The organism is Rickettsiella massiliensis 20B (genome assembly GCF_000257395.1).
GTDB classification, from domain to species: Bacteria; Pseudomonadota; Gammaproteobacteria; order Diplorickettsiales; family Diplorickettsiaceae; genus Diplorickettsia; species Diplorickettsia massiliensis.
In genome coordinates this window covers 275686-506371 of sequence record NZ_AJGC01000002.1, presented here as the reverse complement: position 1 = coordinate 506371, position 230686 = coordinate 275686, and the positions used below count along the sequence as shown (strand labels likewise).

The 230686-nt window shown below is 39.6% G+C and carries 262 protein-coding genes, 8 tRNA genes and 29 pseudogenes (2 of these 299 running past the window's edge); 92 read left to right on the top strand and 207 right to left on the bottom strand.

Features of this window, described 5'->3' with window-relative positions:
* The 8 genes and pseudogenes from tkt to S3O_RS18225 form a co-directional block, all read left to right on the top strand.
* A protein-coding gene (tkt, locus tag S3O_RS14510; RefSeq protein ID WP_010598662.1) for a transketolase crosses the window boundary here: on the top strand, positions 1–957 show its 3' portion. The gene continues 765 nt to the left of window position 1, outside the view; only the last 957 of its 1722 coding nucleotides appear in the window; its start codon lies beyond the left edge, outside the window; it ends in the stop codon at positions 955–957.
* The gene (locus S3O_RS20710) at positions 926–1258 is read left to right on the top strand and encodes a transketolase-like TK C-terminal-containing protein (protein ID WP_010598661.1); all 333 of its coding nucleotides are present in this window, start codon (positions 926–928) and stop codon (positions 1256–1258) included. Before tkt ends, S3O_RS20710 begins: the two co-directional genes overlap by 32 nt.
* Positions 1255–2221: pseudogene (gene gap, locus S3O_RS14505) on the top strand (type I glyceraldehyde-3-phosphate dehydrogenase). The gene S3O_RS20710 and the pseudogene gap overlap by 4 nt, the downstream one beginning before the upstream one ends.
* 161 nt (positions 2222–2382) lie before the next feature.
* Positions 2383–2583, top strand: a complete 201-nt coding sequence (gene rpoZ, locus S3O_RS0108400) for a DNA-directed RNA polymerase subunit omega (protein WP_010598658.1) — start codon at positions 2383–2385, stop codon at positions 2581–2583.
* Positions 2584–2638: 55 nt separating this feature from the next.
* Entirely contained in the window at positions 2639–3484 is an 846-nt protein-coding gene (locus S3O_RS18240) for an HD domain-containing protein (RefSeq protein ID WP_010598657.1), read from the top strand.
* Complete coding sequence (locus S3O_RS18235) at positions 3444–3989, top strand: TGS domain-containing protein (RefSeq protein ID WP_050816880.1); 546 nt, start codon at positions 3444–3446, stop codon at positions 3987–3989. Before S3O_RS18240 ends, S3O_RS18235 begins: the two co-directional genes overlap by 41 nt.
* Before the next feature lie 14 nt (positions 3990–4003).
* On the top strand, positions 4004–4279 hold the full coding sequence (locus S3O_RS18230) for a RelA/SpoT AH/RIS domain-containing protein (protein WP_010598655.1): 276 nt from the start codon (positions 4004–4006) through the stop codon (positions 4277–4279).
* A 20-nt stretch (positions 4280–4299) separates the two neighbouring features.
* Complete coding sequence (locus tag S3O_RS18225) at positions 4300–4728, top strand: ACT domain-containing protein (protein WP_010598654.1); 429 nt, start codon at positions 4300–4302, stop codon at positions 4726–4728.
* 850 nt (positions 4729–5578) lie between these two features.
* Here the strand turns inward: S3O_RS18225 and panC are convergent.
* Together panC and panB are read right to left on the bottom strand one after the other, a co-directional pair.
* Complete coding sequence (panC, locus tag S3O_RS0108390; RefSeq protein WP_010598653.1) at positions 5579–6337, bottom strand: pantoate--beta-alanine ligase; 759 nt, start codon at positions 6335–6337, stop codon at positions 5579–5581.
* Positions 6315–7056: pseudogene (gene panB, locus S3O_RS14495) on the bottom strand (3-methyl-2-oxobutanoate hydroxymethyltransferase). Before panB ends, panC begins: the two are co-directional and overlap by 23 nt.
* A gap of 340 nt (positions 7057–7396) precedes the next feature.
* Between panB and waaC the strand changes: the two are divergent.
* From waaC to priA, 3 genes and pseudogenes are all read left to right on the top strand, one after another.
* A pseudogene (gene waaC, locus S3O_RS14490) lies at positions 7397–8369 on the top strand (lipopolysaccharide heptosyltransferase I).
* A 245-nt stretch (positions 8370–8614) separates the two neighbouring features.
* Positions 8615–9097, top strand: coding sequence for a primosomal protein N' family DNA-binding protein (locus S3O_RS19010; protein WP_010598648.1), 483 nt, complete (start codon positions 8615–8617; stop codon positions 9095–9097).
* Entirely contained in the window at positions 9063–10607 is a 1545-nt protein-coding gene (gene priA / locus S3O_RS14485) for a replication restart helicase PriA (RefSeq protein ID WP_010598647.1), read from the top strand. Before S3O_RS19010 ends, priA begins: the two co-directional genes overlap by 35 nt.
* Here the strand turns inward: priA and S3O_RS14480 are convergent.
* The 4 genes from S3O_RS14480 to S3O_RS0108360 all read right to left on the bottom strand — a co-directional run bounded on the left by S3O_RS14480 (position 10604) and on the right by S3O_RS0108360 (position 13995).
* Positions 10604–11722 carry an L-serine ammonia-lyase gene (locus S3O_RS14480; protein ID WP_268869471.1) on the bottom strand — a complete coding sequence of 373 codons (1119 nt, stop codon included), beginning with the start codon at positions 11720–11722 and terminating at the stop codon, positions 10604–10606. The two genes, priA and S3O_RS14480, sit on opposite strands and share 4 nt — an antisense overlap.
* A gap of 40 nt (positions 11723–11762) precedes the next feature.
* Entirely contained in the window at positions 11763–11996 is a 234-nt protein-coding gene (locus tag S3O_RS19840; protein ID WP_010598645.1) for a serine dehydratase beta chain, read from the bottom strand.
* 978 nt (positions 11997–12974) lie between these two features.
* Positions 12975–13568, bottom strand: coding sequence for a hypothetical protein (locus S3O_RS0108365; RefSeq protein ID WP_156792844.1), 594 nt, complete (start codon positions 13566–13568; stop codon positions 12975–12977).
* Positions 13501–13995, bottom strand: a complete 495-nt coding sequence (locus S3O_RS0108360) for a hypothetical protein (RefSeq protein ID WP_010598643.1) — start codon at positions 13993–13995, stop codon at positions 13501–13503. Before S3O_RS0108360 ends, S3O_RS0108365 begins: the two co-directional genes overlap by 68 nt.
* A 257-nt stretch (positions 13996–14252) precedes the next feature.
* Between S3O_RS0108360 and S3O_RS0108355 the strand changes: the two genes are divergently transcribed.
* Positions 14253–14329 (top strand) — tRNA-Arg (locus S3O_RS0108355).
* A 922-nt stretch (positions 14330–15251) separates the two neighbouring features.
* Here the strand turns inward: S3O_RS0108355 and S3O_RS0108350 are convergent.
* The gene (locus S3O_RS0108350) at positions 15252–15533 is read right to left on the bottom strand and encodes a hypothetical protein (protein ID WP_010598642.1); all 282 of its coding nucleotides are present in this window, start codon (positions 15531–15533) and stop codon (positions 15252–15254) included.
* Between the two features lie 2 nt (positions 15534–15535).
* Between S3O_RS0108350 and S3O_RS0108345 the strand changes: the two genes are divergently transcribed.
* Both S3O_RS0108345 and S3O_RS0108340 read left to right on the top strand, forming a co-directional pair.
* The gene (locus S3O_RS0108345; protein ID WP_010598641.1) at positions 15536–15751 is read left to right on the top strand and encodes a thiamine biosynthesis protein NMT-1; all 216 of its coding nucleotides are present in this window, start codon (positions 15536–15538) and stop codon (positions 15749–15751) included.
* 461 nt (positions 15752–16212) lie between these two features.
* Positions 16213–17130 carry an SPFH domain-containing protein gene (locus S3O_RS0108340; protein WP_029463745.1) on the top strand — a complete coding sequence of 306 codons (918 nt, stop codon included), beginning with the start codon at positions 16213–16215 and terminating at the stop codon, positions 17128–17130.
* A gap of 257 nt (positions 17131–17387) precedes the next feature.
* On the opposite strand, the gene S3O_RS0108330 is transcribed toward S3O_RS0108340, so the two are convergent.
* Positions 17388–18998 (bottom strand): ABC-F family ATP-binding cassette domain-containing protein, encoded by a 1611-nt coding sequence (locus S3O_RS0108330; RefSeq protein WP_029463744.1) that lies wholly within the window; start codon positions 18996–18998, stop codon positions 17388–17390.
* A gap of 314 nt (positions 18999–19312) precedes the next feature.
* On the opposite strand from S3O_RS0108330, the gene S3O_RS0108320 reads away from it, so the two are divergent.
* The 3 genes from S3O_RS0108320 to S3O_RS0108310 all read left to right on the top strand — a co-directional run bounded on the left by S3O_RS0108320 (position 19313) and on the right by S3O_RS0108310 (position 20825).
* A complete protein-coding gene (locus S3O_RS0108320; RefSeq protein WP_010598638.1) occupies positions 19313–19711 on the top strand; it encodes a hypothetical protein in 399 nt (132 codons plus the stop codon).
* Positions 19712–19851: 140 nt separating this feature from the next.
* On the top strand, positions 19852–20064 hold the full coding sequence (locus S3O_RS0108315) for a hypothetical protein (protein WP_010598637.1): 213 nt from the start codon (positions 19852–19854) through the stop codon (positions 20062–20064).
* Entirely contained in the window at positions 20061–20825 is a 765-nt protein-coding gene (locus S3O_RS0108310; RefSeq protein ID WP_010598636.1) for a hypothetical protein, read from the top strand. Before S3O_RS0108315 ends, S3O_RS0108310 begins: the two co-directional genes overlap by 4 nt.
* Positions 20826–20925: 100 nt before the next feature.
* On the opposite strand, the gene S3O_RS15860 is transcribed toward S3O_RS0108310, so the two are convergent.
* The 3 genes from S3O_RS15860 to S3O_RS15855 are packed head-to-tail and all read right to left on the bottom strand — an operon-like array spanning position 20926 to position 22017.
* Entirely contained in the window at positions 20926–21237 is a 312-nt protein-coding gene (locus S3O_RS15860) for a hypothetical protein (RefSeq protein ID WP_050816878.1), read from the bottom strand.
* Positions 21238–21250: 13 nt separating this feature from the next.
* Positions 21251–21730 carry a transglycosylase SLT domain-containing protein gene (locus S3O_RS14475; RefSeq protein WP_156792842.1) on the bottom strand — a complete coding sequence of 160 codons (480 nt, stop codon included), beginning with the start codon at positions 21728–21730 and terminating at the stop codon, positions 21251–21253.
* Entirely contained in the window at positions 21709–22017 is a 309-nt protein-coding gene (locus S3O_RS15855) for a hypothetical protein (protein WP_010598633.1), read from the bottom strand. Before S3O_RS15855 ends, S3O_RS14475 begins: the two co-directional genes overlap by 22 nt.
* A 238-nt stretch (positions 22018–22255) precedes the next feature.
* Here S3O_RS15855 and S3O_RS0108290 point away from each other — a divergent pair, with 238 nt between their 5' ends.
* Both S3O_RS0108290 and rnhA read left to right on the top strand, forming a co-directional pair.
* Entirely contained in the window at positions 22256–22897 is a 642-nt protein-coding gene (locus tag S3O_RS0108290) for a methyltransferase domain-containing protein (protein ID WP_192805926.1), read from the top strand.
* Positions 22882–23346: a ribonuclease HI gene (rnhA, locus tag S3O_RS0108285; protein WP_010598631.1), complete on the top strand. Its 465-nt coding sequence runs from the start codon at positions 22882–22884 to the stop codon at positions 23344–23346. The genes S3O_RS0108290 and rnhA overlap by 16 nt, the downstream gene beginning before the upstream one ends.
* Before the next feature lie 134 nt (positions 23347–23480).
* Here rnhA and lpxC read toward each other — a convergent pair.
* The 8 genes and pseudogenes from lpxC to S3O_RS14450 form a co-directional block, all read right to left on the bottom strand.
* Positions 23481–24447: pseudogene (lpxC, locus tag S3O_RS14470) on the bottom strand (UDP-3-O-acyl-N-acetylglucosamine deacetylase).
* 222 nt (positions 24448–24669) lie between these two features.
* Positions 24670–25622, bottom strand: a pseudogene (gene ftsZ / locus S3O_RS14465) (cell division protein FtsZ); the annotation flags it as partial.
* Positions 25623–25681: 59 nt separating this feature from the next.
* A pseudogene (gene ftsA, locus S3O_RS14460) lies at positions 25682–26894 on the bottom strand (cell division protein FtsA).
* A gap of 90 nt (positions 26895–26984) precedes the next feature.
* The gene (locus S3O_RS0108265; RefSeq protein WP_010598624.1) at positions 26985–27395 is read right to left on the bottom strand and encodes a cell division protein FtsQ/DivIB; all 411 of its coding nucleotides are present in this window, start codon (positions 27393–27395) and stop codon (positions 26985–26987) included.
* A complete protein-coding gene (locus S3O_RS0108260; RefSeq protein WP_156792840.1) occupies positions 27395–27775 on the bottom strand; it encodes a hypothetical protein in 381 nt (126 codons plus the stop codon). The genes S3O_RS0108265 and S3O_RS0108260 overlap by 1 nt, the downstream gene beginning before the upstream one ends.
* Before the next feature lie 211 nt (positions 27776–27986).
* Positions 27987–31495 (bottom strand): annotated as a pseudogene (gene dnaE, locus S3O_RS14455) (DNA polymerase III subunit alpha).
* A 300-nt stretch (positions 31496–31795) separates the two neighbouring features.
* The gene (locus tag S3O_RS19835) at positions 31796–31894 is read right to left on the bottom strand and encodes a hypothetical protein (RefSeq protein ID WP_268869470.1); all 99 of its coding nucleotides are present in this window, start codon (positions 31892–31894) and stop codon (positions 31796–31798) included.
* Positions 31866–33287 carry a leucyl aminopeptidase gene (locus S3O_RS14450; RefSeq protein WP_010598620.1) on the bottom strand — a complete coding sequence of 474 codons (1422 nt, stop codon included), beginning with the start codon at positions 33285–33287 and terminating at the stop codon, positions 31866–31868. Before S3O_RS14450 ends, S3O_RS19835 begins: the two co-directional genes overlap by 29 nt.
* Before the next feature lie 237 nt (positions 33288–33524).
* Here S3O_RS14450 and S3O_RS0108245 point away from each other — a divergent pair, with 237 nt between their 5' ends.
* A complete protein-coding gene (locus S3O_RS0108245) occupies positions 33525–34271 on the top strand; it encodes a hypothetical protein (RefSeq protein WP_010598619.1) in 747 nt (248 codons plus the stop codon).
* Positions 34272–34308: 37 nt separating this feature from the next.
* A complete protein-coding gene (locus S3O_RS0108240; protein ID WP_010598618.1) occupies positions 34309–35703 on the top strand; it encodes a hypothetical protein in 1395 nt (464 codons plus the stop codon).
* 92 nt (positions 35704–35795) lie between these two features.
* On the opposite strand, the gene S3O_RS0108235 is transcribed toward S3O_RS0108240, so the two are convergent.
* The 3 genes from S3O_RS0108235 to S3O_RS18210 all read right to left on the bottom strand — a co-directional run bounded on the left by S3O_RS0108235 (position 35796) and on the right by S3O_RS18210 (position 37005).
* Positions 35796–36332, bottom strand: coding sequence for a hypothetical protein (locus tag S3O_RS0108235; protein WP_010598617.1), 537 nt, complete (start codon positions 36330–36332; stop codon positions 35796–35798).
* Between the two features lie 168 nt (positions 36333–36500).
* Complete coding sequence (locus S3O_RS18220) at positions 36501–36668, bottom strand: phosphotransferase-like protein (RefSeq protein ID WP_202798026.1); 168 nt, start codon at positions 36666–36668, stop codon at positions 36501–36503.
* A 190-nt stretch (positions 36669–36858) separates the two neighbouring features.
* Complete coding sequence (locus tag S3O_RS18210; RefSeq protein ID WP_202798025.1) at positions 36859–37005, bottom strand: phosphotransferase-like protein; 147 nt, start codon at positions 37003–37005, stop codon at positions 36859–36861.
* Positions 37006–37245: 240 nt separating this feature from the next.
* Here S3O_RS18210 and S3O_RS0108220 point away from each other — a divergent pair, with 240 nt between their 5' ends.
* Positions 37246–37665 carry a response regulator gene (locus S3O_RS0108220; protein WP_010598616.1) on the top strand — a complete coding sequence of 140 codons (420 nt, stop codon included), beginning with the start codon at positions 37246–37248 and terminating at the stop codon, positions 37663–37665.
* A 206-nt stretch (positions 37666–37871) separates the two neighbouring features.
* Here the strand turns inward: S3O_RS0108220 and S3O_RS12305 are convergent, their stop codons facing one another.
* From S3O_RS12305 to S3O_RS17485, 13 genes and pseudogenes are all read right to left on the bottom strand, one after another.
* Positions 37872–38339 carry an Hpt domain-containing protein gene (locus S3O_RS12305; protein ID WP_010598615.1) on the bottom strand — a complete coding sequence of 156 codons (468 nt, stop codon included), beginning with the start codon at positions 38337–38339 and terminating at the stop codon, positions 37872–37874.
* Positions 38340–38497: 158 nt separating this feature from the next.
* Positions 38498–39841 carry an ATP-binding protein gene (locus S3O_RS14440; protein WP_268869469.1) on the bottom strand — a complete coding sequence of 448 codons (1344 nt, stop codon included), beginning with the start codon at positions 39839–39841 and terminating at the stop codon, positions 38498–38500.
* Positions 39842–39870: 29 nt separating this feature from the next.
* The gene (locus S3O_RS15850; RefSeq protein WP_010598613.1) at positions 39871–40125 is read right to left on the bottom strand and encodes a hypothetical protein; all 255 of its coding nucleotides are present in this window, start codon (positions 40123–40125) and stop codon (positions 39871–39873) included.
* Between the two features lie 176 nt (positions 40126–40301).
* Positions 40302–41783, bottom strand: a complete 1482-nt coding sequence (locus S3O_RS0108210) for a thioesterase domain-containing protein (RefSeq protein ID WP_010598612.1) — start codon at positions 41781–41783, stop codon at positions 40302–40304.
* A 134-nt stretch (positions 41784–41917) separates the two neighbouring features.
* Positions 41918–42592 carry a class I SAM-dependent methyltransferase gene (locus S3O_RS0108205; RefSeq protein ID WP_010598611.1) on the bottom strand — a complete coding sequence of 225 codons (675 nt, stop codon included), beginning with the start codon at positions 42590–42592 and terminating at the stop codon, positions 41918–41920.
* A 32-nt stretch (positions 42593–42624) separates the two neighbouring features.
* Positions 42625–42801, bottom strand: coding sequence for a hypothetical protein (locus S3O_RS20180; protein ID WP_328264366.1), 177 nt, complete (start codon positions 42799–42801; stop codon positions 42625–42627).
* 21 nt (positions 42802–42822) lie between these two features.
* A pseudogene (locus S3O_RS20515) lies at positions 42823–42918 on the bottom strand (hypothetical protein); the annotation flags it as partial.
* Positions 42906–44225 carry an AMP-binding protein gene (locus tag S3O_RS19825; protein ID WP_192805925.1) on the bottom strand — a complete coding sequence of 440 codons (1320 nt, stop codon included), beginning with the start codon at positions 44223–44225 and terminating at the stop codon, positions 42906–42908. The pseudogene S3O_RS20515 and the gene S3O_RS19825, both read right to left, overlap by 13 nt.
* A 34-nt stretch (positions 44226–44259) precedes the next feature.
* Positions 44260–45155: pseudogene (locus S3O_RS19820) on the bottom strand (condensation domain-containing protein).
* Between the two features lie 209 nt (positions 45156–45364).
* Positions 45365–46249, bottom strand: coding sequence for a hypothetical protein (locus S3O_RS0108180; protein WP_029463741.1), 885 nt, complete (start codon positions 46247–46249; stop codon positions 45365–45367).
* Between the two features lie 181 nt (positions 46250–46430).
* A complete protein-coding gene (locus tag S3O_RS0108170; protein WP_010598606.1) occupies positions 46431–47201 on the bottom strand; it encodes a hypothetical protein in 771 nt (256 codons plus the stop codon).
* 494 nt (positions 47202–47695) lie between these two features.
* Positions 47696–48112, bottom strand: coding sequence for a hypothetical protein (locus S3O_RS0108165; protein WP_010598605.1), 417 nt, complete (start codon positions 48110–48112; stop codon positions 47696–47698).
* 48 nt (positions 48113–48160) lie between these two features.
* On the bottom strand, positions 48161–48322 hold the full coding sequence (locus S3O_RS17485; RefSeq protein WP_156792837.1) for a hypothetical protein: 162 nt from the start codon (positions 48320–48322) through the stop codon (positions 48161–48163).
* Positions 48323–48615: 293 nt separating this feature from the next.
* Between S3O_RS17485 and lptF the strand changes: the two genes are divergently transcribed.
* From lptF to S3O_RS20510, 5 genes and pseudogenes are all read left to right on the top strand, one after another.
* Entirely contained in the window at positions 48616–49764 is a 1149-nt protein-coding gene (gene lptF / locus S3O_RS0108155) for an LPS export ABC transporter permease LptF (protein WP_010598604.1), read from the top strand.
* Entirely contained in the window at positions 49761–50195 is a 435-nt protein-coding gene (locus tag S3O_RS0108150; RefSeq protein ID WP_010598603.1) for an LptF/LptG family permease, read from the top strand. The genes lptF and S3O_RS0108150 overlap by 4 nt, the downstream gene beginning before the upstream one ends.
* On the top strand, positions 50192–50533 hold the full coding sequence (locus S3O_RS0108145) for an LptF/LptG family permease (protein WP_010598602.1): 342 nt from the start codon (positions 50192–50194) through the stop codon (positions 50531–50533). The genes S3O_RS0108150 and S3O_RS0108145 overlap by 4 nt, the downstream gene beginning before the upstream one ends.
* A 10-nt stretch (positions 50534–50543) precedes the next feature.
* On the top strand, positions 50544–50828 hold the full coding sequence (locus tag S3O_RS0108140; RefSeq protein ID WP_010598601.1) for an LptF/LptG family permease: 285 nt from the start codon (positions 50544–50546) through the stop codon (positions 50826–50828).
* An 83-nt stretch (positions 50829–50911) separates the two neighbouring features.
* Positions 50912–52589 (top strand): annotated as a pseudogene (locus tag S3O_RS20510) (NAD+ synthase).
* A 2-nt stretch (positions 52590–52591) separates the two neighbouring features.
* Here S3O_RS20510 and S3O_RS12290 read toward each other — a convergent pair.
* Together S3O_RS12290 and S3O_RS0108125 are read right to left on the bottom strand one after the other, a co-directional pair.
* Positions 52592–53344, bottom strand: coding sequence for an outer membrane protein assembly factor BamD (locus S3O_RS12290; RefSeq protein WP_033227495.1), 753 nt, complete (start codon positions 53342–53344; stop codon positions 52592–52594).
* Positions 53345–53472: 128 nt separating this feature from the next.
* Entirely contained in the window at positions 53473–53688 is a 216-nt protein-coding gene (locus S3O_RS0108125; protein WP_010598599.1) for a YgaP family membrane protein, read from the bottom strand.
* A 68-nt stretch (positions 53689–53756) separates the two neighbouring features.
* On the opposite strand from S3O_RS0108125, the gene S3O_RS20705 reads away from it, so the two are divergent.
* The 6 genes from S3O_RS20705 (at position 53757) to S3O_RS0108100 (ending at position 58993) form a co-directional block, all read left to right on the top strand.
* Complete coding sequence (locus S3O_RS20705) at positions 53757–54035, top strand: S4 domain-containing protein (protein ID WP_010598598.1); 279 nt, start codon at positions 53757–53759, stop codon at positions 54033–54035.
* Between the two features lie 37 nt (positions 54036–54072).
* Positions 54073–54690 (top strand): RluA family pseudouridine synthase, encoded by a 618-nt coding sequence (locus tag S3O_RS14430; RefSeq protein WP_010598597.1) that lies wholly within the window; start codon positions 54073–54075, stop codon positions 54688–54690.
* Positions 54683–55426 carry a peptidoglycan editing factor PgeF gene (gene pgeF / locus S3O_RS0108115; RefSeq protein WP_010598596.1) on the top strand — a complete coding sequence of 248 codons (744 nt, stop codon included), beginning with the start codon at positions 54683–54685 and terminating at the stop codon, positions 55424–55426. Before S3O_RS14430 ends, pgeF begins: the two co-directional genes overlap by 8 nt.
* 476 nt (positions 55427–55902) lie before the next feature.
* Positions 55903–56556, top strand: a complete 654-nt coding sequence (locus S3O_RS0108110; protein WP_010598595.1) for a hypothetical protein — start codon at positions 55903–55905, stop codon at positions 56554–56556.
* A gap of 170 nt (positions 56557–56726) precedes the next feature.
* Entirely contained in the window at positions 56727–57170 is a 444-nt protein-coding gene (locus S3O_RS0108105) for a hypothetical protein (RefSeq protein WP_033227421.1), read from the top strand.
* 854 nt (positions 57171–58024) lie between these two features.
* Complete coding sequence (locus S3O_RS0108100; RefSeq protein ID WP_010598593.1) at positions 58025–58993, top strand: hypothetical protein; 969 nt, start codon at positions 58025–58027, stop codon at positions 58991–58993.
* Between the two features lie 398 nt (positions 58994–59391).
* Here the strand turns inward: S3O_RS0108100 and S3O_RS0108095 are convergent, their stop codons facing one another.
* From S3O_RS0108095 to ccsA (S3O_RS0108085), 3 genes are all read right to left on the bottom strand, one after another.
* The gene (locus tag S3O_RS0108095) at positions 59392–59760 is read right to left on the bottom strand and encodes a hypothetical protein (RefSeq protein WP_029463739.1); all 369 of its coding nucleotides are present in this window, start codon (positions 59758–59760) and stop codon (positions 59392–59394) included.
* Positions 59761–59843: 83 nt separating this feature from the next.
* The gene (locus S3O_RS0108090; protein WP_010598591.1) at positions 59844–61118 is read right to left on the bottom strand and encodes an HlyC/CorC family transporter; all 1275 of its coding nucleotides are present in this window, start codon (positions 61116–61118) and stop codon (positions 59844–59846) included.
* A 16-nt stretch (positions 61119–61134) separates the two neighbouring features.
* A complete protein-coding gene (gene ccsA, locus S3O_RS0108085; protein WP_010598590.1) occupies positions 61135–61575 on the bottom strand; it encodes a cytochrome c biogenesis protein CcsA in 441 nt (146 codons plus the stop codon).
* Positions 61576–61792: 217 nt separating this feature from the next.
* On the opposite strand from ccsA (S3O_RS0108085), the pseudogene ffh reads away from it, so the two are divergent.
* From ffh to rplS, 5 genes and pseudogenes are all read left to right on the top strand, one after another.
* A pseudogene (ffh, locus tag S3O_RS14425) lies at positions 61793–63122 on the top strand (signal recognition particle protein).
* A gap of 145 nt (positions 63123–63267) precedes the next feature.
* Positions 63268–63552, top strand: coding sequence for a 30S ribosomal protein S16 (rpsP, locus tag S3O_RS0108075; protein ID WP_010598587.1), 285 nt, complete (start codon positions 63268–63270; stop codon positions 63550–63552).
* 37 nt (positions 63553–63589) lie between these two features.
* A complete protein-coding gene (gene rimM / locus S3O_RS12275; RefSeq protein WP_010598586.1) occupies positions 63590–64075 on the top strand; it encodes a ribosome maturation factor RimM in 486 nt (161 codons plus the stop codon).
* Positions 64076–64124: 49 nt separating this feature from the next.
* Entirely contained in the window at positions 64125–64880 is a 756-nt protein-coding gene (trmD, locus tag S3O_RS0108065) for a tRNA (guanosine(37)-N1)-methyltransferase TrmD (RefSeq protein ID WP_010598585.1), read from the top strand.
* 15 nt (positions 64881–64895) lie between these two features.
* Entirely contained in the window at positions 64896–65300 is a 405-nt protein-coding gene (gene rplS / locus S3O_RS0108060) for a 50S ribosomal protein L19 (RefSeq protein ID WP_010598584.1), read from the top strand.
* Positions 65301–65403: 103 nt separating this feature from the next.
* On the opposite strand, the gene S3O_RS0108055 is transcribed toward rplS, so the two are convergent.
* A complete protein-coding gene (locus tag S3O_RS0108055; RefSeq protein ID WP_156792836.1) occupies positions 65404–65766 on the bottom strand; it encodes a hypothetical protein in 363 nt (120 codons plus the stop codon).
* Complete coding sequence (locus S3O_RS0108050) at positions 65763–65942, bottom strand: hypothetical protein (RefSeq protein ID WP_029463738.1); 180 nt, start codon at positions 65940–65942, stop codon at positions 65763–65765. Before S3O_RS0108050 ends, S3O_RS0108055 begins: the two co-directional genes overlap by 4 nt.
* A gap of 399 nt (positions 65943–66341) precedes the next feature.
* On the opposite strand from S3O_RS0108050, the gene S3O_RS15835 reads away from it, so the two are divergent.
* The 8 genes from S3O_RS15835 to S3O_RS15810 all read left to right on the top strand — a co-directional run bounded on the left by S3O_RS15835 (position 66342) and on the right by S3O_RS15810 (position 70372).
* Positions 66342–66899: a thiolase family protein gene (locus S3O_RS15835; RefSeq protein ID WP_010598582.1), complete on the top strand. Its 558-nt coding sequence runs from the start codon at positions 66342–66344 to the stop codon at positions 66897–66899.
* On the top strand, positions 66818–67654 hold the full coding sequence (locus S3O_RS15830; RefSeq protein WP_083827726.1) for a thiolase family protein: 837 nt from the start codon (positions 66818–66820) through the stop codon (positions 67652–67654). The genes S3O_RS15835 and S3O_RS15830 overlap by 82 nt, the downstream gene beginning before the upstream one ends.
* Positions 67655–67770: 116 nt before the next feature.
* On the top strand, positions 67771–67938 hold the full coding sequence (locus S3O_RS17480) for a 3-hydroxybutyryl-CoA epimerase (RefSeq protein ID WP_010598580.1): 168 nt from the start codon (positions 67771–67773) through the stop codon (positions 67936–67938).
* Positions 67919–68275, top strand: a complete 357-nt coding sequence (locus S3O_RS15825) for an enoyl-CoA hydratase/isomerase family protein (protein ID WP_010598579.1) — start codon at positions 67919–67921, stop codon at positions 68273–68275. The genes S3O_RS17480 and S3O_RS15825 overlap by 20 nt, the downstream gene beginning before the upstream one ends.
* Positions 68276–68294: 19 nt before the next feature.
* Entirely contained in the window at positions 68295–69086 is a 792-nt protein-coding gene (locus S3O_RS15820) for a 3-hydroxyacyl-CoA dehydrogenase family protein (RefSeq protein ID WP_010598578.1), read from the top strand.
* A complete protein-coding gene (locus S3O_RS15815; RefSeq protein WP_328264373.1) occupies positions 69002–69466 on the top strand; it encodes a 3-hydroxyacyl-CoA dehydrogenase family protein in 465 nt (154 codons plus the stop codon). The genes S3O_RS15820 and S3O_RS15815 overlap by 85 nt, the downstream gene beginning before the upstream one ends.
* Before the next feature lie 115 nt (positions 69467–69581).
* Positions 69582–70004 carry a ribonuclease T2 family protein gene (locus S3O_RS19000; RefSeq protein WP_010598576.1) on the top strand — a complete coding sequence of 141 codons (423 nt, stop codon included), beginning with the start codon at positions 69582–69584 and terminating at the stop codon, positions 70002–70004.
* Positions 70005–70072: 68 nt separating this feature from the next.
* Positions 70073–70372 carry a hypothetical protein gene (locus tag S3O_RS15810; RefSeq protein WP_010598574.1) on the top strand — a complete coding sequence of 100 codons (300 nt, stop codon included), beginning with the start codon at positions 70073–70075 and terminating at the stop codon, positions 70370–70372.
* 10 nt (positions 70373–70382) lie between these two features.
* On the opposite strand, the gene htpX is transcribed toward S3O_RS15810, so the two are convergent.
* The 8 genes and pseudogenes from htpX to recO all read right to left on the bottom strand — a co-directional run bounded on the left by htpX (position 70383) and on the right by recO (position 76644).
* Entirely contained in the window at positions 70383–71300 is a 918-nt protein-coding gene (gene htpX, locus S3O_RS0108010; protein WP_010598573.1) for a protease HtpX, read from the bottom strand.
* Positions 71301–71700: 400 nt separating this feature from the next.
* Positions 71701–73259, bottom strand: a pseudogene (locus tag S3O_RS14405) (chaperonin GroEL).
* A 33-nt stretch (positions 73260–73292) separates the two neighbouring features.
* Complete coding sequence (groES, locus tag S3O_RS0108000) at positions 73293–73577, bottom strand: co-chaperone GroES (RefSeq protein ID WP_010598570.1); 285 nt, start codon at positions 73575–73577, stop codon at positions 73293–73295.
* Between the two features lie 523 nt (positions 73578–74100).
* Complete coding sequence (locus S3O_RS17465; RefSeq protein WP_156792833.1) at positions 74101–74739, bottom strand: MFS transporter; 639 nt, start codon at positions 74737–74739, stop codon at positions 74101–74103.
* Positions 74700–75173, bottom strand: coding sequence for an MFS transporter (locus S3O_RS17460; protein ID WP_010598568.1), 474 nt, complete (start codon positions 75171–75173; stop codon positions 74700–74702). Before S3O_RS17460 ends, S3O_RS17465 begins: the two co-directional genes overlap by 40 nt.
* A gap of 63 nt (positions 75174–75236) precedes the next feature.
* A complete protein-coding gene (locus S3O_RS0107990; protein ID WP_010598567.1) occupies positions 75237–75710 on the bottom strand; it encodes an outer membrane lipoprotein in 474 nt (157 codons plus the stop codon).
* 219 nt (positions 75711–75929) lie between these two features.
* Entirely contained in the window at positions 75930–76238 is a 309-nt protein-coding gene (locus S3O_RS15805; protein WP_050816873.1) for a hypothetical protein, read from the bottom strand.
* Positions 76216–76644: a DNA repair protein RecO gene (gene recO / locus S3O_RS15800; RefSeq protein WP_192805924.1), complete on the bottom strand. Its 429-nt coding sequence runs from the start codon at positions 76642–76644 to the stop codon at positions 76216–76218. Before recO ends, S3O_RS15805 begins: the two co-directional genes overlap by 23 nt.
* Before the next feature lie 275 nt (positions 76645–76919).
* Between recO and minD the strand changes: the two genes are divergently transcribed.
* Together minD and minE are read left to right on the top strand one after the other, a co-directional pair.
* Positions 76920–77744, top strand: coding sequence for a septum site-determining protein MinD (gene minD, locus S3O_RS0107980; protein WP_010598566.1), 825 nt, complete (start codon positions 76920–76922; stop codon positions 77742–77744).
* Positions 77741–78010, top strand: a complete 270-nt coding sequence (minE, locus tag S3O_RS0107975) for a cell division topological specificity factor MinE (protein WP_010598565.1) — start codon at positions 77741–77743, stop codon at positions 78008–78010. Before minD ends, minE begins: the two co-directional genes overlap by 4 nt.
* Before the next feature lie 183 nt (positions 78011–78193).
* Here minE and S3O_RS0107970 read toward each other — a convergent pair whose 3' ends face one another.
* Positions 78194–78586, bottom strand: a complete 393-nt coding sequence (locus S3O_RS0107970) for an acyl-CoA thioesterase (protein WP_010598564.1) — start codon at positions 78584–78586, stop codon at positions 78194–78196.
* A 1842-nt stretch (positions 78587–80428) separates the two neighbouring features.
* On the opposite strand from S3O_RS0107970, the gene S3O_RS0107965 reads away from it, so the two are divergent.
* The 3 genes from S3O_RS0107965 to S3O_RS0107955 all read left to right on the top strand — a co-directional run bounded on the left by S3O_RS0107965 (position 80429) and on the right by S3O_RS0107955 (position 82628).
* Positions 80429–81292 (top strand): outer membrane protein, encoded by an 864-nt coding sequence (locus tag S3O_RS0107965; protein ID WP_010598563.1) that lies wholly within the window; start codon positions 80429–80431, stop codon positions 81290–81292.
* A 63-nt stretch (positions 81293–81355) separates the two neighbouring features.
* On the top strand, positions 81356–82267 hold the full coding sequence (locus tag S3O_RS0107960; protein ID WP_010598562.1) for an outer membrane beta-barrel protein: 912 nt from the start codon (positions 81356–81358) through the stop codon (positions 82265–82267).
* Positions 82268–82551: 284 nt separating this feature from the next.
* Positions 82552–82628, top strand: a tRNA-Pro gene (locus tag S3O_RS0107955).
* Positions 82629–82861: 233 nt separating this feature from the next.
* On the opposite strand, the pseudogene S3O_RS12240 reads toward S3O_RS0107955, so the two are convergent.
* The 3 genes and pseudogenes from S3O_RS12240 to S3O_RS15790 form a co-directional block, all read right to left on the bottom strand.
* Positions 82862–83056: pseudogene (locus tag S3O_RS12240) on the bottom strand (cytochrome c-type biogenesis protein); the annotation flags it as partial.
* Between the two features lie 99 nt (positions 83057–83155).
* Positions 83156–83593: pseudogene (gene ccsA / locus S3O_RS15795) on the bottom strand (cytochrome c biogenesis protein CcsA).
* A gap of 6 nt (positions 83594–83599) precedes the next feature.
* Positions 83600–83863: a cytochrome c-type biogenesis protein CcmF gene (locus S3O_RS15790; protein ID WP_010598559.1), complete on the bottom strand. Its 264-nt coding sequence runs from the start codon at positions 83861–83863 to the stop codon at positions 83600–83602.
* 730 nt (positions 83864–84593) lie between these two features.
* Between S3O_RS15790 and S3O_RS0107935 the strand changes: the two genes are divergently transcribed.
* The 9 genes and pseudogenes from S3O_RS0107935 to S3O_RS18995 all read left to right on the top strand — a co-directional run bounded on the left by S3O_RS0107935 (position 84594) and on the right by S3O_RS18995 (position 91139).
* Positions 84594–85811: an HBL/NHE enterotoxin family protein gene (locus S3O_RS0107935; protein ID WP_010598558.1), complete on the top strand. Its 1218-nt coding sequence runs from the start codon at positions 84594–84596 to the stop codon at positions 85809–85811.
* Positions 85812–85833: 22 nt separating this feature from the next.
* Positions 85834–86985 (top strand): HBL/NHE enterotoxin family protein, encoded by a 1152-nt coding sequence (locus tag S3O_RS0107930; RefSeq protein ID WP_010598557.1) that lies wholly within the window; start codon positions 85834–85836, stop codon positions 86983–86985.
* A gap of 345 nt (positions 86986–87330) precedes the next feature.
* The gene (locus tag S3O_RS0107920) at positions 87331–88095 is read left to right on the top strand and encodes an HBL/NHE enterotoxin family protein (RefSeq protein WP_010598556.1); all 765 of its coding nucleotides are present in this window, start codon (positions 87331–87333) and stop codon (positions 88093–88095) included.
* A 125-nt stretch (positions 88096–88220) separates the two neighbouring features.
* Positions 88221–88556, top strand: coding sequence for a hypothetical protein (locus tag S3O_RS0107915; protein WP_010598555.1), 336 nt, complete (start codon positions 88221–88223; stop codon positions 88554–88556).
* Positions 88557–88598: 42 nt separating this feature from the next.
* Positions 88599–88958 (top strand): hypothetical protein, encoded by a 360-nt coding sequence (locus S3O_RS0107910; protein WP_010598554.1) that lies wholly within the window; start codon positions 88599–88601, stop codon positions 88956–88958.
* Positions 88907–89269, top strand: a complete 363-nt coding sequence (locus S3O_RS0107905) for a hypothetical protein (protein WP_156792832.1) — start codon at positions 88907–88909, stop codon at positions 89267–89269. Before S3O_RS0107910 ends, S3O_RS0107905 begins: the two co-directional genes overlap by 52 nt.
* Positions 89270–89357: 88 nt before the next feature.
* Entirely contained in the window at positions 89358–90203 is an 846-nt protein-coding gene (locus S3O_RS0107900; RefSeq protein ID WP_029463735.1) for a hypothetical protein, read from the top strand.
* Between the two features lie 601 nt (positions 90204–90804).
* Positions 90805–90885 (top strand): annotated as a pseudogene (locus S3O_RS20505) (hypothetical protein); the annotation flags it as partial.
* 74 nt (positions 90886–90959) lie between these two features.
* Positions 90960–91139 carry a hypothetical protein gene (locus tag S3O_RS18995; RefSeq protein WP_235776219.1) on the top strand — a complete coding sequence of 60 codons (180 nt, stop codon included), beginning with the start codon at positions 90960–90962 and terminating at the stop codon, positions 91137–91139.
* A 541-nt stretch (positions 91140–91680) separates the two neighbouring features.
* Here the strand turns inward: S3O_RS18995 and S3O_RS0107890 are convergent.
* From S3O_RS0107890 to dapB, 9 genes and pseudogenes are all read right to left on the bottom strand, one after another.
* Positions 91681–92103, bottom strand: a complete 423-nt coding sequence (locus S3O_RS0107890) for a lytic transglycosylase domain-containing protein (RefSeq protein WP_010598550.1) — start codon at positions 92101–92103, stop codon at positions 91681–91683.
* Positions 92104–93507 carry an amino acid permease gene (locus tag S3O_RS0107885; RefSeq protein WP_010598549.1) on the bottom strand — a complete coding sequence of 468 codons (1404 nt, stop codon included), beginning with the start codon at positions 93505–93507 and terminating at the stop codon, positions 92104–92106.
* 147 nt (positions 93508–93654) lie between these two features.
* Positions 93655–94152 carry a signal peptidase II gene (gene lspA / locus S3O_RS0107880; protein WP_010598548.1) on the bottom strand — a complete coding sequence of 166 codons (498 nt, stop codon included), beginning with the start codon at positions 94150–94152 and terminating at the stop codon, positions 93655–93657.
* Positions 94153–94191: 39 nt separating this feature from the next.
* Positions 94192–97041, bottom strand: a pseudogene (gene ileS, locus S3O_RS14385) (isoleucine--tRNA ligase).
* Between the two features lie 94 nt (positions 97042–97135).
* Complete coding sequence (locus tag S3O_RS20175) at positions 97136–97582, bottom strand: pilin (RefSeq protein WP_010598546.1); 447 nt, start codon at positions 97580–97582, stop codon at positions 97136–97138.
* Positions 97583–97934: 352 nt separating this feature from the next.
* Positions 97935–98291: a hypothetical protein gene (locus S3O_RS0107865; protein ID WP_010598545.1), complete on the bottom strand. Its 357-nt coding sequence runs from the start codon at positions 98289–98291 to the stop codon at positions 97935–97937.
* Positions 98292–98340: 49 nt separating this feature from the next.
* A complete protein-coding gene (locus S3O_RS0107860; protein WP_192805923.1) occupies positions 98341–98931 on the bottom strand; it encodes a hypothetical protein in 591 nt (196 codons plus the stop codon).
* 282 nt (positions 98932–99213) lie between these two features.
* The gene (gene rsmG, locus S3O_RS0107855) at positions 99214–99858 is read right to left on the bottom strand and encodes a 16S rRNA (guanine(527)-N(7))-methyltransferase RsmG (protein WP_010598543.1); all 645 of its coding nucleotides are present in this window, start codon (positions 99856–99858) and stop codon (positions 99214–99216) included.
* 1 nt (position 99859) lies between these two features.
* Positions 99860–100535: pseudogene (gene dapB / locus S3O_RS20500) on the bottom strand (4-hydroxy-tetrahydrodipicolinate reductase).
* Between the two features lie 169 nt (positions 100536–100704).
* Here dapB and S3O_RS20700 point away from each other — a divergent pair.
* From S3O_RS20700 to S3O_RS19810, 6 genes are all read left to right on the top strand, one after another.
* Positions 100705–100914 (top strand): EamA family transporter, encoded by a 210-nt coding sequence (locus S3O_RS20700; RefSeq protein ID WP_029463733.1) that lies wholly within the window; start codon positions 100705–100707, stop codon positions 100912–100914.
* On the top strand, positions 100911–101432 hold the full coding sequence (locus S3O_RS0107840) for an EamA family transporter (RefSeq protein ID WP_029463732.1): 522 nt from the start codon (positions 100911–100913) through the stop codon (positions 101430–101432). The genes S3O_RS20700 and S3O_RS0107840 overlap by 4 nt, the downstream gene beginning before the upstream one ends.
* Before the next feature lie 105 nt (positions 101433–101537).
* Entirely contained in the window at positions 101538–103157 is a 1620-nt protein-coding gene (pepN, locus tag S3O_RS18195; protein ID WP_010598539.1) for an aminopeptidase N, read from the top strand.
* Positions 103138–103536 carry an aminopeptidase N C-terminal domain-containing protein gene (locus S3O_RS18190; protein ID WP_010598538.1) on the top strand — a complete coding sequence of 133 codons (399 nt, stop codon included), beginning with the start codon at positions 103138–103140 and terminating at the stop codon, positions 103534–103536. The genes pepN and S3O_RS18190 overlap by 20 nt, the downstream gene beginning before the upstream one ends.
* Complete coding sequence (locus S3O_RS18185; protein WP_202798023.1) at positions 103490–103915, top strand: aminopeptidase N C-terminal domain-containing protein; 426 nt, start codon at positions 103490–103492, stop codon at positions 103913–103915. Before S3O_RS18190 ends, S3O_RS18185 begins: the two co-directional genes overlap by 47 nt.
* On the top strand, positions 103867–104118 hold the full coding sequence (locus S3O_RS19810) for an aminopeptidase N C-terminal domain-containing protein (protein WP_083827720.1): 252 nt from the start codon (positions 103867–103869) through the stop codon (positions 104116–104118). Before S3O_RS18185 ends, S3O_RS19810 begins: the two co-directional genes overlap by 49 nt.
* Positions 104119–104239: 121 nt before the next feature.
* On the opposite strand, the gene hemE is transcribed toward S3O_RS19810, so the two are convergent.
* From hemE to pilM, 9 genes are all read right to left on the bottom strand, one after another.
* Positions 104240–105316 carry a uroporphyrinogen decarboxylase gene (gene hemE / locus S3O_RS0107830; protein ID WP_010598536.1) on the bottom strand — a complete coding sequence of 359 codons (1077 nt, stop codon included), beginning with the start codon at positions 105314–105316 and terminating at the stop codon, positions 104240–104242.
* 3 nt (positions 105317–105319) lie between these two features.
* A complete protein-coding gene (locus S3O_RS0107825; protein WP_156792830.1) occupies positions 105320–105961 on the bottom strand; it encodes a hypothetical protein in 642 nt (213 codons plus the stop codon).
* Entirely contained in the window at positions 105927–106241 is a 315-nt protein-coding gene (locus S3O_RS0107820; RefSeq protein ID WP_029463730.1) for an FUSC family protein, read from the bottom strand. The genes S3O_RS0107825 and S3O_RS0107820 overlap by 35 nt, the downstream gene beginning before the upstream one ends.
* Positions 106242–106271: 30 nt before the next feature.
* Positions 106272–106538 (bottom strand): type IV pilus secretin PilQ, encoded by a 267-nt coding sequence (locus tag S3O_RS19805; protein ID WP_010598535.1) that lies wholly within the window; start codon positions 106536–106538, stop codon positions 106272–106274.
* Entirely contained in the window at positions 106510–107601 is a 1092-nt protein-coding gene (locus S3O_RS14370) for a secretin and TonB N-terminal domain-containing protein (protein WP_192805922.1), read from the bottom strand. Before S3O_RS14370 ends, S3O_RS19805 begins: the two co-directional genes overlap by 29 nt.
* Positions 107602–107662: 61 nt before the next feature.
* Positions 107663–107989, bottom strand: a complete 327-nt coding sequence (locus S3O_RS12210; RefSeq protein ID WP_156792829.1) for a pilus assembly protein PilP — start codon at positions 107987–107989, stop codon at positions 107663–107665.
* Positions 107990–108110: 121 nt separating this feature from the next.
* Positions 108111–108335 carry a hypothetical protein gene (locus S3O_RS17445; RefSeq protein ID WP_029463729.1) on the bottom strand — a complete coding sequence of 75 codons (225 nt, stop codon included), beginning with the start codon at positions 108333–108335 and terminating at the stop codon, positions 108111–108113.
* 127 nt (positions 108336–108462) lie between these two features.
* Positions 108463–108693: a hypothetical protein gene (locus tag S3O_RS0107805; protein ID WP_010598531.1), complete on the bottom strand. Its 231-nt coding sequence runs from the start codon at positions 108691–108693 to the stop codon at positions 108463–108465.
* A gap of 32 nt (positions 108694–108725) precedes the next feature.
* On the bottom strand, positions 108726–109583 hold the full coding sequence (pilM, locus tag S3O_RS0107800; RefSeq protein ID WP_029463728.1) for a type IV pilus biogenesis protein PilM: 858 nt from the start codon (positions 109581–109583) through the stop codon (positions 108726–108728).
* Between the two features lie 315 nt (positions 109584–109898).
* Here pilM and S3O_RS0107795 point away from each other — a divergent pair, with 315 nt between their 5' ends.
* The gene (locus tag S3O_RS0107795) at positions 109899–112265 is read left to right on the top strand and encodes a penicillin-binding protein 1A (RefSeq protein WP_156792828.1); all 2367 of its coding nucleotides are present in this window, start codon (positions 109899–109901) and stop codon (positions 112263–112265) included.
* A 412-nt stretch (positions 112266–112677) separates the two neighbouring features.
* Here S3O_RS0107795 and S3O_RS0107790 read toward each other — a convergent pair whose 3' ends face one another.
* From S3O_RS0107790 to S3O_RS0107745, 8 genes are all read right to left on the bottom strand, one after another.
* The gene (locus S3O_RS0107790; protein ID WP_010598528.1) at positions 112678–112887 is read right to left on the bottom strand and encodes an ATPase, T2SS/T4P/T4SS family; all 210 of its coding nucleotides are present in this window, start codon (positions 112885–112887) and stop codon (positions 112678–112680) included.
* A 1031-nt stretch (positions 112888–113918) separates the two neighbouring features.
* A complete protein-coding gene (locus S3O_RS0107785; protein WP_010598527.1) occupies positions 113919–115460 on the bottom strand; it encodes a hypothetical protein in 1542 nt (513 codons plus the stop codon).
* Positions 115457–115834, bottom strand: coding sequence for a hypothetical protein (locus S3O_RS0107780; RefSeq protein WP_010598526.1), 378 nt, complete (start codon positions 115832–115834; stop codon positions 115457–115459). The genes S3O_RS0107785 and S3O_RS0107780 overlap by 4 nt, the downstream gene beginning before the upstream one ends.
* Before the next feature lie 375 nt (positions 115835–116209).
* Positions 116210–117520: a hypothetical protein gene (locus tag S3O_RS0107770; RefSeq protein WP_010598524.1), complete on the bottom strand. Its 1311-nt coding sequence runs from the start codon at positions 117518–117520 to the stop codon at positions 116210–116212.
* Between the two features lie 161 nt (positions 117521–117681).
* Positions 117682–117975: a hypothetical protein gene (locus tag S3O_RS0107765; protein ID WP_010598523.1), complete on the bottom strand. Its 294-nt coding sequence runs from the start codon at positions 117973–117975 to the stop codon at positions 117682–117684.
* A 246-nt stretch (positions 117976–118221) separates the two neighbouring features.
* Complete coding sequence (locus tag S3O_RS0107755; protein ID WP_010598521.1) at positions 118222–118443, bottom strand: hypothetical protein; 222 nt, start codon at positions 118441–118443, stop codon at positions 118222–118224.
* The gene (locus tag S3O_RS0107750; RefSeq protein ID WP_010598520.1) at positions 118424–120586 is read right to left on the bottom strand and encodes a hypothetical protein; all 2163 of its coding nucleotides are present in this window, start codon (positions 120584–120586) and stop codon (positions 118424–118426) included. Before S3O_RS0107750 ends, S3O_RS0107755 begins: the two co-directional genes overlap by 20 nt.
* Before the next feature lie 35 nt (positions 120587–120621).
* The gene (locus S3O_RS0107745; RefSeq protein ID WP_010598519.1) at positions 120622–120927 is read right to left on the bottom strand and encodes a hypothetical protein; all 306 of its coding nucleotides are present in this window, start codon (positions 120925–120927) and stop codon (positions 120622–120624) included.
* A 1129-nt stretch (positions 120928–122056) separates the two neighbouring features.
* Between S3O_RS0107745 and S3O_RS0107740 the strand changes: the two genes are divergently transcribed.
* Entirely contained in the window at positions 122057–122437 is a 381-nt protein-coding gene (locus S3O_RS0107740) for a hypothetical protein (RefSeq protein WP_192805921.1), read from the top strand.
* 136 nt (positions 122438–122573) lie between these two features.
* Here the strand turns inward: S3O_RS0107740 and S3O_RS17440 are convergent, their stop codons facing one another.
* From S3O_RS17440 to S3O_RS14360, 9 genes and pseudogenes are all read right to left on the bottom strand, one after another.
* Positions 122574–122786: a hypothetical protein gene (locus S3O_RS17440; protein WP_156792824.1), complete on the bottom strand. Its 213-nt coding sequence runs from the start codon at positions 122784–122786 to the stop codon at positions 122574–122576.
* 843 nt (positions 122787–123629) lie between these two features.
* Positions 123630–123770, bottom strand: a complete 141-nt coding sequence (locus tag S3O_RS17795) for a hypothetical protein (protein WP_192805920.1) — start codon at positions 123768–123770, stop codon at positions 123630–123632.
* A complete protein-coding gene (locus S3O_RS20495) occupies positions 123719–123976 on the bottom strand; it encodes a phosphotransferase (RefSeq protein ID WP_408005676.1) in 258 nt (85 codons plus the stop codon). Before S3O_RS20495 ends, S3O_RS17795 begins: the two co-directional genes overlap by 52 nt.
* A 187-nt stretch (positions 123977–124163) precedes the next feature.
* Positions 124164–124379 (bottom strand): protein kinase family protein, encoded by a 216-nt coding sequence (locus S3O_RS0107730; protein WP_010598516.1) that lies wholly within the window; start codon positions 124377–124379, stop codon positions 124164–124166.
* Positions 124376–124519 carry a hypothetical protein gene (locus S3O_RS17435; protein WP_192805919.1) on the bottom strand — a complete coding sequence of 48 codons (144 nt, stop codon included), beginning with the start codon at positions 124517–124519 and terminating at the stop codon, positions 124376–124378. The genes S3O_RS0107730 and S3O_RS17435 overlap by 4 nt, the downstream gene beginning before the upstream one ends.
* Positions 124516–125121 (bottom strand): high frequency lysogenization protein HflD, encoded by a 606-nt coding sequence (hflD, locus tag S3O_RS0107720; protein WP_010598515.1) that lies wholly within the window; start codon positions 125119–125121, stop codon positions 124516–124518. Before hflD ends, S3O_RS17435 begins: the two co-directional genes overlap by 4 nt.
* A gap of 56 nt (positions 125122–125177) precedes the next feature.
* A pseudogene (mraY, locus tag S3O_RS14365) lies at positions 125178–126204 on the bottom strand (phospho-N-acetylmuramoyl-pentapeptide-transferase).
* A 109-nt stretch (positions 126205–126313) separates the two neighbouring features.
* On the bottom strand, positions 126314–126589 hold the full coding sequence (locus S3O_RS16645; protein WP_083827717.1) for a glutamate ligase domain-containing protein: 276 nt from the start codon (positions 126587–126589) through the stop codon (positions 126314–126316).
* Positions 126565–127647: a UDP-N-acetylmuramoyl-tripeptide--D-alanyl-D-alanine ligase gene (locus S3O_RS14360; protein ID WP_010598512.1), complete on the bottom strand. Its 1083-nt coding sequence runs from the start codon at positions 127645–127647 to the stop codon at positions 126565–126567. The genes S3O_RS16645 and S3O_RS14360 overlap by 25 nt, the downstream gene beginning before the upstream one ends.
* Positions 127648–127730: 83 nt before the next feature.
* Here S3O_RS14360 and S3O_RS0107705 point away from each other — a divergent pair, with 83 nt between their 5' ends.
* The gene (locus S3O_RS0107705) at positions 127731–128852 is read left to right on the top strand and encodes a glycosyltransferase family 4 protein (RefSeq protein WP_010598511.1); all 1122 of its coding nucleotides are present in this window, start codon (positions 127731–127733) and stop codon (positions 128850–128852) included.
* Here S3O_RS0107705 and S3O_RS14355 read toward each other — a convergent pair.
* From S3O_RS14355 to S3O_RS14350, 3 genes are read right to left on the bottom strand one after another with little or no spacing between them, the layout of a single operon-like run.
* Complete coding sequence (locus S3O_RS14355) at positions 128803–129360, bottom strand: Mur ligase family protein (protein WP_010598510.1); 558 nt, start codon at positions 129358–129360, stop codon at positions 128803–128805. The genes S3O_RS0107705 and S3O_RS14355 overlap by 50 nt on opposite strands.
* A 1-nt stretch (position 129361) precedes the next feature.
* A complete protein-coding gene (locus tag S3O_RS15765; protein ID WP_010598509.1) occupies positions 129362–129616 on the bottom strand; it encodes a hypothetical protein in 255 nt (84 codons plus the stop codon).
* Positions 129603–130298, bottom strand: coding sequence for a Mur ligase family protein (locus S3O_RS14350; protein ID WP_010598508.1), 696 nt, complete (start codon positions 130296–130298; stop codon positions 129603–129605). The genes S3O_RS15765 and S3O_RS14350 overlap by 14 nt, the downstream gene beginning before the upstream one ends.
* Positions 130299–130434: 136 nt before the next feature.
* On the opposite strand from S3O_RS14350, the gene S3O_RS0107695 reads away from it, so the two are divergent.
* Genes S3O_RS0107695 through S3O_RS16640 form a run of 4 tightly spaced genes read left to right on the top strand, consistent with a single transcriptional unit; the run spans position 130435 to position 133522 of the window.
* On the top strand, positions 130435–130683 hold the full coding sequence (locus tag S3O_RS0107695; RefSeq protein ID WP_010598507.1) for a FeoA family protein: 249 nt from the start codon (positions 130435–130437) through the stop codon (positions 130681–130683).
* Positions 130684–130700: 17 nt separating this feature from the next.
* The gene (gene feoB / locus S3O_RS20490) at positions 130701–132278 is read left to right on the top strand and encodes a ferrous iron transport protein B (protein ID WP_156792821.1); all 1578 of its coding nucleotides are present in this window, start codon (positions 130701–130703) and stop codon (positions 132276–132278) included.
* Entirely contained in the window at positions 132226–133155 is a 930-nt protein-coding gene (locus S3O_RS20485; RefSeq protein WP_156792820.1) for a nucleoside recognition domain-containing protein, read from the top strand. The genes feoB and S3O_RS20485 overlap by 53 nt, the downstream gene beginning before the upstream one ends.
* Entirely contained in the window at positions 133148–133522 is a 375-nt protein-coding gene (locus tag S3O_RS16640) for a FeoC-like transcriptional regulator (RefSeq protein ID WP_083827716.1), read from the top strand. The genes S3O_RS20485 and S3O_RS16640 overlap by 8 nt, the downstream gene beginning before the upstream one ends.
* Here the strand turns inward: S3O_RS16640 and dusA are convergent.
* On the bottom strand, positions 133444–134322 hold the full coding sequence (dusA, locus tag S3O_RS0107685; RefSeq protein ID WP_235776217.1) for a tRNA dihydrouridine(20/20a) synthase DusA: 879 nt from the start codon (positions 134320–134322) through the stop codon (positions 133444–133446). The genes S3O_RS16640 and dusA overlap by 79 nt on opposite strands.
* Positions 134323–134413: 91 nt before the next feature.
* Between dusA and S3O_RS0107680 the strand changes: the two genes are divergently transcribed.
* Complete coding sequence (locus tag S3O_RS0107680) at positions 134414–134710, top strand: hypothetical protein (RefSeq protein WP_029463726.1); 297 nt, start codon at positions 134414–134416, stop codon at positions 134708–134710.
* A gap of 57 nt (positions 134711–134767) precedes the next feature.
* Here the strand turns inward: S3O_RS0107680 and S3O_RS14340 are convergent.
* Positions 134768–136425: pseudogene (locus S3O_RS14340) on the bottom strand (DHHA1 domain-containing protein).
* A 186-nt stretch (positions 136426–136611) separates the two neighbouring features.
* Between S3O_RS14340 and S3O_RS0107670 the strand changes: the two are divergent.
* Positions 136612–136998, top strand: coding sequence for an Mth938-like domain-containing protein (locus tag S3O_RS0107670; RefSeq protein WP_010598503.1), 387 nt, complete (start codon positions 136612–136614; stop codon positions 136996–136998).
* On the opposite strand, the gene S3O_RS12170 is transcribed toward S3O_RS0107670, so the two are convergent.
* Positions 136995–138206: a L,D-transpeptidase family protein gene (locus S3O_RS12170; protein WP_192805917.1), complete on the bottom strand. Its 1212-nt coding sequence runs from the start codon at positions 138204–138206 to the stop codon at positions 136995–136997. The two genes, S3O_RS0107670 and S3O_RS12170, sit on opposite strands and share 4 nt — an antisense overlap.
* A gap of 46 nt (positions 138207–138252) precedes the next feature.
* Positions 138253–139388 (bottom strand): annotated as a pseudogene (gene ispG, locus S3O_RS20165) (flavodoxin-dependent (E)-4-hydroxy-3-methylbut-2-enyl-diphosphate synthase).
* Between the two features lie 227 nt (positions 139389–139615).
* On the opposite strand from ispG, the gene rpoH reads away from it, so the two are divergent.
* The 3 genes from rpoH to S3O_RS0107645 all read left to right on the top strand — a co-directional run bounded on the left by rpoH (position 139616) and on the right by S3O_RS0107645 (position 141708).
* Complete coding sequence (gene rpoH, locus S3O_RS0107655) at positions 139616–140485, top strand: RNA polymerase sigma factor RpoH (protein ID WP_010598499.1); 870 nt, start codon at positions 139616–139618, stop codon at positions 140483–140485.
* Positions 140486–140691: 206 nt separating this feature from the next.
* Positions 140692–141327, top strand: coding sequence for a CYTH domain-containing protein (locus S3O_RS0107650; RefSeq protein ID WP_010598498.1), 636 nt, complete (start codon positions 140692–140694; stop codon positions 141325–141327).
* Between the two features lie 60 nt (positions 141328–141387).
* Complete coding sequence (locus tag S3O_RS0107645) at positions 141388–141708, top strand: DUF3579 domain-containing protein (protein ID WP_010598497.1); 321 nt, start codon at positions 141388–141390, stop codon at positions 141706–141708.
* A 606-nt stretch (positions 141709–142314) separates the two neighbouring features.
* Here S3O_RS0107645 and S3O_RS15760 read toward each other — a convergent pair.
* The 23 genes and pseudogenes from S3O_RS15760 to S3O_RS18960 all read right to left on the bottom strand — a co-directional run bounded on the left by S3O_RS15760 (position 142315) and on the right by S3O_RS18960 (position 160860).
* A complete protein-coding gene (locus tag S3O_RS15760; protein ID WP_010598496.1) occupies positions 142315–142917 on the bottom strand; it encodes an Hsp20/alpha crystallin family protein in 603 nt (200 codons plus the stop codon).
* 214 nt (positions 142918–143131) lie between these two features.
* On the bottom strand, positions 143132–143542 hold the full coding sequence (locus tag S3O_RS0107635) for a hypothetical protein (protein ID WP_192805916.1): 411 nt from the start codon (positions 143540–143542) through the stop codon (positions 143132–143134).
* A 110-nt stretch (positions 143543–143652) separates the two neighbouring features.
* On the bottom strand, positions 143653–144318 hold the full coding sequence (locus tag S3O_RS0107630) for a hypothetical protein (RefSeq protein ID WP_192805915.1): 666 nt from the start codon (positions 144316–144318) through the stop codon (positions 143653–143655).
* 23 nt (positions 144319–144341) lie between these two features.
* A complete protein-coding gene (locus tag S3O_RS0107625; protein WP_029463725.1) occupies positions 144342–144539 on the bottom strand; it encodes a PilW family protein in 198 nt (65 codons plus the stop codon).
* Positions 144536–144910 (bottom strand): type IV pilus modification PilV family protein, encoded by a 375-nt coding sequence (locus tag S3O_RS0107620; RefSeq protein WP_010598492.1) that lies wholly within the window; start codon positions 144908–144910, stop codon positions 144536–144538. The genes S3O_RS0107625 and S3O_RS0107620 overlap by 4 nt, the downstream gene beginning before the upstream one ends.
* A 581-nt stretch (positions 144911–145491) precedes the next feature.
* Entirely contained in the window at positions 145492–145671 is a 180-nt protein-coding gene (locus S3O_RS0107615; protein ID WP_029463724.1) for a hypothetical protein, read from the bottom strand.
* 621 nt (positions 145672–146292) lie between these two features.
* The gene (locus tag S3O_RS0107610) at positions 146293–146532 is read right to left on the bottom strand and encodes a hypothetical protein (RefSeq protein WP_010598491.1); all 240 of its coding nucleotides are present in this window, start codon (positions 146530–146532) and stop codon (positions 146293–146295) included.
* Positions 146508–147125, bottom strand: a complete 618-nt coding sequence (locus S3O_RS0107605; protein ID WP_010598490.1) for an ankyrin repeat domain-containing protein — start codon at positions 147123–147125, stop codon at positions 146508–146510. Before S3O_RS0107605 ends, S3O_RS0107610 begins: the two co-directional genes overlap by 25 nt.
* 110 nt (positions 147126–147235) lie before the next feature.
* Entirely contained in the window at positions 147236–147841 is a 606-nt protein-coding gene (locus S3O_RS0107600; RefSeq protein ID WP_010598489.1) for an Hpt domain-containing protein, read from the bottom strand.
* A gap of 147 nt (positions 147842–147988) precedes the next feature.
* Complete coding sequence (locus tag S3O_RS0107595) at positions 147989–149572, bottom strand: PAS domain-containing sensor histidine kinase (RefSeq protein WP_010598488.1); 1584 nt, start codon at positions 149570–149572, stop codon at positions 147989–147991.
* A 104-nt stretch (positions 149573–149676) separates the two neighbouring features.
* Entirely contained in the window at positions 149677–149970 is a 294-nt protein-coding gene (locus S3O_RS0107590; RefSeq protein ID WP_010598487.1) for a hypothetical protein, read from the bottom strand.
* 76 nt (positions 149971–150046) lie between these two features.
* Positions 150047–152107, bottom strand: a complete 2061-nt coding sequence (locus S3O_RS19790) for an AMP-binding protein (protein WP_010598486.1) — start codon at positions 152105–152107, stop codon at positions 150047–150049.
* A complete protein-coding gene (locus S3O_RS19785) occupies positions 152085–153500 on the bottom strand; it encodes a condensation domain-containing protein (RefSeq protein WP_268869467.1) in 1416 nt (471 codons plus the stop codon). Before S3O_RS19785 ends, S3O_RS19790 begins: the two co-directional genes overlap by 23 nt.
* 26 nt (positions 153501–153526) lie before the next feature.
* Positions 153527–154075, bottom strand: coding sequence for a condensation domain-containing protein (locus tag S3O_RS0107575; protein WP_010598484.1), 549 nt, complete (start codon positions 154073–154075; stop codon positions 153527–153529).
* 20 nt (positions 154076–154095) lie between these two features.
* Entirely contained in the window at positions 154096–154902 is an 807-nt protein-coding gene (locus tag S3O_RS0107570) for a hypothetical protein (RefSeq protein WP_029463722.1), read from the bottom strand.
* Positions 154823–155140 carry a hypothetical protein gene (locus tag S3O_RS17420; protein WP_156792819.1) on the bottom strand — a complete coding sequence of 106 codons (318 nt, stop codon included), beginning with the start codon at positions 155138–155140 and terminating at the stop codon, positions 154823–154825. The genes S3O_RS0107570 and S3O_RS17420 overlap by 80 nt, the downstream gene beginning before the upstream one ends.
* Before the next feature lie 234 nt (positions 155141–155374).
* On the bottom strand, positions 155375–155794 hold the full coding sequence (locus tag S3O_RS0107565) for a hypothetical protein (RefSeq protein ID WP_010598483.1): 420 nt from the start codon (positions 155792–155794) through the stop codon (positions 155375–155377).
* Positions 155795–156145: 351 nt separating this feature from the next.
* On the bottom strand, positions 156146–156460 hold the full coding sequence (locus tag S3O_RS19780) for an NAD-glutamate dehydrogenase domain-containing protein (protein ID WP_268869448.1): 315 nt from the start codon (positions 156458–156460) through the stop codon (positions 156146–156148).
* 83 nt (positions 156461–156543) lie between these two features.
* Positions 156544–159237 carry an NAD-glutamate dehydrogenase domain-containing protein gene (locus S3O_RS19775; RefSeq protein ID WP_050816870.1) on the bottom strand — a complete coding sequence of 898 codons (2694 nt, stop codon included), beginning with the start codon at positions 159235–159237 and terminating at the stop codon, positions 156544–156546.
* Between the two features lie 57 nt (positions 159238–159294).
* Positions 159295–159342 (bottom strand): annotated as a pseudogene (locus tag S3O_RS20160) (hypothetical protein); the annotation flags it as partial.
* A complete protein-coding gene (locus S3O_RS20155) occupies positions 159335–160123 on the bottom strand; it encodes a hypothetical protein (protein WP_328264365.1) in 789 nt (262 codons plus the stop codon). The pseudogene S3O_RS20160 and the gene S3O_RS20155, both read right to left, overlap by 8 nt.
* Positions 160124–160175: 52 nt before the next feature.
* A complete protein-coding gene (locus S3O_RS20150; RefSeq protein ID WP_050816868.1) occupies positions 160176–160646 on the bottom strand; it encodes an NAD-glutamate dehydrogenase domain-containing protein in 471 nt (156 codons plus the stop codon).
* Positions 160588–160860, bottom strand: coding sequence for a hypothetical protein (locus tag S3O_RS18960; protein WP_235776216.1), 273 nt, complete (start codon positions 160858–160860; stop codon positions 160588–160590). The genes S3O_RS20150 and S3O_RS18960 overlap by 59 nt, the downstream gene beginning before the upstream one ends.
* Before the next feature lie 349 nt (positions 160861–161209).
* On the opposite strand from S3O_RS18960, the gene ubiG reads away from it, so the two are divergent.
* Genes ubiG through S3O_RS16630 form a run of 3 tightly spaced genes read left to right on the top strand, consistent with a single transcriptional unit; the run spans position 161210 to position 162604 of the window.
* Entirely contained in the window at positions 161210–161908 is a 699-nt protein-coding gene (gene ubiG / locus S3O_RS0107555; protein ID WP_010598481.1) for a bifunctional 2-polyprenyl-6-hydroxyphenol methylase/3-demethylubiquinol 3-O-methyltransferase UbiG, read from the top strand.
* Between the two features lie 11 nt (positions 161909–161919).
* Complete coding sequence (locus S3O_RS18175; protein WP_050816867.1) at positions 161920–162147, top strand: HAD hydrolase-like protein; 228 nt, start codon at positions 161920–161922, stop codon at positions 162145–162147.
* Positions 162125–162604: an HAD family hydrolase gene (locus tag S3O_RS16630; protein ID WP_202798037.1), complete on the top strand. Its 480-nt coding sequence runs from the start codon at positions 162125–162127 to the stop codon at positions 162602–162604. The genes S3O_RS18175 and S3O_RS16630 overlap by 23 nt, the downstream gene beginning before the upstream one ends.
* Positions 162605–162646: 42 nt before the next feature.
* Here S3O_RS16630 and S3O_RS15725 read toward each other — a convergent pair whose 3' ends face one another.
* From S3O_RS15725 to rpsU, 15 genes are all read right to left on the bottom strand, one after another.
* On the bottom strand, positions 162647–163189 hold the full coding sequence (locus S3O_RS15725; RefSeq protein ID WP_192805914.1) for an MFS transporter: 543 nt from the start codon (positions 163187–163189) through the stop codon (positions 162647–162649).
* Positions 163190–163193: 4 nt separating this feature from the next.
* The gene (locus S3O_RS15720; RefSeq protein ID WP_083827714.1) at positions 163194–163904 is read right to left on the bottom strand and encodes an MFS transporter; all 711 of its coding nucleotides are present in this window, start codon (positions 163902–163904) and stop codon (positions 163194–163196) included.
* Between the two features lie 330 nt (positions 163905–164234).
* A complete protein-coding gene (locus S3O_RS0107535) occupies positions 164235–164477 on the bottom strand; it encodes a hypothetical protein (RefSeq protein WP_010598479.1) in 243 nt (80 codons plus the stop codon).
* 121 nt (positions 164478–164598) lie between these two features.
* Complete coding sequence (locus S3O_RS0107530; protein ID WP_010598478.1) at positions 164599–165087, bottom strand: MFS transporter; 489 nt, start codon at positions 165085–165087, stop codon at positions 164599–164601.
* A 124-nt stretch (positions 165088–165211) separates the two neighbouring features.
* Entirely contained in the window at positions 165212–165433 is a 222-nt protein-coding gene (locus S3O_RS0107525) for a hypothetical protein (protein WP_010598477.1), read from the bottom strand.
* Positions 165434–165500: 67 nt separating this feature from the next.
* Complete coding sequence (locus S3O_RS12135; protein WP_268869465.1) at positions 165501–166133, bottom strand: Rpn family recombination-promoting nuclease/putative transposase; 633 nt, start codon at positions 166131–166133, stop codon at positions 165501–165503.
* 174 nt (positions 166134–166307) lie between these two features.
* Positions 166308–166745, bottom strand: coding sequence for a hypothetical protein (locus S3O_RS0107515; protein ID WP_010598475.1), 438 nt, complete (start codon positions 166743–166745; stop codon positions 166308–166310).
* A 454-nt stretch (positions 166746–167199) separates the two neighbouring features.
* Positions 167200–168384, bottom strand: coding sequence for a leucyl aminopeptidase family protein (locus tag S3O_RS12130; protein ID WP_010598474.1), 1185 nt, complete (start codon positions 168382–168384; stop codon positions 167200–167202).
* 25 nt (positions 168385–168409) lie between these two features.
* Positions 168410–168580, bottom strand: coding sequence for a hypothetical protein (locus S3O_RS17415; protein ID WP_156792818.1), 171 nt, complete (start codon positions 168578–168580; stop codon positions 168410–168412).
* A complete protein-coding gene (locus tag S3O_RS17410) occupies positions 168561–168716 on the bottom strand; it encodes a hypothetical protein (protein WP_156792817.1) in 156 nt (51 codons plus the stop codon). The genes S3O_RS17415 and S3O_RS17410 overlap by 20 nt, the downstream gene beginning before the upstream one ends.
* A 110-nt stretch (positions 168717–168826) precedes the next feature.
* On the bottom strand, positions 168827–169069 hold the full coding sequence (locus tag S3O_RS15715; RefSeq protein WP_010598473.1) for a hypothetical protein: 243 nt from the start codon (positions 169067–169069) through the stop codon (positions 168827–168829).
* A gap of 1 nt (position 169070) precedes the next feature.
* Positions 169071–169649: a toprim domain-containing protein gene (locus S3O_RS15710; protein WP_192805913.1), complete on the bottom strand. Its 579-nt coding sequence runs from the start codon at positions 169647–169649 to the stop codon at positions 169071–169073.
* Positions 169594–170472, bottom strand: coding sequence for a DNA primase (gene dnaG, locus S3O_RS15705; protein WP_083827711.1), 879 nt, complete (start codon positions 170470–170472; stop codon positions 169594–169596). The genes S3O_RS15710 and dnaG overlap by 56 nt, the downstream gene beginning before the upstream one ends.
* Positions 170393–170938, bottom strand: coding sequence for a GatB/YqeY domain-containing protein (locus S3O_RS12120; RefSeq protein WP_010598470.1), 546 nt, complete (start codon positions 170936–170938; stop codon positions 170393–170395). Before S3O_RS12120 ends, dnaG begins: the two co-directional genes overlap by 80 nt.
* A gap of 22 nt (positions 170939–170960) precedes the next feature.
* Positions 170961–171188, bottom strand: a complete 228-nt coding sequence (gene rpsU, locus S3O_RS0107495; protein ID WP_010598469.1) for a 30S ribosomal protein S21 — start codon at positions 171186–171188, stop codon at positions 170961–170963.
* A 62-nt stretch (positions 171189–171250) separates the two neighbouring features.
* Between rpsU and tsaD the strand changes: the two are divergent.
* Positions 171251–172314 (top strand): annotated as a pseudogene (tsaD, locus tag S3O_RS14310) (tRNA (adenosine(37)-N6)-threonylcarbamoyltransferase complex transferase subunit TsaD).
* 106 nt (positions 172315–172420) lie between these two features.
* On the opposite strand, the gene S3O_RS0107485 reads toward tsaD, so the two are convergent.
* Both S3O_RS0107485 and S3O_RS0107480 read right to left on the bottom strand, forming a co-directional pair.
* The gene (locus S3O_RS0107485) at positions 172421–172717 is read right to left on the bottom strand and encodes a hypothetical protein (protein ID WP_010598466.1); all 297 of its coding nucleotides are present in this window, start codon (positions 172715–172717) and stop codon (positions 172421–172423) included.
* On the bottom strand, positions 172674–174614 hold the full coding sequence (locus tag S3O_RS0107480; protein ID WP_029463721.1) for a DUF5617 domain-containing protein: 1941 nt from the start codon (positions 174612–174614) through the stop codon (positions 172674–172676). The genes S3O_RS0107485 and S3O_RS0107480 overlap by 44 nt, the downstream gene beginning before the upstream one ends.
* Positions 174615–174657: 43 nt before the next feature.
* On the opposite strand from S3O_RS0107480, the gene S3O_RS0107475 reads away from it, so the two are divergent.
* Positions 174658–174855 (top strand): hypothetical protein, encoded by a 198-nt coding sequence (locus S3O_RS0107475; RefSeq protein ID WP_010598464.1) that lies wholly within the window; start codon positions 174658–174660, stop codon positions 174853–174855.
* 214 nt (positions 174856–175069) lie between these two features.
* On the opposite strand, the gene S3O_RS19765 is transcribed toward S3O_RS0107475, so the two are convergent.
* On the bottom strand, positions 175070–175426 hold the full coding sequence (locus tag S3O_RS19765; RefSeq protein ID WP_010598463.1) for a glycerol-3-phosphate acyltransferase: 357 nt from the start codon (positions 175424–175426) through the stop codon (positions 175070–175072).
* Entirely contained in the window at positions 175402–175674 is a 273-nt protein-coding gene (locus S3O_RS19760) for a glycerol-3-phosphate acyltransferase (RefSeq protein WP_010598462.1), read from the bottom strand. Before S3O_RS19760 ends, S3O_RS19765 begins: the two co-directional genes overlap by 25 nt.
* Before the next feature lie 51 nt (positions 175675–175725).
* On the opposite strand from S3O_RS19760, the gene orn reads away from it, so the two are divergent.
* Positions 175726–176280, top strand: coding sequence for an oligoribonuclease (gene orn / locus S3O_RS0107460; RefSeq protein ID WP_010598461.1), 555 nt, complete (start codon positions 175726–175728; stop codon positions 176278–176280).
* Between the two features lie 19 nt (positions 176281–176299).
* Positions 176300–176872 (top strand): elongation factor P, encoded by a 573-nt coding sequence (gene efp, locus S3O_RS0107455; protein WP_010598460.1) that lies wholly within the window; start codon positions 176300–176302, stop codon positions 176870–176872.
* 116 nt (positions 176873–176988) lie between these two features.
* Here efp and S3O_RS17405 read toward each other — a convergent pair whose 3' ends face one another.
* The 12 genes and pseudogenes from S3O_RS17405 to S3O_RS0107405 form a co-directional block, all read right to left on the bottom strand.
* On the bottom strand, positions 176989–177162 hold the full coding sequence (locus tag S3O_RS17405) for a hypothetical protein (RefSeq protein WP_156792816.1): 174 nt from the start codon (positions 177160–177162) through the stop codon (positions 176989–176991).
* 133 nt (positions 177163–177295) lie between these two features.
* Positions 177296–178240, bottom strand: coding sequence for a tRNA pseudouridine(55) synthase TruB (truB, locus tag S3O_RS0107445; protein ID WP_010598459.1), 945 nt, complete (start codon positions 178238–178240; stop codon positions 177296–177298).
* Positions 178212–178448: a ribosome-binding factor A gene (locus S3O_RS19755; RefSeq protein WP_010598458.1), complete on the bottom strand. Its 237-nt coding sequence runs from the start codon at positions 178446–178448 to the stop codon at positions 178212–178214. The genes truB and S3O_RS19755 overlap by 29 nt, the downstream gene beginning before the upstream one ends.
* Before the next feature lie 8 nt (positions 178449–178456).
* Positions 178457–178645: a ribosome-binding factor A gene (locus S3O_RS19750; RefSeq protein ID WP_010598457.1), complete on the bottom strand. Its 189-nt coding sequence runs from the start codon at positions 178643–178645 to the stop codon at positions 178457–178459.
* The gene (locus S3O_RS18160; RefSeq protein ID WP_010598456.1) at positions 178645–179022 is read right to left on the bottom strand and encodes an EF-Tu/IF-2/RF-3 family GTPase; all 378 of its coding nucleotides are present in this window, start codon (positions 179020–179022) and stop codon (positions 178645–178647) included. Before S3O_RS18160 ends, S3O_RS19750 begins: the two co-directional genes overlap by 1 nt.
* A 52-nt stretch (positions 179023–179074) precedes the next feature.
* The gene (locus S3O_RS18155; RefSeq protein ID WP_010598455.1) at positions 179075–179425 is read right to left on the bottom strand and encodes a translation initiation factor IF-2; all 351 of its coding nucleotides are present in this window, start codon (positions 179423–179425) and stop codon (positions 179075–179077) included.
* The gene (gene infB / locus S3O_RS14305) at positions 179397–181091 is read right to left on the bottom strand and encodes a translation initiation factor IF-2 (protein WP_010598454.1); all 1695 of its coding nucleotides are present in this window, start codon (positions 181089–181091) and stop codon (positions 179397–179399) included. Before infB ends, S3O_RS18155 begins: the two co-directional genes overlap by 29 nt.
* Before the next feature lie 167 nt (positions 181092–181258).
* Positions 181259–182784 (bottom strand): annotated as a pseudogene (gene nusA, locus S3O_RS14300) (transcription termination factor NusA).
* Positions 182785–182797: 13 nt separating this feature from the next.
* Positions 182798–183259 carry a ribosome maturation factor RimP gene (gene rimP, locus S3O_RS0107420; RefSeq protein ID WP_029463719.1) on the bottom strand — a complete coding sequence of 154 codons (462 nt, stop codon included), beginning with the start codon at positions 183257–183259 and terminating at the stop codon, positions 182798–182800.
* Positions 183260–183498: 239 nt separating this feature from the next.
* Positions 183499–183575 (bottom strand) — tRNA-Met (locus tag S3O_RS0107415).
* 214 nt (positions 183576–183789) lie between these two features.
* Positions 183790–183866: transfer RNA gene (locus tag S3O_RS0107410), tRNA-Met, on the bottom strand.
* Positions 183867–184110: 244 nt separating this feature from the next.
* On the bottom strand, positions 184111–184308 hold the full coding sequence (locus S3O_RS0107405) for a hypothetical protein (protein WP_010598450.1): 198 nt from the start codon (positions 184306–184308) through the stop codon (positions 184111–184113).
* A 1090-nt stretch (positions 184309–185398) separates the two neighbouring features.
* Here S3O_RS0107405 and S3O_RS0107395 point away from each other — a divergent pair.
* Positions 185399–185743, top strand: a complete 345-nt coding sequence (locus tag S3O_RS0107395) for a hypothetical protein (protein ID WP_010598449.1) — start codon at positions 185399–185401, stop codon at positions 185741–185743.
* Positions 185744–186353: 610 nt separating this feature from the next.
* On the opposite strand, the gene S3O_RS17400 is transcribed toward S3O_RS0107395, so the two are convergent.
* A complete protein-coding gene (locus S3O_RS17400; protein ID WP_156792815.1) occupies positions 186354–186518 on the bottom strand; it encodes a hypothetical protein in 165 nt (54 codons plus the stop codon).
* A gap of 199 nt (positions 186519–186717) precedes the next feature.
* Between S3O_RS17400 and S3O_RS14295 the strand changes: the two genes are divergently transcribed.
* The gene (locus S3O_RS14295) at positions 186718–187329 is read left to right on the top strand and encodes a hypothetical protein (RefSeq protein WP_202798022.1); all 612 of its coding nucleotides are present in this window, start codon (positions 186718–186720) and stop codon (positions 187327–187329) included.
* A gap of 287 nt (positions 187330–187616) precedes the next feature.
* On the opposite strand, the gene S3O_RS0107385 is transcribed toward S3O_RS14295, so the two are convergent.
* The 7 genes from S3O_RS0107385 to prmB all read right to left on the bottom strand — a co-directional run bounded on the left by S3O_RS0107385 (position 187617) and on the right by prmB (position 192332).
* Positions 187617–187832, bottom strand: coding sequence for a hypothetical protein (locus S3O_RS0107385; protein ID WP_156792814.1), 216 nt, complete (start codon positions 187830–187832; stop codon positions 187617–187619).
* 147 nt (positions 187833–187979) lie between these two features.
* On the bottom strand, positions 187980–188213 hold the full coding sequence (locus S3O_RS17395) for a hypothetical protein (RefSeq protein ID WP_156792813.1): 234 nt from the start codon (positions 188211–188213) through the stop codon (positions 187980–187982).
* Between the two features lie 205 nt (positions 188214–188418).
* Complete coding sequence (locus S3O_RS17790; RefSeq protein ID WP_192805912.1) at positions 188419–188826, bottom strand: hypothetical protein; 408 nt, start codon at positions 188824–188826, stop codon at positions 188419–188421.
* Complete coding sequence (locus S3O_RS14290; RefSeq protein WP_050816861.1) at positions 188756–189817, bottom strand: ankyrin repeat domain-containing protein; 1062 nt, start codon at positions 189815–189817, stop codon at positions 188756–188758. Before S3O_RS14290 ends, S3O_RS17790 begins: the two co-directional genes overlap by 71 nt.
* Before the next feature lies 1 nt (position 189818).
* Positions 189819–190280 carry a hypothetical protein gene (locus S3O_RS0107370; protein WP_010598446.1) on the bottom strand — a complete coding sequence of 154 codons (462 nt, stop codon included), beginning with the start codon at positions 190278–190280 and terminating at the stop codon, positions 189819–189821.
* Between the two features lie 107 nt (positions 190281–190387).
* Positions 190388–191437 (bottom strand): aspartate-semialdehyde dehydrogenase, encoded by a 1050-nt coding sequence (locus S3O_RS0107365; protein WP_010598445.1) that lies wholly within the window; start codon positions 191435–191437, stop codon positions 190388–190390.
* Complete coding sequence (prmB, locus tag S3O_RS0107360; protein ID WP_010598444.1) at positions 191418–192332, bottom strand: 50S ribosomal protein L3 N(5)-glutamine methyltransferase; 915 nt, start codon at positions 192330–192332, stop codon at positions 191418–191420. The genes S3O_RS0107365 and prmB overlap by 20 nt, the downstream gene beginning before the upstream one ends.
* A 151-nt stretch (positions 192333–192483) precedes the next feature.
* On the opposite strand from prmB, the gene S3O_RS0107355 reads away from it, so the two are divergent.
* A complete protein-coding gene (locus tag S3O_RS0107355) occupies positions 192484–192819 on the top strand; it encodes an Hpt domain-containing protein (RefSeq protein ID WP_010598443.1) in 336 nt (111 codons plus the stop codon).
* Between the two features lie 76 nt (positions 192820–192895).
* On the opposite strand, the gene rplQ is transcribed toward S3O_RS0107355, so the two are convergent.
* From rplQ to S3O_RS0107140, 46 genes and pseudogenes are all read right to left on the bottom strand, one after another.
* Positions 192896–193261 (bottom strand): 50S ribosomal protein L17, encoded by a 366-nt coding sequence (gene rplQ, locus S3O_RS0107350; protein ID WP_029463717.1) that lies wholly within the window; start codon positions 193259–193261, stop codon positions 192896–192898.
* A gap of 20 nt (positions 193262–193281) precedes the next feature.
* Positions 193282–194319: a DNA-directed RNA polymerase subunit alpha gene (locus S3O_RS0107345; RefSeq protein WP_010598441.1), complete on the bottom strand. Its 1038-nt coding sequence runs from the start codon at positions 194317–194319 to the stop codon at positions 193282–193284.
* Positions 194320–194330: 11 nt separating this feature from the next.
* Complete coding sequence (rpsD, locus tag S3O_RS0107340; RefSeq protein ID WP_010598440.1) at positions 194331–194921, bottom strand: 30S ribosomal protein S4; 591 nt, start codon at positions 194919–194921, stop codon at positions 194331–194333.
* A 31-nt stretch (positions 194922–194952) separates the two neighbouring features.
* Positions 194953–195192: pseudogene (locus S3O_RS20695) on the bottom strand (small ribosomal subunit protein uS11); the annotation flags it as partial.
* A 237-nt stretch (positions 195193–195429) separates the two neighbouring features.
* On the bottom strand, positions 195430–195789 hold the full coding sequence (gene rpsM, locus S3O_RS0107330; protein ID WP_010598437.1) for a 30S ribosomal protein S13: 360 nt from the start codon (positions 195787–195789) through the stop codon (positions 195430–195432).
* A 160-nt stretch (positions 195790–195949) separates the two neighbouring features.
* Positions 195950–196066, bottom strand: a complete 117-nt coding sequence (rpmJ, locus tag S3O_RS16605; protein WP_010598436.1) for a 50S ribosomal protein L36 — start codon at positions 196064–196066, stop codon at positions 195950–195952.
* Between the two features lie 66 nt (positions 196067–196132).
* Positions 196133–197479: a preprotein translocase subunit SecY gene (gene secY, locus S3O_RS0107325; protein WP_010598435.1), complete on the bottom strand. Its 1347-nt coding sequence runs from the start codon at positions 197477–197479 to the stop codon at positions 196133–196135.
* Positions 197480–197914, bottom strand: a complete 435-nt coding sequence (rplO, locus tag S3O_RS0107320; protein WP_010598434.1) for a 50S ribosomal protein L15 — start codon at positions 197912–197914, stop codon at positions 197480–197482.
* A gap of 5 nt (positions 197915–197919) precedes the next feature.
* Positions 197920–198105: a 50S ribosomal protein L30 gene (gene rpmD, locus S3O_RS0107315; protein WP_010598433.1), complete on the bottom strand. Its 186-nt coding sequence runs from the start codon at positions 198103–198105 to the stop codon at positions 197920–197922.
* A 23-nt stretch (positions 198106–198128) separates the two neighbouring features.
* A complete protein-coding gene (gene rpsE, locus S3O_RS0107310; RefSeq protein ID WP_010598432.1) occupies positions 198129–198632 on the bottom strand; it encodes a 30S ribosomal protein S5 in 504 nt (167 codons plus the stop codon).
* Positions 198633–198649: 17 nt separating this feature from the next.
* A complete protein-coding gene (gene rplR, locus S3O_RS0107305) occupies positions 198650–199012 on the bottom strand; it encodes a 50S ribosomal protein L18 (RefSeq protein WP_010598431.1) in 363 nt (120 codons plus the stop codon).
* A 19-nt stretch (positions 199013–199031) separates the two neighbouring features.
* Complete coding sequence (rplF, locus tag S3O_RS0107300; RefSeq protein WP_010598430.1) at positions 199032–199562, bottom strand: 50S ribosomal protein L6; 531 nt, start codon at positions 199560–199562, stop codon at positions 199032–199034.
* 19 nt (positions 199563–199581) lie between these two features.
* A complete protein-coding gene (gene rpsH / locus S3O_RS0107295; RefSeq protein WP_456238852.1) occupies positions 199582–199971 on the bottom strand; it encodes a 30S ribosomal protein S8 in 390 nt (129 codons plus the stop codon).
* Positions 199972–199988: 17 nt separating this feature from the next.
* The gene (rpsN, locus tag S3O_RS14285) at positions 199989–200198 is read right to left on the bottom strand and encodes a 30S ribosomal protein S14 (protein ID WP_010598428.1); all 210 of its coding nucleotides are present in this window, start codon (positions 200196–200198) and stop codon (positions 199989–199991) included.
* A 102-nt stretch (positions 200199–200300) separates the two neighbouring features.
* Positions 200301–200800, bottom strand: a pseudogene (gene rplE, locus S3O_RS0107285) (50S ribosomal protein L5).
* A gap of 14 nt (positions 200801–200814) precedes the next feature.
* Complete coding sequence (gene rplX / locus S3O_RS0107280) at positions 200815–201135, bottom strand: 50S ribosomal protein L24 (RefSeq protein ID WP_010598425.1); 321 nt, start codon at positions 201133–201135, stop codon at positions 200815–200817.
* Positions 201136–201148: 13 nt separating this feature from the next.
* Positions 201149–201517 carry a 50S ribosomal protein L14 gene (rplN, locus tag S3O_RS0107275; protein WP_010598424.1) on the bottom strand — a complete coding sequence of 123 codons (369 nt, stop codon included), beginning with the start codon at positions 201515–201517 and terminating at the stop codon, positions 201149–201151.
* The gene (gene rpsQ / locus S3O_RS0107270; protein WP_010598423.1) at positions 201514–201819 is read right to left on the bottom strand and encodes a 30S ribosomal protein S17; all 306 of its coding nucleotides are present in this window, start codon (positions 201817–201819) and stop codon (positions 201514–201516) included. Before rpsQ ends, rplN begins: the two co-directional genes overlap by 4 nt.
* Positions 201816–202016 carry a 50S ribosomal protein L29 gene (gene rpmC / locus S3O_RS0107265; RefSeq protein ID WP_010598422.1) on the bottom strand — a complete coding sequence of 67 codons (201 nt, stop codon included), beginning with the start codon at positions 202014–202016 and terminating at the stop codon, positions 201816–201818. Before rpmC ends, rpsQ begins: the two co-directional genes overlap by 4 nt.
* A complete protein-coding gene (gene rplP, locus S3O_RS0107260; protein WP_010598421.1) occupies positions 202016–202429 on the bottom strand; it encodes a 50S ribosomal protein L16 in 414 nt (137 codons plus the stop codon). The genes rpmC and rplP overlap by 1 nt, the downstream gene beginning before the upstream one ends.
* Before the next feature lie 200 nt (positions 202430–202629).
* Positions 202630–203230 (bottom strand): annotated as a pseudogene (gene rpsC / locus S3O_RS12085) (30S ribosomal protein S3); the annotation flags it as partial.
* Positions 203230–203574, bottom strand: coding sequence for a 50S ribosomal protein L22 (rplV, locus tag S3O_RS0107250; protein ID WP_010598418.1), 345 nt, complete (start codon positions 203572–203574; stop codon positions 203230–203232). The pseudogene rpsC and the gene rplV, both read right to left, overlap by 1 nt.
* 19 nt (positions 203575–203593) lie before the next feature.
* Positions 203594–203887: a 30S ribosomal protein S19 gene (gene rpsS, locus S3O_RS0107245; RefSeq protein ID WP_010598417.1), complete on the bottom strand. Its 294-nt coding sequence runs from the start codon at positions 203885–203887 to the stop codon at positions 203594–203596.
* A 21-nt stretch (positions 203888–203908) separates the two neighbouring features.
* Positions 203909–204736: a 50S ribosomal protein L2 gene (gene rplB, locus S3O_RS0107240; protein ID WP_010598416.1), complete on the bottom strand. Its 828-nt coding sequence runs from the start codon at positions 204734–204736 to the stop codon at positions 203909–203911.
* A 12-nt stretch (positions 204737–204748) separates the two neighbouring features.
* Positions 204749–205072, bottom strand: a complete 324-nt coding sequence (gene rplW, locus S3O_RS0107235; RefSeq protein WP_010598415.1) for a 50S ribosomal protein L23 — start codon at positions 205070–205072, stop codon at positions 204749–204751.
* Positions 205069–205686, bottom strand: coding sequence for a 50S ribosomal protein L4 (rplD, locus tag S3O_RS0107230; RefSeq protein WP_010598414.1), 618 nt, complete (start codon positions 205684–205686; stop codon positions 205069–205071). The genes rplW and rplD overlap by 4 nt, the downstream gene beginning before the upstream one ends.
* A 36-nt stretch (positions 205687–205722) precedes the next feature.
* Positions 205723–206370, bottom strand: a complete 648-nt coding sequence (gene rplC / locus S3O_RS0107225) for a 50S ribosomal protein L3 (protein WP_010598413.1) — start codon at positions 206368–206370, stop codon at positions 205723–205725.
* 84 nt (positions 206371–206454) lie between these two features.
* Positions 206455–206787 (bottom strand): 30S ribosomal protein S10, encoded by a 333-nt coding sequence (rpsJ, locus tag S3O_RS0107220; protein WP_010598412.1) that lies wholly within the window; start codon positions 206785–206787, stop codon positions 206455–206457.
* Between the two features lie 22 nt (positions 206788–206809).
* Positions 206810–207975: pseudogene (gene tuf, locus S3O_RS14280) on the bottom strand (elongation factor Tu).
* Between the two features lie 21 nt (positions 207976–207996).
* Positions 207997–210109, bottom strand: a pseudogene (gene fusA / locus S3O_RS14275) (elongation factor G).
* 30 nt (positions 210110–210139) lie between these two features.
* Positions 210140–210643 (bottom strand): 30S ribosomal protein S7, encoded by a 504-nt coding sequence (gene rpsG / locus S3O_RS0107205; protein ID WP_029463711.1) that lies wholly within the window; start codon positions 210641–210643, stop codon positions 210140–210142.
* A gap of 25 nt (positions 210644–210668) precedes the next feature.
* Positions 210669–211046: a 30S ribosomal protein S12 gene (rpsL, locus tag S3O_RS0107200; protein WP_029463710.1), complete on the bottom strand. Its 378-nt coding sequence runs from the start codon at positions 211044–211046 to the stop codon at positions 210669–210671.
* Between the two features lie 850 nt (positions 211047–211896).
* Positions 211897–216122, bottom strand: a pseudogene (gene rpoC, locus S3O_RS20145) (DNA-directed RNA polymerase subunit beta').
* Positions 216123–216338: 216 nt separating this feature from the next.
* Complete coding sequence (rpoB, locus tag S3O_RS12065; RefSeq protein WP_010598406.1) at positions 216339–219731, bottom strand: DNA-directed RNA polymerase subunit beta; 3393 nt, start codon at positions 219729–219731, stop codon at positions 216339–216341.
* Complete coding sequence (locus S3O_RS20690; protein ID WP_010598405.1) at positions 219667–220473, bottom strand: DNA-directed RNA polymerase subunit beta; 807 nt, start codon at positions 220471–220473, stop codon at positions 219667–219669. The genes rpoB and S3O_RS20690 overlap by 65 nt, the downstream gene beginning before the upstream one ends.
* Positions 220474–220657: 184 nt before the next feature.
* On the bottom strand, positions 220658–221047 hold the full coding sequence (gene rplL, locus S3O_RS0107185; protein WP_010598404.1) for a 50S ribosomal protein L7/L12: 390 nt from the start codon (positions 221045–221047) through the stop codon (positions 220658–220660).
* Positions 221048–221094: 47 nt separating this feature from the next.
* Positions 221095–221625 carry a 50S ribosomal protein L10 gene (gene rplJ, locus S3O_RS0107180; RefSeq protein WP_010598403.1) on the bottom strand — a complete coding sequence of 177 codons (531 nt, stop codon included), beginning with the start codon at positions 221623–221625 and terminating at the stop codon, positions 221095–221097.
* 721 nt (positions 221626–222346) lie between these two features.
* Positions 222347–223030: a 50S ribosomal protein L1 gene (rplA, locus tag S3O_RS0107175; RefSeq protein WP_010598402.1), complete on the bottom strand. Its 684-nt coding sequence runs from the start codon at positions 223028–223030 to the stop codon at positions 222347–222349.
* 1 nt (position 223031) lies between these two features.
* On the bottom strand, positions 223032–223466 hold the full coding sequence (rplK, locus tag S3O_RS0107170; protein WP_010598401.1) for a 50S ribosomal protein L11: 435 nt from the start codon (positions 223464–223466) through the stop codon (positions 223032–223034).
* A 183-nt stretch (positions 223467–223649) separates the two neighbouring features.
* Positions 223650–224177, bottom strand: a complete 528-nt coding sequence (gene nusG, locus S3O_RS0107165; RefSeq protein WP_408005666.1) for a transcription termination/antitermination protein NusG — start codon at positions 224175–224177, stop codon at positions 223650–223652.
* A 109-nt stretch (positions 224178–224286) separates the two neighbouring features.
* A complete protein-coding gene (gene secE, locus S3O_RS16600; RefSeq protein ID WP_050816859.1) occupies positions 224287–224640 on the bottom strand; it encodes a preprotein translocase subunit SecE in 354 nt (117 codons plus the stop codon).
* 29 nt (positions 224641–224669) lie between these two features.
* A tRNA-Trp gene (locus tag S3O_RS0107155) sits at positions 224670–224745 on the bottom strand.
* Between the two features lie 23 nt (positions 224746–224768).
* A tRNA-Thr gene (locus tag S3O_RS0107150) sits at positions 224769–224843 on the bottom strand.
* Complete coding sequence (locus S3O_RS19745) at positions 224823–224951, bottom strand: hypothetical protein (RefSeq protein WP_268869447.1); 129 nt, start codon at positions 224949–224951, stop codon at positions 224823–224825. The genes S3O_RS0107150 and S3O_RS19745 overlap by 21 nt, the downstream gene beginning before the upstream one ends.
* A tRNA-Gly gene (locus S3O_RS0107145) sits at positions 224920–224993 on the bottom strand. Before S3O_RS0107145 ends, S3O_RS19745 begins: the two co-directional genes overlap by 32 nt.
* A gap of 176 nt (positions 224994–225169) precedes the next feature.
* Positions 225170–225254 (bottom strand) — tRNA-Tyr (locus S3O_RS0107140).
* Positions 225255–225354: 100 nt separating this feature from the next.
* Here S3O_RS0107140 and S3O_RS16595 point away from each other — a divergent pair.
* Entirely contained in the window at positions 225355–225951 is a 597-nt protein-coding gene (locus S3O_RS16595; RefSeq protein ID WP_029463707.1) for a MarC family protein, read from the top strand.
* Positions 225952–225991: 40 nt separating this feature from the next.
* Here the strand turns inward: S3O_RS16595 and S3O_RS20140 are convergent, their stop codons facing one another.
* From S3O_RS20140 to S3O_RS0107125, 3 genes are all read right to left on the bottom strand, one after another.
* Positions 225992–226405: an aminotransferase class III-fold pyridoxal phosphate-dependent enzyme gene (locus S3O_RS20140; RefSeq protein WP_328264364.1), complete on the bottom strand. Its 414-nt coding sequence runs from the start codon at positions 226403–226405 to the stop codon at positions 225992–225994.
* A 77-nt stretch (positions 226406–226482) separates the two neighbouring features.
* On the bottom strand, positions 226483–227256 hold the full coding sequence (locus S3O_RS20135) for an aminotransferase class III-fold pyridoxal phosphate-dependent enzyme (protein ID WP_328264363.1): 774 nt from the start codon (positions 227254–227256) through the stop codon (positions 226483–226485).
* 6 nt (positions 227257–227262) lie between these two features.
* Positions 227263–227559, bottom strand: coding sequence for an arginase family protein (locus tag S3O_RS0107125; RefSeq protein WP_083827707.1), 297 nt, complete (start codon positions 227557–227559; stop codon positions 227263–227265).
* Between the two features lie 269 nt (positions 227560–227828).
* Between S3O_RS0107125 and S3O_RS0107120 the strand changes: the two genes are divergently transcribed.
* The 3 genes from S3O_RS0107120 to S3O_RS0107105 all read left to right on the top strand — a co-directional run.
* On the top strand, positions 227829–228254 hold the full coding sequence (locus S3O_RS0107120; protein WP_010598396.1) for a hypothetical protein: 426 nt from the start codon (positions 227829–227831) through the stop codon (positions 228252–228254).
* A 222-nt stretch (positions 228255–228476) separates the two neighbouring features.
* Complete coding sequence (locus tag S3O_RS0107110) at positions 228477–229094, top strand: hypothetical protein (RefSeq protein WP_010598394.1); 618 nt, start codon at positions 228477–228479, stop codon at positions 229092–229094.
* A gap of 348 nt (positions 229095–229442) precedes the next feature.
* Positions 229443–230686, top strand: the 5' portion of a protein-coding gene (locus tag S3O_RS0107105) for a cation:proton antiporter (RefSeq protein ID WP_328264371.1). 802 nt of this gene lie beyond the right edge of the window; the window shows 1244 of its 2046 coding nt (coding positions 1–1244); the start codon lies at positions 229443–229445; its stop codon lies off the right edge, out of view.

Here is a 230686-nt window from a genome sequence, read left to right as displayed (position 1 = left end):
GGGCGTCAGGAAGCACATGGTGCGCCCCTGGGTGAAGAAGAAATTCGGCAGACCCGAGAAGCCTTAGGCTGGAGTTATCCCCCTTTTACAATTCCAGAGCCCATTTATACCGCCTGGAACACGTGTGAAAAAGGCAAGGCCTTAGAAGAGGCTTGGAATACGCAATGGCGCCGTTATCAAACGGAATATCCGACACACGCCACCGAGTTTTCGCGGCGCATTCAAGGACAACTTCCAGAAGACGGGCCTGAAAAATTTGCGCAGATTCTAGCAGAATGGCATGCTGCCCCGCCGGCGGCGATGGCTACTCGCAAAGCGTCGCAAGCGAGCTTAAATAAACTAGCGCCTTGGCTCCCTGAACTTTTAGGAGGATCGGCGGATCTCACTGAATCGAATTTAACCTTTTGGCAAGGCGCGACCGTATTAGATAAAACCCATCCAGCAGGCAATTATCTACATTATGGTGTTCGTGAATTTGCGATGTCTGCAATCAGCAATGGTCTAGCACTCCATGGTGGATTTATTCCTTATAACGGCACTTTCCTAGTCTTCAGCGATTATGCACGAAATGCCGTACGCTTAGCCGCGTTGATGAAACAACGTGTTATCTTTCTTTATAGTCATGATTCGATTGCTTTAGGCGAAGACGGTCCCACCCATCAACCGATTGAACAAATCAATAGTTTACGTATTATTCCAGGATTAACTGTATGGCGGCCAAGCGATGCAATCGAAACGTTAGTCGCATGGCAACAAGCGTTACAACAGAATGGACCGAGTTGTTTAGTATTAACCCGGCAAGCGGTTCCAACACTCCCTCGCGACAAAACCGTACTCGCTTCGATTCAACGAGGGGGTTATATTCTGTTTGAGCCGCCCACACTGCCACAAGCACTCATTATCGCCACCGGATCCGAAGTCTCACTTGCTTTACCAAGCCGCACAACAGGTTACTGACGAAGGTTTGCCTGTTCGAGTCGTCTCGATGCCTTCTGCAGAGCGTTTTGCCGAACAAAAGAAAAGCTATCAAGACAAAGTACTACCCCCTCATTTGACCCGACGCCTTGTCGTTGAAGCCGGATGTCGACATTTCTGGTATCGTTATGTCGGTCCTGAAGGAAAAGTATTAGGTATCGACCGCTTTGGTGAATCGGCTCCAGGTGAAGTCGTATTGCAAGCGTTTGGCTTCACGGTAAAACATATTATTCAAACCCTACATGATTTATTTAAATTATCTGCAAGAGGAACCGTAAAATGACCACCCCGACTCGTATTGCAATTAATGGTTATGGCCGTATTGGACGAAATATTCTCCGCGCGCTGTGTGAGCGTGCGGAGAAACAAAACTTAGAAATTGTGGCAATTAATGATTTAGGACGTCTTGATATCAACGCCCATTTAACACGCTACGATACCACGCATGGCCGTTTTTCAGGCGAGGTAAACGTTGAAGACAATCATCTTGTAATTAATGGGCGCCGAATTGAAGTATTTTCTGAACGAGATCCGGAAAATTTACCTTGGAAAAAATTAAATATTGATGTCGTCCACGAATGTACGGGACTTTTTACAACGCGTGAAAAAGCACAAAAACATCTCCATGCCGGCGCAAAAAAAGTGATTATTTCTGCTCCAGCGGGCAAAGATGTCGATGCAACGATCGTTTATGGCGTCAATCATTTAAGTTTAAAACCCAATGCATCGTGCACAACCAACTGTTTAGCGCCGATTGATGACCACGATTCATGCGTATACGAACGACCAAGTTTTATTGGATGTTCACCACAGTGATATGCATCGTGCACGTTCGGCAACTCAATCGATGATTCCAACAAAAACCGGTGCCGCCGCTGCGGTCGGTCTGGTTTTGCCCGAATTGGCTGGAAAGCTCGATGGTTTAGCGATCCGAGTCCCGACGATCAACGTCTCACTCGTGGACTTAACTTTTCGTGCCGCACGAGCTACTGATGTGACAGAAGTTAACCAAATCTTAAAACACGCTGCAAATGAAAAGCCACTCCAAGGCATCCTTAATTATAATGAACTCCCCTTGGTTTCTATTGATTATAACCACGACCCAGCCTCTTCAACCGTCGATGCAACCCAAACTCGAGTCATCGGTGATTTAGTTAAAGTCCTCGCTTGGTATGACAATGAATGGGGCTTTTCGAATCGAATGCTCGACCTAACGGCCTACTTAGCAAAAATCTCGACTTTTTAAAGCAAAATCGATCTAAATAGGCTAAAATGAGTGATGGTCGACAATAGGTATTTGCTTCAATTTATATTTTTCTGCATTGTTTCAACAATGCAGAAAAATATTGATCCTTGGTCACTTACAAACACATCAATCTTGATTTGACATATATAAAGAGAAAAGCTATGGCACGCGTTACAGTAGAAGATTGTTTAAAAAAATTTAATAACCATTTTGAATTAGTGGTTGTCGCGGCAAAACGGGCACGACAAATTGCAAAAGGTGGAGCAGCAATGGTTGATCCAGAAAATGATAAACCGACCGTCATTGCCCTTCGCGAAATTGCTCAAGGAAGATTGAACGAAGCGGCTGACGTTGCCGAATAACCCTACGCTATGGCATGCATAATAATTATTCATCATTTATCCGGAGGCGGTGTGCATGCGGCTGTTTGGCGAGCTTAAAGAAACTCTAAAAACTTATCTCTGCTCGGCACAAATCGAACGAGTCTATCAGGCCTATCAATTTGCAGCGCAAGCCCATGCCGGCCAACAACGTCAAAATGGTGATCCCTACATCACGCATCCTCTTGCAGTTGCACAAATTTTAGCGTCGATGCGTATGGATACGCAAACACTGATTGTAGCGTTATTACATGATGTCATCGAAGATACCCCAATCGAAAAAAAGGCGCTTATCGATATTTTTGGGATAGAAATTGCTGAGTTAGTTGAAGGCATGAGCAAGTTAACTCAGATTCAATTTCAAAGCCGGGCGATCGCCCAAGCTGAAAACTTTCGAAAAATGCTTCTGGCCATGGCCAAAGATATTCGGATCATTCTCATTAAACTGGCTGATCGACTCCACAATATGCGGACTTTAGATGTGGTTTCTCCCGAGAAACGACGGCGTATTGCCACAGAAACCCTCGATATCTATGCGCCGATTGCGCAACGCTTAGGCATGCATGCCATTCGTGTTGAGCTTGAGGATCTTTGCCTACGCAATTTACATCCTTGGCGTTATCGTGTCTTGCAAACGACGCTACAAAAATCAAGACGTAAGCGTCGTGGGTTAATCCATAAAATTGAATCCGAATTAGGTACTTGTTTACAAAAAAATCTGCCCTACTCGGTCAAACTGTGGCATAAGAAAAAACATTTATACCCCATTTACAAGAAAATGCGCGAAAATCACCTGACTTTTAATGAAGTGATTGATATTCCAATTTTCTGCATTGTGGTGGATGATATTGATCAATGCTATCGTGCACTCGGGGCGGTATAATCGCTATAAACCACTCCCCGATCATTTTCACGATTATATTGCGCTCCCTAAAGCCAATGGTTATCAAGCGTTACATACCACTTTATTTGGTCCCACTACTTCTATTCATATACAAATCCGAACCACACAAATGGATAATTGTGCTGAGCATGGTATTGCAAGCTACTGGTTAAATCAAAATAAAGAAAGTGAACGACCTCATCTGCGCGCACGCGAATGGCTAAAGCGGCTTTTGGATATTCAACAAACGACCTCGAGCTCATTAGAGTTTATAGAAAGTGTTAAAATCGATTTGTTTCCGACGGATATTTATATTTTCACGCCTAAAGGCGACATTATCGAGCTTCCACAAAAAGCAACGCCGATTGATTTTGCGTATGCAATTCATTCGGATATTGGTCATCATTGCACTGCGACAAAAATTGATAAGCAACTTGCTTTATTAAGTACGCCATTGCAAAGTGGACAAACGATTGAAATTATAACCGATCCTCCCCTGATTTAGGTTGGCTTGATTTTGTGGTCACCGGTCGTGCTAGAAGCCATATTCGCCAGTTTTTTAAATCAAAACAACATAATGATGCGGTTCAACTTGGACAACGCTTACTCGACAACGCATTAATTCCTTTCGGGGAAGATACCGCCCATTTACCGGTCAAACAGTTAAACAAAACATTAGCTAAATTTCAGTATGCTTCGCTAGAAGAATTATTTGATCTTGGACAAGTTCACCCGTTATCTATTGCTACATCTTTGCTTAACAACAAATCATTCATCCTTTACCTTTATTCTTAAAAAACAATGAAAATAGCTTAATGTCGTGTGCGAGCTGTTGTTTACCGATTCCAGAAGATGAAATTATCGGGGTACTCACTACAGGACAAGGGGTTTTAGTACACCGGATACGCTGTCCGAATGCAAATAAACTGTTTAAAAAAGAAAAAAATGCGTTAATCCCTCTAAAATGGGAAAAAACAGCCAATGGCTTTTTTAAAACAGAAATTTTGATTGAAACGATAAACCGAAGCGGCATGTTAGCAAAATTGACTCACTGTATTGCTAAAGCCGATACGAATATCGACAATATCCAAATCAAACCACGCGATAATATACACTGTGTCATTCACTTTATTTTATCGGTGCGCAACCGTAAACATTTAGCGCGAGTGATTCGCTTATTACGGATGATAAAACCTTTTATCAAAATTACGCGACATCAGCCCACATGGCGAGCAACAGAATAATATTCTATTAAAAAAACGTTTTCAATTTAAAAAATAAAGCCCTCTTCTATCATAGACCGAGGGACTTTTTATGGCCTATCTTCTTATCTCTAACAATAGCCTGGTTTTCACAGGTGATCAAAGATAACCATTGGTTTTCTACTTAGATGAAGCTTTACTCTCCATTTTACTAATTTTTAAAAAAGCCATTTTATTATTACTGAATCTATTCAAACATCACAAGATATTGAATTTTGTAGTAAAAGAAATAACCTCTTTTTAATATAAGGTTAGATGTATCAATAAAAACCTAGAGCTGCATCATCAATAGATACGCTTTTATAAACAAAATAGTAAGCGTTGTTATTGATAAATAACAAAAAACTACACCTAAATTCTATACCTATAAAACAAAGGAAAATTATGGAAAACTCTTCATTTAAATTGGTACTTACGAATTAAGGAAAGCAATTTATTGAGAATTTATTAAAAGACGACAAAGAAAAAATAATCGTTTCTATCGCTCTCGGGAAGCGACTTATTTATTTTTAATCAGCACAAACCTTAATACCGATAAAACACTTCTTTTAAATCGATTAACATTAACGGTTAGGTAAAAGCCATCTTTCTTATTTGGAAAGAGCGAAGCGCATTATTTACTAAACACTACGATTCCGTGACAAAAAACATCGTTACTCCTAAAGTAAAGGTAGCGGTGTTTTACAGATCAGATCTAACAAACTTCATAGAGAAAAACACTTTACAGAGCATCTCTTATTTAAACCCTTGGCTATCTTCATTACTGAATAAATAATAAGTGTTCAATCTATCTCGTGGATCTCGCTATGAATCACTAGAAAGAGGATTCTTCTTATATCGGCTGATTATCAATCAGTCGAACATCGTCTAACCAAACAGCAGCCAAACGACGCCCTTGATAATCGGCCACATAGTCAATACGAAAACCAAAATCAATTAATGACTGAACGGTTTTTTCTATTGCTTGTTTTTTTTGGAGTAACTGTGCAAAAGAAGCGGCTTTCTGTCGTTGTTGAGGTGTTAAACGTGAATTTCTTGAGCTCAACGCCAAACCATCTTCTGCACGAACCGTCGGACAACCCATAATTTCCACTTCCAGAAACAAAGCCTTTGCGAGTTTTTTTATCAGCATTAACTGTTGATAGTCTTTCTCTCCATAATACGCACGAGTCGGTTGTACTAAGTTTAAATATTTTAAAACCACGGTTAACATCCCTGAGAAGTGTCCAGGACGAAAAGCACCTTCAAAACAAGTACTCAACTCGCTTTTATCTTGTACTTGAATATCATAACCATCGATATAAATAGCAGGTTCTGAAAATAACAATAAATAATCTACTTTTTGTACCGTCAACAGTGCTTTATCCGCGGCTAATGTTCGCGGATAACTCAACAGATCTTTTGCTTCGTTAAATTGTGTAGGGTTCACAAAAATAGCGACTACCGTCAGATCATTTTCTGCTTGCGAGCGTGCACAGAGACTCAAATGGCCGGCATGGAGATGACCCATGGTATGAACAAAACCGATTCGCTGTAAGGTTAATTTCTTACGTAATGATTGCCATTGATTAACTTGCGTAACTATGTTCATCAGTCGGGAATTCTTGTTGTTGAGTTGATTGAATATACTGTTCGATACTCTCTGTAATTAATTGCGCACCAGATAGAAATTGCTTCACAAACTTAGGTTTAAAATCGAGATTTAAACCCAGCAAATCATGCCAGACGAGAATTTGACCATCGGTTGCCTGTCCGGCACCAATCCCGATGGTGGGTATCTCTAAACTTTGTGTGATCTCTGCAGCCAAAGTCGCTGGCATGCATTCTAAAACTAAGGCAAAACAACCTGCCGCTTGGAGTGCTTGCGCATCGTGTTTTAATTTTTCCGCCGCAGTCAGTGTCTTACCTTGTACTTTGTATCCCCCCTAACCCTAATACAAGCTGTGGCGTGAGGCCTAAATGCCCCATAACGGGAATACCGGACTCGACTAAATGACGAATCAACGACAAATTACCGTCGGCACCTTCTAACTTAATCGCCTGCGCACCGGCACGAATTAAACGCTGAGCCGCCAACATACTTTGTTTTTTAGATTGTCGATAACTCAAAAAGGGTAGATCACTGACGATATATTTTTCAGGCGCCCCACGACGTACCGCAGCGGTATGGAGTTCCATCATCGTCAAGGTTGCCATTAAGGTATCATTGAAACCATGCATCGTCATCGCCACGCTATCTCCCACTAAGAGCGCATCGATACGGGTTTGATTGAGTATTTTAGCAGCGCTATAATCATAGCACGTCAACATCACAATCTTTTCTTGCCGATTTTTTTTATTGCAAATGACTGATAACTCATTCGATACTTTCCTTCATTGAGGTGAACACCATCCCTGTTTTATGCATGGGTTGTTTGATCAAGCGCTTCAATGAACATCGTCCGTTTCTTGACCACTTCGTACAAAAAAGTGGTTCGATTTTAATTGAGACACTGAAGTGACGCAAGAAAAAACAAAAGTATTTTTTATCCCAAAATAAGGAGATTGCGTAGATATTGGAAAAAAATAATTCGCTACGTCTTAATTTTTAGAATACTCTGATTTAAAAAGCCTGCTTCAATTTGCTCTGTTAGAAAGTAAAAATGAACTTATGCGTATCTTAATTATCAAAATGTCCTCGATGGGGGACCTTCTCCATACGTTACCGGCCGTCAGTGATGCACGGGCCGCTATACCGAATATTCGCTTCGATTGGGTCGCTGAAGAGGCTTTTACAGAAATTCCAAGATGGCATCCACAAGTTGACCACGTCATTCCGATAGGGCTGCGTCGTTGGCGACGACAAAGCACTTGGAACGCCTCTTGCAAAGAAATACGCGACTTTATTAAAAACTTACGTCATCGACATTATGATGGCATGATTGATGCCCAAAGTTCGATCAAAAGTGCGATCGTCACCCGTCTGGCTCATGGCCCCCGTTACGGAATGGACAAACGTTCCGTACGGGAAGTCGGCGCACAGTGGGCCTATCAGAAAAAATGTTTTATACCTAAAGCACAACATGCGATTCTACGCATTCGCCAATTATTTGCGCAAGCGTTGGGTTATCCCCTGCCTGATACCGAGCCACAGTATGGAATTGATCCGAATCAATTACCTATTTGCCCGATTGCCTTACCGAAGCAATACCTGATTTTAATTCCCAATGCGAGTCGTGAGGATAAATGTTGGCCAGAAGAAAATTGGTCAACATTGATTAACGCTTATACCGGCGCATGGCCACTCCTCATTCCCTGGGGAAACGCCAACGAAAAAGCCCGTGCAGTACGTCTAAGTGCCCTCGATTCGCGTGTCATCGTATTACCCAAACTTCATAGAACTAGCACGTATTTGGCTGAATGCACGTTGTATTGTCGGTGTCGACACAGGACTCAGCCATTTAGCCGCAGCGCTCGGTATTCCGGCTATCACTTTGTATGGAAAGACCAACCCACAACGGATTGGGACACTGGGTCAAAATCAACAACATATTTCCTTTGTCTCAAGTCCCAATCGTATCCAAACAAAAGAATCTTCACTGTACCAAGTCGCACAAGCGCTCCAAACTGTGTTAAATGACTAATCGATTAACAAAGCTCAACCAATAAAATCCTAAAAAATCACTGTGCTGGGCATTTATTTCCGGAAAATAGTGCATGGAAGACGACACACCTCCTTTCAGAGCAAGAAAAGGACTGCACATTACGCAATTTTTTATGGTAGTCTGGTTATTCTAAATCGCAACGAATAATTATTCTTTATCTGCTCTATCCATAACAATGCGATTTTTCTTATTTTAGAGATTGGTTTTTAGAGTAATTTCTTTTTATGACTCCGATTCTTGAAATTGTTTTGCCGGTTCCTTTGAATCAGAGCTTTGATTATCTTGCCCCTGAACATGTACCCATTAGCGCGCTAAAAAAAGGGTTACGCGTCCTAGTTCCGTTTGGCCAACGCGAAAAAGTAGGCTTTATTGTCGGAATTCGTCAATCTTCTTGTCTTCCGGTTACGCAATTAAAACAAGTCATCACCCTCCTAGATGAAGAAGTTTTATTACCGGACCAGTTAATTCGTTTACTGGATTGGACTCATCGGTATTATCATCATCCGCTCGGCGAAGTATTTGCCCACGCGTTCCCCACTTTACTGCGCAAGGTACCCAAAAAAAACAGCGATCCGGCTTTTAAAAAAAGCGGCATGTTCAACGTCCTCGCCCTCGAATTGGACCACCCCTTTTCAAGCAAAACATACTTTAAATACCGCGCAGCATGCGGCAGTGGAAACCATTACCCAATCTTTAGGCACATTTAACCGTTTTTTATTACATGGGATTACGGGCAGTGGAAAAACGGAAGTCTATCTTGATGTCATTGCGGCCGTGCTTCAACGTCAAGAACAAGCGTTAGTTTTACTCCCTGAGATTGGCTTAACCCCACAAATGCTGCAGCGCTTTGCCGAGCGATTTTCTGCTCCGTTACTTTTATTTCATTCCAAACTCACGGAAAAACAGCGGCTCACCCATTGGCTCTGTGCTCAGCGTGGCGAAGCGGCGATTATTTTAGGGACTCGATCCGCTTTATTTACCCCGCTTTCTCGGCCTGGCGTCATCATTATTGATGAAGAACATGATGCTTCATTTAAACAACAACAAGGATTACGCTATCACGCGCAAAATATTCCGATTATTCTTGGCTCTGCCACAGCATCTTTAGAAAGTTTAGCGAATGTCGAACATCAACGCTATCATTGCTTATCCTTACCCCAACGCGCGGGGACCGCTCATCCCCCGATAATTAAGCGAATTGATTTACGTCAACAAAAAGTAGACGCGGGGTTTTCCCCGTTATTACTTGAAAGAATGAAAAATCATTTACAGCTTAACGGCCAAGTGTTGCTCTTCCTAAATCGACGCGGTTTTGCGCCTTTAACACGTTGCCTCTCCTGCGGTTGGACTGCACAATGCCCGCGTTGCGAACAAGCGCTAATTGCCCATAAAAAGCCGTTGCACTGGCAATGTCATTATTGTGGTTTTCGTACCCCTCCCTTACAAAATTGCCCTGAATGCGTGACGTCACCCTTAACGTTATTGGGCCAGGGCACACAACGTTTAGAAAATACACTACAAAAATACTTTCCTGATATTGATGTCGTTCGTCTAGACAAAGACAGCACACAACGTAAAGGTTGTTTAGAACAATTATTAAGTAAAATTCAACAAGGAGAAAAACAAATTTTAATTGGTACGCAAATGCTTGCGAAGGGACATCATTTTCCCAATGTAACCCTTGTTGGTATTTTAGAAACCGATACGGGGTTATTTAGCGCTGATTTTCGTGCCTTAGAACGAACCGGGCAATTGATTACCCAGGTAGCTGGGCGCGCTGGACGCGCCGATAAATTAGGTGAAGTCTTGATTCAAACCTATCATCCTGAGCATCCTTTATTCACACAGTTAATTACAGAAGGTTACCTGGCCTTTAGCCGACTTTTATTGGAAGAACGACGCGCTGCTCAGTTACCACCTTATGCCCATTTAGCATTGATTCAAGCGGAAGCGCTTAAAGCAGAAGAACCTCTGGATTTTTTAAGTACAATTAAAACCTTGGCTCAAACGTTAGGAAATGCAGTGACGCTCTGGGGACCAATACCTTGTTTACAGCCACGGCGAGCCGGCTATTATCGTGCCCAACTTTTGTTGCAAGCCACACATCGTGCTGCCTTGCATCACGTCCTAGCACCTTTAAGCAAACAGATTCCCAAACTTTCACAAACACGACGGGTACGTTGGTGTATCGATGTCGATCCGCTCGAAGTGATCTAACAAGCCGGACTATTCACTGCCAGTGATTTTGCTAATCCGCCCAGCGAAGTTTCTTTGTAAAGAGACATCATATCCGAGCCGGTTGCCCACATCGTCTCAATCACCTTATCGAGTGAAACACGTTTATTTTTTCCATCTTCAAGTAACGCTAAATAAGCCAACTTGATTGCTTTTTCCGCCGCCACACCATTACGCTCAATACAAGGAATTTGGACTAAGCCGGCGACCGGATCGCAGGTCATACCTAAATGATGTTCCATCGCCATTTCTGCGGCATTCTCAATTTGTTCTAAGGAACCTCCCATCACCGCCGTTAAAGCCCCCGCTGCCATGGAGCAAGCGACGCCTACCTCGCCTTGACAACCCACCTCTGCGCCCGAAATCGAGGCGTTCATTTTATATAACAAAGCAATCGCCCCCGCTGTTAATAAAAAATCGATGATCAATTGTGGTGTAGTATCTTGATGAAAACGGCGAAAATAAGTTAACACGGCCGGAATAATACCCGCCGCTCCGTTAGTCGGCGCCGTCACAATCCGCCCCCCAGCCGCATTTTCTTCGCTGACCGCCATCGCATAAACCGTTGGCCACAAAAAAGAATGATTCAAGGTAGACGACTCACTGACTTCACGTTTTTTCAACTGTTGATAAAGCGCTGGGGCACGACGTCTCACATGTAATCCCCCTGGCAATTCGCCTTCCGCGTGACAGCCTTTCTCAACGCAATCTTTCATAATATTTGCTATTTTCAAGAGGTCTGCAGCAAGGTCCCGACTCGGCATCAAGGCCTGTTCATTCGCCCACATCAATTCAGCAATACTTAGCTGATACTGTCGACATAATTCAAATAAGGTCTGCGCACTGGTAAAAGCATAAGGAATAGCTTTTTCTTGCGTGCTCGACCGACCAAAGTCGGCTTCGCGCACAATAAAACCACCACCAATCGAATAATACACTTCACTTTGCAGAGGGCTCCCTTGATGATTGAAGGCAGTAAAACGCATAGCATTGGGGTGTAAAGGTAATTCTTCTTTTTGCTGAAATAATAAATCTGTTGCGACACAAAAGTGAATTGTTTTTTGTCCGGCCAAAGATAATTGTTGAGTGTCAATAATCGTTTTTGCACGCTGTGGTACCGCTTCGGGAGCAACTGTTTCAGGAAGTTGACCTTCTAACCAGTTGACCTTCTAACCCATTGAGTAACGCATGGTCTGTACCATGCCCACGTCCAGTTAACGCTAAACTCCCATAGAGCTGTACTTGGATGCGTTCTACTTCGCTGACAGGTAAATAGCTGACAAACTCTTGGGCCGCTTTCATTGGACCGACGGTATGTGAGCTCGAAGGGCCAATTCCTACGGAAAACAAGTCAAAAATACTGACGGTCATAGCTAATGATACTTATTATTATAATAAGTTGTAATTGTACTGTTTTTTCAATAGAAAAAGAAGCATCATATCGCTTCATTTATATAAAACGAGCTGTAAATCTATCTAAACAGATAAACTAAATAACAGATAAAAACCTAAAGAATTGATGGGTCATTATTCTGTTCTCTTTAATGAGAAATCTTCTTATTATTCCGCCTAAACTCTCTCTATTTCGCGATAAAAATACCAATCATAAGATTTTCTTATCAATAACATTAAAAAATTTTTTGTTATTCAACTTGATCAGATCCATCAACCTAGTCATTCTTGACAGGCTACAAAATTGAATCTAGTCATTGTTCGTTAAAAAACTTCGCTTATATCTATCCTTTCCATAAACTTCAACTTGAATGAATGCTAAAATCAAAAAAATAAGCCTATTTTTATATTTATATACGCGCCTGATGCTAGAATAGCTTGATAATAGTTCTTATCCTGAGCCTATTCAATGAAATCATTTTTTCTATGTAGATTTCATTAATCGATTTGACGTAATACTTTCATTCAAATTATGCTCTTGCTGTCCCAATTTTTCCGCATAGTTAGCAAGATTCGGGATACTGTTCGTTCGCCTTAAAATACTAGCCTCACACCGCGAACCAAAAAAAGAAAAGGAAGGGTCATAACAAATGCTGTGCGATCGCGTTCTAGACGGATCCTCCTTATCTTCCTCAGGAGTTCGATAAATCGATCTATCCTGACGGCTAGAAAGGTTTGGAGCCTGGCTCATTTTGATAAGATTAGACTGCGAACGAAAAAAAGCATACGAATCACTCGCACTTCTCGGTCGAGACGGAGACAAAACTTTTTCAGACTCAAAACTTAAGTCATGACTTTCTTTGACTTTGTCTACTGAATCTGGCGCAAGTCTTTCTGAGTCGACAAATTGATCAGGAGAGAGGACTGCCGTAGTGGGCGTACTCCGCTGGATCCCATCTATAAATCGTCCGATTCTCGAAAATAAACAATCACACTGAGGCAGGTAATGCCAATCAATAATAATGTCGCACCGATCACCCAAGGCGCGGCACCTATAAAAACACCCGATAGAAACAACGCAGTACTTATTGCAATAATAACCAGACAAGCGGTCACTCCACCTAAAAAAGCACCTTGATATTCATGATAACGGGTACTCAATCGTGTCTCTAAACACGCATCCTGTGCTCCAAACTGGAAGCGATATTTAAGAAAACAATAACTTTTAGCTAAATAATCAAAACAGGAGGTCGTGACACTGATTAAAGTCAAACCACCCATTAAAATAAAAAGCGTCTTATTTTTCGCAAATAAGCCAAAAAATACTTTCGTCACCCCAGCAACTGCCACAAAAGGTAAGGTTCCTGTTAAGCATAAAAAGATAATTAACGCCACTGCCAATAGAATTCCAAGAATACTGCCTACTAAAATCGTTTTTTTCTCTTGATCTAAACGCGTTCCATCACAAGAGCTACCGATTCGATTAAATAACCCGCCTACGGTACAAACGCCACCCAAGGCAAATAGAACATAAGCAAAATAGGAAAACACGCTTAGATAAGGAACCGTACAATGCAAAAACAATACAGGCAATGGCTAAACTAGCCCCTAATAACATACCGATAGGCGTTAACGTCTTTTCACAACCCAGAATAGGTCGACCAACCAGTACTTTATCATTAAAAACGGTTGTGACTTGTGTTTTTTTAGACAGGGGTGGCACTTCAATTAAACAAGCCGTCATAATGTTTACAAAACGACCGAGATACGCGCCACCCGCAATAAAACTACCGTACTGAGCCAAAATTTCAAAAAGAAAGGTCGGGTTAAACGATTCGATTAATTCCGGCGTCAAAATTAAAATAGGAATTAATAACCCTACACCGATGAAGGTTACCGCCCCGATTGCCAAGCGTTCATTATCCAAATAAATTAATTTAGTTTTCGCGGACCTCCAGCATTGCGGATAATAAGGCAAAAATGGCTCTCCATCATTAAGGTGTAAAAATTATTTCTTTAGAATAATTGATCAATATGGCAGTTTGATGACAAAAAGAAAATTTTATCGTTGAGGTGCGCTATTTCAGTCTCGTTAATACAACGCTAAACCCTACCGCCTCCCGTTAGTCAGGATATCTATAAAACCGACCCTAGACCAAAAGCAAGACAAGGTTTACTGAGTAAAAGGCTAGCTCAATCTAAGTGAAGCTGTTAAAATGCCTCGCTTTTCCATTAGCGCCCGTAGCTCAGTTGGATAGAGTACCTGGCTTCGAACCAGGTGGTCGGGAGTTCAAGTCTCTCCGGGCGCGCCACTAAAATCAAGTACTTACATCAATTATAAACCAATCCAAAAAACCTCTTGCGCAACCCAAGTTCTATTCATCCGTTCGTCTACGAATGGTTAACATAGGTCGGTGATGATTTTCCTCGCATACTTTGTTTGCCTCTTGAGTTAAGTTAATTAACACAACTTGCGAGTCATGGTGGTAATTCGTCCATTCTTATGCTCAAATAAGTCTACCGATCCTCAATGCTGAGTCTCACAGATCTTAAACAATCAATCATGCAATAACGAAACAATCATTATATAAAAAATATCTAAATGATATGTGGATATAGCATCCATCTATCGAAGAACTAAAGAAAATCTATACAAACAGTGGACAGGCATAGCAGCAATAATATCAAACCTATTGGAAACTCAGAAAAAAACTTAGGTGTTAAGTTAAAGACTCTTGAAAATTATGTTTTTAAAATCTATTTCAGCACTTAACATCCTACGATTTCTAATACCTGATTGGAGATTAAACTGTAATATCTGATGTCTTATTAATGACTCAATAGCTACGTGCGAATATCTCTGATCTGCACGTTAGCGTTAAGGCAAGGGTTAAGGACTCAATTATATATCTATGTTGTAATTTTAAGAATTAGGATTTAATAATTGAAAGTTACTCTAAGCCAATGGAATCTTTTCTAAATCTGAGTACAACTTGGGAGCTCCAAAAAATCTTAGGGAAAAAGATAGGGTCGATAAATCATCATTTTTTTCTGGCTTTAGCAACAGTTTTTTAACATCATTATTAGATAAATATTTTGATATAATATATAATATCATGATTAAGTATTACTTTTTATCGTCCTTTGAAAACATATAAGTATCAAGTATTTTAGCTGCGTTTAAACAATTATATCGTTTCTCTACTAAAAATTTTACTGCTTCAAATTTAGTTTTTAAAAGATTAGCATGGATAGATATTTTTCATAAAAGTCAGAAGAATTAAATTGATCAGCTATTTTATTTATATCTTTCAAAGTAAGCATTCTAACTAGTTCATTTTGGCTATTTATTTTGAAATTTTTAGCGGACACACTAATTTGTTTATTATGGAAACAAGCATTAAGTTTATTTATTTCTAGTGTACTGTTCCAAAATTCTAATAATTGAGGATCATCCTCAATGTAGTCAGGCTTTTTCTCCTCTGAGTTTTTTAAAAAAATTTGATTAATAAACAATTGTGCTATTTCAAATTTGTTATCCTGGCACCCTTTATGAAGCGACGTTTACCACAGAAAACCCAGAAAAAGCTTACGAGCTGCTCTGCCAAGCGAAACCACAATTACGCACACCAACCTATCAAAAGATTTTTATCCATACCTTACGTTTTTTAAATAAGGTAGAAAGGGGACTGGGAAAAAGTCAGTTGTTATACACAGCATTTAAATATTACTGATGAAAACTTTGATTTATCTCAATCCTTTACCAATAATTTTTTACCCGAAATGCCTTATTCTGACTTAGAACCCGTTGCTTACTGCCTTGAAAAATAAATACTTTTATAACTTATAATTATAAATTTTCTATTGTAAGACGAGCTCTTTTTTATTAAAAAGGCTAACAGTGAATACTGTATTATAAGTAGCACGTTAGCCTGACGTTTTTTACTTCCTTGAGTTTATTTTATTAGCCAGTCAATTCAGATAAAATATAACGTAAGTTTATCCAGTATAAAATGCACTTTTTTTATGATTCGAATTTTATAAGGGGTATGTTATGATTTGCGCGTGTATTTTATTTCTTCTTTTCTCCAAGCGGGGAAAATAACAAGATACCTAGTTTATCAAGGCTAAGAAACAATAAATACCACTAAAGATAGAGAATCATTCATTTAACATCACTTAAAGACTAAACTATATGTTCACCATGCTCAGTTTATTTTTTCTTATATTTCTAATCTTCTTCATTGCTACAAATGCATTTTTCATTGTTAAACAACAATCCACCGTCATTATAGAGCGTTTAGGAAAATTTAATCGTACGACAGAAGCTGGACTGCGTATAAAAATTCCGTTAATTGATCAAATCGCTGGTGAACTTTCCTTAAGAATACAGCAATTAGAGGTCGAAATAGAAACAAAAACCAAAGATAATGTTTTTGTTAAAGTCCAAGTTTCTGTGCAATATCGTGTCAAAGAAACCAACATTTATGATGCCTTTTATAAGCTCGATAATGGTCAACAACAAATCCGCTCTTATGTGTTTGATGTTGTCCGAGCAGAAGTTCCTAAAATGATTTTAGATACGGTATTTGATCAGAAAGAAATTATTGCCAATGCAGTAAAAACAGAATTAACCGAAACCATGCAAACCTTTGGCTATGAAATTGTTAAAGCCTTAATTACCGATATTCGACCCGATGAAAAAGTCAAACAAGCGATGAATGAAATTAATGAACAACAACGTTTACGCTTGGCGGCACAAGAAAAAGGTGAAGCACAAAAAATTTTAATTGTAAAAGCCGCTGAAGCGGAGGCAGAAAGTAAACGATTGCAAGGTGAAGGAATTGCGAACCAACGTAAAGCGATTATTGAAGGCCTACGTCAATCTATCGATGAGTTTCAAACGGCTGTCCCAGATGTCTCTTCTCAAGATATTATGAGTTTAGTATTAGTCACACAATATTGTGATACCTTGAAAGATATTGGCGCAAATAACAAAAGTTCGACGATTCTATTACCGCATTCACCCGGCGCACTAAAAGATATCGCACAGCAATTACAAGAAGGTATTATTTCTGGTAATTTAATTGCAGAAAATACAAAATCATCCTAAAAAATTCTGTATTTTAAATAAAGTAGCTCATATTTTTATTTAAAATCACCTGAGTAAGCACTCTACTACTTGTAACGTAGAATGACTCAGGTGATTGGAACTGAAATAAGAGCAATTATGGTGATATAGGTTGATCCGCTCTGAAAATAAAAAAACCACTTACTCTCTCTTTGACAGACTTCTCACAGTCTAACCATTGAAAAAACTCTCCCTGATCTTGGGCATTCTGATTACGCTTGATTCTCCAAGCCATCTATTCAACCTGTGATCGGCAAAACAGTTAGGTAACGCTGAGCAAATTCGGTGTAACTTCCTCTATAATCAATAATCCCTTTTTTTGCGTCAAAGTATAAAATCCGAGTGGCAATTTTAGCAACAAAATGTCGATTGTGACTGACCAAAATAACAGTACCCGTGTACTGAACAAGAGCCTGCGCTAACGCTTCAATGGTTTCTAAATCCATATGATTGGTTGGTTCATCCAAAATCAGTAAATTAGGTGATTCTAAAATAATTTTAGCCAGTAACAAACGTGCCGCCTCGCCCCCGCTCAACGCTAAAATATCCTTCTCAACATCTTCTTTGACAAACAGCATTTGCCCTAAAACACGACGAATCTGTTGCTCGGTTACGCCATTGACACTATCGGTTAACCAACTTAACACGCTCTTACTTCGATTTAATAACTCATGATGATCCTGAGAAAAATAACTCATATGTACTTCATAACCGACCGTCAATTCTCCACTATCGGCTTGCAACATGCCTGTTAAAATTTTAATTAAAGTCGATTTACCAATCCCGTTAACCCCTAAAATAGCTACTTTTTCTCCGCGATCAATTCTTAAATTGAAACGTTCAAATAGGGTTTTACCTTTAAACGATTTACTTAAATGTTTCGCTTGAATAACCTGTTTTCCTGATTTTTTTTTAGGTAAAAAATTAAAATGTGGTGCAACTCGAGAAGAGTGTTTGACATCTGGAATTTTGATTTTTTCAATCATTTTCATTCGTGATCGCGCTTGCGCGGCCTTAGAAGCTTTGGCTTTAAATCTATCGACAAATTTCTGCATCTCTGCAATTTTTGCTTCTGCACTCTTTTTTTCAAGCGTTCTTTGCTCTTCTAATAAGTGTTTTTCAGCTAAGAATTTCTCATAACGACCCGAATACGGTCTAATTTCACCGTAATCTAAATCTAAAATAGAATCGGCCAAATTATCAATAAATTCGAGATCATGAGAAATAAAGACAACTAACCCTTTATATTCATTTTTCAAGTATTTTTCCAACCAACGGATAGATAAAATATCAAGATGGTTGGTTGGCTCATCGAGCAACAAGATAGAAGGGCTTTGAAACAACGTTTGTGCTAAAAGCACGCGGAGCTTATATCCTCCCGACAACGCATTGAGTGGTTTTTGTAAATAATCGCTCGCGATACCCAATCCCGTTAAAATGGTTTCGGCTTTAGCTTCAGCAGAATAACCGTCATGATGAGCAATCACTTCTTCCAAGGCAGCAAAACGAAAACCCTTTTTATCATCCCAATGATCACTGGTCAAAAGCGATTCACGCTCTTGTAGTGCGTCCCATAACGGAAGTTTTCCTTGTAAAACAATATTTTTAATTAACGTCTCTTCGTAGCGAAATTGATCTTGTTTTAGCCAACCCACGGTGGCATCCTTAGGCTTGATAATCTCCCCCGAGGTCAAGGTCTCTTCTCCGGTTATAATTCGGAAAAACGTTGATTTCCCACTCCCATTGGCACCGACTAAGGCATAACATTTTCCTGAATTAAGATTCAAACTGACATCATAAAAAAGAAGACGCTCACCATAGGCCATACTTACCTGGTTTAATACAATCATACCCACCTCAAGTGATTACTGGTCATTATAGTAGCGCTCTTTGTAAACAAATACGAGTCTGTTACTTCATTTTTAGCGAGCAAACAAACGCTATGAGTCTGAATAAAACTACCCCCCAAGTAAGCGATCTTACTAAAAACAATATTTTTCTGAATGATTTAAAAGGTTTTTTATTTTTAACAAAAAAAATTTAATTAAGAATTATAGTGCTTTTTAATTTAGTTAACTGAATAAAGAAATAAAAAACAAGAATTATTCAAAGTTAACTTTACAAATGCTAAAATGATTTTATCTAAAAAAATTATGAATAAATTATGAAACTCCCCGAAAAAGAAATTTACCGAATGAATCTACTCGTTAAAGAATGTTTAATTGAGATTACTTCCTTTCTTTTGGAAAGGACAAAATCATTATATTCTGAACTCCTGCCTCCCCGCCCGCGTATTTTTAAATTCAATGTAATTAAACGGCTTGTATATGTTTGGTATCAAAAAAAAAATAAAATTATGAGTAACCCTGATCGGTTACAACAAATTTCACAGTTTCCATGGCTTAAAGAGCCTCTACCTTATGATTTAGAAACAATTCAATTTTACATCAAAGAGATGTCTCCTCTTTATTGTAATTCATTGGTGATTCAATATATCAATGAAATTGAAATACCGCCTGCACAACGCCAATCTTTTTATCTGCGCTATCTCCATTTGCTTTAGAAAGACTCTATTGGTTAGCTTGTGCGCATAATAAGAAGATTCTCGCTCATGAGATCGCTACAACATATCCAGCAATTACAACACTCAATCATTTATTTATTTGTTTAGAAGCTGCACTAAAAATAGGTGATCAGGAAGTGATGAATGGGCTTTGGCAAGAACAAAACTTGCGTTTAATTGACTGTACTGAAGAAAAAAAAATCAAAGCATTACAGAAAACAACCAATATGGTTTGTCGTTATGGACGTCTCATTTTTTTTAAAAAAATTTGCACCAGTCTGCAAAAAAATTACGACACCTACGTATTGAAAAAATGTTTGCAAAGGCTTGTCGAAGCGGCGAAACATCGATGATAAAAGCTATCATAACCCGTCTTGGAAAAATTCGCAACGATGATCCCTTATTTCAAGTTTGTTTGAGTGGTCAAATTGATGCGGTCAATTTTTTATTAACGACAATTCCTTCTTCTCTCTTGCCGAGGATACTCAATAATGGGGCAATTTATTACTTAGACGCAGCAATTCGTAGCCAGAATTTAGAAGTTTTTCATAAAATTTGTCACTTATTACCGCCTGCAACTCAACGTTCAATCTTTTCCACAGCCAATGGTTTTGTCTATAATCATCTTGAACGATGTACACCATTGTTTTTAGCACCTATTTTTGAAAAGATACCTCCCGAAAATCGAGAGTCGATTTTGTCGCATAAATCCTATCTGAATCTGATTACCATTCTTCTTTCTAATCAACAGTATAATCGTGTACGATTTCTTTTATTAAAACTACCTCAAGAAAAAATAGGCTTAGCTCTCGATAAAGTAAAACATAATATTGAAAAAAATCATTATGCTCGGCTTTCAACTAAGACTAAACAGGCATTATTCTGTTTCCTTGATAACTTTTTAGCTACGCAGATTCAACCCCACTTGCTTAGCAATGAACCACCACACTATGATGATGAGGCTCAAACAAGCTCCTCTAACGAAACTGACTCATTAGAAGCTTCTTCTATTATCAGTTCGAATTTTGAGGATTACTTTTTAGAATCAGATACCGAGTCAGAAATGAATATCGAGTTAAGAAACCCCATTGAGTATCCAACGTTCCGTGGATAGTGTATAGCAAACAATGTCTTTTACTGAACATAGGCTGCCTAAAATAAAAAAGGGTATATCGACGGATATACCCTTTTTAAAAATAAAGGACCTATTCAAATTAACTCAGGTGTTTTTTACTCGGTGTCAATGACTGGGTTTTGTTCGCAACAACCACTTTTTTATGTGGCTTTCTGTTCGCTGAAGAAGAATGTCCTTGTAAGGCAAGTTGTTTTTGATATAAAGCCACTCGTTCAATAGGTAAAGCAAATTGCTTCTGTTTTAGAGTAGCCGTGCTATTTTTTATAGCCGGATTGAGCCGCCGTAACTGAGCTAAGCTCATTCCAGACAAGTTGGCGGCCTGCTTTAAACTGACTCCTTGCCTGCCCGTCTCCACAAGCTGGAGATAAGGCTTATCACTCAGTGGAGGCAAGGTCACACCGTATTTAGCCCGGATCCTTAATAATCGCCGCTAAAGCTAATAAACGTGGAATATAGGTCCGTGTTTCAGGGGCTAAAGGCAACGCCCAAAAGTGCGTATTCTTGTCCTGATGCGTATTACGGCGGATCGCATTTTGGACATTCCCTTCACCCGTATCGTAAGCAGCAATCGCTAATAACCAGTCGCCACTAAAAAAGCCATGTAAGTAGGTTAAATAGTTTAACGCGGCATTAGTTGAGCTCGCTAAGTCACGACGACCATCAAATCCTTTATCTTCATGGACACCATAGCTTCGGGCGGTTGCAGACATCAACTGCCAGAGTCCAGCGGCTCCGGAAGCTGGGTTGGTTGCCGAAGGATCGTACCCACTTTCAATCATTGGCAATAACACCAATTCGGTAGGTAAATGGCGCTGACTGACCTGATTATACACATAGTATAAGTAAGGGGTTGCGCGACTCACTACATCCTTTGAACAAACCAACGGATTTGCTCCTGAACAGCGGGTTGCCTTTCATCGCTGGCCGTTAATTGAAAACGCTCACGTAAAGGGCCCCACAGTGAGCCTTTATCAATCGATTGATAAAGTGCTTTCTGTTTAGAAGGGGCTAATGCTAACGCGTCATCCGCTTCTCTTGCATAATAAGCGACACGGCTCTCTCCGAAACTTCCCAAGCTGACTGGCGACTGCATACAGGCGGTCATCCCTGCAGAGAAACCAAAGAGAATCAGAAATATTAAGGTACAAATTTTAATCGTTTTATAATTCATAATGAAAGATGTTACGGATCCCACCTAGTGAGGTCAAGCAAATTGGCTGACATAAAATAAAGAAAAACACTATTATGTAGGCATAAAACCTACATTTTTATGCTTTTCCAGGCTATTTAATCCTTAAGCTAAGTCATTTATTGTCATGCAGAAGACTTTACAGCCTTTTGCACTATGACATAATGAAGCTATTGTAGAACTTTCTGCTTAATCAAAGTCTTTGCGTGGATGGACTGTTTTGAATTACATTGACCTGTTACACCTAGAAAACGAACGCTTAAGTGTTTTACTGACACGTTATCTAGGAAAACAGCTTTTACAATTAGATAATTATGCTTTATGGCGCCCCAATACCCCGCAAATTACTCATAAAATATATGTAAGCAATAAGCCTACATCCATACCTTCTGCTTCACAAGAGACTCCATTTTTATATAGTGCTTTTACGCATTTACCTTTTGTGAGCGATAGTCTCAGTTTGGTTTTACTGCCTCATACGCTTGAGCTCGAAAAAACACCAAAATCAATACTAAAAGAAGCTTGGCGAGTATTAAGCCCAAATGGTTATTTAATCCTTTTAGGTAGCAATCCGGTCAGTTTTTTAGGTTTAGCACGTCTGCTCGCCTCAACCCAGGTATTGCCCCGTCCAGAACACTTGTTAGCCTTACAAACGGTTTGTCGCTGGATTCATTATCTTCGTGGTGATATTTGCCATATTGAAAGCTTCTTTTTTCGTCCTCCACTCTCAGGAACCGTAGGCCAATGGTTTTTTCGTCGATTATTCTGGCTAGAAAAAATTTCGCCTTGGTTATTTCCTTACTTAGGGGGACTTTATTTGGTTATTGCGCAAAAGCGGCTTCAACAATGGAGTGGATTGTGACTCCCCTACTCCCTCGCGTTGAAATCTTTACAGACGGCGCGTGCCGTGGCAATCCTGGCCCAGGCGCTTGGGCAGCACTATTGCGCTATCAAACCCAAGAAAAAGAGCTTTCGGGAACTGAAGCCCATACAACGAATAACCGAATGGAACTCAAAGCCGCGATTGAAGCATTAATTGCACTCAAAAAACCCTGCCAAATTGTGTTGAGTACCGACTCACAGTACGTTAAACGCGGCATTACTGAATGGGTTCCACAGTGGCAAAAACGTGCCTGGAAAACCGCCAATCGTTCTCCGGTTAAAAATAGCGATCTTTGGCAACAACTTGTTCAGGAGGTTGCGCGACATCAAGTACAGTGGCGCTGGGTCAAAGGGCATAGTGGGCATGCTGAAAACGAACGCGTAGATAAACTTGCCAACATCGCGCTAGATAAGCTCAAACAGTCTTAAGAAAAAGGCGAACACCCCATCTTTATAAAAAACGACTTATTCTAAACTGACTTACGTCGCACGCGTCACGGAAAATCGTTTTTTTATAAGCACTCTTCACTCAGTTAACTTTGCTGAGTTTATAGGAATAGGGTTTATGTCGGGTTTTCATTTGCAGCAAGCAACGCACGCCGGTAAGCAAAAGGGGCTTTCACTTCATCCTCAAATTCAACATATTCCCAGGCTTTGGCATTCTCTAATAAGCGGCGAATTAATAAGTTATTCAACGCATGACCCGATTTATAGCCACTAAAAGCACCGATTAAACCATAGCCTAGTAAATATAAATCACCCACAGCATCTAAAATTTTATGGCGAACAAACTCATCTTCATAACGTAAACCATCTTCATTGAGAACACGATACTCATCGACCACCACCGCATTATCTAAACTACCCCCTAAAGCTAAACGCACTTCACGAAGCTTTTGATAGTCCGCCATAAACCCAAAGGTTCGTGCACGACTGACTTCTTTGACATAAGAAATCTTTGAAAAATCAATCACTGTTTTTTGGCTACGACTGCGGAATAAAGGATGATTAAAATCAATCTCAAAGGAAATTTTAAAGCCATCAAACGGCTCAAATGCCGCCCATTTATCCCCCTTCGGTTACTTTGATCGCTTCTTTTATACGAATAAAGCGCTTTAACGCACTTTGTTCTTCTATTCCGGCTGACTGAATGAGAAAAACAAACGGTCCGGCACTCCCATCCATAATAGGAATTTCAGACGCCGTAATATCTACATACGCATTATCAATACCTAATCCAGCCATCGCTGACATCAAGTGTTCAATCGTTGCGACGCGTACCCCATTTTTCAGCAAGGTGGTTTGCAACGTGGTGTCACCAACATATTCTGCTCTGGCCTGTACTTCAACAATAGGACTAAAATCAATCCGTCGAAAAATAATTCCGGTATTAATCGGAGCCGGCCGTAACGTTAAAATAGCCGCTTCGCCGCTATGTAAAGTAATTCCAGCTGCTTTAATCACATTTTTCAAAGTACGCTGTTTCAACGCTTGCACAGTACGACCGGAAGGAGAACGGCGTTCGCTCATTTTACTCACGTTCAGGAAACCTCTTCTTGTTTACGTAAAAAAGCTGGAATATCGAGATAGTCCAGATCAGTATTATTTGGTTCGACAACCGGTTTCGCGGAAGCCGCCGCCAGCGGACTCTGTTTACGCAAGTCGCTCGAGGTGATGATAATCTAAAGAACCGTCCGCTGCACGCGATAAGCTACTACTTTCCGTCACAGGCTGCCCGACAAACAGGGTGTTCAAACCAGTCACCACTATCGTCACACGTCATTGCTCATCTCAGGATCAATAACTGTACCCACCACAACGGTTGCGCCTTCTGAAGTAAATCCTTTAATGACTTCTCCGACTTCTTCAAACTCACCAATTGATAAATCCGGGCCGGCCGTAATGTTGACTAATACGCCGCGCGCGCCCGCCAAATCAATATCTTCAAGTAAAGGGCTAGCTATCGCCGCTTCGGCGGCTAAACGTGCTCGTTCTTCCCCTGAACCAATACCGGTTCCCATCATGGCCATGCCCATTTCCGACATGACCGTACGAACATCCGCAAAATCAACGTTGATCAGTCCTGGCCGCGTAATTAAAGCTGCAATGCCTTTCACTGCTCCAAATAATACATCATTCACCGCCTTAAAGGCATCTAAAAGACTTACATTCTTGCCAAGCACATTCATTAATTTATTATTTGGAATCGTAATTAACGAATCAACGTATTGGCTAAGTTGTTTAATCCCTTCTTCAGCCAGTTGTAACCGTTTTCGCCCCTCAAATATAAACGGTTTTGTCACAACAGCGACCGTCAAAATACGTAATTGTTTCGCAATTTCAGCGACCACCGGTGCGGCACCCGTACCGGTACCGCCGCCCATTCCTGCGGTGATAAATACCATATCGGCACCTTCTAAAACCGCTCGAATACGTTCCCTATCCGCTTCCGCCGCCTGACGACCAATTTCTGGATTGGCCCCAGCACCCAATCCTTTCGTAATTTGCTGGCCTAATTGTAATAAACACTTGGCCGATGAATTTTTGAGCGCCTGCGCATCGGTATTCGCACAAATGAATTCAACACCCTCAATATCTTGAGCGAGCATGTGTTCTAACGCATTTCCACCCCCGCCACCGACACCAATCACTTTAATGATGGCGTCTTGGATGGGAGTATCCACCAAACCATATAGGGAATTCATGATCGCTCTCCTCAAAAAACTGTCTGATTGTTTAGATTAGTATTTCTCTTTATTTATCTTTAAAAATTTTTAAAAAGCCATTCTTTTACGCGCGCTAAACTACCACGTAACCGTGTATAGTTGGGTTTTCGTTGCTCAAATTGCTGCTGGTAACCATAGAGCAAAAGGCCGGCCCCGGTTGCGTACATCCCGCTACTGACCACTTCACTATTCCCATAAATATATTGAGGATTTCCTAAACGAACCGGCAATTTAAATACTTTTTCAGCAAGCTCGACAACACCCAATACATTTGAAGCACCCCCGGTTAACACCACCCCAGCCGCTAAAGACTCGTGCAAACCACTGCGATACAACTCAGCACGCACGAGATGAAACAGCTCTTCGTAACGAGGCTCAACGACTTCGGCCAACGCTCTTTTGGACAGGGCACGACCGGGACGATCGCCTACCCCTCGAACATCAATCATTTCATCAGAGCTTGCTAAACTCGTCAACGCACACGCATAATTCTTTTTAATTTCTTCCGCACTTTGCGTCGGCGTTCGTAACGCCACCGCAATATCATTGGTCACTTGATCGCCGGCGATTGGAATCACCGAGGTAAAGAGAATGGCGCCTTTTACAAAAATGGCAATGTCCGTTGTCCCTGCACCAATATCAATTAAACAAACACCGAGTTCTTTTTCATCTTCAGTTAATACAGAATGACTCGAGGCTAATTGCTCGAGAATAATTTCAGAAACTTCTAACCCACAACGTTGGACACATTTAGTGATATTTTGCGCGGCACTCACCGCTCCGGTCACAATATGCACTTTTGCTTCCAAACGAACGCCTGACATTCCAATCGGCTCGCGAATGCCTTCTTGATTATCAATAATAAATTCCTGAGGCAAAATATGAAGGATTTGCTGATCGGCGGGAATCGCGACAGCACGTGCCGCTTCAATTACTCGTTCTACATCGAATTGCGTTACTTCTTGGTATACCATTTGAATTTAAACTACGAATATGATTGCCGGCAATACCGGTATAAACTTGACTGATCGAATAACCGGACATATCTCCCGCATCACGCACCGCATCACGAATGGCTTGCACGGTTGCATCAATATTCACGACCACACCACGCTTCAGGCCGACCGATCGGTGTGTCCCTAAACCAATCACTTCCAACCCTTCCGGAGTCACTTCACCCACTAAGGCGCTGACTTTAGAAGTACCAATATCCAAACCGACGATCAAATTTTTAGGCGGTTTATTTGCCATAATGCGTTACCTTCACCCTCAATAAATAGTTTTCAACACACTTCATTTTTTATTAATTGCTTTTATTTTTACAAACATCGGATATCCAGATCAATGACGAAATTTAACCGCCATGCCCTGTGCATACCGCAAATCGATGTACTCTATCATGGCCACTTTATTTACTAATACATCTGGATATACTTTTACAAAACGAGCCAGTTGTTGCGTAGGCTTTTCATTTCCTAAATACAGCTGCAAACCATTACTCAGTCGCAAAGACCAAAATTGGCGTGGATTCCACTGTAAGGTTTTTATCGTTAAGGCCAGTGGGGCTAACAAAGGCATCCATTGTTGATACGCTTCCATCAAGTATTTTTGTTGGCCAAGTGGTCCAATAAACCGCGGCAATGTGGACGGCAACGTTCCGAGTTGATCGACACGAAATACATTTCCTTCCGTATCCAATAGATTTTGCTGTCCCATCCACGCAACGGGATGTTTAACTGAAAAATAAACCACTAACGTTGCAGGCCAAAAGCGTTGTACTCGAACCGATTGTAACCAAGGTTCGACTTGTAAAGCTGGTCCTTTAATTTTAAGCTATCTAAACGAATAAACCCTTTATCTAAAAAGGGCAAAATAGTTTTTCGTAATTTAGCGCTTTGCACGTACGCTAAATCTCCCACAATTTTAACATGCTTAACTGGAAAAAGATGTGGATCGCCCGCTTTTTGCCAAAGTAAAATACCACTCAGGCCAATCAATAAGGTCAATGAGAATTTAAAAAACCAGCGCTTATACAGCCAAAAAAAATGCGCGCGCGTCGACTGCATCCGTTTTCGTGGATGGTGTTGTTTCGAAAACGATTGTCCTGCAATGACTTTGCCCTGTTTGAGCATGACGGAACCATTAAAAAAATAGCGCAAAAAAGGATAATAATCTATCTCTAGTATTTCTGCCAGTTTTGTACCCTAGGTTCTTAAACGATGTTGAATAAAAATTTTTTATTGGTTTTGCAGAACCCCTTTTTTATCTTTTTTACTTATAACAGGAAAAGCTGTCAATTTATTTTTTGTTTCAAAACCAAGCGCTTGTTTGAAATGAAGCCTGTTATGAATATTCTATGGAGACACTTTCATCACCAAAAAGTTGCCGAATTTGAATCAATAGAGCCTCCTCGGGTTTCACTTTCCATTGATCACCAAGAAAAAAAGCGACTTTTGATCGGGAAGGAAGATGCTGACACTCCATTAAAATCGGGCAAACACCGGGCATAAAATCAGGCAGTGTATTTTTTAGTTCCTTGATTGCATGCTCTTTTAACTGCGAACTAGCAAAACAAATGCGTACATTTTTTGCGTACATTTCACGCGCTTCGGCAATATTGAAAATTTTCTTTGCTAAAATTCGAATATTGCCCGTTAGTTCGTCTTTTTGTGTTTCACCTTCAATGATCAATAAATGATCTTTATGCAATTTTTCCTTATAAGTGGTATACCCTTCACTAAAAAGTGTAATCTCTAATCGCGACTGCCGATCTTCTAAAGTCAAAATAGCCATACGGTCGCCACGTTTTGTCCATAAACTTCGGATCGTCACCACCCAACCGGCGATCATCACCGTTTGCCCTTCTCTTTCTGTGCATTCAGCAAGACGGCACGTTACAATATGCTGTAACTCCTGTTCATAATTTTCTAAAGGATGACCACTCAAATAGAAGCCAAGTACTTCTTTTTCTGCTTGCAAACGTTTTAACTTTGACCAATCCGGCACGAGAGTCATCGCTTGCTGTTGTGCCACCATACTCAATCCAAAGAAATCATGTTGCCCCGAGTGGGCCGCCGAAAGTTGTTGCTCCGCGACGGCTAACGCCGGCTCCAGATTTCTTTAAGGATCGCTCGATTGAAACCCAAATGATCGAGACTGCCTGAATCGATCAGAGCTTCTAACCCACGCCGGTTCAATTTATGCAAATCGGCACGCTGACATAAATCAAATAAATCTTGAAACGGTTTTTGCCCGCGTTTTTCGATCAACATTTCAATCGTCGCAGCACCAAGCCCTTTAATCGCACCGAGACCATAGGCAATCTCACCGCCGGGCGTTACAGTAAAAAGATACGCACTGCGGTTAATATCCGGTGGCAAAACTGTTAATTGCATCGTCCGGCATTCTTCTAAAAAGAAAACGACTTTTTCAGTATGCTCCATATCAGAAGATAACACCGCTGCCATAAACTCAGCAGGATAATGCGCCTTTAACCAAGCAGTTTGATAAGATAACAACGCATAGGCCGCTGAGTGTGATTTATTGAATCCATAATCGGCAAACTTTTCCATCAAATCAAAAATTTGATTGGCCAGCTCCGCTGTGACGTGTCTTTGTGTCGCGCCTTCGATAAAAATAGCACGTTGTTTGGCCATTTCTTCAGCTTTTTTCTTCCCCATTGCACGACGTAATAAATCGGCGGCGCCTAAGGTATAACCGGCCAACACTTGCGCAATCTGCATCACTTGTTCTTGATAGAGAATAATACCGTACGTTGCGCCTAAAATGGGCTCTAAGGCAGGATGCGGATATTTGACTTGCGCTTTACCCTGCTTGCGATGAATAAAATCATCGACCATCCCAGATTGCAAAGGTCCCGGACGAAAAAGTGCCAGTAACGCGACAATATCTTCAAAGTTATCCGGTTGCAGTCGCTGTACCAAATCACGCATCCCGCGTGACTCTAACTGAAACACTGCGGTCGTTTTACACGCCTTGAGCAAAGCAAAGGTTTTTTGATCAGTTAAAGACACCGCAGTCATCTCCAATGGCGTCTCATCCGATTTTTTGCGGGCATTAATCGAACGCACGGTCCAGTCGATGATCGTCAAAGTACGCAAGCCCAAAAAGTCAAACTTTACTAAACCAACTTTTTCAATATCGTCTTTATCAAATTGGGTTATAATATGCGCATTTTCTGCGCCAATTTCGCAGTAAAGTGGGGTAAAATCGGTGAGCTTTGATGGCGCAATCACGACCCCTCCGGCATGTTTACCGACATTACGCACCAAGCCTTCCAACTTCCTCGCCAAATCAATCAATACTTTTACTTCTTCTTCGTTATCGTAACGTTGCTGCAACTCTTCTTCTTGTTTGAGTGCTTTTTCTAAAGTAATCCCCAATTCAAAAGGAATTAATTTCGCAATTTTATCGACCATTCCGTATGGATAACCTAAAACACGTCCGACATCACGCACCACTGCACGTGCCGCCATACTGCCATAGGTAATAATTTGTGAAACGGCCTCCCGGCCATACCGCTGCGCCACATAATCAATCACCCGATCGCGACCTTCCATACAAAAATCGATATCAAAATCGGGCATCGAGACTCGTTCAGGATTCAAAAAACGTTCAAACAGTAATCCGTAAGGAAGAGGATCTAAATCGGTAATTTGCAGTGCATAAGCCACTAACGAACCGGCACCGGAACCTCGACCCGGCCCCACTGGGATCCCATTTTCTTTTGCCCAACGAATAAAATCCGCCACAATCAAGAAGTATCCAGCAAAGCCCATTGAATTAATTACCGCTAATTCCGTCGTCAAACGAGCCTCATAGATAGAACGCGTCAGTTTGGCTTCTTGGGGCAAAGCGGGAGAAGAATCATTCTCTGTTGATAATGCGTTTGTTGGTGTGGGTGAGCATGCTTGTTGCTGAATACGCTGTTGTAATCCTTTTTTCGCTTCTGCAATTAAAAACGTTTCCGTGGTCATTCCTTCTGGAATCGGAAAATTAGGTAAAAAAGTTTTATTAAACTCTAAAGAAACATTACAACGTTTGGCCAACTCAACCGTATTCTGTAATGCCGAAGGAATATCGGCAAACAAAGATTGCATCGCTTGCGCAGAACAAAAAAATTGCTGCTCAGTATAATCTTTTTTACGCTTGGTATCGTTCAGCATTTCACCGCGATGAATACAAACCCGTGCTTCATGTGCCTCAAAATCTTCTCGCTGCAAAAAGCGTACATTATTCGTTGCAATCACCGGCACTTGATATTCCTGCGCGAGCCGTGTTGCCGCGGCCACATACAGCGCATCTTGTGGACGACCTAAGCGCTGCAATTCGATATAAAAACGATTTGGAAAATGACTCATCCAAAACTGAAGCCGTTCTTGGGCACGCTCACGTTTACTTTCGAGTAACGCTTGCCCAATATCGCCGTCAATACCCGCCGATAACGCAATCAGGCCGCTGGCATGAGTGACCAACCATTGTTTACGTAGCACGGGATACTGATGTACTTTCCCCTTTAAATAGGCGCGCGAAAGCAGTTGAATTAGATTTTGATACCCTTTTTGATTCTGGCAAAGCAGGACAAGACCAAATGGCTGATCTGGTCGCGCTTCATTTTCAAGCCAACACTCTGCACCGATAATCGGTTTAATCCCCGCGCGCACGGCGGCCTGATAAAATTTGATCGCCGCAAATAAGTTCGCTTGATCGGTTAATGCCACCGCAGGAAAACCCTGTTGCACCGCCGCATGGATCAGGTCATCAATCCGAACTAACCCATCACTGAGAGAATATTCACTGTGCAGATGAAGATGAACAAAAGAGAATGGCATAGCATTGACGAACGCATGGCTTGAGTGAGGTTATTGTGCCACAACTGCGCTTAGAATAAAGCTCCCGATGTAAATTGCCTATTCTTTTAACAAAAAACATTCTTAAAAACGACGGCGATCACACACAGTTTGTCGTTAATTCTTGCTAGAGAAATACGCCTGGCGATAGAAAAATAACGTCGTATTATTGTACACATAACACGATGGTATCCGGTATCTGGCACAGGCCTTACCCCCTTCTTCAAAAGGGCCTGCCTATGCCAGCGTCAATCACTTCACGAACGGATAAATGGAAAAAATCTAGTGGTTACAGCGATTCAGTAAAAATTGGACCAGCAAAGAAACCGGACGACCGGTGGCCGATTGTGTTTTACCGTTTTTCCACGCCGTGCCCGCAATATCTAAATGTGCCCAATGAATTTTTAGCGAATCGTGCTAGAAAGCACGCCGCGGTAATACTTTTCGCCCCGCCTATGCCAATATTCATCATGTCCGCAATTGGACTATCAACCTGTGGTTGATAATCTTCCCATAAGGGCAATGGCCAGGCTTTATCACCGCTTTGCTCTCCGGCTTTTAAAAGGGCTTGCGTTAATTCATCTTGATTGCTCATTACACCACTGGCTACATCGCCTAACGCCACCACGATCGCGCCGGTTAACGTTGCAATATCAATTACAACATCTGGATCAAAGCGTTCACTGTACGTTAACGCATCGGCTAAAATTAATCGTCCTTCGGCATCGGTATTGATAATTTCAATGGTTTGACCAGAAAGACTGGTCACAATATCACCTGGCTTCACCGCACGACCACTCGGTAAATTTTCCGTGAGCGCGATCACGCCAACAATATTTATCGGAAGCTTCATTTGTGCCACCGCCTGCATGACACCTAACACCGTAGCGGCACCACACATATCGTATTTCATTTCTTCCATACTGGCTGAGGGCTTAAGGCAAATGCCTCCGGAATCAAATGTCACGCCTTTCCCCACCAAAACAACCGGCTTTTGATTTTTTTCCGCGCCGTGGTACTCCAAAGTCACTAAAAATGCGGGCTGTTCAGAACCTTGCGCTACCGCAAGCAACGCACCCATGCCTTCTTTACGCATGGCCGCTTGATCCAATACCTTGCACGTTAGGCCAAGTGTTTTGGCTAAAGTTTTTGCCTGCTCCACCATATACGTCGGCGTACAAACATTCGCGGGTTGATTGGCTAAATCTTTTGTTAAGCGCAAACCGGCATTCAGATGTTGGCTACGTTCTAATACGAGATTGAGTCCCGTGCTATCGGCATTGGGACGATACACTAACCACTCTAAGAGTTCGACATTCCATTTAACCGGTTTGGGTTGGCTCTTATAGTGATTAAATTCATAAAAACTCGCTTCCACGGCGGCGATCAGTTGTTGTATTTGCGCTTGCGGGTTCAGCTCGGTGACATGCAGTTCACCCAGCCCATTCAGTACGCATTGAATCGCATACCCTTTCAATGTGTCGGCCACCGCTCGATTGAGTTTACGCCAATCACTGGCGGTTAGTTTCTCCGCTTGTCCGGCGTAAACAAGTAACACACGAGCACTTTTTATACCCGGTACAGCATGCAGCATCAATGTCTGTCCGATTTCTTCTGTTAAATCCCCTTGCTTGAGCAGTTGGGTGAGATAGCCTTGACTGGCCGTATCGACGTATTGCGCCACCTGAGATAACGTTTTTTCTTTAAAAATAGCCGCCACCCAACAATCGGCGACTTCTACGGTCGCAAGCGTTGATAAAATACGATAGCGCATACGTTATGTTCCTCTTGATTTTTTTAACAAAGGGTCGCGCTAGTGTACCGAATTTTAGGCGATTTACCTAGATAAACGGACTCTTAATTTCTTTGAAATCTTATTCAGTCAAGCAAAGCACGGCTGGAACGGAAGACACAGATCTTACTTAATTAAATCTCTTAATAATATTTTAATCTTTAATAGATATATTTATAAGAAAAAAATAATGCTTTTAAATAAGCAAGGTGAAAATATATGGCTTTTCCTTCTTTTATTCAAAATGCTTTAAAAAAATATGACGAAAATAAAGGGTTTTTTAGACGAACCTTTTCACCAGGTGGCAACGCGCCGTGCATTAATAAATTACGGGAACTCGAGAGAAGTGATTTTAAAAAGTACACATTTTCTTTCCTTAAATGCTTTGTCACCGCAATGCCTAAACCATCACAAGCCTCTTACTCAGTCTTTCAGGCGGTGGCTCAAGAACAATTCAATGGTAGATTAAACGGTCGACTAAATTCTGAAAAATACCGGGAAGTACTATTAGCCCTGCACAAACAAAAGCTTTTTACCCCTAACAACATTCAGGCCATTACCCAACATTCTTATCCAAATGCATTTATCAGTGCATTACAAATGCTTAATCAAGCAAGCCTCTTAAATCAACAGACTTTTAATACCCTGAAAAATCAATCGAATCCTGCTTCGCTAGCGTATGCACTAAGAATACTCCATAGAAAAAAACTACTTAGCGCAACCAATGCTAAAACGCTTTATCAATATACTGATACTGAGCTGACAGAGATTGCTAAAATAGTAAGAATCTTAGATGAAAACAACATTTTAGACAAAAAAAATTTTCAAACTATCCTAACCTACGCGAACCAAACTACGAGTACTGAGATTGAGAGCGCGGATAAAATGTCTCATCTTTCGAAAGCACTCGATATATTTTCTCAAAAAATTAAGTGTAAAATCAAGGTAGTTTTAATCTATTATTAAAGAATCGAGTCCTCTGCAATTCGCTGAAGACACATATATGCTTCACACAGCTAAACGCTTAGCTCAAGAAGTAAAAAATAAATCAGAAAATTTAAGAGTATTAAAAAATAAATTCAAGCTTTTCAATAACTGTACTGATCCAACTGAAATCGCTGTGATAATAGATATTCTCAATAACAACAACCTCTTAACAAAAGAAAATCTTGAACTGGTCTCTAAACAAACTAATCTTGATGACTTAAACAGTGCAATAAGAATACTTGAGGAAAATAGGCTGCTCGATCAAAAGAATTTTGATCGAATAATAAAAGAAGCGAATCGATATAAAATAGCAAAAATATTATCCTTCTTTAAAAAGAACTCTATATCTATAGAGGAACATATAAACTTTTTAAACGAAGAATATTTTCTAGCGCTAAACACCCTTCATGATGCAATAATTTTTACCAAAGAAAATTTAGCGCTACTCAAAACCAATGAAGGTAATTCATTTTCATCTGCCCGAATATTAACTGAACTGAATAATGCCAAAATTCTCACTGAAGAAAACTTTGCAAAAATTAAAAATTTTGATATTTTTCATATTTGGCTTGTAATTTCTATTATCAAAAATCTTAATCAAGCAAACATTTTAAATGATGATCATTTCGATGCAGTTATAAACTGCGAAAACCTATTGGAAATGGAAAAGCAAATAGGAAAACTCGTTAAACAAGAAAAATTAAATAATCATAGCTTTCAGAATATTATTAATGAGATACAGTCTCTAAAAAGGAATAAAACCTCTTTCGATACACCCACATCCCTTAAAAAGACGACGACAAGTCCTTCATTGAAGGCTGCACACGAATCTGCCACTATCCCAGATCTAACATCTGAGACACACCCTTCAATAAATGACTTACACAAGATAGAAGAAGATAATCACTCACCCACTCTAGAAAATAAAAATAAAGCCGAAACATCTGGACTTTCTTTCTGTGGAGATACGACGCAAGACCATTTGATCAAGACTCCTCCTCAACAAGGAAATACGAGTTCAAGTTATCTAGCCATGTTTACTATTCCTTTGCAATGGCTTGTAAGCCCTATACAGGTTATTAAGAGTTATTGTTTGCAATTTTTTGCTAGTTTATATCCAGAGGGACAATCGACTCTTGCTATTGAATCTTCCGAAGATCACAAACAGCAAACCCTTGCTCTTGCACCAGAGGATTCAGATAAGAATAACAATAAACCATCTGATACGACCACTCAACCTCATGAAGCGATGATTCCAAGTGTGAGCGCTGAGCAAAAGGCGAATACAGTCGAACTCACATCTGCTTCAACTTATTCACACGATTCTCCTCGTTTTTTTAACGATCAAAGTACTCGTAATAAACAAGATCCTGACCAACGTGAAACAAGCAAGCATATTTCATATAGATAAAATTTAACCTTTGGCTGCGATACTCAAAAGAGAACCTTTTCTAAATTTTTAAAGGTTCTCTTACTCACGACGTATCTTAATAAAATAATTTCTTACACACAATTTATAGGGACGCCATTAATAAAACAATTTGATAATCCATCAATGCTCACATTAAAACCACTTAATAAAGTTTTAATTGCCGCTGTGGGTGCATTCATATTTAACACCCTTCGATTGATATGAATAGAATCTGTATTTACCGCCGCACCACCTACGATATAAGCGGCTCCATCTGGGCTATTCGATAGAATAAAACTATCATTGACTGTCAAACTTGTCGTACTATTTCCAACAAGCAATGCAACGGCCTGCACATTGGTTTCCGAAGCGTTCAGTTGAATATTGACATGATCTGCGGTCATGTTTGCTCCAGGAAATCCGGCTTGCAATCCAAATAACGAAGTAGAAAAATCAGAGCGCACATTGATTTGTATATTTTGTAAATTAATTATTGAGTTGTTGCTTTGTGCAGTACGTACTCCTATCGAGGTGTCTCCAGGAAGAATACAACCCGAATTGATAATACTATTCTTCAATATTAAAGAGGGCCCACCAAAACTCACACCCATGTTTCGCGCCCAAACCATCACATTCTCCACGACGGCGGTATTATTACCATTGACTCCGCTGAACAGTTTTCTTGCAGAATAGATTTAATCTCATTGGCAGCATCCGTAAATACCTGAGGCCATTTTGGATTATATTGGATTAATTCAACACATTTTATTTTTTCATTCGGATCAATCATACTAAAGTCAATTTAAATTAAATTTACTTTTAATTAATTCCGCACAATCCATTGAAGATAACGATGTAGTATCAATTTCTAAATCATAAGATTTATGTTGATGTACAAGATCATATTGCCAATGTACTAAACTAATAACTCTATCTTTACGACCACGTTCGCGGCTTTCTATCACATCAAGAGGCGCAATAGAATACCTGAAATCGGGAAAGAAGCTGAGTGTACTCTTTCATCTCATTACCGATAATAACTTCATCAATAATTAAATTATTACCCTGATGGGCAAGTGCCGCAATAGTAATACCTACAATAGGTTTACCGTTTATTTATGAGGCTTTAAAATTAATTTCTTGGTCATGGCCGATCTATTTTTCTGGCATCATCGCCATAAATTGGTCTACACCCACATGCAAATAAGCCTCTTCTAAAATAGACTGTAGATTTTTAGCAATCGATGTTTTTCCTACACTACCTACACCATTTAGAAAAATAATTTTTACTAGACTACTCATTGTTTTAATATTTCAGCACAAGTAAGAAAAGGTTAGCAAACCTATCAAATCTAAAGCTTTCCGTGTATCAGCCTAACCGACGGAAGATAACACAATAAAGAAAAGGAACCAAATCAGGACCCTATCGCCTTCTTAATAGCCTCGTACTTTCTATTTAGGCCCCATTCAGACGTATTAACTATTTAACAGATAGTTAAAGTTATATATAATCTAAAATATTTAGATAAAAACAACAATATAATGAAAAAAATCACCCGACTATTTCGTCGCCCATGCTCTTTCAAACAAGAAGAGCACCTACAAAAAATGGATTTTTTTCCAAAAAAGTCAATCCTTTTAGCTGAAGATAATCCACTTATTATACGCGCTATAAATAAGTTACTTGAACCGCGAGGTTATCGTGTTACGGCAGTTGAAGACGGTGTTAAGGCACTTGACTATTTGAAAAGCTATACATGTGATTGGGCATTATTAGATATCGTTTTACCCGAAGTAGATGGAATCGATCTCGTAAAATATTATCGTAACTGGGAAAAAGAAATGAACAAACCCTATGTTCCTATCTTTGGTTTAACTGGCTACCCTTTTAAAAAGATGGAACACATTTGTAAAGAAGCTGGAATAGATTCGATGACCTCAGAACCATTGAAAATTTTCTAACCTAAAAGCTAATCAAAGTCCAAACACAACTCTTAAGCGCATTTATTCTTTTCTTCCGAAAAAAGCACTAAAAAGCATTAATAGGTCTTTATTTTCTTTGAAAATAATGCTTAAGCACACCTTCCAAACATGTATTTCTGGGCGAAAAACACACAACTGGCTAGGTGGTTCTTGCCATAAAAATTTATCCCTTCTCATCGAATTGATTACTTAGAATCAATTTCCTTTTTTGCTGCCTCGTTAGTCTCTTCAGCAATTTGAAGTAACTGCTGATAAAGCATTTCAAGCTCTTCAGATGACTTTGATAGCAGTATTATTTGCATTTCTTGGCAAACTTGTTCTAAGCGAATTGCTCCACAATAACTAGCTCCGCCTTCCCATTTATGCGCCAACGCGCCAATACCCTGCCAATTATTATCGTTATGGTATTGTTTTAACTCTGTTATTTCTTTTGTCAGGCCACTTACCAGTAATTCCAGCAATTCATGAAGGATTTTTTCACTACCCACTAGCTCTATCGCTTTCTCTTTATCTAAAAGTGACAATGATTGTAAATCATTGAGGGATTCATCACGATTTTCTTTAGAAACAGGTGCTTGTGAATGTAATAGAAATACACTCAGTATCTTCGAAGCTTTCTCAGGTGTTAAGGGCTTGTTGTAGATTGAATTCATTCCATTGGCAAAACAACGCTGTTTCTTTTCATGCTCAACATGCGCTGTTAATCCTATAAATGGGTACAGAAGGATTTTTTTGTAATTGCTTTAATCGAATCAGACGGGTAACCTCACAACCGTCATTATCGGGCAATCCCATATCCATTAAAATCAAATCATAGTAGTTTTTTTTCTACTTTCTCTAATGCCGTCTTCCCATCCGGTGCAATATCCATCTGACAGTCAAATTCGGATAGCACGTTTTTTGCCACTGTAACCGCTATCGGATTATCTTCAACCACTAAAATATGACTTCCATTAACATTAGCCACTTCATAAGCAGAGGATTCATTCATTACTCTTTTTTTCGGTAGATTATGAGTTTCTTTTAACTCTACCAATTCTTTTGAATCTTCTACCTTAGTTTCATCTAACAATGATTTTCGAAAAGGAATCAAACAAATAAATGTCGTACCTTTTCCTACTTCACTCTCTATATGAATTTCACCATTTAAGTCTTTTATAAATTGCTTAACAACCCAAAGTCCCAAGCCTTGCCCCTCATGAGTACCCTGGTACGAAGGGATTAAAAGAGTAAAACGGTCATAAACCTCTTGATACTTATCTTGAGGAATACCCATCCCTGTATCACTAACGCGTAATTCAATCATTACCGTTTGTTCTTCATCTTTTTTCAAACGAGCACTGACTTTGATCTCGCCTTTATCCGTATATTTCAACGCATTGGTCAGTAATTCTACGATGACTCGTTGAACACGGAAAGCGTCACCCCTTAAATAAGTAGGTATTTTCTTATCATAATCTAAGCTTAATCCCAAATTTTTTACGACGGCTTTTGATTTATTTAAGTTTATACTTTGCTCTAAAGGCTCTTTGAGGTTAAATTTCTTCTCTAAGATCGGAATTTCACCCTTAGCCACCTTTATACTTTCTAATATGTTATTTAGAAAGCCTAAAAGAGCATCACTTGATAGCACCAAATCATCAACAAACCCATTTACTTTTTTGGGAATATCCGCTTGCATTTGAATCAGATGCGCACAACCTACAATACCGCTTAATGGCGTCCGAATATCGTGGCGCATATTCTCTAAAAATGCTGTCTTGGCTTCATTCGCTGCTTCGGCTTTTTCTTTCTCTAGCCTTAAATCTTCTTCAGCCTTTTTTCTTTCTGTAATATCTAAAGAAGTAGCTAGAATACCTATAACTTCTTTGTTAGCATTGTATAGAGGTGCTTTAACAACTAGAAAAGTAGCTTTTTTCCCATCAGATAATCTACCTGATATTTCTAACTCTTTAGGAACTTCACTTTCCATAATTTCACGTTCTGTTTGTAAAATAGTAGGAGCCTCGTCTTTCCAAGAGAAATCAAAATCTGTCTTGCCTATTACCTCTTTTACAGAAGAAACACCTGCTATTTTAGCTACATAATCATTGCATCCTAAATAAACACCCTCTCTATCTTTCCAATACAGGCTACCTGGTATTGTGGCTATAATATTTTCTAAATAAATCTGGGCTTCCTTTTTTATCTTTTTTTTAAGGACGAAATCTCTTTTTTTAAAGAGGTAACTTCTGTCACTACCCCTATAATTTTCATTTCATTATCCTTGTTATCCTCTGACTGAACCTCATGAATAAGCAAATATTTCTTAATACCATTTTTATGGATAATACTTTTCTCTAAAACCGTTGTTTGCCCATCTACCGTTTTAGAAGTATCCTTGTAATGAATTTCATTAGTTAGAGTTTCATCATTTTTCCCAATAATTACAGTCAACATAGCGGTTTTTCTTATCTTTCCAATAAATTCCTATAGACAAAAGATCCATCATTTTCTTATACGTTTTCTCTTCTTTTAACATAGGTAATTTCCTAACCTATAAAAAATATATTAATAATTCATGCTATACCTTTTAGTCATTTGAGTATGTTCATGCTGTAATTTGGGATCGGCTCTCAAATAAAAATCCAGTAAAAAGGCAGTCCGGCTAACATAGGGATTTTATCCCAATAATTAGTTAATGATGCTTGCTCGCCTATTGTTTTATTTGAGGTTTCCTCAGCTTTAAACAAAATAATAGGAAAATTTAAGTTTCTTGGAACTTGATAATTTAAAGATAAATTCATACGATCCGCACCTAATTTTATCCAAAAAGACAAATCTATAATAGGCCCTGCTCGAAATAGCTTAGCGCTATACTCCTTTCGTTTAGTCGATTCGTATTCTTTAACAAGCGATTCTTTTACTTGATGATGTAATTTTTCTTTATTAATTGCCCTAGCCCAGGTATCAAATAAAACAACAAATTGAACTTCTTCTTTCATTTCCATCAACTGTCGAGCTATTTCAATAGCAACCGTACCCCCGAAAGAATGCCCTGCTAGCTTATAAGAACCCTTAGGTTGAAAGTGCTTAATACACTCGATATAGCTGGCCGCCATTTCCTTAATACTAGAAAAAATTAATTTTTTGGCTCCAATACTGGGATCTTGCAAGGCATAGCAAGCACCATTGAAATTTAATTGCTCTATTAATGCTTTATAGCAAAATACCATTCCACCCACTGGATGTATTAAAAATAATGGCAATTCATCATTAGACCCTTTTTTTAACGTGACTACTGAATTTATTAAAGAAGAGGAGGTTACTTCTTTTTCACCCAGTTGTTTTTTCTCAATAACAGTGCCTAATGCTTTAATAGTTGGAAAATCCATTATAACTTTTACAGGAAGATCTAGATTGAACGTTTCATTTATTTTAGAAATTAATTCAACCGCACGTAATGACTCTCCCCCATTTTCAAAAAAATTATCATCAATACCTAAATTATTAATATCTAGGCAAGAATCCCATAATAAACATAACTGTTTTTCGGTTTCCGTAGTCGGAGGATTAAATAAATAATTAGCCTTTTCTAAACGTAAGCTTCTTAAAAATTTATCATCAATTTTTCCATGTGGTGTCAACGGCATTTCTTCAATAAAATACCAATTGGCAGGAATCATATAATCTGGAAGTATTTCTTTAACTTTTTCCTTTAAATCAATCAGAATCCCTTGCTGTATCTTAATAGTTTGTGGTTGATTTGCATAGGTCAACCAATTCTCTAAACTTAATAAATGGTCATTACGGCGATCTTGTTCAACAATATGAACTAATTCTTCTCCCCGATAAAAAACAATATCAAAACAATGTACGGGATCTTGTTTACAGTTAATAACGGCTCGATAGCCTAATTCTTCAGCTAAACCGGATAATGTTTCAGGATTCTCTTCTGGATTATTCGTTATTTCATATAGCTTATCTCCAGAAATAGGCAATCTAGCATTAGGAATACCTTGAATAGCCAAATGCGAAGGTGATTCATGTAATAAAGTCCTTTCAATCATTTCTTGTGTTGTAAAATTTTTACCCCATTCCATCCAAGATACCAGCAAGCTTGGAACAGGCTGAAGCCCTTTTTTATATAGAACGGCATCATAACGAAACTGTGTTTAGCTCATTAATGTGCCTCCCGCGACGAATTTGTGTGATAGCACATTCAAGCAAAGGATGGCTTTGTGCGAATTTTTCAAAAAAATTGTCTTGGATCATGCTTTATTTTATACGCGACTTCCCTTTCAGATAGCTTTTTTTCGGTAGACAAAAGAGTAGCACGATGAAAAGCTTCTAAATGCCTTAAACTACGAATGTCTCCAATAAATAGTTTCCCACCAGGCTGCATACAAACAATTGAGCTTTCTATCACCTGGATCAAATGCTCTATATCAGGAAAATATTGAACCACTGAATTAATAATAATGACATCGTAATCAGATTGTTCTTCGTCATCAAAAATGCCTGCTGCTCTTTGTAATAAACTTATTTTTTCCTGTAAATTTAAGTTCAATCGTACCTTCTCTAAATATTGGATCGCCGCCTCAGAAAAATCAGTTGCTCTATAAAAGTCGCAATAAGGTGCTAGTCGTGTCATTAATAATCCAGCCCCACAACCAATTTCTAAAACGCGTTTGGGCTTAAGGGAAAGTATTCTTTGGACGGTCGTGTCGATCCACTCTTGCATTTCTTCCTCTAAAAAAGGTGCCCGAGTATACGAACTATTCCAGCCTAAACAATTGAAATTAAGCGGTTGCGTTGCATCCAAACGCTGATAAAGCTCTTCATACAGCTTAAGCCACTGCTGAGTTTGATCCTCCGCATGAGAAAGATAGACGGCTTTTTCGAAAGAATGAGTAGGTTTAGCCACTAAATAAGCAATAAGATGCTGGTCATAGGCTCTTACTCATTAATTCTTCCTAAATATTCCAGACGCCCATCAGATAACCATCGCGCCATATCACCCGTTTTATAAAGACGCTTGTTTTGACCATTCAATGAAATAGTCAAAAAGCTACTCTGATTTAATGCTTCGCGTTTTAAGTAGCCTCTTGCTACACCCATTCCACCTATATACATCTCTCCAGCAGATCCTATGGGAATAGGTTCTAAATTAGCATCTAATAAATAAATCTCTACATTAGCAATAGGTTTTCCAATACCTAATTTACCACTGGATAAATCTACTTTCTCAATGGAAGCACAAACAGTCGTTTCAGTAGGCCCATAGGCATTAATAACTTGGCAATGCCCACTTCACCGGCTAATACTAAGCACCGTAACTTAGGTAATACGACTCCCTCTGGAATAATTTCCACTACCGAAGGGGTCAATGTAGCAATAGAAATAGATTCCGTTTTCAATGCTTCTATTAATTCAGAACCTACCAATTTAATATCTTTAGAAACTAAACATAATTGAGCACCTGCCAACCAGGTTCCCAGTATTTCCCAAAAAAAAGCATCAAAAGTTGGGCGAGCAAACTGTAAAATACGATCCTTAGAATGAATACCTAACAGTTCAATTTGGTTGTAAACCATATTGATAACGCCCCGTTGTTCAATAAGTACACCCTTGGGCTCTCCTGTAGAACCAGAGGTATAAATGATATAAAACACATCATCTGGAGAGGCTATAGTCATTAAGTCTGTTTTAGAAGGGTGATCTTGCCAAAATTCTTGGTTTAAATCTATGCTGGGTACAATGCTCCCTAATTTATTAGGTTGACTCAATATTATCTCTAACTTGCTATATAAATCTCCCTGGCTTATTAACATCGCGGGTTCACAATCATTGACAATAAACTGAACCCGTTCTTTAGGGTAATTTGGATCGATACAGATAGGGGTTGCTCCTGCTTTCCAAACAGCCAGCAAATTAATCAATAATTCAACGCTTCTGTCTAAATAAAGCCCAACAATTTGTTTTCGACATAAGCCTAAATCAATTAAATGATGCGCTAATTGATTTGCACGTTCATTCAATTGTTGATAAGTAATAACTTCTTTGCCTAAACTTACTGCAATGTTATTAGGATTTTTTTCAGCTTGCTGTTGAAATAATTCACATAATGACGAGTTAATTGGATAATCTTTATTACAGGTGCTTAGTCCCGCCGACAACTGAGTATGTTCCTCTTTATCTAGTAAAGATATTTTTGAGATAGCTAATACCGGTGCGGCTATGATGTTTTCCAATAACCTCTGAAATTGTCCAATAAGTCTTTCGATAGTTGAACGTTGAAATAACTGGGTATTATATTCAAAGAGACCTTGCAACTCGTCTCCAACTTCTTGTAGATATAAAGATAAATCCACTTTCGCGCTTTCAAAATCAGCCAATAATAAAGATTCATTATCAGATAATATGCGTTTACAACTTAAACCAGCTAACTCTATAGGCTTTACAGGATAGTTTTGGAAAATAAACATGATATTACCGAGTTGACTTTCTCCTAACCTTCGCGACGGCTTTAAAGCAGAAACCAACTTTTCAAAAGGCAAGTCCTGGTGCTGGAAAGCTTTTAAAATCATTTTTTTATTGTGCTTTTAAAAAATCCTCAAAACTAGGATCAAGACTTGTATCCGTACGTAACATTAAAATATTGATAAAAAATCCAATGACATGCTCAAGATTTGGAGAATGTCTACCTGAAATCGGTGTACCAATAACAAGATCTTCTTGTCCCGTGTAATGCCCTATCAATAGTGAAAACGCGGAAAATAAAGATGTAAACAAAGTAGTTTGATTAGCTTGTGAAAGATTTTTAATAGCCGCTACAGTTTCTGCTTTAATAAAAAAGGGGATTCGTGCCCCTTTATAACTGTTTTGGCTAACATCATCTATTGAGTAATCTAGCGGTAATTTTGTAGAGGAAAAACCAGATAGTTGTTCTAACCAATGACCAAGTAGTTTTTCTTGTTTAGTTTCGTCTAATAAATGCCGCTGCCACTGTGAAAAATCAACGTAATCCCAATACTTTTTTGGTAAATTAGTCGGTCTTTTCTCAATTAATGCCGAGTAAATTTCTGAGAGTTCATTACAAATGACCAGCCGTCATGAATAATATGATGCATAGATAACATCAACACATGACGATCTGCCGTATATTCCAATACTCTAACTCTTAATAAAGGCGCATTATTTAGGTAGAAAACTTGTTGCGCTTCCTCATGTGCTAATTTTTGTAAAAAAAGTTCGGATAAATCACTGATTTCTTCCAAATTAAAATCAAACAACTCAGCTACGGCTGTATAAGGTAAAACAGTTTGATAGGCCTGTCCTTCCTGTGTAATAAACGCCGTACGTAAACTCTCATGTCGCTCTAATAAAGTTAAAAATGATTGTTTTAAAGCTTCTTTGTTTAACTCACCTAAAAACTCAAACGCAACAAACATATTATAAAGAGGATTATTTGGTTCTAATTGATCCATAAACCAAAGTCGTTGTTGCGCAAAGGAAAGTGGAAATAATTTATTTTCTCTGTGTCCAATTAAAGTCACTTTTTTAGGGTAAGCGCTTTGTTCACTTTGTTTATTTTCAATTAAAGCAGTAAGATCCATTACGGTACTAGTCAACAGTTCATCTATTTTTATTTCTACAGCGTAAATGCTATAAATTTTAGCTATGAGTAGAGTAGCTTTTATTGATGAGTAAAATTATCCGTACAACCAAGCCCTGAGATACCTAAAGTTTCTTCCCATAAATTAACCAATTTTTTCTCAAGAGAATTTTCAGGTGCTATAAAATGAGTATCAATGAAATTTTTTCGACGTGCTATTTTCAAACACGACTGAATTTGTTCTATTGTAGAAAGATTATTTGCGAGCGTGAGATAGTCTATAGAATTTTCACTTTTTTTCTTTTTTTCTACCGTATTTAAGGTTTTTTCTTTTTTATACTTAGCAAAGCTTTGTGTTGTGTCATATTTAACCAAGCAAGCGCTCTCTGCGGAGATGTTAAAATGAGTGATCAAACCTTCTTCGTTTAAAACAGGATCACAAACATTTGCTAAGAAATTTTTAGCCGGTTCATTTCTATCTGTTGGTATAAAAGCAAACTTAATAAAAGGTACATTATATTTTTTAGCAATAAGACCTAATTCATTAAGAATACGATGCTCTGCCCCACGACCTAGCACTTCGCAACTTAGTAAAAAATTTAATACTTCAAGAGCAGTATTTTTTATTTTAAAAATAATAACCCCTTTCAATCCATAATTTCTCTCATTATCCTTAATATGAAGGATTACAACCTTTGAACTATTTAAAAGCTGTTGTAATTGCTTATCTGTATATCTACCTGTTGTACAATTAAATTGATTGGTCTTTCGCGTTAATTCAGCTGCTCTCTTTAATTGCTCTATCTGGGAAGGATCCATCGTAAGTTCTAATAATTGAACTTCTAGCTGTAAATCATTAATAAATTGGCTAAGAGAACGATAGGCTTTTGAAGCAGATAATTTCACTTTTCCTTGATAGGATTTAGTACGTTGTGTATCTTCTACGGTTATATTCAGCTTATCCAAAAACCAAATTCTTTCATAAACTTACATTCACGACTATTATCATCAATAAATAAAAAACTATTGGGCGATAAATTAAGCTCCTCTGCTATTTCAGCTATATTAACCGCCTTTTCCTTCAAATTTATCCGATACGAAGTAATATGTTCGCGCTTTAATAACATATCCGGATGTTTATCAAACACTAACCAAACATCTGATTCTTTATTTTTACTACATAAACAAATAAGTTTCCTATTTGTTGCTGCTGGATAACAAAACGTTGTAACGCTTGTTGAACGGCTGTTATTTTTAAATTCGTTACATTTTCTTCCTCACCACAGACCCCATCCCACAAAGTATTATCACAATCCAGCACAATAACTTTATTAGCTGCGCGCTTTATCGCATGAATTTTTCTGGTCAGCATAGCTGCCAACACACAAAAATAATCTTCCGTATAAGGGATATGCCCTAATTTATCCGCATAGGAATTATGATAGTCAGAAATTGGATAATAAGTATTAATCTCATCGTAAGTGATTAAATAAACCCCTATTAATTGAGAAACCAATTGGTTGAATGCTATTTCTAACTCTTTAAATGTCTCTTTTAAAAAGGGATTTTCATAAATAACTGGGCTAGATTGACATATCCCTATAATCAGATTACCTTGTAATTCACCCGCCTTTGCCTGAAGCGTTGATAAAAAATCAGCGGCTATTTTTTTAGTATGGCTAACTGTAAATAATTCTTTATCTTCTCCAGATTTAAAAGGCAACCAATCTTCAAAACGAATTAAAATAATATTGGTATCTTGGTTCTGTCTAAATAAACTATCTGGATCAAGTAATTGTTGAAATATTTGTCTATAAGGAGATATCTTTACTTCAGGAACTTCATTAATTAACTTTAAAAACAATTTTAAAGGTTCTGCAATAGGATCGGACGTAAATGTAGATGTGATTGTTATCATTACTAAAGTCTTTCAGTTTAAAAGAGGAATGCTTTGCTAGCATTTAGTTATTATTTTTAGCTCTAAAAATCCGTAGAATATTAGATTGAATTAAACCATTACTTTAGAGAGTATAACAAGCAGATAGAGACTCACAAGGTTTTTCTTCACTAAACCTCGCCCCTTGATATAGGACGAGAAGTATAATGAAAAATCAATTCGAGAGCAATTAACTAATAGGCCACCTTTCATTTTAAAAAAACGGGTTCATTATTATTTTATTGTCTATTATTTGCAATAAAATTACCCTTTAGATGTTATAAAAGAAGTAATTAAACTAACCGACTTAGATTTAATTGAGTTAAAAAAAGCCTAATTTCCTCTTCATAAACCAGAGGAGAAAAAAGACATGGCCTATATGACAAGTTTTAAATGATTTATTTATGGTGAAATTTAAATCGAAGCAAAATCAACTTCGGCTATCTCCACGAATCGTGTTTTGTTGGCACTGCGTTTTAATTGAATAACGATAGAAATAATGGATTGGATATAAGCGCGTAAATTTTCTTCGCTCGATGTATTAACTGATATCCTACCCATGCATCCACACCGTGCTCTTGATGTTGCCGAAGAAAATACAAATCGTCATAAACGTTATAACCTTTGAATTGTAAGTTCTTACGGCCGACCTGATAACCAAACCAATAAACTAATGATTGCGTCCTGTCCGTCACAAAATAGCCATTTAGCCGTGCATCCCAACGGTGTTCCAAAACTTCAAGACCTGGATTCACTGTCCATAAATGATTTTCTTCGGCTATTTTTGAGTAACCACCAAATAAATACACACCCAATAAAGTATTTTGATTAGACAACCAACGATATCCTAAACCTAAATCCAGATAACCTTGGCCATCGGCCCCATAAACCACTTGTGGATTCAGATACCAAGCCTGATCGCTCTTCCCAGATAAAGGTAACTACGCATTCGCTTGCCCAAAAACCCGATCACTGGCATACATATCACTCGAAAAACGAGCAGGAATCGTTTGTGCAAACAGTGGAGATGTCTCGAAACACAGAAGCAGGAGGAGTAAAACAAAACGTAGTTTAAAAAAAGATATCATCTTAACTAAGTTCATCCTTAAGTGGGTCGCCTATCCTTTTTTATGCAGGGCTACCTAATCCGATCTTATTTATCTTTTTAAGATTATACAATCTATATAAGATTTTTTTTATTTTTTGCAATCCGCTTTCTGATCAGAATTGAATGCGTCTCCTTTTTTAACGCCACACATGCGTTCGATCTTTTTTTCATCGTGCTTGCTTTGATTGCTTAATAAGCATTTATTGAGTTTTTTAAAACGGTGCTCATGACTGGCGTCTCCTGACCCTTTGTGAAATAATTTAGCGCTTATTCGCTTTCGATGACACTATGATTGTTTTTCGTTATTTAACGCGTGAGCTCTTTGCCAGCTTATGTTTAATTACGAGCTTATTATTTCTTATCTTGATAAGTAATGAGTTTGTTCATTATTTACATCAAATTGCAGGCGGAAAAATTGCAGTAACCTTGTTATGGAAACTGGTTCTGCTCGAAGCACCGCGTTTTTTAACCGTATTACTACCCTTTGGGTTATTTTTAGCAATTTTATTTACTTACGGTCGACTGTACGCCGACTATGAAATGACGACCTTACAAGCGTGTGGTTTGAGTCTGGCACAGTTGACAAAATTTACCTTCCCACTGGTCTTGGCCATCAGCCTATTTGTAGCCAGTTTGAATCTGTGGATTAATCCGCAACTGATGATTCATCGCAACCGACTCCTCGCACAAACTGGGCTTGCGATTCAATTAGAAACTGTTCAACCCGGCAGCTTCCAGCAAAGCCATAGCGGACGACAAATTATCTACGTTGAAAATATCTCTGCAGATCATAAAACCGTGAAACATCTTTTCATTGCTCAACAAGATTCACCTGTCCAAAGTACATCACATAAACCAGGAAAATTATCGCCTCCGTGGAAAATTACCACCGCTGAAAGTGGTTATCAGACGTTTGATCCCGCCACACAACAACTCTTTTTTATTGCGGTCAATGGCCGCCAATATCAAGGGACTCCCGGACTCAATCCTTACACGATCACGCAGTTTAAACACTATGGAATGGCCATTCATATGAAATTAGGTACGATTCAAAATCCACAAGATGCACTGTCCAGTTGGGCATTATGGAAAGCCACTCCTCCCAACAAACCCAGTTATCTGGCTGAATTACATTGGCGTCTGGCCGCACCGATTGCCACCCTACTCCTCGCCCTGCTTGCCATTCCGTTGAGTCGTGTCAATCCGCGGCAAGGAAAATACTTATATTTATTGCCCGCAATTATTATCTATATTTTTTATATTAACCTGTTACTTTTCGGCCGAAGCTGGATTGAAAATGAAGTGATCTCCTACCGTTGGGGATTATGGTGGGCGCACGCTGCACTCGGAGGTATCGTTTTAATTGTGTGGGGCTATTTATTAGGCAGGTCACGTGTAAAACAAGCCATTCTGCATTTATTTTCGCACCGATCATGAAAATACTCACCCGGCATCTTGGAAAAACAGTCATCCACACTTCCTTATCTGTTCTGGCGGTGCTCATTGCTTTATTTGCATTGATTAATTTAATCGCGGAAACCGGCGAGGTGGGCAAAGGAAATTATACCTTACTCAGTGCCTGTACTTATGTTTTGCTCACCTTACCTTCTCAACTTTATAGCTTTGCGCCGATTGCTTTATTGTTAGGCACTTTACTCGGACTCGGTGCATTGGCGAAATATAATGAACTCAACGTTGTACGGATTAATGGTGTTTCATTAGGACAACTGGCGTGGGCACTTTTTAAAGCCACATGGATCTTAATTGCGGTGGTGGTACTCATCGGTGAAGGACTTGCGCCTCGTGCGGCACGTTTAAGCAGAAAAATCATAAAACCCTTCTCACCACCGGCGGACAAACTTTCATGACAAAACAAGGGACACTTTGGATCCGCGATGGACAAGATTTTATCTATATTCATTCTATTTTAACACCGACCCATTTAAAAAATGTGACGCGCTATACTTTTAATTCACAACAACATCTAGAGCGTGTCGCGTTTGCTGAAGAAGTGAAATACGAAAATCAACAGTGGAAAGCCACTCATATCGCTTATAGTACGTTTAACCTACCCAATATCCAATCCGCGCAGCTTAAAAAAGCCATTTGGCCGCTCTCATTTAACCCCAAGTTACTCAAAATTTCAGTGATTAATCCAGAGAATATGTCGCTAACACCAGTTACGCGAAACGATTACTTACCGTGAAAAAAATCATTTGAGCAGTCAAAACTACCGCTTAGCTTTTTGGCAACGCTTACTTCAACCCTTAGCCATTTGGATCATGATGGCGTTGGCCATTCCTTTTACGTTTACACAACCGCGTAATGCGGCAACCAGTCTACGAACCATCATGGGAACGTTGGTTGGCTTTAGTTTTTATCTACTCAATCAATTTTTTAGCCCAGTGGCGATTGTTTATCAATGGCCACCGATTTTAGCTGCCCTATTACCTTTATTTATTTTCATGACGATCACCTTATTTCTTTATCGATCCGCCTAACCAGAGAAAAACCGTCTACAATGTGTTCAGCTGAGTAAAAGCCATTTATTTATCCTTCTGGGTTATCAAAAAAAGAGGTCCGTATGTCAAGGTTACGTATTGCGGTAGGACAATTTAATTTTTCGGTGGGCGCCATTGAGGAGAATGCTGAAAAAATGATGGCGGCACGACGCCTCGCTGAACAGAAGCAAGCAGACATCGTCGTCTTTCCGGAGCTGGCACTAAGTGGTTATCCGCCGGAAGATTTATTATTACGTGCTGATTTTCAACAACGTATTCAAACCGCATGCGCAACGATTTGTCAGCAGCCCAGTCCTGTACCAATTTTATTCGGTTATCCCGACTCGACCGAAACCGGTCTTTACAATGCCATGGCGTTGATTGATCAACAGCATATCGTAGCAAATTATCACAAACGTTGTTTACCCAATTATGGCCTCTTTGATGAACAGCGTTATTTTTCACAGGGAACCACTGCCGGTCTAATTCATTTAAAAGGGCTTACCATTGGTTTACTCATTTGTGAAGATTTATGGCGAGAAGAACCGATTCTTAGTTTAAAAAACGCTGGAACACAGTTGGTGATTTGTATTAATGCTTCGCCTTTTGATCGACAAAAAGCACCGCGCCGTTTACTGGCTGTACAAACAGCAGTCCGCATGCTGGGCTGTCCAATTTTGTATGTTCACGGCGTGGGCGGACAAGATGATTTTGTTTTTGACGGGGGTTCCTTCGCTGTCTCGGCAACGGGTGAAATCAGCGCGCATGCGGATTTTTTTGCCGAACAATTGTGGTTTATTGATCTCAAACCAACACGCTCAATCTCGACCACATCGACAACAAACGCTATTTATGCTTGGGACCTTTCTCATCAAGACTCGCATCTCTCGCAACACTTCCCTAGTAACCAGGCAGACGAGGCACAACTTTATCAGGCTTTAGTGTTCGCGATACGTGATTACGTTACAAAAAATGATTTCCCAGGTGTGCTCCTAGGCCTTTCCGGTGGCATAGATTCTGCACTGGTGTTAGCGATTGCAATCGACCTTAGGTGTGGACCGGGTCCATACAGTCTCTTTACCCTCTCGTTATACTTCCGAACTGAGTGATTCAATCGTTGCGACCTTAGTACAAACGCTAGGAGTCCGCCATTCTACGTTTTCGATTGAACCGAGCTTTACCACTTTTTTAACTACCTTGGGGTTCGACCCAGACAACCCTCCTCCCGGAACCATGGCAGAAAACATTCAGGCACGTTGTCGTGCCGTCTTGTTAATGGCTTTATCGAATCAAAGTGGTGAGTTACTGTTGAATACAAGCAACAAAAGTGAACTGGCCATGGGTTATGGCACCCTCTATGGCGATATGGCGGGTGGTTTTTCAGTGATTAAAGACGTATTTAAAACCCAAGTTTATCAACTCGCTCGTTACCGGAATACGCTCTCGTCACTTTTTCCTGAAGAGTTATTAGTCCGCGCACCGAGTGCTGAATTGGCTGAAAATCAATATGATGAAAATACTTTGCCTCCCTACTCAGAATTAGATCGTATCTTAGGGTTGTATCTGGAAGAAGATAAAAGCCTCAACGAAATTGTGCAGCAAGGTTTTCCGCAAGCATTAGTCGAAAACGTCTTGCGCACTGTGGATAGAAACGAATATAAACGCCGTCAAGCAGCGATTGGACCACGGGTGAGCCCTCGTGCTTTCGGACGTGAACGACGCTATCCGATCAGTTCTGGATTTTCATCGTCTATCGCTTAAAATCAAAAAGGATGGCCAGGAAAATTCAATCGGTATACCGCGATGCTTTGAGTGGCCAAATCATCTAAGCCTAAGTTACGGTATGATTTAATCAACAGTAATAATGCTTTTTCAACAGCGGGTGCCCCTTGATAGTTACGCACCACATCTTTAGCACGATTCGCCGCAGCAATATAGGCTTTGCGTCGGAAGTAATAATCGGCAATCTGTAATTCGTATTCAGCAAAAGTATTACGTAAATAAATCAATCGTTGCCGTGCATCCGGCACATAACGACTTTGCGGGAAACGACGAATAAACTGATCAAAATCGTTATACGCTTGGCGCATGGAACCGGGATCACGCAGCGCCACATCAATCGGCACATAACGTAAATACCAACCACGATCTTGGTCCATATTGACCACGGCGTTGAGATAGTACGCATAGTCAATCCACCGACTACGTGGATAAAGTTGAATAAAATGATTGAGTGTCGATTGTGCCGCCGTTGAGTTATTTTCTTGATAATAACTATAGGCTAATTCAAGCTGCGCACGTTCCGAATAGGGTGTAAAAGGATAAATTACCGCCAATGCCTCGTAGGCCTTGATGGCCTGTTCATAATGACCGGCCGCCAACGCGGTTTTTGCACGTTGATAAACTTGCGTTGCAGATTGTCCCTGAAAAGCAATCATTGGATCGGCCGAATTTGCTGCACACGCGCTCAGCAACAATCCTAATAAAGTGATCACAACTAATTTTACTACGTTCACCACACACCCATATTTTTATGATTCATTTTTATTCCAGATAACCACCTAAAATGCACGCCTATCCGGGACAATCACCCGGACAAGCGGATCACTTATCGATTAGGATTACCGTCTTTATTTGAGCAGACTTACGGTTTTTTTCGAAATAAATCGTTGAGTTTGAATTTTTCAGCGAGGATAGGAATTCCACACCATCCAATAATACCTTCAATAATTAATATCACCCCAACCAAAAATGAAAACAAACGAGGTAATCCTAATAAAACGCCAATCAACAAAACCGCCCCAATGACTAAGCGAGCAAGACGCTCATTGGATCCGATATTGCTTGCTACATTCAACATAGATAGTATCCTCTAGTACAGTGGTGAGAAAAAGGCATCGTTCCTGCCTGCATTATAGCGATTCTTCTATGAAAAACACAGCGCAAACTATTGATTGTCAGATTATTGTACCGGATGATTTTGCGGAAAAGCGACTTGATCAAATCTTAGCACAGTTATTTCCCAGTTATTCACGAACCCGTTTACAAGGATGGGTGCGCAGTGGCGCTATCTTAGTGGATCAACAACGGAAACGCCCACGTGACAAAATCAAAGCCGGTGCGTTGATTACCTTGTCGGCCACTTTGCCAAAAGAAGTCACTTGGGAAGGACAAGCGATTGCACTAAATATCCTTTATGAAGATTAATTGTTGTGAATAAGCCGGTAATCCAGATCACACTTTAGTGAATGCGCTGTTACATCATTACCCAATTTTAGAACAATTACCCCGCGCCGGAATTATTCATCGTTTAGATAAAGATACTTCCGGGTTATTAGTGGTCCCTAAAACCCTTCCCGCTCACACGTCTTTAGTAAAACAATTACAACAACGACAGATACAACGTCATTATGACGCTGTGGTACAAGGCGTTTTAATTTCAGGGGGTACTATCGATGCCCCCATGGGGCGACATCCACGCTTGCGTAAAAAAAGAGCGGTACTCGCCGTGGGTGGCAAGGAAGCGATTTCGCATTACCGAATCATTGAACGTTTTGCTCACCATACCTGGATCAAAGTACAACTTGAAACTGGACGGACGCATCAAATACGTGTCCACATGGCGCATTTACATTATCCTTTAATAGGCGATAAAACTTACGGAGGGCGTCTCCAACTGCCTAAAAAAGCAAGTCCAACATTAATCGCCTGCTTACGCCACTTTCCACGACAAGCATTACATGCACGATCCTTACAACTGGTCCATCCCGACTCTCTACAAACTATGCAATGGGAAGCCCCTATACCCGATGATATCCAACAATTGCTGACTTGTTTACGTCAGGAGTCCTTAAATGCTTGAATGGATCACACCCACTTGGCCCGCACCCACTTGGGTCAAAGCAGCCACCACCACGCGTATCGGAGGGTTGAGCTTACCTCCTTTTGCCAGCTTAAATCTCAGTTTAAATGTGGGTGATCAGCCAAATACTGTTTTACAAAATCGACAACGTCTGCGCAGGGCATTATCTCTCCCAAGCGATCCACAGTGGCTTCACCAAGTGCATGGTAATCATACTGTCGTTATTGAAGATCCTGCTTGCCAAGCAACGCCCGAAGGCGATGCACTGTATACCGAACAGACGCAACGGGTTTGTGCGATACAAACGGCCGATTGTTTACCACTCTTGCTTTGTCATCGTAAAAAACAAGCTATTGCCGCAATTCATGCGGGTTGGAAAGGGTTAGCCTGTGGCATTATCGAAAATGCACTCCAAAAATTTAACTGTCCTGGTCATGAATTAATGGCTTGGCTCGGTCCGGCGATTAGCCCAAATGCATTTTGGGTTCAACAACCGGTTGTTGATTGCTTTACTCAGCAACATGCGCAAGCGTATTCCGCTTTTCAATATCATGGTACAAAGGGTTGGCTAGCTAATCTCTACGCTTTGGCAAAAATTCGCTTACAACAAGCGGGAATTACTGCAGTGTATGGAGGCGACTATTGTACCTATACGGATGAGAAACGTTTTTTTTCATTTCGCCGTGATCACATCACAGGACGGATGGTGACATTGATTTGGATAGAAACCAATTAAATCATCACTCTAAAAGCTACAATCAAGAAAAGTAACCGCAGCGTTACGTCCTTTTACTAAAAGAATACTTTTCCTTAATCATTTTATTTTTTCAAGCAGAGCACATCCCTTAGTAAAACTGCATCAAGATTATATCTCTAAGAAAATTATTTTTTATGCTAAAAAAGCAAGTTTGTACAAAAATCTAAAAAACACAAGGCGCGCATTAAACAATGCATAAATCAACAGTATTGACAAGAGAAATCAGATTTTTCGTAAATGCAATAATGTTTCAAGATTAAATCTTGTTTTTTTTATTTTCAGATAAGCTATGCTACTTAGCGGCAAAAGTAAATTTAATAATTTTATAAAAAACTATAAATTTACCTTTTTAATAAAATTCTATTAACTAATTTATTAATTTACATTTTTATTGAATTTATTGTTTTATTTATATAAAATAATAATAATAATAATAATAAAACTTCAGATTATTTATGAAAAAAAATCGAGAATCATTTGCGGAATCTTTAGCGACGGTTCATCCTAATACTAAAAAATTATTACTGATTAACATACAAGACCAAGAAAAATTAGATAAATCACATAATACTCTAAGCATTCAAAATCTTTCTGAAAATGAACACGATGTAGCGCATTTTATTCAGGAACCGTATGATCTTAAATTAATTCTGCAAAATCTTTCTGAAAACGAACGTAGCCAATTTCTTTTTAACGAAAATAAACACAATGTAGTTCACCTCATTCAGGAACCACGTAGCCTCAACCTTATTTTTCAATTTCTTTCTGACGAAGAACGTAAACTTCTCTTCCAACAGGAAAAAGATAATATAACTAACCTCATTAAGACATCCTATGATCTCAATCTTATTCTCCAATTTCTTCCTAATGAAGAACGTAAACTTCTCTTCCTGCAGGAAGGAGATAATATAACTAACCTTATTAAGACATCCTATGATCTCAATCTTATTCTTCAATTCCTTCCCGAAGAGGAATGCACAATTCTCTTTCAGCAAAAAAAAGATGATATAATTAACCTCATTAAGACATCACATGATCTCTATTTTACTCTACGATTTCTTCCTAAAGATAAACGAAAAATTATTCTCCAGAAAAAAAAGACGATTTAACTGAACTCATTAAAACACCCCATGATCTCAATCTTATTCTTCAATGTCTTTCTGGAGAGGAATACACAACTATTTATGAAGAAATAAAAAATCAATCAAGTGTATTTAAAGACGCATTTTTAGATGTAAATTACTGTTTTATGGGCATCGACTCCACTAAATATATGAGGATGTATAACTTATTACTAAAGGAACCTTTAATTAAAGCAAAAAATTGTATCGGTCAAGCCAAAAAAAACTTAAACATTCATACAGAACATTCTAATCATTCTGAGAATAAAAATAATGAAATAAGTGGAAATGATTTACATTCTGTTTTAACAGACATAAAGGAACTCGTGAACCAAAAGATATGGTGTGAAAAAGGAATTTCTTTCTTTGGCAAAAAGATTCCAGAGGGAATTAAAAAATTAACAAATGTATTAGATAACACACAGTTAACAGAAATCCAAAAATTAAAAGCAATAAAAGTTATACTCATGAAAAAATGTGAAAATCGTTCTTTTTTTAGAGCAAGTTGCACAAATAAACTTTATAAAGATTTACTTACAGCGCTTGAACCTTGTGTCCCTTATGACAAATATAAAAAAAATAAAATAGCGCTAAGGAAATGAAAAACTCATTCTAACAATACGAATACTGATAGATATCGTAATAAAAATTGATTTTTTAACAAAAAATCAAGGCGGAGAATACAATTTAAACTAGGAAAATATTTATTATTTTTCAAAATACGTTATGCCTAACCGAAGCAAAATATAACAAATAAAATTTACAAAATAAAAACAATCTGATAATACAACACTTCCTACTCATAACTATGCGTTAATCTTATTGATCCTATGTATTCTAAAGTAATTATTTACATGATCTCATCTATCTTATGATCTGTTTTTAATAAAAAATAAATGGATGATAAGAAATTAAAACAAAATTTACTGTATATAAATAAAAACCACCTTAATCAAATAATTATTTTATATAAAAAAATAAAATTATCATTGTAATTACCTCTGTCTAAATTATATCATATAGATAATTTAATTTTTAATCTATATAAACCTATGCCCTTAAATACACCTAAAAATAAAACAATAGCGGCATCAAACACTATTGAATCTATAATAAAAAATATTCAAGGACACCAGAATCTATTTAGAATATTAAAAAATGAGGTGGCTCAACCACAACATTCAATAACAGAATAACTAGAAGATCAATTAGGACAACTAGAAGATCAATTAGCAAAATCAAAGAAACGAAACAAGAAGAGGACGTTCTCACACCTTTTGAAACAGCCATACAAGACTTAGAGAACAGGAAAACAATCACTCACTTCTCAGCTTTTTATAATACTTTTGCCCCACTTTATCAAGCGATTAACAAATTTTCTAATTTAATAAAAGATACTTCTTATCAATACGTACTTGATAAGGTAAAAACTCAATTAGACCTTCGTCAGAAGAAAATGATAAAACATGATGTTTTATGTGTTTTACTGGGCTGTGTACTACAACACCAAGAAACACAAGAAACAATGGAAGTAAAAACTCTTTGTATTCTTGCTCAGCAAGGTATCGCTGAAGTAGAGCAACTTATCTCTAAAACAAGGAAAAACACCTCTACTAACATAGAGAGTGGACCTTCCATATGGGAAGAAAGACTAAAAGAATGTTTATCGGATTTATCAGGTAATAAAGAAACAATAAATATTAAGGACACGAAAAACATAATCCAAACTAAACTTGAACCACTTTCTATTGAGAACGATATTGATATAATCGAAGGTGTATTGGTAAATATTCATAATACAATTAAAGAATGTTTTCTTGACAAGAGGATTAAAATTTTAAGAGCTATTGAAACCTCATTCAAAAATATAAGCGGTAAAATGCAAGACATCTACAGGCGTTTAAATAAGGAAATCGATCAATCCACCGCAGTAGAATCACTAAATACTCAAAATAGTGAAGCGATGCAAAAATCGGATTCATTCGCTGCCCGGCTCGAAGAAGCGTTTACTCTATTTTTTGAAAAAAAGGAATGGGATCCATTAGGAAGAGGCTGTTTATTTTTTAATAAAATTACGCCCGATGGAATCGTAAAGATAAGAAATATTTTAAAGAAGGATACCAATGATACCTTTAACATCATTACCCATGAAGAAAAGATTTTTTTAATTTGTCAAGTTATTAAATTAAAAGCACATCATTCAAAATCCTTCTCCAGAAGGAATGATGTTCATACTCAATATCAAGAGCTAGATAACCTTTTAAGTAAAACCTATCATCACCTCTATCCTCTGAACTGTCTACCTGAGAAAAGCCAATTAAATACTCATATTTATAATGAAGAAAACACTCGAGAACTATTGGAATACCTAACAAACACCCTTCCAGGTCAGTCATCTTTGCCACAACCAAGTCGTTCACCTTAAATAGGGTACGTTGGGTTAATCTTTTGATTAAAAAAGGAAATACAGGGACGATCAACACGACAAACCCAATACCTAGAACCTATCGCCTAGACATGGCCAATCATTAATTGGCCATGTACTTATTTTAAGGGTAAGTCTGTCAAATTATTTTTAGGCATCGATTCTCTTTTTTTACGTGACCATCTACCTTATTGCTTGAGACATTTAGAAACAGATCTATTCAAGAAGTTACGAAGAACTGATATTTATTAAACTAATCCACTATTCGTGTCGTGCTGTTTACTGAAAATACTGAGGATGGCTTAAAATAATTCTTTGCGTTACAACATAAAATAATAACCAGAAAAAAACTTAGCTATTCTACTCAGCTTTATAATAAAGCTTATGAATTAATCAACTTAGCTACCTGGAACGGGTCGTCGTTGTGAATCTTCTTGGGAATTCTCTTCACTTACACTTACCTTTTTAAGAACCTTTTCGTTTTTTACTGTTTGAGGAATGTCTTCTCTGGTTCTGGCTAAATTTCTTGAGTCAAAAAAATTAGCTGAGGGGCTATTTTTTGCGTTTTGAACAGAAGGAAATGTATCCATAGTATCGGATCTATTCTCAACCAGCGAGGTATTCCCTGTTTGGGGAAAGCTTTCTTTGGTAACTTGGTCGTGGTCCCGCTTATTAGAGACAGCTCTCATAGCTTTTACAGTTCGAGCATGTTCCATAATATTTCTATTAATTCTATTATTGATTAATCGTGATTGAACCCTCAACATGGATTTGACCTAAAAAAATTAAATTGTTCCTATGTAGTATAACAACTATTTACTTTTTTCAAAAATTTTAAATATTTATTCATTCAATGAGAAGATTGATTAGGCAAAGCCCCCGAATTTATATAGATTTTTACCGTTTTAACACGATTATTTTTCACAGAAATCACTTCCATTTTAATATTTTCTAATTCCAAGACCGTTCCCAATACAGGAATGCGCTCAAGTTGTTCAATAATTAAACCGCTTAAGGTTTTTGGGCCACGTAAAGGCAAATAACAATTGAGTTTTCGATTCAAATCTCGTAAAGCCATGCTGCCTTCAACCAAATAACTCCCGTCGGCGTACTGATAAATTTCGCGTTGCATCAATTGTGAATCCGTGGTGAATTCACCAATAATTTCTTCAAGAATATCTTCAAGTGTCACTAAACCTTGTACTTGACCATACTCATTGACGACAAAACCAATTCGACACTTCTCACGACGAAAATTAATTAATTGACGACTGAGTTTTGTCGCTTCAGGAATATAATGTACAGGCTCAGCGACTTTTAAGATAATCTCTTTAGTCAGTTGAGCTTGACCGAGACTGTTCAAAACCTTGCGAAAATGTAAAATGCCGATAATGTCATCAAGTGAATGCCGATAAACCGGTAAACGGGCATATTGGCTATTAATCAAATCTTTTAAAATCACTTCCCAAGGTTGTTCAATATTAATACCAACAATCTCTTGCCGTGGAATCATAATATCATCGACTCGTACTTGTTCCACTTCGAGTACTTTCAGCAAAATACTTTGATAATCCTTTGGCATATGCCCAGTATGATCTCGCAACAAACTACTTAACTCTTCACGGGACAGTTGTTCAACCTGGAGTTGCGGCATTTTAATCCCCAGTAACCGCAAACTGGCATTGGCAATTAAATTGGTTAGCCAGACCAGTGGGTACAAAACTTTTAACAAAACAATTAATGGCCAGGTTGAAAAAAAAGCAATCCGCAGCGGATACAAAGTAGCGAGTGTTTTCGGAGCCACCTCACCAAAAATCAAAACGACAAACGTTAAAAGTAACGTAGCAAAAAAAACACCCGTATTATCAAAATAATGTATTGCTATAAGGGTTGTTACCGACGCCGCCAAAATATCGGCAAGCGTTCCACAAAGTAAAATCACACCTAATAAACGATCGGGACGTTTTAAAAGCGCTTGTAGGCGTCCTGCCAACCGATGTTGGCGCGCGAGATGTTTTAAACGGTAGCGATTGATTGATAAGATGGCCGCTTCAGCTAAAGAGAAAAAAACGACACAGATTAATAAAAAAATTAATAAAACAATCAACCATTGTGGGGAATACACAGATCAAACCATTCCTTTAAAAAACAGGCATAAACAGGAGCGCGCTTAAATAAACCCCCCCCACCAAGGTAAAACCAATTAATGTCCAACGAATGGCAACTTTACCTCGCCAACCAAAATGATGGCGACCGATGAGTAAGATCAGGAGCACAAACCAACCAAGGATAGATAAGACCGCTTTTTGCCATAATCCCTGCTCAAATAACGGTTGAAATAAAACAAAACTGCTAATTAATAAAAGCGTTAAAAAAAATAAGGCCGCGAAAATCAATGCAAACAATAAAGATTCCATTATTTCCAGTGGCGGGAAATAACGAATAAACGTCGCCGATTGTTTATGCTTTAATAACCATTCCTGGCTAGCCAACAATAAAGACTGGATAGCCGCCAGACAGAGGATGACTAACACAATGGTAGACAGAAATAAATGAATCAAATCAGCCCATGACTCGGCCATACGAATTAACCTATCCTAGCACGAAGAAGATACAATAGCAGATTTTTTTCTGTCATTCACCTGCATAATCGGTGTTATTTCAAATGTGTTGTCAAAATTTAGGCTTGATTTGGATTGCAATCCTGGAAGAGAATAGGTGCGAAGTGGATACAGTAAACAACAAACCTTTTACCAAAATTAAAAATACTTGCCCTGCGACATTTTTAGAGAATTAATTATGTTTAACCAATTAACTGAACGTTTTTCCCGTGCTTTCAAAACGCTACGTGGGCAAGGTCGTTTAACAGAAAATAATATTAAAGACAGTTTGCGAGAGGTCAAAAAAGCCCTCATTGAAGCAGACGTCGCCTACCCCGTTGTTAAAGCGATTGTTGAACAGGTTCGCCAACAAACCTTAGGACAAGCAGTCATGGCCAGCTTAACGCCAGGCCAGGCATTCATCAAACAAGTTCAAACGACATTAACTGAAATTATGGGTAACCGAGCCGCCGGCTGTTTTCTTATTCGTTGGGTTACAAGGGGCAGGAAAAACGACGCATGTTGCTAAGTTGGCGCATTGGCTCAAAACAGAGCATAAAAAATCGGTCCTCGTCACCAGTACGGACATTCATCGTCCGGCCGCAATTCTACAATTAGCCAATCTTGCCGAATCGATTGACGTCGCAGTTCATCCCAGTACTACGGCAGAATCTCCCGTCGCGATTGCGAAAGCCGCGATCCAATCCGCACGTGTGCAAGGAATTGATGTCGTATTAATTGATACCGCCGGACGCTTGCATTTGGATGAGGGGATGATGGAAGAAATTCGAGCCATTCATTCTGCCTGCCAACCGATTGAAACTTTATTTGTGCTTGATAGCATGATGGGTCAAGAAGCCGTTAAAACGGCTCAGGCCTTTGATGCTGTCGTTCCGCTAACCGGTCTGATTCTCACAAAACTCGATGGCGATGCACGCGGTGGAGCGGCATTATCGATTCGACATACACTCGGCAAACCGATCAAGTTTATGGGCACCGGTGAGAAAATCAGCGCGCTCGAAGTCTTTCATCCAGACCGCATTGCTTCACGAATCTTGGGTATGGGCGATATGTTATCGCTCGTTGAAGAAGTTCAACGCCACGTGGATCAAAAATCTGTTGCGAAACTCAGCCAAAAACTCAAAAAAGGGAAAAAATTTGATTTTGACGATTTTTTAGCGCAATTGCAGCAAATGGATAAAATGGGGGGCATGTCACAATTACTCAATAAATTACCCGGCGGACCCTCTCCTTCTCTACTCGCTTCGGCACAAGGTCAGCTGGATGAAAAGGTCACGGTACGATTACGAGCGATGATTCACTCAATGACGGCTAAAGAACGACGCTCCCCGGAATTGATTCAAGGTTCACGAAAACGGCGGATTGCTATGGGTTCAGGCACGCAAATTCAAGATGTCAATCGTCTTTTAAAGCAATTTACACAAATGCAAAAAATGATGAAACGCTTTGCCAAACCAGGTAGCTTAAACAAACTATTACAAGGGCTACAAAATCTTCCGCGCTCGTAAGCTCTTCCCAAATGTATAAAACTTGAGTAGAATCGCGGAGAAGGTCTTTATTCGTAAAGTCTCCTAGGGCGTGAATTCTACTCGATCTAGTGGTAGTCTTCACTTACACAGGCTTTGTAAAGAACTTAAGAGGAAAAAAGCATTCATGGTCATTATTCGTTTGTCGCGTGGCGGTAGTAAAAAACGCCCATTTTATCATATTGTTGTAACCGATAGTCGTCAGTCGCGCGATGGTCGCTATATCGAACGTTTAGGTTACTATAATCCGGTTGCTTCTGGAAAAGAACTGCCTTTATCTTTAGAGAAAGAACGGATTGATTACTGGATGGCGCAAGGGGCAAAGCTTTCTCCTACCGTCACTCATTTAGTTAAAAAATCAGTAAAAGAAGCACTAAATGATTTAGGTGGTGGTGCTGCGGTTGCCGGTTAATCTCATTTCCTCTCTTTTTATTGTGTTTTAATTCAGTATGATAGGCAAAAAATGGGTTCTCGTAGGATCGGTTTATACCGAACCTTTCTCCAATATTTTAGCCTATCAACCTTGGTACTTGGCTACCGCTTCTGAAGTCGCAGCGGTGTCGTCTCCTGTTGTGCTTGTAAAGCATGAAATTCATGATCAACGCATCATTGTTCAATTTGAAGGGTATAATAGTCCCGAATCGGCACAGGTGTTAACGAACCAATGTATTTATGTCTCTCGTGAACAATTGCCCTCATTGGATGATCAAAGTTATTATTGGACCGATTTAATCGGCCTGTCCGTGTATGATTTGGCAGGCGGTTATTTAGGTACAATCAAAACCCTCCTTGAAACCGGAGCGAATGATGTCCTCGTCGTTGAAAACGAGCAAGATAACAAGCGGCGACTGATTCCTTTTTTACTTGAAAAAACGATCAAACACGTCGACCGAGAACACGCTAAACTCATTGTAGATTGGGATCCTGATTTCTAAATTGGCTTGATTTTTCAGGATTCTTTTTCTTGCTCAGCGGGTAAAACATATGCATATTCAGGTCATTACCCTTTTTCCAGAGATGTTTTCGGCCCTTGCGCACAGTATTCCAGGTCGAGCCCAAAAAAAAGGTTTACTCACTCTATCGTATTTAAATCCCCGTGATTTCACTACCGATAAACAAAAAACAGTCGATGACAAACCTTATGGCGGGGGACCTGGGATGGTGATGAAATTTGAGCCGTTGTATCAGGCCATACAAACTGCTCAAGAGACCGTTTTGTCAAAACATTGTGATACACCCCCTCCGCAAGTCAGTTATTTATCGCCACAAGGTCGTCTATTTAATCATCTGGCCGCAGAACAACTCGCCCAACGTCAACATCTCATCCTCATTGCGGGACGCTATGAAGGTGTGGATCAACGTCTGCTTGATCAAGTCGTTGATGAGGAATGGTCACTAGGGGATTTTGTCTTAAGCGGTGGAGAGCTGGCCGCAATGTGTCTGATCGACGCCGTGACGCGACTTATAGAAGGAGTTTTAGGCGATGCCGAATCCGCGCTCAACGATTCATTTAGCAATACGTTACTCGATTATCCGCATTATACCCGTCCGGCGAGCGTTGCCGGACACAAGGTCCCGGAAATCCTCTTGAGTGGCGATCATGAGGCCATTACCCGCTGGCGCTTAAAACAAGCTTTAGGACGGACGTGGCAACGCCGCCCAGAATTGCTAAAAAAACGTGTACTTACGCCACAAGAGCAGGTATTATTGGCTGAATTCATCGATGAGAATAGTGAATAGTCTTTGGAGCTAGTGATGAGTCATTTGATAAAAGCAATTGAACAAGAACAAATAGCAGAACGAAATAAACAGCGTACATTTCCTGCTTTCCGTGCGGGTGATACCGTTGTCGTTAAGATCAAAGTAAAAGAAGGTACTCGTGAACGAGTCCAATCCTTCGAAGGTCTAGTGATCGCACGACGTAACCGCCAATTTAATTCTTCTTTCACCGTTAGAAAAATATCGCATGGTGAAGGAGTTGAACGTGTTTTTTCACTGTATAGCCCACTGTTGGTTGCCATTGAAATGAAACGTCCTGGCGCGGTTCGTAAAGCTAAACTGTATCATATGCGTAACCTACGTGGTAAAGCAGCACGAATTAAAGAACGTTTGCCTTTGAAAAAAGTAAGCGTTGAAGCTACTGAGCAAAGTACAGGTTAGACCCAATTCTCAAGCAAACTGCGTTGCCATAAACGTTCTACCCATAAAAAAACCAACGCTTTTATTTAAGTGTTGGTTTTTTTATTTATTTTTCCTAATTAATCTAACGAATGTAAGACATTGAATAAAGCCCGGAGGCTTCTTCTTGTTGCTGTTGCATCTCAAGATAATAATTTTTAGCTACTTCGACGGCAGATAGCCAAGCTTTTTTTTGAAGGTCAAGTAATTCATTGAAAGCAGGAATTTTTTCACCAAAATAGTTTTTATCTTCAGCTCCCGCTCGATAGGCCTTATCAAATGCTTCTGCGATGTGTTCTTGTGTTAATTCTTGTTGATGATATAAGTGATTATTGATCATGGCAATAAAAGTAGCCCAAGCATTGGCCGTATATTCTCGTCCGGCACTTATAATATCGGCTAAAGTCGGTTGCATGTTCAACGGTGCTCCCGTTTGTTTATCCATCATCGGCGTCGCCTGGCCGTGCTCATCCTGACGCCAAAACCTTTACCTTCTGTTACCTCATAATAAGCCTTATAAGCACGCTCAATAATCGATTGTTCTTCTGCTGATAAATCCTTAAAACGGACTGGAACAACCGTTTCACTTTGAACTATTTTTTGAACATTAGGAAAAAATGGCATTTCAATCTCCTTATAAATAAGCCATTAACCAAAGATTATTATTTTTATCTTTAGATCGATTTAAATTAATTTTTATCTTATTAAGACATTTTAACATTTTTATTAAAAAGCATAGCCATTTGAAAAGAATTTTTTAAAATTTAGAAAATAATTAACGTAGCAAGAAACAGCTAAATGATGTGCTTAATTTTATTTGATACTTGAAATAGGTAGATAAAAATTATTTTAATTTTTCTATTTATAAACCTATTTTCTAAAGAGCTAACCTATTATTTAAGTAACATACACGCGATTATTTTTTTACTTGTCTGGCCTGGATAAAACAAAATTCAATGTTTAACGTCTATATGCTATTTTTAAAGAGGACTTCTGCTTTCAGAAAGGGATACCGACGATAAGATGTTACGCTATAAATTCAAATCGAATTTTGCCCGACCCGTTTATCTCATCGATGGGTTACGTACTCCTTGGTTAAAAAAGAGCCCTTTTTCTGCTACAGATTTAGCCCTGCAAACAATCCGTGCTTTATTATTACGCCAAACATTAACTCCGCAAACGATAGAACATCTCATCGTCGGTTGTACACAATCGGGTCCTAAGGAAATAAACTTGGGAAGTGTGCTTGCTTCCCGGTTAGGGTGTGGCTCACAAACCGCCGTCTATACGCTACAAAGCCACGATGCTTCTGGTTTTCAAGCCTTAGATAATGCCGCACTGGCGATTAGTAGTGGGTGCTGTGAGTTGGCCTTGGTTGGTAGCAGTGAAGTCATGAGTCGTGCGCCTCTATGGATTGATTATGAACGGTTTTCTACTTTATCTAAATGGGTTCACTCAAAAAGTTCCCGCTGGCGTACCACTGAACTCAACTTTCTACGTTGGCAACAACTGGTCACATTTTTTTCTTCGCAGGTGAGTCAAAAACCGGTCAGGCAATTGGTCAGGCGATTGAAACGTTAGCATATCGATTTAAAGTTCATCGTGCACAAATGGATCATTGGTCTTTACAAAGCCAGCAACGTCTTATTGCCGCACAAGCACGTCGTTTATTTAAAGAAGAGCAAGTTACTCTCTATGATACAAACGGTCGATATTACACCGATGATGAAGGGTTGAAACACGTTCTTTCTCTACAAGAATTAGCACAATGTCGTCCTGATATGACCCCTCCTTTTGGCCTAATTACTAAAGGAAACCGCGCACAATACTGTGACGGCGCAGCTTTTATACTTTTAGCAAGTGACGTGGCGTTAAAAAAATATCATTTAAACGCCTTGGTCCGCTTAGCGGATGTCAATTGGGCCGGAGTTCCCCCTTCAGAAAACGGTTTAGGTGCGGCTTATGCAGTCATCCGCTTACTCAAAAAGCAACATTTAGCGTTAAATGATATTCATTACTGGGAAATCGATGAATGCTTTGCCGGTCAACTCCTCGCTTGCTTAGCTTCCTGGCAAGAGGCGGATTATTGTCAACAGCATTGGGATCGTTCCCAACCCTTCGGTTTCATCCCTACCACACAGATAAATGTTGATGGCGATTCGCTGGCCATGGGCCATCCTTTGAATGCCAGTGGAATACGGATTACTTTACATTTAGCACACGTGTTACACCGAGAAAAAGCACGCTTAGGTATTGCCACCGGGTCAATCGATCTCCATCAAGGTACAGCACTTTTACTGGTTAATGACCTCAAAACAAGAAGCACGTTATGGTAGAGCATCTCTGCAATAATTGGACCGTTACCCGACAAGAAGGGCTCATTTGGCTGTCTTTCTTAAAAAAAGTAGTCGGGTAAATAGTCTTGACTTAAAAGCACTTTCTGAACTGAATCATGAATCAAGGCCAACGTGTTTTAGCGCGGTTAGCTGCGCTCAAATTAAAAACCATTGCGTTGATTGAAGGCTTGTGCTTTAGCGGTGGTTTAGAACTCGCCTTAGCTTGTCATTACCGTATTGCCGTAATCAGTCCATATACACGCTTTGGTTTTTCCGGATATTAAACTCGGTTTACATCCGGGCTGGGGTGGGACAGTACGTTTAGCCCGCTTGCTGGGTGGTGTGGATACATTACGTATGCTTTTGGATGGAAAAAGTCTCAGTGCTAAAAGAGCCTTTGAATTGGGATTAGTGGATTGTCTTATTCCTGCAGAACAAACTAAACGTGCAGTATTTTATTATACCAAAATAGCACCTAAACCACGTTCTACACAGCGTTATTGGCTACGAAAAATGAGCCATTGGCCTGGAATAAGAAATATACATTGCTACCGTTTTTCGACACCGGTTACGCAAAAAAGTCAATTCAACACATTATCCCGCGCCCTACCAGATTATTAGTCGCTGGCGAAAAACAGGAGTGTCTCCGCGGGCGTTTCGAGATGAAGCGCTTTCTGTCAGTCATTTGGCGATGACGCCCACTGTTCGTGGATTAATGCATGTTTATTTTCTACGTCAACGCTTAAATACACTCAGTAAAAAGGCCCGCACAAATATAAAGTTTGTGCATATCATTGGTTTAGGGCAACGTGGCAGTACATTCGCTGCATGGTGTGCTCTACACGGTTTTATTGTGACATTACACGATCCAAAACCGCAAGCCATTGCGGCAACGTTACACCAAGCACAATGTCTATTTGAACAACGTTTATCGACACCTTCTCTTGTTCGTACGGCACTTGATCGATTAATACCTGATCCAGAAGGTCATGGTCTTCGCCGTGCAGATTGGATTATTGAAGCGATTTATGGCGATATCGCTCTGAAACAAAAACTTTTTTCACAGTGGGAAATACAAAGCCTTAGCCACGCGTTATTCGCCACAACTTCTCCACAATCTATTTTAGCTGAATTACAAAAATCACTGAAAAATCCAAAACGCTTAATCGGCTTACATTGTTTTCATTCAATCGAACGATCGCCTTTAATTGAGATCATTTATTCAGAGTGTTCGGATAAAGAAATTCTCGAACAAGGTTTTGCTTTTGTCCGTCAATTGAATCGCTTGCCGCTACCGGTTCATCAATCACCCGGCTTTTTAATCAATCGCCTTTTTTTCTCTTACTTATTTACAAAGCTATTCGTTTATGGGAACAAGGTATATCCGCCGCACTCATTGATCGTGCCGCGTGTCGTTTTGGTTTTGCTGTAGGGCCATTAACCTTGGCCGATCAGTTAGGTTTAGATCACTGTTTAGCGATAACGAACATGTTAGCGACTGCTTTTAATTGGTCTATACCAGAAAGTTTAGAAAAAATGGTGGCGAAACAACAATTAGGTACAAAAACGGGGCAAGGGTTTTATTGTTATGAGGATGTAAAACTATTTTCAGAAAAACCATTAGAAAGAAAATTATACCGCAAAGAATTCATCGTTAACTTACTTGAACCTCTCAAGCAAGAAGCTTTACGCTGTCTACGTGAACAGGTGGTTGATGATCGTGATTTACTTGATGCAGGCCTATTATTTGGAATGGGTTTTCCTGCTTTTCGAGGTCGTCTACTTTTGTCTAAAGAGCAAAATACCCCTTAAAAACTAAGTATTTTAAGTATTAACTATCTTTTAGTTTAGTTTTTTATTTATAGTCTTTTCACTCCAGTTATTATAATATAATTTCTTTTTTTATTATTTAATTAGGAATAATTTGATGTGTTCTACTAAGATAAAAACGGCCATTATCGCAGTATTTTTTCTTTCACTGAATATAGGTTGTACTCGTTATTTTCAAGATCATCCGTGTAAAACTCAACCGGTACCTTGTCAGCCTAACAAAATGAGTGTGACACCCATAAAACAAGATCTAAAAATAAAATCTACTTCTTTTATACCACCTGCTTCTGAAAAAAAACCACCTGTAAGTGGCGAGTTGCCAGCCAAGCAAACAAGAAGTACAGCTTCATTTGATTATTACCTGTTATCTTTCAGCTGGTCTCCCGCTTTTTGTCGAACTCATCAAGGAAAATCAACGCAATGCCAACATTTACCGCGCTACCGTTTTGTTCTGCATGGTCTTTGGCCAAACAAAATTCACGATGCGAATCCTGAATCTCTCATCGCAACGTATAGATGACACAATCATCCAAGATATGTTATCGATTATGCCCGATAAAAATTTAATTCAACATGAATGGCAGAAACATGGCACCTGTAGTGGTCTTACGCCAGAAAAATATTTTTAATTTAGCGAAACAAGCCTACAATACCATTCAATTCCCAGACTTTTTTTATAGTAATCAACCGATTGTTAAACGCAACGATGAAATAAAACAGGCCTTGGTTCAAAAAAACCCTACATTACGTTACGATTCGATTAAAACTTTGAATTACAAAAAGCAATTAACTGAAATTCGAATTTGTTTAGATAAGCATCTGCATTCAATTCAATGTCCTGCAACCGACGAAATGGTCGCCTTAACGATCATTCCGCCGCGACAATAAAATAATCCACTTAGCGAATTGTCATTTCTTGAAGTCGTTGAATGCGTAAGGTAAGTGGGGGATGGCTTGAAAATAAAGCACGAACCCCTTTATCTTTGTGAGAAATTTTCAAATTGGCTAACGGCGATCCTCGCGTATCCTCTGCCTCAACCGAGCGTTGCAATGCACGTAACGCGCCTATCATTTTTTCACGGCCCGCCAAACGAGCGCCACCTTTATCTGCACGGTACTCCCGATATCGTGAAAAAGCCGCAACCAATAAGCTCCCAAGGAAAGTCAATAAAATATCGAAAATCGTCGTTAAAAAATAAAAACTTGCGCCACCGGAACTGGTCATCGTCTGTTGAACGTTATCATCTCGACCCGGTGAACTGGCTGAAAGGATATACGCTAAAATGCGTGATAAAAATAAAGCAAACGCATTGATAATGCCTTGGAGAAGCGTCATCGTCACCATATCACCATTCGCCACATGGGAAATTTCATGGCCGAGGACTCCTTCAATTTCATCCCAATTCATTTTTTGTAACAGTCCACTGGAAACAGCCACTAACGAATTGCTTTTAGACGGTCCTGTCGCAAATGCATTCAACTCTGGAGATTGATAAATACCTATGTCCGGCATCACGGTTAATCCTGCTCCTTTGGCTAGTTTATGAATTAAATCAATTAAAGTACGCTCTTCACTACTTGCTATCTTTGGATCAATCAACTGCACTCCCATCGTTTTTTTAGCAATCACTTTCGACATAAATAGAGAAATAAACGCACCCGCTGTTCCCCAAATAACACAAAAAATAGCTAATGATTGATAGTTAATACCTTGAGCAGTCAGGTAAGAGTGTAAACCTAACAAACGCGTCACAATAGATATTGTGGCAATGACGAGAAGATTCGTTCCCAAAAATAATAAAACTCGTTTAAACATGTCTCTATTCTCCTCCTAGATTTTTGCTTGGTTCATTTATTATAAAATAAGGATGGTTCGGTTTAGCAGACGGGTTCACCTGAACACCTCCTAATCCAAAGCATCCATTCGTCACCTAGCCACTTTATTCGCTTATTTTTTATGAATTCATAATCCATTTTTGTGTCAATCGCTGTAAATCGGTTTGCTTAGTTGAACTAGCCATTTATTTTCACTACGGATGACCCTCATTAAATTGTAGGACACCCTTTGAAAAAAAAAGAAATCAACGTCAATCATTCTGTTAGCTCGACATATTTATCAATTTTACTTTTTATTATCTTATTTTAATGGGTTTTAGTTCAAAAAAACCCCGCACTCGGCGGGGTTTTTCAGAAACAGGTCTGTAGAACAGAATGTGTTACATCATTCCGCCCATACCACCCATTCCGCCCATACCACCCATGCCGTCTCCAGCAGGCATACCAGCGCCTTGATCATCCTTCTTCGGCAACTCAGTAATCATGCATTCGGTGGTGATCATTAATCCAGCAATGGAAGCCGCATTTTGTAATGCGGTTCGGGTCACTTTGGTTGGATCCAAAATACCGAGCTCGATCATATCACCGTAATCACCGGTTGCAGCGTTGTAACCATAGTTTGGACCGCCTTCTTTATAGTTTTTAACTTTATCCACTACAACGGCAGGCTCAAAACCGGCATTACTCACAATCTGACGTAAAGGTGCTTCTAATGCACGGCTCACGATATGAATCCCTACATTTTGATCGGCGTTCTCACCTTTGACATCGGCTAAAACACTTAAAGCACGAATCAAGGCAATACCACCCCCAGGAACGACGCCTTCTTCAACCGCAGCACGTGTTGCATGTAACGCATCTTCCACACGCGCTTTTTTCTCTTTCATTTCGGTTTCAGTTGCCGCGCCCACTTTAATGACCGCCACACCCCCGGTTAACTTCGCAAGACGTTCTTGTAGTTTTTCACGATCGTAATCGGAAGTAGTGGATTCGATCTGCGCACGAATCTCAGCAACACGTGCTTCGATATCTTTACGATCGCCACTGCCATCAATAATGGTCGTAGTATCTTTGGTTACGATGATTCGCTTCGCAGAACCGAGGTCATCAATCGTCACTTTGGTGATATCGAGACCCAGTTCTTCAGAAACGACCACCGAGTTACATAAAATACCAATATCGCGCAGCATTTCTTTACGACGATCACCAAAACCAGGTGCTTTCACCGCACATACTTTCACAACACCACGCATTGCATTGACAACGAGGGTTGCTAACGCTTCGCCTTCGTATCTAGTTCACACGTCATTTTTTGCTGGTCGTTGACAAAGTAAGGAGAAATGTACCCACGATCAAACTGCATTCCTTCTACGACTTGGAGTTCACTCTCTAGACCGGAACCATCTTCTACCGTAATAACGCCTTCTTTACCAACTTTTTCCATTGCATCGGCAATGATACGACCAATCGCTGAATCATTGTTTGCCGAAACCGTACCCACTTGCGCAATCGCACGCATATCGTCGCAGCTTTTTGATATTTTTTTGAGTTGTTCTGTTACTTTTATCACAGCTAAATCAATACCACGTTTCAAGTCCATCGGGTTCATACCCGCAGCAACAGACTTCATTCCTTCACGTAAAATGCATTGCGCCAATACCGTCGCTGTGGTGGTTCCATCGCCCGCTTCGTCTGAAGTATGCGAAGCCACTTCTTTGACCATTTGCGCGCCCATGTTTTCAAATTTATCTTTAAGTTCAATTTCTTTCGCGACCGATACCCCGTCTTTGGTAATCGTCGGTGCGCCAAAACCGCGGTCTAACACGACATTGCGGCCTTTAGGACCTAAAGTGACTTTAACACTGTCACATAACACTTCAACACCACGCATTAATTTAGCGCGGGCATCGGTACTAAATCGTAAATCTTTTGCTGCCATTTCTTAATATCCTCTCAAGTTAAAACTTTTAAATTATGACTGAATAACGGCCATGATGTCGTCTTCACGCATCACCATATATTTTTTGTCTAATTCAACTTCTGTACCGGCATATTTGCCAAAAAGAACCACATCACCCACTTTAACGGACATTGGTTGTCGGGTTCCAGACTCCAGGCGTTTCCCAGGCCCTACCGCGACAATGGTCCCTTTTGCAGGTTTTTCTTTTACTGTATCAGGAATAACGATTCCTCCTTTCGTTCTTTCTTCGTGCAAAGCATACTCAACCACAACACGATCATTGAGGGGTTTGAGCATAGCGACCTCTGCAGAAGGATTTTTTAAGGTTTCGACACTCATATATTTTTCTCCTTAAGATGACTACTTATAGTTTCAGAAAAGGGGGATCGATCCACTATAACGGGTTCATATGCTATAGCGTGGACCATCACTACCCCGTATATGGGGGCAAGCCTGAGAAATTCAAGGTATTTAACCTCAAGAGATCGGTTCTATCGCTATTTATCATATCTTTTGAGCCTTTTCCCGGATAAAAATGAAGCCAAAGCAAGATCGGCTAACCTATTACGAACACGAGTAGGGCATATAACGAGTGGGAAGTAAGTTTTAGGAAACGGATAAAAAAGCCTTTTTATCCGTCAAAATCCAATAAATAAAGGTTTTCACCTTAAGGCGCACAGATTAGTTTATCCATCCGTATTTAAGCCAAACTATTTACGGAAATCGGCGCACTAGGGGTAATATCTTAGTAAGGCTAAACCAGGAAGACACATCAAAAGGGAGATGATAAAGAAAGTCGGCCAATTAAAATGACTCGCAATCATGCCCGCAACCAATAAAAACACGCCCAACTGAAGCAAACGCAGTTAATAACGCAAATTGCGTCGCTGTGTAGGCTACCTAGCGCATTACAGAAATTATCCAACGCAATAGTAAACACCAAAAAACCATAATGGGGGCCAAGTAAAGAAAGTTGTAGTAAGGAAAGAATCGCCGCCGCTTGTAATAGGCCAAAGTAAAATAAGGATCGCCACAAACTCACTCGCGTCATCAATAGTCCACCGATGAATAAGCCGGCCATCGTTGCAGCAAAGCCAATGCCCTTATTGACTACGGCTACGGTCGTTAAAGAAAAACCAAGCCCACGTACTAAAAAAGGCGTAGTTAAGGAAACACTTAACGCATCCCCTAACTTATAAAGTAAAATAAAAATTAAAATTAAAATAGACGATTTTCGCGTTAGAAAATCTTTAAAGGGATAAATAACCGCCGCTTTGAAAGTAAACGGTTCTAGGTATTGAGTTTGCTTGTCTGTTACCGGCGTTTCAGCAAACCAAGTCGCGATCAACCCCACTATCATTAAACTGGCCATTAATAGATAAGTTGCTCGCCAACCGTAATGCTGTGCAATCGCGAGCGCTACCCCCCCGAAACCAACATCGCAATACGATATCCCCACATATACAACGTTGACCCTAGCCCACGTTCTTCAGGCGTTAAAATATCGGTACGATACGCGTCCACAGCAATATCTTGTGAAGCAGAAAGAAAGGCGACTAGAAACGCCAAACTCATCAGTAAATAAGGAGAAAGATTTGGATCAGCGAGCGTCATACCCGCTATACCCAGAAGTAACGCTAGCTGGGTAATGAGCAGCCAACCACGCCGCCGTCCCAATAATGGAGGAATCCAGCGATCCATTAATGGCGCCCATAAAAACTTAAGAACATACGGCTGGCCGATCAAACCAACACTCCCTATCACCACAATACTCATCCCAGTAACCGTAAACCAAGCTTGAAGCGTACTGGCAGTTAACGCTAAAGGTAGTCCAGAAGAAAACCCAAGTAAAAAAGTGATCAGTAAATTCCTTTTATTAAGGATTGTTTGCATAGTAGTTCCTAAACCAAAAAAAGAAAAAACTCTTCTAAACTCGCTGAACCTGGGTTAACCAAACTAATTCGGATCGAGGGTGATTCGAGAACGCCCATTCCGACTATACTGCACCAACACATGCTGACCGCGTATAAACGTAGGTTGTGGACCTTGTACGACCGAAATCAACTTTCGGTTTCTCAAACGCACGACATACTCGATTCCGGCTTGACTACTTAATTTAGCTTGCGCCTGATTCCCGGCCATGCCCCCTAAAATAGCTCCCCCAATACCGGCCACGACACTACCTGTCCCGCCGCCAATTTGCGAACCCGCTAATGCGCCTAACGCACCGCCTGCAATGGCACCGCCACCGAGATCATCCGGATTACCGGTTACTTTGACCACACGAGCACTGACAATCACGCCCTGCTTCACTCGATTGACTTGACCTGCATTTTGGAGACTATACACATCGGGAGAGAGCGTCGGTGCACAACCGGCTAATAACCCGACTCCCAACGCCATCACAACAACATAGGCTCTTGGTTTCATCATCATTTCTTACTAATAGAAATTTTATTATTCTCTTGATTCATTCTCCCTCGTTTTCAATCTAAAACGAGATAAGTTGATAGTAATCAAGCCCTGTTTATTAGTCAATTGATCAAATACTCAAACCCACCGCTGATGAGCCTAAGACAGAGAGTATTAAAATGAAGCGCTAAAGCCACTAGAATTATTCATGTGTAGAATAAATTTTGCTAAAACCGCTCAAAATGGAGTAAACCAGAGTTGTCGGCTATGCAATTTTTTGCCTTCAAGTAAATGATTAATCGCTAACCTAAAAAGCCGTTTGGCCTCAAGCAAATACGGTGGATAATCCCATTGTTCCTGATGAATCGCTAATAAAGACTCTCCAGAAAAAACAGCCGCCGCATGACTGGGCGTCCTTAAGGAATAAACCAAACCTTGGCTTGGAATAAACTGATAATTACGTTCAGGGCGTATTATTTCTGCTGTTTGACTATCTTGGGTCAGTTGTAAAGCATACCCTAACTCAACGAGTAGTTTTTTTTTCAAAACAGCGCAGCGCACGTTGTGGGTGATTGACTAAATCTAATAATGTCGATTCATAATACTGAAACAAGACAGGGTACGCATCTTGCCGGGGGAGTAAGCGAGTTAATAATTCATTGAGATAAAATCCACAGAGTAACTGTTTACCTGATAAAGCGATTCGTGGCGTGGGACGTACTTCGGCTTTAATGAGCTGGAACAAATCGGTTTTGCCTCGCCAAGTACACATAAACGGTGTAAAAGCTTGTAATACGGCATGAAAGCGTGCAGACCGTCCGCGAGGACTGCGCCCTGCTTTGGCAATCAAACTGATACGGCCTTGCTCAAGCGTTAACGCATCGATCAATAAACTTGTATCACGATAGGGGCGCGTATGTAAAATATAAGTGGGTTGTAAAACCGATGTCATCCGCATAGAAATAGTGTTTTTAGCTAAAAATGTTGCTTAATAATGAAAAAATTATATTAATAATCTTTTTTGTATAAAAAATATGCATAAATAAATCGGTATCGTTTCTGCTTCCTATTCTACTGGAAATTCAGTAATATCCTTCATATAGTTGTGTTATTATCTAGCTGTTTATGGGGCGTATCAGCAAGTTAATAGTTAACGATCCATCCTAGTAAATCAACTAAAAAAGATTCACAATTCTTCGAGCGCTTAATTTCATAGGAGCAGTTCCATTGGCTGAAATTATTGTTATTACTTCAGGAAAAGGGGGTGTTGGTAAAACAACCAGCAGCGCCGGCTTAGCGGCAGGACTCGCCTTCCGCGGTTTTAAAACCGTAGTCATCGATTTTGATATTGGGTTACGAAACCTGGATTTAATCATGGGCTGTGAACGACGTGTCGTTTTTGATTTTGTAAATGTTATCCGTGGTGAAGCGAAGCTGAAACAAGCACTGATCAAAGATAAACGTTTAGAAAATCTCTACGTCTTACCGGCTTCGCAAACCCGAGATAAAGATGCTTTAACCCGCGAAGGTGTTGAACAAATTTTAGAAGAATTAAAAGCGGATTTCGATTATATTCTTTGTGACTCGCCTGCGGGTATTGAGCGCGGTGCGACGTTGGCAATGTATTTTGCCGATAAAGCGATTGTAGTCAGTAATCCAGAGATTTCTTCGGTTCGCGATTCGGATCGCATGCTCGGTATTTTGGATAGTAAATCGCGACGTGCTGAGCTCGGTCTTGAACCGATTAAACCTTACTTATTACTCACTCGTTATTCTTTAACACGTGTTGAAAAAGGCGATATGCTTAGCCTCGATGATGTGTTAGATATTTTGTCGATACCACTGCTGGGTGTTATCCCGGAGTCACAAGCGGTCTTACGTGCTTCCAACTCGGGAATCCCCGTCACGCTCAATGGTGACAGTGATGCGAACCAAGCCTATGTGGATACAGTATCACGTTTATTGGGCGAGGAAGTTCCTTTTAAATTTGTTAAAGCGGAAAAGAAAGGCTTTTTACGCCGTCTTTTTGGTCGCGAGGAGGTGACCACATGAACTTACTCTCTTATATTTTTCGCAATCGGCAAAAAAACACCGCTTCTCTAGCTAAGGAGCGGTTACAAATTATCGTTTCACATGAACGCAAAGCAGAGCACAATGCAGACTTCTTACCTAATTTACAACGTGAGTTAATTGAAGTGATTGCTAAATATGTCGCTATTGACCAAGATCAAGTAAAAGTTGAGCTAGAACGTGCTGGGAATTGCTCGATTCTTGAATTAAATATTACCTTACCTAACGCAGAAGTCACTACTAAGTAACGTTGGACAACAAAAATAAGTTCTTCTATTTATTTTCATTGTGCGCCTTGTATCAACTTGCTTTCATTTTTGCGCAAGGTGCCTCTGTTCAACCGCAATACCCTAAACAAGCTTAGCGATTCGTAGACCGTATCTTTGAGCAGGTAGATTCAACAAACCACACGGATCCTTTAGCGCTTTGTTTTACGAAGGGATCGTACGTTTTTGCCCGGGCTTTGAAACCGCAACATAAATTAGAGTCGCATCGGAAACTTTTACCCGATCACGCGGTCTTTCTCCCTCTTGATAACGTTGCGCAAACACTTCGACCTCAACCGTGACCGAAGTTGAACCGACGCGTGTCACCTTGGTATAAAAGCTTGCGATATCATAGATAAACAAAGGTTGAATAAATTTAAGGTCTTTCACCGCCACGGTGACCACCGGGCCTTTCGCACACTCTGCCGCCGCAATAGCTCCGGCAATATCGATTTGTGACATCAACCAGCCACCAAAAATATCTCCGCCCTTATTCGCATCATTAGGCCTCGTCTTGACACGGAGTACTAACGTTCCTTCACCATCGATTTCTTTCATGTCTATGAGTATGCCTTATGAGAAAGTAGGGCAAGTATAACAAAAAAGCACTAAAGAATAATCTCTTTATCTTTTTTCTCGCCAAAATAAAAAAGCGATTTACCTTATTATTTATAAGCTCAATGTAATAAAAATAATTCATTCTTATTTTTATTGAACTAGCTAACTGTTGTATGCTTTACGAATCAGTATTTTCAAGTAAGAAAACCATTATTTTACAACTTATTTTCTTATGAAAAAAATAAGTTGTAAAATAAAATAAGAAGAATCCATTCTTAAATAATTTTTTCTAATATCTGTGAACTAAATTAAGTTATAAAAAAAATTATGTAAGTAATTTCTTAAATGACAGTAAGTAAACACTGAATATCGTAAACCCCCATTGTAATAAAATTTTAATTTGTTAATCTAGTTTCTGTGTTGCTAAAGATACTCAGACTCATCTCAAATTAGTTTTTAAAGGATAATCATTTTACACGGACACTGATTTAGAAAAACTGTGTATTGTGGAGTGAATAGGATATTCAAGCCATATTGTTTGGCGTTAGTAAGGATGCTACATGGATGTCAACAACACAAATATACCCCCTTGGGCCGTTCTGCGGCCCTTTCTTATTTTAAAACCTCATTCGATAAAACACGATCCATAATCATTCAACTCGATACACATCAATAAACAACAAACCTTATTTTCGATATTATCCAATCGCAACCTCTAGAACAAATAACCTACCCGTCTAAACACCTTCGTATAACACTTAACTAGACCACACTATCGTATTTTCAATACCTAGTTCATTCGCCGACCTTCGCTGAATTTATAGCAATTTGTAGACGGTTACGTTACGGAGATAAGAATTTCAAATTAATACAGGAAAGCGTACCTTATTTTTTCTTTGCAAAAAATCTAGATGAAGATAAAAAAATTTATAATCGCGACCTCTCAAAGAAGACAATGATAAGCGATTGACGCCTATGCACAGTACCTGTATCCAACTCTAGACAATCACCCGCTTTCTCTTAGCAGGCCACCTTAATTTTGATCCAAAATTAAATTTTTTAGATAAAAAGCGCTCTTATTTTATTGAACCAACTGTTTTCAATCCAGTAATTCTTTTCCTTTATAACGAATACCCTGAAATAGACATATAATTCAGTAATAGGTCACATACGATTCTTAGCCTCTCTAATTTTTATAAGCCATCCATACACATTTTTTAATCTGTGCGCTCAAGTAAAGAATAGGTACTAATCTGGATAAGTAAGCATACTGATCTAAAGAAATTTGTTCATTCTATTTTTTATCTAATTAAAATTAGATTTTATAATTATTATTTTTTTACAGCTATCTTTTCAGTGATTCCAATCGTATAAACGTTTGTACTGATACTCTATATGCATTACGTATTGATTCAATCTATTTTCCCTGTTCAGAAAGAATGACTAAAAAAACAAATCGATTTATTAGTTTTTCCTCATTTTTTATCGATTTTCCCTTAGTCTAAAAATCAATAAAAAATAAAAAACGATAGACCTCTTCTCTTTCTTATATATCGCGCTTAAAATATGTTATATAAATCAACAAAAAGATCTATATATCTAAAAAAAACATATAAAAAAAATAAAATCTTTTTTATATGTTTTTTTTATTTATTAAATATATATATATTTATTTTAAATACTAAAAGGATAATTTATTTGTTAAAAATAAATTACTTTGTAAAAAAAAATGGAAATTTCTATTTGAATGTAGTACTTATAGTAATGAAAAACAGAAGTACATTCATTAATTCGTTTTTTACATAATTTACTGTTCTGTTATCGTTTATAGGGATAGAATACATGCGCCAAAGGTTTGGGTATCACCATATTTTTTTGTTCTCTTTATTATTGAGCAATCCTTTATGGGCTAAGGTCATTCTATCAAACAACTTTATTTCTTGTTGCGACACACCTAAATACCCAAAACCGTATATTGAACTGGGCATTAGCCAGGCATCACACCAACAATTTAGTCATGATAATCATCAATTTACCCTTTTTAGTGATGGCACCATAGAAAAAACACTTTCTATCCGTCCCACACATCATAGTACACTCCCTAATTTTTTTACGTTAGGAGTCGGCTCACAGTGGACACGTAACCACTCCCTCTCCCCCTTCCCGGCATGGAGTGTCGGTTTACGCTACCAATACGGTAGCACAAATCGTGCCAAACAATGGTTAAATTTTTCGTTAGACAGCCAGCAAGAGGGAGAAATACAACCTCTTATTAAAACATTCCTTCCCGTTTCATTGATCCAACATACGGTAACGAGTGACGTTAAATTAAATTTGTATCGTCTAGATACTTTCTCGCCTTACGTCAATGTTGGATTAGGTGTTTCTTGGAAGCGGATACCTGGCCAAGCATTTTGGTTGAATCCACCCACGCATTTACCCGCTCAAGAAAATACTTCGAATTGGCAAAACAGCAGTTTGAGTTATCACCTGGGTGCTGGTCTCGATTTTTTGATTTCTCGCGTTTGGACCCTAACACTGGGGTATCAATACGATAATTTTGGCTCAATTGAGGTTGGGGCACCGGTATTGAGCCCTCAAACCCAATCGTCCTTTTTTCCGAAAGGAATAAAGCTAAGTAATTTTTACCTTGGAAAGTTAATGACGCATAGTTTACAACTCAGCGGGCGTTACTTCTTTGGTTGAAATCATTCTAACAACAAAAAAAAGTGAATCTAATCTTGTTTATTGTTCATAAGGATATCATGCATGAAACGTTTATCTTCTCTTTATTGGTTTGCTTTGTTAGGTTCAATGAGTAATATGGCACTTGCCAAAACCTTACCGGCTTGCTGCTGTCCACCGCTACCGGATTGCCCGCGCTATTACCTCGACGTCGGTGTCGGCCAAACGCTTAATAACCAAATTAATGGTGATAGCATACCCATTGTTTATGAGAACTTGGCTGACCCTGAAGCTGCTGACATGACAGGCAATCTGTCGATGTACTTAGGGCGAAAAAGTTTAGCGAATAACTTCTCAATTGGCTTCGGATCGGTTTGGTCACGTATTTTAGGGCCCGCTTCTCCTTATCTTCCTTACGTTAGCTTTGGTGTGCACTATAAGCAAAATAACATTAATCGTGCGAAGTTAGGCATGATGATAGATGGGCAACTGAACGACAACGATCAAAAAGGAGTCGACCTGCTGGGGCTTATGTTTCCCTACTCTTTCCATCAGAAAAGCTTAAGTGCCGATGTTAAAATTGATTTATACCGTCAAGGAAGTTTTATGCCTTATGTAAAAATAGGGTTAGGTCAATCATGGAATCATTCTTCTGAAGATACGTACAACGTCCGTGCCGGGGCGTTAAGTGCCGAGAAAACAGAAATAGACGACATTCAAATCCAATCTCCCGGCTGGAGCGGGCGGTCATTCACTCATAGTTTAGGGTTTGGTGTGGACTTTATAGCCAACTATAACTTATGGGTGAGTTTAGGGTACCAATATGACAATTATGGAGTAGTTAAAGTCAAACCACCTACAGTTAGTGTAACAGGAAAAAATAATGAAGGGGAAGAACAAATTGCAGTGTTTGTACCAACGAGTGAAAGAAAGTTTGATTTAGGTAACTTTAAGGCACACAGTATCCAATTAACGGCACGTTATTTATTTGGATAAATACCCACTATCTTTCCATCTTAAGACCCTATTTTTTCTAAAAAAGGGTCTTAAGATATCTTTAACAATCTTTTCACTGTCACGTTTTCATTTTACGAGTGCTCTATAGTAGAGGAAGAAAAACTACCTTCTTCTAAAATACGGAATATAGCTTAATAAAATTGACGAAAAAGAAAGATTTTTTCCGAAGGTTAACGAAAAAAACCGAACCAAAAATGAAAAACTATTTTTCAGCTGGCTGAATCGACTTGAAACGGGTAGAATAGTCAACGATTTTTTCAAATCGGGGTGTGGCTCAGCTTGGTAGAGCACTGGCTTCGGGAGCCAGGGGTCGGAGGTTCAAATCCTCTCACCCCGACCATAGACGTCTGTAATCTCTTCAAAAAATGGCTGGCTATCATAAGCTCAGCACATGCGTTTATTTTCATTATTTAACCTATCAAGACCTCTGTCTTTCTTATAAGAGAAGAATCACTAAGAACATTGCCTAAAAAAACCGTCATTAAACATATAAGTATAGCGCGTATCATTCGGTAATTTGTTTCGGTAGTGACGATATTACCTCACCTTTTTTTTATTTTTCTAGCAGAACACTTAAATAAAACCAATCCGCCTAAAAAAAGGGCTTAGCCATAAAATATAAGTACTGAACTCAAAAGGTGGATTAAAAAAAATAAAATGGCCATAACTACGCTGTAGATCAACTTGTATTTGCTTGACGGATTCCCTTCTTTGTAAACGCTCATAAATCATCGCACGTAAATCTTGAGCCAATAAAGAATCGGAGTCCGCTAACGTTTGATAACATTAATATAGATAGTAATAAAACCCAACTTTTGCAGAGTCTCTGTTTTAGAAGATATAAACTATGAATTAACGCCGTCCCGGCTAGCCAAAGTAGTAAAGAGAGACATTTTCAACCGGATCCCAAAACCACCCTCCTCCCCAACCTAGTACACAATAAGCCCACCAGCTACCCGAAATAATACTCCATGTTAAAAAACACCAAGCCATTAAGGTCCAAGGTTACATCCAACGCGCCCAACATCGATCAAAATTACCCTGCCAAAGTGTCGCCATGGCCCAAGCAAGGGTGACTGAAAAACCGACATAGCCCATGTAAAGCAAAGGAGGATGAAACATAAGCCCTGGATCTTGAAGTAATGGATTCAGATCTTGTCCAACCTCTGAAAAAAAAGATCCTTTTAAAAATGGATTTGATAAAGTTAATGCAAAAAATAACAATCCTGCACTGATCGCAGCCAAGAAGGCATTAATCCTTAGAAAAATAAGCGGTTCAATCGTTTTACTGAACAAGACAAACATACTCGATCACAGAGTCAGAATAACAACCCACAATAAAATTGATCCTTCATGTCCTCCCCATACGGCACATAACCGATAAAATAAAGGTAAATAACGATTTGAATTTTCCGCCACATAGGCCAAAGAAAAATCATTGCGCGCAAACGCCCACATTAAACTAAAAAAAAGAAAAATAACTAACGTATGTTGTAAACTACTTAAACAGCGTGCCAAACCTAATGTGGGTAATGGACGACAAAAGAGTAACCCGCATTGACTCGAAGCAAGCAAGAAGGAAAAAAAGAGAAGTAAACTTACCTAAAACATGACCTGAATCCTTTTGGTATCTTAATCAAATAAATTCCAATATTTATTCTACTTTTACTTTAAAATTGCTCAAAGCAAGGAGAGAAAATGAAAATAGCTTCAATGCTAAAACAGTTTTGACAAATATTCTAGCTAAAAAATATAGAGTCAGAAACAAAAAATAAATGCTCTCAATAATAACCGATAATGATTTTCTTTACTTTTCTAATAAACAAAGATCATAAAAACAGTTGTTGTCTTAAGATTAAACACATCATTTTAATGATAAGAAATTTTGATATCTATTTATATAATTTAAGTTATCTTTCATTTTTCTCATTTGCCAAAAAGCAGGTTCTCTTTCTCTAGTTATTGACCGAATCATACGTATGAGCAGAAAATTATATTTTAGTTCATCAAACTACCTATTTTTACTTACTTAAAGCTGAAAGTAATTATATTAAAAAATTATTTTTAATATAGATTTCAGTATTTTTAGTGTAAGTTTTTTCACACTTTGTCCTATTTAATCACCTATAAAAACTTTAATTTTAATAGGCCTTCGATTTGTAAAACAATATATAAAAAATCATTATTTTTTCTATATCTATTATCATATTTCTTATAAGAAACAACTTATTGATATCATCTTATATATTCTTTTTTTAGTGTTAAAATTTTTGGGAATTATAAAATTAAGCAAGGATAAAAGGATATGAGTATTATTACAATGACGGAACCTAAATTTGCCCCTTTCGACTTATTTTCTTCTGAAAGAGATTGTTCTTTAATACCGGAAAGCGCAATCGATGACCTACAAAATTTAAATTGGGAAGCCACCGTCGTCAAGAACTATTGTTTAGCTGTAAATCAACAAACAAATCTAAGACTAGAAGCACTCCCACGTTTACCGAAAATACAAGAAAAATCACGTCAAACGGCAAGTATATGGTTAAAAAATATTTCTCCAGCTATCAATAGTGTTTATTCTACAACAGGCTATTTTTGTGATGCATTTAGTAGTTCCTCTGAAAAATTGATAGAACTTGCCAAAGATATGGCTAGTCCAAGTAATAAAGAACTCTTTGCCGAAGAGATCAAAGGATTGAAAGACGAAGTCCGTGAAATAAATAAGAAAATAAACTTCTTAAATAAAAGGATGAATGAGATAAGGTTAAATTTTGAAACCGATGTTAGGAATTTTGATGAGATAATACAAGAAGCTAAAAAAATAGAGGCAGGGAATCAGTTTAAGATCAAATCACTAGAAGATGAAATAAATGAATTAAAAGATCAGATCAAAGATTTAAATAAAAAAATAGCTATAACAGCAAGTGTTGGAACCATAGGCATGTTGGCATTTATAATTTCTGTGGTAGTAACCGTAGCAACAGGAGGGCTTGGCGCTCCAGCGATTGTCGGTGGTGTTATTGGACTAACTGCTGGAGTGTCTAGCTATACTAAGTTAGAACAGTTTAACAGTGAAATTAAAAAGAAAAAAGCCAACTATAAAATAAAAAACGAAGATTTACAAAAAATTCAAGCAGAGACGGCAACAGCTATTGCGATTCAGAAACAATACGAACCTTTAAGGGATTCCATTCAAGTCGTGCAAAATTTATTTGAAGGATGGAGTGAAATTTTAGATAGTTTTGATCGGTTTCTTAAACAAGTTACTGAGACTGGCAATACATCTAGCGACAAAATTGCTAAACAAGTTGAAAATTTAGACAATACAGTAAAAAAAATTAGTGAAGTGATTCAATCACATAAAGAAAGAGCTTTGATCAAATCATATTTAGAAGGGCCTGTTGCCAGTATGTTAAAGCCTTATTATGGCCAACTCACATCTGCACCATCACTTTATTTACCCACATCCTTACATTTAGCTTATACCACTCGCATGCATAGCCATTATGCTTCACTAAACTAAAAATTCACAAGGAAATCATATTATGGAAACACAGTTTATAGATAAATTACCACAATACACGGATATAGCTGATTTACAAACCACTGCTGATAAACAATTAGAAGAATTTTATAAAACCTTAAAGCGTATGCAATACTATTGCATTACGGTAAATACCACACCCGATCTTAATTGGAAGAAGTTTATGGCGGTTTATCGATACTGCCTTGATGCCGATTGCGATACGAATATGGAAAAAATACTAAATGGTGAAAATCAGCAGCAGCAATTACGTGAGTATACGGGTGAATACCTAAATATTTTAAGTCCAAAATTAAATAATTTATTTAACGATATACAAGATTTTTCTGATCTGTTTATTGACTATTTTGATGAGCTAGACAGAAGCATCAAAGAAAAAATAAAGGGAAGTACGGAAGAAGAATATAAGGTTGTAATAGAAGAATTCATAAACGAAATCGAAAATAAAAAAAATAAGAATACCGTTCTTTCTAAGGAATTAACTACTTTTTCTGACAATATAGAAATTAACTTTCAATCTTTGTCCTACTTAAAATCACATGCTAAAAATTTTTTAACAGACAAAAAAGTAGCCATTGAATCTATCGAGCAGGAATTAGAGAAATTAGAAAAAGAAGTAGAGCAAGAACAAGTAAAAAAAATAGAAAAATCTTATCAAATTAAAGAGCCAATATCGTTTTTAGTTTACAAGAATAAGGAAAATAAACCTGTTAAAGAGGAACACAAAGAAAACAATAAAGATAAAATAAAAAAAATAGATGAATTAAAGCGTGAATTAATGGATTATGAAAGTGATTATGCTAATTTAAACAAAATTTTTACTGTAGCGGTACCTTTTCGTTCAGGTATTTTTAGCCTTATAAAGGAAACTAAAAAAATATATCAAACCTGGGTGCAGTTAGAATTATTTTTACTGGCAATGGAAGATCTAATAAGTCAGACAGATCAAAGTTACATAGAAGAACAATTATTACCTTTTTTAAATAAACTAAAAGATAATTTTGTAACAATAAGAGATACTGTTCAGAGCGTCAAAAAAATAACTAATTTTGACATAACTTTAAACAAAGAAGATAACTCAGGAAATATTGTTACTAAAACAGTAAAAAATATAAGAAAAAGCCATATGCTAAATTATTTTTTTAAAAATTAATATAAGTATAGCCAGGATAACTAAATATAAAAATAGGTAAAATAGTGATCATTTTTAATAATAGTTTATCCTGGTCTTTTTAAAGGAATACAAAAATGATAAGTCACTTAAGTCTTCCTAAAGAGGTCAGTCTCGATGTTTTAAACAGTTAAAACGATCAGGATATTGAAAAATTTGAACAATCAAAATTAATAAAAGTAGAGATAGATAAAAAGAGAGAAGAATTATTTTTTCAAAATCGTGCTGCACTACATCTTCCATCTATCGGCAAGCTCCCTAGCAACTTAATTTTTGCTTATGCAGCACGCATGCATCAAAAAAACTTTCTTAACAAGGAATAAGATAATGATAATTCACTCAAGCTTTCCTAAATTAACCAGATTTGATATCTTAAATAGTGATAATGACGAATCGCTAGTTCCAGAAGAACTAGAAATTACTACACAAAATTCGTTTGTTGGTTATGAAATTATAGAAGGCTATGCTAGAGCTGTTAACACACAGCCTTACCGAGAAATTGAAGGTGTCCCTTCTCTAGAAAAAACACAGCGCCATGCACGCGATACAGCTAACTTTTGGTTTAGCAATGTATCGCGAGCCATTAATGAGGTCTATAATAATATACAAAATAGTTTAAAAATAACTCGAGATTCAGCTAAAGAATACTTTAAGGAATTAATTACAAGCTTAGAACAGGTAGAAAAGCGTGAAGAGTTTGCTGGGGTAATGCAATTGTATATAGATGATACTAAATTAATAGAAGAAAAAGTAAAAAATTTATCAGATAAACTAATAAAATTTAGAGAGTCTTTAGAAGAAGATGCACGAAATTATGGTCAAGTGTTTATTGAGATAGACAAACAAAAAACATTAGAAGAAAAAAATATTAAGTCTATCCAAGAAGAAATAAGTAAGATTAACAGAGATATTGTTGATCTTAATCAAGAGATCACTAAAAAAAAGGTAAAGGCCGGGGAATTAAAGAGGAAAATAGCTCTTAGTGGTTTATTTTTTTTCTCAATTCCAGGGATTATTTCCTTAGCTATCCATAAGAAGCAATTAAGTAATGTGTATTCCGCGTGGAAACAAGATGAAAATAAACTAGCATAGAATTAACAAATAAAACAGCTGATTTAGCAGGTATTGAAAAAAGAATAGCTTATTTAACTACTATTCATAATGAATTTACTAAGCTACATCAAGACTGTTTAAATGCTATTACAACTGTTAGTAATATGGCTCAGGCTTGGGATACATTACGCGATAATTTAGAAAACATCCAAACCAAAATATCTAATTTAAAAAACAACGATGTCAATAATTTTAGTTCGATAAAAGGAAAAATAACTCTACAACTTAGAATTCTTAATAACAGTATTGATAAATTAGATAAAGACATTATTAATTTTAATAAAGCTAAATTAATACAAGTTCCTGTTGATAAAGAAATAGAAAACTTATTATTCGCTAATCGAGCAAAATTAATGTATAAACCGATAGGTCAATTTCCTACTGCTCTACTTAACGCCTATGCTCAACGAATGCATAGTCGTAACGTTACATTTATTTAAAAAAATTGTTAATTAGGAATGAAAATAAAAAAGGAATCAGTTATGGAAAATAATGCAATGATGTTGCTTATGACCGATAAAGGTATGCAGCGTATGCGAGAGTTAATAGCTCAAGGAAGTGAGATTAGTTTGTTTATTGCCCTAGGCAGTGGTCAGAAAAAGCCGAGTAAAGCGACAACAACACTGAGCGAAAAACAAGAAGAGGGAAAAATAACCTTATTAAGTACAATTAATCCTAAAGAAAATAGCTGGCATATCAACGCTCATTTCTCACCCACTGACTTAGAATATGACATTACCGAAATTGGTTTATTTATTAATGATATTAAAAAATTGCAGGCAGATACATTATGGGGTATTTATTTTTCAGAATCAGCAATAGCAAAAAAACACGGAAAGTAGATTTATTGCTTGATATTATCGTTACTTTGAAAGACCTTGATGCAGACAATCAGATAATAATTAAAGGACCCGAATTACAACCTCGTTTTAGTATTCCTCACGCAACAAGTGATACATATGGCGCTGTTAAATTTGCGAGTAAAATGGATATCAAGGCCAAGACACCTGGCCTTGCTCTCTCTACTTCTCATTTAGACGCGCTAATAGATCTTGACGAAGCCAAGTTAAAGTTTTTAAAAGAATTAGATATAGTAAAATTTAAAGAACTTATAGATTCGAATAAAGATCAAAATACAGGAAAATTTTTGTGAAGTTATTTATACTACTGATTTATCGATAACAAGTAATTTTTTACTCATGGGTCTTTTTTTCAGAAAAAATATAATTTATGGGTTATTCATGGAAGTAGAAAACGATGGGCTTGGTAAACGATTTAAAAGAATCACTTATTCTATAGAAGCGAATACAATAGATAATAAAGAGGATTCCTTAACATTAGAAGAAAATTTTGTTTATCTTCCCAGTGTATCTAATGGTTATGACCAAAACCATCTAAATTGTTTAGCTTTTAAAGATTATAACATTTCGCAAAATACAGTTTGGAAACTTGAATTTCCTATTTCTGGTTCAGATAAAATAAATCACAAACAATTAGCCAATTTTGAAAATAAAGAAACTGGCAGCTTACTATTTTATAACGAAAATTTTTGTATCATTGGTAGCATTAAAGAAAAGTCAAATAAATTATTGTTAGGGAATGATATCGATAAAGAGAATAACTTTGCTATTCAATTAGCTTATCCTCGAAAAAAACCGCTCGTACACGTTATACAAGAAAAAATTTATTGTTTAGGGGGTTCTGCAGATCAACACCCTATTCTAGAAGTACATACCTTCGATATTAAAAATAAGAAAGTTAATCATAGCTGTTTTATACCTGAGAATACAGCACCATTTAATCTGATTGATACAACCGAATATACCTCTTGTGTGTTGGATCACTATATCTATGTTTTAAAGCCATCTGCTTATTATAAAGAAAGCATAGATAGATATTTTTATGTTTATGACTTTTATAATAACGTTTGGCAATCTATTAGATTGCCAGATCAACTTTTTGAAAAACACAACATGAAGCCAAAAGCTGGACAAGCTGTAAGTGATGGTAAAGCTATTTATCTATTCTGCACCGAAGAAAAAGAATCTAAAACACAATTATTTATTATTAAGTTTCGTCCAAACTAATTAATACTTGTACTATTATAATAAAAAAACAAAGTGGCTATTTGTTTGTATTCGCTTACAGCTATAAATATAGACACTTTTAACGAAAAATCATATAGAACAAAGTTAATAAACCAAGATAGTACGCATCTTGATATATTTATATACACTTTTATAATTTATCGTCCTATTTTTAAAATAGTTGATAAATTATTTTAAATAAAAATAATTAAATTATCATCGAAATAAGAATATAAAATTTTAGTGATAAATTCTTATCAAGAGCTGAGAATTAAATATTCAATAAATAATGATCGAAAATTAATAGAAAAAATATCTGATCTCAGTAAACAATGATTAAAGCTAATTTTATCATCAATTTTAAACTGATAAACTCAGTGAAAAACATGTCATTAAATGAATGAGAAAAATATTGAGGTTGTAAATCATTTTGTGTAAATACTGGGTTAGGAAAATCTACCATCACACTCAATAGCAAATCAATTTATAGCCGTTATCCAATCATGTATCGCTTGTGCTTTTTCCAATACATCAGCTTAGTTAATAATAAGCATTTACACAATTTTAATCACAAGCTCAGAAAAGGGGCTACTGGTCGGCCAGTGATATCGCACGCTTCGCTATATTAAATAAAGAGCCTGGCTTTTATTTTGATATAGGGGTTATCCCGAAGCAATCATTACCAAATAACGTTGATTGTTCCTCTGGTTTTTTACTCACTATTGATACTCAAGCCTATATTGAGGAGAAAAGCGTTTGCATTGGTACAAACTATTTTGTTCTGCTTATCCCGCCCACGCTTTCTTTACACAGATACTTACTATTATTCACTCTACCTTTGAATCTTTACGAATCGATCCTACCCCTGAACAACAGTTTTATACTGAATTCGATAACATTACATCCTTATTTTATCCGAACTTAACCTCACAATAAAAAGCGAATGATCTGTTTGCACGAGCGGTAACAGGAGTCGTTGCTCAAAGTGTGCTATCTCAACACTATAAAAAAAGAGAGTTTATTGACTAGCCACTCAAACTTTCCTGATTTCTCTTTTAACTATCAATCTTATTTAAAGATACCCTTAAATTATAGCGGTCATGTCTCTTCACTCAAGCGATTACGCCTAACTAGTTATCTGTAAAATATAGGTCAACTTTCATAAAGAATACATCATCCATTGGTTTATGAATGAAACACTATTTATAAATTAGATACCAATGAAAAAGAAAGATTTTTTGTCTACAAGTAATGCATCAAGATACTTTTTTAATATCTCAATTAGACCAAAATAAACCGCCTGAAAAAATTAAAGCTACTCAATCAAAAATAGGCGGAAAATCGGCTCAAATAGGAAAAAATCGATATTTTATATTCTATTGTCCTGATTCACCACAAAAAGCGAAAAAATTCAAACTCTTATTGATAACCTAGCGACCGATGATCAATCATTCGCTAGGCAAAAAACTTCCAAACACTAAGAAGCGGTTGGCGAACTCGATAGATACGATTGCAACAAACGATCCACTTCAGCCACTTTATTTTGATATCGTCTATTTAAATTCGGTTTTTTGGAATTATAATTCCCCACTCCTCGCCATAACGTGGCCGCTTGAGCAATGTTTTTACTTAAAATCCAAGTACCGACCTGAACATTGATACACGGATCATATTGAATTTGTTGTTGCGTATAGCCATAAGTCTGTAACATAGGTAACCAACACGAATTAATTTGCATCGGTCCATAATCTACACTGCCATTTTTATTTTGAATGGCACTTCCCCTTCGTCCACCTTCTATGGCTAACACAGCCAATATTAAGCGAGCGGGAACCTGGTACATTAAAGCCGCGCGATTAATGCATTCAATCGGAACATCATGAATAATCAGCGCGCTCATTTATTCTCTTCTTTGAATTTGTTGAGGACAAAAATACATCACCGCGTACGGAATGAAACACAACACTACGACACCAAAGATTAACCATCCCCTCCAACGTACAGACTCTGTAACTTCTGGGGCCAGAAAACCCAAAATAAACGTCGTCAGGCACGTGGTTAAACCGAGTAACGTCACCAAACCCATTCCTACTTTTCCTCCAGGTAGGCGATACGCACCCGGGGCGCGGGTTGGATATTGACCACGTAAACGAAATGCCGTTAAAAATAAAAGAATATAAAATAATAAAGCTAATTGTGCGGTCATCACACTCAATAACCAATACGCTTCTTTTACCGAAGGAACCAAGAGAAGCAACCCGGTTAAGAGTGAAACTAACACGCCTTGAAAAAGAAGCACGTTAACCGGCGCATCAAAGCGATTCTGCTTTAATAACCATTTTAAATAAGGAAGTTGACTTTCCGCACTGGCAATCAATAAACCACGAGTCGGCCCCATCACCCAGGTTGATACACTACATAAACTCCCTAAAACAATACATATAATTAATATTGGCATTAAAAAATCAAGATGATAATGATTGAGAAATAATGCATATCCTGCAATCAGACCCGATAAAATATTTAATTGGCCAGACGGCACAATGGAGGCGATAGCTAATGCGCCTAACATTAAGGTGCCTAAAATAATCGGTACGGAACAAAATAACGCACGTGGATAATTTTTTTGTGGTTGCTGGACATCCCCCGCATGAACTGCCGACATTTCTAAGCCCATTAAGCCAAACACCACCGTAGTCAAAAATGCAAGGTGATGTGAGTCTCGCAAGGAAGGAAAGAAGGCCGCTTTTGAAAAAGTTAACGCGCAGGTTTGAGTATGCAATACACTATAAGCCGCAAACCCAATGATAAATAACATCGGGATCAGCGTGCCAACTAACGCGCCAAACGTACTAACCCGACTCGAAGCACGAATTCCTAAGCAACTCATCCCTGTCACCAGCCACCATAACATTAACATCAAACTTAAAACAAAGGTCTTATTCTGAATTAAGTGCGGGTCAATCAAGTAGGTTAATGCGGCTAAAATAAAAGCCAGCATCGTTGGATACCAAACGACGTTATAAATCCATTGTAACCAAATCGTAAACCAACCCCAACGTGGGCCAAATGCATTGCGTACCCAAATATAGACCCCACCTGTATTTGGGAATGTTGTCGCCATTTCGGCAGTAATCAACGCTGAAGGAATAAAAAAGAAGAGTGCAACAACCGTATAAAAAAAGGGGACGGCTAAACCAAATTGCGCGGCAATCGGTAATGATCGCAAGCTATCCACGGCCATCACATTGATCATAACCAGACTAAAAAAACCAAGTGGTTTTTTAGAGTAAGCCGTTTGCATAGGGGACTGTTCTATTTTTTGTTAACGCTAATTATTGGGACGGTATCCACGCATTGACCCAGGCAGAATCAAGCAAAAGAACACCTGCTGACTATAGCGGTTGCTTGTCTAGAATTCAAACACATCCATATTCTGTCAGGAAAGCACTTACCAGCGCTGCCTAGATGACTTCTTATCAAAACGATAGCTAATAATGATCCAAAGGACAGCGCCCAAAGAAATCGCGCTATCGGCTAAGTTAAAGGTTGCAAAATGCCAGTGGCCTAAATAAAAATCGATAAAATCAATCACTGAGCCCAAAACGAGACGATCATACAGATTGCCTAAGGCTCCCCCAATAATCAACGCCATCGCCAAAGCAATACCACGATGAATTCCACCTTTATATAACTGGAAAATAAGATAAATACTGACTCCCAAGCTAACAAAAATCAAAAACCAACGCTGCCAGCCCCCGGCACCACCTAAAAAACTAAACGCCGCGCCCGTATTATGCGTTAAAATGAAATTTAAACAGGACGCTACCTGCATACCACTGGCCCCTGCCAACGTATGACTGATCCAGTGTTTGCTAAGATAATCGAGGATTAAAACCAATGCACTGAGCCAAAGCCAGTGAAGCTGATGTTTCGGTTGAGTTTTCATGATAATAATAGTTAATTAAAAAAGTGAGAAAAAGGAAGTTTACGCATAATGTCGTACTTCCCCCGGCCCGTGTGGAAGATTCAGAACACAGCGCTGACAAAGTGTGGGATGTTCTGAATTTTGGCCGATGTCGGCACAGCGATGCCAACAACGTGCACATTTTTCTTTATGACCAAGCGTTGACGTCACTTCTATGCCCAATGTTTGCTGTTCTACGGTCACCGTCGGGATTGATTCCGGAATGTTTCCAAGTTCAAGTGAAGCATCTGACGTAATCAACACAAATTTTAACTCGGATTGTATCGCGCTTAATGCGCGCGCCAAAGGCGTCTCGGGCATAAGATACAATCGGACCTCCGCTTCAAGTGAAGAACCCAATTGACCACTCATCCGCTGTTTTTCGATCACTTTATTGACTTCATTACGGACAAGACGAAGACTTTCCCAATAAATCAAACCATTTTCTTCAAGGTAAATCGCAGTTAATGGGTCATGCGTACTCAACGGCAACGCATACCACTCTGTTAATAAGACGCTGTCTTCACGTGGTCCGGGCAAATGTTGCCAGAGAGTTTCAGCGGTAAAACTTAAGATCGGTGCTATCCAACGGACCATCGCCTGTGCGACATGATATAACGCGGTTTGCGCTGACCGTCGTGCGATACTCGCTTTCTGTAGCGTGTATTGCCGGTCCTTAATAATATCCAGATAAAATCCACCGAGTTCATTAATACAAAAGTTATGGAGTTTTTGATAGATCGTATAGAAATTGATACTCATCGTAAGCGGTGATGAGTTTCTTTTTGCAAGTGATGTGCATGCGCTAAAATCCAATTATCCAACGATAAACGCTGATCGGGCGCCACACTATCCGTTATCGGATCAAAATCATGTAAATTCGCTAATAAAAAACGGAGTGTATTCCGAATGCGACGATAGGCTTCAGCTGTACGCTTAAGAATTTCATCCGAAACAGTGATTTCTTTACGGTAATCGGTCGAAGCCACCCATAATCTTAAAACATCCGCACCTAAGGTTTTAATTACTTTATCCGGTGCCACCACGTTGCCGAGGGATTTTGACATTTTTCGACCCTGCTCATCGACAGTAAAACCATGCGTTAAGACCGTTCGATAGGGCGCTTGATGATACATCGCGACCGAAGTCAGCAATGAAGATTGAAACCAACCACGGTGTTGATCGGAACCTTCTAAATATAAGTCGGCGGGCCAAGCCAGTGCTGGATTGGTTTTGAGTAATGCATCATGCGTGACGCCAGAATCAAACCAAACATCTAAACAGTCAGTGAGCTTTTGATAATCCTGCGCCTCGGCACCTAACAGGGTTTCTGGCTCTAATGCATACCACGCATCGATGCCCTGCTCTTCAACTTGCAGAGCCACTTTTTCTAAAAGTTCCGCGCTGTTAGGATGCAGTTCATTGGAATAACGGTGGATAAATAAAGGAATCGGGACACCCCATGTCCGTTGTCGCGAAATACACCAATCTGGCCGATTCTCCAGCATCGATTTGATACGCGCTTGTCCCCACTCTGGAATCCACTTAACCGCCTTAACCGCAGTCAAACTTTCTGCACGCAACCCTTGTTGCTGTAAATTGATAAACCACTGTGGGGTGGCCCGAAAAAATGAGTGGGATTTTGTGCCGGTGGCCCGAAAAATGAGTGGGATTTTGTGCCGCCAACAATGCGGATAGCTATGTTGAATGGCGGCTTGTGCTAAGAGATGACCCTGTTCACTTAACACTTGCAGGAGACTGTCATTGACTTTAAAAACGGATTGGCCCGCAAAAAGCGGGGTATCCGGCGTAAAACGGTAACTGATAGTGTTGGGCCACCAAATAGTCTTCTACGCCGTGCGCGGGCGCAGTATGGACCGCACCGGTACCTGTTTCAGTCGTCACATGATCGCCGAGAATCACTGGCACTTGCCGCGCATAAAAGGGATGTTGCAGTAAAACACCTTCGAGTGACTGACCCGGAAACGAACTCAAACACTGATAATCCGTCAATCCATAACGTTGGGCACAATTCTCTAATAACTCCTTCGCAAGAATTAAACCTTCACGCTTTGTTTGCAATAATACATATTCAACCGTTGCATTCAGGGCGACCGCTTGATTCGCCGGTAAGCTCCAAGGCGTCGTTGTCCAAATGGGGATAGAAATTGGGATTGTCCGTGGAGTCAAGTTAAGTCGCTGCCAAATCTCTGCGCTATCGACCACCGGAAAGCGAACATCGATGGCCAAGGACGTTTTGTCACGATACTCAACTTCGGCTTCTGCCAACGCCGAACGACAGTTAACACACCAATGCACCGGTTTAAAACCTTGTTGCAGATGTCCTTTTTGCAATATCTTACCCAAAGCACGAATAATATTGGCTTCAAACTTAAAGTCCATTGTTAAATAAGGATGTGTCCAGTCTGCTAAGACCCCCAGTCTTTGGAAAGCCGTACTCTGAATCGTGACTTGTTTTTGTGCGTACTCACGGCATGCTTGACGAAAGGCCTGAGGCGATAATTTATGACCGACTGGCCCGTATTTTTTTTCAATATTCAGTTCGATCGGTAGCCCATGACAATCCCATCCTGGAATAAAAGGCGCATCGAAACCACTCAGACTTTTCGCTTTAACGATGATATCTTTTAAAATTTTATTCACCGCATGACCAATGTGAATGTCTCCATTCGCATACGGCGGGCCATCGTGGAGAATATATTGCGTTTTCCCACGATTTTTCTCACGTAGACGTGTATAAAGCTGGATACGTTCCCAATGCTTAAGAAGCTCTGGCTCAACCTGAGCGAGATTCGCTTTCATAGGGAAAAGAGTCTGCGGTAAATTTAAAGTATTTTTATAGTCAGTCATGATAAATCACTCTACATACCGGTCAACGGATTGTAACAAAACTCAACCATCCGCCGAACCTACGCGTTTCAAATTGGTAAGTTGTTAAAAAAAGCTAATTCTTTTTACACAAACCATGATCGAGGCAAGTACCGTCAATCTCCCAATGTAAACCATCAGCCGCCATACGCGGAGTGAGAATGTAAGTGAATTGATCGAGTTTATTCACCCGAATCCGTTGTGATGTCGCGATAATTTGTCCATTTTTACCCAATTCAATGCTTGCAACATAACCTTTATTAGGATTCTCGGCTTTAAAATTAGCCGGCAAGCCATTTTCACCAGGCTTATCGCACACTTCAAGATTTCCTTGTTCATGCGCACAAGTGGTCACGGCCAGTTTATAGGGGGCGACGGCCTGGAGCAATTCAGTAAATTTTGCACGATTACTATAATGTTGATAGCCCGGAATCGCCATCGAAGCTAAGATACCGACGATGGCGATGACAATCATCAATTCAAGTAAGGTCAATCCACGTTGATTTTTTCTGCCAAATTTCATTCTATTTCCAGCCTCTTTGCTATTTTTTACCGCAAATGCGTTTTGTTACTTGATAATATATGTGGTGTAACACCACTTTTATCTTTAGAATAATACACTAATATTCAGCAAACTATTCCACCTTGCGCTTAGTTTAACAAGGTCGTCTCACTTAAACCATAGGGTAATGACGCTTCACTACCCTCACTATATGCTCCTTGTCTATTTTGGAGGTCCATTCTTCAAACAGAAAGGATTTTCTGCCACGGCTTGGGTCTAACTTACGTTGCGTTCATAACGTGCGCAACCGCTAGCAAGACAACAATGGTTTATCTTTTTATATCATTGAGAAAAAAGATTTAGAATGTTCTTTTTAACGTCTGGAAAAAGATACTAACTCTCTATTCAATTGACAATTGGCTGCATCATCCGTTGTCTTTTCTCGCTGTACTAATTGGTCCTCTGAAGAAGTTGCCTGTACCAACAATCCAAATTGTCGATACCTAACTAAATTTTGCGCAGCAGTATTATCCTGTCTTGATTTGCATTCAATCTTATTTTGCTTATTTTTTAATGAATTGATGCTTTCTTTCATTTCTTCTGTTATATCCTCGCGTTTGAGTGCTGAACTCAACAAATCAAGCAGCTCTTTTCTCAAAAAATATATTGTAGGATCGAGTCTACTGTGTCCTGCGGATTGTTCTAATAACTTCACATAACTTTGCTGCAAAATTTGGATTTCTGCTGAAGATAATCATTTAGAACGATCGGATAAACGTCTAGAAAAAAGAATCACTGCTGGCATTTGCAATCGTCTGCAACATGGGCACCACGGCACCTTCAACCTGCAAATAATCTAAAGTGAGTTTCATCCCCTGAGTCGCGGCAAACCCTGAAAATAAGTTAAAAAAAGTGCCGCGGCCACTGGAGGCCGAAGGTAAACCCCATGTATCGTCTAACAACATCGATGAAAGTAAGGTGATCACCATATAAAGAAATCCCGCACTCGGAATCGCATTACCGATGCCGGCAAGACTTCCAGCAAACGTACTGGCTGACTCTGAAAAAGTCCAGTGGTTTGTCACAAACTCTTTTGTTCCAAAGTAGCTAAGCAGCACAAATGCGGCAAACTGTGTTGAAGCCACAAGAACCAATCCAGTTTGAATGGGATAACGAATCATTTTTTGTAATGTACTGTGCTGCTTCGGCGGTAAAAGAAGTAGCTCGGTCAATTTTTGCGTTGTTTTTTCATTCTCAGGAAGCGCCCAAAAAAGATTACCTCGCTGTGTCTGCTGCATGAATTCCACTCGGCAACGATCTTGAGAATAAATTTGCTTTAAGATGGCTTCAATTAATTTTTTTGAACCCACAAAATTGACAAGTATCAAAATAACGACAGCAACACTTTATAGGACTTTTTCACTCTCTGAAACTGGGTGTTCAGGTAAATCCGTTATGGCCATAAGATAAGCAGGTAATACACAGAAAAAAGCACTGAGCCCTGCAGATATGAAGGGAAACTTGTTCACGAACTGCCTGGGAACAGCACTTCCTTTTTACCCATAAATAATATCCTTTATTAAAATAATGTACGGCTAAGCAGGCGGTATTATCTTATATAGGAATCTTGATTAAAAATAATTATTAATTTATTAGTTTTTTTTAATAATTAATAAATGGCGTGTCGCCTCAAGGCCATGAATAAATAAAGGATGAATCGCCACTGAAAAACAAGGTTTATCAATCTGTGCGATTTCGTCTTGTGGGGGTTGGCCTTTCATTAACAAAAAAACACCGTCTTGCTGTAAGAGCGGTTGAAGTGTTTCGACAAAAGCCTTTGGTGAAGTCAAAGATGTCAACGCGCGCGTGACAATGGTATTAAACACTCCTTTTGGTTGAAAGTGCTCTACTCTCGATTGAACAACATGAACGTTCGGCAACGCAAGTTGTTGACAAACTTGCGTCAAAAAACGTGTTTTTTTACCATTACTATCGAGTAAAGTAAATTGATTTTGTGGTTGCCGGATCGCCAGTGGAATGCCGGGTAATCCGCCACCACTGCCCACATCCAACACCTGGGTGCCTTGCACAAACTCAGCAATCGCTAAACTATCGAGCAGATGCTTCGTCAACATCTGCTCTGGATCACGAACACTGGTCAAGTTATGAATACGATTCCATTTTTCGAGCAGGAGTACGTAATCAATCAACTGCTGAACTTGTTCTACCGACAATATCCAAGCATTTTGCTGCAGATAATGCGCAAGCCGCGTCGATAATTTAGCTGCGAAACACATATTATTTCAGTAAATGCTCTAAACCATACAGCAACTGATTCTGCTGCATTACCTCGCGACATGCCAAGAGCACACCGGGCATAAACGCTTCGCGATCAATCGTTTCATGACAGATGGTCAGTCGACCCCCTAAATGACCAAGAATTACCTCTTGCTTGGCTAAGAAACCGGGCAAACGTAGATTTTCTTTTTGGTCGGTTTTTTCGCGCGTGCTTCGGCAATCATTTCCGCTGTTTTCAGCGCAGTTCCGGAAGGAGCATCCAATTTTTTATCGTGGTGCGTTTCAATAATTTCAATTTCTGAAAAATAATGCGCTGCCTGCGCTGCAAAGCGCATCATCAATAAAGCGGAAATACAAAAATTCGGGACAATTAAGCCACCTAATTGCTTTTTGCTACAAAGTTGTTGCAAATTTTTTATTTGTACCGGAGTTAAACCACTTGTCCCAATCACCGGCCGCGCTCCGGCGGCAATAATTTTTTGGTATTGGCAAACACCACTTCTGAATTCGTAAAATCAACAACGACATCGGCCTTCGACGATTGAATTGCTTTTTTTAAATCATCCGTATGATGGGTCTCTTGTACTAAGAGTAGATCTTGGGCCTGCTGAATTGCTTTCACGGTGGTACTCCCCATCCGGCCGCCTGCACCATTTACCAATACTCGAATTGCCACACTTACCTCGCTTGCAGAATAATTTTTATCAATGTTAATGATTGATTTTTTGTTTAGCTAAGTGAAGCAGTTTAACGTGCCGCTTGCAGAAAGCCAACTGGCTTGTCTGGCAAACAAAATAATATAGCAACCATTGTGAGAAATTAAGGAGAAGACTATACTCAGATCCATGAAATTATCGAGCAAAGCAAACCTTTATTTGCTACTTGCCACATTGATGTGGGGGGTGACCTTTCCGTTAATTCGAAATGCATTGCACGAAGTGGATGCCGTCACCTTTGTCTTTTTGCGTTTTATGCTTGCCGCGCTGGTTCTACTTCCTTTTAGTAGTCATTTTTTAAAAAAACTACCCCTGCGCTCCTTTGGGGGGGATTATTGATTGGCTTTTTTAATGCAGTCGCTTATTTAAGCCAAACCATCGGCCTTCAAACCGTATCTTCCGCCCGTGCCGCGTTTATTACCGGAGCCAGTGTGATTTGGGTGCCGTTACTCAGTCCCTTATTTTGCTTAACTTGGCCGACGCGTCTGGATTTTATCTGTGCAGGCCTCGGTTTTTTAGGGCTTTATATTTTAACGAGTCCCGGCCAACAGTCACTTACCTCCGGTGATTTATGGATCATTCTCACTTCCCTCAGTTTCGCCTTGCAAATTCTCTTTTTACAACGCTTAAACCAAACGATCACCCATTACCCCTTATTCACTTTTTACCAGATTTTATTCACCCTGCCGTATGTTATGTTGGGATTACAACATCCTACGTTCTCCGCCGCTCTACAACCTGCGGCACTAACGGGAATTTTATTTTGTGCGATCTTTGCCACCAGTCTTGCTTACTATTTACAAAATCTATGCCCTAGAGCCGGTTTTTGCGAGTACATTCGGTCTTGCCCTGAATAACGAACCGTTATCGAAAGAAATATACTATGGTGGATCAATTTTACTCTTGAGTCTTTTCTTACCCAGTTTATTTTATTTATTCAAACAACACACCGACACAACCCAATGATCAACTCAACACACACTCCAACTTTGCTACGTGACTATACCCCCCCTGAATTCTTGATTGAAACCGTTGACTTACACTTTACGTTAGACCCACAAGCGACCGAAGTCGTTACACGCTGCACAGTGAGGCGTAATCCACACTCCCACACCATCGATGCACCGTTATCGTTAAATGGCGAACAATTAACCTTGCTGACAATCAAATTAAATGATCGTCTTTTAGCCGACACAGAATATAAAAAAACAGATCACCAATTAATCGTATCTTCGGTTCCCGATCACATTTTTTGTACCCAATGTAAAGCGGAAGGTTTCCGTCGCATTACTTATTTTATTGATCGTCCTGACGTATTGGCTACGTACACTACGACGATTGTAGCGAATAAAAAAGCCTACCCAGTGTTACTTTCCAATGGTAATCCAGTCGCTTCTTTTGACATCGATGAACACACCCATCAAGTCACTTGGAACGATCCTTTCAAAAAACCGAGTTATTTATTTGCCTTAGTCGCCGGTGATTTGGCCTCGATAGAGGATACCTTCACCACCCAGTCCGGCCAGCCAGTTTTATTACAAATTTTTACCGCTCCAGGACAGTCCGCACAATGTCAACATGCAATGCAATCCTTGAAACAAGCCATGCGCTGGGATGAGCAGGCTTATGGCCGCGAATACGATTTAGCGACCTTCATGATCGTCGCGATTGATGATTTCAATATGGGGGCGATGGAGAATAAAGGACTGAATATTTTTAATGCGCAAACTATTTTAGCAGATCCGGACGTCGCAACAGATGATGATTACCATTACATTACTCAAGTGGTGGGCCATGAGTACTTTCACAATTGGACAGGCAATCGAATTACCTGTCGGGATTGGTTTCAATTAAGCTTAAAAGAAGGTTTAACGGTATTTCGTGAACAAGAATTTAGCGAAACATTGGGTTCACCGGTCGTTGAACGGATTCGCACCGTTAATTTACTGAGAACGATTCAGTTTGCGGAAGATGCCGGCCCGCTCGCTCATCCCGTACAACCGGATTCGTATATCGAAATCAATAACTTTTATACGACCACACTCTATGAAAAAGGAGCAGAACTGATTCGCATGATGAAGCTTCTCGTGGGACCCGACTCCTTTCGTCAAGCGATGGATCACTATTTCCAAACTTATGATGGACAGGCCGTCACCATTGAAGCATTAATCCACAGCATTGACACAGTGAGCATACAGGATTTAAGTCAATTTCAACGCTGGTACACGCAAGCCGGGACACCACAACTGACGGCTCAGTATCATTACGATCCAAACCAAAATAGTTTTGAGTTAACTTTAGAACAAACTTGTCCCCCAACACCGGGACAAACCGAAAAACAACCTTTAACCATTCCGATCCGTTTCGCTTTGTTAACGAAAACGGGGCAATCGCTCCCTCTCTACCAAGCAGATGAGCCTCATCATTCCTCGGAAAAAGAATGCATCCTTGTCCTCAACCAAAAAAGACAACGCTTCCGTTTTTTACAAGTCTCTGAACCGGTCATTCCTTCATTACTTCGTCATTTTTCAGCACCGGTTAAAATAAAAATTGATTATTCAGATGAAGTTCTCGCTTTTTAATAGAAAAAGAAATGATGGCTTTAATCGTTGGGAAGCGGCACAGCATTTCATCACTCGCATTGTTTTAAATCAAGCAAACGCACCCACACAGCACGATGCAAACGCCGTGGATTTATTTTTGACCGCTTATCAATCGCTCTTCCCCACTTTAGCCGAACAAGATCCCGCTCTACTTGCTGAATTATTGCGTCTACCCAGTGTCAGTTATTTCGTAGACCAACAAAAACAGATTGATATCAATGGCCTTGATCACGCACGTCATGGATTACGTTCACAGATTGCGCACACGTTACAGCCTTTGTTTTACGCGTTTTATCAAGCCACGCAAACGAATGTGCAACCCTATCAATTTTACGACAACACTGTATGCTCAACGTAGCCTAAAAAATAGTGTCTTAAGTTATCTGATGTTACTGAATGATCCCAACATCGCTGCACTCTGTTTTAAACAATATCAACAGGCAGACAACCTAACCGATCGCCTGGCCGCACTCACTGCACTGGTGCATCATCAAGTGCCTGGATATGAGGACTGTTTGACGTCTTTTCTTAACCGTGCACGTGATCAGAGCTTAATTATCTGTAAATGGTTCGCCGTGCAAGCGGGAAGCCCACAACCTGGAGTGCTAGAGCGAGTTCGTTTGCTTTGCCAACATCCGGCGTTTGATTGGAAAAATCCAAATAAAGTCAGCGCCTTACTTGGTACTTTTTGTACAAAAAATTTAGTGCAATTTCACCAAGTTTCGGGAAACGGATAATACATTTTTTAACCGAACAAATCTTACGACTTGACCAGCTCAATCCGCAATTGGCCGCTCGCTTTGTCAAACCGTTCACACGTTGGCGACGCTTTGATGAAACACGTCGAGAGTTAATGAAACAACAACTCGAAACGCTACTTCATACCACCAGCCTTTCTACGGATGTGTATGAGTTGGTAAGTAAGACTTTAGTCTGTTAAATAACAATACATTTGATTCTGAAGCCCTACCCCGTTCTTGAGTTGGTTAGGGCTTCTAAATATAGATAATGACAAGGAAAAGCCGTATATCACTTTGCAGATAAGAAATCAGGCTTATATTTTAATCATTACACATCGCGTGAAAAGGTAAACTTAATTCTTGAACAGCATCAACCAAGACCTGAACCTTTTCTGGATCGGTGTATTGAGTCACGCCATGACCTAAATTAAAAATATGTCCGGTTCCTGAACCATAGGCGTTGAGTAACGTCGCGACCTCTTGGCGTATCTCGGTGGCTGAACCATAAAGAACCGCTGGGTCCATATTTCCCTGTAAACTCACCTGATGACCGATACGTTGACGTGCTTGGCCTAAATCAATCGTCCAGTCTATGCCCACCGCATCACAACCCGATTGCGCAATATTTTCTAACCAACCCCCTCCACCTTTTGTAAATAAAATGGTCGGTACTTTGGTTTGCGCAGTCGATAACGTCAGTCCATCTAAAATACGTTGCATATACGCTAAAGAAAAGGTTTGATAGGTATGTGGCGTCAACAAACCACCCCATGTATCAAATAACATAATCGCTTGTGCACCCGCTGCAATTTGGGCATTGAGATAAAGGATCGTCGCCTCTGTTAAACGATTGAGCAGTTGATGGACCGCCTCGGGATCTTGATATAACCACGTTTTAATTGTTCTAAATTCACGACTACTTTTTCCCTCCACCATATAACACGCTAACGTCCAAGGGCTGCCGGCAAAACCAATCAACGGTACCTGATTATTAAGCTTACGACGACATAGTGCAACGGCCTCGCAAACATAACGCAATTCTTGATGGGGATCCGGTATTTTTAAGGCAGCAATCGCTTTACGCGTTTGAACGGGTCGTTCAAATTGCGGGCCCTCTCCTTCAACAAAATGGAGCCCTAACCCCATCGCATCAGGAATCGTCAAAATATCAGAAAAAACAATCGCTGCATCGAGTTTAAAACGGCGAAGAGGCTGTAACGTCACTTCGCATGCTAACTCTGGGGTTTTACAGAGCGTTAAAAAATCGCCTGCTTGTTCGCGAACCGCGCGATACTCGGGAAGATAACGTCCCGCTTGGCGCATAATCCAAATCGGTGTTCTATCGACAGGTTGGCGCAACAAAGCACGAAGAAAACGGTGCGGGGAGGTAGTCAACATAGTTTAAATCTTATTGATAAGTAGATAAAGTTTTTCTAAATGAGTCAGTAGATGATTAGCGGCAAATCGAAATAAGTCAACATAAAATTGATCGTCACTATTTTGGGTAAACACCTGGCTTTTCTCTAAAATCAAAGGCATGCTCACCACCGAAAAAGAGCGGGGATCGGCATTATCACTCAAGTGCGCGATCATCGCATTAAATAATGAGTCGATACGCTGATAAATAGCTAACAAATCGGTTTGCTGGGTGAGTCGTTCACGTGCTCGGTCCGAAGCATGTACCCATACGTTTTTCATTAAATTCAGGTAACGAAGCGCCTCACGTTCACGACGCAAAATACTTTGAAAACGTTTGGTTATTTTCACTCGACCAAAGGTCTCGCGATTGACTTCTCCTGTCAACTGCTTCTGGCGCGCAAAATCATTAATAATGCTTTCTTCATAAGGATCATATTGTTTACTTAACTCCTGAATAGGAACCTGACCCAATTGTTTAGCCAAAACTTGTAAATCACGGAGCGTACCCCGTATCAACCAGCGAAGCTGGGTCCGTGAATGCAGCGGCCAAATAAAGCGAGAAACAAGCAGTGCGATCGCAATGCCTAAGCTAATTTCTAAGAAACGGCTTAACAACGCCGTCACCGCTCCTAACGGCCCAGTACGCTAACCAAAGGGTTAACCCCGCAATGATCGCGCCGATCAGTGTTCCTAAAAGACGCATATAGGATTTTTGCAGTAACGCACCCACGCGCGACTGCGCACACATCACCACCAAAATACTGATCAACACCCACTGACCTTGGAGTGGAAAATGTAACCACCGTGCAATGAAAAGACCCAGTAAAAAGGCAATGGCCGTTTTTAGGCTATGAATAAGACGATTCGGATTTAACTTAATCCGCTGTGATAAAGAAGCAAGCATCTTGTAAACATACCCGATAAAAAACGAAAGTCACGGCTTAGGAGCGGGAGCCAATTCACGCGATGAATGGCCAGTTTCGTTCAAAATCGTAGGGGTCACAAAAATAAGCAGTTCGTTACGTTTATCCACAGATTTACGATTACTAAAAAAATGACCGAGAACAGGTAATGAGCCTAAAAAAGGAACACGTTCAACCGATTGACTATGAAAATTTTCATAAATACCGCCTAACACGATCGTTTCGCCATTATTAATAAAAACTTTTGTTTTAATGCGCCGGGTATGAATCGCTGGCATATCCAACACACGTCGGTTGATCTTGATTGACTTCTAGCTCTAAGAATAAGTGTTGATCCGGCATAATCCGCGGAATCACTTTTAACGATAACACTGCTTTTTTAAAATTCACATTCGTCGCACCACTCGACGTTTTTTCTTGATAAGGAATACTTGCTCCCGTTTCAATCAGTGCGGTTTGCTGATCTTCCACAGTTAAATGGGGCGCCGAAATCACTTGCGCACCACCCTCATTCTCCAAGGCAGTTAATTCAAGATCGAGAAAAATATTTGCACCCAACCGTCCTAAACGAAACTGGGTTGAATTGGCTCCATCCAAAAGATTCGTTGAGCCCATCAAAGGAAGATCCATATTAAGCGAGCTCAATTTGCTATTTTTAGGTGTGAAACTCGAATTAACAACGGGGACAACAACGGGTTTAAACCGTAACCGAGCACCTAACTCACGACCTTTATCTTTATCTAAACTCACAATACGCGCTTCAATCGAAACTTGTTTAATTGGTTTATCTAAAGTACGCACTGCAGCCTCTATCTTCTGTAGTGCAGACGGAGTATCTTGAATCCATAAACAATTATGCCGCTTATCGATACTTAAGCTTCCTCGAGGGGAAAAGAAGCCATTTTTCTTTGTCATTAATAACTCGGCGACATCCGCCGCTTTACAGTAATAGACAGGAATCAGTTTAGTAGACAGTTCGCTCAATTCCATCTGCTTTGCTTCGAGCACACGGGAAACTTCTTTACGCTTTAATTCCGACTCTCTGGACAAAATAAACCAGCCACGATCGATAGGCTCTTTAACAAGATTTTGGGGTTTTAAAATCAATGCTAACGCTTCTTCCCAAGGAACATTATTTAAACGAATACTTAATTTACCTTGTATTTTTTCATCGATAATCAGATTAAAGCCACTCCACTCCGCCAATAACTGCAACGCATCACGAATGTTCACTTCTTTTAAATTTAATGAGATTGATTTATTGGCCTGTTTAACAGAAATAACTTTTTCTGATAAAGGTAACGTTAATGCAGGCGTACTAGACAAAGAAATGATACTCATCAGAAAACCTGCTACCTGATATACAAAATGCTGTTTACGGTAATCCATTCGCCATCCTTTTTTATAATAATAATTGTATGGTTTCTTTCATATCCCTTGATTGCACAATGATTTTCTTTAATTCAATCGCTATCACTACATAATGCTCAAAACCTAAGGTATCACCTATCTCAACTTTACGAATCTGTTCATTGGCTTTTTGAATAATTGCCCAACATTTTTTTGATTGCGTCTCTAAAAATAAACCCACAAATTTTAATTGAGAAACCGATACCTCCTCAAAAATGATATTTCGATCCTTTTCAGAAGATTTAAGTTGTAAAAAATGAAGCGGTTGAATGTGCGCAAGTAAAAGGGAAGCCTGATCTTTACTCTGGCCTAAGAACATAATTGGATAAAAAAAATTCCAATTAATTTTTAAAGATAATTTAGAGTAGCGTAAATTTTTTGAATTGTAAAAAAAAAATAACAAATGGAGTAAGCACTTAATCCATACAAAGAAGGATTGACTAAAAAATCAAAGGGATTGCTGATAAATGGCCATAAAAAAAACGGTGTTCCGATCCAAATAACATCGTATTCACAATAAATTGTTGTGAATCAAATAAAGGGATTGTCAAGGTGGATCGACAAGAGGAAGTAGCGCAGACCGGCAAATAAAAAGGTCGTAATGCGCGCTGGATGACTAAATAATCCTGATTAATCTTCTCTTTTTTTAGAAAATTTTTTTTCAAAAAAAGAAAATTATTTAATAAGAAAATTAATAAAAAAGAAGAAAAAAATACAAATATTTTATGGTAGTATTTTGATTCGTACCATAAGAAAAAATTATCTAGTATTCTTCGATATCGATCCATCACGCTATTGACGGTATATTAATGATAAAGGAAGTGCTGATTGTAAGTAAATCCATTTTATTGCCTCTTGATCACGATAGATCGCCATTTTTTTCACATGGATGTCGAGTAATTTATCAAAAAAGATGAGCGTACATAAATAACCTAACATCACCATAAAAAATAAGAAGAGTGCCTTACGTTGTTTTTGTTTACGTTGTGCGCGCCGCCAAGGTAAAAGATTCATTTTTTTCATGATTTTGATTTCTCCAGAATAAACTGGGCTATTCAGATCAATAATCCCCTCAATGCTAACCCCAAACTGAGGAAGAGGCTGGAAAAAAATTCTCTTTCACTGCTTTGATTGGGTGGCCCTGAATCAAAGAACAAATAAGGACTGGACGTAATCACCTCAACAACAAATGAATAATGTTTACTTAATTTCTCTTGCAAACAGGCAATAAGCGTGTGGTTTGTACCCAACAACAAAATTTTTGTCCAGCACAAATGTGTGTAACACACTAATAATCCATTCACAATACTCTGAATTTTTTGTAGCTGGGCGCCTAAATCGATTTGATCCTCAACTGTTTCGCTATAACTATGGCTACGTTGATTTTCCATCGTAAACAAAAAAGTCATTTGACTCGTCCCAAGTTCAATTACCAATACCTGATTAATCGATTCATGTGGGTAAAACGTGGTATACGCACGTTCGAGCGCATGAGAATTTACCTCGATAAACAGTGGTGTTAAGTTAGCCTGGGCAAGTACCTCTAAATGACGATCTAAATATTCTTTACGACATAAAACTAATAAAACATCTAAGTAAGCGTCATGCGAGTCGGTTGGTTCACCCGTAAAGACTTGATAATCAAAATAAAGCGTATCGAGCAAGCGCGGTGCCTGCTCTTCAATGATCCATTGAATCGCTGTGTCTAAATCTTGAGCAACAGACGGGTCGAAACGCAACCAGCGGCTATTTACTACAACGTCCGAAAGAGCGGTCACACATTGTGTGGTCGCAATATCTGCTTCATATAACAATTTTTTAATCGCATCGGCGCGTTGCGCCGGAGTTAGGGTATCGGCGGATAAAATAGAAAGGTGGCTCTGTTTTAGATAAAAAAAGCTTCTTTTTTTCAAGTACAGCCGCTTTGAGCGACTGACTTCCAATATCTAAACCCACAACCCCCGTTGAGGGAGGGATCACTTGCCTACCCTGATGATTCATGTAAAACACATTGTCTAACGGATTTTTTGTTACTTTAATGAGGATATAATTATCAATTTATCTTATGATCTAATTATGCGCCAAAAGATAAGCTTGTCAATTACCAAATACATAATATTTATCGTATTCGGTTATTTTTTTAGCAAAACGCATGCCACACTTGTCTTCGTTGAGACATTGGTGAACAGATACGATATGATGGATGCTCAGTATTATTGTCTTAAATTATGAAACGATCTCCGCATTGGGTCCGCAATCTACTGCTTATGCTCTTCAGCTTGTTTCTCACGGCTCTCGTTGTGTTGTGTGCACTCTATTTATATCTTGATCACCAATTACCCGATGTAGAAGAACTCCGTTCGGTACAATTACCTATTCCAATGCGGATTTATACGCAAGATGGCCAACCGATTGCTGAATTTGGAGAATTACATCGTAATCTCGTCCGGCTCAATAATGTCCCCACTCTCATGGTCGATGCCTTTTTAGCAACTGAAGATCAACGATTCTTAGAGCACCATGGTGTCGATATGCATGGTTTGCTCCGTGCTGCCGCCGAACTCGTGTTGACTGGAACCAAAGCCCAAGGCGGAAGTACCATTACTATGCAGGTCGCTCGAAATTTTTTATCTATCACGCGAGATCAAATTCTTGAACTCTATTTAAACAAAATCTTTCTAGGAAACCGTGCTTACGGAATCGCCGCTGCGGCTCAAGTTTATTTTGACAAAACCTTAAGTCAATTGACCCTCCCTGAAATGGCCACTATCGCCGGTTTACCCAAAGCACCCTCCGCAATAAATCCTCTCGCCAATCCTATTGCCGCCACACAACGTCGTGATCACGTGTTGTTCCGAATGTTTGAACTCGGTTATATTTCTAAATCCGCTTATCAAGAAGCGATTAAAACGCCAATGCAAATTCGTATTGAAACGGACCTAGGGGATATTGTTAAAGCACCATACGTCGCCGAAATGGTCCGTGATATGATGTACAAAAGCTTTGGCGAGAGTATTTATAAAAAAGGGTATAATGTTTATACCACCTTAGAAACGACGCAACAAATTGCTGCCAATAGTGCGCTTCACAACGCGTTACTTGCCTACGATCGACGCCATGGCTACCGTGGCCCAGAACAAAATCGCCTTTCTACAGATGCCCGCCAATTTAACCATACCCTTTCCCTACTCCATCATTTATCGCCTGTTTATAATTTGCAACCGGCTATCGTCACTACCATAGATGAACAAGGTGTTCAGGCACTCCTCGCGAATCATCAGTCCATATTTCTGCCGTGGTCGGGCCTGGCTTGGATCGACCCCAAACTGGACGCCACACAACTGAGTCCACCTCCTGAAGCGTTAAAAAATAAAGTCCAAGTAGGTGATATTATTCGCGTCCAAAAAACAAATTCGAGCTGGCAACTGGCGCAAATCCCTAAAATACAAGGGGCTTTAGTCGCATTAAATCCCAAAAACGGCGCCATTACCGCACTCGTCGGTGGCTTTGATTATCGTTTGAGTAAATTTAATCGTGTTATTCAAGCACAACGTCAACCCGGATCAGGATTTAAACCATTTATTTATGCCGCCGCCCTGGCCAAAGGGTATACCTTAGCCAATGTGTTTAATGATGCGCCCCTTGTTTTTGACATTCCGGGTCGTGATGAACCTTGGCGTCCACAAAATGATAACCATATTTTTAGTGGGCCGACTCGTTTACGGGTTGCGCTGGCTAAATCAATTAATCTTATTTCCGTACGTTTACTGCAAGCGATTGATGTTTCCTATGCGTTAACCTATACCAAACGTTTTGGGTTTAATGCAAAAAAATTACCGCGCAACCTTTCTTTAGCGTTAGGGACCGGTGAAGTTACTCCTATGGAATTAGCCCGTGCATACGCCGTGTTTGCGAATGGTGGCTATCTGGTAACACCGTACCTGATTGATCATATTACGGATAGCGAAGGAAACGTCATTTATCAAGCAGAACCCAGAACCGCCTGCGAAGATTGTATTGTGGATGAAAAATGGATTCCCGTCATGGATAAACAAGGTCATCCTTATGCACCCCAGATTATTCCAACCGACATCGCTTTTCTCATTACTTCAGGGTTGCAAGATGTCATTCATTACGGAACCGGCTCACAAGCGAAAACATTAGGAAGACATGATTTAGCTGGGAAAACGGGAACGACCAGTGATTATGTGGACACCTGGTTTACTGGTTTTAATCGAGATTTAGTTTCCACGGTCTGGGTTGGATTTGATCAGCCAAGCTCTGTTTTGGAGTACGGTGCCAAAGCCGCGTTACCCATGTGGATTAATTTTATGCGTGTTGCACTCAAAGGAAAACCAGAACACACTCTACCACAACCACCTGATATTGTGACCGCCAGCATTGATCCGGTTTCTGGTTATCGTTTACCTCAAGGAACACCAGGCTCCATATTAGAATATTTCCGTAAAGATAATCTTCCCCGAGTACCAGAAGAAGAATCAAGTATCTCGGAAGATGAAATCGAGCAAACGCTGGATTCGTCCAATCAAGCGTCGATTCATGAAGACTCAACCACTCATGAACCCTTATTTTAGTAAAGAATAATTATTTTTTGTTAACGTATTGATAGGAATGCCTAAATTAAACGGGCAGTCTTTCTTTCAACATAGATTCTTAAAATAATCCGCCATACATCCGAATACAGGTGAGAAATTTTACCTATTTTGCTTATGGACCCACCAGCATTGTTTTATCTCGAAGACAAGGACTATCAAGGATACCCATCCAACACCGTGCTATCTCTGATTTTTTTACTGTCTATTCAGTTTCTCCGAAAAATATATTCATACAATCAATAACGCTAGAAAAGATCTAATTTCCCGAGATAAGTACGTTCTTTATAGCGGCTTGCCGGGCAAACCCTCCTTATAATAAATCGATTGCATACACCGTGTGGTTGGGTCTTTTTTAATTGAATAATAACGTCCACGATCGCATGAACTTCTTTTAAAATATCGTCGTCAGACCTTGAAGGTATATTATTTTTTTATATAGTTGTTTTATACACATCAAAGCAATCTGTGAATTACTCGTATGAATGGATATAATAGAACCTTCATGCCCTGTAAAGCTGGCACCTAAAAAATCTAAAATTTCACGACGACGAATCTCACTGAGAATAATGTAATCCGAACGTAAACGCAGTGCACACTGCACGAAGCCTTCATAAAATCGCTTGCTAAGCCTTGTTCATTTTACAGCTGAGTAAATTAACTTGACTCGGATGAGGATCATGCACCTCCCAGGTATCTTCTCATAATAAAACACGTTCTGTTTCTGAAATTAGACGTAAACAGTTCATAAAAAAAGCTATTTTACCGTTCGATGTTCTACCTGAAATCACAATCTTTTTTTCAGTGCCAGTACTTTTCGGATAAACAAGGAGCAATTTTAGTACAATAAGGCTGTTGTAAAACACGTTCTTTTTTGAGAATTTAATTGTAGATTAAAATCTTTACGTAAAAGTTTACGATATGCTCGTAAAATCTTTTTTTTATAATCAAAGAGGCTAATGTTTTGACTTACTTCCCGACACATAAAAAAGTCCGACAACACACCGTGTATGGAAATATAAGCTGGATAGACGATCCGTTAGCGAGACTTCCTATAAGTAACAGTTTACTTTAAATTATGTCTTGGTGATTCTCATTAGCGATTAATTGAAAAAGACGTGTTAAAAGTGATAAACTCAATTGAGGGACGGTATAACGTTGTAGTTGACTTTTTTCGATGTAAACTTCCTCGGGTTTATTCAATAAAATTTCAGTGACTTCTGGATCAGATAATTAGTTTTACAGAGTTTTTAATAATCTAAGTTCACCGAGCGTAGTGTAAGGCTTCATGAAAAACAGCGGTAAGGGTAGCGTAAAAAAGCACAAATATTATACTCAATATTTTTAAAGAAAATAAGATTAAATGATTTTCAACACATAATTAATATTCTAAAATACTTTTTTAGCTTAACAAATAACTCGGTACATTCTATTGAAAATAATACTTATATAGGATAAATCAACATTACTTTGGATACAGTATAACAGCGATATTATCTTTTCGTAAGATACGAAGATCATCTGTTTATTTTAGACAAACAAAGACAGAAATAAATCTCGGTTATTCATTATATAATTGTAAAATGATAAACATAATATCCTATCATTTATCGATTTCAATGAGACATAAACATGTTAATAATGATTAAAATAGCTTACATCAACATTTAATTGTTCAGTTAAATCAATATTTTTATCAATAAATTTAGATTTTTGAGAAAAGTAAAAGGGGTATTTATTTGTTGATAAAGAATAGGATTTAGTAAACTTTGATCTTGTTTTCATTTTAACATGATTAAATAAATCAACTAATTCAATATTTTCAAATAAACAATTTTTATCTAGAAAGGAACTTAAACGCTTAGCCTCCAAGAAAACATTAAGTAAGAAGTAGGAGAGCTCTTTAAAATTTTTTTTATTAATTTTTCTAAAATCATATAAACTATCATTCAATATATTTAAACGTTGCTGCACATACAAGAAAAAATTATTTGAGTTTTTATCACTTATTTTAATTTTTTCAATTAGATCTAAAATAGTATTTTCACTTGGTAAAGCTAATTTTTTGTGAACTTCATTGCTAATAAAGAAATAAATTTTAGAAAGTTGCTTTAATAAAAAATTAATAGAATCTAGTTTATTTAAATTATAATTTCTTAATATTTTTTTTAAAGTATTTATTTTTTTTATAAAATCTATTAACCAATAAAACTCAGATATGTTTTCAATAAAGATAGTAGAATTATCTTTAATCTTGAAGAAACATAATTTTATTATAATCTTATGAAAATTATAAATAAAATTATAATTAATTTCTGGTAAATTTAGTTCTAAAAACTTATTTATTTCATTTCCCAATGAATATAAAACTTGATTAGCATTAAATAGTTTTTCCTCAATATAATCAGAAAAAATCTTATTCACTTTAATGTAAAAGTTACAGCAATACTTAGCAAAGATAATATTATTAGGCAAATTATCAAAAAAATAACGAATCGAATTATGTGTTAACTCATTACTATTTTCAGTAGAACTATGATAATGGATTGCTTCATAATGGTTCTTAAAAAAATCAGAGTTAGATTTACTATCCAATGAAGCTTGCGTTGGCTTGACTAAAGTATAGGCAACCACTAAATTTATTAAAGGACTAGGGAAACTTTGATGTAAATATCTATGATGTTTATAATAAAAAAAGAAACCCACTGCCGTCAAAATTAAACCTATCCCGCCTAATCCCAAAGTCACTATGCTAACCGATTGATTAACATTTGATGATTCAAGCTCTTTTTTAGATAGATTTAAATTATACTTAACTTCATTTATTGCCAAAACATTTTTTTGTCTTGCATTTACATAATCAATTGAAATAGGCAGCAACCCTAGATAAATACTACCTTGATCAGTTAATAATAGTTGATTAAAACTGATATCATACACTTCACGTTCTCCAACGCGAAGCGCCGTCGAGTTAATTTTTTTTAACAACCCTTTCTGGCGAAAATCAATACTAACATTAGGTAATATATCTTTAAAACTCTCACCAAAATGAATAGTTTCTATTATTTTTCCACCAACAGCTAGTAATCCTAATGTTGAATCTATTATATAGGAGATATTTTTATATTTTATTAATTCTTCATCAGTGTAATCAATACGTTCATGGCCATTACTCATCTCAAATAAAAAATATTTAAAAAAATTATTATTAAAAAAGATTTTAATTGCTTAATATCACCAAGTAAGAATTTATTGACAGATAGTCCAAAAAAAAGACAGCTCCATTGATTATTTTGAAAGTTAAATTTGACTTTAAAACTTTGATTATTCACAAAATAAACATTTTCTAAAATTAGTTTTTGATAAGAATTACCTAAAAAACCTTCCAAATTAAAAAAAAGGCCTCTATTCGATGCTGAAACAGAGAAGTAATTGGTTAATTTATGAATTGAAAAGGGGGTAATTTTTAAATCTTTTGAATTAATAGTAGTAATCACATGAAAAAAATTATTATTTTTTTCAATAAGTACCTGATAACTCAATTTTTTCAAAAAAATTTAATTCTTAAATTTTCACTTGGATTAACAAAAACAAAGTTTCCTATAATATTTTTAACAAAAAAGATTTGTTCTTTCATTAAATTAAAACTAACTTCTTCAGTAGAAGAACTTCGAATATTTTCCATGCAGATTGAATTAGCAAAGAAATTAAATTCTCCTTTTAAGTAAAAATTCATGTTTAATATAATTTTTATATTTTTTTTAAATTTAATTCATTAAAAATAGGACCTATATTCCCAAATTTTAAAGTTCTATTATCAATCATAGTTATGGGTTCTGACAACGAGTTTTGATATAGATCAATAGTTACAATAGATAAATTTTTGCTGTTATCATAAATTGAACTTAAAATGTTGGTGCTTGAAATTAAATAACGGACTTTATTAGCATATCCATCATTTTTAAAAAAAAATTACTATTTAGTAGTGATCTATCATCTATAAAAAACTCATCGTAGGGAGAGTTATGAATTAAAATATCTAACGATATATTTTTAAGAAAATCACCATCGATTATCTCCATATTTCCAAAGAGCGGGCAAAATAAAACCAATAATTTATTATTTGATACAGAAGGACTTCTTGGGTGAGTATTTTCAAGTAAACCAGCCAGTTCATTTTTTATAATTAAATTGGCTTTTTTTTGTAGATAAACTCCAATATCATTTTGTTTTTTTTCAGTTGATGAGACAACTTTCCATTTATCAATTAAATAAAATTTTTCCCTACACCTTTTTCGTATATAGCAATTAGATATTAGTCTGAGGCTATATAAACAATTTTCTAAATAATGATCGAAGCACGTTTTTTCCTTATGTACAAAAATATTATTTTCTTCAAATTGCTCAAAAGCATGAGTGAAATTAACGGTGAGGAACTTATCCAATCTAGTAACTTTATATTGTTTTTTTTCATAGTTAAATAAATGAAGGTATGGTGTTCTATAAAAGCTTTTAGGAATTTTTAAGCTATATCGATAACCAAATGTTGAAATAAAATTTAATTTACCTTTATTTATTTGATCCTGTAAATCAATAGGAAATTCTCGCTTAGATATAAATATTGATTTTTTTTCTTCATAGTTTGGAATTTTCAATAATAAAAATTGGTAATCAAGGGATATTTTTTCATATAAGCTGTTAACAAAAAGTGTATACTTATGCAATATTTCACGTTCTTCAAATAAATAGGTAATACTGTTAGAAAAACCTAATTCAAATTTTATACCTTCCCAAAAAGATATATCTAGATGTTCTTTCTCACGAAAATAATAAATAAATGTTTCTAATTGATGAATAGTAATACCTAAATCAATAATTAAACCTGCAAAACCTAAATCTAAACCTAAAGACTCCACTAATATTGTTCCAAAAATGATACTATTATTGACTAATAAATTTTTTGCTAATTGATACTCAGGAGTCAAAGGATGATTTTTATTTAATATTAAAGCTATTTCATAAAAACTATTAAGAAGTAATAATTTTGAAATTGGTGAGGTAATAGCAAAGTTTATTTCATTTAAAACATCAATTGTTTTAGGAAACAATTTTATAAAGTTATTATCTTTAATTAAATTTTGGTAGATGTAGTTAAAAGTTAAATCACTACCCATCATAAGAGTTAATTTTTCTAAATTATCGGTGTGGCCATTCATAGCTTGGAGTAGAGGTGGCATCAATACTGTAATCTGCCTAGAAGAACTTACGAGATTATGTATGTTTAACACAGAAAAATCATGGAATCTAATAACATTATTTAATATTAAATCTATTTCTTGATTGTTTAAACATGGTTTCAGCTCAGTAAAAAAGAAATCTTTAGCCAATTCTGTTAATACTAAGGGATCAAGCGATAATTTTTTTTAGATGCCTCTATTATTTTTACTAATAAATTGATTCTGAACTCATTTAAATTATCAGAAGTTATATCGGGATCTTGAATTTGTGCAACCTCTACATAAGGACTATTTAAAATATTACCTAAATTAATTTGTTGTTGAATATCTAAGCTAAAAATAGCTGTTATTTTTTCTAAAATAAACTTAAAGGGGCGTCGAGTTAAATCTAATTTTATTATATTAATTTGATTTGCGCTTGTTATGACTTCATCATCAACTAAAAAAAGGACCATAGTTCCTCATTGATTAATAAGTTATCAAATGATTCAAGATGATAGGAAGATTTTATCCAATTTAGTTTTATAGGAAGGGAAGGTTCAAGTTCATTAATAATTTGATCTTTAGGAATCGTATACTTGAAAAATTTTGTTTTTATATAAAAGGACGCTTCTTGAGGAAATAAAAGCTGTTTATAGAGTTCAATAATATCTTCAAAATTAAGATCTAAGTCAAATTTTAAGAAAATTTTACTATTAATATCAGAACAATAAATAATGGTAATTAATTTTTTCAATTTCATCATTTTTCTTAACACTTAAAAATGCTTTACTGCCGCTTGTATTTTCTAATTCCACTATATCAACCTGATCGTCGATATCAGTGTCTAGAAGCTTTTCTTGAAGTATAGATTCTAATTTTTCTAAATTATTTCCTTCTGAAGAGGCTTTATTATAATCAAAGCTAGATATTTTTTTTGTCATCTAAAATACCCATTAAAAAACTTATTGATTTTTTTATTTGACTACTTTTAATTAAAGCAGGCCAATAAATTTTTTTTCCTTTCATTTTACCTTCAAAACATCGATTTATGTTTCTTTTCTTTATAGAGGAAGAATGTTCGCTACTTATACAACTTTCTTGAGAGACAAGAGAAAATTCCAATTTTTTTAAACTTTGAGATACTTTAATACTATTTAATAAATCAGAGTTTAAATCTATATACTGATAATTATTTAGCAAAATTTCAAAGGAATCACTAACACGTCCGCTCTCAGACGATGTATATAATATTCCAAATTCATCCAACATTCTTTCACGAACCTTAAACTCAATTTCCCTCCAAATAGCAGAAACTCCTTGCTCTTTTAACTGATCATAATTTTGAAAAACATAGTAAGGATCAATACTTAATAAGTAGTTATTTGCTTCCTCTTGTATGATAATTGGAAGCTTTAAACTCGCAAGTTCAGGTGTGATATAAGAAAAATATAAAAAACTATGTATTCCTACTAATTTTTCGAGCAATTTATGAATACTACCCCTACAACAAATAGGCTCATCAGGTAAATTATTATCTATTCCTTGGGTATTAAAATTTCCCCCGCGCTGAATTTCATAAAGACCTTCCAAAAGTTGTTTTTTTGCATCACTTAAAGTTCCACTTCGTTGTGATTCATCTTGAATGCCTTGCCATAATAAAACAAAAATTTTTTCTAAATTTAATTGAGACTGTTCATCAAAAAAATTTGGATCGCGAATAATTCCATTTAATGCTCTTTTTGCCGCTAAAAATTTAACAGGGTCATCATCTTTAAATTCATTATCAAGATCATTTTCAATCTCTTTATAATATTCATTTAAATCTAAATTGATAAGAATTCTACCATAACTTTCTTTAAATTTCTGAATTGAATTAGTAAATCCTTGATTTATTGAAGCTAAATGAGTACTTTGAACTGGATTGATTGGTAATGTTCTTTTCTTAGAATAATCTTTATCCAGTAATTCTAAAATTTTTGTTGATTTATCAAGTTGATTAATCTTCTGATCACGAACAACATTAAATATATCTAAATAAAAATCTTCAACAACATTTTTTTTTAGACTAATTTTTTTAAAGTTATCTAAATCAATATTTTTACTTAAAAATATTATATTTTCAAAATTACTCTTATTGAATATTTTTAAAATATTTAAATTTTTAATTATTCGATAATAATATTCTATCAATTCTATGTGATTTATCTTGTTAAATTTTTCTAAGGATAGAATATTTATTCTATGAAGATTAACCATACATATACTCAGCATTAACCCCTTAGGATTCAAAAAAATTTTATCTACCCAATGTTCTTCATTTAATCCATGGGTATATAAAACTATATAACTTTGGGAAAATTCATGAACTTGGCTAGAAGGAATGCGATTTGATAATAGAAGATCTAGTACTTTATTATTTAAATAACCTTCAAAATTTATTAGATTAATTGATTCAACTATTTTTCTCAGATAGTTTTTTTTCATCGAACTTATAATTATTAATTTATTAACATTTTCTTTCAAATAACTTTCACTTAATGATAGAATTTCAACAAAATATTCTAATTTAGAACCATTTAAACTCATTAATAGATCTAAATATAATTCTTCTAATAACATATTTTTTTTAAAAAAATGAAGATATATTTGTATTGTTTTTGTTTTTTTTCTAATAATGTGCGTAAAATATTTTTCCAGATAGCTTTTTTTTTGTTCCGATAGGATTTGAAGAATATTTTCTAAAGACACTAGATTGCTATGTACCACACAAAGTTCAAAGTTTTCTTGAGTTAAGATCTTAGCTTCACTGAGCTTAGTTAATATCAGCACTTTAATGATTGGATAATATTGGGTTGTACTAGTATCACTAACAAATTCTAGATAAGAGGGAACTAATAAGTTTTCATTTTTTAGTGATATAATAGCGTTTGCTAAAATATACGGTTGTTCTGAATTTTTAAGCAAATGAATATATTCTACGGAATTGAGCTTATTTTCAATAAGCTCCAATGAAGCAAAAACTACATCATATTCTTCTGATTTAGTGATTATATTGTCTGAATTTAGTTGATTTAATTGATTCAATATTCTCTCTAAATCTGAAAATTGCGTTAATTTATCTAATATCTTAATTCAGGCTTATCAAATATCAATTCTTTAAACCACATCAGAAATTTATTAATTAATATTATATGAGGGGTTTCTAATAAAAAATCAAAGATATTCCTAGTTAGACTTTCTTTAAAAGATAAATAGGATAAAGAATGATTTAAGGCAAATAGTTGTTGTGCAGATTTAGTATTAAGAATAACTTCAATGGAAGTTACGTCTAAGGTATTTGCAAATGAAAGTTCTTCTATAGTATCTAAAATATTCAAAAAAATTTTTGAATTAACTTCGGGTGTAAAGTCCAATTCTCTGTCCATTTTACTTATCCTTGAAAAAATATCTGAGTGACTTTTAAATAATTTTTAGAATAAAATACTTTAATGTCAGAGGAATTATATTATATAGAAATATTTATTAATACATTTTTAAAATTTTATACTTTCCAAAAATAGCTCATTAACATACCTTCCTTTGAAATAAGTTTTTTGTTCTATTTCTAAAGTGTAATTAATTAATAAAATTTTTTGAATCAATAGTTTCATCTTTATGCCCGCATCTTGCTATCTATACATCAACCTTTATTTAGTGTTTAATTGAAAAGATTTTAACGATTTAATTCAGAATAATAGTATCTTTTAACAGCCATACCTGAGGTTCAGCTTTACCTCTCTACTAGAGCTTGAGTCAAGGAACGATTAAATTGCATTGCTTATATCAGTAATACACTATTCTTTATTAGAGTTTATAATTAATAAAGTTAAACTACACATTCAACCCTTTATGTTTTTTGTATTAAATAAGAGGCAGCTTATTAAACATAATGTTTCCTAAAACTACTTAAGGAAGGGAGTCACAACGGTTACCGGACTACATTTTATATAACTAATTAATTTTTATGTTTTTTAAAAATTTTAATGAATTATAAACTCTTGACTTTCTTTATTTTAAAGGAAAGCAACACTGAACTGATAACAGACCGTTTTTATGGAGCTTCGCTTTTTTGCTTGCTTTGAACTAATAAGTTATGCCATAAAATAATACAATCGTAGTACTTTATTGTTTTCTGATGGCACACGCTTAGAGCCACTATTTTTTATATTAATAACTTTTTAAGTAATTTTTGCATTTACTTATTAAAAGAATTATCATCAACTATTCGTAATTATCTAACAAACAAATGATGACGAATCCCCTCTCGGGACCGTTTAAGATATATTCGACTTGCTTTTTGTTTAATCAACTTATCTGTTAATGATAAAACAGATTGGTTCGTTTAGCAACTAGTCAACGCATAAAACTTAAACAACATGTTAAAGAGGCGTTCGCTCATCGCTATTTTATAAAAGGCGTTGTTATGTCTTTCTCTCAAAGACTAAAAAATATTATCATGACAAAGGCTTGTCACAATCACAAGCCGCGAAAATCTGTAAAATCTCACAGCAGTCGATGAATTATATGATTAATCGCGACCTGCAAAGTTCAAAGTTGGCTCCACGCATTGCTAAATCACTGGATATTAATCCGGATTGGTTGATTTATGGTGTAGGAAGACCGGATAAACGCTCATTGTCCGAAATTCCTTTAATCCATAGCGTCACGATGTTAAAACGCTTTATGCAGGGAAAATTAGCCATTAATACTTTGGATTTTACGATTATTGACCAATCTTTAGGAGACAAAGCATTTGCTTATCTTTTTAAACCCAAAGAGCTACTCATTTGTTCGGATAAAACACAAAAGATTATTAGCCAACAATATTTAGTGTTAAGGAAAGATGAATTAATTATCAGTAAAGAGTCTAGAAAAAAATTCATTCCCGATTATTGAGCGTCGCAAGCGTTACAAAGACTTTTAGTTAACTATGCTTCCTATGCGTCATTGTCCCGTAATCGGTTATCGCCGTGGTGTGTTCTTTGTCGTTGCGTTGGTTACTGAATATTCTGAGGAATCGTCCTCAGCCGAATCAACGGCAACGGGGTGTATCAAAAGATTCAATCACTCTGTGTGATTGAGGCGCTCGTTTGTTCTTGAGACGTAACGTATCTGTGTACTCTGTCGTCAACCTGATTTCTGTTGTCAGTGCTTCTTCTAGCTTCTGACAATAAGACGAAGCCAGACAGTACTGGGTTAACTCTTGGATTTCCTCGATAATAAAAAGGAGAAATGAAGAGCGCAAGCCACCAAGCGCTCAATAAACCTAAAGGATATAACACAAAGATTAGGAGGAGCATGCCAAGCAAGACACTTCCGACAATCGTCATTAACTTTCTTTGTTTATGCTATATTTCATATTGGTTCACGCCAATACAAATACGCAGCGAATACATTAAAAAGTGGTTGTGTCTCCCAATCACCGTACTTTTAAAAAATTTTTTGTTTCTCTTCCTTCTCGAAGGCAACAAAAGCGTTGTAGAGGGCAGAGGTGACACTCAGTTCGTAATACATCATACATTTTCCCTATTATTTTTGATAATCACTTGTTTTCAAACGTCTCTTGTGCACTTTTTCTAAAAGTGCACAAAGATGTATTCACAGAAGAGGCAGAACGATCGTCAAGCCGACACGAACATTCGGATATCTTTAGCAAGATATTTGTTAGCCATCCTAATCTAATATTTTATCTAAAAAAGAAACGTTTAAAAATAAAATATTAAACTCATCTAAAAATTATTCTTATTAAAAGTTATATGAATAACTGTTTAAAAAAATAAAGCTCTATTTTTATTACAAATTATGATACTTCCTATTTATCGAGAAAATCCTTATCCTCAAGAGTTAATCTTGTTACACATAAACTAATTTTGAACGTTTGCTTTGAAAAAAATCCTGTTCGTGGTGCTTAAATAAATCTTAGTTTCTTATAAAAACTCAAAAAAATAATAGGAGATTACCCTAGACGCTGCATTCAATCAAAAACGTTATTCAAAAAAACGTAAACAGGCTTTAAAGCAAGGTAATACTTAAACATTTCGCTAAAGAATATCCGATTATGAAATGGATATCGTTTGCAAGCAATACGCTACTCTGTATAAACTCGCTGCAGTGCCGCACTGGATTTTTGAACCATGATCTGATTAGACTGATCCACGCCATGGATTAAGCAAGAAATCACGGTATAAATACCGAAAAAACGTGCGTAACGCCATATGGGTTCGTCCACCGGTCCATATTGTTCAAAAAAATGCGTATGACTACTTTTTGGGAAAAACTCCATAAAATCGCATAATCAACCACTGGATGACTAATGCTCATATCGCCCCAGTCGATCACGCCACTGAGTTGTCCTTGCTGAAATAACAGATGCTTATAGTAAAGATTGCCATGAACTAAAACAAACTCAGTCGGTGAAAAAGAAGTCGCTGCAATTGATTTAATTTCTTGTTATAAGGTCGCCCCTTAGTTTTTCGACACGCTGTGTAAAGTTTGCGATGATTTTCGGGAGATAAGTTCGATAAAACACAGGGACCTTTGCGTCCAGAGCGCAAGCTTACTGCGCATCGATACTGTAACTGTTTTAGAAAGCAAGCAAAACGGTTCTAATGTGATTCTATCGTTAAACCTGTGTTAACGTTTCATCTGTGCTCCCAACTAAACGCACATAACCTTGAAACGGATAAGGAAAATCTGCGCAAGGCTGCCCTTGATAAAGAGGATTTGGAATCGCGCAACTTAACCGCGTCTGAAGCAAGCGAAGACATTGATTTTCTTGTGCCAAGAGTGCCACCGCAACTTCTCTACTTGGAAAACGAAAAAAATAAGTTTCATTCACCGCAAAAACACGGTTATCCCAGCGTTCACTGATAAATTGAATTTTTTTAACCGCCCCAGATCCGGAAATTGTTGCTCAATGCAACGCTGAGCCTGAGTCAGGGTGATTGAAATATCCGCTTGCCAAGGTTGACTCATCACTTATCCGCAGGCAACCTTGCCAACATTTGCTGGGCAACGTTTGCAAAATGGCGGTGCTTGAAAAAAAGCTGCCAACGTGTCCCTTCTAATTGTCGCCAAAGAATCACTGAGCGCACACCGGCTAATAAAACCGCACGGATTCGGTCAACAATTTCTGGACGACGCAAGAATTTTGTTTGCCCGATCACATGCAAACGAAAAGATAATTTACCCAAGGTCGCGACATAACTTTCTGCAAGCGCTTGGATCACGCGTTGAGGGGAAGAAGCAAAATAATTGGCTTGGGCTAAAGCATGCTTCATACGTTGCGCCAAGATTTTTTTTTGTTCTGGGGCACGATGCAACTTACGTTCTAGATGCAATAAGCCAAGCAAATAGCGCCCAATATCTTTGTCACGATCCACTTTTGAACGCCTAAATGTCTGAACCAACGCTTGCAAGCCTAAACGAAAATGTGCCGGGTCACCATAAACCTGAACGACAGTTTCTGGGTTTAAACAATAAATAGTTTGTAAACTTGCTTGTAAGGCGTGCTCATTCGTTTCGCCGTGACGCGCCAAATCACGTACCAATACCGCGACCTGAAAATGCCAATACGACATCCTGACTATCTGTTTGTTGTTTCATTGTAATCAGTAAACTTATTTTTAAAAATACTTTAACGCAGTTTAAGCGTCGCTAACCCAAATAAAACCAAAATAACGGTAATAATCCAAAAACGAACAATCACTCGCGGCTCGGGCCATCCTTTTAATTCAAAGTGATGATGAATCGGTGCCATCCGAAAAATTCGTTTGCCCGTCAATCGAAAAGAGATGACTTGGAGAATAAGCACTACCACGGCAATACATCCTAACGTTGCCCCTAATCCTAATGAACCGACATCACCCATAAAAATTTGCGCAGGGTAAGTATTAAACCAAAGAAAGCCCAGTCCTGCACCGACCAGCGCACCACAAATGACGACGATTTCACCGACTCCGGGAACAAACGGAATCGCCAAATATTTTGCATACGTCACATTTCCGGTTAAATAAGCAAAAATACCTAACGCCCCGCCGACCAATACCGTCGGCAAAATAGCCAGTCCATCTAAGCCATCGGTCAAGTTCACTGCATTACTGCTCCCAACGATCACTAAGTATACCCACGGGATGTATAACCAGCCGAGAGGAATCAACCAATTCTTGAAAAAGGGAATCATCAATTGAGTTTCAATCGGTAGTTGCGCATGGACATACAAAAGTATCGCAATACCTAAACCAAACACAGATTGCCAAAAATACTTCCACCGCGAGATTAGCCCCCGGCTATTTTTTAAAATGAGTTTAAAATAATCATCGACAAACCCAATGCAACCAAAACTGGTCATGGCGAATAAAACGATCCAAATCGAAAAATTGCTAAGATTAGACCAAAGAAGCGTCGTCAAGAGAATCGCAATTAAAATAAGCGCCCCACCCATGGTCGGCGTTCCGGCTTTACTTAAGTGTGCCTGGGGACCATCATCACGAATCGGCTGTCCCCATTGATAATGACTGAGTAGTTGGATTAACCGCGGGCCTAACCATAAAGACAAGGTAAACGCGGTTAACGTTGCGAGGATCGCACGCAGCGTCAGATTATTGAAACACATGAAATACACGGTAAAAATTTGCTAGATATGCTGTTAACCACAATAACATCCGTCCCCATCAATCGCCGCAGGATTGCTTTAAGTTTTTACACAATGAATGGCTATCCTAAAAAAGAGTTTATCGCGATTCATCCGCGAGACCCATTAACACGCCTAAATTAAGCGAGTAGTGCCGATACAATTTTATCCATTTGTGCACGTCGTGATCCTTTTACTAATACCGTTGTGTCCGCTTGTAACTGTGGCTGCAGTGCAGCCAGTAACGCTTGTTGCGTCGCATAATGTTGTGCGCCACCACCAAACGTTTCAGTAGTCAACGCGGTCAGTTCACCACACGTGTAGAGCGCGTCGATACCCAGCTTTTTAGCAAGATCACCGACTTGTTGATGATAACGCGCGGCGTGTTCACCTAATTCGGCCATTTCACCAAACACAAAATACGTTTTCCAGAACATGCCGCTAAAAATTGTAGCGCCGCTTGCACAGAACCTGGATTCGCGTTGTAAGTATCATCAATGATACAAGTGCCTTGCCGACTTTTTTGTCGTGCCAAACGTCCAGGCACATCGGCCATGGTTTCTAAACCACGTTTAATTTGTGCTAAAGGAATCTCTAACTCGGTTGCAACCGCCGTCGCCGCCAACGCATTCAGTACATTATGTTGTCCAGGTAGTGCTAAATGGATGGCTATAGTACCTTGAGGCGTGACGCAGTGGAAGTGGGCACACCCTTGTTCATCTAGCTGCAGATGTTCGACAGAAAACGGGGCGTGATGTAATCCAAATTCCACGATACGATGCTCAGTCAGTTTTTCACGCCACATACCAGCAAACTTTGCTGCCTTTTCAAACAAAGCGACGCCGGTGGGCGGTAACCCTAAAAATATTTCTGATTTCGCTTCCGCTACCTTTTCAATTGAACCAAAACCTTGTAAATGCGCGGGTGCAATATTGGTAATTAACGCCAAAGTTGGTTGAACCATTTGACTCAGCGTCGCAATTTCACCTAAATGATTGGCTCCCAATTCAATGACAGCAAAACGATGGCTGGAATTAAGATTAAGTAAGGTGAGCGGAACACCAATATCATTATTAAAGCTTTTAATACTCGCTAATACAGGACCACTGTGCTGCAAAATCGCACGTAACATTTCTTTTGTCGTGGTTTTCCCACAACTACCGGTTAATGCAATGACTGGAATCGTAAATTGTTGGCGATGCCGATGCGCCAAAATACCCAGCGCTTGACGTGTATCCGCTACCTGCACATAAGGCAAACCGGATGAAGGAATGGCCTGTTCAACTAACGCCGCGACGGCACCATGTTGTTGCGCTTGCTCAATAAACTTATGCCCATCAAATTGATCGCCTTTTATTGCAATAAATAAGGCACCTTTTTCCAGCACGCGTGAATCTAAACTCACGCTATTGAAAATGGGATCCGTTCCAACGTGTTGTCCATTTAGCCAATGCGCTAATTCGGATAATCTCACACAATGATCCTAATGAAAAAAATGCGACTCATCTATATACTGTAGTGTAATAATTTTTTCAAATTTCAGCTAACAATAATAATATGCGTATTTTATTGTGTAATTTTCATGAAGCCTTGGGCGGTGGCCAAGATACCTATCTTCTACAATTAATCAACGCACTGGGCACACAACACACCGTTGCCGTCGCCTGTCCGCCCCACTCTCGACTCTATACTACCCTTGAAGATACCTTCCCTTGTTTTGCGATCAATTATAAAGCGATTTTTCGAAAGTGGCAGATCGCTTCACTTTGGAAGTTCAAACGTTGGCTTGAAAAGCAAGCCTTTGATGTCATTCATATTAATGGTTCGGCAGATCATCGTGCCGTACTCTGTGTTTATCCGTTTTTAAAACATCGACCTCGCTTAGTAGTCACCAAACATAATGCCTTAAAAATAAAACCAGGTGCTTGGTTAAGGATGCACTCTGGGAGCGATGCGATCATTGCGGTCAGTCAAGCCACGCGACGTCATCTTTTACAAGCGGGGTTGCCTACCCACAAAATTGAGACAATTCCTAATGGTATCGATACCGAATTTTATCAACCCGTTTCTCTAACTGAAAAGAAGCGTTTACGCGCACAATATGGCTTAGATGAAAAAAATCTGGTGTTTGTTTCCAATGCCGGAACCGCGCGTTGTAAAAACTGGTTTTCGTTGTTAACAGCCATGGCTGCGCTGCCTTCTGAATTACGAAGCCCGATTCGGGTTTTAATTGCTGGCGCGTTACCCAGTACTACCGATCAATTGGCAATTCAAAATTTAGGTTTGGCTTCTCAAGTGATTTTTCCTGGGTTTTTAACGGATGTTCGACCGATGCTCGGCGTCGGGGATATCGGTTTTGTTTTATCGAATGCTGAAGAGACCATTTCGTTTGCCTGTCGCGAAATGATGGCGATGGGTTTACCCATGTTGGTGTCCGACTATGGTGGGTTACCAGAAAATGTCACGCCACAACAAGACGGTTGGATTGTGCCCTGCGATGATTTAGCGACGCTCACTCGTACGCTCACTACTCTATTTACCCAAAAAGAAACGCTCACAGAGTTGGGTCAACAGGCCCGAAAAAAAGCGGTTACGGAATTTGCCGCCCAGCCGTTTATTGAAAAAACACTCAGGCTTTATGAGCGTTTACTAAATGCTGAACCTCGATCGCATCGCTAAAGGGATGGTCTACGCCGGCGATGCGTTGATAAGGTTCATGCCCCTTCCCTGCAATGAGAATTACATCGCCGGCTTGCGCTTGCCGCCAAGCTTTCTGAATCGCTTTTCCTCGATCTCGTTCGATTTGGACCGGTGTTAACCCTGAAAATCCTTGTTGAATTTCACAGATAATCTGTTCTGGATCTTCAAAACGTGGATTATCGTCCGTTAACATCACACGGTCTGCATATTGCTCAGCCACGCGTGCCATAAGTGGCCGTTTACCGCGATCACGATCGCCCCCACAACCAAACACACAATATAATTGACCACGACAATGGGGGCGCAGTGCCAATAAAACTTGTTGTAAGGCATCTGGGGTATGCGCATAATCGACAATAACCAGTGGTTGATTGGGCGCATAAAACGACTCCATTCGTCCAGGCACCCCCTGAATTTCATGTAGAACTTGGGCAATAGCCGTTAACGTAAAACCCTGCAGTTTCAGCAAAGTTAAGACTAACAGCAAGTTACTTTAAATTGAAAACCCCCATTAAATACGGGTTTTCAATCTGTATTTCTCCCCACGGAGTCACCACGTCGGCACGCAAACCGGGTTGCTGACAAACATAACGTCGAACCCAAACATGGGAAATCTGCGCAACCGCGGCTTGAGGCGCGTGTAAAGAATAGAGAACGAGTGCACGTTGTATGGCTAAATCGGCTATCCATGCCTGAGCAAACGTATCCTCTGCATTGAGGACCACGTGTTCAACACCTGGCAAAATAAAATAATGAGCGCTTAGCCTGCGCATAGTGCGCCATGGTTTGATGATAATCTAAATGATCGCGTGTTAAATTGGTCAAGGCGGTACTTGAAAAAATCGTTCCATTTAAACGTTGTTGTGCTAAACGATGTGAAGAAACTTCCATGACAACGGTATCCGCGCCTTGCTGATGAAATTGTGCGAGTAATTGCTGTAATTCCAATGCATCGGGTGTTGTTAACGCGCTCGGCGTTAATTGCGGATACAAGCCATTACCCAATGTCCCAATCACCGCGCAACGACGTTGCAAACGCTGCAAACTTTGCGCTAAAAAGTGGGTACAAGACGTTTTTCCGTTGGTTCCCGTCACCCCAATCACTGCCATTTTTTGGCTGGGGTAACCGTAAAAACGTGCCGCAATTAAACCAAGATAGGCGCCGAGCCCTTTTATCGGGATACAGGGTATGTTTGTTGCCGGCACGACCCCATCGGCTCTGGACTCGAATAAAATGGCGGCGACGTTATGAGCCATCGCCGCATCGATAAAATCACGACCATCGTTTTGACTCCCCGGATACGCAAAAAACAAATCGCCGGTTTTCAGTTGCCGACTATCTTGACAAAGACCCTGAATCCAAGGATTGGCGCCCTCCGCAACGGGCCAATCAACAATCCCTTTTAATAATTGCTTAAAATACATAGAATGAGGACCTTACAATATGGGCCGACCCGGTCAAATTAGGAAAAATAATTGAAAAAAGCATACATGGATTACTTGCTTCGGTCACCCAAAACCCTTACTATAAATGGTAATCATTCTCATTTAAATCCGGTTTATGACACAAAAAATTATCCCTTTAACCGAATTAAAACCTGGACAATCAGCGATTGTCCAAGAGTTTAGCCCAAACATGGCCGCCGATTATCAGAAATTTTTACAACACTTGGGTCTTGTTCGGCAAACACCCATCCGACTTGTGCGCCGCGCGCCGTTGGGTGACCCATTACAACTCGAGGTTCGAGGCAGTCAATTTGGTTTACGTTCTACTGAAGCGTGTCATATTTACGTCGCACTTTCAAATTAAAATCCGATAAATCAATCATGAAAAATAAAATAAGGTGCCTTCGCAAGTGGATTGAGTCGATTACAACTAGACAAGCTGGGAAACCCATTCCACATAATCGTCCGCGCACGGTCGACCCGCGACATAATATTTCCAATACGTCGACACTGAAAGTATCGACACCTTCACAAGTTGGCTCGATTGCCATTGCAGGGAACCCTAATTGTGGAAAAAGTGTCCTGTTTAATGCATTAACGGGGAGTAAACAAAAAATTGGTAATTGGTCGGGCGTAACCGTCGAGAAAAAAACCGGTTATTGCACGATTAACCAGCAACGTTATGCGGCCGTCGATTTGCCTGGAACCTATTCATTAAGCATTGTTGCCGAAAATAGCGCGATGGATGAATATATCGCGTGTGATTATTTACTTTCACATCGACCTGATCGAGTCATCAATGTTGTCGATGCCAGTAACCTTGAACGCCAACTGTACCTCACGGCCCAATTATTAGAAATGCAACTACCCATCATTGTGGTCCTCAATATGATGGACATTGCGCAACGTCGAGGTCTGGTCATTGATTGTGATCAACTGAGTTTAGTATTAGGCTGCCCGGTCATTCCAATGGTGGCCCATCGTGGCAAAGGACTCACCGCTTTGTACCAAGCGCTTGCACAGCCTCCTCACAACACATCCATGCCTCATTATACTTGGCGTCCTTTATTACAAAAGACCTGGGAATCGTTGCAGCAACGCCTCGCTCACCGAGAAGATAATTATCCGGCCTCATGGCATGCTTTACGGCTGCTTGAAGAGGATCCCTTTGCTAAAAATGGTCTTTCCGATGGCGAACAAGCTTATGCTAAACTTCAATACAATACACTCAAAATGCAACTCGGCGAACAACCGGACTTACTCATCGCCGATGCACGTTATCGCTGGGTACAAACGGTAGTCAAACAAAGTTGTACGCATCAGAAACGTCCAACCTCCTTCACAACGAAAATTGATCGTCTTGTGTTAAATCGCTGGTTGGGCATTCCGATTTTTCTTTTAATGATGTACGCCCTCTTTCTCTTTGCCATTAATATTGGTGGAGCGTTCCAAGACTTTTTTGATATAGGGAGTACTGCACTGTTTATTCATGGAACCTCCTCGATTCTCCAAACACTGCAATGTCCACCCTGGCTCGTTGCTCTCGCTGCAAACGGATTAGGAAAAGGTATCAATACGGTGGTCACCTTTATTCCTGTGATTGGGGCGATGTTTCTTTTTTTATCGCTGCTCGAAGATTCGGGATACATGGCACGTGCAGCCTTTGTGATTGATCGACTGATGGCCAAAATTGGTTTGCCGGGAAAAGCCTTTGTCCCCTTGATTGTTGGCTTCGGTTGTAATGTGCCCACCATTATGGGAACACGGACGTTGGCGGCGCCACGTGATCGAATTTTAACGTCGATGATGGCGCCATTCATGTACCGTCTATGTGCTGTTTGTTGCGGCATTCTTCCCCCATGGTGGCCCATTAATCATTTTTTCGTTATATCTTATCGGAATTGTCATGGCGATTTTAACTGGCTTATTGCTAGGAAAAACTACCTTAAAAGGAAATAGCACGCCCATGATTTTAGAACTCCCAAATTACCACTTCCCTCACTGGCGTACTTTGCTACTTAATACCTGGCAACGACTCAAATTATTTTTAGTCAAAGCGGGTCGCTTTATTATTCCCATTTGCTTATTAATCGGCTTTTTAAATTCAGTTAGTCTGCAGGGTACTCGTCTTTCGGGTGAAGCCAACTCCGAATCGATTTTGTCGCAAATTGGAAGAACTGTTACACCATTGTTTTATCCACTGGGTCTACAGAAAGAAAATTGGCCCGCCACCGTCGGGTTAACCACCGGTCTATTAGCCAAAGAAGTCGTCGTTGGAACATTAAATACCCTTTATTCACAGGCCGGTCATTTAAGCGAAGAAGTTGAAGAACAAACCAGCATTCCTGAACAGTTAAAAGCCGCGGCATTGTCGATTCCGAATAATTTTTTAGCGTTAAGTGAACATTTATTTAATCCTCTTGCCAATAAAATGGAAACACCCGCAGTGAATTCCGGTGTCTATGGTGTCATGGCACAAAACTTTGATGGAAAAATCGGTGCGTTTGCTTATTTATTATTTATTCTGCTGTATTTTCCCTGTGTCTCGACCATGGCAGTCATGCGCCGTGAAATTGGACGCTATTGGTCGATTTTTTCAGTCTTGTGGAGTACCGGTATCGCGTATGGCGTCGCAACGTTATTTTACCAAGGGGCCACATTTACAGAACATCCTAAACAATCTTTACTGTATTTTTTGATTATCGGTTTGCTTTTTTTAGGGCTGATTCTGCGACTACGCGGGAAAATAGAAAAAGCAGGAAAAACCCAATCTTCTGCTTGTGTGATCCCTTCTTCAACACCGAAAGAAACGTCTTCAGGAGATTGTCATGGTTAGCTTATTAGCTATAAAAAATTTTATTGCTGAGAAAAAAACGGTCACCTTAGCCGCACTTTCTACTGCTTTTGCAGGCAGTCCAACTGAAATACTCGCTATTTTAGAATTTTATGTAAAAAAATGCTGTAACACACCCGCTTGCGCCACGCGTTGTAGTACATGTAGTTTAGAGGCATTTACTCATTATCAGTGGTTATCGATTGCAATAAACTATCGAGTTGTTGGGCAAGCGGTTGTCTACTTTGTATCGCCGATGTCAATTGCTGTCGCCAATACTACGATTTTGCCCTATCCGCTCCGCCGTGGTGATGTACTGTCTATGTACTGTCTATATGCCTGTGCAATCATGAGCCGATCGTTTATTTGATCGCATAAACTCAATGCCTCAGTTTGGTCTAAAGCACGTAACAGATAGGGATTGTACCAAGCCGCACGCCCAATCATGACACCGTCCACATACTTTAGGTGTTCATTGGCCTCTTGCAACGTATTCACTCCACCATTTAAAACGATTCTTAACGCTGGGAAATCCTGTTTAAGCTGATACACCCAAGGATAGTTTAAAGGTGGGATTTCTCGATTTTCTTTAGGGCTTAAACCCGACAACCATGCTTTTCGGGCATGAATAATAAAGGTGACACACCCCGCTGCGGCGACCTGTCTAACGAACTCAGCCAAATAGTCATAGCATTCATACTCATCGACAGCAATACGCGTTTTCACGCTAATCGGTAAAGAAACAGTGGATCGCATCGCCCGAACACATTGTGCGACAATTTCTGGCTTTTTAAACAATATGGCTCCAAACGCCCCAGATTGGACACGATGACTGGGACAGCCCACATTCAAATTAATCGCACTATAACCTTGTTTTGCAATAGAAGACGCTACTTGGGCAAGTTGTTGCGGATCAGAGCCGCCTACTTGAAAAACTAACGGTTGCTCGCCTTCATCAAACACTAATAAGCTATTTTTATCTGAATGATATAATAATGCTGAGGAGGTGATCATTTCGGTATAAAGTGGGGTTTTTTTCGAAATAAGACGCAGAAAATAGCGGAAATGACGCGTCGTCCAACCTAACATAGGCGCAATCGAAATCGGGAAAATAAGTGGATTTTTCGTTATTTTTAGCATAAATTTTAAACAAGAGGCTTCCCTTGCCATTTTTTAAACGGTATGATAGCCCTTCATTTTTCTTAACAGAAAAATTGTTATATATATATATTATTTTAATAACAAATTGGAGTCCTGAGCCATGAAATTAAAAAAAGCGCTACTACTCGGTGCGGCGACAGCCGTTTTAGCACTTCCTGCCTTTGCCGCAAGTAAAATGCCGGCTGACCCCTCTGCTAAGGCTTCTTCTGAGCTCACAGAACCGAGCACAGCCTTAAAAGATACGGCACAACCCCCTAAAGGACAATGTCTCACTAATGATAGCCAAGAAGCGAAACGAATTGAAGAGACGATTAAAAATAAAGCAGGAAACGATCTGACTGCAAAAGGAACGGAACCTACTGATGTAAAGCCTGCAGCAGAAACTGATAAAAATTAGGTTTCTGCCCCAACCGTAAAGGCCAGTTATTTTCACTGGCCTTTATTATTTGTCTCTCTAAATTACAGCTTCCATGGGCACGCACACTGCAGCGGACGAAATCGGCTCGAACCACTCTACGATCAGCTGTAAACTCTGACGACCCTGATATTCATTAATATCGAGTCGATACGTCGCACGAATCTTATCCGTACGATGATTCGGCCACAATGCCAAATCAACGTTAAACGCAATCGCTTCAATCTGCAACGCGTCTTGTTCCAACCCCAAAGTCATTTTTAAATGTTTATTTCCGACAAGTCGCTGTGTTAACACACGAAAACGTCCTTCAAATAACGGTTCAGGAAAACCCTGCCCCCAAGGGCCAGCCTCACGTACACGTTTCGCCAGAGAAAGAGAAAACTGTTCGGTTGTTAACTCACCATCGGTATAACAAATTTTTTGTAAAAGCGTTTCATCAAGACATTGATCTAATTCCTGCTGAAACTGCTCAGAAAACGCGGCAAAATTAGCTTGTTTTAATGTCAAGCCTGCGGCCATCGCATGACCACCAAATTTTTGGATTAATGTCGGTGCTCGTGCCGCAATCGCTGCGAGCACATCACGAATATGAACACCGGGAATCGAGCGCGCAGAACCTTTTAATTCAACGCTGTGTGGTTGACTTGGAGCAAAAACAATACTCGGGCGATACCAACGTTCGGTTATCCGTGAGGCCAGCAATCCGATCACACCTTGATGCCAATCCGGGCTAAAAAGACAGACCCCTTTTTCTAAGGGCTCGGCCGCAATTTTTTTTCTAAAATCTGCCACGCACCGCGCTGCATATCGGCTTCGATCACCCGGCGTTCTTCATTCAGTTGAGTTAATTGCACCGCTAAGTGATGCGCTTGATCCGTGTTTTCCGCCAATAAACACTTTACACCTAATGACATATCGGCTAAACGTCCCGCCGCATTCAAACGCGGCGCAACACTATAGCCTAAGTCACTACTGCGTAAGGTGCTAAACGATCGTTTTGCTAATTTGAGCAAGGCATAAATACCGGGACGCGCTTGTCCGGATTGAATCCATTGTAAACCTTGATGGACCAGCAAACGATTATTGTGATCCAAGGTCACGAGATCGGCGACGGTACCCAACGCGACTAAATCTAAAAAAGCCGTCATTTTGGGTTCAGGTCGCTGTAGTGGATCAAACCACTGAATTTGACGAAGCTGCTGACGTAACAAAGTATCACCCGGCTGTTGTGGGTTCACGATGGCATCGGCTTCTGGCAACGTCAAGCCAGGTAAATGATGGTCGGCATTATCGACTGTAATAATCAGATCTGGCTGTTTTTGTGCCAACGCCACGGCGACAATTTCCGGTGAAAGTCCATAACCGTATTCAAAACGATTAGGGACTAAAAAATCGACGTGCGTGGCTCCGAATGCACGCAACGCACAGACAGCCAATGCACTACTGGTCGCTCCATCGCTATCAAAATCTCCCACCACTAAAATACGTCGTTGTTGTTTCAACGCCATCGCGAGGAGTTCGGTTGCTTTATCGATCCCGCGTAATGATTGATAATGCGTTAATTGTGTTAACCGATAATCTAAATCCTCAGTGGATTGGATACCTCTTGCCGCATACACCCGTGCTAAAACGGGATGGAAACATGCTAAGCTCGGTAATTGCGTGAACGCACGACGTTGAAATCGTTTTTGCATACGTTATGCCGTCCTTAACGGACCTAAAAATAGGGATATTGTCTCTTCTCATCGTAGCTTATTTTGCAAGCGATCGACTCAGTTCACAAAAATAGCGCTGACTTTCGGGCTATATCATAGTTTTATTTGACGAAGAATGTTAGTATTTTTGACCAAAATGATTTTTCATGCCTCAGACTCATTATTATGGAATTACACCTCGACACGGCGCCTTCTGACTCTTATCACATTCGTGCGTATAGCGATACGTTTATTCAAATTAATGATGAAAAAATCACCCATAGTCTGCTGGTCAGCGCCAAAACACTTTACCATCCTTGGCGACCTAACACGGCTTCTGACATCCATCCGCAAGATTGGATCCCGTTGTTTGAATTAAAGCCGGCGCTTGTTTTATTAGGGACCGGACGTCAATTTCAATGGTTAGAGCCCGCTTTACTCACTGAGTTTTATCAACGAAATATTGGTATTGAAGTGATGGATACTGCGGCAGCGTGCCGAACCTATAGCCTCCTACTTGCAGAGAATCGTCAAGTAGCCGCCGCGTTATTAATTAATCCTACGTCTTCTTAAATCGGATGGGGATACTCATCCTGCTCATTTTGATTCGGTAAATGGGTAAACACAGGATCTAAACTATAGACATCATCCCAAAAATGGATCACGCCTTTTGAATCCGTCCAAGCCGTTAAGTAAGTAATATGAATGGGCACCGGTTGCTGTAAATGAATCGAAACCTGTTTGCCTGATTCAAGATATTTGTCCAATTCAGCCACCTTAGACGCCAGTGATGAATCAAACCGCGTCAGTGCGTTTAGGAAATCAAACGGATCTTCCATGCGTACACAACCTGAACTAAATAAACGAACCGGCTGATCAAATAAATGCTTGGTCGGCGTATCGTGTAAATACACATAATGCCGATTAGAAAATAAAAACTTAATTTGTCCTAACGCATTATGGGGTCCGGGATCTTGACGTAAAACATAACGTCCTGGGTAACGTAACGCGGTCGCCCAATCGACTTGTGAAGGGTCTAGCTCTCGTTGTGGCGCTTGTACAGAAAACACACGAATATGACTGCGTGTTAAAAAACTCGGGTCGTTTAGCGCCTTGGGAAGGATATCGCGGCGCGCAATACCAGGTGGAATCACCCAATAAGGATTTAAGACCACGCGTGTCACTTCTGAATGAATTTCTGGTGTTTGTCGTGAAGGTTTACCGACAATCACGCGCGCGATAAAAACCGCCTGATGATTGTGAACTAAACGCAAACGGTGATCCGGCACATTCACCCAAATATAATTTGGTTCGGCCAAGGCAATCAAGTGATGCCAACGCTTAAGATTAATTTGAATTTGATGGACACGCTGCGCGGGTGAAACATTCAGTGCACGCAGCGTTCTCGGTCCAACGATCCCATCCGCCACAATACAATGCCGCTCCTGAAAGTGGATCACGCCTTTCTCTAAGCGTTCATCATAGTGCTGTTCATTCGTTGATACCGCGCAAACTTCCGCGGGAATGTCGCCATATTGACACAAGCGTGTGCGCAATCGCGGAACCGCGGGGTCATCCTGATCTAAAGTGAGCCTTTGTGCCAGATGCAAGGTTTGCCAAGGTTGTTTTGCTAACGATTCATAGTAAGTTAAGCTATCACTTAACCGTTGCACCGCTGGATTCAACGGCGCAGTCAACGCTTCACAAGCCCCCGAAATAAAACACCATCCAAGCACACCCATCATTAATTTTGCTTGAGATGAAACGCCTTTTTTATTCACCTTATTTTTCATTACTTAATTATTCCGATTTATTGTTTACTCATTACTAAACAGTCACTGTTTGAATGCGTGTGTAATGTGTTTCTATATAAGATTCAATCCATTGCATAAATGTCTGGGCAATCGCTTCACCCCGCAACGTCGCGACTTTACATCCATCTACAAACACCGGAGCCGCTGGATTCTCACCGGTTCCAGGCAAACTAATCCCGATATTCGCATGCTTGCTTTCCCCGGGACCATTGACCACACAGCCCATGACCGCAATCGTAAGATTTTCAACACCGTGATAAGTTTGTTTCCATACCGGCATCCGGATTTGGATATAGGTTTCAATTTCACTAGCGAGTTGTTGAAAATAGGTGCTGGTGGTCCGTCCACAACCCGGGCATGCTGAAACAGAAGGTCGAAAACGACGTAAGTCGAGTGCTTGTAAAATCTGCTGGCAAACCAACACTTCTTGAGTCCGATCGCCGCCTGGCTAGCACGCAGGGTATCGCCAATTCCTTCCTGCAATAATATCGCTAACGCGGCGGTCGTCGCGACGATCCCCTTGGATCCTATCCCTGCTTCAGTCAGGCCAAGATGGAGGGCATACTGACAACGTGCCGCCAATTGGCGATGCACCGCAATCAGGTCTGGCGGACGGCTCACTTTACAGGATAGAATGATTCGATCGGCAGTTAAACCCACTTTTTCAGCCAGCTGTGCACTGTGCAGTGCCGATAAAATTAAGGTCTCTCGTAGGACTTCGTTGACCGGGCGGGGTCGTGTCGCTTTGGCATTTTTATCCATTTCACGCGCACTGAGGTCCTGATCCAAACTCCCCCAATTTACGCCGATACGGATGGCCTTCCCATACTGCAACGCAATCTCCACAAGGCGAATAAATTGCTTATCACGTTTTTCACCATAACCGACATTCCCTGGATTAATTCGATACTTATCGAGCGCTTGCGCACAGGCTGGGTATTGCTCGAGCAACCGGTGGCCGTTATAGTGAAAATCGCCCACAAGTGGGACTGGGCAACCCAGTTCATACAGTTTATCGCGGATAAAAGGAACTTGCTGAGCTGCTTTTTCCGTATTAACAGTAATCCGAACTAACTCTGATCCGGCGCGAACCAGGTCCTGAATCTGCTGGACGGTCGCAGCACCCTCTTCGGTATCGGTATTAGTCATCGACTGGACAACAATCGGTGCCCCACCACCCATCCACACCGAACCAACTTTAACAGCAATACTTTGACGACGGGTTACAGAATCCATAGATTTACCGATATAATTAAGCTATTTTATAGAAAAACAGATGCAATGAAAAACAAGTTGCGCTATAATCAGAGCATTCCACGGTCCAATGAATGACTGCAAAATAATTCAAAAATCGCGACGGAGGCCCGATAAATAATATGCATTTACCTAAACTTTGTCCATCTCTTCCCACTAACAGTACGGATGCCTATATTGCACAATTAAGGCAAATTCCGGTTTTGAGTGCACAAGAGGAAAGCGAGTTAGCGGAGCGCTATTATTATCATCAAGATCTAGAAGCCGCTAAAAAATTGATTATCGCCAATTTGCGTTTTGTCGTCCATATTGCCCAAACCTATATGGGCTATGGCCTGGCGTTAGCTGACCTCATCCAGGAAGGAAATATTGGCCTAATGAAAGCTGTCAAGCGTTTTGACCCAAAAGTCGGTGTTCGTCTTATTTCTTTTGCTGTGCATTGGATCAAGGCCGAAATACAAGAGTTTATCTTAAAAAATTGGCGTATCGTTAAAATTGCTACGACCAAAGCACAACGTAAATTATTTTTTAATATACGACGTATGAAATCTCGTCTCGGTTGGTTTAATGCAAAAGAAATTAAAGCGGTCGCAGACGATCTCGGCGTGAAACCCGAAGCGGTTCGTGAGATGGAATCGCGTTTAGCTGCCCATGACATTAGCCTGGATATCGGCGCAGAAGATCGTGATGAGGCAAATGGACCCACTTACCCACTCATTGATACTTATTTTGAAGACTCACGTTATGATCCAGCACGCTTACTTGAAGCGAGTGATTCCGCTGAATCGGGTCAAGAACGTTTACAAGGTGCTTTGACCAATTTGGACCCCCGTGCCCAAACTATTATTCGTGAGCGTTGGTTAGGCCACCCAAAAACGACGCTGCAAGAATTAGCGAATCGCTATCAAGTTTCTGCCGAACGTGTGCGCCAATTAGAAAAAAAGGCAATTAAAGACCTTCGTCTGGCCATTGAACAGGCGGACGCATGCTAAAACATTTATTTGGTACGCCGATTGTGCAAAATAAAATCAGTGAAGCCGATCATCTGTTAGCCCGGTTTTGAAACCCAATTTCCCTATAAGTCTTCTTCACAACAACAAGAAATCGCGACTTACGAAATGATTTTCCGCTCTCGCGATCAAAAAAAACCGGGTACTAAAACACTCTTACCGGATCATCCTAAATAAGCGAACAATCTATGTTTCTTGAAATTGAACTCAAACTCAGCTTACGGCCTGAAGATACTGCACAATTCTATGCGCACCCTATCATTGCTCAAGCCACTCAAGTACCGGAAACTACTCATTTAATAAGCCGTTACTTTGATACGCCACAACTCACACTTTGGCAAAATGGTCTTTCCTTACGCATTCGAGAAGCAGAAGGTCGTACCATCCAAACGCTCAAAAGCCGAGGTCAGCAAATCGGTGATCTCCATCACCGGCATGAATGGGATCAACCGGTTCCGGGAACACAGTTAGAAATTGAAGCATTTAACGATGCCGAGGTCGTAAAAACACTACGTCAATTATTGAGTCATCAGCCCTTAATCGAATTATTTTATACGTCTTTTCAAAGAACACAGTGGAATTTATCCGTAGGCCAGGATACTCAAGTAGAGTTAGTATTGGATCAAGGAGCCGTACATACTGCTTTTCGACAAAGCCCAATCCACGAAATTGAACTCGAGCTCAAACAAGGCGATGAACAACAGCTTTATACTCTCGCCGCACAGCTCAAAGAAACCATTCCCCTCCTATTGGAAACCCGTAGTAAAGCTGAGCGTGGTTATACACTTTATATGGAAGAACCACTCTCAACCACAAAAGCCTAGTACCTAACGTGTTATTATTGTAGTATTCCTCCACTGATAAAAATTGAAGAATGGTCCTGTATGGCATGCACCCAACCAAAACGCACAAAAGAAAAACGTATTATTATTGAGGGCATTACTGAACAAGGCGATGTCTTTCGTCCCAGCGACTGGGCAGAGCGAATGTGCGGTTGTTTGGCGAGCTTTGATAATCGGCGCATCTGTTATTCACCTCAACTTCGTCCGATTGTTGACGATCAAAGTCATACCAAAAGTCTTATTCTTGATCCGAAACTCAAAGAAACCCATCCAGATATATTCGAATGTATCATGAAATTTGCCAATGAAAACCGCTTGAAAATTCATGAGTCTTATGAGGAAGAAGAAATAGAAACGGCCTAACAAGCAGATGCGATTTTAAATAAATTTCCATCAATAACGAATTTACAAATTATACTGCTCACTCGCCTCAGTCTATGATTATCTTTAATAAATAATTTTTTCTAACTTGATTGATAAAAGTATTTAGTTTTAATCGTCTTTTATTCGCTAAATTATAGTATTTTAAACTAGGACAGCAAATAAAATCTTGGCTTAAATTATTAATAATACTTCTAATTAATAAGATTCTGCTTAAACAGCACTCTTGAATCAACTTTTATCAAGTCAGATTATAAAACAAGTTTCTGGTCTAGATAAAAAATATTACTTTTTATCTTTGTATAAAAATACAATTTTCAATAAGAAAATATTGATGATTGTCTTTACTATAGCAATTTGAATCAATTAATGTTGAGCAAAAAATTTCTCTAAAAATTAATCGATAATTCAAATTTTCAAAAAATTTTATAATTCGTAAAAAGGATAATTTCTCTATAAGTTATTAATTTATACTAATAACCTATTTTTACTGATATAAAAAAGCCACTATTTTTATACATTCATAGTGGCTTTTTAAAATAGTTAAATAACAAGCTATTTCTAGAGATAAAACAAAAAGCGAAGGGTCTAATGATCCTGAATCAGGATCGTTCGAGGTTGAGGGCCTTTTCCTTTCGGGAGAATGATGGTTAATACCCCACGGTTCAATTTCGCTGTAATTTTATCTGCATCGGCACTATCAGGTAATGCAAAACGATAACGATACACATACTCTTTTGCCTCAGATTCTGTCTTTTTTTGATCTGTCTTTTTCGTTATCTCACGCTGTGCTTGAATCATCAGCATCCGATTTTGCACTGTCAGATGCACGGCTTTCGGATCCACCCCAGGAAGATCCACTGACAGCACAAATTGCGTCGCCTCTTCATGCAGTTCTGAAGCAAAAGCATGATGATTGACCATGAAAAACTGCTTCGCGAGTGTCGTATTAATGCGTAACAATCGATCAAACGTTTTATCAATTTGCACTAAATCATCAATCGGATTGACCACATCTAACGAAATGACTTCTTGATTGAGTGTGTTGGGCGCTGAAGAGGAAGCCGTTTGCAGAGCAGGATCGGCTTGCACAGCGGGCTTTTGTGCCGCAGCAGAAGCCGATAAAGAAAAGCATAAAGCGCCTAATCCAAGGATAGTGATAACTATCGCGTTTTTCCGAATGGTGTTCATTTGAAAATCAACCCCTTGCTATGAATAAAGGAAATTTATTATTCTCAAACTGTTTGCTAACCCTTTGTGAACTCAGGAACCATTCCCTGAACGGGTTAAGTACCGGTTTATTATCGAATATCTTGCGCTAGACTGCAATCACTTACATCCAGTCTACACTGAAAAAGAAGAGGAAATGGTCAGAAATAAGACTTTATTCGAGCGATTCAGCCACTTAATGGTTTTGTTCTCGCCATGCGCTGCGTCCTAATTGACCGAGGGTGGCATCCTTCTCTTGGCAAGATTCCGGTGTAACGCATGCATAGGTTGTTTGCAAGGTGATGGCTGAAACAGGACGCTCATGACTCGGCGTTAGATAAGCGGTGATTCGATAATAATACGCACGCTGCTGCCGAAAACAAAAAGGGGTCAGTAATCGCTTAAAAGAATAAAAAACATGATATCCGGCATACACTTCGCTATAAAGTTGATGCTCGACAACGCGATGATTAAGCAAAAATACTTCAGCATGAGACAATACCGCTTCCACTGCATAAAATTGTTGTAATCCTCTCGCGTAATTTTGTTGTGTACGTAGCGTAAGCTGTAACTGTTCATGAAGTGTCATGGCAAACAGCCCAATCATTAATACCAATAATAAAAACATAACTAGAATAAAACCCGACTGCTTCGCTCTCGGCCTATCAAAATAAGCACCAAGAAGCAAATAACAGCGCTTTTTCGATGTTGTTCTCATCAAGTGGCTGGTTCACGCAAAGCCACCACCCATTGCCAGGAGGTCTCTTGCTGATTCGCTTCTTGATGAGACAACGTGATTTCGAGACAACGCAATCGATGAGATAACGTCAATGATCCAGGCGCAATAAACTTAACACCACCGGTTGCAGGATCGTTTACCCCAAAACGAACTGTCAATTGCTTCACACCGGCCAGTAATTCGCTCGGTCTATAAAACGATTGATTTAAATCACGGCGATATAACGCATAAATCGGTTGGCCTTGTCGATTATAGCGTTCCGTTTTCGCAACGTAATAAACTATTTTATTCAAATAAGCGACCTCACTGTCACGAGTGTACGTATGCTGTAAGCGTGCTTGTCCCCAATAAAACCGCTCTGCTTGTTGGCAATCACTGATAATCAGCGTATCACCCTTCTGAAAGGGTGATCGGTCAAATAGTCTAACGTGATCGCCCTGCGCAAAAACGACGGGATAAACGTCCGGATCCATCGCTTGAATCAAAATTTTGTCGCTATGAGATTCAACAGGTGGCAGTGGTAACGTCGGAAAAGGCACCGAAGGCCGATCATTATGCCAAACCACTAAGCGTTTTTGAAAGGCAAAAGAATCACTTATTTTGGAAACCCGTGCTAAGGGAACACAACCTACGAACCCGGCCATACGAATATCTCGACTGAGCCAGATCATCTACGAATATCTCGACTGAGCCAGATCATCGCAAGCTGTATTTTATTTTGCAATTGGTTCAAATGGTAAATGGTCGTATAATTTTTTTTAGCGTAGACAAAGGTCTGTATACCCAATGTACTTAAGAAAAGTGCTAACCCTAAAGCGATCACTAACTCAATCATCGTATAACCTTGTTGTCGTATACACTTCATACACTAAAATATAACGTGTACAGAACAGACGACCCGATTTTTTGAGAAGAAACTTCTGTTATTTCGACTTGGTAAGTTTGGCCTGCTATATGAACCCGCGAACGAGTATGCGGAAGCTGCGCTTGCAGTTCCATTTGCCATCGCGCCTGGAGAGCGTAAGTCGAGGCAGGATGGTCAATCGCTTTGATCGTTTCAGCAAACGCATAGCTTTTTATATGCGCGATACTTAACGCTTGCATCCTTTGCGTCACCTGCAAAGCCATCAGTTCGCTTAGTAAAAAGCCTAAAATCCCGAAGCTTAAGATAAACGCTGCGAATAAGACCTCGACAAGGGTGAAGCCTGCTGTCGTGAAAGCAATCTTGGAATACATCCTGTTTTCCAACTTAATTTATTTTTATTTTTAATAAGTAATACGTTTGACTATATCGTGTAAAATAGGATTATTCAATCCACATACTTTACCGTATCAGTGATATTGAAGTTATGTATTATAGATTGTCACTTCGCGATAAAGCGTAGTCATTATAAGATAATCTTCAATTTAGAAAACAACCCTCACTCAAGCCAACGATTTCTTTTAATAAATTAAGTATATCTAAAATTAGAAATTTTAATATTCATTCCACGCTATAATTCTCTAATTCGATTTATGGCCGTTGCTCATGATTTTTTAAATTTATATCTTAGATAAGATTATGGCGTGATCTGAGTTTTTTTCATCTTATTAATACATACCAAACATACGAAATCTAACACTTTTCCGTATATCTTCTTCCCGTTCATTTTTAACAACAGAGTTTTGCTCTGTTTCTTTAGAGGTTACCTGCGTATCATGCCCTTATTGAGAACGAAAACAATTTAAAGCACGGTATCGCGCAGAAGATAATATGGCTTGCTCAGGCTTTAAGGCTAAATACTGCAAGTAAATTATGGTGTCTATAATGAATCTGATCAGAGAAAAGCACAGGCGACGCTAAGAAAAATATTGTTACCGATTTCCCTAACCAACTTATCGATATCTCGACAAATAAAAGGATGATTTTTCCATGGATGTATCATTTTCGCTTGTTGCAAATGAATTTTAAACTGTTCTCTTATTAAAATAAGCTGATCAAAATTTATTTTTATCATTAGAATACCTACCGATAAATCATTTTATTTTTTTATTACTAAGAGGATAATTTACTTTTTTTGATAAAAAAATCAAAAATGGTAGAAAAATTATTTCATTTAACTACACTACAAAGACATCATTATTAAATAACAAGATCGATTTTTTAATATAATAAAAATTAACAAATAAAAATATATCTGTTTTTTAATAAAAAAATAATAAATTGTTATTCTTATTAAAAAATTGGTTTTATGATGAGAAAATAGTATAAACAAATTATAAAAATATATTTTGAATATATAAAAAATAATAAGAAAACTTTATTAAAAGTGAATAATATAAATTTAAAATAAAATTTATAAAGTATATTTAATAATTTACTCTATTCTCAACTCAATGATAATTATTTTATAGATTGGTTAATAGAGTATAGTGATTTCAAGAGAATGATAGAATAAATACGAACAAACGTCATTTCTATTAAAAAAAGACTAAGCATGCTATTTTTACGGTGTCTAGAATCATACATGATAGAAAGCCTGGGATTAATATCATCTAAAAATCTTAGTTTTTTCATATCAGAGCTAAGGATGCTAAAAATAAACGACTACGATCTAATCTTGATGAAGTCTATTAAATTATTGTCTAAATTGGTACAGCTCACTGTTCGAAAGTAGAGAATCCTCTTCAGTAATAGCTGATGTTTTACGATAAGAAGCAAACATCTTATCTAAGCCTTCCGCATATCCCACTGATCGATTTAATCCTTGCCCTGCAGTACTTTGTATTTGATAAGGTTGATCTATTTTTTTAAGCTGCTCATCCCAGTACAGAGATAAATATTTATTATTCTTTACAAAACTTTTCTTTCTTCCCATTTTTTTTCTAAAATCAAGTCAATAAATACTTTAGCAGTTTTAATATTATTACGTTCAATGGCTAAAGATAACAGATCATTAATCTCTTTTTTATTGACTTGTTCAATATGGGCGATCAGTAACTTTATTTTTTCAATTCGTAAATTCTCATTACTATAAACAGGTTGCGTTTCAGCAAGCGTCCCTTTAACACATTTTATTTTTAATAAGATATTATGCACTTGAGCCGCATCATGATTATTTATCATCACTAACTCTTTGATCAGTTTATATTTTGATGAGTCGTCTATTCGATTTTTTTCAAGAAAAAGTTTTAATACCGCATTATTTGAACTTAACTTAGCGACATTGAGTGATGTATTTCCAGCACGATTTTCCATTTTATAAATATTTGCTTTATGCTCTAAGAGAAACTCAATAACAGAAAGATGCGCTTGAGAAATAGATAAATAATTTTTAGAAATGACTAAAAAAAGTGCAGTCCGACCAAATCTATCTGCTTCATCGACATTATTATAATCCATGTAACATTTTACTTTTTGTAGATCGCCCTTCTCTGCCGCAGCATAAAATTTACGCTTATTAGGTGACATAATAACCTCCTTATTCAGATACTATTTTTTAGAGTAAATTTTTAATTTTTTATAAGTAGCCTCGTATCCTTTATTATTTAATTAAACATAAAAGATTTCTAATCTTTTCATTATAATTCTTGCAATGTTTTTAATAAAACATCTTCTAAATAATAATAAAATTTATTTATTTTTTCAAGATTATTCTTATAAAGAACTAGAATATTTAGAAAAAACTTACACATTGCATCGAGCCTCATCGCACCGACATATCCAGTACTACCCTTTAAGTTATGAACAAGTTGATATATTTTATTAAAATTTTTATCGCGATAGGCTTCTTTAATTTCAATTATATTCTTTTCTAAATTATCATGAAAAATAGATAAAATTTCTTTTTGCAAGGGCTCATCTCTTCCTAACGTATATAAGCTAAGCGGTAAGAAAAAAATCGGGTACCCCACTATTTTCTCAAGTTCTAAAGAAAGAGCCGAAGTATCTTTTCCTTTATTACCTAGGCTTTCCTGATTATTATAAAAAACAGAAGGCCGAATTACATTATACTGACCGACAACCGTATAACTGAGTAATTCTTCTATATTCTTCTCTGAAATAGGTTTTGGCCAAATTGCATCAAATTCTTCTAATCCATATTTTTCAACAACACTATCCGCAGTATTAATTAAAGAAGTTAAGGCAAAAATAGGAATAGAGTTCTTTTTTGTATTCTCTCCCAATAACGATAAAGAATGATAAATTCTTGGCCACTCATTTTCGGTAGATTTAAATCGGTAATAATAAAATCGAATGAGTTTTTTTTGCTAGCTGTAATCCACGAATAGGGTTATTCGCTGTAGAAACATGAAAACCCGCATCAATTAATATTAATTTAGCGATTTTATTTGCAATGATATCATCCTCAATAAGTAATATTCTTTTTTTAGCTCGAGAATATTTTTTTTATTTTTTTCAATAGCCTCTCTTTTAGATTCTATCACTGGATAGTCTTTTTTAAGCTCTTCAATAATTGAGGGGGACTTATTTAGAGACGCCAATGATTCCATTTTTCTATAATTTAATGTTCGTTTTTCAAATGGAAATGTTAAAGAAAAATAAAAAACTGAACCTTTATTTAGCTCACTTTTAACCTGAATATGACTACCTAGTAAATTAACAAATTTTTTTACGATATAGAGCCCAACTCCATTACCAAGGACATTACTTTGTTTATTAATGCGGAATAAATTATCAAAAATAAAAGGTTGTTTATCTTGATCAATTCCAGGACCGGTATCACAAACTTCAAATTGAATAGTAACAGCCTTTTTTTCCATTAAATCAGCTACTTTATTTACTTTCAACTGAACACTACCTACTTTTGTAAATTTAACTGCATTACTGAGTAAATTAAACAAGATTCGGTAGAGTTTACTTCGATCACAGATAATAAAATAATCACTTAGTGTCTGATCAACATCCAAAAAAAAATCAAGTTGGCTTTGTTGGGCCATAGGTAATACATAAGACTGTAAATTATCAAGAAACTGTTTCAGAGAAAACGTTTCCTTATGGAGTTGCTTTTCATCAAATTGACCGGTTTCGGAAGATTTTAATATATCATTAAGTAATTCAAGGAGTTTTTTAGCTAATGAAGCAATTGAACCAAAATTAATCGCTGATTCACCCAATGTATTTTTTTCATAAAAGCTGGCTAAACTGATAATTGTTGTCAACGGGTTACGAATATCATGACTCATATTCGCTAAAAATATTGTTTTAGCATGATTGGCTTCTTCTGCCATGATTTTTGCCTCCATCAGCGCTTTTTGGATCTCTTTTAATTGAGTAATATCAATTGAAACACCTAAAACACCAATAGAATTTCCAAACTTATCTTTTAGCGGGAACTTATTTGTTAAAAACGTATGTATTTTTTTATCCTCTAATATTGCTTTTTCTTCAAAATTCACCACCTGATTATGATGGATAACAAACCGATCATTTTCTCTAATATCTGATGCATATTTCCTCCATACAAAATCATTATCTGTTTTTCCAATCACTTCTTTAGGATCAGTATAGCCAGCTAGTTTAGCGTGTAGCCGACTTCCACCTAAAATGACACCATTTTTATCTTTCCAATAAAGACTGGCTGGGATAAAATTCATCAAATTATTTAAATACATTTCAAGTTTTTCTTTTTCTGTTCGCAAATTTTGAACTAGCTCCTTCTCTGGAACGAATATTTCGACAAAAATACTTAAATTTTCTTTTATAAGAAAACAACAGTGTATTTGTACAAATTGTAAATGATTACCAACATTTTTATAAAATTCTCCGCATAAAGATAAGGATTTATTTTTTTTTAAACATTGCTTAAGCAAATGACAAATAATTGTCATTTGCTCTTTTTTAAAAATAGCCTCTATTGGCTTTTCTTTAAAATTATCTTTTAATGATTTATCCAAAAAATTTATAAAAAAATGATTTCCTCCTTTTAAAATATTTTTTTGGGATCAATCCAATAAATAGAAAAAGGCAGTGTATTTAAAATAGAGGCTTCAAGATACATTTAGTTTACTCTAAAAACATTATTTGCTTGATGATAATCTTTTGAATTATCTTCTGAAAAATGACTATCGTTTCTTGATGATCTAAAAAACAACGATCGACTTTTATTTATAAAACCTACATCAAGTTCAATTTTTATTTTTTGTAATTGCATAGAAAAATTGCGAGCGATCTCTACTAAATTATTTTCATTTAAAATAGAATAATGATCGCCGTCGACGAGTATTTTAACAAATAATTCCTTATTTACAAAACCAGAAAGATAGTTATTTTCACTGTCTTTACCTAAATTCATATCTTGAAATGAATCATCGAGCTCTGTAGCTTTAAATAAATTTATTTTTGTTTTTATTAATCTTTTTGGTATAAATTTAAACCCTAAATTGATTATATTGTTCCCGCATGCGCTCAGTCTCTTTTTTGAGTAATTGCTGTGTTTGAACGTTTGAAGCATTCTCTACATACTGAGAATCATAATCTTTACTTAAAATCACTTGTTTTGTTTGATCAAAATAGGCGTTGACTCGATCTCGAAGTACTTTTTGTGCTTGATCTGTCGCACAAGACACAATCCAAGTATCTAATAAGAAAACACCTAAGAGGGTAGAAATACCTTTTTCTTCTGCTTGGGCAGCGATTTCTAGAGAAAGCATTCCTCCAAAAGAATAACCCGCGAGGATAAAATTTCCTTTAATTTTTTGCTGAATTTTTTCTAAATAATTATTTGCCATCTCAGAAATTGAGTTAGGTTGTTTACTTTTTTTTGTAATAACTGGATCATTAATCCCAAAGTAATTATAAGCTTCTGGCAGATGAGGGATTAAACCTTGATAACAATCGGTTGTTCCTCCTGCTGGATGAATAAAAATAATAGATAAATTTTCATCTATGTGAGTAGCGAATTTTCCTAAATTTAATAAAATATCCTCCTGATGTTTAATCGTCTGTTGCGAGCTCTGTTGACTAATCCAATTACTTAATTTACGAATACTTGGATATTTTTTCAAGAAACTATAATCCACCTCTACAGCAAACATATTTTCAATTTCTGCAATAAGTTGTACTGCTTTAATAGATGATCCGCCTAATAAAAAGAAACTTTTATCAATATCAAGCGCATAAGTCGAACCATGGGGTAGTGCAATTATTTTTCTAAATAAATCACTTACTTTCTTTTCTATAGAATTTAATATTGGCTGTTCTTTACTAAAATGTGTATGGTTGATCGATAAGAGAGAAAGCAAATGTTTTTTATCGACTTTTCCATTTCGAGTCAATGGAATAGCGGAAACTTTTTGATAATCATTGGGTAACATATAATGCGGCAAACGAGCCATTAAATAATCTTCAAGCGATGTTTTTATTTGGCATGCTTTTTTTAATACATAAAAGGCAACTAACCTATTTTCTCTAGAAGCAAAGCTTGTATTCAGCACAACGACTTGAGCTATAGCAGGATGTTGTTTCAAACAATGGCTAATTTCCTCCAAAGAAACAAAATAACCTTGTCTTTTAATTTCTTCGCCTATGCGTTCTAAATAACAAAGCTGCTCTCTTCCAAAATCATCATGACTCCAAAAAACTTTATCACCCGATCGATATAATTTGACTGTGCTTAAATTAGGATAAGAGACAAAGCGTTGCTGCTCTAAGTCTGGGTGATTGAGATAACCTTGCGCTAAACCTTCCCCGCCTATCACCAGCTCACCGACGGCACCCAGAGGAACAGGTTGTCCAAACTTACCCACAACATATGCTAAGGTATTATTAATTGGTCGACCAATCGGTACCCAAGGCAACTGTTTTGAAAAAGTAGCCTGTGTCATGACTAAAACTGCGGTAAATGTTGAATTTTCAGTCGGTCCATAACCATTGATAATATAATGCGGTGAACCCTGCTGACAGCTAAAAACACGTTCTATGGCTTGCTTCTGAATCGCATCACCACCCACCAACAGATAAGTTAATGAACGAAATAGTTCTGGATGAGTTAACGCATATTGATGAAATAAACCCGCTGTTAACCAAAGTATACTGACTCCATTTTTGTGTAATAATTCATCAAATCGGTTTTTATTTAAAATTGTTTCTTTTTCAAAAACCACTAACGTTGCGCCATTTAATAAAGCGATAAATACTTCAAAAACAGCGGCATCAAACGCGATATCTGAAGCCAACGCTACCTTATCATGAGAATGAATCGCTAAATAATTTGGCGAATCAACTACTCGTAGAATATTATATTGATATAAAATAACCCCTTTTGGCTTACCTGTTGATCCAGATGTGAAATAAATAAAGCTTCCTTGTCGTGCAGAAAGTGATTTGAGTGATTCCTCACTATACTGTGTTTGATTTAACTCTGTTTGTTCGACTAACTTAGCAAAATTGAGTGGTAATATTTCAAATTTAAAACTGCTCTGCTCTATCATTAAACCATGAATTAAGCGGTTGATTATCTTGTAAAATAAGTGTGGTTAATCTAGACTCTTGGAGAATATATTCATACCGATCAGATGTATCTTCATTCGAAATCGGGACACAAATAGCTCCCTGCTTCCAAATAGCCAATACAGCAATCGGAAATAAGAACTTTTGTTTTAAACAAAGACCCACTTTATCATTTTTTTGGACGTTTCTCTGGTTTAATTGGCGAGCTAATTCGGTAGATAATTGGTCTAATTTAGCATAACTTATTTTTTTATCTGCAAAATTTAAGGCGATATGTTCTGGACTTTGCAAAACATGCTCATAAAACTTATGTACCAATGATTTTTCTAAATCATACTTGACAATAGGTCCTTGGCTGAACGACTCAATTTCTGACCATTGCTGTGCAGAAAGACAAGTTATTTCCTTTATTTTTTGATTTGGATTCGCTGCAACATTATCAAGCAGCGCTAGAAAACTAGTACTTATTTTTTCAATCAAATTTTCACTAAAACAAGCTTGTTCATATTCAATAAGAAAATGAAAACCTTGTTCAGTTTCTGAAACAAATAAAGTAAATGGGCCAAAATGGCAAGTTGTACGTTGATCAAAGAGAATAGAATCTTGCGGAAAAAATAATTGCGCGGATTGATCATCTAATATTAAATTTGGAGGAGTATAATTTTGATAAATTAGCGCAGGAATAGCAAAAATATTTTGAATATCTTTTTTCTTTAATATTTCTTGTATTTTTTCAAATGGAATTTCTTCATGCTGCTTATCTTGTAACCAATTTTTATAATTTTCCTTTATATAAGAGTTGAATGATTGATCCCCTTGTAAAGTGAAGGGTTGCACCAGTAAATTGACAAAAAAACCAATCGTTTTATAAAAAGATGGGTTGGTTCTTCCTGTACTCACTGTTAATAGAACGATTTCATCCTGATAAGTATAATGTGCAATTAAAATACTATATAGTGCACTGATCACACCGTAACAAGTAACACCCTGCGCTTGCGCAACTTGTTTTAAACAAGAAAACGTTTCAAAGGAAGAAACAAAGGTTTTTCTTTTTGCACGTTTTTCACTATTTGGTGGCTGGGCTTCTTTTTCTTTATCTATTCTTAACTCAGCAAGGGTATCAATATGCGCCAATCGTTGCGTCCAGTAATCGATAGTTCGATCCAGGTGATTAATAAGGTTACTGCGTTGATACTGAATATAGTCTCTATACTGTACAGGTTTTATAAGAAGGGCATCGAGAGAATGACTTTGATACGCTTGCCCTAAAAAATCTAAAGTCGTCTTGAGTGAAACCGCATCAAAAATAGCATGGTGTACCAAAAAAAGCAGGTAGTATTTATTTTCTGATGGGGATTCTAGTTGATAAACTATAAACTTAATTAGCGGGGTATCCTGTATTAAAATTTTTTTTTCAGTTCGTCTTCAATCGCTTGTTTTATTAAATTAATCTCTTGTATTTTTTTTACTTCAAAAAATAATTCTCTCGCTTGAGGATTAAAAATTGCTATCCTCAGAGAACCTTCATCCATAAAAAACTTCATACCAAACACATCATAATAGGTAATCAGTTTTTGACAAGCTTTTCGAAAAGGTTCGATATTTAATCGAGCGACTTCATAACAAGCCAGCATTTGAAATTCCGCAGTTCCGTTTTCTAATATTTCTTTCTGTTCTGCATTCCAAAGTCTTTCTTGCTGCCAAGACGCAAAACTAACATCTGAATTTTCTAGTTTGCATGGATCGATAGCCGGCAAAGACGTTTTTTCTAAGATTTGTTTTTTTAAGTGGGCAATTGTTGTTTTACTACAAAGTAATTCCGATAGTGAAAAACTTACTCCTGTCATTTGATGGAGATAATAACCCAACTCTGTTGCTTTGATTGAATCTAATCCTAGATAAACAAGTGATTTATTACGTAAAACGCGAAGAATAATTTCACTAATCAACTGCTCGCTGTTTCTTAGACTCAATAAATTTCTATTATTTGTAAAAAAAGATTTACAAAACGATTAAAATCTTGAGTTTCATCCAGAATAGACTGCAAATAATGGCTACTATTATATTGAGAACAAGATGAATCTATTTGTTTTTCATGTAAAGAGTGTTGTTTATTTTCATCAGGTATTATTGTCTTTAGCTGATCGGCTTGATCTAATAGTTTATCGATATCGAGCTGTAGTAATTCTTGTGTTAAAAAGATAAATTTTATTGTTTGGTTTTCAGTGAGTAAATCTATATTGAGATCTTTTTTATTTGTAGCAATAAGTAAATTTTTTATAAATAATTGCGCAACTCTATTTTTATTTGTTTTTTTAAACGTAAATTGAATTTGATCAATCTTTTTCTTTTCAGCTAATTCTGCTAATGTATGCGTTAATCGATAGTCAATACCTAACCCAAAGGCGCGACAACTCAAAAAAAAATAGTCGACTTCTAATATTTTTTTTCGAAAACGAAAAAGCGCTGCTGCAATAACTCCATAGTTACCTATATAGCCTCCTGAAGCAGAAACTGTAATCATCTTATTATTTTTTTCTTTTAAATAAGATTTTAAATGGGCGACATTTACCGGAGAAAAATTTAAATTAAATTGATTAGTACGCTCTGAAAGTTGACTGACTCTTCCTAATTGTTGCTCTTCTTGCTCATTTATTTCTCTACAAACAACTTCTAGATTTAATGAACTGACGAATTCAGATAACCTTTCTCGTTGCTGTGGTTGATTTTTTTCTAAACTCCTGTTCTCTTCTATAAAACTCTGCGCGATCTGCATCCTGCTCAAAAATCCAATTATTATTAATAACTCGTTCCAAATCAACGCAATTTTCTGGCATTTTCATACACAATACTGGGAGATTTCTTTTCACTTCAATAAGCTCACGATCTGAGTCATCAATAAAAATAAACTGCTCAAGCCCTAAATTTAATTCCTTCGCTAATTCGCGAATATTGTCTGATTTTCGAGACCAATTTGCCTTAATTGCCGTCAAATGTTGAATTTTTAGTGGCATTTCTTCTTCTCTTTCAGAAAAGAGCTCTGTTATACAATTTTCATCATTTTTACTACAAAGGCAAATTAATTTACCTAATTGACATTGTTTAACTAAAAAATATTACACCTTCCCATAAAGTATTATCACAATCGACAACAATGACTTTAAAAGGTACTGTTTTTGTCATATCGATCGTATAGGCCAAATAAACAAAATATTCTGGTGAATAGGGAATATGCGCTTCTTGATCGGCTAAGGAGTTAAAAAATAGAATCCGCTGAGTGATAATTGAAAAGATTGTCGATTAAGTTGATTAATAAATATTTGTTCTTGTTGTTTCAATTGCACATCCTTTAAAAAATTTTCTTCTAAACTTGGGCATAAAACAACTAAGACAGGACGTGTACTTTCTTGTTTACGATCTTCAATTTGACTGATAATTTTATTGAATTTTTTTTGCAAAGTATTTATATCAATTGATTCTTTTTCAGAATCAATCAGATCACTAAACCGTACTAATATAACAATCGCTTTTTCTAGCGGAATTGATTTTTTTAGATTAAAAAAAATATTGCCATAATCAACTTCAACTTGCTCATGGCTGAATTTATTAATTAAATAATTAAGCGGCTCATGAAGATATTTGGCATTGAATGTTGAGAAAATAATCATATATAACTCCTTTTATTTTTGAATTTTGAGATGAACCAACCTTGGCTTTAATGATTGGATAGTGAATGTTTATTTATTGATTAACAAAAAGAAAAGTAACCCTAGATTCCTACTCGTAGTTAAGATAATTCATTTTTACTGTGAATGTCCAATAAAATATTATTACTTTTTTATGTTTTTATTCTTATTTCTTCTTACTCTTTTTTGTAAAAAAATAAGGGGATTTTGTTATTTTTTATATTGAAAAATGCTTATGTGCTGATCTTTTTTAGGATAAACCTAAAATAGGATAAGAAAGAAAACACGTACTCACCGTAATGAGCAAGCGCGTGTTTTTTCAAAAAAAGGGATCTACGATGGCATATCGATTTTTAGGCTGGGTTTTTCTACTTCCGCCACCATATGCACAAGCTCACGGACAATCACAAAAAACATCATAAGTTTAAGTTCACTGGTACTCCGTAAATCAGCCAGAAAACGTTTCCAACGTTGCATAAAATGCGGATTAGCCGCCTCCCATTGCTCTAAACAAACTTTATTGTCACGATGAGAGTCAACAACGCATTGTAAAATCGTCACCGTTAATCGACGCTGCTGGATGTCTAAGTCGTCCAATAACACCACACGCCCTAAGGTATCCCATAATGTTTCCATCGTTTGTTTCATGATTTGAGAGCTCTGCCACGGTAAACAATGATAAATTATTTTTTTGTGCGGCTTCAATAATGTCCAGCAATGCATATTCATGATCAATACTCGCCATCCGCAACCATGGGAAGTCCCTGCTCTTGTAAATTGGCTACTTTTATTGCCCATTGCTCTTTTTCTTCACCCATCAATAAATCAGGCAGTTTTTCATGCAAAACTCGAATTGACGGAGCAAACTGTTCTACTAACTTGAGAATATCTGGAAGTTGTTCGCGGTGATTACATAAAAACCATCGTGTCGCACGCCGCACTAGACGATGAATTTGACGCATTAACGTATAGCGAGTTTCGAGCGAAATGGCTTCTGGAAGTCGTTCCGTTCGTGCAATGAGATCCGCATAACCAAACACTTGATGTGCAATCGCATAGGCGCGCGCAATCGAGGCCACATCCGCTCCTGTTTCTGCTTTGAGCCGGAACGTAAACGTAACACCCATGTCATTGACCATCGCATTACTAATTTTGGTCGCAATAATTTCCCGCCGCAAACTATGAGATTGCATAAATTCAGCAAAACGACCGCGTAACGGTTTAGGAAAAGCGGATTCGCGAGTTAAATATTCTTCATCTAACGCATGCGATTCAAGCAGTTCGGCTTTGACACACATTTTGGTATACGCCAGCAACACAGCAATCTCTGGGCTCGTTAATCCCTTGCCTAACGCTTTACGCTCAAGTAAGGCCTTTTCATCCGGCAAAAATTCTAAGGAACGATCCAGCTTTCCGGCTTGCTCCAACTCTTCAATGTAACGTCGATGAATTTCCAATTCAGTTTGCGCATGCACCGCGGCTAAACTAATCGCTCGAGTTTGACAATAATTGTCATGTAACACTAATTTTGCAATTTCATCGGTCATCTCCATATTCAGTAAAATTTTACAATTGACTTCATGGTCAGAACAGTCAACACCAGCTGAGTTGTCAATAAAGTCGGTGAAAATTAATCCACCATTTTGAGCATATTCAATCCGTGCTAATTGGGTTAAACCAAGATTTCCACCTTCTGCAACAATTCGGCAACGGAGCTCCTGACCATTGATACGTAAATTATCATTTGTTCTATCGCCTACTTCCGCATTGCGTTCATTTGCGGCTTTCACATAGGTACCGATTCCACCGTTCCATAATAAATCCACTTTTGCTTTTAAGATCGCACGAATGAGTCCATCTGGCGTAATAAAATCGCGTTGAATATCGAGTAGTTGTTTAATCTCTGGCGATAACGAAATTGATTTTTGTAAGCGATTAAAAACACCGCCCCCTCGGGAAATGAGTTTTGGATTATAATCTTGCCAAGAAGAACGTGGTAAGTTAAACAAACGTTGCCGTTCATAAAAGCTTTGCTCGGCATCCGGCGTTGGGTCGATAAAAATATGCAAATGGTTAAACGCCGCAACCAGTTGAATATGCGGCGACAACAATAACCCATTCCCAAATACGTCACCCGACATATCGCCGATTCCAACCACCGTAAAATTGTCTTTTGCCGGATCAATTCCCAGTGCTTGGCCATGACGTTTTACCGATTCCCAAGCGCCTCGCGCCGTAATCCCCATTTTCTTGTGATCGTAGCCAACACTGCCTCCTGAGGCAAAGGCATCTCCTAACCAAAAGTTATATTCTGCAGAAATACTATTCGCAATATCAGAAAAACTGGCCGTTCCTTTGTCCGCCGCAACGACTAAGTAGGGATCGTCTTCATCATAACGTACCACGTCTTGCGGATGGATTAGTTCGCCATTTTGTAAGTTATCCGTTAAATCCAGTAAACCACGCATAAACGTTTGATAACAATGTATCACTTCACGCATGACCGCTTCGCGATCACCGCCTTCTGGCAAACATTTACAGACAAATCCTCCTTTGGCACCGGCCGGTACAATCACCGCATTTTTAACTTTCATCAAACCTAATACTTCGGTACGAAAATCTTCACGGCGATCCGACCAACGGATTCCTCCACGCGCGACTTTTGCTGCACGTAAGTGCACCGCTTCCACACGGGGTGAATACACAAAAATTTCATAGAACGGACGTGGGAGGGGTAAATCGGTAATTCGTGCTGGATTTAATTTAATCGCTAACCAATTTTTCGGTTTACCTTCGGCATCTTTTTGAAAATAATTGGTTCGTAACGTCGCATGAATCACTTCAAACAAACAACGGAGGATCCGATCTTCGTCTAAACTTAATACCGCATCGAGCGCCGTTTGAAGACTTTTTTCGAGACTGGCAATTAAGCTGCTTGTTTCACTTTCACCTTGCCGACGTGGGTCAAAATAGTATTTGAATAATTTAACCAAAATACGCGCAATCCCGGCATTACGAGCAACTACGGTTTCAATATATGTTTGACTAAACGGAACCCCGATCTGACGAAGGTACTTCGTATAAGCCCTTAAAATCGAAACTTCACGCCAAGTCAGTTGTGCCGCCAGAATCAGTCGATTGAAGCCATCGTTTTCAACTTCACCAAACCAAATACGTCGAAACGCTTCTTGGAAAATTTCCTTAACTTGCGCGACCTCCACTTGGTCCGCTTGCAAAGGGATCACTCCAAAATCGTTAATCCAAGCACGCTTTTTATCGCCCAGTAAAATTTCTTGTGGCCATTCGTCCATGACCCGCAAGCCCATATTTTCTAATACGGGTAAGACATCCGATAAGATGATGGGTTTGTATAAACGGAATCGTAAAGGGACGCCGGTTGCTTGTGGCGGATGATAAAAATTCATTTCTAACAGACGCTCTGTGGAGAGCCGTTCAATATGCTCAATATCATGTACCGCGGTCGCGGCTGGAAAAGTATCTCGATAACCACTTGGGAAAGCGTTAACTATATTTTTGTATTAAATCGCGGCTGTGTTCTTCACCATAATGTTCGGTCAATGCTTGACGGAGTTCCTCTTTCCAAGAACGTGCGACCACAGCCAGCTGTGCTTCAATTTTTTTAACATCGTAGTTGAGTTCTTTTTTAGGATCCGTGCGAATTAAAAAGTGAATCCGTGCTAAATTTGAATCGCCAAACAATGGGAAAAAGCCGATTTCTATTCCTGAAAACTCACGGACCAGAATTTTTTCCATTTCTTTTTGTAAGTCTGTATTTAAATTTTCTTTCGGCAAATAAACTAAACAGGAAATAAAACGCCGATAAGTATCTTGACGTACAAACAATCGAACGACTCGTTGATCTTCCAGTTGTAAAATACCAAACGCCAGTTCCGCTAACTCGTCCGGTGTCGCTTGAAATAAATCATCTCGCGGCAAACTCGTTAAAATATCTAATAACGCTTTGCCCGTATGTCCTTTAATAGGAAGATGTGACTTTTGGAGTACTAACTGAATTTTTCTTCTAATTAAAGGAATATACCGTGGGTCACTGTGATAAACCGTCGAGGTATAAAGACCAATAAAACGACGCTCACCAATTAATTCACCTTTATCATTAAAACGCTTAACGCCAATATAATCTGGATAAACCGGGCGATGAATTTTCGATTTTTTATTAGTTTTAGAAATAACCAATATTTGTGGTGAAAAAGCCATACGGCGCGCTTCCGGGGGTAAAGCGGTTAAAGACTTTTCTTGTTTGCTTTTACTTTCTTCACGTAAGACCCCCAAACCCGAAGACTTCACTCGACGTAAGCTTTTGTTATCTTTACTTAATTCGTAATCACGACAACCTAAAAAGTAAATGATCTTGAATCAGCCAACGTAAAAAATCTTTTGATTCAGACACATCTTGAGGATCATAACCCGGCGCCTGTTTTTCTAACGACTGAAGACACGATTCCATTTTTGCCCGCATCGCAGACCAGTCTTTTACTACTACGTTCACTTGGTTAATGACGCTTTCTAATTTAGTGGTGATCGTACGTAACGTGTCGTTTTCTGACACCTTATCAATTTCTAAATAAACCAACGCTTCGACTTGTCGGTCAGCGTCTTCGGCATTGAGCGGTAAGACTTCTTGAAGTTGACCATGTAAATCACGGATCACTTTTACATCGCCAATATGCAAACTATAAAAAATATCATAGCCTAATTGATTGACTTCAATGCGAATCGAGTCGACTAAAAAGGGTTTATCTTCGGTGACAATTTGAATAATTGTGTGCTTTGATGTCCATCCCTCTTTTTTCAAGAGACGGATTATAGACCCGAACTTTGATTTGGCCGGGACGCCGTTGATAAGCCAGTTGCCAATGAGTTAACGCACTGCCCACTAACTGTTCCGGTGAACGTTGGTGAAGTATCTCTACGGTGGTGTATGCATAGTATTGCTGTAAAAAAGCACGGAAAAGTGGTTCTTCTTCGACATTCAACCGTGATTGGGCTTTACTCAGCAGGTTTTCCAAAATATCCTGATACGTATGGTTCGTTAGATTATTCATATGAAGCTACAATAAGGTAGAGAATCAGGCCCCATGATGCAGTTAATGACTTTCCCTAATACCGATTTGACATAAATTTGTTGATACGTTTTTTTATACTTTTTTGGCTTACATTCCCAAACTAAATTTAAGGTTGTAATGCCTAAAAACTCATCCACGATTGACGATCAATCCACGCACGACACGTTTTTAAATGGCGTAAAAAGTTTCAGTAACTCCTATCAATGACTAATGGACACACTATGGGGGGTCAAGTAGACTGGGCCTATTGTAATACGCTCTATGCAAAAAACCAACGTGGTAGTTCGTTTTTATGTCAATTTCTAATCTTGATCCGGCCGAAATTCATAAATTTTCATCGCTAGCGGAGGATTGGTGGGATCCAACCGGCCCCGTTCGATCCCTGCATGCGATTAATCCCGCTCGCTTAGCCTTTATAAAAAACCATATTGCTTTGGCTCAACAACGGGTGATTGATCTCGGTTGTGGGGGTGGTGTACTGAGTGAGGCCTTAGCCCGCGAACATGCGCAGGTTCTTGGCATTGATCAAAGTGAAACCTTAATTGAGGTGGCTAAAGCCCATGCTGTCGCGCAACATTTACCGATCACGTATCAAGTCGCCGAAATCGAAGCCTTGAGCAAAGAAAAAACAGAAAATTTTGATATGGTGTGTTGTATGGAGCTTTTGGAGCATGTTCCCGATCCAGTGACGTTGATCCAAGCCTGTAGTACTTTGGTCAAACCCGGCGGCTGGGTCTTCTTTTCAACTATTAATCGTTGTCTTCCCGCCTACTTTTTAGCGATTTTGGGTGCCGAATATTGTTTAAATGTATTACCCAAAGGCACACATACTTACGAAAAGTTTATTCGTCCTTCGGAATTGAGTGCCGCGGCGCGTCAAGCCGGGTTACGTTTGGTGAAGCTCCAAGGTCTCCACTATAATCCCTTCACCGATCAAGTCAGACTTTCTGCTTCGATACGTGTGAATTATCTAGCTTCTTTTCAAAAGTAAACTTAAATACTATGGCCAATACGCTGACTTCAGAGGAACCCATCGTCTTGCAAAAAGCAATTCTATTTGACTTAGACGGCACGTTACTCGACACGGCACCGGATCTGGTTGCCACATTGAATGCGCTGCTCTGTGCACATCATTTGCCGTTGAAAGCAATACGGCCCTTTATTTCAGAAGGCGTACAAGGTCTCTTGGAGCGAGGTTTCAAATTATCTGCCAAAGACCCTCTGCAGTGAATTTCTCGATTATTATGCCAAACACCTCTGTGAGAACACCCAATGGTTTCCCGGCATGGAATCCGTACTTAACGACTTAATCCGGCAACAATTTCCTTGGGGGATCGTAACCAACAAAGCCAAAATCTTTACTGAAAAATTGGTTGACCATTTTTCTTTACTTCGCCAAGCACACTGCGTGGTCAGTGGTGATAGTGTCGCTCATTGTAAACCCCATCCTGAACCTTTGCTCTATGCAAGCTGGAGTCTACATTGCCAGCCTGAACACTGCGTTTACGTGGGGGATGCACGGCGCGATATCGAAGCCGCGCAAGCCGCGGGAATGACAAGCTTGGTGGCTCTCTACGGTTATTTACCCGAACAAGATCCGGTAGGCACTTGGAACGCCAGTGGTTTACTCGATACCCCACAAGCACTCGTCACTTGGCTCAAGCAAAATCAATGGCTCAGCACGTAAAGATCACATGCACTGCCTTATTTTCGAAACAGTTAAATCGGGTTATTTAAAGTGGTACCCCGTGGTGGTACCCCGTGTTTCACGCATAAAAAAACTGGTAAAAAGCGCTAACCCGGCAAAGAGCATTAAATAAAGGCCCGGAATCAATGGATTGCCACTGATCCGAATTAACCACGTCACTGCAAGAGGAGTCAGACCGCCCGCCAAAGCAAACCCAACGTTATAAACCAATGCGACGCCACTGTAACGAATTGCGGTCGGATATAAACTGACTAATAAACTTGTGAAAACACTGATGACTAAACTGGAAATCACGGTTAAGCCGATGAGACTGAATACCGTTAACGTTAACGAATGATAGCCAAATGCCTTATAAAAAAGGTAAGAAAAAAGAAAAAGACCTAAGGCACCCAAACGCAATACTTTCAAATAAGACCAATGATCCGCCCATTGCCCGACGATCAAGGGAATAAACATCAATTTATCTAATGGATAATGAAAAAACGTATTCAGATACGTTGGCATAAAGAACAAACATAAACTCACAATCACAGCACCGAGTGAAGTCAGGATAAGCCCTTGCACCACTTCAGGGTAATAACACGTCAATACTGATTTTAAAGGAAAAGACGCTTGTTTTTGTTGTTTCTGGAGAGTGATAAAAAAAAGGCGTTTCATTTAATCGGCGGCGCAAATAAAAACCGACCACCCCCAATATGCCTCCAAAAAGAAAAGGAATACGCCAGCCCCAAGCTAATAATTCTTCCACACTGAAGTGATGTAAAATCCACGTTGAAAGAAAAGAACCCAACAAAGAGCCCGCATTTACACCTAAAAAAATTAACGAACAAACCCATGCACGTTTGTTTTGTGGCGTTAATTCGGTAATAAAAACTAACGCGCCGGGTAATTCCCCGCCCATAAAAAATCCCTGACACAAACGACAGATAACAAGCAAGACTGGCGCATACAAACCTATTGCTTGATAACTAGGCAACAAACCAATAAGAAAAGAGGGAACGGCCATACCGATTAAAGTAACAATAAAGCTTCGTTTACGGCCAAAACGATCACCCAAATGCCCGAGAATCATCCCTCCCAAAGGACGTGCTAAATAACCGACTGCGACAAAGGTCCAGCTCGCCATCAAGGAAGCAAACGGATCAGTATTTGGAAAAAAAAGAGTCCCTAACGTTTTCGCAAAAAAAACAAATATAATAAAATCGTAAAATTCAAGCGCGCCGCCTAATCCGGTGAGAAGCAATATTTTTTTTTGTTCGGACGTAAATGAAGTATCCATTGGAAGTGCTTATGGGCAAAGAAGTGAATATCCTTAAGTAATTGACTTAGGCTAGCTTTTTTTAGATAACTCTGTCAATGTTCTTCCATAGAAATAAAATTGTTTGAAAAAAATAAAGGTAATCAGCTGACTTTGTTTTAGCAAATCTTGTAGCGCCTCTATTTTTTGATACGAATTAATAAAAAGTAGCCTACTCTATTTGCTATTCTTGCTGTAAACTCATGCTTTGGGTTTCACGCATAAAAAAACTTGTTATCAAACCCTGTGCTGCAAAAAACATGAGATAAAAACTTGGCGCAAAGCGGTTATTACTCAGATGAATCATCCAAACTAATAAGAGGGGCGTGATCCCTCCGATCCCGAAAAACCTAAGTTATAAACGAATGCCACGCCACTATAACGAATCGCTGTCAGGAATAAACCCATTAACAGACTACTAAAGACACTAAAGATAAAACTCGTAATCATCACTAAAACGAATAGACTGAGCACCGCCAGATAAAACGGGTCGCTATTAAATAAGGTGTAAAGAGAATAACTAAAAAAAGAAGCCCCATACTCCCGATGCGCCAAGTCACTAAATGCGAGCCTTTACCTGCCTAAACACTGATGGCTAAAGGAAATAATGCCGTCCAGGGAATCAACCATGTATTTAGCCACATTAATTTTTCTAAGGGGAAGTGAAAAAAAGTACTCAAATACGTCGGCATGAATGATAAAAAAGCACATAAGGAATCGCGCTTAACGCTGTCAAACTCACACCTTGTAACAGCTGTACAGGATAGTTCATTAACAATGTTTTTAGGGGAAAAGCGACATATCGTTTCGTTTTCTGCAGAGAAAGAAATATCGGACTTTCCTGCAGATGACGCCGCAAATAAAAACCAATCACACCTAAAATACCGCCCACAAAAAATGGAATACGCCATCCCCAACTCAGTAAAGCGTTTGAACTTAGGGTATTAAATAAACTACTTGAAAGAAACGAAGCAAGAATAGAACCAAAACCAACACCTAAAAAAATAAACGAACAACTCCAAGCACGTTGATGTTTAGGCGCCGATTCGCTGGCAAAGACTAAAGCGCCAGGGAGCTCCCCACTGATAGAAAATCCCTGAACGAAACGTAAAAAACCAATAATAGCGCGGCAGTTATTCCTGCGCTGTGGTAGGTCGGTAAACACGCTATCATTAAGTTAGATACTTAAATTATAAGTTATTGAAAAAAAAACATTATTATAAACAGGACGACCCATTACAAATGTATAATAATGGCAATGTGTGTCATGCCCAGTCGCGCAAGGATTTTTAAAGTAAATTAGAAAGAAAGGTAAAGGTTACTAATGTATAGTCGACATCACAACCAGTAATGCGTTTAATTTTTTCGGTAGATAGACCTTCTTCTAATAGATTTTTGGCTATACGGAAACGCACTTTATCAGCAAAAGATAAAGCAGCACGATCCATTAATTCTAAGAGGACTTCTTGTCCTTCTTTAGGGTAACCGATTTCATCAAATATTTCTTTCAATCTTGCATCGAATTCAGGATTAAGGGGTCACGCATATAACCTTCTTGTTATTTTATAAATAGAGCTTTTAAGCTAATTCCATCACTTCTTTTTCAGATAATCCGGTTAATCTTTGGACAGCTTGAGGGGAAGTTCCATCGTTTAGAAGATTTTTAGCTATGGCTATAGCTTTTCGGTATTCGCCTTGTTCTATACCTTGCTGTAGCCCTTGTTGTAGACCTTTTTGTTCTAATTGCTGTGCCAAAGTCATAATATCCTCTCTATAGTTGGGTAAGGTATCAGCTAAAGTTGAGTAAAAGTGCTCAATATCCTTAGATTCACCCTCTTGGCTAATATAATACAATAAACTTTGGAACTGTTCATGAGTTAGAAGCTTTTTGGCTATCTGTAAAGCAATGTCCTTTATAAATTCTACTGCATCCCTTTGATGGATGTTTTTTTGAACAAGTTCTAAAATGGCTATGCCTTTGTGCTGGCGTAATTCATCGTCTGGTATGACAGTAATGTCAATCAAGGGATAGGGCTTTAAGAATATTTCTTGAGCTAAATCTCTGCTTTCAAAACAATCTATGATATTGGTACTAAATGGGTATGGACTCTTTCTACCTCTATAGAAAAGCAAGGGAACGACTATAGGTAAGGTTTTGTTCCCTTGGTCTAAATGCTGTTTCATGATGGCTATTTGGTAGCGTAATAGTATAACTCTAGAAAGTGAATTAGAGAAAGGTTCTACATTTACAATAGAAATTCCTTTCTAGGGTAAGTAAATTTATTTACTAGTCTCTTTTTTGGCAGCGCGAAACGCCTGATAATGCCACCTAGTTTGATTTATAAGTTTAACAAATTTATCAACCTAGGTGATAGCCTCCATATTTTATGGTCGATATGAATTCAGATTAGAAAATACTGCTTGATTATGATGATTACTATGATCTGGTTGGTTTTGTTTAGTTTTAAGAAAAAAAGACTTAAGGCCTTTATAACACAATTTGTATACTGACTCAGGCTTTGGATGATGAGGTAATTCTCCATTATTAAATTCTGGAAACGCCTTACAGAATGCCTGGTCGAATTCATACATTTCAGTTTTAAGTATATTGTAGCTTTCTTTTTGTTTAAGGGCTTTCAAGCGAAGACGCTTTTGATTAAAAGCCAGATAAATATTCTTGAAAAGGTTATCATGATCGGTTTGGTGCTCTGGATTTTTAGTCAACTTTATGTCTTCTTGTTCTAAGCATTTTGTTCCTTCATCTTTAATAGCAGAGGGAATCTTTGACAAAAGAGCGAGTAATTTTTCATTTTTAATAGACATATAATACCTGCTGTACTTAGAGTTATTTTTTTACAAATTGATTTCATTATCTTAATTAGGTGGTCATATCGATCAAATAACTAACATAAATTAGAATCGGTAAGTATACACTATTTTTTTTATATAAGTTAATCTTATGAAAATAATGTTATGTTATAAATATTGTCTTATGTATAGGTGATAAAAAAGAGACTCCACTTAGCCGTAACAAAAAACTTTTTTACGTGCTTTGCAATGTCTCCTAATTAATACGCAGGAAAAATTTTAACCGGTTGCGCCACCGCCAAAATAAGGATGAGAGTTTGGTGTCCCTACACTCTTTTTTTTGAACCCACACGCTCCTGGAATGCACAGCCTAAACGAATGTTTTCTGCTTAAACAGACCTATCTTCAGTACTTTGGCGTTGTGCTTTATCTTGTTTTGAGAATAAATTTTTTATTTCTATCAATCAATTTAGGTAACGTATTTTTCACATAAGTAGCGGATTAAAGTCAAAATCGCCATCGCTTCACCCCCTTCGGGACGACCGGGTCGATTCATGACATTGTAAGCATTAAAATCAATATGAACCCAATTTAACGACTCTGGGACAAACTGACTTAAGAATAATGCCGCCGTAATCGCTCCAGCATAAGAAGAAGTTCCCGTATTATTAATATCCGCCAACTTACTATCTAGTAGCTTTTGATAAGGCTTATAAAGCGGTAAGCGCCACAAAGGGTCTTGCGCGCGTTCGCTATGCTCAAGCAACTCGGTTGCCAAACTATTTTGGCGAGTAAAGAAGGCGCTTATTTCGGTACCCAAGGCAATTCGTGCAGCGCCGGTTAACGTCGCAAAATCAATGAGTATCTCTGGCTGTTCGGTACTCGCTTCACTGAGTGCATCCGCTAAGGTCAGTCGCCCTTCTGCATCTGTATCACTGACTTCGACGTGTAAACCATTGCGCATCGGGATGACATCTCCAGGTTTATACGCATTCCCTGCAACCAAATTTTCTACCGCCGGGATCAGTAAACGTAAACAAACCGGTAAGTTAAACGCCATAATCAAATCAGCGAGTGCCAACGCATTCGCCGCCCCACCCATATCCTTCTTCATCAGCAACATACCTGAGCCAGATTTTAAATTCAGTCCGCCTGAATCAAAACAAACCCCTTTTCCAACCAACGTAATTTTAGGATGTTGAGAAGAACCCCAACGTAAATCAATGAGTCGCGGTTCTCGTACACTCGCACGCCCTACCGTATGAATCGCTAAATACTGTGCAGTAAGTAGCTCCGATCCGATCACTTGAGTCACCGTGGCCGAATGTTTTTTTGCGACCTCGGTTATTTTTTCGGCTAACTCCGCCGGCCCCATCGCTTCGGTAGGCGTATTAATTAAATCACGGGCTAAATAAATTGCCTCTAACTTCGCTTGTAGCGCGTGCTTATCGACCGTATCCGTTAAAAATAAGTGTGGCCTCGATTTTGCAGTCTTTTTTTTGTATCGGTTAAACGTATAAGCACCCAATCCCCAAGCGAACGTTGCATCGTCACGCAGTGCATCGGGAAGTCCCTCATAATAATAACCACCCGGCGGTAACGTTGTTGGGAGCCCACCGAAGCTCCAAAAATCGTCGGCATCTCCAAGAATCAAAATGACTTGCGCTAAATCACCTTGTTCATTGGGAAAATGCGGTCTGCCCAGGCTTAGTAGGGCAAAACTGAATGGCAGTTAACCAATGTGTGGTCACACTGGGTTGTTGCGTAAACCAACTTGGCCATTGCTCTGTGGTTAAAGCAATAATCGGAATTAAATTTTGGGCTTGATCATTAAGATAACAGTCGAACACGCAAACACTCCTCAGCAAAAAGATAGTGTAGATTGAGCACATTCATCCCCCAACCCATTCGAGTACACACTGCAATCGGACGATGATCAACTCCATCATTACGCATGGGTTGCTCAAAAGATAGAACAACCGACATTCTAGACTCAGTATTCGAATTGACTCAAGACAAAAGCCAAAAAGTGATTTATTGTTTTTCGGGTTGGGCACTTAGAATAAGTTGGTAAAGTTGTTTTTTTTCCCCTTCAGTTAATGCAAATTGTTTTCCTTTCTGGAGCAACTGATCGATTTTTTTTGTACGGTTTCTTTTTCTAGATGACGGAGTAAATCATGAAATTCGCGCTCAAGTCCAGTGGGGGGAATTGATAAAGGATAATGAAGCAGTGACGTCAAAATTTGAGTTCGGGCTGAATCGTGTCGAAAATATTCTAATAACTGCCCACTATTAAGAACCGGTAATGTTTTTAAGCGTGTGATTTCGCTTCCAGGCAAATTAAGCGTTGATAGCGCTTGAATTTGTAACTCGGATAACGTATGCATCTGGATGTTGAACAATCAAGGCGATGGCTAAGCGCATCGGAGAAAGTGCAGCAGGATAAGCCGCTGGTTTACGAACGGTTTTATTTTTTTGAACGGGTACAATCATTGATCCAGCCAGTTGTTTTAAGGTCTGGGTATCCATGTTGACGAAGGTGGCTAATTTTTCAAAAAGTTTATACTGTAAAATACCTGGCGAAATTTGCTCAAGCAGCGGAACCACTCGTTTAACAAAACGTGCTTTCCCTTCAAGCTGCGTCATATCAATCTGTTCAAGACACCCTTCAAATAAAAAATCACCTAAATACTGTGCTTGATCCAGACATTCCATAAACGCGGCTCGACTCTTTTTACGAACAAAAGAGTCGGGATCCTCTCCTTCCGGCAAAATCAGAAAACGTAACGAATAACCGTCTTGTAACACACTTAAACTCATTTCCAAAACACGCCATGCCGCCTTTCGTCCTGCGGAATCGCCATCAAAACAAAAAATCACTTCTTGAGTCAAACTGAATAAACGATAACGTCGCAACACACTGTGGAATATTGGCTTGATGTAAAGCCAACACATCCATATACCCTTCAACCACTAAAATAAACGGGGGTGCTTTCTGACCAAGATACAGTCGATCCAAGCCATAGAGTTCTTTATTTTTATGAAATAAACGTGTTTCGGGCGAGTTGAGGTATTTGGGTTCACCCGCCTTAAGTAGACGTCCCCCAAAAGCAATGATCCGACCTCTTTTATCGCGAATCGGAAAGATAATTCGGTCGCGAAAACGATCATAAGGCCGGCCACCGCCCTCTTTTTCAAGGAGCAAACCCACTTCTTTGAGGTATTGCCGATCAAAACCTTGCTTGAGCAAATTATCCCAACCCGGAGGTGCATAACCTAAATTAAATTTTTTAGCCGTTGATCCAGTCAAGCCACGCTGTTGCAAGTAGTGAATCGCATGCGGTGCTTTTCGGAGCTGTTCTTGATAGAACAGCGTTACTTGGTCGAGCACATCATAAAGTGGTGCTGTTGAAGAAGAAGAAAATGAAGCGCCCGTTGTGGGCATCATCAACCCACAACGCTCAGCTAATTGTTCAACCGCTTCTGGAAAACTTAAGCGTTCATATTCGATCAAAAAACTAATTGCATTGCCACTCGCTGAACAACCAAAACAATAATAAAATTGTTTATCCGCCATGACATTAAAAGAAGGGGTTTTTTCATGGTGGAAGGGGCAACAGGCAAGATAACTTTTTCCCTTCTTGCGAAGCGGGATACGTTCGTCAATTAACGATACAATATCGCAGCGGGCAAGCAGCTCCTGAATAAAATCTTGTGGAATTAGGGCACTTGGCTTTTGCATTGAACCCTCGAAAAACGATTTTATTGGCTTCAATACCAACTAACAGGCAAACGCCATCAATCAGGGGACACACGTTTTCATGAAAAGAAAGACGATGCGATTTAAGATAACATCGAATGACTTGCTTTATCAATTGGTCCACCTCTTCAATCGATAAGGGTGCGGGAAGGTAAGAACAAATGACCGATTCTTCAAAACGCTCTTGCTCAGCTAAATCGGCACGCTGAGCTTGTTCATATTGCTGAATTGAATCTTGGCGTTGTTTCCGCATTTTGTCTAAAATGCGCAAGATACGTGGATCGTTAGCTAAAAGGGTTTCTGTCTCCAAACCTTCATCAATTTCAGCTTTTTTCAAAACCGCTAAAATCAAGCGAATGACCCCTAATCGCTCCTTTTCCTGGGCACGAAGCGCCGTTTTCATATCTTCTTGCAGTTGCTTTTTAAAAGGAATATTCGAGGTATTCATAATGAAGAGTTTGCCTTAACGATTAGTGTTTACGTCTTGTTTTCGCTGAAAAAGTAGGATTATCACGCATCAATCGCTTACGTGTCCGCTTAACGGCGGCGGCAAAACGACGTTTACGCGCTTCAGTTGGTTTTTCATAATATTCTCGACGACGCACCTCAGCAAAAATGCGTGACTTTTCGCAAATACGCTTGTAGCGACGGATAGCCGACTCGAGCGTTTCGCTGGGTTTAAGTATCACACCAGGCATTATAGTGTACTTCCTCATTTAAGGTTAAAATAGCCGACAATTCTAACGGGCAATCTCTTAAAATGCAAAGTTTCTATTTCAAATCAAAACATCTCCCCTTGGCGCCCATTCAATGTACGTTAGGAATCGAAACCTCTTGCGATGAAACCGCTATTGCGCTGTATGACCGAGATCGAGGGTTATTGGCGCATACATTCTATAGTCAGATTACTATCCATAATCAGTACGGCGGGGTCGTTCCTGAGTTGGCTTCCCGGGATCATATCCGCAAGATATTACCTTTAGTTCAACAAACCTTACAGGAAGCGGGGCTACAGCGCTCTGCTATCGGGGGAGTGGCTTACTGTGCAGGACCGGGTCTCGCCGGCGCGCTCTTAGTCGGTGCCGTATTCGGTCATAGCTTAGGCTGGGCGCTGGGTGTCCCGACACTCAGAGTCCATCATATTGAAGCCCATTTACTCGCCCCGATGTTAGAAACAAAACAACCCTCCTTCCCTTTCTTGGCCTTATTAGTGTCAGGGGGGCATACGCTCTTAGCGGAAGTAAACGGACTGGGCGTTTATACGCTCCTTGGTGAAACCTTGGATGATGCAGCAGGCGAAGCGTTTGATAAAACCGCCAAATTGTTAGGATTACCCTATCCAGGCGGTCCAGCAATCGCTGAATTGGCGCAAGAAGGCCGTGCAGGGCGCTTTCATCTACCTCGACCAATGTTGGATCGACCTGGGCTTGATTTTAGCTTCAGCGGGCTAAAAACAGCGGTGAATACCTTAGTTCAGAAAACGGGCTGTCTAGATAGGCAAACCCGAGCCGATATCGCCAACGCCTTTCAAACCGCAGTAGTTGAAACGTTAGTCCGTAAAACAGAACGAGCACTTCAACAAACCGGTCTCAACAAGGTGGTGTTAGCGGGAGGCGTTGCAGCAAACCAAGCCTTAAGGGTAAAAATGGATGAAATGGTCCAAAAAAAGGAGTGGCGCTATACTATCCTCGACCTCATTTTTGTACAGATAATGGCGCGATGATTGCTTACTTAGGTTCATTACGTATGAATTTAGGTTATTTTGACCCGCCGTTAGCGATTCAAACGGTTACCCGTTGGCCACTCAATCAGCTTGCTGAATAAAAAAGTAAAGACCGAAGCCGCATATTCATGCAGTCGGTCTTTACTCTTCACATGATTACCTTAAAAATAATAGTAAGGTCATGTCATCCTGATGCGATGGACCTTACTAAAAAGCAAGTCGTGGTGATTCTTCACGAGTATCTTCAGGGATTTCATCAAGCGTTTTTTGAGAAGGTGCTACCGAACCCGATGGTGAACTCACTTGACTATCCTGCGCTGCAGGAGGTGGGAAAAAGGTCGTTGAACTTTCCCCATAAGAAGAACGAGTCGATGATAGTGATGATTCTTTTATATCGTTGCTTTTACCATCGACGGTGTCTTTTAATTGAGCAGCCTCCTCAACAGAGGAAAGTTGTGCTTCAACTGGTTTTTTGTCTTCTTGCTTGAGGATCTCTTGTTCCAAGGCCTTCTGTTTCAGCAGGCAGTGATGAAGGCGGCGTAGTAAAACAAACATTACGTTTATTACTCTTAGATTCTTCTCCATTCAGCTCGGTCGATTCTGTTTTCTCTGTCTCTAATTGAGTTAGCTCAGGTTTTAAAGGGATTAAGGATGAAGAGGATGAATCACTTACTGAAGTTTTTCGCTCTGGTTCTTTTGAGCTGGTTACTGGATCAGAAGTAGGTCCTTGAACGTTAGAAACCTGTTCAAAACATAGCGTATCAGAAGTCGCTGAAGAGATAAGCGTTTCGCTATGCTTTGTTTCCTTAGTTAATTCTTCGTCATTGGCAGAAATAGGATCCTCCTCCTGCTCCATCGCCGCCACCTGTTTATCCTCAAGATTTTCAAAACCAAACAACTTTTTGGTCGATTGAGAATCAGACATTTCTCCTGTTAACGTCGCACAAAACCTCAGCCTTGCGATGCAAGTACTATTTTTTCTATCCAAATCATTTATCAACTCACTTAAGGATTGACCTGAAAAAATTTTTTGGCAGATACTATTAATACTCCCGTCCTTAATAATACGTCCATTATCATAATCATCTAAAAATTGCTGAACCTCTGACACATAATGACGTAGCCAAGCACCTGTTAGAACTCGCATCAAACGCGAACCATTTTTTGTATAATCTCGTAATAAGTTGATACATGTTTGCCAGGGGTCCTGTTCATAAAACGAGAGAAAGCGAGTTATAGGTGCACGATTAAACGTAATTGAAGAAGACACCTGACGTCGTGAGTAACGCGTTACGTTCCCTGAAAAATAGTGGAAAATAGCCTTGGTATTATTGATTTCATCAATTAATTGCTGTTGTTTTTCTTCATTCTCTTGGCGCTGAGCCTCTTCATATCGACACTTCGTCTCCTCATAATAGAACTGTAGAGAAAGTACTTCTTCACAAACAAAATTCAAGTCGATATCATGATTATTCTGAATCGATTGAACCTCATCGAATATTTTCTCTAACCACTGAATTGGTTTTTTTCTTGCTTCGGGCAATTGAATCGCCGCCGTCGTGACAGAAGAAGAGGGAAGCGCTGAATCAATATTTTTTTCGGATAAAGGTGCCGTACCTGTTATTTCAAAAGTGAGCGAAGCAAGAAATTTACCGATATTTTCTTTTAATACGATTAAACGATTGTTTTGTGGCCTACCCTCTGTTGAAATGAAAGAAGGAAGAAAAAGCTGTTGAATAGCTGATGTATTTTTAGAGCTTAATACTGCATCATCAATAGCTAAAAAAAGAGCGCTTAATTTTGCAGCGACAACCGGCTCCGTTCTTTTTGCAATTTTAGTCGCCAAGGGGTATTTCTCTTCGCTTACCTCGGTATAAATACCTGGAGTCGCTAAATAGCGATCCACTGGCGTTAAAAATTTTTCAGGTACCGATTCATTTATATATAGAGAAATCGCTTTTCTTTTATTCAGGAAAAAAACATTTTCTTTAGATAAATAAAACCCTTGCTGATAGAAAACCTGTAGCACAATCGGAATCATTTTATCTTGATCCACTTCCCAGTAATCACTCTCTGCGGCAAGAATAAAGCGTTTATTCCCTTGAGAATCGGTTTCTATCCGCAATTTACCTGCTGTTTTGACTAACGTTCCCCATGAAAGCGTAGCAAGATTAAGATAACGTTCCAAATCAATCCGTGAACTTCTTTGGCCAAAAAAAGTTTCCACTAAATGAATTGTAGGGGTTAAAATAATCTCATTATTACTAGTAATAAAAAAATCAATCCAGCCTTGCCACTTATCACCATGCAAACGAGTAATATGCTTTTCAGGCATATTCTCAGTATAGAAAGTTAGCTCATCAAACAGTGATGGCGAGATAGCCGCATCCTCCGATACCATTTCTTGTTGAGCTGTTTTCTTTGGAATCGTTAACGTAAATAATTTGAGTTTATTTTTTTCTCGGAGTGGTTTAATTGAGGATAGAAATGAATCTAAATCGCTTTTAGAGGCTTCCGTTGTTTTCTTTGTTGAAGACGGATCTGAAACAAAAAAAGATTTATCAGCAATTTCTTTACAAGGAGAAGACCGCTCTTTCTTGCAAAAACTTTGCCATTTTGTGCATTCTAAGGAGTTTTTTTAGTAAGATGGTAAAAAATTAACTTGAGTTTAGTATTGCTTAACTCAGGAAAAATATGGTGTAAATCCTTTTTTGTATAGTCATGAGGGTTATTTATCCTTAATTCACTAAATTTCACGTGCGTAATTTTGTACGCTTAATAGAAGATTAGGTTAACATAAAAATCCCCTCATAAAAAGAATTATTTTAGTTATTTTTTTCAAAAATAAAAAATGATTTAATTATTTTTTTTATTTATTTTGTTCGTAATTGTTGTTTCTTTTCCAGCGAATAAGCGTTGTATATTCGGATGATGACGAATAATTAATAATACACTCATTAAAAGAATCGGTAAGTTATTTTGAAAAGATAATTGATATAAAGCATATCCGAATACAACTCCGGCTGCGCTAATAGAAGCCAGTGAAATAATCCGAAATAACACAATCATCACCAGCCAACTGAGTATGGCGACCGCAGCGATTGGCCAAGCCAATGCCAACAATCCACCCAGTGCAGTCGCCACGCCCTTGCCACCACGAAATTTAAAAAAAAGTGGATATAAATGGCCTAAAAAAGAAAAAAAGCGATCCACCCCAGAAAAGGCATCCCCATACCAAGCTGTTTTGCTAGAAAAACAGGTAGCCAACCTTTCACTATGTCAAAAAGTAATACTTGGACGGCATACCGTTTGCCAGCAATTCTTAAGACGTTACTCGCGCCCGGATTTTTTGAACCCTGTGAACGAGGATCAGGGCGCCCAGAAAAACGGCAAATTAAAATAGCACTCGAGAGTGAGCCCAACAAATAGGCCAACAAACTAAAAAATAAGAAGAACAGCATAGTTTTTTTCCGATATAATGGTGGCTTTGTAGCTAATTTATAGAGCCTAATATGACGCCTAAAGCCGATAATTTAATTTGGATCGATCTTGAAATGACCGGGCTCGATACCACTCAAGATAAAATCATTGAAATCGCCACCATCATCACCAATTCGCAGCTGGAGATTATAGCGGAAGGCCCCGTCTTTGCGATTTTTCAAGAAGAATCTATTTTAGCATCAATGGATGATTGGAATAAAAAACAACATAAGGGCTCTGGGCTCCTCGAGCGCGTCCGAGCAAGCGCCATTTCAGAGCAAATCGCCGAAAAAGAAACGTTAGATTTTATTATGACACATGTCCCACCCAATAAATCACCGATGTGTGGAAATAGTATTTGTCAAGATCGTCGTTTTTTAGCGCGCTGTATGCCCAGCTTAGAACGTTATTTTCATTATCGAAATCTCGATGTCAGTACCCTCAAAGAACTTGCTCACCGTTGGAAGCCACGGATTACCGACGGCCTCAAACGCAAATCTCGGCACTTAGCCTTAGAAGATGTTCGCGATTCTATCGAAGAATTACGTTATTATCGGGAACATTTTTTTAATCTTGGTGAACCTTAACTTTAGAAAGAGACTTATCATGGCTTACTGTAGCACAAATGAACTGAAAAACGGCATGAAAGTCATGCTGGAACACGATCCCTATGTCGTGCTTGAAAACGAATATGTCAAACCAGGCAAAGGACAAGCCTTTAATCGAATTAAATTACGTAATTTAAAAAATAATCGTGTCATTGAACGGACTTTAAAATCCGGAGAGACGCTCACCTTAGCGGACGTCTTTGATATTGAAGTGCAATATCTCTATCACGACGATCAAAACTGGCACTTTATGGCGACAGAAACCTTTGAGCAATATGCGGCGGATGAAGCAGTCGTCACTCAAGCGAAACTTTGGTTAAAAGCACAAGACTTTTGCGTTCTCACTTTATTTAATGGCGCACCGCTGACCGTCACCCCCCCTAATTTTGTTATTTTAAAGATTGTTGAAACCGATCCAGGTGTACGTGGCGATACCTCGGGCGGAGGCGGAAAACCCGCTGTCCTAGAAACCGGCGCAGTCGTCCGGGTCCCGCTTTTTGTGCAAATGGGTGAAATGATTAAAGTCGATACGCGAACCGCTACCTACTTAGCGCGTGTGAAAGAAGATTAATCACTCAAGCACTTTTTTCTTTTCTCAAATAACCTCCGCTATAAATAAAACGGGACGTATAAACTACGTCCCCTTCTCTACCTTGAGTTCGCTAAAATATGAGTATATTTTATCTATTAACACTTATCCTTTTGTCCCGGCCATTGTGACTTATCGTGTTGTTGGCCTGGATTATGCTTATTATCTTTATCAACATGTTGTCCTGGCGAATGTGGTGTACCACCACCTTGTGAAGGATGTTTTTGTTGCTTTTTGTTATGTTGAAAGTGGTTGCCTTTATTCATATTCATATTGGGCTCCTATTGTCGATACTTCTCTTTAGTTAAGCATAGCAAAGTCCTCTCCAATTGCCATCGAAGGTCACCGTTTGTATAAAAGTTAAGCGTTCTTTGTTTGTAGATTCGGTCAAATGCTGACAGATTTTTAAGCTAAATGCCGTAATTCAAGTAACCGTCGTGGCGCAACTCGACCATCAGCCAGCATCTCCCCTATTCCAATAAACTGATTGGTTACGGTACTGACAAGACGTACCCAACCTGATTTAGGTGTTTCAGGGAGTAAAATAGCTTGTCCGCGACAGAGATAATAAGCCGCCGCTTGAGATAAGCGGATCGTCGGCCATAAAGGTAATAGGCTATCTAAGGGTCGTAAACTCTGATCACGTGCTTCTTCACTCAATGTTTGCAATGTTTCAAAATTGAGCATTTCGCTTTGGCCGTAGCTATCCACACCAATGCGGCGCAGCATTTGAACATAAGCACCACATCCCAGCGCTTCACCGATATCCTCAATTAAAGTCCGAATATAAGTCCCTTTACTGCATTGAATTTCCAAGTCTAATGTGGTTGCAGTGCTATCGAGTAATTTAAGTGTATGGATGGTGACTTCCCGTGTCGGACGTTCAATCGTAATCCCTTGTCTAGCTAAGGTGTACAGGGGTTTACCATTAAATTTTAACGCTGAATACATCGGTGGTAACTGGGAAATTGTTCCACGAAAATGTGGCAAAATCACTTCAAGTTGTTCAAGCCATGCCGGATCGACAGGCCGAGTTTGGATAATTTCACCCTCGGCATCACCTGTAGTGGTTTTCGAGCCTAAAAGCGCTTGAACACGATACGCTTTATTGGCCTCTAACAAAAATTGTGAAAACTTCGTGGCTTCACCAAAACAAATCGGTAATAAGCCGGTTGCGAGCGGATCTAAACTGCCTGTATGACCCGCTTTCTTCGCGTTAAACAATGATTTCACTTCTTGTAAGGCTTTATTTGAACTCCATCCCTTGGGTTTATCGAGTAAAAGAATACCATTAATCGATCGTTTGAGTTTTTTTTCTGTTTTAATTAAGGCGTGAGTCGACCGATACATAAGATTTTGTTATAAATAGAATAAAATTATTTTGCGCGTTTTTTTCGTCTTGTGCTACTGCTTGGTCAATTAAGTTGTGCAAATGTAGACTTTTTTCTTGATCGTGATCATAGAAAAAACGTAACTTTGGGACAATACGCAGATTAAGTTGTTGGGCTAATAAGTACCGCAACCGTGTTGACAATTGCTGCAGACGTTTTAGCGTCATTTGTTCGCTCAGCGCCTTTTGTTGAGGAGAAGACGCTTAAATTGAATATCTGCAAATGACAAATCACGAGAAACCTTAACCGCTGTGAACGTAATAAACCGTAACGTTGGGTCAGTTATTTTCTGTAATAGAATTTGGGTGAGCGTTTTTTGAATCGCTTCAGCAATCCGCTCCGTACGATTAAATTCAGCCGCCATTAGAGCGTCCTAGCCACGGAGGTGCGTTCAAATACTTCAATGACATCACCCACACGAATATCTGGATAATTTTTAATGCCGATCCCGCATTCCATACCACTTCTTACTTCTGCGGCATCATCTTTAAAACGACGTAAAGAATTGAGTTCCCCTTCATGAATCACAATATTATCACGCAGAATACGAATCGCCGCATTACGTCGCACAATACCTTGTGTCACCATACAGCCGGCGATCACACCCAGCTTAGCGGAACGGAACACTTCACGAATTTCAGCGGTGCCGAGCATGTTTTCTTTTATTTCGGGTGAAAGCAAGCCATTCATCACTTGTTTCACTTGATCAATCAGGTCATAGATCACACTATAATAATTCATAATCAGACCTTCACGCTCAACAATCCGTTTTGCGGTGACATCCGCTCGAACATTAAATCCTAAAAATGAGTGCCTTTGAAGCTAACGCTAAATTAACATCCGATTCACTAATCGCCCCGACGCCGGCATAAACCAATTTCACTTTCACCTCAGAGGTTGAAAGTTTATTCAATGCTTCTTGTAACGCTTCAGCGGAGCCTTGAACATCGGTTTTTAATACAAGATTGAGTACTTTGGCTTGCCCATCTTCTAAATGACCGAATACATCGCCGGTCTTCAGTGCACGCTGCTGAGCAAGTTTATTTTCACGTAATTTACTTTCTCGGAAAAGCGCATCTCGGGCTTTACGCTCATCAAGCACCACAACGGCTTCATCACCCGTTGGATAACCCGAGTACTTCAACCGGCATAGAAGGCCCGACACTCTGAATCATTTTCCCTCGTTCATTGAGCAACGCACGCACACGACCGTGTGCGGTCCCCACAAGCAGGAGGTCACCTTTGGATAATTTCCCTTTCTGCACTAGGATGGTGACCACAGGACCGCGTCCTTTATCCAGACGAGATTCAATCACAATCCCTTGTCCAGGACCTTCTTGTGGCGCTTTCAGCTCAAGCACTTCGGCCTGAATCAACAAGGAATCAAGTAGATCATCAATACCGACCCCAGTTTTTGCTGAGACGGGGATTAACATCGTATCGCCTCCCCATTCTTCCGGGACTAAACCGTGTTTCGATAATTCATTTTTAATCCGATCTAAATCGGCTTCCGGTTTATCAATCTTATTAATTGCCACCACAATCGGCACATTCGCCGCTTTAGCATGTTGAATCGCTTCAATCGTTTGTGGCATCACCCCATCGTCCGCGGCGACCACCAATACAACGATATCGGTGACCCGTGTTCCACGGGCACGCATCGCAGTAAATGCTGAGTGACCCGGCGTATCCAGAAAGGTGACCACCCCTTTTGGCGTCTTAACATGATACGCACCAATATGTTGGGTAATCCCTCCGGCTTCGCCTTGCGTAACTTTCGTCCGCCGAATATAGTCGAGTAACGAGGTTTTTCCATGGTCAACGTGCCCCATAATGGTGACCACCGGCGGCCGAGCATGTAATTCACCCATTTGTTCTTGCGTGGTATGCGCTAAGCCTTCTTCAAGCGCATTGGCACTGACTGGCTTCGCTTTATGACCCATTTCCTCGACAATCAAAATCGCTGTATCTTGATCAAGCGGTTGGTTAATCGTTGCAATAATCCCCGACTTCATCAATACTTTGATCACTTCAGCCGCTTTGACCGACATCTTTTGCGCTAACTCAGCCACCGTGATCGTTTCAGGAATAATGACTTCGTATTTGACCGCCGCCGTCGGCTTTTCAAACTGTTGTTGGAGTAATTGATCGGCACGTCGCTGACGTCCTCCTTTTTTACGGGGACGAAAATCATTTTGTTCGTCTTCAAGTAAAAAAACACCCTTGTGTCGGTATTTGGTCATTTCTTTTTCTTTGATATTTCGGGCTTTGTTTTTCTTTTCGCGTTCCGCTTTCCCTTTTGTCGCGGTTAAAATAACGGTTTCCACTTTCTGCTTTTCATCCGCGACAACGGGAGCCGTTTCTTTTGTGGTTTCAATCACCTGAGGCGATTCAACCGGTACACGCTCTGTCGCCGTGTGTTCGGCCACACGTTCGTCTTTTTGAACGACTGCGGTCGAGATTTTTTCCAGCGCCGTCGCCTCTTCGTGCTGCGCCTGAATTTGACGTGCTTTTTCTTGTTCCGCTAAACGCTCTTGCTCTTTGAGTTCTTGTAATTTTTTCTCACGTGCTTCGTTTTCACGATTCGTTTCTTCATCAATCAAACCTTCCTTACTCTTGACGAACGTTCGTTTCTTGCGCACCTGCACTTCAATGGTTTTTGCCTTACCCGAAGTATCCTTAATTTTCATTTTGCTTTTGCTGGTGCGAGTTAACGTAATCAACTTTTTCGGTGGTTGATCAGACGTGGTCCCCTGTTCAGCGTTAGAAAGCGTATTATTCGATACTTTGTCATTCATACCATCTGTCATGCAATGCCTCTCCTGCCCTTATAGGCAGCTTAGCGAAAACTTAATCAATTTATATTCTGGGGCAGCAGTGAACTCCCCTCTGAACGTTCTTATTCTAAGCAGATTTTTCTGCACGCAACCCTTTTTTACATTAAAGCCCTCTTTTTCAACGAGTGATGTTCATACACTTACTTTGTCGTATCCTGTTCGTTAGCAAACCAATGTGCCCGTGCTTCCATAATAAATTGGCCGGCTTGTTCTCGACTCAACTCAACGAGATCCAGTAAATCATCGATGGATAACTCGGCTAAAGCTTCACGAGAAGAGACACCTTGCTTACTTAATTGTTGTGCTAACGTTTCAGTCATGCCAGTTAGCGAAAGTAAATCCTGATTGACCGTTACGTTTTGCGCACCACTTTTTTCTGCTACGGTGGTTTTCTCAGCTAAGATTTCTTTCGCACGATTTTGCAAGGCACTCACCAGTTCTTCATCAAACTCTTCGACCTCGAGCAGTTCATCTTCTGCAACATAAGCAATTTCTTCTAAACTCGTGAACCCTTCTCTTACCAGCACCTGTGCTAACTCTTCATCAATCCCTAATTGTTCGATAAATAGCTTTTGTAAGTTTTCGGATTCAAGCGCAACTTTTTTGGCCGCTTCTTCAACCGTAATGACGTTGATCGTCCATCCCGTTAATTCACTGGCAAGACGTACGTTTTGTCCATTCCGACCAATCGCTTGTGAAAGCTGGTCTTCTTGAACCGCCACATCCATAACATGCGTATCTTCATCCACAACAATGGACACGACTTCGGCCGGGGCCATGGCATTAATCGTGAGTTGAATCGGATTATCGTCCCATAATACAATATCAATACGTTCCCCCCCAATTCGCTGGAGACCGCTTGGACACGTGCACCACGCATTCCAACACAAGCGCCGATCGGATCAATTCGACCATCATTGGTTTTAACCGCTATTTTAGCACGAGATCCTGGGTCACGAGCGGCACTTTTTATTTCAATTAATTCTTCACCAATTTCAGGAACTTCTATTTTAAAAAGTTCAATTAACATTTCAGGACGAGTACGGCTCATGAGTAATTGTGGGCCACGAATCTGTGGGTTGACCTGATAGAGATAACCACGCAGTCGATCATCGGAACGGACTTCCTCACGAGGAATTAATTCTTCTCGCGGGATAAAGGCTTCAACGCCTCCTGTTAAGTCGAGGATCAAGCCATCTCGCATCACTCGTTTGACGGTGCCCGAAAGCAGTTGTCCGATCCGCTCGCGGTACGCTTCGGCTATTTTCGCACGCTCGGCTTCTCTGACCTTTTGAATAATCACTTGCTTAGCTGTTTGTGCGGCAATACGACCAAATTCCACAGAAGGCATGGGTTCTTCTATGACATCACCCAAATTAAGCGCGGGATTTTGTTTTTTCGCTTCACTCCAATGTAGGTGACGCAAAGGATCAAAGGGATCCTCTTCGGAAGACTCATTTGCAGTATCCGAAACCACTGTCCAACGACGAAACGTCTCATAGTCACCTGTCCGACGATTGATCGCAACACGCACATCAATATCTTGGCCTGCTTTTTTTCGAGTGGCCATCGCCAAAGCCGCTTCAATCGCTTCGAAAATCAGCTCTTTCTCGACTTCTTTTTCGTTCGATACGGTTTCTGCTACTAACAAAATTTCTTTTTTCACAGCCTGCCTCCGGTTATTTATTTATCTCAGGCAAAATATTTGCGCGCAGGATATTATCCCACTTTAATACCAAATCACCTGTCTCTTGGCTTAAAGTGAGGTGCTCGCCCTCAACGGATTTGAGTATGCCTTTCCACTTTCGTTGATTCTCAATGGCATAGTGCGTTTGAATTGCCACGTTCGCACCGATAAAACGATGACATTGTGCCAGCGTAAACAAACGTCGATCGATTCCAGGTGAAGAAACCTCTAACAGAAAATCAGCCGGCAGCGCCTCTTCCACTTCGATCAAGGCTTTAATTTGTCGCGCAACCCGCTCACAATCACCTAAATTAACTCCTTTTTCACTTTCGATATACACGCGTAATAAATTGTGTCTTCCTTGCGTCAAGCAAACACAACCCCATAGCTCATAACCTAAACTTTCGATGGCAGGGCGAATAATTTGTTCTATTGTAATGCTATTTTTCATCATGATTCACTAATCAAATTTCTTTCCACGGCTAAAGCCGGCGACTTGCATTCAAGTATTTTTTCCTAATTTTTTGGAAACATTTCAGCTTGTTGCAAGCGAAAACTATTTTAGATAAGACAACCCTGTAAACAAAGTGAAAAGAACCACATTTTCTTGTATTTGTGCTTAGCTTTTCTCTGCTATTCAAATTCAGTCTAACCAATAAAAAGCCCCTAATTGGGGCCCGTTTCATGCAAAATTGGTAGCGGGGGTAGGATTTGAACCTACGGCCTTCGGGTTATGAGCCCGACGAGCTACCAGACTGCTCCACCCCGCGATAGTGGCAGCGAGTATACCCCAGAAAGCACGTTCAATACAATGGGAAAAGGGTTTAAAGAGGCTAAAAGAAACCTCGTACAATGTAGATTATTGATGAGACAACCGAAGCCTAGCGAAGAAAATCTGTGGAACGGATTCACTCTTCGCGGCTTATGAGAGAGGATAAATAAGCTCTATACTCAGAAAAAAGCGTAGCGTTGACAACACAGAGATGGTAGCGGGGGTAGGATTTGAACCTACGGCCTTCGGGTTATGAGCCCGACGAGCTACCAGACTGCTCCACCCCGCGATAGAAGCATCGGATTCTACCTGAGTCCTCTCTAAATAACCAGCTACTTTTTTATCAGTTAATCGATTGTTTCTCTATTGAACAACGGAATATCTCCACCACCACGCAATGACTCTCTTTATGATTTTGTTCACAATAGAGAAAAATCCAGTCGGGTAATTATTCCATTTAAGCCGATTTTTTATCGGTTTGTTTGACCTGGATTCGGGTAACCTTCATTCAACAAATCTCCTATTATTTTTCATCAAGGGGTATCCGGTCGGTCCAGATCAATTTTCAAAGAATTAATATTCACACCTTCTTCATCTGCACTGACAACATCCAGAGCAGAAACGTTCAATTTAAAAAAAATCTGCTCTGGTAACCACGTTGACATCATTTCAGTTTTATTCTCTACAAAAACATCTTCATTACCTGCCTCAGCACGGAAATCTTTTTTCAAAGTAAACCGCCAAAGCCACTTTCTCTTTTTAAACGGTAAGGTTTGATTTGCAAAACTGAGTGTTCGTTTTTTATTTTCTCGATAATCACCCTCTTTCTGAAGAACGACACTTAAACTACTATTTTCTAAAAGGAGACTTTCCCTTTAGACAATAAAAATGGCTCGGGCGTAAGCGAAGGCAATAAGTGATGAGTCCTATCCGTCTGTCCGTCCTCGACTATCGTATCTGAACGTTTTGTCGAGAAAGATTGAATTAAAAAGCTATAGGATATAAAAAAGTACGTTGTCTATCTCTTTCATATTTAATTCCCTTTAGTTTTTTATTTTTTTCTGTATGCAAAACACTTATTTTTAACTTACCCTTGCTCTTATTAGCATGCTTATGGATTGAGTTAAAGAGTGCACAAAAAAGATTAATTTTAATTATAAAAACTGATTAGTATATATAAAATAGTTATTTATACTACTACCGTATTTTCTATATTTACTCGATTTCATTAAATTTAATCATCTTTTTCATATAATATTCTTGAGAGTTTAATTCTAATCGATTCATTTTATTAAAGGAATAAAACTTATTTTAACTAATTAATTTATTATTTTTAATTTAAAAATTAAATTAATTGTTTTATTTTTTATAAATAAAATAGTAATATTTATAGTGTTAGTATTATATGGAAGATTATGAAATTAGGAGGATTTTTATGCCTATAAGAAATATAGTAGGTATTAGAAAAAAACGCTTGATATCACAAATAATTTTTTTAAAGATATAAAAAAGTTTAAACCCGGAAGGGATAACTATGAGTTACAGTTTTTTCCTAGAGTAGAAAAATTTTTTTTAGACATAAAAAAATTAGGGAAAAAAGAACTTTCTTGTTACCTCAGACAACAACGCTATACTTGTAATATTGATCCGAATGATATAGAACATAAAACTAGAAATATTGACTTTTTCTATTGTTTAACTGCACTTATTATTTGTCATTATTCGGAAATTGACACACTCCGCTATTTTTTTCCTAAAGAATTTACTAAAAAGGAAGATAAACCTATTTACTCAAGTGACTCATGGAGAATAGTTCATTGGTTGCAAATATTAAGTTATTGGTTTCGTCAAATTTTTGGCAGAGAGAAGTATAAGAAAAATACTTTAATACAAGATTCTTTTCTTATTTTTGAAGCATTAAGATTTGTACGTCAAGCTATGAAATCTAATTATTATCTTATGTTAATTAATGCAGGGCCAGAAAATCTTTTCTCCTCTCACCTATATCTGTTAACAGCTTATATATTAGGCGTATCCACTCTTGACGTAAAACGTATTCATAATCTAAACATTCCAGGTGACTGTTCCCAGACTCGATGGAATATATTTTACACCGCAGAAGGAGAAATGGGCGTAGAAAATCAAAATGTTCCAGTAAATCATTAGAAAAAATAACATTAAAATAGAATAATCCATATGAAAAGCCCGTAACGCTATCTTTTTAGATACGTCGTGAGCATGATCAGTCTTGACATATAGGCATCCTGATAGATAGAAGTGAAGTAAATTCTATTTTATTTATCAGGTTTATTATGTTTAATATCAATAGTTTAGCAGCATCCTGCAGTTATTTGATACGAGAATAACACTATAATACTAAAAATAATGATCGAAAAGTGCTCTGCTTTACGCAGAATCGTATTGAAGATGCCCTTGTCGGTTTGCAATGAATCATTTAATGGAAAGAGTGAAGCGACTGTTAGCGTAATATACTTGAGTGGAAGATACTTTAATCAAATCGAGTAAATTTTCATTATCTAGCCGTAAAATATCAGTCAAAAATCAATCTAAATATGAGCTAGTCTTATTAATGTAGCAGAGACACTAATTGAGCCGTCTCAAAAAAATACTTTTCTTCCAGTAAAAAGAAGTTACATATATTAAAATCACAAATTATTATATATAAAAACAAGAAGTAAATTATTTATACGATTTTTTCAACTAGTACCTCGTTATAATCACGAAAAATTTTAGCGACTTTAACCTTAAAATTAGTTCAAATCACGTGACGACAGTGACCACGATTCGTTCGACATCCGGCATGCACGCGCGCTTCATCAAAGTACTTTATACGCCCGCCCCTATCAATAACTTTACGGCGTGATATATTGCCTGCTTCGCCCAGCAACGCACACCTCCTATCGTGGGCGCTTCCACTCACATTGCTGCGCAATGCTATCCTTCTCATCGAGAGGTCTTATGAAAAAGAGCAATGTATTTCATAGGAGTTACGCATTGACAAATGCTGCTATAAAATGCTAGTAAAGACAAAGCGATCGACAGCACGCTGCAATAAAAAACTCTATGTATCGTATTTATTAAGTGAGCCAAATTACACGAGTTGTATGAGGTTATCCAAAGTGATGGAAGCCGTATCACACGATAGTATTAATCGATTTTTAGAAAGAGAACGTTTCGGTCCGCAAGATTTATTTGCAGAAGAAACGGATAAGATAGAGTGGTCAAGAGGAGTTTTGAGTGTAGATGATTCTGTATTAGACAAACCCTATAGCGACTCCAAGAAAGCAAAATTTATCGATTATTTTTGGTCAGGGAAACACCATGCTGTTGTGAAAGGAATCAATATCATTACGCTATTCTATACAGATATTCACGGTATTTCTGTGCCGGTTAACTACCGATACCCCAGCCTGGAGAACTTGAAATTCATTCGAGGAAAGAAATTGAATTTTATGTTTGGGGTAGAAAGTAATCGCATTATTTCATCAGAACGAGGAAAATACATTCCAATACAAAAATTTGAAGATTGGTCTTCTGGTGCAATACATACTGTGTATTTAAAAGATTACGGTATGGTCAAGGTAGTTAGACAGTTATATAAAAACACATATCGTTACTGCATTTTAAGCACGGATGAATTAAATAATCTTGCATCAATAACACCCGTTGATTTTGAAAGGCTTCATAACACTCATTGGCGGATTGAACAATTCCATCGTGCTATTAAATAGCTGGGTCACATTGAACGCTTTCAAGTGCATAATGAAAATCCAATTAAAAATCATATACTTTGTGAGTTAAAAGCTTTTATTGAACTCGAGCTATTACGTTTCAATCGCATTATTTCTCATTGGTATGAACTTAGAGGAAATTTATATTTAACTACGATTCGAAACTTTATTGTTTCATATACAAAATTTCGAATCCCTGTCAATGCATAACTCCTAGAATCCATAAATTTGTATGCACCACGCTGAGTGATTGTGCATCATCGGTTCTCCAGAAAATGGGGTTGTTGTCATTTTTCTTTTATTTGTGAACTTTGTAACTGCGCCGCTCTTGCTTTATGGACGTTTAATTGTGGAGAAGAGGCTTTATTGATTGGGAGTCCAACCTCAACTAAGTCTGACGAAAAGGATCCTAATTCGACCATGCAGCTAAAAACCGGCGAACGAGCACGCCCATGAAAAAATTTTACTAGCGTTGCCGAAGAGCTCATTTGTATCTCATGCAAATCATTAACCGCGGCAAAGTGCGTGCCGTGGAATAGCCGGGGAACGTCTTAATAACCGATGCCTGCCTGCGACAGATCGAAGATGGGTTATATAGGGATAGATTTCTATCGCGATGACTCACTTCGATTGGCTGTTTTCCCGAAAAACTATCTCAATGAAGTATTTTTGGAAAAAGAAGCGCTGCTGTTTGCATAACGACTATCCCTTGCTTCTAAAAAAGAGGACTCAAAAGAAGCGAATATTTGCATCGGATTATCTTTAGACAAGGAAGAAATTGAAACTGTGTTTGCGGGCAAGGGTTTCCGAAGCGTCGCTCTCAATACGGGACAATCATTCTGTAACTCGGTAACAGGAGGTATAGCGCTTGTCGAAGCACACATATTTTTTTGTGGGTGCGGAATTAATGATTCTTCTGGAGTGGTCGCTGACTGTTGCGCAAAATGGGCGAACAGTTTTTTTGCTGTGGCCGGACGTTCAGAACGAGAGACTGGTTTTTTTACGAGGTTTTCATTCTACTTTTTCCCTAAAGGTTAGATCGCTTGATATCCCATTTTTTGCAGCATTTACACGCAGACAAAACAAACATCATTGCTTATATAACGCCACACCACAGAGCTCCATCAACTCAACAAAGTTTTTTCCAGCTTGTGTCGGATTACGCTGCCAATAAACACTCAAATAACTTTCTATAAGAAACCGATAATCCGGTTGTATTAAAATCTTGAAGACTTTTTCAGCCTCTGCAAGATGTTGTCGATAATAGATTGCATTTTGAAACAACAGTGCCGCCAACAAGGTAGCTTTAAAAACCTGGCGTGCGGACTCCCCTTCATAAAAACCGTGCAAACACTCTTCAAAAGCACGTGCTCTATCCCAATCACGCCAAGCCTGATAAAACTGCAGTGCTTGCTCTAAATGCGGCTCACTGAAATGATCCCTTTCGCTGGGCTTGAAATGTAAAAATAAACCGCATCGCCGGAATACTGGCTTCAAGATTGGCCCAAGAACAATTCCCTTGCGTTTGCGGTGGAATAGGCAAATGCCCGATTACCGTTAATCCTAACACGTGGTGAATCGTTTTAGTGATAAATTCGCGGGTTTGTCGTTGATAGATTATTTTTTTAATGAACTCAGCATTCCATCGATCAAGGTAATTGATGCGATAGATCACTACCGTACCTTCCCGTTGACTATTTTCACCGCGATCACAGCGAATCAACCACGATTTATATTTGATAAATGAAATCGCATGCCCTTCATACGCGACCGGAAGCAACAAAAGTGTTTGCTGCTCCAATAAAGCATCAATCGTATGTCGGTAGTGCTCGATATTAATCGTATAACGTTGATACTGGAGTAAGGCTTGTGCCGTCGTAAACGCATCGATGATTTGCGTAAATTGATTAAACTGTGCACGCAACGACCGTGCTGAAAAATGATTCTTATACCGGCGTAATGAATCGATGATCACATCCAGTGTAAACTCTAAAAAAAATCCTTCATAGTCGACTTCGATAAAGCGTCCTTGCGGATTAACGATATCGACCGTACCGGATAATTCATAGCGATGTCCAATGAGCTTCGCCAAAATAAAATCTTGTGCAAAACTCAGTTTGGCGCCAAAACGATAAAGGAGTTGTTTCAATTCGGTTTGTCGGCGAAGTAATGGATAAACAAGCACCGGTTGACCCGCCATCGTGACCGCATTCGGATTCGCTTTATTTGCCAACAACAATTCACAAAGCGGTAAATTACAATTATCCACCGCCCAGTGTAATGCTGAACGACCCGTCGCATCCGTTTGCTGAATATCTGCGCCATATTCCAGAAGCAACGCCGCAACGTCCGGTTTATTTGCAATCGCCGCTTCAATCAGAGGCGTAAAACCATATTCATCGATTTCTTCAATATCAGCACCGGCCTGAATAGACGCTTCGACGCTTTCTAAGGTTCCAAATAAAATTTGGTTGGCAAATGAATTCATATCAACGAGAAAGCGTTACACTTTTTCTTCGTCCTAGACTGTTACTTTGACGCAAGCGATTTTCATTCCGTAATTCTGGATAACGCTCTTTCGCTTGTTCATTCTGTTCAGGATTGGCGGTTAGTTTCGGGTCATCGCCACTAAATTGTTGACTATGGGCCAGCAAAGGATGACTAGAGGGTAACTCACCGCCACACCCAGAAGAAGGTCTTTTTCGGCCCAATAAATGATTCGGATCTTCTGTAAAAGGCACTGGGCCCCATTTTTTTTCTCCTTGTCGACGTTGCTGAGTAAAAAAAGCCCTTAAATAGGCGTCCATCTCGTCAACACCTAAAGTAATCCGGCCGGCGCCGTCATCGTCTTCGTCCTTCTTGCTTTCTAACACAGCGTGTCGAAACTGATTCGCTGCGGTGTGATTTTGTCCCAGGTTTAGATTGTGTATTTTTTTAAGTAAATCAGACATACCCATAACCTTAGCAAAAGAACGATGCGTGAAATTATTTTAACCTAAAATAGTGATAGACTCTAAATCTATCTCTCTCGCATTGACAATCCACCCTATCCCCTCCTTTAATGGGATTCGCCCCCTAAATATTTCTCAGCTAACATCTCGGCAATTTGCAGCGTATTTAATGCCGCGCCTTTACGGATATTATCCGACACCACCCAAAGATTGAGACCACAAGGATCCGTTAAATCTTGCCGAACCCGTCCGACGAGGACAGCATCTTGATAGCGTTCTTGAGTTTGCAAACTCGGCATCGGATATCCTCCACTGACCAGACGATCCAATAATACGACACCGGGTGCTTTTTTAAGGAGTCGTTTGGCCACTTCAGGTGTTATTTCTGCTTTGGTCTGAATGTGAATCGCTTCAGAATGGCCATAAAATACGGGAACACGAACCGCCGTCGGATTCACTTGAATCTGTGTATCTTCAAATATTTTGTGCGTTTCCCAAACCATTTTCATCTCTTCACGGGTATAACCATTGTCTTGAAATTCATCAATCTGTGGAATCACATTAAAAGCAATTTGTTGACGGATCGCTTTGGGTGGTTTGATCGGATGACCATTTAAAAGACGTCCGGATTGATCAATCAGTTCTTGAAAGGCCGCGCGACCGGCGCCAGAAACGGATTGGTAAGTCGCCACATTAATACGTCGAATGCCTACCGCATCGTAAAGTGGCTTTAACGCGACCAACATTTGAATCGTTGAACAATTTGGATTGGCAATAATGCCTCGCTGAGTATAACCGGCCAGAGCTTGTGGATTCACTTCTGGAATAACTAACGGAACCTCTTCGTCATATCGAAACTGTGAAGTATTATCAATGACAATGCTGCCTTGTTCTGCAGCAATCGGGGCATACACTTTAGAAACAGCTGCGCCGGCTGAAAATAAAGCAATATCCACTTGACTAAAGTCAAACCCTTCCAAAGGTTCGACTTCATAAGTGTGCTTGTTAAACTTCAACGTTTCACCAGAAGAACGAGCACTGGCTAATAAATATAATTCATCTACTGGGAAATCACGTTCTGCCAGTAATGTTAACAAAGCACGACCGACAATACCCGTCGCCCCAACAATCGCCAAATTAAATCTTTTTTTGGACATGGATCAATTGCTCTCGTGTTAATAAAAAAACTTCGGCCTCACCGTGTTCGAATTCTAACCAAATAAAAGGTAGATGAGGATAATGCCGAACTAAAGCCGATTTACTGTTCCCCACTTCCACGATCAAGAGTCCGTTTTCTTGGAGATGTTCAGGCGCTTGAACCAACAGGGTATGAATAAAATCGAGTCCTTCTTCTCCAGAAGCTAATGCCAGAGCGGGCTCATGTCGATATTCATCGGGTAAATTTGCAAAATCCAACGCATCCACATAAGGAGGATTACTAATAATCAATTGATAACGTCTTCCTTGTAAATTTTCAAACCCATCGGATTGAATCAATTGGACGCGATCAGCACAATGATGTTGTTGGACGTTCATCTCAGCCACGTTTAATGCATCGCGCGAAATATCCACCGCGTCGATCTTGGCCTGCGGCAAAGCCACCGCACAAGCAATCGCAATACAACCACTGCCCGTTCCCAAATCAAGAATCGAATCAATGCTTTCCTGCTCCAACCATGGCGAAAATTGATGTTCAATTAATTCAGCCAAAGGAGAACGTGGAATTAAAACACGCGGGTCGACATAGAAAGGTAGGCCTGCAAACCAAGCTTGATTAACGAGATAAGCCGTAGGGAGACGTTGCAGGATACGTTGCTCAATTTTTTGAACCAGCGCAATACTTTCTTCTTCAGTCAACATCGGGCCCAATTTTAAGGTTGCCAAAACCAAATAAACAATCTCATCCCAAGGGTTGTCTGTACCCTGTCCATAATAAAGTTCAGAACATTGAAATTGTGTTAACCCCCAACGTAAAAAATCACGTACCGTCATCAACCGGGTCATCATCTTTTGGATTTCGGCCTGAGTGCGTGGTGGTTTAAATAAAGGCACGAAGTGAACTCTCTCTGAATGTTAATGGGGTTCAAGGGTAGCCTGTACGCGAAGAGTAATCAATAGATTAATCGATTGATTCAAGATTAACTAAAAACTAAATCCACTCTATAATAGCTTTATTTCTTGCCTACTTTTCGAGAAACAAATTATGACTTCTGACTCGATTAATCGATCCATCATTGATATCGACCCTGAGAAAAATGCTTCCCCGCTCTCACGACAAATACTCAATTTACTTCGCAAAGAACTTCCTAGTTTACAAAAGAGTATAAATAAAGCATTCGATTTAAAACAAAAAGAAAAATTGAATCAATTGCTTCATAAATTGTCTTCTTCTTGTATTTATTGTCGCTTAACCCAGTTGAAAGCCAGCCTGATTACATTAAACAGCTCAATCAAAAATGGATTATTCCGTCAGAAAGAACTGGATCATCTCAATCAAGAAATTGAGCGGGTGTTGACTGAATTAGAAAAGTTGAATTAGATTTTATCACTAGAAAAACAATTAGTCGTTCATCGCTTTTCTAGTGATGGAACCATGGTTTGAAGATCAGAAACAATTAATCGTTTGTACGTTCAACCAGTTCAACAATCGCCATCGGCGCTTTATCACCCTCACGGTAACCACATTTTAAAATACGAAGATAGCCACCGGGACGTTGTTTAAAACGCGGGGCAATCACACCAAAGAGTGTTGAAACGGCTTCTTTATCACGTAAGCGATCAAAAACAAGGCGGCGGCGTGCCACGCCATCTACTTTCGCTAACGTAATTAAAGGCTCAGCCACACGGCGTAGTTCTTTTGCCTTAGCCAATGTCGTACAAATCATTTCTTGTTTAAGTAACGACGAAGTCATATTACGAAACATCGCTTGCCTGTGGCTGGATGTCCGCCCTAATCTTCGACCTGAATTAAGATGACGCATAATCGCACTAAGCCTCTACATTAATTTTTATTAATCTCTTCATCTGATTCTCTGCTCACCGTATTTTCATCTTCTGTCTTTTTTTGCGGCAAAAGATGTTGAGCAGGAATCTCCATGCCTAAAGATAGGCCACGTTTTTGTAATGCTGTTTTAATTTCCCATAACGAAACTTTACCTAAGTTCGGAGTGGATAACAGCTCTTGTTCCGTTTTTTGTACTAAATCACAAATCAAGTAAAGATGCTCGGCCTTTAAGCAGTTAGCCGCTCTCACCGTTAACTCTAATTCATCCACTGGAAGCAATAAGATGGGATTAAAGTCGGCATCCGGCTCAACTAATTCAGGCTCGGCTTCTTTTTTCAATTCAACGAAAGTCGATAATTGTTCTTGGATAATCGTCGCCGCACGACGTATCGCTTCTTCTGGCTCAATCGTACCGTTTGTTTCTAGATCAATCACCAATTTATCTAAATCGGTACGTTGTTCAACCCGTGCATTTTCAACAGAGTAGGTTACGCGTAGAATTGGATTAAAACGTGCGTCTAATTGTAGCGCGCCCACTTCACTGCTGTGATATTCATCATTTTTACGTAAGGAAGCAGGTTGATAACCACGTCCTCGTGCGACTTTCAGTGTCATTTTAAATGGATTAGGCTTGGTTAGATGCGCAATCACAAAGTCTGGGTTTTTGACTTCAACATCATGTGGCAAACTAATATCCCCAGCAAGAACCGGGCCCACGGTATTTTTTGATAACTCAAGTGTCACTTCATCTCGTTCGTGAATCACAAATGCAACGTTTTTCAAATTGAGCAAAATGTCAATAATATCTTCTTGAACGCCATCTAAAGAACTATATTCATGAAGCACGTTTTCAATTTTCACTTCAACGACCGCACAACCTGGCATCGAAGAAAGAAGTACACGACGCAGATTATTACCTAACGTATGACCAAATCCCGCCTCAAAGGGTTGCAAGGTAATCAACGCCCTATTTGGGGAGAGGGTATGCACATCAATGGTCTGAGGCGTCAAAAACTTTTTAACATTCGTCAACATAGTTTACCTGCTTACTTGGAGTAATATTCAACGACTAGACTTTCATTAAACTCGGAAGGCAACTCACTTCGTTCAGGAATCAATTTAATGATACCCTGCATTTTCGTGGTATCAATATCAATCCAAGCTGGTAATGCTGCCTGAACACGCGTCTGAGACTTACATTTTTCAACCACTTCAATTACATCACCCACTTCAACGGCATAAGAAGGGATGTTAACAATTTGGTCATTTACTTTGATCGCACGATGTGAAACGAGTTGTCTTGCTTCGGCGCGCGTTGCAGCAAGACGATAGACGATGTTATCTAAACGCGTCTCTAACAATTTCAGTAAATTTTCACCGGTAATGCCCTTGGCTTTGGAAGCTTTCGCATAGTAATTACGGAATTGTTTCTCTAGAACACCATAGGTACGACGAATTAATTGCTTTTGTCTTAACATCACACCGTAGTCGGAAAGACGACCACGCTTTGCCCCATGCATACCAGGAGGTGTTACTAACTTGCATTTACTGTTTATTGCACGAATGCCACTTTTAAGTTGTAAATCAGTACCTAAGCGACGTGCTAATTTACAAGTTGGTCCTCGGTATCTAGCCATTAATTTAATTACTCCCGTTGAATATTTTTATCTAAACTCGACGTTTTTTAGGGGGACGGCAACCGTTATGCGGAATACCTGTCACGTTGATAATTTGCGTGACTTCAATGTCTTTATTTTTTAGCGCCATGACTGCTTGCTCGGATCCTTGACCTGGACCTTTAATTCGAACTTCAATACGACCCAAATTATGCTTGTACTTCGCTCGATATTTTTCACAAGCGCGTTCAATCGCTTTTTCAAAGGCCACACGCGCCGCAAAAGCTGTCCCCTTGCGCCTGCTGAAGAGATACCTAAAGTATCGCCTCCTTTACGAATGCAAATTAATAGTATTGTTAAATGAAGTGGTTAAATGAACCACAGCATCCGGTATCACTTCTTTACGTTTACGTAGAGGCCCGGAGGAAGCTTTATCAGCCATCGTGGGCTGACTCGTGTGTGAAGTATAATCTGACATAAGTAATTGAATATCCAGTTAATTGGAGGATAATATCCTAAGCATGAGCAGCTAATCCTTGCGAATCATTTTGCGAGGGCCTTTTCGAGTACGCGCATTCGTACGTGTCCGTTGACCACGTACTGGAAGACTCCTTCGGTGTCGAATACCTCGATAGCACCCTAAATCCATTAAACGCTTAATACTAATTGCGACTTCCCGTCGTAAATCACCCTCTATCTTATAATTAAGCAACTGTTGACGAATCGCCTCGAGTTGAGTGTCGAGAAGGTCTTTAACCTTTGTTTCGGGAGGAATTCCAAGCGTGACACAAATTTTTTGAGCACGGGAACGTCCTAGACCATAGATAGCCGTTAGGCCTATGACCACATGTTTATTGACTGGTATATTGACACCGGCTATTCGAGCCATTTTTAACTCCAAACCCTTATAATATAATTAGAAGATGTATCAGAAGGCGCAGTAGGGTATCTTACTCCTACCAAAAAATCAACAGCAGACTTGACTTCAAACAGCATGCCGCAGGTGATTTTATTACCCTCAAACGATGAAAGAGAAAACCAACGAACTCCTACCCTTGACGCTGTTTATGGCGCGCTTCCGCTGAGCAGATAACTCGTAAGCAACCTTTACGTTTAATGATCTTGCAATGATTGCATATTTTTTTTATCGATGCTTTAACTTTCATAATAACCTCAAAATTAGGCGGCCGGAGCATGCGTTTATTTCATACCGACAGCCATCAAGATAAAATCTAGTGTAAACCGGATGTCTTCTTAGAGAAACCCTTTAAATTCGCTTTTCTCAACAAAGACTCATATTGCTGAGACATCAATAATGACTGAACCTGGACCATAAAGTCCATAATCACCACCACAATAATGAGCAAGGAGGTCCCGCCAAAATAAAAGGGGACGTGCCAAGCCATAATCATAAACTCAGGCAAGAGAGCCACTAACGCCAGGTAGATACACCCTACCAAAGTTAAACGTGTCATCGTGGCGTCAATATAACGAGCACTTTGTTCACCGGGACGTATCCCTGGGATAAAGGCACCGGATTTCTTTAAATTATCGGCTGTCTCTCGTGGATTAAACACGAGGGCCGTATAAAAGAAGGAAAAGAATACTATCGCGGCTGTAAATAGCAAAATATAAGGTAATTGTCCGGGTGAAAGCCAAAAACTGACTTTTGATAACCAACCCATTCCTTTGACATTCGAAAACCACTGCGCAAAGGTGGCCGGCAACATCATAATGCTCGAAGCAAAGATCGGCGGAATCACACCAGCCATATTGATTTTTAGTGGCAAATGGCTCATTTGCGCACTAAACACTTTACGCCCTTGCTGGCGCTGCGGATAATTAACCGTAATACGGCGCTGTCCACGTTCCATAAAGACAACAAATGCGGTCACCAACAAAGTAACCGCTAAAATACAAATCAGAGTCAAAAACTGGATTTGTCCTTGTCGGAGCTGTTCCAAAGACTTCGCAATCGCAGAGACAATACCTGAAAAGATGATCAGGGATATTCCATTACCAATGCCGCGCTCGGTAATTTGTTCGCCTAACCACATCAAAAAAACAGTTCCGGTCACGAGGGTCACTGTGGCCACAAAATAGAAAAATAACCCTGGATTCAATACGACTTGGTGACTGACAAGCCACTTAGCCATGCCCACAGACTGGACCGTAGCCAGGAGGACAGTTCCATAGCGCGTATATTGATTAATCTTACGACGGCCCGCCTCACCCTCTTTTTTAAGTTGTTCTAAGGTCGGTACAACCGACGTTAACAGCTGGACAATAATAGAAACCGAAATGTAAGGTAGAAGCCCTAGCGCAAAGACGGTAAATCGGGAAAGTGCCCCGCCCGAAAACATGTTAAATAGTCCTAATATGCCATTACTTTGGTGACTAAATAATTCAGCAAGCCGCGTTGGATCTAACCCAGGGACCGGGACATGGGCACCTATCCGATAAACCAGTATCGCTAACAAAACAAACAGCAAACGGCGCTTGAGTTCAAACATACCGCCGTTTTGCGCTTTTTTAGGGGGCATAGAAGCTGTGAGCGGACGACGGCTGGCTTTATTCATTTATTCCTCTACGCAACCACCGAGCGCTTCAATCGAAGCACGTGCTCCCTTAGAAACTTTCAAACCTTTTACCGTGATTTTCTTCGTTAACGTACCGGTATTAATCAGCTTAATCGTTTGGACGCTTGCTTTAACCAGCTTTGCCGCTTTGAGTGATTCAATACTGACTAAATCGCCTTCTACTTTATTCAAGAAATCGAGGCGAAACACTTGGTGAGTATTGTCACGAATCGGTGTAAACCCAAATTTAGGTAAACGGCGTTGTAAAGGTGATTGCCCCCCTTCAAAACCAAGTTTATGAAATCCACCGGCGCGAGCATGTTGCCCTTTATGACCACGTCCACTGGTTTTACCCAAGCCGGAGCCAATACCTCGTCCAAGACGCTTCGGTGCAGTTTTTGCACCCGGTGCGGGTTTTATTGTATTTAAATACATAAGAATTAAATCTCCTCAACTTTGAGTAAATAAGACACTTGGTTGACCATCCCACGAATCGAGGAATTGTCTTTCACATCAATCACTTGATTAATGCGTCGCAAACCGAGCGTCTTCACAGTCTCTATATGACGTGGCAATCTACCCGAGATACTTTTCTTTAAAGTTAAACGTAATTTTTTATCAGACATGCGTTATTACTCAGCAAATGAGGTTATTCAACAATTTCTTTTAATGACTTACCACGCTTATCAGCAATCATCTCCGGCGTTGTCATTTGGTGTAATGCTTTTAACGTCGCGCGCACCACATTAATTCGATTGGAAGACCCAATAATCTTCGCAATGACGTTTTTAATCCCAACAACTTCAAAAATAGCGCGCATTGGGCCTCCGGCAATAATACCGGTTCCTTCTACCGCAGGAAGAATGATGACTTTTGTCGCACCATGCCGCGCTTCGATTTTATGAAAAACCGTATGATTATTGAGTTCAATATGAAGCATATCGCGGCGCGCTTTTTCAAGTGCTTTTTGCATCGCGACCGACACTTCCCGGGCAGGACGTTTACTAAAACCGACACGGCCTTTTCCATCGCCTACGACGACACATGCGGCAAAACTGAAAATACGTCCGCCTTTGACGACTTTAGCATGGCGATTAACGGCTACTAATTTTTCTTGTAAACCGTCGCTTTTCGTTGTTTGATCAAAACTCATCGAATAACCTTACTCAATTAAAAGGGCAGTCCGCCTGCACGTGCAGCTTCTGCCAGCGCCTTAACGCAACCATGATACTTAAAACCAGAACGATCGAATGCAACGTGCTTAACACCCGCTGCTAATGCTCTCTGCGCAATCGCTTCCCCTAAAATAGTCGCTGATTTCACATTACGTGCCACCGCGCCACTTGATTTTAAGGATTTTTCCAGCGTAGACGCGCTAGCCAGTACTTGATCCCCTTTAGGGCCCGCAATAATAATTTGTGCGTACAGGTGCTTCAGAGTACGGCCTACAGACAAACGGGGAACACCTAGCTGTTTAATTTTAGCTCGGGTTTTGACCGCTCTGCGCCGCTGCTTTAACTTCTTGTCTACCATGCGGTAAATACCTCTAGAATTATTTTTTCTTCGTTTCTTTAAGTTTAATGACTTCATCTGAATAACGAACGCCTTTTCCTTTATAAGGCTCAGGTGGACGATAACGACGAATTTCTGCCGCAACTTGCCCAACCAGACGTTTATCAGAACCTTCTACAACAATTTCTGTCGCACTCGGTGCCGTAATAGTGATTCCTTCAGGAATATCGTAAACCACTGGATGCGAAAAACCGAGCGTTAAATTTAATTTTTTACCTTGCACTAACGCACGATAACCGACACCAATCAGTTGTAATGTTTTCTTAAAACCCTCAACAACTCCGGTCACCGCATTCGCGACATTTGCGCGCGTCGTTCCCGCTAAGGCATCGGCTTCACGAGATTCATCGGCTGGCATAACTTGCAATACTTTATCTGCCAACTCAAGCTTGACGCGTGGATCAAACTTAAGATTGAGTACCCCTTTTTTGCCTGTTACGCTCAACATTTGGCCATCGATTGAGATCTCGGCTGGACCGAGGTGTATTGGATTTTTTGCGACTCTTGACATAAAAACCTTTCTTTATAAATTATTCAACCGTAGCAATCACTTCACCACCCTGGCCCAATGCCGTGGCTTGCTTGTCTGTCATCAATCCTTTCGAGGTTGATACAATAGCAATCCCTAACCCACCTAACACTTTAGGAAGCCGTTCAACGGGTCGATAAATACGTAATCCAGGACGACTGACGCGCTTGAGTGAAGCAATGACAGGTTTATCTAAGTGGTATTTTAAGGTGATCGTCAACACAGACTTCACACCTGCTTGCTCACATTGATAATCTTGAATATAACCCTCATCCTTCAACAATTTAGCAATTGCTAATTTTATCTTAGAAGCCGGCATGGAAACAGAAGGTTTCGCCACTGCTTGGGCATTTTTAATCCGCACAAACATGTCGGATATTGGATCTTGCATACTCATAAATTTTTTACCTACCAGCTCGATTTCACAATTCCAGGAAGATCGCCCTTCATGGCATAAAGACGTAACATGCTTCGGGATAAACCAAACTGGCGATAAACACCTCGTGGTCGTCCAGTGAGCCGGCAACGGTTGCGAAGTCGAACCGGAGCAGAGTCCCGAGGTAACTTTTGTAATGCTTGTTGAGCATCCCAACGCTCTTCATCTGTAGAATGAAACACTCATTATTACGGTTTTAAGTTCAGTACGCTTTTTTGCGTATTTTTCTACAATTTGTTCGCGCTTAAGCTGGCGCATTATTACGCTTTTTTTAGCCATATGTTCTAATTCTCTTTAAAAGGAAAATCAAGAGCCGAAAGCAATGCTAAGGCTTCCTTATCGGTTTTCGCTGAAGTCGTGATGGTAATATCCATCCCCCGAATTGCATCAATTGTATCGTATTTAATCTCCGGAAACACGATTTGTTCTCGAATTCCAAGACTATAATTGCCTCGACCATCGAAAGAGCGTGGACTGAAACCACGAAAGTCACGGATTCGCGGAATAGCGACTTGAATGAGCCTGTCTAAAAACTCATACATCCGTCACGAATTTTAAACCCAGCATGCGATTTTTTAGCCAGGGTCACGACCGGTTTTTGTCCGGCAATCAACATCATATCATTTACGGCCGATTCGATCACTTTCTTATTGGTCACTGCTTCGCCCACACCCATGTTGAGGGTTATTTTGATGAGTGGAACTTCCATCTTGCTTTTGTAAGCGAATTCTTCTGTCAATTTTGGCAGAACATTGCTTGCATACTGTTTTTTTAATCTGGCCATCAACTCACCTAAAATTAGATATCGACTAATTCGTCGTTGGATTTAAATACGCGGGCACGGCTTCCATCGTTGTGCACTTTGATCCGAACCTTATCCGCTTTTTTCGTTACGGGATTATAAAGTGCAATATTGCTTAAATGAATACTGGCCTCTTGCGTAACAATTCCGCCCGTTATATTTTTTTGGGGATTCGGTTTAACGTGTTTTTTTACGCAATTAATCCCTTCCACCACCGCACGGTTTTTCGTTGGCAAAATACGCAGCACTTTACCTTGCTTTCCTTTATCTTTTCCCGTCAGCGCAATCACCATATCGCCTTTTTTAATTTTGTGCATAGTATTCTCTCTTTTAAAGTACTTCAGCCGCTAAGGAAATGATTTTCATAAATTGGTCTGTACGTAATTCACGCGGAATCGGTCCAAAAACACGTGAACCAATCGGCTGCTTTTGCGCAGAGAGTAAAATACATGCGTTGGAATCACAACGCAGAACACTGCCATCTGCACGACGAACTCCTTTGCGCGTTCGAACCACGACCGCAAAACAAACGTCCCCTTTTTTTACTTTTCCGCGAGGAACGGCTTCTTTGACACTCACACGAATGATGTCACCCACTCCCGCGTAACGGCGCTTTGAACCACCTAACACTTTGATACAGACGACTCGACGTGCACCACTATTATCGGCAACATCTAGCTCTGATTGCATCATAATCATAGCGCTTCTCCAGATACCACCACTTCTGATTCAATAGAAGGGATTGCTGTTTTATCGACCACTTTTAATAAGGTCCATGCTTTTCGTTTAGAAACAGGACGAGATTCAACGATCACAACCTGATCGCCTTCTTTTCCTTGATTTTCTGGATCATGAACCAATAATTTAGTACTACGCTTTAGGTATTTACCGTATTTAGGGTGCTTAACTCTACGTTCGATGTAAACATTAATGGTTTTATCCATTTTGTCGCTTACCACACGTCCGGTGAGTGTTCGCTTTACTTTTGTGGTCTGACTCATGCTTTATGGCCTACTTTTTCATTTAAAACAGTTAACAATCTTGCTAATTTTCTGCGTGCAACTTTGATTTGATGGGTTGCTGTGAGCTGACGGGTAGAGTGTTGAATTTTAAGATTAAATTGCTCTCTTCCCGTCTGATAAATTTCTTCTTTTAAATTGTCAATCGACATCTGCCGAATTTCTTTTGCTTTCATCATTACAATACCGTCCGGGTTACAAAGTTGGTTTTAATCGGTAATTTCGCCGCAGCTAATTTTAAAGCCGCTTGCGCAAGCTCTGGAGAAATTCCTTCCATTTCAAATAAAATTTTTCCAGGCTGAATCACAGCCACCCAATACTCAACACTCCCTTTTCCTTTACCTTGTCGAACTTCTAAAGGTTTTTTCGTAATCGGCTTATCTGGGAAAATCCGAATCCACACTTTACCACCCCGCTTAATATGTCGAGTCAAAGCACGACGTGCCGCCTCGATTTGACGCGAAGTAATAAAACCAGCTGCCGTGGCTTTTAAGCCAAATTGCCCAAAATTAACATCCATCCCTCTGGAGGCAACACCACGATTACGACCTTTAAATTGTTTTCTATATTTCGTTCGTTTGGGCTGTAACATAAATTCTTCCCAATAAGCTCTTTAGTTCTTAATAAAATTTAACGCTTTTCTTGTCCTGAGTCGGAGGTCACGGACGACTTTCCACCACGGTACGGCGCCCGACGGCGATTATTATAAGGCTTTTGCTCTTTTTCATTCGCGTAATTGGGTTTACCTTTTTGTTCACTTTCGTCTCTAAAGCTAATCCGCGAACGATCAAACACTTCACCTTTATAAATCCAAACTTTAACACCAATCTTTCCATACGTTGTTTGTGCTTCGGCTAAACTATAATCAATGTCTGCACGAAACGTATGCAGCGGAACACTGCCTTCTTGATAACATTCCGTACGCGCAATTTCTGCACCGCCTAAGCGACCTGAAACGGCAATTTTGATCCCCTTCGCACCTAAACGTAGCGACGATTGTACAGAACGTTTCATCGCACGCCGAAACATAACCCGACGTTCTAATTGTTGCGCAATATTTTCAGCGACTAACTTAGCATCTAATTCTGGTTTCTTGACTTCGACAACGGAAAGTTTTACTGCAACACCCATCAGTTTTTCTAGTTTATTTTTTAACTGCTCGATGTACTCACCTTTTTTACCAATGACAATTGTAATTTTTGGCCATTTTAGCGGGTCGTTCAATTTGAATTGAAGAGACGCCGGCTTGTAACAAGGTTTTTTCAATCAGCGCACGTGCTTTTAAATCTAAAATAAGATAATTGGCGTAATCTTTTGCTTTCGCATACCATTTTGCTGTGGAAGTACGCGTAATATTTAGGCGAATTCCGACCGGGTTAACTTTATGACCCATTAGCGCTTACCCCCATTATCAGACACTCTTATCGTTATATGACTTGTCGGTTTAAGAATACGATTACTACGTCCTTTCGCACGTGCATGCATTCGCTTCAGGGTTGGCCCTTGATCGACATAAATTGCAGCAATTTTCAGACTATCTACATCCGCACCTTGATTGTGCTCCGCGTTAGCAATCGCAGATTCTAATACTTTTTTAATCACTTTTGCATTTTTTTTGATACTAAATTTCAGTATCTGTAGCGCCTTACCCACTTCCATACCGCGAATTTGGTCTGCGACCAAACGGCATTTTTGCGGCGATAATCTCGCGTATTTTAAATGTGCTGCGACTTCCACGTAAATTTACCTCATTAAACTATTTTTTATCGTCTGCGCCTTTCGTCTTTTTATCTCCCGCACGATGCCCCTTAAAGGTTCGTGTGATAGAGAACTCACCCAGTTTATGTCCAACCATATTTTCGGTGACATAAACGGGAACAAAATCCCGCCCATTATGCACAGCGATTGTGCATCCTATCATATCAGGCAATATCATCGAGCGTCTTGACCAAGTCTTAATCGGACGCTTAATTGATGCACTTTGCGTTGTTTGTACTTTCTTTAACAAATGTACATCGACAAATGGACCTTTTTTTATTGAACGTGGCACTTAAGTTACCTCACCAATTAATTACTTTTTCTTACGCCGCTGAACAATCAGCTTTGCATTACGCTGGTTGTGGCGTGTCTTATACCCTTTCGCTGGCGTTCCCCACGGACTGACGGGATGACGTCCTCCGGATGTTTTTCCTTCCCCCCCCCCATGAGGGTGATCAACCGGGTTCATCGCAACCCCACGCACGGTGGGTCGGATACCTCGCCAACGTGACGCACCGGCTTTACCGAGCGAACGCAAATTATGGTCGTTGTTACTCACAACACCAATGGAGGCTTTACATTCAACGGGAACTTTTCTTAATTCACCCGAGCGGAGGCGTATAGTAGCATACTCTCCTTCCCGTGCAACAATCTGAACATACGCACCGGCGCTGCGCGCTAACTGAGCGCCTTTTCCAGGCTTCATTTCTAAAGCATGGACAATCGTTCCCACTGGAATATTCAGTAAAGGTAAAGCATTCCCTGGTTTGATCGGTGCGTCCGATCCAGAAATAATTTCTTGCCCGACTTTAATGGATTGCGGCGCTAAAATGTAGCGACGTTCGCCGTCGGCATAAAGCACTAACGCAATATGCGCCGTACGATTGGGATCGTATTCAATTCGCTCAACACGTCCACGAATACCATCTTTATTGCGTTTAAAATCAATCAGACGATAGCGTTGTTTATGTCCGCCACCCTGATGTCGGACCGTAATTCGACCATGGTTATTACGCCCACCATTTTTAGACTTGGTCGCAATGAGCCGGTCAAAAGGTTTACCTTTATGGAGACCTTCTCGCGTGATCTTGACGACGAATCGACGACCTGGTGAAGTCGGTTTTGTTTTTTGGCTCGGCATGGTAGGTACTCTCTATTTTGTTCCAGTAAAATCAATATCACAACCGGGCAGTAAGGTAACATAAGCCTTCTTCCAAGCTTTCAATCGCCCTGGTATTTGCTTGAAACGTCGTTGCTTTGACTTCACGTTTAAGATTTGCACGGATTCCACTTTGACGGAAAATAAAGATTCAACCGCTTGTTTAATTTCAGACTTATTCGAATCTTTTTGTACTTTAAATACAAACTGTTTATGTTTATCCGCTAAAGCCGTGGACTTTTCCGAAATGTGTGGCTGTTTAAGCAATTCAAAACGGCGTTGTTGTTGCTTTGTTTTTATCGTGGTGAGGTCATTCATGCTAAAAGCTCCTCGATTTGTTTCAACGCCACGGCTGTGACGAGGATTTTTTCATGATTGATCAAGTCAACCGGATTGAGCCCCTCAATGTCTGATAACGTCACTTTAAACAGATTGCGCGCGGCAAAATAAAGCGTTGTCTGGACTTCGTCCGTAATAATTAATGTCTTACCGGTTAAGTTTAATTCAGCTAACTTACTCAATAGATGGCGCGTCTTTGCACCTTCGATATTCAGCTCATCGAGAATCACTAATCGATCTTGGCGAATCAGTTCAGATAAAATGGAACGCATCGCCGCACGATACATTTTCTTATTCACTTTACAAGAATGATCCTGCGGTTTCGCTGCAAAGGTAACACCCCCACTGCGCCAAAGAGGACTACGAATCGTTCCTGCCCGGGCACGTCCCATCCCTTTTTGCTTCCAGGGTTTTTTACCCCCACCACTGACCGCAGATCGGTTTTTTTGACCACGGGTACCCTGGCGCGCGCCGGCTAAATAGCTGGTCACCACTTGATGTATTAATGGTTCATTGAAACGACAACTGAAAACCGAGTCGGCTAACGGAAGTTCTTTTTCAGACCCACTACTTGATATTAATGCCACTTGCATAACAGCGATTCCAAATTAATAAGTTGGACAATTTTCTTAAGCTTTCTTTTCTTTGTTTTCTTTATTTTTCATTCTGACCGCAGACTGAATAAATACTTCGCCACCGGGCGCTCCGGGAATCGATCCTTTTAAAATCAGTAAGTTGCGTTCAGATTCGACACGAATGACTTCGAGCGATTGAATCGTACAACGTTTATTTCCAAGTTGACCCGCCATCTTTTTACCTTTAAACACGCGTCCAGGCGACTGGCGTTGTCCAATCGAACCCGGGGCACGATGTGAAAGCGAGTTACCGTGGGTTGCATCTTGCGTTGCAAAATGATGGCGCTTAATTACACCACCATAACCCTTACCTTTATTCGTTCCTGTAACATCCACCAATTGTCCAGTTCGAAATAAGTCGCCGACTAAAAATTCTTTGCCCGGAATCAGCGCTTCAACAAACGATGCCTGTTCATCCTCTAAACGAAATTCATGTAGACCCTTACCGGCTTCGACTTTCGCTTTAATAAAATGACCGGACTCACAGCGATTAAGTCGTTTTGCTTTTTGCTTATCGCTTGTGAGCTGAATGGACTCATAGCCATCGCGTTGCTTGGTTTTTACTTGGACAACACGATTCGGTAACACTTCAATAAGCGTAACAGGAATGGCTTCACCATTTTCTGTGTAAATCCGCGTCATACCACATTTTCGAAACCCATTGTCATGATTAGAACCTTTCGTTGTTCAGCTTATACCTAGTTGACCTACAATCAAACGTAACGTTTAGCCATTATCCGTCTTGGTTTTTACTTCAATATTTACCTCAGAAGGTAAATCATCCAGGCGTTTTAAGGCATCAGCGGTTTTATCTGTAGAGGAATAAACATCAATCAAACGCCGATGAGTCCGTATTTCATATTGATCACGTGCATCTTTATCGACGTGTGGCGAAGTGAGCACGGTTAGCTTTTTTATACGCGTCGGCAACGGAATCGGGCCACGCAGTATCGCACCGGTTCTTTTTAATGAAGCGACAATTTTTTTTGTCGCTTCATCAATAAGATGATGATCAAAGCTGGTTAGTAAAATACGGAAATCTTGGCAATTTAAAGACATATTATTTTCCTGAAAATTCTCACTACGCTTTCTTCGCTTTAGTTAACAGCTTGGTTACAACACCTGCTCCAACTGTTCGCCCACCTTCTCGGATTGCAAAATTAAGCCCTTCTTCCATAGCAATACCGTATTCGTTCATCAACTCAACAATAATTTTTACTTTATCGCCGGGCATAACCATTTCGCATCCTTCCGTTAACTGAATGGTTCCTGTAATATCGGTTGTTCTGAAATAGAACTGTGGTTTGTAATCACTCATAAAGGAAGTATGACGACCGCCTTCTTCTTTCTTTAAAACGTAAATTTCTGCTTCGAATTTCACGTAAGCTTCAACAGTACCTGGCTTAGCAAGAACTTGTCCACGTTCCACGTCTTCACGCTTAATACCACGTAATAAAGCACCAATGTTATCACCCGCTTGCCCTTGATCAAGTAACTTACGAAACATTTCAATACCGGTGACTGCGGTTTTTTGGACGGGCTTCAAACCAATAATTTCAACTTCTTCACCCACTTTGATCACACCACGTTCAACACGCCCTGTGACCACCGTTCCACGTCCTGAGATCGACATAACATCTTCAATTGGCATTAAGAAAGGTTTGTCAATTTGACGTTTTGGATCGGTAAAATACTTATCCATTTCCTCAGCTAATTTATAAATCCCACTTTTTTCACCATCCCCCTTGTCCATCGCTATTTTTGCAGCACCACGTACAATGGGAATATCATCGCCTGGAAAGTCATATTTAGACAGTAATTCTCTTACTTCCATTTCAACTAAGTCAAGCAGCTCTGGATCGTCAACCATATCGCATTTATTCATAAATACAATAATGCTCGGAACACCGACCTGACGAGCCAACAAAATATGTTCGCGGGTTTGTGGCATCGGGCCGTCTGCCGCACTGACTACGAGGATTGCGCCGTCCATCTGCGCTGCACCGGTAATCATGTTTTTAACATAATCGGCGTGTCCTGGGCAGTCAACGTGCGCATAGTGACGCGCCCACGTGCTTTTTCTTCCGGCGCTTTATCAATTTCATCAAATTGCTTGACTTCACCACCAAATTTCTCAGCTAAACACTTTGTCAATGCCGCCGTCAACGTCGTTTTACCATGGTCAACGTGGCCAATAGTCCCAACGTTAAAGTGGGGTTTATTTCTTTGAAAGGTTTCCTTGGACATGATCTTTTACCTCAATAACAATTAATTACTATCTTTTTTACGAATAACCCCATCCGCTATATTAGCGGGAGCTTCGTTGTACTTAGCAAACTCCATCGTATAAGTCGCACGTCCTTGGGTTGCTGAACGCAAATCGGTGGCATAACCAAACATTTCCGAAAGCGGAACTTCAGCACGGACCATTTTCCCACCTCCAGCTGGCAGGTCATCCATACCTTGTAAAATTCCACGGCGACGATTGAGATCGCCCATGACATCACCCATATACTCTTCTGGTGTAACGACTTCAACACGCATAATCGGTTCAAGCAACACTGGACTTGCTTTTCGTGCACCTTCTTTTAAAGCCATCGAACCTGCGATTTTAAATGCCATTTCACTCGAGTCGACTTCAATGATAGGAACCATCAAACAGAGTTACCTTGATGTCAACGACTGGGTAACCGGCAATCACACCGTTTTCTAATTGTTCTTTCACACCTTTATCGACCGCCGGAATATATTCTCTTGGAATCACACCCCCGACAATCGCATTTTCAAACTCATAACCCTTTCCAGCTTCCAAAGGCTCAATTTTAATCCATACGTGACCAAACTGACCACGTCCACCACTTTGGCGAACAAACTTACCTTCTTGTTCAACTGCTTTACGGATAGTTTCTCGATAAGCGACCTGTGGCTTACCGACATTCGCTTCCACACTAAACTCTCGTTTCATTCGATCAACGATAATTTCTAAGTGAAGCTCACCCATTCCTGAAATAATGGTTTGTCCCGATTCTTCATCCACACGAACTCGAAAAGAAGGATCTTCTTGCGCTAATTTACTTAAGGCAATCCCCATTTTTTCCTGGTCGGCTTTTGTTTTCGGTTCAACTGCTACTGAGATAACGGGTTCAGGGAATTCCATTCGCTCTAAAGTAATAATCTTATCTGGATCGCACAGTGTATCACCGGTACTCGTATTTTTAAGCCCTACCGCAGCGGCGATATCGCCTGCGCACACTTCTTTAATTTCTTCTCGACTATTGGCATGCATTTGGACAATACGACCAATTCGCTCTTTTTTTGATTTGACCGGATTGTAAACACTGTCGCCACTTTTAACGACTCCGGAATAAACTCGAAAATAGACGAGTGATCCCACAAATGGGTCCGTCGCGACTTTAAAAGCGAGCGCTGAAAAAGGCGCATCATCTTTCGGTGGACGATCCGATAAGGTTTGCGCCGCATCGTCTAATGTTCCTTTAATAGGCGGCACATCATTTGGTGCAGGCAAATATTCAATTACGCCATCTAACATCGCTTGGACGCCTTTATTTTTAAAGGCCGAACCACATAAAACCGGCACAATTTTATTCGCTAAGGTTAAGCTGCGAACTGCTTTTTTAATTTCATCAACACTAAACTTTTCACCTTCAAGATAACGCTCGGTCATCTCTTCAGAAGATTCGGCCACCGCTTCAAGCATTTTTTCATGCCATTCTTGACACTGTTCCTGCAAACCTTCTGGAATATCGCGATATTCAAAACTCATTCCTTGCGTACTTTCGTCCCAATAAATCGCTTTCATTTGAATCAAATCAACGACTCCTTCAAATTGGTCTTCAGCACCAATCGGAAGTTGAATCGGAATCGGGCGTCCTCCAAGTCGTTTTTCAATTTGCTCGACCACACGGAGAAAGTTGGCGCCGGCACGGTCCATTTTGTTAACAAACGCCATACGCGGAACCTGATATTTATTCGCCTGGCGCCAGACTGTTTCAGACTGCGGCTCAACACCACTCACTGCACAAAATACTACACAAGCACCGTCTAATACCCGTAAGGATCGCTCTACTTCAATGGTAAAATCAACGTGCCCAGGTGTATCAATAATATTAATACGATGCTGTGGATACTGATGTGCCATACCATCCCAAAAACAGGTGGTCGCAGCCGAGGTAATAGTAATTCCTCGTTCTTGTTCTTGTGCCATCCAATCCATGACGGCGGTACCTTCATGCACTTCACCAAGTTTATGCGACACACCGGTATAAAATAAAATTCTTTCCGTTGTCGTTGTTTTTCCAGCATCGATATGGGCAATAATCCCGATGTTTCGATAGCGCTCTATGGGTGTCTGACGGGCCACTTCTAGTTTACCTTTATAAATATTTTAAATTTAACCCCACCGGAAATGAGCAAAAGCCTGGTTGGCTTTAGCCATACGGTGCGTATCTTCACGTTTCTTTACTGCGATACCTTTATTGTCATACGCGTCTAAAATTTCCGCGGCAAGACATTGGGCCATTGTTTTTTCACTGCGCTGCGCGGCGGCAGATTTTAACCAACGCATCGCTAACGCGGTTCGCCGGGAAGGACGAACTTCTACTGGAATCACACGGCGAGCACGCACTTCAACGTTCGGTCGAATATTGTCTAAGGCTTGTTCGAACACGTCGAGTAATTCATTGGTATCGACATTTGAACTTCCTTCGCCCTCTTCTTTCTTATATTTTTCATTTAAACGAGTTTGCAAACGCTCGAGAGCGCCGTAAACAATTTTTTCAGCCGCGGCTTTTTGCCCATTTTTCATGATGCAGTTCATAAACTTGCTGAGCAGTTCACTTTTGAATTTTGGGTCCGCAAGGATTACCCTTTTGGCTGCAACGCGTCTTCTTGCCATAATTTTAACTTTCCACGATTAGGTTTTATTTATCTTTAGGCCGTTTAGCACCGTACTTAGAACGACCTCGTCGACGAGCCGCGACACCCGAGGTGTCTAAACAACCCCGTATGATGTGATATCGAACACCTGGTAAGTCTTTTACACGACCACCGCGGATCATTACTACCGCGTGCTCTTGCAAATTGTGGCCTTCCCCTGGAATATAAGCGGTGACTTCAACCAGGGTGGTTAAACGTATCCGGGCCACTTTACGTAGAGCGGAGTTAGGCTTTTTAGGTGTAACGGTGTAAACACGCGTACAAACGCCTCGTCTTTGTGGACAGCGCTCTAATGCGGGCACCACGGATTTAGTAGGCCTTTTTACTCTTGGCTTACGAACTAATTGGTTAATTGTGGCCATGCATTCTACTCGGTAAAAATATAACTTAAGTTAATTGAAACTGGATTGATGTTTAAGACCACTTAATAGGGTCAACATTGAACTCAAAAAATCTTTCTTCAACGAACGAAGAGGGCCGGGATTGTAAAGAGACCACTCTAGGATGTCAAGTAGTCTTGGTATTTTTCCTCGCCATTTTTTGTCTTTTTTTATATTCATGTGCTTAATTAAGAATCATTTTTTAGCACCCACCCTCTACATAATGATTCAGGCTAAATTCAGCTGTATTTTAGTGACGATGGGTTTGTGCGTGCAAAGCACGCTACACAAGAATCGCTACCATTTTTCCTCGCGAGGGGTCGCCACTCGCTTGTATGGAGTGGCAAGTATATCCTCTATCTGAAAAGACAAAAAGTAGGTTGTTTCTCGTCATATTGTGCTCAGGTGTTTTTCCTTGTCGTTTTAAGGCCTCTTATAAGCGCTAGGTAGCGCTATCTTTACCAACGTTTATGGTGGGAACTAGGTTTTTGCTTCGCAGCAAGCAAGGTCATCATTGACGCAAAAAACGGCTCATTATAATTTGTAAGCCAACGGGAAGCTCTCCTCTTTTACTCATAAACACCTTTGTTTAAAACAGCTATTTTTCAATTTTCTTCTGAGTCAACCTGAATAAAAAAAAATTGAGAAAAACGATTCAAACGAACGCTTTACTTACACAACTGAAAATCGAAAATCATACAGATAAATAAAAGATTATTTTTAAATCGCTCAGTCGAAGAGAGCAAAAAATATATTCAAAAATAAAAAAACCCCGAGTGGATTTCTCCGATTCGGGGGTTTTCAATCCATTCGCTTTTATCTAACAACAAACTTAATTCGTCTGTTGATCCTTGGGCTCTTCCGAAAAAGCTTTGCTCAATGCGCTTTCAACATCACTGGCTGTCATTTGCGGGGCAAGCCCTTTTTGTTGCTTCCCAAGTAATCGATGGCGTCGCGATTGAGCATGATACGCAAATCCCGTTCCCGCCGGAATTAACCGTCCGACAATCACGTTTTCTTTGAGTCCTTTGAGCTCATCCCGTTTTCCAGTCACAGCGGCTTCTGTTAAAACACGGGTTGTTTCTTGGAACGACGCCGCAGAAATAAAGGAATCGGTAGCCAAAGAGGCTTTGGTAATACCCAGCAGTACTGATTCAAAACGAGCGGGTAACTTTCCTTCTGCAACCGACTTTCGGTTTTCTTCCTTGACTCGTGCTTCTTCGACTTGTTCGCCTTTTAAGAAGCGGCTATCCCCCGAATCTAAGATGTTCACCTTGCGCAACATTTGCCGAACGATCACTTCAATGTGCTTATCGTTAATTTTAACCCCTTGCAAACGATAGACTTCTTGTACTTCATTGACAATATAATTTGACAACGCATTGATACCCAAAAGACGTAAAATATCGTGCGGACTCGGCGGACCATCGGCGATGACTTCCCCGCGCTCAACATGCTCTCCTTCAAAAACCGTCACATGTCGCCATTTAGGGATTAACGCCTCAAACGTTTCACCGTCGTTCCCCGTGATCACCAAACGTCGTTTTCCTTTTGTTTCTTTTCCGAAACTAATGATACCGGAAATTTCTGCCAGAATAGCAGGCTCTTTCGGTTTACGCGCTTCAAATAAGTCGGCCACTCGTGGTAAACCACCGGTAATATCACGGGTTTTAGACGTTTCTTGCGGAATACGTGCCACAATATCACCGATACCCACCGCCGCACCATCTTCTAAACTGAGGATAGCGTTAATCGGTAAGAAGTAATGCGCAGGGACGCGAGTACCTGGCAAGAAAAGGTCATTACCTACTTCGTCAGTCAATCGGACCATCGGACGCAATTCTTTGCCGCTTGAGCCTCTTTGCTTAGAATCCATCACGACAATACTGGTTAAACCGGTTACTTCGTCCGTTTGGCGGTTCATCGTGATCCCATCGATCAAATCAATAAACCTGACATAACCGGCCACTTCGGTCACGACCGGGTGCGTATGTGGATCCCACTGGGCAATAACCTGACCAGGATTCACTTCAGTCCCCTCGGAGACCTTAATACTCGCACCATAAGGCAGTTTATAGCGTTCTCGCTCCCTTCCCTGCCCATCAAGCAAGGTTAACTCACCCGAACGCGAGACCGTGACATAATGGCCATCGGCGTGTTGAACCAGCTTCAGGTTATGCAATTTAATGCGGCCCTTCGACTTCACCTGAATATGGTTCGCTGACGCAATCTGTGAAGCCGCTCCCCCGATGTGGAAGGTACGCATGGTGAGCTGTGTTCCTGGCTCACCAATTGACTGCGCCGCAATCACTCCAACCGCTTCACCAATCGCAACAAGGTGCCCACGCGCTAAATCTCGCCCATAACAGGCCCCACAGATACCATAACGCGCTTCACACGTAATCGGTGAACGAACGTGAACCTGATCAACCGCGCGGTTTCAAGCGTGTTTACCCATTGTTCATCGAGTAACGTCCCACGGTTCACTACGACATTCATCGCTTCCTGGCAGGCTAACATCCTCCGATAAAACACGACCTAACACACGCTCACGCAACGGAACCATAATTTCACCGCCCTCAACGTGAGGCGTAATCAAGATTCCCTGTAACGTACCGCAATCCTCTTCGGTCACCACCATATCTTGGGCTACGTCAACCAAACGGCGGGTTAAGTAACCTGAGTTGGCGGTTTTTAACGCCGTATCGGCCAAACCTTTCCGCGCACCGTGGGTTGAAATAAAGTATTGTAAAACGTCCAAACCTTCACGGAAGTTTGCGGTAATGGGCGTTTCGATAATGCTTCCGTCCGGCTTGGTCATCAAACCACGCATACCTGCTAACTGACGCATTTGGGCTGGCGATCCCCGCGCACCTGAATCAGCCATCATATACACTGGGTTGAATGATTCTTGGGCAACGGTCTTGCCTTGAGCATCCGTCACGTTTTCAGTCGCGAGTTTTTCCATCATCGCTTTGGCCACTTGATCATTGGTCCGTGACCAAATATCAACGACTTTGTTATAACGTTCACCTTGGGTCACTAACCCTGAGGCATATTGCGATTCAATTTCTTTTACTTCCGTTTCGGCCTCTTCAATAATCGCTGATTTACTTTCAGGAATGATCAAATCTTCGATACCAATTGACACGCCCGCGCGGGTCGCATAACCAAAGCCGGTGTACATCAATCTATCTGCAAAAATAGCCGTGGCTTTCAAGCCTAACCGACGATAACACTCATTGATAAGATTTAAGATCGCTTTTTTGTTCAGTGTTTTATTGATTAATGCAAAAGGCAATCCTTCCGGCAACACTTCGCGCAACAACGCTCGGCCCACTGTACTTTCGATAAGTTTTGTTGCTTCCTGAAGTTGGCCTTCGGCATCAAACAACTTTTCGGTAATACGGACTTTAATTTTAGCGTGTAACTCGGCAAAGCCGCTATCGTACAACTGTCTGACATCGTTAATGTCGGCACAAACAAAACCTTCACCTTTGGCATTAATTTTGTCTCGTGTTAAATAATAAAGACCTAACACCACATCTTGTGTCGGCACAATAATCGGCTCTCCGTTTGCCGGCGATAAAATATTATTTGTCGACATCATCAAGGCACGCGCTTCAAGCTGCGCTTCAATCGTCAACGGAACGTGAACGGCCATTTGGTCACCGTCAAAGTCAGCATTATAAGCCGTACAAACTAAAGGATGCAGCTGAATCGCTTTTCCTTCGACTAAAATCGGTTCAAATGCTTGAATCCCCAAACGGTGCAACGTCGGCGCACGGTTGAGTAATACGGGATGTTCACGAATGACTTCTTCCAAAATATCCCAAACTTGTGGCGCCTCATTCTCAACCATTTTTTTAGCGGCTTTAATCGTAGACGCCAAATCTTGGAACTGCAATTTGCTTAAAATAAAGGGTTTAAACAACTCCAAAGCCATTTTTTTCGGTAATCCGCATTGATGGAGCTTTAAAGTGGGCCCCACCACAATCACTGAACGTCCAGAATAATCAACTCGTTTACCCAGCAAGTTTGACGGAAACGCCCTTGCTTTCCTTTAATCATATCAGCCAGCGATTTTAACGGGCGCTTGTTACTACCGGTAATCGCACGACCCCGGCGACCGTTATCCAGCAACGCATCCACGGATTCTTGCAGCATGCGTTTTTCATTACGAACAATAATATCCGGTGCGTTTAAGTCTAAAAGACGTTTCAAACGATTATTACGATTAATCACCCGTCGATAAAGATCATTCAGATCGGAGGTCGCAAAACGTCCTCCATCTAATGGAACGAGCGGACGTAAATCCGGTGGTAACACTGGCAATACATTCAAAATCATCCATTCGGGTTTGTTCCCTGACTCTTCAAATCCCTCAAGTAATTTTAGGCGCTTTGCGTATTTTTTTAATTTAGTTTCAGAGTTTGTATTGGGAATTTCTTCACGTAATCTTGCAATTTCTTCACTCAAGTTCAACGTCATTAATAATTGTTGAATCGCTTCTGCCCCCATCCGCGCATCAAATTCATCACCGTGCTCTTCAATGGCTTCAAGATATTGCTCATCGGTTAAGAGCTGGCCACGTTGTAGGGCGGTCATACCCGGTTCAATGACCACAAACGCTTCAAAATAAAGAACACGCTCGATATCACGCAACGTCATATCGAGTAAGAGGCCAATACGGGAAGGTAGTGATTTAAGAAACCAAATATGGGCAACAGGGCTCGCTAACTCAACATGCCCCATGCGTTCACGACGCACTTTACTTAAAGCCACTTCAACACCACATTTTTCACACATGATTCCACGGTGTTTTAAACGTTTATATTTTCCGCATAAGCATTCATAGTCTTTAATTGGCCCGAAAATTTTTGCGCAAAACAAACCATCTCGTTCTGGTTTAAACGTTCGATAATTAATGGTTTCCGGTTTTTTCACTTCACCAAAAGACCAAGTCCGAATCATATCCGGAGAGGCTAAGGAAATACGAATAAAATCAAATTCATCCATGTAATCCTCATCCCGCAAAATACCGAGCAAATCCGACATTAGCGGTTTTTCTTTGGTTTCGCTGGAAAACCGGGCTTCCGCTGGGGCTTGTGCCGCAGGCGTTACTGGCTCAGAAGAAGAAATTGCTTCGCTCAACTCGGAAGCGGGCGAGGTTTGGGTATCTTCTGGTGCAACCGTTATTTTTTCAGCCATTATTTCAGTTGCCGCATCATCGGCTTTAGGTTTGGTTACCAAGGTCATACTCTCCACTTCAGATTAATCTTTGGTTTCTAATTCTGCATTAATTGCCAGGGAACGTATTTCTTTGACTAATACGTTAAACGATTCAGGCATGCCTGCTTCCATGTGATGATCCCCATCGACAATATTTTTATACATTTTGGTTCGTCCAGCGACATCGTCCGACTTGACGGTTAACATCTCTTGTAAGGTATAGGCGGCACCGTACGCCTCGAGTGCCCAAACCTCCATCTCACCAAAACGTTGACCACCAAATTGGGCTTTACCGCCTAAAGGTTGCTGCGTCACTAAGCTGTAGGAACCGGTCGAACGCGCATGCATTTTGTCATCCACTAAGTGATTTAACTTCAGCATATACATGTAACCGACGGTCACCGGACGTTCAAAACGTTCCCCCGTCCGTCCATCATACAATACCGCCTGACCACTTTCAGGTAAGTCCGCAAGACGAAGCATGCGTTTAATTTCCAACTCGGTGACCCCATCAAAAACAGGCGTCGCCATCGGCACCCCATTGCGTAGATTTTTTGCTAACTCGAGCAACTCATTGTCTGGTAACTGCTCTAGATCAACTTTTTGCGCGGCCTGTGGATTATCGTTATAGATCTGGGACAAAAAGGAGCGAATTTCTTGCAGATCTTTACGTTCATCCAACATTTTACCAATTTTTAAACCCAGACCTTTCGCTGCCCAACCGAGATGTGTTTCCAGCACTTGGCCGACGTTCATTCGCGAAGGCACGCCTAACGGGTTCAATACAATATCCACCGGCGTGCCATCTGCCATATGCGGCATATCTTCGACCGGAATAATCATCGAAATGACCCCTTTGTTTCCATGTCGCCCGGCCATTTTATCTCCGGGTTGAATACAGCGTTTAATTGCGAGGTAAACCTTCACAATTTTAAGGATACCCGGTGCTAAATCATCGCCTTGAGTAATTTTTTTACGCTTGTTTTCAAATTTTTCTTCTAAGGCTAAACGAGCTTCTTCAAGCTGCTTGGCAACCGCTTCTAACTGATGATTCGTGGCTTCATCCCGTAAACTCACCGAGAACCATTGCTCTTTACTTAAACTCTGTAAGTATTCAAGCGTAATTTGACTGCCCGCTTTGAGTTTATTGGGTCCGCTGCTCGCTACTGCCCCGACTAATAAGGTTTCGAGACGTTGATAACAATCGTTTTCGAGAATACGAAATTCATCATACAAATCTTTCTTAATTTTCTCTAAAGCGGCCGCTTCAATACTGAGCGCACGCGTATCCTTAGTCAAACCATCACGTGTAAACACTTGCACATCAATGACCGTGCCACGCATCCCGGAAGGCACACGCAGTGAGCTATCCTTCACGTCTGATGCTTTTTCACCAAAAATAGCGCGCAACAGTTTTTCTTCAGGTGTTAATTGCGTTTCCCCTTTCGGAGTCACTTTCCCAACCAGAATATCTCCGGCTTCGACCCAAGCCCCTAAGTGCACGATCCCCGCTTCATCCAATTTAGAAAGGGCATTTTCACCGACATTAGGAATATCTGAAGTAATTTCTTCTGAACCCAGCTTGGTATCTCGTGCAATACAAGTGAGCTCTTCAATATGAATCGTTGTGAAACAATCTTCCGATACCACACGTTCAGAAATCAGGATGGAGTCTTCGAAGTTATATCCGTTCCAAGGCATAAACGCGACCAGCAAATTACGTCCTAAGGCTAATTCACCTAAATCGGTAGAAGGACCATCCGCTAAGACATCGCCTTGCTTAACGACATCGCCTTTTTTGACGAGCGGGCGCTGGTTAATACAAGTATTTTGATTCGAACGGGTATATTTAGTGAGATTATAAATATCGACCCCAGCTGTACCGGCAACAGTTTCTTCATCGTTCACCCGCACCACAATCCGGCCTGCATCAACGGAATCAATAATACCGCCACGCTTAGCCACCACGACAACACCCGAGTCCACCGCTACTTTACGCTCGATACCGGTTCCGACCAAGGGTTTCTCGGTACGCAATAAGGGCACCGCTTGACGTTGCATGTTTGAACCCATTAACGCACGGTTCGCATCGTCATGCTCTAAGAACGGAATCAACGAAGCCGCCACGGAAACCACCTGAGAAGGCGAAATATCCATGTAATTGACTTTATCTGCCGTGGTCAGAGTCGATTCATTACGATGCCGACAAGGAATCAAATCATCAATCAACCGGCCTTGCTCATCTAAACGGGTATTTGCCTGCGCAATGACGTACTTACCTTCTTCAATGGCTGATAAATATTGTATTTCTTGCGTCACATGACCGTTTTCAACTTTCCGATACGGTGTTTCAAGGAACCCGTAATGATTTGTCCGCGCATACACGGCCAAGGAATTAATCAAACCAATGTTAGGTCCTTCCGGTGTTTCAATCGGACATACTCGTCCGTAATGCGTTGGATGCACGTCACGCACTTCAAATCCGGCCCGTTCACGTGTTAAACCACCCGGCCCTAACGCTGAAACACGCCGTTTATGGGTAATTTCCGAAAGCGGGTTCACTTGATCCATAAACTGAGAAAGTTGGCTCGACCCGAAAAATTCTTTAATCGCCGCCGAAATCGGTTTAGCGTTAATCAGGTCTTGTGGCATCAGGTTTTCTGAATCCGCCACACTCAGTCGATCGCGCACGGCCCGTTCAACACGGACTAAACCGACTCGGAATTGGTTTTCCGCCATTTCACCCACACTTCGAACACGACGATTACCTAAATGATCAATATCGTCGACGTCACCTTTCCCATTACGAATCTCAATCAGCGCTTTCAGCACATCGACGATATCTTCTTTCGACAAAGTGCCCAACCCGGTGGTTTCTTCACGTCCTAAACGACGATTAAATTTCATACGGCCTACCGCTGATAAATCGTACCGTTCTGAAACAAAAAAGAGGTTTTTAAAAAGTGCTTCGGCTGCTTCTTTCGTCGGTGGTTCGCCCGGACGCATCATTCGATAAATTTCAACCAACGCTTCTTGCTGACTTTGACTCGGATCAATTCGTAATGTAGTTGAAATATATGCACCCGAATCCAGATCGTTGGTAAATAAGGTTTCAATTGTGTCTATTTTTGCTTCAACGAGTTTATTAATTACCTCGGTGGTCAGTTCAACGTTGGCGTCAACTAAAATTTCACCGGTTTGCTCATCAATCACCGCTTTCGCTAACGTTTTACCGAGCAGGTAGTCATACGGTAACTCTAAGGTCTTAATATTGGCTTGTTCAATTTGTCGCACTTGCCGTGCAGCAATACGTCGGCCTTGTTCGACAATCACTTTCCCGGAAGAATCTTTTATATCAAATAAAGCAGCTTCACCCCGTAAACGTTCTGGAATCAAATCCAAAACCACTGCGTCTTTTTTTAAAGTGGAAGACATTATTGCTAAAAAATAACGCCAATATTTCTTCTGTTGTATAACCTAACGCACGTAACAAAATCGTTGCGGCAAGCTTACGGCGTCGATCAATACGAACAAATAAGTTATCTTTTGGATCAAATTCAAAATCGAGCCAGGACCCACGATAAGGAATAATACGTGCCGCATATAATAATTTACCCGAAGAATGGGTTTTTCCTTTGTCATGTTCAAAAATCACACCTGGGGAACGATGTAATTGTGAAACCACTACCCGATCGGTCCCGTTAATCACGAAACTACCGGTATCGGTCATCAGCGGAATTTCACCCATGTACACTTCTTGTTCTTTAATATTCTTAATTTTTTTGCTACCCGGCACCGCTTCTTTATCGTAAATCACTAACCGCATTTTCACGCGCAGTGGTGCACCATAGGTTAATCCACGCGCTTGACATTCTTTTACATCAAAGAGCGGGGTTCCAATTCGGTAATGGAGGTATTCTAAAGTGGCATCATTTCCAGAATAAGAGGAAATAGGGAAAATCGATTTAAATGCGGCATTCAAACCCACCTCTTCTAACGCTTCCGGTGCAGTGTCTATCTGCAGAAACTGGCGGTAAGATTCAATCTGTGTAGCTAATAGGTAAGGTGGCTCCATGATCGGAGATTGTTTGCCAAAATTTTTTCGAATCCGTTTTTTTTCTGTGAAAGAATATGCCATTGCTGTTGACTTCGTTGCTTGGGATGTCTGAATTGCCATCAAAGTTCACCTAGTTAGAGAACAGATTAATACTGAAGAATTTTTTATATGCTTTTTAATGATGCTTGTATCCAATACGTGTCATTGAGCATTTTGCTCCTGCGTAGTTACCCGTTTTAAAGTTTATGCGCAATCAATAAAACCGATCCTTTCCAAGGAAAGGATCGGTGTACAACGATTAAACTTACTTGATGTCGACTTTCGCGCCGGCTTCTTCCAGTTTTTTCTTCAACGTTTCAGCATCGGCTTTTGGTAAACCTTCTTTAAGAAGTGCCGGAGCAGATTCAACTAAGTCTTTTGCTTCTTTTAAGCCAAGACCCGTGACTTCACGAACAACTTTAATGACATTGATTTTGTTCGCGCCGATGTCGGTTAGATGAACATCAAACTCGGTTTTTTCTTCTACCACCGCAGCCGCGCCCGCGCCTGCGCCCGGTGCTGCAACCGCGACCGCAGCTGCTGCAGAAACACCAAATTTTTCCTCCATGCTTTTAATTAATTCAACAATGTCCATCACGCTTTTGTTCGCAATCGCATTGAGGATGTCTTCGTTTGAAATTACGGCCGTACTCATAAAATAATCACTCCAAAAAATTTCTAATTAAATTTAAAACTTAAACATTACCCATTGGCTTGTCGTTGATCGCGGTAAGCCGCTAATGTCCGTACAAATTTGGCCGAAGGTTCGGCAACCGTACGTACAAATTGAGTAATCGGTGCTTTCATCACCGACATTAACAACACAAGTGCCTCTTCGCGGGTAGGAAGGTTTGCTAATTTATCCAGCTGATTTGCCGGTAAAAGCTGTCCATCAAACGCTAGCGCTTTGACAATCAGTTTTTCATTTTGCTTAGCAAACGTGCGGATAAGTCGTGCCGCTGCACCCGGTTCGTGCTGAGAAAACGCCAATAATAAAGGACCAACCAGCGTGTCTTGAAGACAAGCAAAATCAGTTCCTTCCAAAGCACGTCGAGCAAGCGTATTACGTACTACTCGTAAATAAACGCCGGACTCTCTAGCTTGGAGTCGTAATTGACTGAGTTGCCCCACACTTAAACCGCGATATTCCGCGGTGACAACCGATAACGCCTGCTTGGCGACTTCTCCTACTTCCGCGACAATGGCCTGTTTATCTTCAAGTCTTAATGCCACGTTTTATTTTCTCCTGTTATTTAGCAGCTGATTGTTGTCTCCATCCTGTTTACTTTGAGAAATGTACATTCATCAAGTTAGGATCGGTTTGATCACAACAATATTCAGCAGTTTATCAACATTGGTGGCCGTAAACGGTTCACCGTCTGCGTAGGTGATTAAATGACTGATCACTAGTTTAGTTTTTTATGAAGTAACGAGATCATCGCCCTTCAAGCAGAAACGTTTTCTCTTTTGCGCAAACAGAAAACACATTTCGCTTGATAAATTATTTCACAAATAACTGAAAAATAGCTTATCTTCCCATTTAACATTTATTAAGTAATAACCCTGCGCTTGGTTATTACACCTACGGTCTTCGACAGCGGGTAGTCAGACTACCTGCACTGGGAGGAATATTATGAGCAAAACTACCCGACTGCGTTTAAACACTATAAAAATCTTTAAAGCGAGTCAGATATCTATTACGTAAATAATTGATCCGATTTTAACCCAGTTCACTGCGAATTCTATTTAATTTCAAACACTCTCATTCAAAATCTCCCGCTTTTCTCTTTTACAAGCGGGGTAGTTCTTCTATCCCAAAAATCAAGATTAGTCAAGCGCTTTTCTGAGTGTTGCGGCGTAAGGGGGTTCACTTTTCAGTGAAATACGGGTACTTTCCCCTCCATTTTCTACGCCTTTTTTCAATCCATCACCCGATCTTTCTTCTAAAAATAACCTAGATTAGGGTAAGAGAAGCTAAACTTACTGGAAGCCCTGGCCCCATTGTGGTCGATAAACAAAGCTTTTTGAAATAAACCCCTTTGGACGTACTTGGCTTTGCTTTTTTAAGCGCGGCCAGTAAGGCTTCAAGATTTTGCTGTAATTGCTCGGGTTCAAAGTTCACCTTACCAATTGTACAATGGACAATCCCACCTTTGTCCGCACGATACCGGACTTGCCCAGACTTTGCATTCCCGACCGCGGTACTGACATCGGTCGTCACCGTACCGACTTTAGGATTCGGCATTAAGCCTCTCGGGCCCAATATTTGACCCAATTGACCAATAAAACGCATCGCATCTGGGGTCGCAATTAACACATCAAATTCAATTTGACCGCTTTTAATGGTTTCTGATAGATCTTCAAACCCGACAATATCGGCACCAGCATTCGCTCCTTGCGCAAACACCGCAACGCGAGGCACTCGACCGACACCATGCGGTAAAACCACTGCACCACGAACGACTTGATCGGACTTACGTGGGTCAATTCCTAGATTCACACTGACATCGACACTTTCTGTAAATTTAACTGTCGAGAGCGTTTTGAGCAAAGAGACAGCTTCAACTACTGTATAAACTTTATTAGGTGTCAATTTCTCTTTAATGCCGCGAAGGCGCTTACTTAGTTTTGCAGCCATGTTAAACCTCCCCCTCAACTTCGATACCCATATTACGTGCCGTGCCAGCAATCGTGCGAATCGCCGCATCTAAATCATTGGCCGTTAGGTCTGGCATTTTAACCGTCGCGATCTCTTCCAATTGCTTACGGGTAATTTTACCGATTTTGTTTTTATTCGGTGTGCTGCTTCCTTTGGTCGCATTCACTGCTTTAAGCAGTAAATAAGAAGCAGGGGGTGTTTTAATAATAAAGGTAAAGCTTCGATCACTAAAAACAGTAATCACAACCGGCATAGGCATGCCTTTTTCCATGCCCTGAGTTCGCGCATTGAACGCTTTACAAAATTCCATGATGTTGACGCCTTGCTGACCTAAGGCCGGTCCGATAGGCGGTGCAGGATTCGCTTCGCCTGCTTTGACCTGCAATTTAACGTAGGCTTGAATTTTTTTGGCCATTTTTTTCTCCGGGTCTTGTTAACGCTTAAGATAACTTAAGCTCCCCACTAAAATAAAATTTGTTGTCGCTCTCCGATGATAAAACGAATCGGTCAGCACAACGCGCTTTCTCCTCGCATTTAAGAAGAGACTTTTTAATAGCCGTCGGGAAATACCCTTTTGCTATCAAAATTAAAGCTCAAGTTAACCTTTCTTAACTTGAGTAAACTCCAACTCAACGGGTGTTGAACGTCCAAAAATGACAACCGAAACACTTAAACGGTTCTTTTCGTAATTAACTTCTTCAACAACACCACTGAAGTCCGCAAAAGGTCCTTCGACGACACGCACCACTTCTCCCACTTCAAAGAGCACTTTAGGACGTGGTTTGTCATTTCCTTCTTGAATACGCTGCAAAATTTTATCGACTTCGGCTTGACTGAGCGGCACCGGTTTATCACTAGTCCCACCAATAAACTTAACCACGCCGGGTGTTTTTTGGACTAAGTACCAGCTGTCTTCATCCATCTCCATCTCGATGAGAATATAACCCGGATAAAATTTACGCGCAGTTTTACGCTTTCGCCCTTGACGCACCTCAACAATTTCTTCAGTGGGCACAATAATCTGCCCAAACTTTTCAGTCATTCCTTGTTGCTGAATCCGCTCATTGAGCGCCTCGAGAACCGCCCGCTCATGAATTGAACGGACCTGAATGACATACCAGTTCATTTTATTTGTCATATTTTTATTTAGCATTTGATCAGAATGGCCCGTCATTTTATCCTCAGTCGTTTTGCATACAAGGAAACAGAGAGTGACTCAATATAATTTACGCGTTTTACTTAGTTAAAAATGAAACCATCCATAATAATAAGCTGTCCACCGCCCATAAAAATAGCCCAGCTATTACGACCATGACCACCACTAACAGAGTGGTACGAACGGTTTCTTGGCGCGTCGGCCAAACCACTTTACGTAATTCAGCACGTGAAGCGTGTAAAAAGGTATTAAAACGCTTTCCCTGGTCGGTAAAGAAAAATAAAAGTGTTAAAACAAGCAAACAACTTATCATGGCTATCCACTGGATAGCGGAGGAGTGGAATGGGACGTAATAATTGATTGCCCAAAGCAAAACAACCCCTAAGCCAATAACTGGCCATAAAAGCTTGTCTTTTATTGTGGATGTTTTCAACTTTTGCGTTTTTCATTTCATTTTCTGTCTGGCAGGCCAGGAGGGAATCGAACCCCCAACCTGCGGTTTTGGAGACCGCCGCTCTGCCAATTGAGCTACTGGCCTAAATCATCGTGCCCATGGACTCTTGGAGCCCACAACCGGGATCGAACCGGTGACCTCTTCCTTACCAAGGAAGTGCTCTACCACTGAGCCATGTGGGCAATATCACATTTTTGGGTTTTAGCCCCCTTGGCTTCGCGTGCCTGTGGTGTTAAGCGTCGCACTACTCCGTTGAGCTGGAGCGGGTGATGGGAATCGAACCCACGCAATCAGCTTGGAAGGCTGAAGTTCTACCACTGAACTACACCCGCAAAACACAATCTGTTTTACGACCACATCGAAGCAAGCATACTTGTTGTTTTTTATGTGTTGAGTCACTTAACAACTAAAAACCTTGCAACACCTAAAAACTGCTTTCGTTATGGGGTTACCTTAACGCTTATTGTTATTACTAAACACTAAGGTAACAGCACTCGCTTTGGCTAGCTGGTGGAGAGGGAAGGATTCGAACCTTCGAAGGCGGAGCCGGCAGATTTACAGTCTGCTCCCTTTGGCCACTCGGGAACCTCTCCACTAAATCGAGGGGCTATTTTGCGAAAGTCGCAGCCATATGTCAACCACTATTCTTTGAAAAAGCTTCATGTCGAGATTTTTTTTCACTATACTGCGTGGATGAACATTTACTCAGCGACCGTGACACTTTTTCTAGTGATGGACCCACTTGGAAACATTCCTATTTTTTTGTCTTTGTTAGGCCCCGTGGCACCAAAACGACGTACGCAAATTATCCTGCGTGAAAACGGTATCGCCTTTGTTATCCTCACTCTTTTTTTGTTTTTCGGAAAAGCCATTTTGCATGGCCTCCAAATTAGCGAGCAAGCTTTGAGTATTGCTGGCGGAATTATCTTATTTTTGATTGCTTTAAAAATGTTATTCCCCAGTTCAGCGCGCTACGCCGCCACCGAAATAAATGAAGATGAACCGTTTATTGTCCCGATGGCCATTCCCTTGTTAGCCGGGCCCTCCGCGATGGCGACCGTCATTCTGCTTTCGAGCCAAGATCCTCAACAACTCGGTTATTGGTTTATTAGTCTCGTCTTAGCTTCTTTACTTGCGACGCTCACCCTTTTGTTTGCCGTGCCGCTACAACGGTTACTTGGCGCGAAGGTGATCGGCGCGTTCGAGCGCTTGATGGGGATGATCCTGACCACGATCGCGGTGCAAATGTTTTTATCCGGCCTAACCCTCTACTTTAAAAGTGTTAACTAATACATATCGAAATAGCGAGGAAACATCACCCGCCTCAATGTCAAGAGGCTGATTTACGCATGAGAACGTCCTTAATCACTTCAATTGCTTCATTGAGCTGTTCTTCGGTAATAACGAGGGGTGGCGCCAAACGAATCACTGTTTCATGTGTTTCATACGTTAATAATCCTCCCGCAAGCAACTTCAAACAAATATCACGGCCTTTCGCATAGTTTGGATTAAGTTCTAAGCCAACGAAAAGACCCCGGCCACGAATTTCCTGAATACAAGGTGTTTTGAGCTTGAGGAGTTCTGCTTTCAGGTGAGCGCCGAGCTTTTGTGAACGCTCAATAAGATTTTCTTCAAAAAGAAGCTCTAAAGCGCGTAAGCCGACGGCTGCTGCCAAAGGATTTCCACCAAAAGTACTCCCGTGATCGCCCGGCCCGAAGACATCCATCACTTCGTGTCGACTCAAGAACAAATGAGACCGGCAAAAGCCCGCCGCCTAATGCTTTCCCTAATATCAAGCCATCTGGACGAACCCCTTCATGATCACACGCTAAAAACTAGGCCAGTACGGCCTAACCCGGTTTGGATTTCATCTAAAAGCAACAGAACATTATTTTTTTTACAAATCGCTGCGACTTCTTGCAAATAACCTGCTGAAGGCACAATAATCCCACGCTCACCTTGAATGGGCTCCACTAAAAACGCTGCCGTTTGCGGCGTAATCGCCTGCTCAAGTGCTTGGCTATCACCATAGGAAATGATTTTAAAACCCGCTGGAAAGGGGCCAAAACCATATTGATACTGATGTTTAGAAGACATCGCAATCACGGCGGTGGTTCGCCCATGAAAATTACCTTTGCATACTAGAATCTCAGCTTGGTCTTGTGCCACACCTTTTACGGTATACGCCCATTTACGTGCTGCTTTGATCGCCGTTTCAACCGCTTCAACGCCAGTATTCATCGGCAGCGCACGATCCATACCGGTTAATTCACAAGCACGCTTTAAAAAAGGAGCTAACTTTTCCGAATAAAACGCACGTGAACAAATCGAAAGCCGTTGTGCTTGGGTAAACAACTCTTCAACAAGACGAGGATGACAATGACCATGACTGACCGCCGAGTAAGCGCTCATCATATCAATATAGCGCTTACCTGTACTGTCCCAAAGTAATGCGCCCTGGCCATGGCTTAAAACGATGGGTAATGAATCGTAATTGGCAGCACCATAACTTTTTTCTAGTGCTTGAACGTGTGCCAAGGTTGAAGAAAAGGTACGCTCGACTCCGGTATCGGTGATCACCTCGTAGGTTGACATAAAAACTTACACTCCCAAGGTACTAAGCAAAATTTTTTGAATAAGTTGTTCAGCTTTATAAGCATTATCAAAGTAAGGATTATATTCTACTATTTCTATTCCTAATAGATTTTTATTGTGTTTTAATTGAGTCAATGCCTGACAAAGCGCTTCGGCCAAAAGACCGCCGGACTCCGGCACCCCAACACCCGGTGCATCGTTCGGATCGAGGGCATCTAAATCAAGGCTCACCCAAACCCGAAAGGACTTTGCTCTGCACGCGCAATTGCTTCGGCTAAAATAATCTCTAAACTTAGAATAGATTTCTTTTTATTATATATACGAAAGAATATTATTTATACAAAATAATGTTACGTTATCTTTTGTATTTTTAACATCTATCTCACTGCTTTTATCTGGCATATTTCGCTGCATGGCTAATAGAAACAAACGCTCTAGCCTATCCAAATTGAAATATAAGCATACCATACGCAATCGATGACCTGCCCATTTACGTGAAAAAAGAATATCAAAACGAACGCTCTTTTTTGGCAAAAAAAATCTACTTTCAATAACAAAACACATGGTAAAATATGCCTAGTCATTTTACACAATCATCCAAGCCAATCGCCACAATAGAAAACTCACCGATTTTGCAGCAAAATAATTACGACATCTCAACCACGGCCTCTCAACTGACTGCGTTTCAAAAAAACAACCCGAGCACTTCATCTAATTTAGCCGAACACTATACGACACAACCACAATTTATCTCGCATAAGAATTATCCGGATGACAAACCCAGTACGACTCAAAAATTTAGTGACCCCACTCAGAAGCAAGGTAAATTCAAAACACTTTATCCCGCAGAGATCGAAGATCTGACACGAAAGGAAAAGTTTAGTTTTATAGACGAAATAGGTGGTTTTAAACAACCCAACCGGAAAAAAGATACTTATGTTAAGGCCTGGCAAGAAGAAAATGCGTATCTATTTACAGGCGAACAACCCGTAAAATAAGTGATCATTAATTGCCATGGTTCACACTCCGGCCGCCAAGATGAGGCAATAGAACCTATTCGACTCACAGAAGATACCCCGACTATTATTCTCATGTCTGCCCATAATACCAGTCTAGGGCTTGTATCTCATTTAGGAACAACTTCACCGTATGCTAAAGTTTCTTACCAAGGAATTAAAGCATTTTCTAAAAATGCAAAGGACCATTTGACTGAAGACTAGATGGGTTATCAAACAATCACTGACTCTATCCACTCTCGCGCAATTTGCAATTATAGCTTAAGTAAATTCACTATTGATCCTAAAAGTCAATTAGCTGAAGTACTTGAAACTTATCCAGAATATATTGCATTTGTTGTCAATGAGCTCGCTAAGAACCAAAACCCAGCCGATCGTTATGACGCCTACACCCTTCGTAAAAAAGCAAATACGAATAAAATCTCGGCCAAAGAGTTAGTTAACTACGCGAAAAAAAGAGGTTATAGTGAAGTTATCTCTGCTTTTTGCCGCAGTGCCTACGATGATGAAGACAAGACCCAATATTATTCGAGCAAAGAAAATAAACTGTTCGATAACTCTATTTTTAAAAGCTGGGAGGAAATTGCTGAATTTGAAAAGACACAACAACGCTTAGTAAAACCATCTACTTTCCCTAAAAAAGAAAAAATCGCAACTATCGAAAATAAAGAATTTTTTCAAAAAGAAGGATTCACATCATTAATAATAACTATACTGACGATGGCGAATGCAAATAACAAAAATGAAAGTCGAAATTTTAGCAATTGCTTCAACAAGAAGCGGTATTTTTTGTATTCAGTGCCGTTCTTTATGAATTTATAAAATTCCTTACTATTTTCGATTGTTCTCAAATAACTTTGGGGGATACAATAAAACTAGAAAAAATAAATCATTTTTTAAACCTATTGTTAAACGTTGGCAAGAAATTGCCAAAACGACGAGCCATTAAAACTGCTTAATAAAAGTACATTTCCCTATTTAGGATTAAATAAACCTGGCTGATTTGATTATTGTACCCACTGCCCCTTGCTATCTGCGCAAAGAAGTCTAACAATAGACCTATGCAAGCACTCGCACCGCTCATAAAGGATTTGGCTGTGATATTAGGCGTCGCAAGCCTAGTGACGCTTTTATTTCAAAAAATAAAACAGCCCGTTGTCTTAGGGGTACATTCTGTCTGGCACCCCTCCTTATCATCTCGTCTCCGATGTACCCAGTTTACGTACTTTATCCGAGCTCGGTGTTATTTTTCTGATGTTTTCCTTAGGCCTTGATTTTAGCTTTCATAAATTAAAGCGAGTCGGAATGCCTGCCATTATTACTGGCCTATTGGAAGTGATCTTCGTCTTAGCGATTGGAATTGCTTTGGGGAAAGCGCTAGGTTGGCCAACCTATGACTGCATCTTTTTAGGTGCCGCATTATCTATTTCCTCAACCACCATTATTATTAAAGCCATGGAAGAGCTTGGCTTTAACCATAAACCGTTTGCTGAACTAGTCTTTGGGATTCTTATTGTTGAAGATCTACTTGCTATTTTAGGACTCTCTATTGTTGTGGGGACAGATGCCCTGCTTTCGGTACGCCTGATTGACTCAGCGATTAAACTGTTTATTGTTGTCGGTAGCTGGTTTTTAGTGGGCTACTTTTTAATTCCGTCTTTGATCCGCAAGCTGGTCAATGTAGCTAACCAAGAAAGCCTCACCATTGTTTCGGTCGCATTGTGTTTATTATTGGTTTGCATTGCTGCCGAATTCGGCTATTCAACGGCTTTAGGTGCTTTTATTATGGGCTCTATTTTAGCCGAAACCGATTTAATTGAATTTATCGAACAATATATGCGTCCGATTCGCGATATCTTCGCCGCGGTGTTTTTTATTTCAGTCGGCATGCAAATTGATCCACACGTTATTATAGAACACATGGGCATCGTATTAGTGATTTCACTGGTGACGATTGTCTCGAAAATCGTGTCAACGACCGGGGGGGCTTTATTAATCGGACAAACGATCACCACCTCATTACGTACCGGATTTAGTATTGCGCAAATCGGTGAGTTTTCCTTTATTATCGCTGCGTTAGGTTTAACCTTAGGCGTCACCCAACCCACCTTATTCCCTGTGATTATCGCCGTATCGGCCATTACTACCTTCACAACTCCCTATTTAATCCGCTCTTCCTCCAAAGCAGGAAAACACGTTGATCATTTCTTACCGGCCGGTTTTAAAGCTGGATTAAATCGTTACGCGGTTTTAATTCATCGCTACTTAGCTTTTAAGAAGAAACGAGCGGTTTACAGCCAATATCTTGCGCGGCTACTCATTAATGGTGTGATGGTCGCGATTATTTTTACTCTAAGTGAAAAATGGCTTTTTCCTCGCTTAGTGGAGTGGGCACCTGGCCCCTGGATTAATAC

Coding starts and splice junctions, on each gene's coding strand:
- rpoZ (WP_010598658.1), top strand. CDS start 2,383: ATGGCACGCGTTACAGTAGAAGATTGTTTAAAAAAATTTAATAACCAT.
- S3O_RS18240 (WP_010598657.1), top strand. CDS start 2,639: ATGCGGCTGTTTGGCGAGCTTAAAGAAACTCTAAAAACTTATCTCTGC.
- S3O_RS18235 (WP_050816880.1), top strand. CDS start 3,444: ATGATATTGATCAATGCTATCGTGCACTCGGGGCGGTATAATCGCTAT.
- S3O_RS18225 (WP_010598654.1), top strand. CDS start 4,300: ATGTCGTGTGCGAGCTGTTGTTTACCGATTCCAGAAGATGAAATTATC.
- panC (WP_010598653.1), bottom strand. CDS start 6,337: ATGAACATAGTTACGCAAGTTAATCAATGGCAATCATTACGTAAGAAA.
- S3O_RS19010 (WP_010598648.1), top strand. CDS start 8,615: ATGACTCCGATTCTTGAAATTGTTTTGCCGGTTCCTTTGAATCAGAGC.
- S3O_RS19840 (WP_010598645.1), bottom strand. CDS start 11,996: ATGACCGTCAGTATTTTTGACTTGTTTTCCGTAGGAATTGGCCCTTCG.
- S3O_RS0108340 (WP_029463745.1), top strand. CDS start 16,213: ATGTTCACCATGCTCAGTTTATTTTTTCTTATATTTCTAATCTTCTTC.
- S3O_RS0108330 (WP_029463744.1), bottom strand. CDS start 18,998: ATGATTGTATTAAACCAGGTAAGTATGGCCTATGGTGAGCGTCTTCTT.
- S3O_RS0108320 (WP_010598638.1), top strand. CDS start 19,313: ATGAAACTCCCCGAAAAAGAAATTTACCGAATGAATCTACTCGTTAAA.
- S3O_RS0108315 (WP_010598637.1), top strand. CDS start 19,852: ATGAATGGGCTTTGGCAAGAACAAAACTTGCGTTTAATTGACTGTACT.
- S3O_RS0108310 (WP_010598636.1), top strand. CDS start 20,061: ATGATAAAAGCTATCATAACCCGTCTTGGAAAAATTCGCAACGATGAT.
- S3O_RS15855 (WP_010598633.1), bottom strand. CDS start 22,017: ATGAATTATAAAACGATTAAAATTTGTACCTTAATATTTCTGATTCTC.
- rnhA (WP_010598631.1), top strand. CDS start 22,882: ATGGAGTGGATTGTGACTCCCCTACTCCCTCGCGTTGAAATCTTTACA.
- S3O_RS0108260 (WP_156792840.1), bottom strand. CDS start 27,775: ATGCTCAAACAGGGCAAAGTCATTGCAGGACAATCGTTTTCGAAACAA.
- S3O_RS14450 (WP_010598620.1), bottom strand. CDS start 33,287: ATGCGCTATCGTATTTTATCAACGCTTGCGACCGTAGAAGTCGCCGAT.
- S3O_RS0108245 (WP_010598619.1), top strand. CDS start 33,525: ATGGCTTTTCCTTCTTTTATTCAAAATGCTTTAAAAAAATATGACGAA.
- S3O_RS0108240 (WP_010598618.1), top strand. CDS start 34,309: ATGCTTCACACAGCTAAACGCTTAGCTCAAGAAGTAAAAAATAAATCA.
- S3O_RS0108235 (WP_010598617.1), bottom strand. CDS start 36,332: ATGGTTTGGGCGCGAAACATGGGTGTGAGTTTTGGTGGGCCCTCTTTA.
- S3O_RS18210 (WP_202798025.1), bottom strand. CDS start 37,005: ATGAGTAGTCTAGTAAAAATTATTTTTCTAAATGGTGTAGGTAGTGTA.
- S3O_RS0108220 (WP_010598616.1), top strand. CDS start 37,246: ATGAAAAAAATCACCCGACTATTTCGTCGCCCATGCTCTTTCAAACAA.
- S3O_RS12305 (WP_010598615.1), bottom strand. CDS start 38,339: ATGAATTCAATCTACAACAAGCCCTTAACACCTGAGAAAGCTTCGAAG.
- S3O_RS15850 (WP_010598613.1), bottom strand. CDS start 40,125: ATGTTGACTGTAATTATTGGGAAAAATGATGAAACTCTAACTAATGAA.
- S3O_RS20180 (WP_328264366.1), bottom strand. CDS start 42,801: ATGTATATAGGTGGAATGGGTGTAGCAAGAGGCTACTTAAAACGCGAA.
- S3O_RS0108170 (WP_010598606.1), bottom strand. CDS start 47,201: ATGATAACAATCACATCTACATTTACGTCCGATCCTATTGCAGAACCT.
- S3O_RS17485 (WP_156792837.1), bottom strand. CDS start 48,322: ATGAACTTAGTTAAGATGATATCTTTTTTTAAACTACGTTTTGTTTTA.
- lptF (WP_010598604.1), top strand. CDS start 48,616: ATGATTGTTTTTCGTTATTTAACGCGTGAGCTCTTTGCCAGCTTATGT.
- S3O_RS0108150 (WP_010598603.1), top strand. CDS start 49,761: ATGAAAATACTCACCCGGCATCTTGGAAAAACAGTCATCCACACTTCC.
- S3O_RS0108145 (WP_010598602.1), top strand. CDS start 50,192: ATGACAAAACAAGGGACACTTTGGATCCGCGATGGACAAGATTTTATC.
- S3O_RS0108125 (WP_010598599.1), bottom strand. CDS start 53,688: ATGTTGAATGTAGCAAGCAATATCGGATCCAATGAGCGTCTTGCTCGC.
- S3O_RS20705 (WP_010598598.1), top strand. CDS start 53,757: ATGAAAAACACAGCGCAAACTATTGATTGTCAGATTATTGTACCGGAT.
- pgeF (WP_010598596.1), top strand. CDS start 54,683: ATGCTTGAATGGATCACACCCACTTGGCCCGCACCCACTTGGGTCAAA.
- S3O_RS0108110 (WP_010598595.1), top strand. CDS start 55,903: ATGAAAAAAAATCGAGAATCATTTGCGGAATCTTTAGCGACGGTTCAT.
- S3O_RS0108105 (WP_033227421.1), top strand. CDS start 56,727: ATGTATAACTTATTACTAAAGGAACCTTTAATTAAAGCAAAAAATTGT.
- S3O_RS0108100 (WP_010598593.1), top strand. CDS start 58,025: ATGATAAAACATGATGTTTTATGTGTTTTACTGGGCTGTGTACTACAA.
- S3O_RS0108095 (WP_029463739.1), bottom strand. CDS start 59,760: ATGTTGAGGGTTCAATCACGATTAATCAATAATAGAATTAATAGAAAT.
- ccsA (WP_010598590.1), bottom strand. CDS start 61,575: ATGGCCGAGTCATGGGCTGATTTGATTCATTTATTTCTGTCTACCATT.
- rpsP (WP_010598587.1), top strand. CDS start 63,268: ATGGTCATTATTCGTTTGTCGCGTGGCGGTAGTAAAAAACGCCCATTT.
- rimM (WP_010598586.1), top strand. CDS start 63,590: ATGATAGGCAAAAAATGGGTTCTCGTAGGATCGGTTTATACCGAACCT.
- trmD (WP_010598585.1), top strand. CDS start 64,125: ATGCATATTCAGGTCATTACCCTTTTTCCAGAGATGTTTTCGGCCCTT.
- rplS (WP_010598584.1), top strand. CDS start 64,896: ATGAGTCATTTGATAAAAGCAATTGAACAAGAACAAATAGCAGAACGA.
- S3O_RS0108055 (WP_156792836.1), bottom strand. CDS start 65,766: ATGATGGATAAACAAACGGGAGCACCGTTGAACATGCAACCGACTTTA.
- S3O_RS0108050 (WP_029463738.1), bottom strand. CDS start 65,942: ATGCCATTTTTTCCTAATGTTCAAAAAATAGTTCAAAGTGAAACGGTT.
- S3O_RS15835 (WP_010598582.1), top strand. CDS start 66,342: ATGTTACGCTATAAATTCAAATCGAATTTTGCCCGACCCGTTTATCTC.
- S3O_RS17480 (WP_010598580.1), top strand. CDS start 67,771: ATGAATCAAGGCCAACGTGTTTTAGCGCGGTTAGCTGCGCTCAAATTA.
- S3O_RS19000 (WP_010598576.1), top strand. CDS start 69,582: ATGTGTTCTACTAAGATAAAAACGGCCATTATCGCAGTATTTTTTCTT.
- S3O_RS15810 (WP_010598574.1), top strand. CDS start 70,073: ATGGCACCTGTAGTGGTCTTACGCCAGAAAAATATTTTTAATTTAGCG.
- htpX (WP_010598573.1), bottom strand. CDS start 71,300: ATGTTTAAACGAGTTTTATTATTTTTGGGAACGAATCTTCTCGTCATT.
- groES (WP_010598570.1), bottom strand. CDS start 73,577: ATGCTCAAACCCCTCAATGATCGTGTTGTGGTTGAGTATGCTTTGCAC.
- S3O_RS17460 (WP_010598568.1), bottom strand. CDS start 75,173: ATGCAAACAATCCTTAATAAAAGGAATTTACTGATCACTTTTTTACTT.
- S3O_RS0107990 (WP_010598567.1), bottom strand. CDS start 75,710: ATGAAACCAAGAGCCTATGTTGTTGTGATGGCGTTGGGAGTCGGGTTA.
- recO (WP_192805924.1), bottom strand. CDS start 76,644: ATGACATCGGTTTTACAACCCACTTATATTTTACATACGCGCCCCTAT.
- minE (WP_010598565.1), top strand. CDS start 77,741: ATGAACTTACTCTCTTATATTTTTCGCAATCGGCAAAAAAACACCGCT.
- S3O_RS0107970 (WP_010598564.1), bottom strand. CDS start 78,586: ATGAAAGAAATCGATGGTGAAGGAACGTTAGTACTCCGTGTCAAGACG.
- S3O_RS0107965 (WP_010598563.1), top strand. CDS start 80,429: ATGCGCCAAAGGTTTGGGTATCACCATATTTTTTTGTTCTCTTTATTA.
- S3O_RS0107960 (WP_010598562.1), top strand. CDS start 81,356: ATGAAACGTTTATCTTCTCTTTATTGGTTTGCTTTGTTAGGTTCAATG.
- S3O_RS0107935 (WP_010598558.1), top strand. CDS start 84,594: ATGAGTATTATTACAATGACGGAACCTAAATTTGCCCCTTTCGACTTA.
- S3O_RS0107930 (WP_010598557.1), top strand. CDS start 85,834: ATGGAAACACAGTTTATAGATAAATTACCACAATACACGGATATAGCT.
- S3O_RS0107920 (WP_010598556.1), top strand. CDS start 87,331: ATGATAATTCACTCAAGCTTTCCTAAATTAACCAGATTTGATATCTTA.
- S3O_RS0107915 (WP_010598555.1), top strand. CDS start 88,221: ATGGCTCAGGCTTGGGATACATTACGCGATAATTTAGAAAACATCCAA.
- S3O_RS0107910 (WP_010598554.1), top strand. CDS start 88,599: ATGGAAAATAATGCAATGATGTTGCTTATGACCGATAAAGGTATGCAG.
- S3O_RS0107905 (WP_156792832.1), top strand. CDS start 88,907: ATGGGGTATTTATTTTTCAGAATCAGCAATAGCAAAAAAACACGGAAA.
- S3O_RS0107900 (WP_029463735.1), top strand. CDS start 89,358: ATGGAAGTAGAAAACGATGGGCTTGGTAAACGATTTAAAAGAATCACT.
- S3O_RS0107890 (WP_010598550.1), bottom strand. CDS start 92,103: ATGAGCGCGCTGATTATTCATGATGTTCCGATTGAATGCATTAATCGC.
- S3O_RS0107885 (WP_010598549.1), bottom strand. CDS start 93,507: ATGCAAACGGCTTACTCTAAAAAACCACTTGGTTTTTTTAGTCTGGTT.
- lspA (WP_010598548.1), bottom strand. CDS start 94,152: ATGAAAACTCAACCGAAACATCAGCTTCACTGGCTTTGGCTCAGTGCA.
- S3O_RS20175 (WP_010598546.1), bottom strand. CDS start 97,582: ATGAAATTTGGCAGAAAAAATCAACGTGGATTGACCTTACTTGAATTG.
- rsmG (WP_010598543.1), bottom strand. CDS start 99,858: ATGTGTTTCGCAGCTAAATTATCGACGCGGCTTGCGCATTATCTGCAG.
- S3O_RS20700 (WP_029463733.1), top strand. CDS start 100,705: ATGAAATTATCGAGCAAAGCAAACCTTTATTTGCTACTTGCCACATTG.
- pepN (WP_010598539.1), top strand. CDS start 101,538: ATGATCAACTCAACACACACTCCAACTTTGCTACGTGACTATACCCCC.
- S3O_RS18190 (WP_010598538.1), top strand. CDS start 103,138: ATGAAGTTCTCGCTTTTTAATAGAAAAAGAAATGATGGCTTTAATCGT.
- S3O_RS18185 (WP_202798023.1), top strand. CDS start 103,490: ATGTGCAACCCTATCAATTTTACGACAACACTGTATGCTCAACGTAGC.
- hemE (WP_010598536.1), bottom strand. CDS start 105,316: ATGTTGACTACCTCCCCGCACCGTTTTCTTCGTGCTTTGTTGCGCCAA.
- S3O_RS0107820 (WP_029463730.1), bottom strand. CDS start 106,241: ATGCTTGCTTCTTTATCACAGCGGATTAAGTTAAATCCGAATCGTCTT.
- S3O_RS19805 (WP_010598535.1), bottom strand. CDS start 106,538: ATGCCAGCGATTCATACCCGGCGCATTAAAACAAAAGTTTTTATTAAT.
- S3O_RS14370 (WP_192805922.1), bottom strand. CDS start 107,601: ATGAGTATCATTTCTTTGTCTAGTACGCCTGCATTAACGTTACCTTTA.
- S3O_RS12210 (WP_156792829.1), bottom strand. CDS start 107,989: ATGTTCTTAGGCCAGAGTAAAGATCAGGCTTCCCTTTTACTTGCGCAC.
- S3O_RS0107805 (WP_010598531.1), bottom strand. CDS start 108,693: ATGAAAAAAATGAATCTTTTACCTTGGCGGCGCGCACAACGTAAACAA.
- S3O_RS0107795 (WP_156792828.1), top strand. CDS start 109,899: ATGAAACGATCTCCGCATTGGGTCCGCAATCTACTGCTTATGCTCTTC.
- S3O_RS0107785 (WP_010598527.1), bottom strand. CDS start 115,460: ATGAGTAATGGCCATGAACGTATTGATTACACTGATGAAGAATTAATA.
- S3O_RS0107770 (WP_010598524.1), bottom strand. CDS start 117,520: ATGCCACCTCTACTCCAAGCTATGAATGGCCACACCGATAATTTAGAA.
- S3O_RS0107765 (WP_010598523.1), bottom strand. CDS start 117,975: ATGGTCCTTTTTTTAGTTGATGATGAAGTCATAACAAGCGCAAATCAA.
- S3O_RS0107755 (WP_010598521.1), bottom strand. CDS start 118,443: ATGACAAAAAAAATATCTAGCTTTGATTATAATAAAGCCTCTTCAGAA.
- S3O_RS0107745 (WP_010598519.1), bottom strand. CDS start 120,927: ATGGACAGAGAATTGGACTTTACACCCGAAGTTAATTCAAAAATTTTT.
- S3O_RS0107740 (WP_192805921.1), top strand. CDS start 122,057: ATGAATTATATGATTAATCGCGACCTGCAAAGTTCAAAGTTGGCTCCA.
- hflD (WP_010598515.1), bottom strand. CDS start 125,121: ATGTCGTATTGGCATTTTCAGGTCGCGGTATTGGTACGTGATTTGGCG.
- S3O_RS0107705 (WP_010598511.1), top strand. CDS start 127,731: ATGCGTATTTTATTGTGTAATTTTCATGAAGCCTTGGGCGGTGGCCAA.
- S3O_RS14350 (WP_010598508.1), bottom strand. CDS start 130,298: ATGTATTTTAAGCAATTATTAAAAGGGATTGTTGATTGGCCCGTTGCG.
- S3O_RS0107695 (WP_010598507.1), top strand. CDS start 130,435: ATGACACAAAAAATTATCCCTTTAACCGAATTAAAACCTGGACAATCA.
- feoB (WP_156792821.1), top strand. CDS start 130,701: ATGAAAAATAAAATAAGGTGCCTTCGCAAGTGGATTGAGTCGATTACA.
- S3O_RS20485 (WP_156792820.1), top strand. CDS start 132,226: ATGGCGATTTTAACTGGCTTATTGCTAGGAAAAACTACCTTAAAAGGA.
- S3O_RS16640 (WP_083827716.1), top strand. CDS start 133,148: ATGGTTAGCTTATTAGCTATAAAAAATTTTATTGCTGAGAAAAAAACG.
- dusA (WP_235776217.1), bottom strand. CDS start 134,322: ATGGCAAGGGAAGCCTCTTGTTTAAAATTTATGCTAAAAATAACGAAA.
- S3O_RS0107680 (WP_029463726.1), top strand. CDS start 134,414: ATGAAATTAAAAAAAGCGCTACTACTCGGTGCGGCGACAGCCGTTTTA.
- S3O_RS0107670 (WP_010598503.1), top strand. CDS start 136,612: ATGGAATTACACCTCGACACGGCGCCTTCTGACTCTTATCACATTCGT.
- rpoH (WP_010598499.1), top strand. CDS start 139,616: ATGCATTTACCTAAACTTTGTCCATCTCTTCCCACTAACAGTACGGAT.
- S3O_RS0107650 (WP_010598498.1), top strand. CDS start 140,692: ATGTTTCTTGAAATTGAACTCAAACTCAGCTTACGGCCTGAAGATACT.
- S3O_RS0107645 (WP_010598497.1), top strand. CDS start 141,388: ATGGCATGCACCCAACCAAAACGCACAAAAGAAAAACGTATTATTATT.
- S3O_RS15760 (WP_010598496.1), bottom strand. CDS start 142,917: ATGAACACCATTCGGAAAAACGCGATAGTTATCACTATCCTTGGATTA.
- S3O_RS0107635 (WP_192805916.1), bottom strand. CDS start 143,542: ATGATTGGGCTGTTTGCCATGACACTTCATGAACAGTTACAGCTTACG.
- S3O_RS0107630 (WP_192805915.1), bottom strand. CDS start 144,318: ATGGCCGGGTTCGTAGGTTGTGTTCCCTTAGCACGGGTTTCCAAAATA.
- S3O_RS0107625 (WP_029463725.1), bottom strand. CDS start 144,539: ATGAAGTGTATACGACAACAAGGTTATACGATGATTGAGTTAGTGATC.
- S3O_RS0107620 (WP_010598492.1), bottom strand. CDS start 144,910: ATGTATTCCAAGATTGCTTTCACGACAGCAGGCTTCACCCTTGTCGAG.
- S3O_RS0107615 (WP_029463724.1), bottom strand. CDS start 145,671: ATGATAAAAATAAATTTTGATCAGCTTATTTTAATAAGAGAACAGTTT.
- S3O_RS0107610 (WP_010598491.1), bottom strand. CDS start 146,532: ATGGGAAGAAAGAAAAGTTTTGTAAAGAATAATAAATATTTATCTCTG.
- S3O_RS0107605 (WP_010598490.1), bottom strand. CDS start 147,125: ATGTCACCTAATAAGCGTAAATTTTATGCTGCGGCAGAGAAGGGCGAT.
- S3O_RS0107590 (WP_010598487.1), bottom strand. CDS start 149,970: ATGAATTTAGGTAAAGACAGTGAAAATAACTATCTTTCTGGTTTTGTA.
- S3O_RS19790 (WP_010598486.1), bottom strand. CDS start 152,107: ATGATAGAGCAGAGCAGTTTTAAATTTGAAATATTACCACTCAATTTT.
- S3O_RS0107570 (WP_029463722.1), bottom strand. CDS start 154,902: ATGCAGATCGCGCAGAGTTTTATAGAAGAGAACAGGAGTTTAGAAAAA.
- S3O_RS17420 (WP_156792819.1), bottom strand. CDS start 155,140: ATGCCACTAAAAATTCAACATTTGACGGCAATTAAGGCAAATTGGTCT.
- S3O_RS0107565 (WP_010598483.1), bottom strand. CDS start 155,794: ATGATTATTTTCTCAACATTCAATGCCAAATATCTTCATGAGCCGCTT.
- S3O_RS19780 (WP_268869448.1), bottom strand. CDS start 156,460: ATGAAACAAACGATGGAAACATTATGGGATACCTTAGGGCGTGTGGTG.
- S3O_RS19775 (WP_050816870.1), bottom strand. CDS start 159,237: ATGAATTTTTATCATCCGCCACAAGCAACCGGCGTCCCTTTACGATTC.
- ubiG (WP_010598481.1), top strand. CDS start 161,210: ATGTCAATTTCTAATCTTGATCCGGCCGAAATTCATAAATTTTCATCG.
- S3O_RS18175 (WP_050816867.1), top strand. CDS start 161,920: ATGGCCAATACGCTGACTTCAGAGGAACCCATCGTCTTGCAAAAAGCA.
- S3O_RS15720 (WP_083827714.1), bottom strand. CDS start 163,904: ATGGATACTTCATTTACGTCCGAACAAAAAAAAATATTGCTTCTCACC.
- S3O_RS0107515 (WP_010598475.1), bottom strand. CDS start 166,745: ATGTCTATTAAAAATGAAAAATTACTCGCTCTTTTGTCAAAGATTCCC.
- S3O_RS17410 (WP_156792817.1), bottom strand. CDS start 168,716: ATGTCGGTTGTTCTATCTTTTGAGCAACCCATGCGTAATGATGGAGTT.
- dnaG (WP_083827711.1), bottom strand. CDS start 170,472: ATGCAAAAGCCAAGTGCCCTAATTCCACAAGATTTTATTCAGGAGCTG.
- S3O_RS12120 (WP_010598470.1), bottom strand. CDS start 170,938: ATGAATACCTCGAATATTCCTTTTAAAAAGCAACTGCAAGAAGATATG.
- rpsU (WP_010598469.1), bottom strand. CDS start 171,188: ATGCCTGGTGTGATACTTAAACCCAGCGAAACGCTCGAGTCGGCTATC.
- S3O_RS0107480 (WP_029463721.1), bottom strand. CDS start 174,614: ATGGTATCGGAGGATGCGGCTATCTCGCCATCACTGTTTGATGAGCTA.
- S3O_RS19760 (WP_010598462.1), bottom strand. CDS start 175,674: ATGCTGTTCTTCTTATTTTTTAGTTTGTTGGCCTATTTGTTGGGCTCA.
- orn (WP_010598461.1), top strand. CDS start 175,726: ATGACGCCTAAAGCCGATAATTTAATTTGGATCGATCTTGAAATGACC.
- efp (WP_010598460.1), top strand. CDS start 176,300: ATGGCTTACTGTAGCACAAATGAACTGAAAAACGGCATGAAAGTCATG.
- S3O_RS17405 (WP_156792816.1), bottom strand. CDS start 177,162: ATGAATATGAATAAAGGCAACCACTTTCAACATAACAAAAAGCAACAA.
- truB (WP_010598459.1), bottom strand. CDS start 178,240: ATGTATCGGTCGACTCACGCCTTAATTAAAACAGAAAAAAAACTCAAA.
- S3O_RS19755 (WP_010598458.1), bottom strand. CDS start 178,448: ATGACGCTAAAACGTCTGCAGCAATTGTCAACACGGTTGCGGTACTTA.
- S3O_RS19750 (WP_010598457.1), bottom strand. CDS start 178,645: ATGGCGGCTGAATTTAATCGTACGGAGCGGATTGCTGAAGCGATTCAA.
- S3O_RS18160 (WP_010598456.1), bottom strand. CDS start 179,022: ATGAATTATTATAGTGTGATCTATGACCTGATTGATCAAGTGAAACAA.
- infB (WP_010598454.1), bottom strand. CDS start 181,091: ATGACAGATGGTATGAATGACAAAGTATCGAATAATACGCTTTCTAAC.
- rimP (WP_029463719.1), bottom strand. CDS start 183,259: ATGATGAAAAATAGCATTACAATAGAACAAATTATTCGCCCTGCCATC.
- S3O_RS17395 (WP_156792813.1), bottom strand. CDS start 188,213: ATGTGTGCTTCGACAAGCGCTATACCTCCTGTTACCGAGTTACAGAAT.
- S3O_RS14290 (WP_050816861.1), bottom strand. CDS start 189,817: ATGAATTCATTTGCCAACCAAATTTTATTTGGAACCTTAGAAAGCGTC.
- S3O_RS0107370 (WP_010598446.1), bottom strand. CDS start 190,280: ATGTCTGATTTACTTAAAAAAATACACAATCTAAACCTGGGACAAAAT.
- S3O_RS0107365 (WP_010598445.1), bottom strand. CDS start 191,437: ATGTCCAAAAAAAGATTTAATTTGGCGATTGTTGGGGCGACGGGTATT.
- S3O_RS0107355 (WP_010598443.1), top strand. CDS start 192,484: ATGACTTCTGACTCGATTAATCGATCCATCATTGATATCGACCCTGAG.
- rplQ (WP_029463717.1), bottom strand. CDS start 193,261: ATGCGTCATCTTAATTCAGGTCGAAGATTAGGGCGGACATCCAGCCAC.
- S3O_RS0107345 (WP_010598441.1), bottom strand. CDS start 194,319: ATGTTGACGAATGTTAAAAAGTTTTTGACGCCTCAGACCATTGATGTG.
- rpsD (WP_010598440.1), bottom strand. CDS start 194,921: ATGGCTAGATACCGAGGACCAACTTGTAAATTAGCACGTCGCTTAGGT.
- rpsM (WP_010598437.1), bottom strand. CDS start 195,789: ATGGCTCGAATAGCCGGTGTCAATATACCAGTCAATAAACATGTGGTC.
- rpmJ (WP_010598436.1), bottom strand. CDS start 196,066: ATGAAAGTTAAAGCATCGATAAAAAAAATATGCAATCATTGCAAGATC.
- secY (WP_010598435.1), bottom strand. CDS start 197,479: ATGAATAAAGCCAGCCGTCGTCCGCTCACAGCTTCTATGCCCCCTAAA.
- rplO (WP_010598434.1), bottom strand. CDS start 197,914: ATGTATTTAAATACAATAAAACCCGCACCGGGTGCAAAAACTGCACCG.
- rpmD (WP_010598433.1), bottom strand. CDS start 198,105: ATGTCTGATAAAAAATTACGTTTAACTTTAAAGAAAAGTATCTCGGGT.
- rpsE (WP_010598432.1), bottom strand. CDS start 198,632: ATGAGTTTTGATCAAACAACGAAAAGCGACGGTTTACAAGAAAAATTA.
- rplR (WP_010598431.1), bottom strand. CDS start 199,012: ATGGTAGACAAGAAGTTAAAGCAGCGGCGCAGAGCGGTCAAAACCCGA.
- rplF (WP_010598430.1), bottom strand. CDS start 199,562: ATGTCAAGAGTCGCAAAAAATCCAATACACCTCGGTCCAGCCGAGATC.
- rpsH (WP_456238852.1), bottom strand. CDS start 199,971: ATGCAAGATCCAATATCCGACATGTTTGTGCGGATTAAAAATGCCCAA.
- rplX (WP_010598425.1), bottom strand. CDS start 201,135: ATGCACAAAATTAAAAAAGGCGATATGGTGATTGCGCTGACGGGAAAA.
- rplN (WP_010598424.1), bottom strand. CDS start 201,517: ATGATTATGATGCAATCAGAGCTAGATGTTGCCGATAATAGTGGTGCA.
- rpsQ (WP_010598423.1), bottom strand. CDS start 201,819: ATGAGTCAGACCACAAAAGTAAAGCGAACACTCACCGGACGTGTGGTA.
- rpmC (WP_010598422.1), bottom strand. CDS start 202,016: ATGATGAAAGCAAAAGAAATTCGGCAGATGTCGATTGACAATTTAAAA.
- rplP (WP_010598421.1), bottom strand. CDS start 202,429: ATGTTACAGCCCAAACGAACGAAATATAGAAAACAATTTAAAGGTCGT.
- rplB (WP_010598416.1), bottom strand. CDS start 204,736: ATGCCGAGCCAAAAAACAAAACCGACTTCACCAGGTCGTCGATTCGTC.
- rplW (WP_010598415.1), bottom strand. CDS start 205,072: ATGAATGACCTCACCACGATAAAAACAAAGCAACAACAACGCCGTTTT.
- rplD (WP_010598414.1), bottom strand. CDS start 205,686: ATGCAAGTGGCATTAATATCAAGTAGTGGGTCTGAAAAAGAACTTCCG.
- rplC (WP_010598413.1), bottom strand. CDS start 206,370: ATGACGCGGATTTACACAGAAAATGGTGAAGCCATTCCTGTTACGCTT.
- rpsJ (WP_010598412.1), bottom strand. CDS start 206,787: ATGTCTTTAAATTGCCAAGATTTCCGTATTTTACTAACCAGCTTTGAT.
- rpsG (WP_029463711.1), bottom strand. CDS start 210,643: ATGGCAAGAAGACGCGTTGCAGCCAAAAGGGTAATCCTTGCGGACCCA.
- rpsL (WP_029463710.1), bottom strand. CDS start 211,046: ATGGCCACAATTAACCAATTAGTTCGTAAGCCAAGAGTAAAAAGGCCT.
- rpoB (WP_010598406.1), bottom strand. CDS start 219,731: ATGTCTTCCACTTTAAAAAAAGACGCAGTGGTTTTGGATTTGATTCCA.
- S3O_RS20690 (WP_010598405.1), bottom strand. CDS start 220,473: ATGGCAATTCAGACATCCCAAGCAACGAAGTCAACAGCAATGGCATAT.
- rplL (WP_010598404.1), bottom strand. CDS start 221,047: ATGAGTACGGCCGTAATTTCAAACGAAGACATCCTCAATGCGATTGCG.
- rplA (WP_010598402.1), bottom strand. CDS start 223,030: ATGGCTGCAAAACTAAGTAAGCGCCTTCGCGGCATTAAAGAGAAATTG.
- rplK (WP_010598401.1), bottom strand. CDS start 223,466: ATGGCCAAAAAAATTCAAGCCTACGTTAAATTGCAGGTCAAAGCAGGC.
- nusG (WP_408005666.1), bottom strand. CDS start 224,177: ATGAACTGGTATGTCATTCAGGTCCGTTCAATTCATGAGCGGGCGGTT.
- S3O_RS16595 (WP_029463707.1), top strand. CDS start 225,355: ATGAACATTTACTCAGCGACCGTGACACTTTTTCTAGTGATGGACCCA.
- S3O_RS20135 (WP_328264363.1), bottom strand. CDS start 227,256: ATGTCAACCTACGAGGTGATCACCGATACCGGAGTCGAGCGTACCTTT.
- S3O_RS0107120 (WP_010598396.1), top strand. CDS start 227,829: ATGCCTAGTCATTTTACACAATCATCCAAGCCAATCGCCACAATAGAA.
- S3O_RS0107110 (WP_010598394.1), top strand. CDS start 228,477: ATGGGTTATCAAACAATCACTGACTCTATCCACTCTCGCGCAATTTGC.